This is a genomic window from Desulfatibacillum aliphaticivorans DSM 15576, assembly GCF_000429905.1.
GTDB lineage: Bacteria > Desulfobacterota > Desulfobacteria > Desulfobacterales > Desulfatibacillaceae > Desulfatibacillum > Desulfatibacillum aliphaticivorans.
Genome location: NZ_AUCT01000003.1, coordinates 173,015 through 403,700 on the forward strand (window position 1 = coordinate 173,015; position 230,686 = coordinate 403,700).

Consider the following 230,686-nt stretch of genomic DNA (forward strand, 5'->3'; position numbering starts at 1 on the left):
AGCTCTTCGGTCACTTCGGGAACGCTGGGTTCGCCGTTCAGGGTGACGTATTTCAGGGAGCCGTCTTTTTCGGCGATGGCTTTGAAATAGTAAGCGGAGGCCAGTGTGCCGGTGTCGGTGTCGTAATAGATGTTGTGGCGCTTATCGATGGCGTCTTCATCCTGATCGTCGGAGCGGGCGCTCAGGGCGCCGCCGCACACGCGGCATTTGTCTCCATCGGGCTTGATGGCGTCGATGAAAATATTGTTGGGATGGTTGTTGTCGTTTTCGCAAAGCCTGCGGCCCATGATGCGGTTCTTGGCGATCTGGCGGTCCAGGATCATCTCGATGACAACGTCCAGAGCCATGCCGGCTTCCTTCAGGGCTTCGTCCAGTTTGATGGCCTGTTCCTTGCTGCGGGGGAATCCGTCCAGCAGCCAGCCGTTGCCGCAGTCGTCAGCCTGGAGACGGCCCAGGATCATGGGGATGGTGATTTCGTCAGGAACCAGGTCGCCCCTGTCGATGTATTCCTTGGCTTTCTTGCCGATTTCAGTGCCCTTGGAAATATTTTCGCGGAAGATAGCTCCGGATTCAATGTGCGGAATGTTGTACTTACCCTTTACGATAGAGCCCTGGGTGCCCTTGCCGCTGCCGTTGGGGCCAAAAAACAGTATTCTCATCTTGGTAAAACTCCTTTCATGGGTTTAGGCGGCTGAATTGTCGCCGTGAATAACTTCACAAATTGATCCAGCAAATTTTTCTAATGAAATGGACTTTTATTGTCAAGGCGAGAATGACTTTAGAGGCCCAAGTTTTTTTGTTTTTCGTTAAAAAATCCTCCGGGGCGTTCTTGACAAGCCGGAGCATAGGGGATATAAAGCCTCTTTTGTAAAGATTAACTTCTAGAGGAGGTGATCCATTGGGAAGCGTCATTAAAAAACGTAGAAAGAAAATGCGCAAGCATAAACACCGCAAACTCCTTGCCCGTACCCGGCACCAGAGGAGAAAGGGCAAGTAAATTATATTTGGTGTAAAGGATGGGAAAAGGCGCGCTCGCGTCCCTGGCCCATCCTTTTTCACCCGTTTCCCCAAGAGCACGGCATTAGGGTCCATAGGACGCCTGACCAATCCAGGCGCCGTCACTCCATGGGGGATGCGGGTTTTTTTACCGCCCTATTCGCTAAAAGAATCCACAAAAGGCGCAACCGACCAATTAATACCGGTCTGGTGCGCCTTTTTGCGTTTAAAGGGCCGTGCGCCGAATTCCTATTGGATTCCGGGGATTGGCCTCCTTTGCCAACTTGCGATTAGAGAAGTTAAAAAAGCAGGAAACGTCCAACGGCTAAAATCATGCTGAAGCGGCGGCTCCCCGTTGGGGCCTTGCGACAGGTTGCCCCAATTTTGTGGTGGCCCAGGCACAGCAGTACCATGCCTGGGTTCAAAAGAACAAAAGGCGCGGCCGGGAAAGGTTGTTGAATCGGGCACGGCCGGCGGGCGAAAAGTGCGGGGTGAGGTTGATTTCTTGAGGTTGTAAACTGAGTTCTCAACGCCTTGAAATTGAATTAATTTCTAATACTTATATATGCATTCCCACGCGAAGCATGGGAACAAGGGCCGGGTGTTGGGGAGGCCTTCCTTTTGATAGGAATTCTGTTGACGGTATAGGTTTGAACTGCATGTGCTTCGCACCCGGGCAGGATACTGCTCTGCCCGGGCTACCCACGAATATCCTGTATAATTCAAGATAGTTGGTTTTATGAAACAATATAGGCGCACAGCTTGCTGTGCTTTGGAACGCGCGGAGCGCGTTCCTTGGCAGGCGCCGGGGGCCTGCAACTACACTACGAATGAAGCCGTTACAGCGATGGGCGCCTCTGCAGGTCTTTAATACGCCTATGCGTTGGGGGTAGGGAGTGGGTCTCCCAACCCAAAAAGCGGCTTGCCGCAGCCTCTTTTTTTTCGAATAGGTCTCTCAAATCGCCAATCACACGCAATCCTCGGACAAGCGGACGGTGACGGACTCCCGGCAGTCGGAAAGCTTCCGCCATTTGACGCCCGCCATTTCCAGCATGGTCTTGGAGGCCCTCACGATGTCCGTTTCCGCGTACTTGTCCGAAAGATAGACGATTTCCTTGATTCCGGACTGAATGATGATTTTTGCGCATTCGTTGCAGGGAAACAAGGCCACATACAGGGTGCAGCCCTCCAGGTCCGACACGATGCTGTTCAGGATGGCGTTCAGTTCTGCATGGCAGACATAGGCGTATTTGGTGTCCAGGGCGCCGCCCTCCCGGGCCCAGGGCAGTTCGTCGTCCGAGCAGCCGGTGGGAAAGCCGTTGTATCCGATCCCCACAATCTTCTTCTTGCGATTCACCACGCAGGCGCCCACTTGGGTGTTGGGGTCCTTGCTTCGCTGGGCCGACAGACAGGCCACGCCCATGAAATATTCATCCCAGGTCAGATAGTCTCGTCTTTTTTCGCTCATAACACCCTTGATTTTAATTGAAAAATTAAAAAATCGGCCCAAGGCCCGCACAGGGCGGCCGCCATTAATCCGTGCGCTTTTAAAAGGAACCCATTTGGTTTTCCAAAAGGGAATCTCACTTTAACACACCGTTTTAAGAAACTCAAGCAACGGAGAATATTGCATATACGCCTGCCTGCAAAAAATTTCCGGCCGCCGTTGCCCGGCAACGGTTGACAAGCGGCCGCCCATCCTGCTATTGCACGGCCTTCAGGGACGCCCTTTGTCCCCTAATATTACTCAACCATGGCGCTCCCCGCGCTTATGGAGGTTTTTTGTTCAATAGTATGCAAATGGATCTTGTGACCGCCGCCCTTGCAGGCATGCAGCCTTAGGCGGTTTATTGCACAAGACCGGCCTCGGCCGGAAAAACATCCCGTGCAGGAGTTAAATCCTCCTGCCCTTGTCTTGACAGCGCAATACCGCTCTATAGCTGCATCCTCCGACTTGTTTTATTTATCCTGTTGATATTCAAGTATTTTAAGACGCCATTTTATCTTGGCGCACGATGTATGACATGGAGGATAATGTCATGAGTTTGGAAAATTTGGGCTGGAACGGCTTTTTTGAAAATAACGCATATAGCTTTGACGACCCCAACCTGACCCCGGCCCGGATTATTGGGGTCAGAAAAAACGCCTTTATCGTGCATGACGGCGACCGGGAAATCCTGGCGACCGCCGCGGGCAGGCTGTATCATGACGACAGCCCGGACAGCCTGTTTCCCGCAGCCGGAGACTGGGTTTTAATCCGAGATACGATCATCGCACACGTTTTGCCAAGGAGAAACGCCCTCTCACGAGGCGCCTCGGGCGCGCGACACGGCCGGGCCGAATCAGCGGTTCGGGGGCAGGTGATCGCCGCCAATCTGGATACGGTGTTCATCGTTTGCGGCCTGGATCGGGATTATAACGTCCGGCGCATCGAACGGTATCTTACGCTGATATACAACTGCGGATGCAGCCCGGTGGTGATCCTGAACAAGGCGGATTTGCATCCCGCGCCCCTGGACTGCGCGGCCGAGGTGGAGTCCGTGGCCTTCGGCGTGCCGGTGTTTACGGTTTCCGCCAAGTCCGGCCAAGGCGTGGAAGTCCTCCGGCAATTCCTGCCTCCAGGCCAGACCGCGGCCCTGTTGGGCTCGTCAGGAGCGGGGAAATCCACCCTGGTCAACCAGTTGTCAGGCGCGGAGGTCCGGGCCGCCAAGGAGGTGAGCGAAGCCGTAGGCAAAGGCGTGCACACCACCACGACCCGGGATATCATTCCCATACCCGGCGCCGGCATGATCCTGGACAACCCAGGCATCCGTGAAATCGCCCTGTGGGACAACGCAGGCGGCATCGACGACGCCTTCCCGGACATCCAGGCTTTGGCCAAGGAATGCCATTACACGGACTGCACCCACGAGCACGAACCCGGCTGCCGGGTTCGCGAAGCCGTGGAGATCGGCGTGCTCAAACCGGCCCGCTTGCAGAATTATCTGAAAATGCAGAAGGAGCTGGAATTCTTGAACCAGCGCCAGGAAAAATCCGCCAACCGGGTGGAAAAGGAGCGCTGGAAGGAAATCGCCATCTATCAAAAGCAATTTAAAAACAAAAAAAGGCCGCGCATCAGATAAGGCCTGGCCTGGCTTTTGAGAAAATTGGAGCGTTTTCAAACTGCAAAAAAACTGCCTCCGGCGGCAAACTTTTTAATGGCGCTGCGCGCGTGGAATTGAAAAGGTTTGTCATTCCCGAGCGTAGTTTTCGGGAATCCAGCGTCCTTGATCGTTAAATCAGCGAGGACGCTGGGTCCCCGCGTTCGCGAGGATGACAGGCTTAATCGGCCTGAATACCGACCTCGGTCCGCCCATTTTTCACGCCTGTATGGGGCGATGCCGCTCGCTGCGCCCACATAGGAACTCGGTCGCCCTACCCATGTGCAGGGCGAGCCCGGCCAAAAAGACTGGCGGCTTTGTCCGGGTTTTCAATTTTTGCCATTTTAAGCGGCCGGCATGCAGGGAAGCCGCTCTTCTGGCCCCAGCATACCTCACTTTTTTCAGCATCCTGACAGTTAATCTGAAAGTATTTCCAAATCCTGAACTAAAAACCGGCTTGTACGCCGCCGGGTGTTGATACGCCGCGCTGACCGTGGTAACGAGACTCGGGTTGTATTTGCTAATTTCAGGAGGAGTAATACACAATGAACACCCCAAAAATAGTTATTGTCGGCGGAGTCGCCGGCGGCGCATCCTGCGCTGCGCGCTCCCGCAGGCTTTCAGAAGAAGCGGAAATCATAATGATCGAGCGGGGGCCTTTTGTGTCCTTCGCCAACTGCGGCCTGCCCTATCACGTGGGCGAAGTCATCAAGGAAGAAGAGGATCTGCTGGTGGCCTCCCCGGAAATATTCCGGGACCGCTTTGCCATCGACGTGCGCATTCAGTGCGAAGTCACCAAGATCGACCGGGAAAACAAGACCGTCACCATTCGCAAAATGACCACGGGCGAAACCTACGACGAGACCTACGATTACCTGGTCCTGTCCCCGGGCGCAGCGCCTTTGCGGCCGCCCTTGCCGGGCATCGATCATCCGGCCGTGTTTACGGTGCGGAACATTCCCGACATCCGGGCCATCAAGGAAATGACCGGGAACGGCGAAGCCAAGAGCGCCGTGGTGGTGGGCGGCGGATTCATCGGCCTGGAAATGGCGGAAAACCTGCACCACATCGGCATGCAGGTTTCGGTCATTGAAATGGCCGAGCACGTCATGCCTGTGCTGGACAAGGAAATGGCCACCATGGTCAACGAGCACCTGGATTCCATGCGGGTGGATTTGTACCTGGGTTCGGCGGTCCAGAGCTTTGAAAACGGTCCCGACGGCAAGCCATTGGTGAATCTGGCTTCGGGCGAGCAGATCGCCGCCGACATCGTGATCATGGCTATCGGCGTCAGGCCCGAGACCGGGCTTGCCAAAGCCGCCGGCCTGGATCTGGGCCCTCGCGGCGGCATTGCGGTGGACGGATTCATGCACACCAACGATCCCAACATATTCGCGGTGGGCGACGCCGTGGAAGTGGAAGGCTACGTCATGGGCGGCAAGCGTCTGATTCCCCTGGCCGGCCCGGCCAACAGGCAGGGCAGGCTGGTGGCCGACGTCATTTTGAACCCGGATAGGCCCAAGCCTTTCCGCGGAGTGCAGGGCACGGCGGTCTGCGGCGTATTGGGCATGACCGTTGCGTGCACGGGCGAGACGGAAAAAAGCCTGGGCCTCATGGCCAAGGACGGCAAGGTCATCGAGTATGAAAAGGTGTACAGCCATCCTTTCAGCAACGCCACTTATTATCCCGGCGCTCAGCAAATTTCCTTCAAACTCATTTTCGCCAAAGAGGACGGCAGAGTTTTGGGCGCTCAGGCGGTCGGTCTGGCCGGCGTGGAAAAACGCATCGACGTGGTGGCCATGGCCATCCAGATGGGCGCCACGGTTTACGACCTGGAGGAAGCGGAATTATGCTACGCTCCCCAGTACGGCTCGGCCAAGGACCCGGTGAACATGGCGGGCATGATCGCGGCCAACGTGCTTAAAGGCGTGTCTAAAATCGTCCATTGGCCCGACCTGGAGAATTTCGACGGAATCCTCATAGACGTCCGGGATCCCGAGGAATACGCCACGGGATTCGCCGAAGGCGCCATCAACATGCCTTTGGACTCTTTAAGAAAAAACCTGGATTCCCTTCCCAAGGACAAGGAAATCTGGGCATACTGCTACGTAAGCCAGCGCGCTTATTTTGCGGAGCGCATTTTGACGCAGCACGGCTATAACGCAAAAACCGTTTCCGGCGGCATTTTGTCCTACTGGGCCGCCGACGCAGACGCATAAATTTTTATAATGTGTTATAATGCCTCCGGGCTGACAGGCTTGGCCCGTCAGTCCGGACGCAACAACTTGAGCGGACCATTCCGGCCCGCCTGCATTTCTTGGATCGTAACAATTCGCTTTTTACCATTTTATTGAGGACGCGGGACGGCGGACGCCGACTTATACGCCAACCTGCAAGCATGCCGTTTGATGCATACTCCCGGGGTGAGTTCTTTCCTCTTTGCCGAAAATGGGTGGGACAAAGAAACGGACTCAGGCCTTAGACCCGAACCCTCCATCAAGCCGGACATGAAGCAAAAAGCCATCCTCATATAAAATGGCGGCAAGGGAAACTCCTTGGCTGTTTGTTTAGTCAATCGCCCTGTTTCTAACGACTTGACGGGGGGGCAAGCCAGGAAAAACGCTGAGAACCAAGCTAAACGAGAGGTGATTGTGGTGAAAAAACAAGCATGTTTACTGATTGTATGGGCCGCGCTTTTTTCCGTCCTGTTAGCCATGCCGGCCGGCGCCGAAGAATGGAAGGACCGCTGGAAATTCGGAACCATCGCTCCGGACGGAATCGGCTGGGCCAAGCAAATTAAAAACATCGTCATCCCGGCGGTGGAGGAAGCCACTCAGGGCACGCTGGAAGTCAAGGTCTACTGGGGCGGCGTCATGGGCGATGACGAGGATTTCGTCTCCAAAATGCGCATCGGCCAGCTGCAGGGCGCAGGCTGGTCCGGCCAGGGCGTCCTCATCGCCGTGCCGGAGATGGAAGTGGTCACCCTGCCCTTCTTGTTCAACAATTACGACGAGGTGGATTACATCAAGCAGGAAATGAGCGAGGAGTTTGATGAAATCGCAAAGAAAAACGGGTATATGTGCATCGCCTGGATTGACGAGGACATTTGCTCCATCTATTCCACCAAGTATGACATGAGCAAGCTCCAGGATTACAAGGACGCCAAAATCCTGTCGTGGTTCGGCGATGTGGAGGAAAGGCTGTACAAAAGCCTGGGCGCCAGCCCCATTTCCGTGAACATGCCCGAAGCGCCCCCGGCCCTGCGTCAGGGAGTGGGCGACGCCATCACCGCTTCCGCGGCCTGGATCCTGGGCACCCAGCTTTACTCCTCCATCAAGTACGTGAGTCCTTACAAGTTGCGCTACGCCCCGGCCATGATCGCCGTGGACTGGAAAACATGGTCATCCATGCCCGAGCCCTATAAGGAGCACTATTACAAAATCCGCGCCGACGTGGTTAAGCGCTTTGTCGCCGGGGTGCGTTCGGATAACATAAAGAGCCTGGAAGCCATGAAAGAATACGGCCTTAAGGAGATGCCCGTAAGCCCGGAAGAGATGGAGGCGATCCGGAAGAACGCCGTCACCATTTGGCAGGAAAGCCTGGATTCCCCGGACACCGGAGAACTTCTGGAAGAGTTGCTGGAGCACCTGGAGGATTTTCGCGCCAAGTAGCCTTTCGCGCCATGGCTTCACGCCTTTAATATAATCTTCCGACCATACACCGCCCTGATTCCGCGTTTCCCTTAACAGCGGAATCGGGGCGAAAGCCATTGCAGCCGCAGATTCGCCGTTCCTTTTCAAGCCGCCGTCTTTCCATGGCGTGGCCTGAATTTTGCATATTTTACGCCCTATTAGTGAACGTATTTAGATACATGCAAGGGAAACGCCATGTCGATCATCAGGCAATTGGTATTGGTTTTCGCGGTGTTGGCCATAGGCTTTGGGGCGTATTGGGCGTCTCAAACGAAAGAAAGGGCCGGAGACGCGCCTGAAATCATGGAAAAAGTGCGCCTTGCCGTCCCAAAAGGCATTATCACCGCTCCGGTCCTGTTGGCCCAGAGCAGGGGATTGTTTGCTGAAGCAGGCCTGGACGTGGCTTACGAGGACGCATACTCCAGCGGAAAGACGGCTTTTGAGGCCATGCTGCGAGGCGAGGCGGACGTGAGTATAGTGGCCACCACCCCGGTGGTGGCCAACAGTTTTAGCAGGGACGATTTTTTCATATTTTGCACCTTCACGACCAGCTATGAGGGGGTAAAAGTAATTGCTCGTCAAGATCTTGGCGTAAAGACCGCTTCCGACCTGAAAGGCAAGACTGTCGGTTTCGTTCCCGGCACTATTTCACAACTTTTTTTGGATTCCTTGCTGGCTTACAACCGCATTTTGCCGCAAGAGGTCAACGCTCAGCCCATTAAGCCGCAAAATGCCTCTGCCCTGTTAAATTCAGGAGAAATGCAGGCTGTTTCCATATGGGAGCCCCATGCATACACGGCTTTAAAGGACAATCAGGGCAGCGCTGTGAAAGTCCCCTCATCAAGCGTTTATCGGATTTCCATTTGCACGGCCTCTACAAAGGATTTTGCCGCCAAGAGTCCTAACGTCCTGAAAAAAATAATACTCGCATTAAAAAGAACCACAGCTTTCATGAATGATCAGCCGGCGCAGGCGCAAAAGGAATTAGGCAAACTGATTAACATGGATCAGGAGCCTCTCACCTTGTTTTGGAAAGAAACGAGCTTCAGGCTTTCGCTGGATCAGGTGCTGCTTATGACCATGGAAAACGAGGCGGCCTGGATGATTGCGAATCGCTATAAGGACGACAGGCTTATTCCGGATTTCACCCGATTCGTATATTGCGCCCCCTTAGAAGAAATAGATCCCCAAGCGGTGACCATCGTCAGGCAACAAGGATGACTCCCTCAAAAAAAATGCCAACCATCTCCAGTTTCGGATTTGCTCTAAGGAGCCGGGAATGAAAATATCCACCAGATTGCGATATAATGCAGCGGCTTCCGTTGTCCTTGTATGCCTGTTGTTCGTTCTTCTTTTAAGTTTTTCCCAATCCATGAAAAAGCAAATCGCCACATACAATTACGCCAATGAATTGCTTCATAAAACCAGTACATTAAACGCTCTCACCCACGAGTACCTTATGAAGCATGACCAAAGGTCCGAAAAGCAGTGGCGTTACCAGTTTAACGACATCATGGACTCCCTAAACCGCCATGAAGACTCAGACCCCATGACCCGGGTGCGCAACAACCTGGATATGCTTAAAAACCATTACAACAAGCTAAACATAGAAATTCAGGCCCTCAAAGCCATGGATCCGAAAGCCATTAGCGAGGAGGAAAGCAAACGCTTTAAATTCTCCAAAAGGCTGTTGTCAGATCAGATGCAAATTTGCTCTCAGCGAATTTTGACGCATGTTTTCCGCATAACCACGGAGGCCTCGCAAAAACTCAACGAACTGCGCACCCGCAGCATATACGTCCTGCTGCTTTTCGGCGGATTCATGGTGTTCATCACTGTGTTAAATGCTTTTACAACGCTCAACCGCATCGCCCGCCCCCTTGCGGACCTTGTCAAACAAGTCAATGTCCTGGAAAAAACGGACTTCAGCAAAGGCATCCTCCAGGAAACAATGTGGGATACTCCCAACAAGAACGACGAAGTGGGCAGGTTATGGGCGGCCTTTGGGGATATGAAAATCCGCCTGGCCAAGGCCTTCAGAAAAATCAACCGGGAGTTGAAAGACCGCCAGGCGGCTGAGCAGGAAGTTCGCGAAAGAAACGCACAGCTAAAAGAATTGCAGGACATGCTGGAAAGCATCATCAACTCCATGCCATCCATGCTTGTGGGCATTGACTCGGATGGGAGGATTACCCATTGGAACTCGGAGGCTGAGCGGCAGATTAATCTCAACATGGCCCAGGCCAAAGGCCAATATTTACAGGATCTTCTTCCGGCCCTTCGCCCCTGGTTGAAAAAGGCCAAAGGGACGATCAAGGAGGGCAAGCCCTTTAAGTCGGAAAAACAGCCTCTTGAAATCCACGGCAAGGAGATCCATGCAGACATCACCCTTTTTCCCCTTGTATCCGGGCGGCGGAGCGGCGCCGTCATCCGGGTGGACGACGTGTCGGAACGGGTGGCCATGGACGAAATCATCATCCAGTCGGAAAAAATGCTGTCAGTCGGAGGGCTTGCCGCAGGCGTGGCGCATGAAATCAACAACCCCCTGGCCGGCATTCTCCAAAACATGCAGGTGGTTATAAATCGATTGTCCACGGAGTTGCCCAAAAACAAAGCTGTCGCCGAAAAATGCAACACAAGCATGGAAGCCGTCAACGCCTACCTGGAAGCCAGGGAAATCATGCGTTTGTTATCCTTGATACGAGACTCGGGCGAACGCGCTTCCGCCATTGTGGATAACATGCTTTCGTTCAGCCGCATGAATCGATCCCAGCCTGAGCGGCGAAGCCTCGCAGAACTGACGGATAAAACCCTGGAGCTCGCTGCCAGCGACTATGACCTGAAAAAGAAATACGATTTCCGCAGCATAAAAATCATGCGCGACTATGAGGACTCCCTGCCGGAGGTCATGTGCGAGGCCGGCAAAATTCAGCAAGTCATGCTAAACTTGTTTAAAAACGCGGCCCAGGCCATGATCAACGGAAGCTCGAAGAGCATAAATCCTGAAATTCGCTTGGGATTGCACCGGAACGGCGACATGGTGGATATTGAAGTGGAGGACAACGGCCCGGGAGTGCCGGAGGAAATTCGCTCGAAAATTTTTGAGCCCTTTTTCACCACAAAGGAAGTGGGGGAAGGAACCGGCCTTGGCTTGTTCGTGGCTTATTTTATTGTGGTCAACAACCATCATGGCAGCATGAGGGTGGAGTCCTCGCCGGGAAAAGGCGCCAAATTTATCGTCCAGCTGCCCATTGAACAGTCCGGCAAATAGTCTTTTTCGCCGCTTCGCCAAAGCCCGCCCTGTTTGTTCATGCAGCGGACCCGACTAATTTTCCAACATTTTTAAGGCGTTCAAGGCGCTTCGTTTGATATCCATATTGGAGTCATTCAGTAGTCGGCGGATTTCCTGCTCAAAGGCGCCAAGGGTTTTGAGGTCGCAGTCCATGAGCCGTTCCAAGGCGAGCCTGCGCACCCTGTGGTCCTCGTCCGAAAGGCAGGGTTTTATAAGCAGATGGGACTCTTGATCCCTGTGGGAGAAAGTCAGCAAGGCCAGGGCGGCCAGGCGCAATTCCGGAGCTTGGTCCGCAAGGTATTTTTTGTAAATGTGGGAAAGCTGGAGCTCCGGCCTTTCCAGCCTCCACAAGTTGAACAAAATGGCCCGTTTTTCCTCCAAAGGAGCCTCTTCCAAACGCTCCAGAAGCAAAGGCAAAGCCCTGGCGTCCCCGCAATTGCAGAGTGAGTTGACCGCGGCCAGCCGCACGCCCAGGTCGTCGTCGTACAAGCGCCGGGTCAGCAAAACAAAGGTCGGGGTTTTGCATTGCCAGCCCATGGCGGTTGTGGCGTACCGTCTCAGGTTTGGATCCGGGCAGACAAGATCTTTTTCCAGCAAATCAATAACCGATTGCGCGTCCTTTACAAAAGGCAGGACGGCGCATAATTGAACCGCGGCGTAATGCCTGGTCCTGGGAGGCTGGTCTTCGTCTTTAAGAATATCGTACAAGGGCTCGACCGCCTGGTCTTTGGCGTAACCGGCCAGGAGAATCATGATCTTATGGCGGAGGGGGCCGTCGGCGACGGGCAGGGCTTTGATGAGCTCCCGGACCGCCCGCTGCATATTTTCAGCGAACAGGTCCGGGGAGTCCACATAATTGCGAGCCCTTTCCAGCAGCCTCTGGCGAGGCTGCAACAGGATCACCTTGGCCATTCAGTCGCCTCCTGTTACTCTGGTTTCAACACCCCTTGTCGACTCCCAGCTTGGTCAGGATGTCTTCCATCAGGCACCATTTGGTAAAGGCGCTTTGCAGGAGGTTCGCTCCCACAAAACCGGTCAAAAGCAGCCAATAGGGGCTGTGAATCAAAGTTAAAAATATGGAAAGCAGGATCATTGTTCCCGCAATAAGTCGAATCATGTGTTCCATCGTCATAACGCACCTCCCATCAGACAGGCCCAAAGCCTGACGGCAATGGCAATGGGCCTTCTCTTCAAATAATATTATCGTGTCAGACGTCTCCGCCGGACTATTGTCGCCTTGCCTTTTATAACAATAACGCCTTTCCGGCCGAGATCAAATTTTCCGTTGGCGGCGTTAACGCGTCAGGGCTGCGCCGGGGCTGGTTTGCCCAGCTTGTAGGCGTTCAGCCTGGCGGTGACTCTCTGCATCAAAGCAGAGTCCGCCTTTTTCCGGCCCAGAATCACCAGGACCTTCTCCTGATGCTCCACCGCCTCTTCAAACTCGCCCATGCCCGCCAAAATCCAGGCCAGGGTATCCAAAACAAAAACATTGTCCGGCTGCAAATTGACGGCCTTTCGGGCCAGCGTCATGGCCCGGCTTTTTTGGCCTTGATCCTGGGATAAAAACAAAATGCGCGCCGCATGAGCCATTATATCGCTATTGTTCGGGTCCAGGTCCAGGGCTTTTTGCCAGTCCGCCAGGGCCAGGTCTTCCCTGCCTGTCTCCCCGTAAGTCTTGCCGCGCCAACGAAGGGCCTCAACGTTGGCCGAATTCTTTTCCAGGGCTGCATCAAATGTGGAGATGGCTGCGTGGTACTTTTTCATTTCCAGATATGTGCGCCCTTTTTCCGCAAACCAGGCGTCGTCCATGGAATGAATATTGGTGTACGTCCAATAGCTCGCCAGGCCGGAAAGAATGCAGGCCGTAATGAGAAAGCCGGATACTCCCCTGCTCCCGCCCAGTTGGGAGGCTTGCTTTTTCAGGTCCGACATCAAGCAGCCCAAAAGCCTGTTGTCCGAGGGAACCGCCCCGATCTGAGCCATATCCTGCCCCTCATACACCGACACCCTCAGCCGGGCCGGTACGTCCTCCAGGACGAATTCCGTCAGATGCTCCGAGCCCTCTCCTTCCGGGGCCTTATTTTCTTCAAATTGGATTTCCCAACCAAGCAGGCTTTGCCTTAGAGCGGTGAAAAGCGCCTTTTTATCCGCTGCGAACATGTAGTACCAATCCCCGCGCCTAAAAATCACGCCCGCGCAGACGGCGAAAAACACGGCGGCGATGACAAAATACACGCGCTCCGGAATGTAGCCGGGAATGACCGTAATCTTGTACATGGAGACGCCCACCATAACCATGACCGGAATGGCGATAAAGGAAAAATGCCTGCGGCTGGATAAAACGATGGGCTTGGCTGTGATGGCGATCCTGAAGCATTGAATCAAAAAAAACAGGCAGGAAGCAGCGGGAAACGCTGTCAAAATGATATCCAAAGACAAAAAATTCATTGCCGGGCCTCCAGTACGTTCAAAACCTCCTGGGCATCAGGCGGCCTTTCCTCCCAGGCGTGCATCACATGGCCCTGGAAGACCAACAGAAACCTGGGCGATGACCCGGCGCCCACCAAGCGCCAGAAATGGTCTTCGGGAATTCGAAGGATTGGATACTCGGGAAAATACTTTTCCTGAAATGAGGCGACCGCCTCTTGCGAGTCGTAAGTGAAAGCCAAGATCGGCGGCATTCCTGGGGAATCCCCTAAAATATTCACGTCCATGACGGATTCCTGGCAGTGCAGGCAATCCGTGCTCATCAGTTCAACAAGGTACGGAGAGGCTGACCAATCCACGGTTTCTCCGCTTAGAACAGTCAAGGGTTCGATGGGCGGGCCTTCCCCCCCCGGGAGGATCACCGAGTCAAAGCTAAAACCGAAAGCAAAGGGCAGCCATAGGGATAGCGGCAACGCCGCGATCACTATCGTCAACTTGGCGAGGCTTTTTTTGTAATCTCCATGAAACCAGGCCAAAACAAGCAGCAAAAGCAGCGCCAAATCCTCGATAAACGCCTGCCCCGGGGATCGGGAAGCCCATTGGCCGAAGCATCCGCAATCCTGTGTAACCCCGGTCCCCCAGGCCCAACCGAGAGCAACCAAAAAAACCGCCAGCATGGCCGTTGCGCCAACCAGCGCCAATCGAACCCGGTAACGGATGATTAAGGCTGCGCCCACCGCAAACTCCGCGGCCGTAAGCGCCCATACTAAAAACAAAAGCATGGTCCTGTCGCTGACGATGGCGTAACCGCCCGCCTGGCGGACGGCTTCGTTCATATCCACAACCTTGGCGGCGCCCCCGGCAACAAAAATCAGGCCCAAAACCAACGCCGAGCCTTTTGATATATAGGGTGGAATGCTTGGGAAAGATTTTTTCGGCCTGTGGGTCATACTGGATTTATCCTCCTGTTCCCTGAACCTGCATCGCAGCCACCTTGATACGTGAAATCCCATTGAGGGTCAACGGCCATTTGCCTGGAATGCTCCGGAGAAGGGTGCAAAAACAGTCCGCCTTGCTTAAATATGTGGAAAATCCATCGTTCATACGGCCCTCCGTCCCAAAAACATTGGATCCCGCCATACCAGAACCGTACAAGGATGCCGCACGGGCAATTCAAATCCAATAAATGCCTTTTCCGGCTCTTGCGGCGCCTCCATATCCACACAGTTGCGCCTTCCCTTTCATGACGCATAAGTGGTTCTTTTTTAATTTTGATATGTTCAGAATATAAAATTGAACCCTGGCGCCCATGAACGGGCTTGACCACGGGTGAGGACTTGGTTACAAGAAATGTAGAAACTTTCTGCATACAATTTGAATGAGTAACATCTGCTGTCGCGGCTTTACCCCGGCTTGTCTCAAACGGCTTTTGCAAGGGTTATACCCACATGTGCGCCAAGAGCGTCAAATCCATTTGGGACAAGCCCAGATCAGCCGGGGTTTCGCCGCAACGCGGAAAACGCCTGCTGTTTTGATATGGGAGCGTCTTCTGCTCCCCGCAAACGCTGGCAGGCTGTAGCAGCAGACAGATCAGGGGTATGTGATGGGGGATCACGCAATCCCGGCTTCGACCGGAAAAGGCCATTCTGCAAAACTTGAGGACATCTTCTCCAAAGAAGTCTCCCGGAGGGACCTCCTGAAATGGGGCGCTGTGGCCGCCGCCGGCGCCATCCCCATAGGGGCGGGCTGTGGGAGTTCCGGCGCCGGGCCGCCCGTGCCCAAGCATATCATCCTGATTTCCATGGACACCCTGCGCAGGGATCATTTGCCTGTATACGGGTACAGCCGCAACACCGCGCCCGGCGTTTCCAAGCTGGCGGAATCTTCCGTAATTTTTGACAATGCCTTGGCCGCAGCCTCTAACACGGCGCCCTCCCATGCATCCATGCTTACAGGCGTGCATCCCCTGACTCACGGGGTGAAAAGCAACTGGGCCATGCTTAGCCCGGATGCTGTCACTCTGGCTGAAATACTCCGTGGACAGGGTTTCGCCGCGGGCGCCTTTGTCAGCTGCATCGCCCTCCATTCCAATATCACGGGGCTGGACAGGGGTTTTGACGTTTACCGGCAGGTGGGGCCCGCTCCCGGCCATTGCCGGGCTCGGGAAACCTTTTTGGATGCTTCGGCATGGCTGAACGCCCTGAAAAATGAGCGCCGAGTCTTCCTTTTCTTCCATGTTTTTGACCCGCATTTTCCCTATTCCGCGCCTGGAGGGGAAATCCGGCCGGAGTGGGAGGGATCGAGCCGTAAAAGAGACCTTCCCCTGGACTATCCCGCCATGCGGGCGCGCATGAAGCGCGGTTTTTCTCAGGACGAAATTCAGACCTATACGGATTGGTACGATGAAGAAATTCTATACGCGGACCTTTACATAGAAAGGCTTCTACAAACGCTCCGGGACAAAGGAATGTTCGACGACAGCCTGGTGATCTTTCTTTCGGACCACGGGGAGACCCTGGGGGAGCGCCCCTGGATGTTCGACCATGGCAGCAAGGTGTATGAGGAGCAAATCCGAATTCCCCTGGTCATAAAATTTCCCGGCGCCTGGAAAAAAGGAACCCGCATCGCCGCCCCCGTGCACCACGTGGACGTCACGCCCACAGTCTTGGACGCCCTGGGCCTGCAACCGCCGGAAAGCATGGAAGGCGTCCCTCTGGCCCCTATGGTCCAAAAGCCGGAAGCCGCGGCCGAACGCTTTATGTTCTGCATGGCCCAAAGCGACCCGGAGCGCACTTCCGAGCTAAAGCAGGCCATTGCGCCTGGAGAGCCCGTGTTCTGCATCAGGAGGCCGCCCCACAAACTGGTCATGTATCCGGGTGAAAAGGCCCGGCCCGTGGTCTGTTTGCACGACCTGAGTTCCGACCCTAAAGAAATGAACAATACAGCCCAAGTGCACCCCGTTATAACCGGGGATTTAAAAAGGAGGCTGGATGCCTGGATCAGCGCCTCCCTGTCCAAAGGGCGAAAGTATAAAACCGTCCCATTATCCCCTGAAATGGACAGGGCTTTACGCTCATTGGGCTATATCAGTTAAGGAGAGAATACCTGTTTTGAAGAAGCAAAACCCCTGCATAATTTCCCAAGTCATCCTGTTTGCCGGCCTATGCTGCCTGGCGGCGCCCGGACAGGCCTGGGCCTACATAGGCCCGGGCGCCGGAATCGCCCTGGCCGGATCATACCTGCCTGCGATCATTGGTTTTGGCGCCGCTTTGCTGTTAGCGCTCATCTGGCCGATTCGCATCTTTTTGAAGGACAGGGCCACCCGAAAGGTTTTGAAAAACAGGCCCATCCAAAAATGCGTCATCCTGGGCATTGACGGATTCGACCCCGAGCTGGCCCAGGATTTTATGGACCAAGGACTGCTGCCCAACTTCCAACGCCTTGCCACATCAGGATGCTTCAAAAAGCTCAAAACGACAGCCCCTGCAATCACCCCGGTCGCCTGGTCCACCTTTCAGACCGGGACGAACCCGGGCAAACACGGCATCTTTGATTTTCTGGCCAGGGGCAGGGCTTCTTACGCTCCGGTTTTAAGCTCCGTCAAGGCCGGCGGGGCCGGCGGGGCCGCACCCCATATTCGCATTGGCAAGTTCAAAATTCCCAGGGGCGTGGCGCCCCAGCGTCTGTTGCGGAAAAGCAAGCCATTCTGGGAAATCCTGGGGGACGAGAAAATATACAGCCAGATCCTGCGCGTCCCGGTGAGCTTCCCTGCAGGGGAATTTAACGGGGCCATTCTCGCCGGAGCCTATACCCCGGACATCCGGGGGACGCAAGGCGTCTTTTCCTACTATTACACGGGCGAAAACCGGTTTGAAGACTCAGAGGGAGACCTCCACAAGGTGGAGTTTGTCGACGGGGCGATCCACGGAGTTCTGACAGGACCGGCAGACCCTTTTGAAGATGACGGCGAGGATCTTAAAACTTCATTTTCGGTGGAAGTCCTTTCCGGCGGCCAGGCCATTCTGAAAATCGGCAAGACGCGCCTGTCCTTGGAGCAAGGCCTTTTCTCCCCCTGGACCAGAGTGCGATTCAAAGCGGCTCCGGGGGTGCATATTCACGGGATTTGCCGGTTTTTGCTTGTAAGCGATCAGCCGGAATTCGCCTTGTACGTCTCGCCCGTTCATATTGATCCGGCGAGGCCTGCGGCGCCCATCTCGCAGCCTGCAGCCTACGCTTCCTTTTTAGCTCGCAAAATAGGCCTTTACGCCACCCTGGGCATGCCCGAGGACACGCAAGCGCTGGAATCGGGAATTTTGGATGAAACGGCCTTTTTGGATCAATGCCTGTCCGTGGAGGAAGAGCGGAAAAAAATGTTCCTGCACGCTTTAAAAAGCGCCAAACAGGGCCTGATTGCATGCGTTTTTGACGGTCCGGACCGCATTCAGCATTGTTTCTGGGACCAATTGCAGTCCGCCGGCCAGGATCAGGACAATCCCATCAAGGACGTATACGTACGCATGGACAAACTGGTGGGCGAGGCGCTGGAGGAATGCAGGGATCGGCGGTCGATTTTTATGGTGGTGTCGGACCATGGGTTCGCTCCGTTCAATCACGCCGTGGATTTAAACTGCTGGCTTGAGCAAAAGGGATATCTGAAACGGCTGGAAAACCCCAAATCAAACAAAAACCTTTCAGCCATCGACTGGGGCCAGACCAAGGCCTACGCCTTTGGACTGGCGGGCATTTACCTTAATATCAAAGGCCGGGAGCCTTTAGGTGCGGTCAACCGGGGCTTGGAAGCCCGCAAATTAGCGGAGAAAATTGCAGGGGAGCTGAAAAGCCTCATCCACCCCGAAAAGGAAGCCGCGCCGATTACCAATGTGTATCATGCCAAAGAAATCTTTAAAGGCCCGTACGCCCATGAAAGTCCGGACCTTGTAGTGGGATTCGCCCGGGGCTATCGCGTTTCCTGGGAGACGGCCTCCGGCGCGGTGGGAGACAAGGTTTTTCGGAAGAACAACCGGGCATGGAGCGGCGACCACTGCATGGATCCCTCGCATGTTCCCGGAGTGTTATTCTGCAACAAGCACTTTAGCAAGGAGGATCCGCATATCTCCGACATTGCGCCAACTGTGCTTAAAATGTTTGGCGTGAACGTCCCTGGTTTCATGGACGGAGCAGCCCTGAAAATTGGAAAACCAAGCGAGGATTCGGTTGCATGGCGGATTTCCACACCAGCATAGGGCGAAGAGCCTTTATTAAAGGCGCCGCTTCGACGCTGGCGGGCTTGACGGCCGCAACCCGCGCCGCTCCCGTCCTGGCCCGAAAAACCCGGCAAGAAGCCCCGAAAGTCGTCGTCCTGGGAATCGACGGCATGGACCCGTTTTTCACCCACGAGCTGCTCAGCCGGGGGCTGCTTCCCCATTTCGCCCGGCTTGCCAATCAAGGCGGTTTTTACAAACTGGCCACGGTCAATCCGCCCCAAAGCCCGGTTGTTTGGGCCAGCTTTATCAACGGCGCCGGCCCGGGCGCCCATGGGCTGTTCGATTTTATCCACAGAAATCCGTCCGGCCAATGCCGCCCCTTTTATTCCGCGGCGCAAACAATAGACGGAAAAACCCTTTGCGGCCGCCAGGGGATTCCTTTTTGGGAGGCCCTTGATCAGGCCGGGGTTCCATCAGTCTTTTACGACCTGCCGGCGGACTATCCCCCCTCCCCTTCGAAAAAGGGAAACCGGCGCTGCCTGGCGGGAATGGGAGTCCCCGACCTCATGGGCACGCATGGAACGTACCAGTACTTCTCCCATGACGGTCCCGGCTACATCCTCCGGGAAGGAGGCGGGCTCCGCACCCGGATTGTGTTTCTCGACGGGCAAGCCAAGGCCCGGCTGGAGGGGCCTGCCAATCCTCACGATGAGCAGAAGCCCGTTTATGTGGAGTTTCGGGTCAAAGCCGATCCAAGCAGGAAAAGCGCGGAAATTCGTATCCAGGGGCAAAACATCTCCCTGCGGGAAAAGGAATGGAGCCCCTGGATCAGGGTGGAGTTCATTCTAAAAACGCCTTTTTACATGGCGGATAAAAAGGCGAACGGCATTTGCCGGTTTTATCTGCAGGAGGCGGCGCCGGGATTCAGGCTGTATGTCAGCCCCATCAATGCAGATCCCAGCGATCCCATCCTGCCCCTTTCCGAGCCCAAGGGCTTTGTCCGGGATATCGCCAAGGAGAACGGTCTGTTTTACACCTCCGGCTTTCAGGAGGATCACAAGGCCTTTTCCAACGGAATTTTTTCAGCCCGGGAATACGAAGATCAGGCATGGCTGGTGTTAAAGGAACGGGAGCGCCTATTGGACTACGCCCTGGACCATTACCGGGACGGCCTGTTGTTTTTTTATTTTTCCACCCTGGACCTCATGTCCCACATGTTCTGGACGGACCATGATTTCCGGAAAGGCCGCAAATCCGGTCAAAATCATGAACGGATGATTCGGGCCTACCGGGAAATGGATCGCATGTTGGGCAAGGTTCTGGACCGATTGGGCGCCCGCGCCGCCGTCATGGTCATGAGCGATCACGGATTCGCCGGGTTCCGGCGCCAGTTTCACGTGAATGCGTGGCTGCGGGATAACGGATTTTTAGGTTCGGGAGAGGCGGAGTCCATTATGGAAGGCATGGACTGGAAGGATGTCCGGGCCTACGGCCTTGGCATCAACGGACTTTACGTCAACCTGAAAGGCAGGGAGCGTGAAGGCGTGGTGGAGCCAGGCCGGGCCTACAAACGTCTTGTAGAAGAACTGGCCGCAAAACTGGAGGCAATCAGGGACGCAAACGGCGTGCAGGTCATTAAAAAGGCCCACCGTGCGGACCGGATTTACAAAGGCCCGGCCTCAGCCCTGGCCCCGGATCTCGTCCTAGGCTACAGCCGGGGTTACAGGACGTCCTGGGAATCCTGCCTGGGGGGCTTGGCGCCGCAGGTTCTCTCGGACAACCCGTCCGCCTGGGCGGCCGATCATTGCTGCGACGCTTCCGAAGTTCCGGGCGTTTTGTTCACCAACAGGCCTTTAAGCCGAGTCGAGCCGTCCGTCATGGACATTGCCCCCACCGTTCTTTCCCTTTACGGGCTTGACGCCCTTTCCGGCATGGAAGGGCGAAGCCTGAAATTCACTTAACAGGAGGCGCAAACATGCCTAAAATAACCATTGATCCTTTAGTTTATTCCGAGGCCAAATGGGCGGCGGAAAGCCTTGGATATTCGAGCCTCGAGGAATTCGTGCACCACGTTATTGAAAAAGAGTTGTCCAAGCTGGCCTCGCCGGAGGAAGACGCAGCAATAGACCGGCGTCTAAAGGGGTTGGGATACATCAAGTAAGATTGGCGGGATAGATTGAAGCATCCGGGGTGACATTGTGAAGAACGAACCAATAATCATTGTTTCCGGCCTGCCCAGATCAGGCACCTCCCTTGTCATGCAAATGCTGGAGCAAGGCGGCGTGGAAGCCGTTACGGACAACGTTCGCAAGCCGGACAGGGATAACCCCCGGGGATATTACGAATTGCAGAAAACCCTGAGCCTGGAGGACGACAACTCCTGGCTGCACGAGATGCGCGGCAAGGCGGTCAAAGTGGTTTCGCCCCTGTTGTACGACCTTTTATTCACTGAAAAGTTCAAGGTGCTTTTCATGCAAAGGGATATTCGGGAAATCCTGGCCTCGCAGGCGGCCATGCTTGGCGAAGGGCTGGAGGACGAATCCCCCGATGCTGAAATGGCGGCGGCTTTTCAAAAGCACCTGGCCGTGGTCCTGGATTGGCTGAACAGGCAATCCAATATGGAAGTCCTGACTATCAACTACATGGGGCTCATCGCCGCTCCCGAGGAAGGAGCGAGAATCATCAACGAATTTCTGGGCGGAGGCCTGGACGAGCCGGCCATGGCCCGGGCCGTCGATCCTACCCTGTACCGGCGGCGTTTATCCTGATTTTTTGATTAGATTTCTTCGGCCGGCAGGCAAATGGTGAACTTGGCGCCTTTACCCGGGGCGGATTCCACGTGCATGGTCCCGTTGTGGTTTTCCGTGACAATGAAATAGGAAACGGACAAGCCAAGCCCCGTCCCCACGCCAATTTCCTTGGTGGTGAAAAAGGGCTCGAACACCCTCTTGCGAACGCTTTCATCCATGCCGGGGCCGTTATCCGCAACTTCGATGCACGCCTTATCATCTTTGGAAAAAATCCTGATGGCGATTTCAGGAGGATTGTCATCATCCCACTGTCCGGCCATTGCCTGGGCGGCGTTTTGCAACAGGTTCAGAATCACTTGCTGCACTTTGGTTTTTTCGCACCGGATCTTGGGCATGCAGTCCTGGTAGTCTTTTTTGATTTTTATCTGCCGGAAGTCGTAGCGTTTTTTCAGGTCAAAATCGCTGGACGCCAATTCGATGGTCTGGTCCATCACCTGGCACAAATCCTGGGGCAGAAAGGCCGAATCCCCCTTGCGGCTGAAGTCAAGCATGTTGTTGACGATGGCCGCAGCCCGGCCTCCGGATTCCCTGATGGCCTGCATCACCCGTAAAAGATCCCGTTTTTCCAGATACCTGGCAATGGCGTCCATGGACGTCCCGGCTTCCTCGGCCACATTGTGATTTTTGGACAATCCCGTTCCCAGGCGCTTTTCCAAAACCTGCACATTTTGTATGATGCCGGCCAGGGGGTTGTTGATTTCGTGCGCCATGCCCGCGGCCAGCCCTCCCACGGACAACATTTTTTCCGATTGAATCATCATCTCTTCCAGACGAACGCGCTCGGTCACGTCGTCCACCCGGATGACGGCGCCTTTCATGGCGCTTTCCGAAAGGGGATAGACGGTAACATCCCAGAATCGAAGAATTCCTTGAAATTGAATAGGCGCCTTAAGCCGCTCGGAAACCTTTTCATTTTCAATGGCCTCATCCACCATTCTCAATATATCGGGGTTGTGGGGAAAGACTTCGGAAAGAAGCCTGCCCCGGACCTGAGCCGAGGTCTTGCCAAGCAGCTCCTCGGTTTTGGTGTTCCATCGGGTGATTCTTCCCTGTTCATCCAGCCCGACCAGCACGGAAGGCATGGAGTCGATAACGGCGCTCAGGAAGTCCCTGAGACGCTCCAGTTCCTCCTCTGTTTTCTTGGGGCCGGAGATGTCCCTAATGATGGTGGAGAAATTCTCCACCCGCCCCTCCGCGTCCTTATGGGACATAATGACCTGGGATACGGGAATTTCGGTTCCATCCTCCATTGCCAAAGCTGTTTCGCCGCTCCAGTGGCCGTGTTCAACGGCTGCGGGAGCGCCCTCCCGGGAAATGATATCAAACGCCTCAGGCGTCATGACGTCTTTGACCAAAGGGAGTTCATCCCCCTTGTCCAGACCGAGTATGCGCCTCCCGGCCGGATTTATATAGGTAATCTGCATATCAGGAGTGGAAAAGGAAACCATGTCCGAGGTGGATTCCAGAATTTTGATGAGCATGGACCGCTGAGCCTCGGCCTGCTTTCTTTCCGTAATATCAAACACCGTGGCGATGATAAACCCTGCTCCGCCTATCCTCACCGGCCTCAGGGTGATTTCAGCGTCAAAAACCGATCCGGCCGGCCGTTGATATCGCCATTCAAGAAAAAATTCCTCCCCTTCAAAGGCCCTGGCCAGCAGCTTTTCACCAAGAATAAGCGAGTCCTCTCCTCCCGGCTGCCTGGGGGTTGAATACGCCAGGGGATGCTTATTGATCAGGTATTCCTGCGGAACCCCAAAAACCTCTGCGGCTTTGGCGTTGCAATCCACCACACTGTCTTTGGCAAGTACAAAAATGGCGTTTCCCGAGTTTTCAAACAAAGCCCTATACTTCTGCTCGCTTTCTACAAGAGCCCGGGTTCTTTCCTCGACCATTTCCTCCAAACGGTCCTGATAACGGGCAATCTCCTCCATCCGCCGTTTTCGCTGACTGACGTCCCGAAAACTGCCTTCGACCCCGGCCACGGCGCCTTTGGCGTCCTTGTAATAGGCTGAGTTGGTGCTGACCCAGATGGGCGAGCCGTCTTTATGCTTTAGCTTTACTTCTGCATCCGTAACCTTACCCGTCACGTTGAGCTTTGCCAGGAACTTGTCCCTGTCCGCCGGATTAAAATAGAAAAGATTTTTAATATCCCTGTGGAGCACCTCTTCCATTTCATAGCCCAGCAGTTTAGGCGTCGAGGGACTGACCCAGGTAATGCGGCCTTTCAGGTCTGTTCTGTAAAAGCACTCCTGCATATTTTCAAAAACGTTGCGCAGGCGGGCTTCGCTTTCTTTCAGCGCGCTTTCCGTATAAGCGGCGTTGATGGCGTGGATGGCGGTTACCGCCAGGCTGCGCAAAAGAGTGTACTCCTCCGGGGAGATTACATGCCGGCTGAACACGGCCAGCACCCCGGAAACCCGTCCGTCGTCCGATAGCAGCCGATGGCCGTAAAAGGATTGCAGCCCAAGTTCTTTGGCCCATTCATGATTATGGACCCTGGGATCGGTGGTCACCTCGTTGGTGAGAAAGTCAGGCAGGGCGCCCGACCCGATCAGGCCGATTTTATAGGCGCCAAAGGGAACCCGGGCATGCCGGCCGTTCAGATTAGTATATCGGCCGGAGCTTGAAACAAGATGAAGGCATTGGGATCTGTCAGCGCAATAATGGGGGCCCTTGGGCGCCTGGGCGTGGAAGCACCCCTTTTCACACCTGTCCCCGGGCCCAACCAGCCAGATCCTGGCGAAATCCGCGTCAAAAATATTGACGATCTCCCGGGCGATCAGGCCCACCTTTTCTTCCAGGGAGGAAGGAAAAATCAGCTCTTCTTTAAGATTGGTAAGGCCTTCAAGGCGGGTTAAAAGCCTCTTTTGCCGGAGCGTTTCAATCTCCAATGATTTGACTTTATTGACTATTTGTTCGCTATTTTCCTGCAAAGCCTCTCCTGGCCGTTTTTATGCTCCTGGCCGTTTTTATGGGGGAGCATTCCGTCTAAAACGGGCGGACCAACTTTTTATTAAAACAAATTGAGCTTATGATGGGCAAGGGAAATATTTATTAAAAAAATATTTTTTTGCGCCGTCATGCCGGCGGCGCAAGCTATGATATAAGCCTATCATCCGGATGTCGGAAAATCTCCAGGATCTATCCCAAAATTGACGTCGCCGGACCTTGAAACAGCCCTTTGCCGGGGTTGAGGCGCGGCCTGTTCCACGGGCTCCTCGGTTTCGACTTCAGCGGACTCAACCCGTCCTTCACTATCGGCCGGGGCTGCTTCCGCCGCATTTTCCGTTTCCGTGGATTCTTCGGTTTCGCCCGTTGTTTCGGCTTCCGATTCGGCTTTGGCCTGCTCCGCAACTTCAGCGCGCGCTTCCATCATGATTCTGGCGGCCCTGGCGGCCACGGACCTGTCCTGGCCTGACGGGCTGGCCGGCGCCAGGGCGGCCCTCTTGACCTGCTGCATTTTCTGCAAGGTGGCTTCGGGTTCGGATTCCCGTGACGTGTCCACCTGAACCTCGCCGCCTACGGCGTACCGTTTGCCGTCCGGCCCCTGCTGGTAGGAAAATGTCGCCCCCGACTTGACCACACCGCCGCCGGCGGCCATGTGCGCGGCCTCATGAGCCCGGACTTCTTTGTCCCGCGCCTGCAGCTCACGCACCATTTCCTTCTCCCCTTCGCTCAACTCCGCCTCGTTGGTAACGCTGCTTTCGGCGGATTTGCCCATTTTTTCGGCATCCCGTGCCTCGCCGGACTCGCTTCCCTCCCCGGCTTCACCGGCTTCCTCCGCGAACTCCGACTCTTCCATTTCATTATGGCCGGCAATGTTTTGATACAGGTCTGCGGCTTCCCGGGAGATGGACACCTTATCCTTGACGTCATAAGGATTGGACTCCTCGCTTTCCTTGGAAGGGGCGCCGGAATTTTGAAACGAAGGCATATAGGCCATATAGGCCAAAGCAGCTTGTGATGCAAAAATTTCCATAATTCACTCCATGTTGGGACGGATATGGGCGTCCTTGTTGCCTATCGGCTAAACAATGCCTATTCTTTAACGGCAGTCGCAATCAGGCGTTTTTCGTCCCGTCTGCATAGACACGATTGACGTGAATCAAAGCCTTTGATATCTATTATCAATAGTAATTTTTCCAGCCGGTCTGTTTAAAGGAATTTGTTCATGAAGCAACCCGCGCCTTTGGCCTTTTGGAAGCAATCCAAATTCAACTCCTGCGGCCCCGCCGTGATGATGACCGCCCTGCATGAACTTGGAATGCCCGGCCTTTCCGAAAAACGGGAAATGGAAATCTGGAAGCAGGTAAAGCATCCCTTTGGCTTGGGGAGCCTTCCGGCCAGGATGGCGGTGTACGCCGCCTCCCAGGGGGTGAAGGTTAAATTTCTGCACAAAAACATCTCGCCGGATCATTTCAAAATCTATTGGAAAACTCCCCGCAAAACCCTGCACAAGCAGCTAATCAGAACCTATTACGAGACTGCCAAGGAAGCGGAAAATAATGGCCTGCCCACGGAGCATTATCAGGATGAACAGGAAATCCTGGACCGGCTTATGGAAACTCCCGGCCTCCGGGTCATCTACTTGATTATCGATGACGATGGGGTGCTGCATTTTGTCCTTGCCAGAGAGAAGGACGGCAGGATCGTGGTCATGGATCCCTACTACGGCCGCAATAATGTGTTTGACCTCCCCGACTTTCAGAACCGCCGGTTCCCGGCCATGGTGGGATACGCTATTTTGCTTTCTGCATAAAATCCGGTACTACTGCGTATTGTCTGCTGTGTTATTAAGGCGCGCATAGCGCGTCCTGGACGGGTACAGTGGCCTGCCGCTACACGATAATTTTCGCCGCAGCGGCCCATTTAACCGGGCGGCCCAGACACATTGGACGGGGCGTTCGTCTGCAGAAAATTCCTGGTTTCGATCCGTAAAAGGGTCCTAACTGCAGTGCTAGCGCGCCCAGGCAAGGTGCTGCTTTGCCTGGGCCGTCCGTCATCGGCAGAGGGTTCGAACTACGCCTTTAAACAATAAATGAACAAATGGCTTGAATGACAGCAACTGAGGATGAAACCGCCTCAGCCCTCCACCATCCATGTCCGTTCTTTCACAATTTATGAATCCCCGAAGATTGACAGTTTCGCCAAAAGAGTTTATAAATTCAGGTTCACCATAAGACCGGAAACTCTGGGGAGTTTCCGGAGTCTTTTTGGCTGCTTATTAACCGCCCTGCAATGTTTTACGTCGGGCGCCCGGAGAGACCGCGCCCAAGCGGAAAGTTGAGTATGGATCGTATACGTAATTTTTCCATTATCGCCCATATTGACCACGGCAAGTCCACCCTGGCCGACCGCCTGATCCAGGCGACCGACGTGGTGAACGAACGGGACTTCAAAGACCAGATTCTGGACACCATGGACATCGAGCGGGAACGCGGCATTACCATCAAAAGCCAGACCATCCGCCTGCCCTATAAAGCCAAAGACGGCAAGGAATACGTCCTGAACCTGATCGACACCCCGGGCCATGCGGATTTCACCTACGAAGTCAGCCGGGCCCTGGCCTCCTGCGAAGGCGTGCTGCTGGTCATCGACGCCAGCCAGGGCGTGGAAGCCCAGACCCTGGCCAACCTGTATCTCGCCATGGAGCATGACCTGGAGATCATCCCGGTCATCAACAAGATCGACCTGCCCTCGGCGGACATCGACCGGGTCATGGGCCAGATTGACGAAGACCTGGGCCTGGATCCGGACAAGACGGTTTGCGTTTCCGCCAAGGAAGGCACGGGCGTTCCCGAGTTGCTGGAGGCCATCGTCACCCACCTGCCGCCCCCCAAGGGAGACCCAAACGCGCCCCTGAAGGCCCTGATTTTCGATTCTCACTACGACCCGTTCCGGGGCACCATCGTTCATTTTAGGGTGTTCCATGGAACCTTGAACAAGGGCGATACCATCAAGTTCATGTACAACAGTTCCTCTTACAAGGTGGAGGAGACCGGGTTTTTTCAGATCCAGAGAATTCCGAAAAAATCCCTTTCCGCCGGAGAGGTCGGATACATCATCGCAGGCATCAAGACGGTCAGCGACACCCGGTGCGGCGACACCATCACCTTAAAATCCGCCCCGTGCGACAAGCCCATGCCCGGCTTCAAGGAAGCCAAGCCCGTGGTGTTTTCGTCCATCTATCCCGTGGCTTCGGACGATTACCCGGACCTGACAATAGCCCTGGAAAAGCTCAAGCTGAACGACGCGTCCCTGACCTATGAAAAGGACTCGTCGGCCGCCCTGGGATTCGGGTTCCGGTGCGGATTTTTGGGGCTTTTGCATCTGGAGGTGGTCCAGGAGCGCCTGGAGCGGGAGTTCGACCTGTCCCTGCTTTTGACCGCGCCTTCGGTTCAGTACCGGATCAACATGAGCGACGGCGACACCATGATCGTGGACAACCCGGCCCTGTACCCGGACCCCACCCTCATCGACTCCTCGGAGGAGCCGTACATCAAAGCCGCCATCATCGTGCCGGACAGGTACATGGGCGCGGTCATGAAGCTGTGCCTGGATCGCCGCGGAAACAACCTGGGGTATCAATATTTGACCGCCAACCGCATGGAAATGACCTTTGAACTGCCCCTGGCGGAAGTCATCTACGATTTTTACGACAAGCTGAAAAGCGTCACCCAGGGATACGGGTCCTTTGACTACGAAATCACGGGATACAAGCCCAGCAGCCTGGTCAAGGTGGATATCCTGATTAACGGCGACAGGGTGGACGCCCTGTCCATGCTGGTGCATAAGGACAACGCCGTGTACCGGGCCAGGCACGCCTGCGACAAACTGCAGGATGAAATACCCCGGCAAATGTTCAAAATCGCCATTCAGGGGGCCATCGGCGGGACCATTATCGCCCGCAAGACCATTTCGGCCTACCGGAAGGACGTAACCGCCAAATGCTACGGCGGCGATATTTCGCGTAAACGCAAGTTATTGGAGAAGCAAAAAAAGGGCAAAAAGCGCATGAAGATGATCGGGAATGTGGAAATCCCCCAATCCGCCTTTTTAGCCGTTTTGAAGACTGACGACGAGTAAACGGAGACCAACCATGGGAATGACAATTGCTGAAAAAATTCTGGCCGCTCACGCGGGCCAGGAGGAGGCGTCCCCCGGGGACTTGATCAACGCCAAGGTGGACATCGCCCTGGGCAACGACATCACCGCCCCCATTGCCATCAAGCTGTTTCGGCAAAGCGGCGCCGCCAAGGTGTTTGACAAGGACCGCGTTGTGCTGGTGCCTGACCATTTCACCCCCACCAAGGACATCAACTCCGCCATGCAGGTGAAGATGGTGCGGGATTTCGCCAGGGAGCAGGAGCTTTCCCATTGGTACGAAGGCGGCGACTCCGGCGTGGAACACGCCCTCTTGCCCGAAAAAGGCATTGTGGGCCCCGGAGACCTTGTCATCGGCGCTGACAGCCATACATGCACCTACGGAGGCCTTGGCGCCTTTGCAACAGGCGTGGGCAGCACGGACCTGGCCGCCGCCATGATCACCGGCGAGGTGTGGCTGAAAGTTCCCGAAAGCATCAAATTCGTCTACAAAGGCAAACTCAGGCCCCATGTGGAAGGCAAGGATCTGATCCTGCACACCATCGGCGACATTGGCGTGGACGGCGCCCTGTACATGGCCATGGAATTCACCGGAGAGGTCATCGACGCCCTGCCCATGGCCGAAAGGCTGACCATGGCCAATATGGCCATCGAAGCCGGCGGCAAGGCCGGCATCATAGCCCCGGACGCAACCACCAAGGAATACGCCGACGGACGGGTGATCCGCAAGCCCGTTTTTTACGCCAGCGATCCCGACGCAAAATACGCCAAGGTTATTGAATACGACGTGACGGACCTGGAGCCCCAGGTGGCCTTTCCCCATCTGCCGGAAAACACCAGGCCCATCAGCCAGGTGGGAGACGTCCCCATCCATCAGGTGATCATCGGCTCCTGCACTAACGGCCGCATTGAAGACATGCGCTCCGCCGCCCGCATCCTCACCGGAAACAAAGCGGATAAAAACGTGCGCCTCATCATCATCCCGGCCACGCCCCAGATTTACAGGCAGGCCATGGAGGAAGGCCTGTTCGACACTTTCCTGTCGGCCGGCGCGGTCATCAGTCCCCCGACCTGCGGCCCCTGCCTGGGCGGCCACATGGGCATCCTGGCCGCCGGAGAACGGGCCGTGGCCACCACGAATCGCAACTTTGTGGGGCGCATGGGCCACGTGGAAAGCGAAGTCTACCTGGCCAACCCCGCCGTCGCGGCGGCTTCGGCCATTGCAGGCAAAATCGCCGGACCGGACGATATCTAAAAGGAGACGCATCATGGAAAATATCAAAGGAAAAGTCTGGACCTTCGGCGACGACGTGGATACGGACCTGATTATCGCCGCCCGGTATCTGACCACCAGCGATCCCGACGAACTGGCCAAGCACTGCATGGAAGACGCGGACCCCGCCTTTGCAGGCAAAGTCGGCAAAGGCGACATCATGGTGGCGGGCAAGAATTTCGGCTGCGGCTCCTCCCGCGAGCACGCCCCCATCTCCATCAAGGCCGCCGGCGTGACCTGCGTCATCGCCAAGAGCTTCGCCCGGATCTTCTACCGCAACGCCTTCAACACCGGTCTGCCCATCCTGGAATGCGCGGAAGCCGACGCCATTGAAGACGGCGCGGTCCTGACCGTGGATTTCGACAACGGCGTCATCACCGACGAAAGCACGGGCAAAACCTACCAGACCAAGCCCATCCCGCCCTTCATGCAGGAGCTTTTGGACAGCGGCGGACTCATGGAGCACATCGCCCAGAAAATCAAGGCCAACGGATAGTCCATTGGCTTGATATATTCGGTTCTTAAAACGCCCCGCAGCAACTCATGCTGCAGGGCGTTTTTGGGTTAAGCCAACAAAACCCTTGACAATAGACGACCGGTCCAGGAAACTCTTACACACTTGGAAAAAAAGCCGCATTCCGCGGGTGAATCCCTTTTTCAATCCCGAAAACAATCATGGAGCACATCATGGACATCTTTACAATCGACCCTGACAAATGCAACCGAGACGGCATCTGCGTGACCGAATGCCCGGTGGCCGGAATCCAAATGCTTGACAAGGAAGGCGTTCCCACGCCCGGCCCTGGCCTGGAGCAAACCTGCATGGCCTGCGGCCATTGCGTGGCCGTATGCCCCACCGGCGCCCTTTCCCATCGGGACGTTCCCATTGAGCAATGCCCGGAAATCAAAAAGGATCTGGTCATTAATCAGGATCAGGCGGAGCAATTCCTCAGGTCCCGCCGTTCGGTCAGGGTGTATAAGGATAAATCCGCGCCCCGGGAGGTTTTGAAGCAATTAGTGGATATGGCCCACTACGCGCCCACGGCCCACAATGATCAGGAGGTCTGTTTCACGGTCATCGAAGATAAGGAAGAGGTCAAGATGCTGGCCGGCCTGTCCATAGACTGGATGCGGGGCATTATGGAGGCGGACCCGGGCCTGGGAAAGAAAATGTCGCTCCCTCTTTTTATCGGCGCCTGGGACATGGGATTTGACGTCGTTTGCCGGAGCGCTCCGCATATGATACTGGCCCACGCCGAGCACGGCAAGTCCCCGTTCTCCCGCTACTACCCCACGGATTGCGCCTCGGCCCTGGCCTATGTGGAGCTGGCGGCGCCCACACTGGGGCTTGGAACCTTCTGGGGCGGCATGTTTATGGGCGCGGCCCTGGCCTATCCTCCCCTGCTGGAGGCCATGAACCTGCCCAAGGACCACCGTTTGAACGGAGTCCTGATGTTGGGGTATCCTAAGTTCAAATATCACCGTCTGCCCGAGCGCAAACCGGTTCCCGTTCGTTTTAGCGTGAAGGATTCCATGGCATAAAAAGGGCTTTATTCCGCCATTAACTATTTGGGCCGGCGAGGGTTTAAAAAATCCCTTTTCCGGCCCTTAGTCATTATGCACCTTAAATCGGGTCGGAAAGCGTCATATTTCTTGATCCTGCAATGTTTAAGTGCACGAATATTTACTTCTCTTGTTGCAGATTAATTGACTTCACCAAACGTTATTCAATAAACTTCAACCTGAATTTAAAAGCAGGCCATGGCCCGGGCGATTTTCAAGCAGGATAAAACCTTTTTCAAAAGGCCTGCGGCTTTGGTTTAAAAACGATTCCCGGCTGTTTTTATGGAAGGATATGTTCATGAACGCCTCGGAAGTAGTCCTTGAGTTGGCGGCCTCTCCGGAATTTTTTCCGGTAGCCCGATCAGTAACGGAAAATGCATCCCTGGCCATGGGACTGGAAAAGGCGGAAGCTCGGCGCGTGGCCATGGCCACGGAAGAAATCTTCATGTCCCTGTGCAAATCCGCCCCTGGGCGAAAATTATCCATCCGCTGCACCCCGGGAGGGTATTGCGTCATCACCGAGTTTATCTTCCAGGACCCCGGCTTTCCTCTGGAATATTTCAACATGACTTCCTCCGTATCCACGAGCAACGAACAGGACATGGCGAACCTGGGACTCCTGGTGGCGTCCCGTATCATGGACGGGTTTTCAGTGGAACGGGATGATTCAGGCCGCTTCATGCTCAAGCTGATCAAAGAAAAATGCTACCCGCGCCATACGGGCGAAGGGGCCTCGTATCTGCCCCCCCTGGCGGCCTTTTCCATCCGAAAGGCCAATTCCGAAGAGGCCGCCTATGCAGCCGCCCAGGCAGTGGGATTATATCCCTCCCACGCCCTGCCGCGGCATTTCCTGCATCCCAGGATGCTGGCGGACAGAATCGACTTTGGCGGCGCAACAGCGGCCATCGCTGTAGGACCTGGCGGTGAGATCGCCGGAATCATTGCCTGGGATCTTTCTTCAAGCGGCAACATGGTGGAATGCCACGGCCCGTTCCTTTTTACCAGGGACGGCAATCCGGCCCTGTGCGAGGCTTTACTGGATTTCTGCATCGGGGATATCGCCAAACTGCCCGTCATGGGACTGATTAACCGCCGTCATAACCGGGACATTCCAATCCACTATTTCGAAACAGTGGGAAGCCTGCCTCTGACGGCCGGCAACGGCGAAACCTTTCAGGCGCCAGCCTATTTCAGGCAGATGCAGGAAGACACCGGGTGCAATGCGTGGGCTCATGAAAGCCTGGAGGAATTCCTGGAAAAGCAGTACGCGCGGCTATGCCTGCCCCGGAAAATATTGCGCCCCTCGGGCAGGGCTCTTGATCCCCAGAGCCGTTCGGTCCTGTTTTCCGAATTTGACAGGAACGCAGGCAACGTCACATTCCTCCCTGTCTCTCCGGGCCAGGACATACTTCCCAACGTGGAAGCGCACCTGAAAATGGCGAACAAGGAAAGCATAAAAAACGTGTTTTTCGGCATTGACCTGGGGCGTCCATGGCAGGCCGATTTTGCGCCGGCTATTTTGCAGGCTGGTTTTTCTCCCCGATACATCCTGCCCTACGCAGGATGCGGGGACATGGCTTTTTTCAGCCTGTGAGGACATGCCCATGACCACTTGCGCTCTGCCTGATTTCGACCGTTTAGTCCCTCCACACATAAAGTGCTTTGAGGCTTATGTCCCTTCCAAGCCGGACGATGTTCTGATGCAGTATTACGGATGCTCCTCCCTGCTGCGTTTGAACAACAACGAAAATCCCCTGGGGCCTCCCGGGGAATCCCGGCAAGCCATCCTGGATTTTCCGCCCAACAAAGCCTCCGTGTATCCCAGCGGGGACGCTTACCATCTACGCCGAAAACTGGCGGAACGCTTTGGCATGGGCCCGGACCAGTTTCTGGTGGGAAATGGAGCCAACGAAGTCATAGCCTTTGTAATCAAGGCTTTTTGCCAGGAAGGCGACAACATTGTCACCGCGGACAAAACGTTCGCCGTGTACGAATGGGTGGCCCAGTTCTCCGGGTTCGAGGCCAGGACCGTCCCGTTAAAAGACTATGGGTTTAACGACGAAGCCATGCTGGCCGCGGCGGACGAGCGGACCAAAATCTTTTTTGTGTGCAATCCCAACAATCCCACGGGAACCTACTGGGATCGGAACAAACTCCTGAATTTTCTGAATCGGGTGGGTAACAAAAGCATTGTGGTGGTGGACGAAGCCTATTGCGAATTTGTTGAAAAACCGGACTTTCCCGACGCCATGGAGCTGTTGTCGCAATATCCCAATCTGGTGACCTTCCGCACCTTTTCCAAGATGTTCGGGTTAGCCAGCCTGCGAATCGGGTACCTGGCCGGATCCCCGGAGGTGGTGGACATCATCCGCCGCACCTGCGTGGTATATTCGGTCAATGCCCTGGCGCAGGCGGCCGCCCTGGCCGCCCTGGAGTCCAAACACCATATTGAAAACACAAGGGCGCTTGTCCGGGAAGCCAAGGAATATTTGAACCATGAAATGAACTCTCTGGGCCTGTTCACCGTGGGGGAAGAAGGATGCTACCTGATGGTTCGCCTTCCCATGAGCGACAGCCTGGCTTATCGCAAGCTCATGAGCCAGGGAGTCATGATCCGCACCATGACCGGATTCCGTTTCCCCAATTTCATCCGAGTGTCCGTGGGGGAAATGCCGGCCATGCAAAGGTTCGTGCACTGTCTTAAAAACATCCTGAGGGAGAGCGGACATGATTGATGCCATTCAGGACCGTTTCAGGGCTTTGCCCAAAGCTGAACTGCACGTGCATCTGGAAGGCGCCCTGCCCCTTGAGTTTTTGAATCGCCTGGCTGCGGATAAAGGACGCGACCCCATAAAACCGGACATATTTGCATTCAAAAATTTTGAGGAATTCGCCTTATGCTTCTTCACCACAACCAGCCTTTTGGAGAATGAAGAAGATTTTTATCAGGCGGCCCGCGCCTTTGTGGAAGCCCAAGCCAAAGAAAACATTGTGTATACGGAGTTTTCCTTTATGCCGGGATTTCACGTCAAACGGGGCGTTAAACCGGAAGCCATGTTCCAGGGCCTGTACTCCGGTCTTCAGGATGGAATGAAGCAACATCCCGTTCAGGTGAAGATTCTTTTTTCCATTTCCCGCATGTTCGGCGCTGAGGCCGGAGAGGAAACGCTGGATTACATTCGCCGGTTTCCCGACGATCATATTCTGGGCATAGATCTGGCAGGCATGGAGGTTCCGGACAGCATTACGCCCTTCGCCTCCTGCTTCAAAGAGGCTAGGGCCATGGGCCTGGAGACCGTAGCGCACGCAGGAGAGTTTTCAGGCCCCGACCATGTGGCGCAAACCATTGAGATCCTCCGCCCCAGGCGCATAGGGCACGGTCTGGGAGCTGCTTTGGACAACCGGATATGCCGGATGCTTGCGGAAAGGGACATTGCCCTTGAATTAGCGCCCACCAGCAACGTGCTTCTTGGGGCAGCCGCCTCCTACGAAAAGCATCCCCTTGCCAAACTTATGAAAATGGGAGTTCCCGTGACTCTAAATTCGGATGATCCTATTTTTTTCAGCACCACCCTGAGCAGGGAATACGCCATTGCCCGGACGGTCATGGGTTTGGATGAAGACAGCCTCATGGCCATTTTAGCCAATGGCTTCCAATATGGATTTCTGGACCCAAAAGACAAGGAACGGACCGATGACCAATAGAAAACAGGAACCGCCTCATGACTGACGCATCACGCAGGCAGGAAAATCCCCTTGAGGAGCCCGCTCAGGCGCCATTGCTTACCGCACCGTTTGTGCTGCTAATCCTGGCGTTCTTTCTGGGGCTGTGCAATATGGCGGTTTTTTTCAATTTTTACGCCTGCCTGATTGCCAACGGGGTGGAAGCCGGAACGGCCGGTTTTCTCTTGGGCCTCTTTTCCCTGACGGCGCTGATAGTCCGTCCTTTCATCAGCCCCCTGATCCATCCGGGCAATGCCCTGCCATGGATCGGCTTGGGGGCCGCAGGCATGATTCTGTGCCTGGGCGGCTATACACTCAGCCATGAAACATTAATCATAGGCATCATCAGGGCGGCCCATGGCCTTTCTTTTGTGGTAATGGTCACGGCGGTTATTTCCTCCACCGTAGGGGTCATAAGCCCCCAAAAGAGCGGACTTGCCTTTGGGATCATGTCCATCGTCAATTTACTGCCCTTTGCCATCATTCCTGCACTCGTGGAATTCGGCCTTTCCCATGGCCTCACCCAGGCGAATATTTACATGCTGGCTGCAGCTTCCACTGCGCTGGTCTTCCCTCTGCTCTTGGTGATCAAGCGACTGCACACCAGGACTTCGTCCGCCGAAAATGGGGAGAAGGCCATTCCCACACGCAGGGAGATCATGAACAATTTCAAGCGGGCGGACATAATTCTCGCCCTCTCGCTTGGGGCCGTGGCATATTTATGTTTTGCCATTATATTCATGTTTTTAAAAAGCTACGGCCCAACCATAGGCGTGGAAAAAGTCAGCCCCTTTTTCGCCCTGGCCACAGTGAGCATGATAGGCATCCGCCTGGCTTCGGCCGCCCTGTTCGACCACTGGAACAAGGTCAGATTATGCACGGGCGCCCTGATTTTCGTGGGCCTGATGTTTTTACTGCTGCAGTCAACCAGAAGCCAGTGGTGCTTTTACGCCTCCGGCGCTTTGCTGGGATTGGGATGGGGAATAGCCATGCCAGTTATAATGGCCATCGTATTCAACCTGTCGGAGCCCAGGCTTCGCGCCTTCAACACCAACATGATGATTGAAATGGTGGACCTGGGCTATTTCCTGGGGCCGTTTTTAGGCGGCCTCGTTGTCTCCAGTTATGGATATTCCGTTCTATTTTTCATTATGTCAGCGGTTTCAATCATATTTGGGCTCTTAGCCCTGCGGCTTGCCGGAAAGGTTTAAACCATGGAAAAACAATCCCAGGAAACTTCATTTACCGTCGGCCTGTTCCAGCCCGAAGATGCGCCCGGAGTGGGCGACTTGTTCAGGGCTGTTTATGGAGAAGGCTATCCTGTCAAACTCTATTATAACCCGAACGAACTCAGGGAAGCCTTCAAAAAAAAGGAAGTCCTGCCTTTTGTCGCAAAGGACCAAGACGGCGCATTAATTGGCGTCACCGCCATTTACAGATCCTCCCCTTTTGAACGCCTTTATGAAAGCGGGTCTGGCATTGTCCTGCCCCAATACCGGGGGGCTGGCATCGCATCCCGGTTGCAAGGAATGTTGGCTGATCGCAAACTCCTGAAAGAGCTGCAAATCGAGGGCCTGTGGGGAGAGGCGGTAGCCAACCATGTTTTTATGCAAAAAATCAGTGTACACATGGGATTCTGTGAAGCAGGCCTGGAGGTGGACCTCATGCCTGCCGAGGCCTACGATCGGGAAAAAAGCGCAGCGGGCCGGGTGGGCGCCGTGATTGGTTTTAAAACAGTAAAACCCAGGCCCCATACCGTCTATCTGCCCGGGTGCTATGAGGAGGAACTTCGGTTTCTCTACGAGGATATGGACGACGCCCGCCCCCTGGAAAAAACCCATGCCGGCGTCCCGGCGGACGGGACCACATCAGTTGATCCCACCATTTATGACTTCGCCCAGGTGGCGCGCTTTGCCATCCATTCCGTGGGCCCGGATTTCTCAGAAGAATTTCAAAAAAAAGAAAAGGAAATCCGAGAGGCAAACAAAATCCAAGTGTGCCAGGCATGGGTCAAATTATCCCACCCCTGGTGCGCCGCCGCCGTTGAGGCTCTTAAGGGCCAGGGATATTTCCTGGGCGGCCTGCTGCCCCGGTGGTTTGATGATGACGGCCTGCTCATGCAAAAAATCCTGCATACGCCCAACTGGGAAGGCGTCAAGCTCTATTCCGACCGGGCCAAGCGGATAATGGATATGGCGTACAAGGATTGGGAAAACGTAGGGGGAGTTAAATAAAATATTGGTTTTAAAAGATATTTTACACTAAACAAGCTCAATCCAACCCAACGCGCATACTGCAAAAATGGGTTGGATTGAGCTTTGATTTGCGGCCAAAAGCATCTCCTAAAGAGGAAGGCGGAGCAAACCCGACCGTTGGACTTGCCTTAAAAGGACGTATTCTGGCTGTAGACGCACAGGACGCCGTCCTGCTCGTTGATTTCCGCCTTGGTCCGCCTGCCGTTGACGGCGTCCAGGATGCATTGCACGACGTCCTCGCCCATTTGATCCAGGCTTTTGCCTTCCAGAATGGCGCCCGCGTTCAGGTCCATGTCGTCCTCCATGGATTGGAACATTCTGCTGGTGGAGGCCACCTTGACCACCGGAACGATGGGAAAGCCGATGGGGTTGCCCCTGCCCGTGGTGAACACGATCACCTGGGCGCCCGAGGCGGCCAGGCCGGTGAGGGATTCGGCGTCGTATCCGGGTCCGTGCATGATGGACAGACCCGGCTGCGTCGGAATTTCGGCGTAATCCACCACCTGATTGATGGGCGTGGTCCCGCCTTTGATGATGCAGCCCAGGGCTTTCTCCCGAATGCTGCTCATGCCGCCGTCCATGTTTCCCGGGGATATAATCATCTTGGCTATGGGGCCCAGGACTTCATAGGTCTTGGCCTCCACCGAACTTATCAGGTTTTTGATCTGCTCCGCGATCTCGGGATTTGCAGACCGCCGTTCCAATATGTGGCTGGTTCCGATCATTTCCGTGGTTTCGGTGAGGATCACCTTGCCGCCTTTTGCAACCAGCCAGTCCGAAGCCCTGCCCACGGCCGGGTTGGCGGTGACGCCGGAAAAGGCGTCGGAGCCTCCGCATTCCAGGCCTAAAGTGAGTTTGTCCAGGGGAAAGGGCTTTCTTTCCTGGACCTGTATCTGCGTCATAAAATCCTTGGCGATCTCGATGCCTTTGGCCGTGGTCTTGCGGGAGCCGCCCTCCGCCTGGATCATCAACCGGGCGTGGGGCCGGCCGGCCATGGCCGCGGCCAAAGCCATGCCCTCGGCGTTGACGACCTCGCACCCCAGCCCGACGATGATGACCGCGCCCACGTTGGGATTCTTGCACAAATTCTGAAAGGTCCTGGTGTGCATGTCAGCATCGGAGCCGCCCCTGCCGCACCCCATGCCGTGAAGCAAGGGGACCACTCCCGGCACGGCCCGGGCGATGGCTGCAGCCACCGGGGCGGCGCAGGCCACGGAAGGAATGACCGCCACGTAGTTTCTCACGCCCACGGAACCGTCTTCGCGTCCATATCCCATGAATGAATCCATGATTATTCTCCTTTCAGGGTCAGATTATGGGTATGGACCCACTCGCCTTGCTTGAGGTCCTGGGCGGCCTGCCCGATGATTTCGCCGTATTTGATGACGTCCTCCCCCTCGGAAAGATCTTTGAGCAGCACCTTGTGGCTGTAAGCAATGTCGGCGATCGTGCGGCACAGGACCTTCTCCCCGACGCGCACTTCCTCACCCTGGCCGATGTCTTCCAGGGCGATGGCCACGTTGTCGGCCGGATTGACCATGATGGCGTTAGGTTTCATGACTTCCCCCTGCGAGCTTGAATTGGATGGATGCCCGGACGGCGAAGCGCCGTTCCGGTTACAGGACTGAAACAACTTTATCGCGCCAGGCACAGGAAGTCATTAACATATGTTAATCAACCGGATGAAAATAAGAAGTCATTGCACATTTTTCAAAGAGGAGCGGATGCGGCTGAGAGAAACCGGAGAAATGCCGAGATAAGAGGCAATGTGATATTGGGAAACGCGATCTTCCAGGCCGGGATGGGCTTCCAGGAAATCCAGGTATCGGGTCGCCGCATCGTCCATCAGCAGGGAGCGCTCGCGGCATTCCTTTTCCAAAAACATCCGCTTGGTGTAATCGGACATGATATCAGCCCAGCAGGGATGTCCGGCCGCCAAGTCTTCCAGATCCTGAAAAGAAAAGCAAAGCAGCTCGCTGTCTTCCAAGGCCTGGATGGAATACCAGTTGCTCCGGCCCAGCAGATAAGGGGCGTAGCCTCCCAGCAAATGGCCGATATGGCGGAACGCCAAAATGCGTTCGTCGCCCTTATCCGTAATGCAATAGGTGCGAAAAAGGCCGGAAACCACCGCGCCAACAAGATGCGGCTTTTCCCCGGCCTTGATGAAAAAGCCGTTTTTGGGCACATGAAGCGGGGCGGACAGGGCCAGGAGCTTTTCCCATTCCGAATCCGGCGCCAGAGAGTCAAACCCAAGGGCTTTGCGAACTGCATCCAAATCAGCGGCCATAAATATGCAACCTGTTTGCTCAGTGAGGTTTAGATTGATATTACCGCTTAGTTCCAAACATTCCGGCTTTAGTCAAGGAACTTCTTGGCCCTGGACGGAAGTCCCTTGCCGGGCAAAACCAGCAAGGACGAAGTTCCATGGGCGACCAGATCGCCGGACTCGTCATAGACCTTGGCTTCCGCGTAGCTGACGGTCCTGCCCGGCCGCAGCACCAGACCAAAGGCGCGGAGCTTTTGATCGGTGACGGACTTCAGATAATTCAGCTTAAGGTCCACGTTCACCAGTCCTGCATCTTCGGGAATGCGGAGAAACCCGGCCCAGAATGTGGCCGTGTCGATCAGCGTGGCGAACACCCCGCCATGCACAATGCCGAAAGGCTGCAAATGCTGGCGGCCGGTATCCAGGACCATTTCCGCCTTGTCGTAATCCACGGACTCCAGCCGCATGGACATGTGGGTGGGGTACGGGCTGGTGTTGATGGTTTGTTTTAGCTCTTCGATGTAAGCCGGGTTGATCTTCCGCATAAATCCTCCTGAACGTGTTTTTTACATCTTACACTTTTCCGCGCTCCAACGCCATATTCATGAATGTCTCAACAACGGTTGCGGGCGGAACGTATTGGTCCGGCTGTTTCTTTTGTTGGTAGGCCATGGCGTCCGAGGGGCATTGGGAAACGCATACGCCGCAGCCGATGCAACGATCCGGGTTGACGAAAGCCGCGTCCTCTACGGTAATGGCGTCCATATGGCAGGCTTCCGCGCAGGCCCCGCAGGCAATGCATTTCTCGTCGTCCACCTGGGCGAAATAGCTGGTGTGGACGTATTGCCCGGGCTTGTCCATGGCCTTGATGTTTTTCAGGAAAAGGCAGCAGCAACCGCAGCACATGCACAGGGTGAGCGGATTCTGGGAATTGCTGGGCTGCAGCACCAGCCCGGCTTTCCGGCCTCTCTCCAGGGCGTCCAGGGCTTCTTCCGTTTGGATGTCCCGGCCCAGCCCGTTTTCCTCGCAATAATAAGCGCCGGCGCCGAAAAACAGGCACACGTCCAAGGGGCCGGAGCACCCTTTGCCGATCAACTGCTGCTCCTTGCGGCAGATGCAGGTTCCGAGGACGATCTTTTTCTGGCTTTTGATGAGCGCCTCGGCGTCGTCGTAGGAAAAAATGTTCATCTCCGGCACGATTTCCTTGGAAACAGGAACGATCCTCTTGTGGTTGGTCTTGCTTTTCATCCAGGATTTCATATGGATTTGGGGCAGGTATTCGTTGAAATCCAGGGCAAGCTCCTCGGTCAGGTCGTTGCAATGATACTCCCAAATTCCCATGATGAACATGGCCGCCGAATAGGACCTGTTTTCTCCCCTTCCGGCGCGGAAAATCAGCCCATTGAGGGACATCTCCTCCAGCTTGGGCGCCAAAACCTCCACGTCCAACCCGGCGCGTTCAGCGACAGACTGGGGAGTCTCCGGCATCATGGTCAACAAGGCGGCTATTTCCGCCTCTTCAGGCGAGAAAAAACGCTTTAATAGGCGCAGTTCCACGCCGTTTTCCGTGGGAGGAAATCCGCCGGGCAGTTCATCCAGATGCTTCGCCAAATGTTGATATACGTCAGTCATGAGCGCTCCCTTTATTTTTTTGGGTCAAATGCCGCGTTGATGTCACTCCGGAAAGATCAGCAATTAAACGGGCCTAATATCAGCCCGACCTGCTTGATTATGGGGATAGCACTTGACGGGTTTGAGGGGCAGTGTCATAAATGACAAATAGCGCGCAAAACGCGCCTTTACCTCAAAATTTTCGGAGGCCCCATATGCCGGACGTCGCTTTTTTAGCCTATGAACAATGCATGCTGTCGGGCATATCCAGCCTGATGGACGCATTTGGCATCGCCAATGAGTGGTTGAAGCATTTTGTCCGGAGGGAAGGAACTCCCGCGACGGAGGATGCTTTCTTCCGCACGGAAATTGTCACGCCCGGCGGTAGGCCCATAACGGCGCAGGGGGGAATTCCATTATCGCCTCATCGGGCCATGGAGGAGGTGAAAAGCACGGATCTGGTGCTGATACCGCCCCATATGTTCGGGGTGAGGCATGACCGGGAACAGATAGGCGATATGCTGGATTGGCTGGTCATGCATCATCAGGCCAACGCCCGGATAGGCGCTTTGTGCACCGGGACCTTCATCCTGGCCATGACCGGGCTTTTGGACGGCAGGATCGCCACCACCAACTGGCAGCTTGTCAACCGGTTCCGGCGACAATTCCCCAAGGTGCGGCTCAAGCCCGAGCGGGTCCTGACCGAGGACGGAGGCCTGATTTGCTCCGGCGCGGTGACGGCCGCATACAATCTGGGCCTGTACGTGATGGAGCTTTTCGGCTCCCCGGAATTGATGCGGGCCTGCTCCAAAGCCCTGCTGGTGGATCCCAGCCGCACCACCCAGGCGCCCTACATGACGGCCAGCTTCAAAAAAAACCATGGAGACAAGGCGATTTTAGCCGCCCAGGAGTGGATGGAGGAGCATTTTATGGAGGGCGTTACCATGGAGGATGCGGCCGATCACGTGGGGCTGAGCTCCCGGCATTTCAAGCGGCGCTTTAAACAGGCCGTGGAGGAGACTCCCTTGAATTACCTCCAGCAAGTTCGCCTGGAAGCCGCAAAAAAGGCCCTGGAAACCACCACGGACAACATCGACGAAATCACCCGCCAGGTGGGCTATGAAGACGCCAGCACATTCCGGCGTTTATTCAAAAAACACACAACCCTCTCCCCCCGGGAGTATAGGGACAAATTTGCGATTTAAGGAAACGTTTGAGGCATGTCAATCGGACAATAGTTGAAGGGATTAGGGTTAATTCGGGGACGTCGGCATTTTTATATTGGTTTCGGGTCAAGCGGCGGTTGGAACAACATTTTCGGTTTCAATGCCTTGTGCGGTTATAATACATACGCTGCGCGCCCTGGCAGGATACTGCTCTGCCAGGGTTACCCTGACGCAATCCTCGCGCCTCGCCTCTTTGCATTCTTCCTTGCAAAGTTATTATTCCCCCAGGATATAATCGTCTATCCGATAGACCACTTGGGGGCTTCCACCCTCCGTGGGAATTCCGTCGCACCCCCATGTAACGTACTGGTCGCGAGTGGAGCTGTCGCACGGACGCAGGGCGTAATCCGTGGACATATATTTCTCGGACCATAATGCCCCGTTCAGGTAAAAACGGACGTAATGGGCGCCGGTGGGCTGGCCGCCGTCCAATTCCTGCTCTATTGTAATCTTTAAGGTGTGCCATTCATCCTTGCCGGATATGGGCGCATCCACTTTATGCAATTGAGCGTACGGAAAAGACCTATACACCCCGGCCCGGAGAGTGGCCGTACTATCCATGTTGTCCGTGGTGGAGTTGCTTTCCGTCTGAATTCCCGCTTGTGCGTATATACGTGTGTCGAATGTGGTGATTGTCTCTGTAAAAAAACTTCCGCCCATTTCCAGCCATGAGTTGCCGTTGACCTCGCTGATGGCCATCTTGGCCGACATGCTCAAATAACCCCTTGCATTGGGATTCAAATACATTCCGTCCAGGTCCGTGCAAGCCAGGGTCAGACGCCCATTGGCTTCCGTAAAATAATAGCCCGTTTCCGAACCATCCCCTGATCCCCACTCCCACAAGGTCTCGTCGAGTTCGCCGTCGGAAAAGTCGTCATACACGCCCGCTATGGGATATCCGGGATCCAAGCGGGAAAAAACGGCTTCCTCGCCATAGGGCAGAAGCATTTTCATGGTCTGGTAGTCGATGGCCTCCACGGTTGCGTCCAGAGTCGCCCCGGCGCCGGAGCCGAAACCGTAGTCCCCGTTTGAGTCTTCCGTCACTTCCGCGTGAAAGGCGCCGGTTTGGGGATCGTAAGTGTACACGCCTCTTTCGGAGGCGGGATACAGGCCGCCGCAGAGCCTGCCCATATCATAGGTGTTATCCGGGTTGAAAGTCACCTTGCTGGTGCTTTTAACATACCACTCGCCCCAAATGGCGCCGGGGTTGGACATAGGGTCGACCAGGCCGGCCGAGGCCCTCATGGAGTATATGGATTCCTCCAGGCCTATTTTTCCGTCGTTATTAATATCGCCCACCAAAACGGAATACGAAACAGCCGGCGCCAGGCACAACAAAAAAACAGCGCCTGCAAACAATAATCTCCGGCCCACGATTACCCCCCTAACCAATGTAAAATTTATAAATATAAGGTTTCCTTTGAATGGATAAAAAAATAGACGAATAAAAAATGTTTTGTCAACAAACAGTTCACAACAAACATTTTCTGTAGAAAACTCCTATCGGCGCCAACAACAAATAAATTTGTGATGTTTAAAGATAGATATTTAGTAACAGAACTATTTACCGCCCCATTGTTTTAAAAGAATTATTCATTAAAATAATAATTAATATGCAATATAATATGATAAATTAATATTTTTTTAAGACGAGCGTCATTTCCATGCCGCAGATGCATATTTTATAGAGAGACGATAGTGGCGATAAATTTCATTTTAATTCTTAAAAGCATCTTGATTAATTGATTTTATATGATATACAACTGTATTCAAAATAGAAAAAATACAATTTGCATCCGCGCTCAATCCAACAGCTCAAACGGTTTCAATTAACCTAAATTGACCGCAAGAGAAAACATCGGGGGGGGGGACGGCCATGAAAAGAACTCTCAAGTACTTGCTTACGCTTTCACTCATCGCAATGCTCGGCATTAGCGTGGTTTATGCTCTGGACGAGCCGTCCACGGCCATGCTTGCCGTTGGCAACCAGTTTTACAACGGAACGCTCCAGATGGAGGAATTTGTCTATGATATTGACAACGGCCTGGTTGTCAGCGCCACGGCGCAGGCGCCCGTGCAAAGCGGGTATCTATTCAATCCGTTCGCGGATCTGGCCATGGATGAGGATTCCAACCTCCACCGCGCCGTAATCGGAGCCTATTTCACTAACCTGACCATGCATGCATTGGGTCCCGGAGAGTACGGCGGCGTCAATTGCTACAAAGGGGAGTACTACGAAAACACAAGAATTTTTTGTCCTTACGTCGTCAATACGGATGAGGATGAGACGAACATCGACATCATGAATAAGGGGAACTCCGCCGCGCAGGTTTCCGTCACCTATTACAACGAAGGCGGCGTTGCTGTGGGCGCATGGATCGCTCCGGCGGAGTTGCAGCCGGGAGAGACGATTCGTCCTGACGTGGCGTCCGAACTGCCGCAAACCACGGCCAGTGCGGTCATAAGCGCCACCGAGCCTTTGGTCGCCTCGGTTGAGATTTTCGGAGACAATCAAAGCATGGTTTACGCCGGGGTGAGCGTCATGGATTCCTACCTTTACGTCCCCAAACTCAACGACGGGCAGGATGACGGCTGGGAATCCACCACCTGGGTGCAAAACGCGGAGGAGGAAGCCCAGGACGTCCTGATGGAATTTTATTCCCCAAGCGGCAATTTCGTCCAATCCGAAACCGTTCAAATTGCGCCCGGTGGAGTTTTCGGGTTTGAAACCCCCGTCGGCGCATCCTGCGCTTATATACGAGGCCAAGATGACGTGGCCGCGGTTGTGGTTAGCGCCGGCGATTCCAGTTACTATGCCTACAAGACGCGGGGCGTAAGCTGGCTCCCGCTCATCCCGCTTGTCATGAAAAACGCCGACGGCTGGAACACCAGCATCACCATCCAGAATCCCGACTCTGCGGAATGCGAGGCCTATTGGAGGTATACGGATCAAACCGGCGCCCAGGTGGGGAGCGACTCCGCTTCCGTAATCATCCCCCCCGATGGCGCTTATACCTTTAATCTGGCGGAGGACCAGACGCTCTCCAACACGCAGACTTTCATGGGTGCGGTAAAAATCTTCGCTTACGAATACCAGAACCCCATAAACTATAAAAACGGCGCCTACACCATTTACGCCCCCATTGCCGTTGTTCATGAAAAGGACGGGAAAAAAGCCGCGGTTTCCGTGGGGCCCTATATGGGAGGAGCCAAGGATTTTTCCCAGGAGCAATATTGGGGCAGCTTGTACGGATTTCCCCTGATTTACCAATACGCCTACGACGCGGAAGAAGAGGAGGAAGATCCTCTTCCCGCATATGCCGATCACAATTGGATGTTTGGCCCTTTCTTCTGCTTTGTGGACTCGCTGAAGGATTAAGAATCGATCCGGCGATTCATGGCCGGCCTGATCTTAAAATACGCAATCGCCCTAAAGCTGCAAGGCTTTGGGGCGGTTTTTTTTATGCGTTGAAGAAATCAGCGATGGAAGAACAAGGAATCAGGCGCAGGGCTGATCCAGAAGGTCTTTGACGGCGGACAGGATTTTTTCCCGTTCCAGGGGTTTGGCGAAGGTATGGACGACCCCCATGCGCTGGGGGATGGTCAGGTGGTCTTCGGCGCCCAGAAAGCCGCCGCCGCTCATGGCGATGATCTTCACTCCGGGATATTTCTCGGTAAACTCCTGGATGGTGTCTATCCCCCCTTTCACCGGCATGATGATATCCGTGATGATCATGTCGGCCGGCTCCCGGGCCTGAATATCCAGGGCCTGAGCGCCGTCCCTGGCCTCGGCCACGGCGTAGCCTGCTGTGGCCAGCATTTTCCGCAGCATTTTGCGAATCTGAGAGTCATCGTCAATAACAAGGATGCGAGACATGAGCGGCCTTTCTTTCTGAGTTTTGGGGTGGAGCTTAAAAAATATGCAAATTCCATTCCGAAAGCTGAATTAATTCATCAGCCGGGCAAAGGCCGCTTGATAGCAGCCCGGCGGCGTGCTATCCTATTTTCATAGGATCATCCTATTGTCTTTCCCGGACAATTCACCGCAATCCGGGCCGACCTTCCCGGAAAAAAACTCTTTGTTCTGCGAGAGAATTGTCTGTTTCATGCGTCTTTACGGACTCAAAAGGAGGATGGAATGGCTGGTTCAAACGCCCAAGTCAAGGAACATTCGGTTAAGGAGCCCAAAGGGCTTTCTCCGCGCATAGAATGGCTGAGGGACTACTATTTTCAAGGGGCCGAACGGGCCTGGAACAACGAATACACGGCCTGGACCACGGGCGATCCCTGGGACGAAGTTTATGACGAATTAAGTTTCTACATCGTCCCTGAGACCTACGCTTTTATGCAGACCTTTTGCTCCTCCTACCTCCAGGCTGCCCGGAAAGTACCCCTGAATGGGGAATTTTGGGACTTGAGCCTGCCGGAGAGGCGGGCCTGGTTCGTCAAGAAAGTGATGACCAAACATCTTCCCGTAGAAATTCTGCCGGGAGACCTCATCGCCGGCGGCAGGTTCAACATTCAAACTTCCATGTGCCTGGACGAAAAACAGGCCAAGACCCGCAAGAAACTCGTCCAGGGCAAAAAAGGCAGCCGGGCGGAGATGAAATGGTTCCACGACCATGGATACGGAAACGCCGGCGCCACCTCCGGGCATTTGGTGCCCGGCTACGAAGATGTGCTGAAAAAAGGCTGGAAAGGCGTTCACGACGATCTTGCCTCGCGCCTTGACGCCCTTGGCCCGGAAAACCAGAACTCGCATCAGGCCAACCAGCTAAAGGCCATGATGACCGCCGCGACCATGCCCAGGGATCTGGCGGCGCGGTACGCAAGCCTCATCCGGGATATGGAGCAAAAGGAGTCCGACCCGGACCGCAAAGAGGAATTGGCCCGCATGGCCGCCAACCTGGATCACACGCCCTGGAACCCGCCCCGGGATTTCTGGGAGGCTATCCAGGCCTTGTGGCTCACCCACATGCTGGTTTTGAGCGATGAAAACTATCCCGGGCCGGGCGTTTCGTTCGGCCGGGTGGATCAATATCTCCTGCCCTATTGGGAGGCCTCCATGGCGCGAGGCATGGATCGGGAGTGGGGCAAGGAAATCCTCAAATGCTTCTGGATTCACGCCAACACGGCTTACGACGCCATGATCCGCACGGGCGCCAACGGCGGCATAACCGCCGGCTACGGCCAGTTGATCACCCTCTCGGGCATGGGGCCTGATGGTACCGACCTGACCAACGACCTCACTTACGTGTTTCTGGAGGTCATCGACGAAATGTCGCCCATCCTGGAGCCCAAGCCCAATGTCCGGCTTCACGCCAACACGCCGGAGGAGCTTTACGATCATATTATCGACATGATCGCCGAAAGCCAGGGCGCGCCTTTTCTTTTGAATTTTGACGAACGCTCCATGGCCGGCATGATGCGGGAGGCGGAAAAAGCCGGACGCCAGGATCTGATCAACGAATCCAACGTGTGGCAGTACGCTCCCGTGGGCTGCCTGGAAAACACCATGGTGGGCAACGATCGCTCGGGCACGGTGGACATCAACCTGAACTTGCTGAAGGCCGTGGAGTTCTCCCTGACGGGCGGCGCCGATCTTTCGCCTTATAAAGACACCATCATGGGCAAGGAATACCCCATTGACGCCAGCGGAATTCCCACGGGCGATCCCACGGAGTTCACGGTGTTCGAGGAGTTTTTCGCCGCCTTCGCCAAGCAGACCCGGCATATCATCAAAAAGGCCATGGACCTCTATGAGACCAGCGAAAGCGTGCGGGCGGCCTACCATCCCACGCCTTATTTATCGTGCCTGGTCAAAGGCTGCGCCGAAAAAGGCAAGGACGTCACCCAGGGCGGGGCCGAACTGAGCTTCGTGACCATCGAAGCCGTCACCTTCGCCACCACCGTGGACTCGCTGCTGGCGGTCAAGTATCTTGTCTTTGACGAAAAAATCTGCACCATGGCCGAGTTGATCCAGGCATTGAAGGATAACTGGAAGGGCCACGACATCCTCATGGCCCGGGCCAAGTTCAAAGCGCCCAAATACGGACGGGACGACGACGAAGCCGACGAAATGGCCCGCAAGGTCATGGACCTGTGGACCGAGGAAACCTGGAAATACAAAACAAAATCCACAGGCAGGCAGGCCAGGCCGGGCATGCTTTCGTGGAACTACTGGGTGGGCGACGGCTACATCCTGCATGCCAGCCCGGACGGCAGGCCCCAGGGCCAGTTTTTGTCCAACGCCATCTGCCCTACCAACGGCGCGGACATCAACGGCCCCACGTCCAACGCCAACTCCGTGGGCAAGGTCCTGGGCGGCCGCAAGCCGGGCAAAGGCGATTTCGGCGATTATTTGAACAGCCTGCCCAACGGCGCCAGCCACACCATCACCTTCAACCCCTCCATCCTGGCGGACCCGCTGCACAAAGAGAAGTTCAAGGCCTATCTTAAGGGCTATGTGCAAAACGGAGGCACGGCCCTCCAGATCAACATGCTGGACGCGGACATGCTGCGCGACGCCCAGAAGAACCCGGCCGACTACCGCCATCTTTTGGTGCGCATAACCGGCTACAACGCCTATTTTACAAGCATCGGCAAGGAGTTGCAGGACGAGGTGATTGCCAGATTGTCGCACGAAGGCCTTTAGCCGGATCGGAGGGGGGATGCAGGGCAGGATTTTTTCCATTCAACGGATGTCAACCGAAGACGGTCCGGGAATCCGGACCACGGTGTTTTTAAAAGGATGCAGCTTAAGCTGCACATGGTGCCACAACCCGGAGAGCATTTCCGCCCTGCCCCAGGTGCAGTGGATCGGGTCCCGATGCATCGGGTGCCGGTCCTGCGTGGAGGTTTGCCCTCACAACGCCCTGGAATTGACCAGGGAGGGCATGCAAATCGACCGGGGCTTGTGCGAAGGGTGCGGCAGGTGCGCGGACGAATGCCCCTCCACGGCCATGGAAATGCTGGGGGAGGACAGAACCCTGGAAGACCTGGCCGCGGAACTGGAAAAGGACCGGGCCTATTTTGACAGCTCCGGCGGCGGGGTGACCATCTCGGGCGGAGAGCCCGCGCTCCAGGCGGATTTTGCGGCGTCCCTGCTGCGGATTTGCCAAGAAAAAGGCCTGCACACGGCCCTGGACACCTGCGGCATGGTTAAGTCCGCAGCCCTGGAAAGCATTCTGCCTTTTGCCAATATGGTGCTTTTTGACGTCAAATTTGCAGACACGTCTCTACATAAACGGTTTACCGGCGCCCCCAACGAACAGATTCTGGAAAACCTTGCGCTTGTCGCTGAGTATATGAAACGGCATGAAAATCCACAGGAATTATGGATTCGCACGCCCCTGATACCAGGCGCCACGGCCAATAAAGAGAATATCGTGAATATTGGCAGGTTTCTTGCTAACAATTTAGGACAGGCCTTTTCCCGCTGGGAGTTGTGCGCATTCAACAATCTTTGCAAGGACAAGTACACGCGTCTCGGCAAAGAATGGGACTTTGCGGAAATTCCCCTCATGACGCAGGAAGAAGTGAGCGCCCTGGAGTCGGCGGCCAAGGACTCCGGCGTCAATCCGGAAATCGTGTTCGCCACAGGGGCGACCCGGTCCGGGGAATAATTGACGACCAACGGAAAAAGACCAGTTTTTGGGAGAAGACATGGAATCAAGCGATTTTTTTAATGAAGCGGATATCGCCGCTTTGGAGCCGGAAACCAAAATCGGATTGTTGGCCACCGTCAACCCGGAAGGCCTGCCTCACGTCACGTTAATCACCTCTTTGCAGGCGGGAGGGCCGAAAAAGGTCATGTTCGGCCAGTTCGCCCAGGGGTTGAGTAAAATCCACGTCAAATCCAATCCGCGCACGGCCTTTTTGGTCCTGACCCTGGACCGGAAAATCCGCATGGGCAAGGCGTTGTGGAAGGAATCCAAAACCTCGGGGCCGGAATTCGAGATGTTCAACGAAAAGCCCATGTTCCGTTATAACGCCTATTTCGGCATTCACACGGTGCATTATCTGGATCTGGTGGAAAAGCAGGGCCCCGTGGGTCTGCCTTTATTGCGTCTGGGAGCGGCCATGGCCGCCACGCGCCTGACCGGCAAGTCCGGCGCGGCCTCCAAGGAAAAAGGCGTGCTAAAGCCCTGGGGTAAAAAACTTTTTAACCGCCTGGACGCCATGAAATTCATCTCCTGGGTGGGCGAGGACGGTTTCCCTGTGATCGTACCCGTCCTGCAATGCACGGCGCCTTCGGACAGCCGGCTTGTATTTTCTCCCTTAGCTTATTCCTCTCAATTGAAATCCCTGGAAAAAGGCCAAAACGCCGCCGTGTTCGGTTTGACCATGAAAATGGAGGACATTCTGGTGCGCGGCTTCTTCCGGGGTTATTTTCGCAAAAGGGGGATGACAATCGGCATGATGGATATTAACTGGGTTTACAATTCCATGCCGCCCGTGGCCGGGCAAATATATCCGGAACCGGAATTGAAACCTGTAACGGAGTTCTGATCGACCGATTCGGAGATCATGAATGAATACGGAAAATGACAATCAGCAGCCCATGAACTTCCTCCAAATGCTGCGTAAAGCCGAAGAGGACAAAAAATCCGGGGACATTACTCCGGAATACGCCCACTGGCTCATGGAAACCGAAGGACACCTTCGCGCCTTCATGACCAACGCAAAAAACTTCGCCGTGTACAGGCTGGTTCGGGACGATAACAGCCCCTACGGCGTGGAAGTGGTTTTTGTCAGTCCGTCCATGAAAGACATCCTGGGAGTGGAAGACCCCACCCAGGTGCATTTGTGGTTTGAAAAAGCCCATCCGGACGACTTTGAACGCATCATCCGGGCCAATATGGAGGCTTTTCAGACCCTGAAACTGGATGAAACCATCCGGTACTTTCACGCCCCCACCGAACAATGGCGATGGATCCAGGTTCTGGGGACCGGAAGCCAGGACGCCGAAGGCGAGGCTATGTACGCCAACGGCATTATCATCGACGTCACAGAACAGAAAAAAGCGGAGCAAGCCCATAAGGAAAGCGAAGAAAAATACCGGGATCTGGTGGAGAACATCAATGACGTGCTTTTCGCCCTGGACCGGGAGGGGCTATGCACCTATATGAGCCCTGTCGTGAAAAATGTTTTGGGCGTGGATCCTGACGACCTGGTCGGCAAGTATCTCCATGAGTTCATGCCCGAGCATCAAAAAAAGGCGTATTTAGAAAATATGGCCAAGCTGGACGCCGGCAAGAACCTTAGCTCCGAGTATGAAATTATCGGCCCGGACGGACAATCCCACTGGATACGCACCTCAAGCCGCCCCACCGAAGTGGACGGCAAGGTGACCGGAATACGAGGAACGTTCCGGGACATCACGGATTACGTCAGGGCGCAGCAGGATAAAAGGCGCCTGGAGGAACAGCTGGAGCACTCCCAAAAGCTGGAGGCCATCGGCACCCTGGCCGGCGGAATCGCCCATAATCTCAACAATGTTTTGTATCCCATCGTGGGATATACCGAAATGGCCATAGAAGACATTCCCGAAGACAGCCCAGCCCATGAAAGCCTTCAGGAAGTGCTGTACGCAGCGGACAGAGCCAGGGAGCTGGTGTACCAGATTCTGACCTACTCCCGCCGCTCCGAGGAAAAGCTGGAGGCCCTGGACCTGAACCCCATCATGAAGGAGGTCATCAAGCTCATTTCCGCGGCCGTGCCCTCCACCATCAAGGTGGAGCAAAGCCTGGCCCCGAACATCCCGGCCATCCTGGCGGATGCAGCCCAAATCCACCATGTGGTCATGAACTTGTGCACCAACGCCTACCACTCCATGCGGGACACGGGAGGAATCCTGGACATCACCCTGGGCTTCGTGGAAATAAAGCAAGACCAGGATGCGCCCGTCCCAAACATGCCGCCCGGCGGATATGTCAAAATCAGCGTTTCGGACCAGGGCCAAGGAATAGACGAAGGGATACGGGACAGGATATTCGAGCCTTACTTCACCACCAAGGGAGTGGGGGAGGGCACCGGCATGGGGCTCGCCCTCACCCTAGCCATCGTCACCAAAGTGAACGGGTTTATCAACGTCACCAGCATTCCGGGAAGAGGCTCCACCTTTGACCTGTATTTTCCGTCCACGGACAAAGCCCCGGTCATATCCATCCCGGAATTCCACGGGCCGGCCCCCAGAGGCGGAGAAAGCATCCTCCTGGTGGAGGACGATCAACAGATTCTTCACATGACCCAGCAAATGCTGGAGCGGCAGGGATACCGGGTAGATCCGTACGACAGCGGCATAGACGGTTTGGAAGCCTTTTACAAAAACCCGAAAAAATACGACCTTGTCATTACGGACATGACCATGCCCCTCATGACGGGAGACCAATTGGCCGTGGAAATCATGCAAAAAAGCCCGGACACGCCCGTCATTCTGTGCACGGGGTTCTCCGAGCATATTTCCCAGGAGCAGGCCGAGGCTCTGGGCGTGGCCGCCTTCCTCATGAAGCCCATGGCGCGCAACCGGGTCGCCGGCATCGTCAGACGGGTTCTGGATAAGGCCAAAATGAAAAAGGATTAGGTTTTATAAGGCTTGGTTGCATTTCTCGCACAATGATGGCATGTTTGCCCATATACGACCAAACGCCATCTAAAAAGGGAAAGCAGCATGCAAATAGAACATACGCCCAATGAAAACCAAGCCCCGGACCAGAACGCCCGCCGCTGGGCGGCCCTTTGCCATATAGGAGGCCTGCTCGGTCTGCTGGCTCTTCCATCCATTGCAAACATCCTGGTTCCCTTAGTGCTTTGGCTGATCAAAAAAGAATCCCATCCCTTTATCGACCAGGAAGGCAAAGAGGCCTTGAACTTCCAGATCTGCACCACCATCTACACCTGGGTGACCGGCCTGCTCTGTTTTGTGCTGATAGGCTTTGTCATCGCGCCTGTGCTGGCTATCTTCGTGCTGGTGGTCTGCATCATCGCAACGGTGAAAGCCGCCGACGGCGCGGGCTACACGTATCCTCTGACCATCCGGTTTATCAAGTAACACATTCCGCCGCAAAAGGCGTTTTCCATGGGCTGGGGAGATTCTTCTTGACAGGAGACGACCGGTCTACTAATAATAGCCTCATGAAAAACGAAACCAAAGAAAAAATCCTCCAGCACGGCGCCAGACTGGTCTACCAAAAGGGATTCAACCATACCGGCATCGGCGAAATCCTCAAGGCCGCCAAAGTCCCCAAGGGATCCTTCTACCATTACTTCCCCAGCAAAGAGGATTTCGGCCTGGAACTTCTGGATTATATGGCCGTCTGGGCCGCGTCCGTGGGCATCGCCGCTTTGTACGACAAGTCATACACGCCTCTGGAACGGCTGAAGAACTTCTTCCAGGCTTATGAAGACAACTTTGAGCGCATGAACTACACGGGCGGCTGCCCGGTGGGCAACCTGTGCCTGGAAATGAGCGACCAGAGCGATCCGTTCCGGGAAAAGCTGGAAAAAATTCTGGAGCAGATGCGCCGGGGAATCGCCAAAGTGTTGGAAGAGGCGGTCAAGGCCCGGGAGGTCCCGGAGGATCTGTCCGTGGAGGCCACAGCGCACTTTATCATCAGCGCGTGGCAGGGGACCCTGCTTCAGACCAAGGTCATGAAAAACGGCGAATCCATTCAAGTGTTCAAACGCATTGTATTTGAGCAGCTTCTGCAAAACAGGCAACCGTTGTAAAACCTATAACCTCGCATTTTTAAGGAGGGCGATCATGGGGCAATGGCATAAATCGGGATGCGTGCTTTGCGCGCAAAACTGCGGACTGGAATTGCTGGTGGAAGACGGCAAGATTGTCAAGTCCAGGCCGGACAAGGACAATCCCCGGAGCGAGGGCTACGCCTGCCGCAAGGGGTTGAACGTGCGTTATCATCAATACCCCAAGGATCGCCTGACCGAGCCCTTGAAAAAGGTTAACGGCAAGTTCGAGCCCGTCGCGTGGGACCAGGCCATCAGCGAAATCGCCGAAAAGATGCAGGCCATTCACAAGGAGCACGGTCCCAGGGCTCTGGCCTATATGGGCGGCAGCGCCCAGGGCGGGCACCTGGAAGCCACCTTCGGCCTGACCTGGCTGCGGAATCTTGGGTCCAGGTACTATTACTCCTCGGCCGGGCAGGAGTTTTCCGACTCGTGGTGGCTGTTCGGGCGCATGCTGGGCAAGCAGTACAACGTGGCCGCTCCTGACGAGCACGCCGCCGAGGTTTTGATCGCCTGGGGCTGGAACGGCATGATGAGCCACCAAATGCCCCAGGCCAGGAAGACCCTGCGCGCCATTTCCAAAGCCCTGGATAAAATGCTCATTGCCGTGGACCCGCGCAAGAGCGAAACCGCGGCCATCGCCAACATGCACGTGGCGGTTCGTCCCGGCTCGGACGCCTTGCTGTTAAAGGCCATGATCGCCATTATTGTGGAAAAGGGCTGGGAGAAGGCCGAATACATCCAGGCCAACGTGGAAGGCTGGAACGCGATAAAATCCTGGTTTGAGGGGTTTGACTACAAGTCGGCCATCGCAGCCTGTGAACTGGATTTGGGCCAGATCCTGGAATTCTGCCGCATCCTGGCGACTAAAAAATGGTGCGTGCACCCGGACCTGGGCTTGTACATGGGCCGCAAAGGCGTATACAGCCTGTATCTGCTCAATGTTCTGGCCGCCATTTGCGGACGCTTTTGCGTACGCGGCGGAAACGTCATCCCAGGATTCGTGGTTCCCATGGGATTTCATGCCGATGAACGGGACCCCAAGACGTGGCGCACCATGGCCACGGACATGCCTCCGGTTGCTGCGGGCTCCTTTCCTCCGGCTGTCATGCCTGAGGAGATTCTTTCGGATAATCCCCGGAAACTGCGCGCCGTGTACGTGAGCGCCGTCAATCCGCTACGCTCCTACCCGGACTCCCAGGCTTATGAAGAGGCTTTCAGCAAGGTGGATTTGCTGGTGGTCAACGATATCGCCATGACCGAAACAGCCCGGCTGGCGGACTACGTGCTGCCCTGCCGGACCTTTTACGAGTCCTACGACGGCACATTTTTTCCCAACAATTTTCCGGAGGTGTTTTTTCAGATTCGCAAGCCCATTGTGGAGCCCCCGCCCCTTTGCCGCGAGTCCTCCCAGATCACCACCATGCTGGCCGACAAAATGGGCCTGACTCCTGAAATTCCCCAGGAGTTGAAAGAAGCCGCCAAAGGAGACCGCCTGACCTTCGGCGCCAAACTCATGGAGTTTGCAGGCGCGAATCCCGACGCCATGAAGGTCATGCCCCTGGTGCTGGCCAAGACATTGGGCGAGGAATGGGATTCCGCGGCGCTGGCCGCTATTTGGGGATTGTTCATGACCGCGCCCAAGGCGTTCAGGGAAAACGCCGCCCGGGCCGGATTCGAGCCGGGCCTGGACATGGGAGACCGGATCTTCCAGGCATTGATGGATAATCCTCAGGGCCTTTGGGTGGGAATAGTGGATCCTGACGAGAATTTGAGCCAGATCAAAACCCCTTCGGGCAAGGTGGAGGTTGTCATCCCTGAACTGGAGGAAGGCGTCAAAGCCCTGGATGCAAAGTCCGAATCCGTAGACATGGTCATGCCCAAGAGCTTCCCCTTGATTCTCCATGCGGGAAGGCATATGGACTACAACATCAACACCCTCATGCGCAATCCCGAATGGAACAAAGGCAAACGCGCCTGCACCGTGGCTGTGCATCCCAGCCAGGCGGAGGCGCTGGGCCTGAAGGACGGCCAGCAGGTGGAAGTGTTCACCGAAGCGGGTTCGGCCCAAGGGGAGTTGCAGACAAGCGACCAGATCCGCGAGGGTACGGTGTTGATCCCCCACGGCTTCGGCCTGCAGTATGGGGATGAAGTATACGGCCTGAATGTAAATCATTTGACTAAAAACACCCATCGCAGTACCTTGGGCACCCCCATTCACCGGTTTGTGCCGTGCAGGGTGGAAGCAGTCTAAACAATCGCCGGCTTGAAAAGCGATTTATACGGGAGAAGGGCAAGCACCTCTCCCGTTCGATTCCCGTCGCGCAGGCCGTGGCATCAACACCAAGCAACTGGGACTCCCAAAATTTATTCAGGAAGTTTGATGAAGACAATTTGCGGCAACACGTACGAACATTATTTGGATATGGTGAAAAATTTCCACGGCCACCTGGCGCCGGGAATGCTCATAGGCGGCTTTATGGTGGACGCCGCCGTCAACAACCTCCCTCAAGGGGAATTTTTTGACGCCGTTTGCGAAACCAGGGCGTGCCTGCCGGACGCCATCCAGCTTTTAACTCCATGCACCATCGGCAACGGCTGGCTTAAGATTCTCAACATGGGTCTCTTCGCGTTGACCATGTTCGAGAAATTCGACGGCGAAGGGATTCGGGTTTATGTGGACCCGCCCAAACTGGAGCCCTGGCCGGAAATAAAATCCTGGTTTTTCAAATTAAAACCCAAAAAGGAACAAAATTTCGAGCTTCTCCTGAAACAGATTTCCGATGCGGGAGCGGATTTCTGCTCCCTGGCGAAAGTCCAAATGAAGCCCGAGTATGTGGACCATAAAAGGCGCAAAGGCTTTGACATCTGCAGGCAGTGCGGCGAAGCCTATCCCTGGGAGGACGGCAGCCTGTGCCTTTCGTGCCAGGGGCAAAATCCCTACGTGACAGCAGCCAAGACGCCCGAGCTATCCATATCGCCCGCCCCGGACTTGACGGCCGTCAATGTCGAGGAATCCGAAGGCATGCACGCCCTGCACGATATGACGCGGATCATCCCCGGCGAGGAAAAAGGCCCGCTCTACAAAAAAGGCCAACAGCTTAAAGGCGCGGACGTGTGCCGTTTGCAGAAAATGGGGCGCACCCGGGTGTATACGGCTGAAAAAAATAATCCCGGCGCCGAGTGGGTGCATGAGGACGAAGCCGCCCTGGCTTTCGCCAAGGCCATGGCAGGCGACGGCGCAGCTTTTACGGATAACCCCAGGGAAGGCAAGGCGGAAATCATCGCGGACCGGGACGGCCTGTTGACCGTGGACGTCCTGGCCTTGGAGGCATTCAACTCGGTCCTGGGCGTTGCCTGCGCCGGGCGGCATTCCCACACCGTGGTCAAAAAGGGCGACAAGCTGGCCGGAACCCGCGCCCTGCCCCTGTATCTGCACAGGCAGTATTTCAATCAGGCCATGGACGGTCTGGTGCACAGGCCCGTGTATCAGGTGCATCCCATGCGGCAGGCCAAAGTCGGGGTACTGGTCACAGGCACCGAGGTTTTTCAGGGCCTGGTGCAGGATAAATTCACGCCCATCATTCAAAAAAAGGTGGAGCATTACGGAAGCCAGGTCATTTGCTCGGACATTGTGGCTGACGACAGGGACGCCATCAGCGCTTGCGCCAAAAAATTCGTGGAGGCGGGCGTGGATCTTTTGGTGACCACGGCCGGACTCTCCGTGGATCCCGACGACGTCACCCGCCTGGGCCTGACGGACGCCGGCGCCGAAAACCTGCTGTACGGCGCCCCCATCCTCCCGGGAAACATGACCCTTTTGGCCAACATGGGCGAAACCCAGGTCATCGGCGTGCCGGCCTGCGCCTTGTTCCACGAACGCACCAGCTTCGACCTTTTACTGCCAAGGCTTTTGGCGAACCTGGAAATCACGCGCAAGGACCTCGCCAAAATGGGCCACGGCGCTTTTTGTCTTGACTGCAAAACATGCATCTACCCCAGATGCGGTTTCGGCAAATAACCCCCATAAAAAGAGGAGACAAGACATGCCTTTACTCAAGACCGTCAAACCGGAGGAAGCAACGGGAGTCACCAAGGAAGCCTATTCCATCTTTGAAAACATGGGCGCCCCGGTGGCCCTGCCCATGCAGATGATGAGCATCAGCCCATTTTTCGTGGAAGCCCAGGGAAACGGCCTGAAGTATTACATCTCCCATCCCAACCTGAAATTCCCCCTGCTGGCCCACATCCGCATGCTGGTGGCCTACAACGAGGGATACGAGTACTGCATCGCATTAAATGAAGGCATGCTCAAAATGCTGGGCGGCCTCTCCCAGGAGGACGTCGACGCGGTCAAGGCCGATCCCTCCAAGGCCAAACTGGACGACAAGGACAAGGCCATGCTCCTGTACGTGCTCAAAGTGACCCAGGACCCGGCCATGTCCTCGGCCGAGGACATCGCGGCGCTGAAGGATATGGGCTGGGCCGAACAGGACATCTTCGAAGCGGTCCAGCACGGACTTGGCATGATCACCGCCGGCATGGCCTTTAAAATCTTCAAAATGTCGGAATAGCCCGCCAATTTATTTTTGATAATCCAAAACGCCCTCCCTGGAATCGATTCAGAGAGGGCGTTCCTTTTGAGTCATACTGTTAACCACGGAAAGCACAGACCACACGGAAATCAAAACGCCGGGCGTTGACTCCGCGCTTTAAAAAAATGCCCCAAATCAATAGGCGCCCCCGCCTTAAGGCCTGAATTTTTTGTTTGGGCGGCGCCGGCGGAGCAGTATCCTGCCAGTGTGCGTAAGCATTTTTTTCATGCCTGATCATTTCCCATAACCTGTGAATCGTAATAAACCTGTTTGTCTCCAAACTGTTATGATTCCTTTTTGCAGACTGACCCTTTCCGGGTGTTCGTCAGCCCCTGCCTTTTGAAAAAAGAATCCTTACGGACCCCGGCAGCATAAAACAAAGACGCTGCCGCGGGCGCCCCAACTACTCTTTCGTGATGCCAGGTTAAACCTTGGCCTTTCGAAAGCACTTGCAAAAGGCAATAAATGGGAGTGCACGGTCTTGCCGTAAAGTCGCCGCTACGCCATTCCCTTTTGAACGAGTTCCGCCAAGAATCTGGAAAAGGGCTTTATGTTCAAGTTTACGCTGGCTTCCTCCAGGGCGGCCATGTATTGGCTGCGGGTTTCAACGGGGATGACTGCCCACGGGTAGCCGCCGCTGGCCAGCATGACGTTCATCAAAAACCTGGCCATGCGGCCGTTCCCGTCCATATAGGGATGGATATAAACAAAGAAAAAATGCCCTAAAACCGCCCTCACAGCCGGTTCGTTCTCCCCTTCCAATAGCGAAAAAAATGCAGGCATAAGGTCGCGCACAGCCTCCCATCTGGGCGGGACATGCCTTGATTCCCGGATATAGACAGGCTGGTTACGGTATCCCGCAAGGTCGGACGGGGCCACAAGCCCCGCGTTGACGCCCGGGGCGAATAACTCTCTGTACCATGTGGAATGATCCCTACCCGCCGCCGCCCCCGGGGAGCCGCCGTTCAGAATCGTTGCCAGACTATTTTTTACCGCCTGAAAAGATTGCCAGTATCCGCGAGCAGCCAGAGCATCCGCGTATTCCTGATCCTTCCGGTTTGTTTCCGGGTCCCAATCGCCCGAGCGAACGCGGTCAATCAGCTCCCTGCTGACGCGATATCCTTCGATGGAAAGGGAATGATAGGCGTCGGTAAGATAAATCTCATCCACACGCTCGAGATACTTATCCACCTTCATGGGCGGTGAAGGAGCCTGGGGAAAGTTTTCCAGGACAACGCCGCGCATATCCGCCCAGTGCATCCGAATCCGGTTTACGTAGGGAGAACGCTCCCGGCCGCTGAAATCAATGGAAGGTTTTTGTTCAAAAGGATCGTCTTCGATAATGCTAAATCCGGCGGCCTTCATGGCCTCGACGATATTGTCGGCAATGTCGCCTCTCCCAATATTTCGAAAAGCGCCGGCAAGCCTTCCGGCTACTGTGCTGTGTCCGCCTTCGAGAAGTTTGTGTAAAATCCCGGAAGCGTCCGAGATCATGGAAAGCGCCGCCCGGGCGTCCACGGCATTATTAGGGTAATAGCTGGGAGCGCATGCAATCAAGGCGGCGGGCAGGGTCATAATCCGCAAATTTTCCTTGCTTGTAATATCTTTTTTTTCCGGCAGTTTTAGACGCAGGTCCAGGATGGACGTCCCGTGAAGAAGGGTTACCGGTTTGTTGCCTCCTTTGGGGGTGCGAACAACCAATTGACCGGGAACGCTCCAGTTCCCGCTGTGAATGCGCAATGACTGCTCAGGAGACAAGCACCACTGGCCGCCGAATCTTGCTTCAAGATAATCCGCGCAAAAGCTCCAGTAGGATGCATACCAGGCCGTACTCTCTCCAGCCGGTTCATCCGGGCGGGACGGAACGTACCATCCCTTCATCACTTCCTTAATGAACCCGTTTTTGACCAGACGCTCCCGGTGCGTGCGCGTCATATTTTTTGTATGAATCGCAACAATGCCTTTGTCCTGCAGTTTTTTCAGGACAGCCAGGGATTGCGCGAGTTTTTCTTTCGTCGGCGCCATTTTCCAAACCTTATAAATGTATACCTTGGCGGAATTTCAGGTTATTATGCTTAAGCATTTTTAGGTTATCAAGCCTAAGTGTTTTTAGGTTATCGTGTCAAGTGATTTTTAGGTTATTCGGTTGTGCGATTTTTAGGTTATCGTGTCATGGCGTTTTTAGGTTATTCGGTTGCGGCTATGCAGATGCCCTTAAGGAATTAAAATAGCCCCCCTGAGCCTTGCCGGAAATAATTGCAGCAAAATCCGCCTTGTGGTAGTTTAATCCCAATTTCGCATGACAACAACCTTGGAGCGGGGAGGGATTCTATGAAGCTGCCTGAGAAGGGATTGCCTGAGGACAAAATCTTTGAAGCCTTACAGGACTTTCGGAAAAACGACGTCAAGTGGAAGGACGGCAGGGTTTTTGGATACGTCTTCGATCCGGGCGCGGAAGTGCAGCATACGGCCAAGCAGGCGTACAACGAATTCCTTTCGGAAAACGGGCTGGACTTCACCGTGTTCCAAAGCCTGCAAAGGCTGGAAAAGGAGCTTGCCGCATTCGGCGCCCAACACCTGCGGGGCGGAGATCAGGCGGTGGGCAACTTCACGAGCGGAGGCACGGAAAGCATCATCCTGGCGGTTAAGGCGGCCCGGGATTATTATCGGGAAGAATGGCCTGGAGTTACAGCCCCGGAAATCATCCTGCCCACCACGGCCCATGCCGCCTTTTACAAGGCCGCCCATTACCTGAATCTTAAAGTGCTCCAGGTTCCTGTAGATCCTCAAACATACCAAGTAGACCCCGAAACTGTCTGGCAAACGATTACTGATGACACTATTATGCTGGTGGGGTCCGCGCCCACCTATTCCCAGGGCGTGATCGATCCCATCGAGGATTTGGGGAAAATTGCGCTAAAAACGGATCTGTGGCTTCATGTCGACGCGTGCATGGGCGGATTTTTGCTGCCCTATTTCAAGCGCCTGGGAGAGCCTGTGCCGGATTTCGACTTTTCCGTACCCGGGGTTTCGTCCATGTCCATGGATCTCCACAAATACGCCTATTGCCCCAAAGGCGCTTCCTTGGTCATGTATCGGGACAAATCCTTGCGCAAGCATCAGATCTTCGCCTGCGCGGAATGGATCGGGTACACCATCATCAATAATGCGGTGCAAAGCTCCAAGTCCGGCGGCCCCATGGCTGCGGCCTGGGCCGTGCTGAATCGCATCGGGGATCAGGGGTATTTGGAAATCGCCCGGAAAAAGCTGGAAGCCGTCAAGAAAATCACGGCCGGCATCCCCAGGATCAAGGGCCTGCGGCTGTTGGCCCAACCCCAGATGACGCTCATCGCCTTCACCTCGGACTCCGTCAACGTTTTCCATATTATCGACGAGATGAACTCCCGGGGATGGTACATCCAGCCGGCCCTGTCCTACGACAATTGCCCGGCGCACATCCACCTTTCCGTGTCCGCCTCCAACGTGGGGTGGGAGGACAAGCTCCTGGAAGACCTGGAGGAATGCACGGCCATCGCGGCTGGCATGCCGGAAGGCGAGTTGGTGACCTCCCTGCGGCCCATGCTTCAGGACCTGGATTTGTCCAACGCCACGGACGAGGATATCAACGGGCTGTTGGCCATGGCCGGCCTGGAGGGGCAAGGCCTGCCGGATCGCATGGCGGAAATCAACGGGGTGCTGAACCTGCTGCCAGCCCCGGCTCGGAAAAAAATCCTGGTGAGCTTTGTAAACGACCTGTTTGTGCAGTAACCGGAGCATGAGACGCCTATGAATGCGCCCTTTGAGTTTAACTCCATGCTGGTTTTCGCCTGGTTATCCTTCTTTCTGATCATGGGCCTTTATTTGCGGGCCAGAGTCGCCTTTATCCAAAAATTTCTATTCCCAAGCTGCCTTGTGGGAGGATTCGCCGGGCTCGTCGCCATGCAGACCGGATTGTTGAACATAGAAACCGATGCGCTGGAAAACTTCGGGTATCATTTTTTTAACGTATCGTTCATCTCCGTGGGCCTTACCCGGAACGATGCGGAAGACGAAGCCGGGGCGAAAATCGCCGGCGTGAAAGGCCCAGCCTAGATGGCTTTGATCCAGGGCTTGACCTTTCCCATGCAGGCGGTGATCGGCGGCCTGTTCGTGTTGATTTTCGGCGCATTGGGCTTTGAGCTTTTCAGCACCTTCGGGTTTTTGGTCCCCCTGGGGTTTAACGAAGGCCCGGGCCAGGCTCTGTCCATCGGCAAGGCCTGGGAGGCGGTGGGGTTCGCCGACGGCGCCACTATCGGCCTGACCTTCGCCGCCGTCGGGTATTTTTTCTCCTTTTTCGTCGGCGTGCCTTTGGTGAACTACGGCATGCGCAAGGGGCGGGCTTTTCACGGGGGAGAAAACCTCAGCCCGGACTGCGTGTTGGGCGTTTTCTCCCCGGGCGTGGATTGCGAAAACGCAGGCAAGCTGACCATCCACTCGGGCAACGCCGAAACCATGGCATTTCAGGCGGCCCTGATCGGCGTGGTGTACGGGCTGACCTACGCCTTCATCCGAATGGCGGCTTCTTTCTTACCGCCGGACGTGGGCGCCATTTTATGGGGTTTTTTCTTCTTTTTCGGCCTGGGCGCGGCCCTGGTATTGCAAAAAATTATGTCCCTGGCCGGACTGGGACACATTGCCGACCCGGGGGTGCAGCGCCGGATCACCGGCTGGTCCGTGGATTATCTGATTGTCGCCACGGTCATGGCCATCCAATTAAGAGTGGTCTGGGAGTACATATTGCCCATCGCCGCTATATCCATCGCCGTGGGGCTGAGCACCACTTTGGTCATAATCTGGTTCGGCAGGCGGGTTCCGGGCTACTCCCTGGAGCGCACGGCCGCCATCTTCGGCACGGTAACGGGCACGGTATCCTGCGGCCTGTTGCTGCTGCGCATTGTGGACCCTGAGTTCCGCACTCCCGTGGCTTATGAAATCGCCGTGATGAACGCCTTCGCCCTGCCCATTGTGGGAGGGGGAACGGTTCTGGTCAACGCCCCCTTATGGTGGGGATGGAGCGTGTGGCAAACCATGCTGGTGTTTGTAGGAGTAATGGCGGTTTCATTGATTTTGTTATTGATGTTGGGGCTGGTGGGTAAAAAGGCGGCGGATTGACGTTTGATCAAAATATGATGGACGCCCCCGCGCCCAGCAGCAGGACAAACACCAGGATAGTGAAGGCGTTCTCGTTAATCCAAACGTGCAGTTTTTCCCCGATCACAATTCCCAATAGGATCATGGGAAACAAAAGCAGGTTGTAGGTCAGGGTGACGCCCGTGACCCTTCCGGAAACAAGATAATAGGCGGTGAGGACCAGATTCAGGATGGTCCACAGGGCCGCCAGGGTGCTCCTGAAAGACGCCTTGGGCATGTTCAGGCGGCTGAGGGCGTAAATCAACAGCGGCCCGCCGGAAGCGTAAATCCCGTGCACCACTCCGGCTGCTGCAGTAAATCCTTTGAAGCCCCAGGCCTCCAACGGCCTGATTCGGGTCTTATTCCTGAGCCTGATCCACAACTCCCGGCTTGAAAGCAACACCACGAACACCCCGAATATCCTTTTCAACAAAACCCCTTCCGCCAGGCTGAACAAGGCCATGCCAATCAAAAGGCCCGCGCCCATGGCCGGCAGAATTTGTCTAAACAAAACCGGCTTATCGATAAACCGGCGGTGACGCGTCGTAAGGTAAGCGTTTAAAAACAGATCCAGGGGCACCAGAATGGGCAGCAAAAACGGAATGGGATACAGATGGGAGCCCAGGGTGACGGCGATAATGGTGGAGCCGAACCCGGAAAAAGTCTGCACCGTGTAGGACAGCAGGACGATTCCCGCCAGGATGAATAATGAGGGATCGATGGATTCCAACATGAGGCTCCGTTCCTGAAAACAGACGGGCAAGGAAGATTCTTTTAAAACATGGGAATCAGGCTCTTGGTGATCTTCGCCGTCGCGATGACTTTTTCTCCCAGGGTGACTTTGGTCTGCAAAAAGCAAATGCTCCTGCCCCTTTTAATCACCTCGGATTTGAAACGGATTTCGTCCCCCAGCATGGCGGCGCGCATGACCGAAACCTGGATGTCGTGGGTGACGGCCTCGGTATCGTCATCCAACAGGCTCAGAAGCCCTGCATAAGCGCATACATCCGACAGAGTGTAGATAATTCCCCCGTGCAATGTGCCCTGGGGATTGATGACGTTTTTATTGATCGTCAGGACGATCTCGCCGCATCCGTTTTCGGATTTGATGTCCGTGACGCCCAGAAATACGTGCAATGGATTGGAAATGACTTCCCGCAGTCTTTTGCTCACGTTGATTATTCCTTCTGTAGGGAATGGGGTCAAGTCTACGTTTGACGTTTGAGGCGTTTTTTGGGGTTTCAAGCGTCAAACGTAGACTTGACCCCATAGTACATATGCTGCGCCGTTCTTATAACCCGGAAAGAAAAACAAAGCAAACCAAAGCGGCGCGAACAGTCATGGACGGGAAAATCCAAATTGCCGCCGCTCAGGGTATTTCAGAACAATTTCAAAAGGACGCGATGCTTATCTTTCGTTTTTGCAAGGTATATTGGCCTTCTTCGTCCTCCACCCACCGAAACATCTCCTTGATGTCATCCCCTGCACAGAAGGTGTCGCCCGCTCCCTTGAAAACCACAAACTTGATCTTGGTGGATCGCTTGACCGTCTCCACGGCCTCCACCAGCCGGTAGGAAAGCTCCATGCTCAGGGCGTTGCGCACCTCGGGCCGGTTCAGGGTGATCCGTGCGACGTCTCCGTCCATTTCCAGGATTAAAATGTCTTGGCTCATTCTTTCTTTTTCTCCTTGGTTGGGATTTTTGAGGAATTGCGGCCGCTGATTTTACTTGCAAATAAAAAGTAAATTTATCCTGCCTTATTTTACTTGCTATTTGCAAGCATTTTTTTTATAATTATAAAAATTTTTCGGAAAGGATTGAAAATACTTTGAAAAAAAACAAAGATCACCGTACTTGCTCCGTGGGCAGGGTTTTGGAAATATTGGGAGACCGGTGGACTTTCATGATTTTGCGGGAGGCCTTTTTTGGGGTCCGCTATTACGATCAATTTCAGGCCAATCTTGGGATCGCCTCCAATATTTTGTCAGACCGTTTGAAATCCCTGGTCAGCAACGGAATTTTGAACAAGAAGAAGGACCCGGAGGACGCCAGGCGGGTGGTGTATCGTTTTTCCCAAAAGGGCGTGGAGCTGTATTCGGTCACACTGGCGCTGATGCGTTGGGGGGACAAATGGCTTTCGGGCGAGGAAGGGCCGCCTTTGAGGCTGCACCACAAGACCTGCGGGCACGATTTGGAGCCCATGATGTGCTGCGCCCATTGCCGGGAGGAGATTCGGGCCTTTGACGTGAGTTACGAAAGCGGCCCCGGCCTGGATAAAAGCGAGGAGGAGGCAGATTAGCCGGGGGGAATTTGAGCAAACACGCCAACCAACGCCGGACGGACTTTGAATTTTTGGACCGGGATCCGGGCCTGGATTTTTTACGCGCCCTGTCCGTGGTGTGCATGACGGCCGCCCATTTTTCCTATCATCTGCCCCATCTGACCGCAGCGAGCAGGATCCTGCAATTTTTTTTCGAGTTGGCCCCGCCGTTGTTTTTCTTCAGTTTCGGCATGACATTCGACCGTTTTTTCTCCAAAGGTCCGGCCGAAATGCGGGTGCGCAGCCGCCATTTTTTCTACCTGACCCTGTGCGTAAACCTTTTGTTTCATAGGCGATTGCTGGCTTCGGATTTTTTTTGGTTTTTGTGGTTCTGGCAGGCTGCGGCCGCCCTGGCCGAGAGTTTTTCCGGCTCCCTGACCCGGCTTTGGGGATTGATGACAGTCCTTATCGCCGCCGCCCTGTTTATCTTTCCCTTCACCTCGGTAAGCAACGTGTTCAGCCTGGGCATGCCCGGATCTTTTCCCCTAATCCCCTGGGGCGGGCTTGTTCTGGCGGGAATCGTCTTTTCCCGCTTGGGAGGGAAGCCGGCCAGGGACTTGGCGGCCGGCGCCATTTTATTGTCCGCGGGATTGGGGCTGGGCCTGGCCGGGCGCATGGGCGTATGGAGCAACCTGGTTTTGATTCGCTGGCCCATGTCCGGGCCGTATTTTTTAACCGGCCTGGGCTTTGTCATTTTTGTGACAAGCGCCGTCAGGCTTTGGACTCCCGTCTATTACTCCCTGACGCGGATATCCAAGGCTTGTGAATACATTTCCAAAAACCTGCTGCTGTTCGTAGTGCTTCACTTCGCCGCATATGTACCTGTGGTTCTGTTTATGGGGATTTTCGGCGGCATGGACCTGATCTGCACCCATCCGGGGCTGAACGCCGCATTCCTGCTGACAGGGGGCGCGGCCTCCGCGGCTGTGCTGGTTTTGATGGTTATGGCGGCAAAGGCTTTATGGCCGGCCGTAAAAAACGCCTGGCCTTTTAAAATGGCGAGAAAAAATTTTGACCTGACCGCGATCCTGATGATTGCTGCGGTAACGCTTTTCGGCGGAGATGCAACGCATGTTCCCACAGCCTGGACCTTCACCCTGACCGACGCCGTCATCTGGTTTATGATGTGGTATTTCGCCCTGGAAATGAAGCAATAAGCCGTCGGCGCCGGCGTTTAACGCCCCTAAAAAACATTGGGGCGGCGGGCCTTTTGCGCTTTAAAAGCGAAATTTTTTTTATCCCACGCGTTTATCCAGCCATTCCAAAATGTCGGAAACCGGCTTTTCCCAGTTCAAATCATTATGGGTTTCGTGGAAGTAGCCGTCGTATTCAATGCGCGTTTTATCTTCGATGGTTATTTTTTCAAAAAACTCCCTGCTGCATTTGGGATCCACCAATCGGTCGTCTCCGCCGTGAATGATAAGGATCGGCGTTTTCAAATCCCCAGCGTGTTTGCGCACCCATTTGATGGCGGAGCCCATTTCGGCGCCGAATCGGGCCGAAGCCAGGCTATGGACCATGGGGTCTTTTTTGTAGTCCATGACCACTCTGGGATCCCGGGAGATGTCGTTGGACTCCAGCTTGGAGTCCAGGGTGAAGCTGGGTATGACGTAGGAAATCAGCTTGCCGATCAGAAGCAGCACAGGACTGACGGCGCCCTGGGTGAGTGCAGGGCCTGAGATGACCGCGCCGTCGATGCCGTCGGGCAAACGCAGAAGGAATTCCAGGGCGATAAGGCCGCCCAGGCTGTGTCCCATGAGGAACAGGGGCTTGTCCGGCTCTTTTTCCCGCACCAGTTGGAGAAAGGCGAAGACGTCGGTGCGGAAATCCTCCCAGTTGCTGATGTGGCCCCGTTTTCCAAAGGATTTTCCATGCCCCCGGTTGTCAAAGCTGTACACGGCGTATCCGGCGGGAACCAGAACATTCACCACATTGGCGTATCTGCTGCTATGCTCTCCAAACCCATGGACAATGGCCAAAACCGCTTTGGCGTCCTGATCCGGGCGCCAACGCTGGTAATACAGGTCCTGCCCCGGTCCTCTTTGAATAATTCCTTCCAAGTGTTCCATTATGCACCCCCGGACGAAAGCTGAGCTATTCCGCAAATATCATGGTATGGGCTTTGCATTGCCAATAATCGAGTTTTTGAAACTGACAAGACTTTCATCAAGCATCTATTGCACTTGCTCTTTCACGTCAAGGCGTAAATTTAAAACCAACTCGGGGTAAATCAATATAATAGTCTAAAAATATGGAAAATTCATATCATGAAAAAAACATGCCCGACGGCGCAATCCGAAGCGAGGAAATTCTTATAGCCCAACGGGATTTAAGCATAGCCCTGGCCGGCGCCGTCAATATTGACGAGGCTGCAGTCACCTGTCTGGATGCAGCGCTCAAGATTACGGGGCTGGACGTGGGCAGCGTCCATTTAATCGATCCCATTAAGGGAGCACGGTTAGTTGCAAACAAAGGCCTTTCCCAAACCTTTTTGAATGAATTACTCCGGCTGGCCATGGATTCTTCGCAAATGCGTTTGATCCTGGATGGCCAACCCATATACGCCAATGCAGGCTCCCCTCCCTGGAATCAGATCAAAGGCCTGGATTCGGAGCATCTGTCGGGCATGGGGCTTATTCCCATTATGCATGGCGCCAAGGTGATCGCCTGCTTTGGGCTGGCTTCGCACAAACTCAAGGCTGTGCCCGTCGAAGCCCGCACGGCCATCGAACTTATAGCAACCACGGTGGGCAACGCCATCGCCAGGATTCAGGCGCAGGAAGCCCTGGTCGAGAGCGAGGAGAAATTCCGTTTTTTGGCGGAAAACCAAAAAGACGTGGTGCTGTCCGTTGGTTTGGACCGCACAATTCGCTACTGCAGTCCGGCCATTAAGGAATTCGCCGGATACGGGCGCGACGAGGTTGAAGGGCGGGACTTTTTGGATTTTGTCGTGGAGGATAAGGACAGACGGTTTTTAGGCGACTATACTCCGGAGCAAGCCCAGAAGCGAGACGCCCTGACCGTGGAGTTCTTGTTTCAGCCCAAAAGCAGAGACCCGTTTTTTGTCGAAATTGTGACCACGCGGCAGTTTGAGAACAACCGTGTGATCGCCCTTAACGTCATCATGCGGGATATTTCCAGACGCAAACGGGCCGAACAATCCCTTGAAAACAACGAAAAGCAGCTTCGCTCCCTCATGGAGGCCCCGGCCAATTTCGCCGTGTACCGCCTGCAATACAGTCCGGAGAATCCGTTAAGCGTCTCCGTCGTGTTTGCCAGCCCTTCGTTAAAAACCATCTTCGGCATCGAAAATCCCATGGATTTCGATACATGGTGGGATATCATTCATGAAGACGACAGGACCGCTTTTGCTCAGGGGATGCTTATCTCCATGAATCAAATGAGCTTTCAAAGGAGCGCCCGATATTGTCATCCCGATGGAAGCCGGAGCGGGTGGCTGAAGGTAATCGCCAGCAACACGTTTGACGACATGGGCAGGCCGGAATACACAAACGGCGTGGTGTTGGACATCACGGGCCGCATGGAAGCGGAAAGAAACCTGATCGAGTCCAAAAGGGAACTGGAGCAAAGCGAGGAAAAGTACCGCTTGCTGGTGGAAAACGCCAACGAGGCCATTGGAATCATTCAGCACAACGTCCTGAAATTCCCCAATCAGGCCATGTGCAGCCTTTTGGGATATGACGGAAATGAGACGAATTATATTGACGTTTTTAAACAAATTCATCCCCTGGATAAAGGGCGGGCGCGGGACGCCTTTGAGCACTTGCTTGACTCCGACGAACCCCATAAATCCCTCAGCCTAAGGGTTGTTGCGCGTTCAGGCGCCACCAAATGGGCTACGGCCAACCTGGTCCGGATCAAATGGGAGGATGAACCCGCGGCCATGGCCATTATCCGGGATGTGACCAATGAAAAGCACCTGGAAACCAAATTGCGGCAGGCCCAAAAAATGGAGGCCATCGGCACCCTTGCCGGAGGCATCGCCCATAATTTCAATAACCTTTTGAATATCATCATGGGCTTTACGGAACTGACCATGTCGGACATGAGGCCTAAAACAAGATCCAGGGAAAACCTGCAGCAAGTGCTGAACGCTTCCCACAGGGCCAAAGACCTGGTCAGCCAAATCCTGACATTCTCCCGCCAGGACTCGATGGAAAAGTCGCCTATCAATTTGGGGTCTTTGGCGGCCGACGCCGTTAGATTGCTCCAAGCCACCCTGCCGGCGACAGTTGTGGTGAACTCTAAAATCCCTCCGGAGCCCTGCCCTATCAAAGGCAATGACACCCAGATTAAGCAGCTCATCATGAATCTGGGAACCAACGCCGTCCAGGCTATGAACGGAAAGGGCGGAACCCTGTCCCTTTTATTGGATAATGTGGAAGCGGAAGCCTGGGAATTGGAGATGGAGGCGCCGGGACTGCTGATTCCGGCCATACGATTGATGGTCACGGATACGGGCCGCGGCATGGACGCCAAAACCCTGGCGCAAATTTTCGATCCTTATTTTACAACCCTGGAGCCCGGGCAAGGCACAGGGCTTGGCCTTTCGGTCGTCCACGGGATTGTGAAAGCCCATGGCGGTTCTATTTCCGTGCGAAGCACGCCGGGCAAAGGGACATCCTTTACCGTGCTGTTTCCCAGGCTGGAGGACGCGATTATGGAGGCGCCCAAGAAACCATCCATCGCCCTGGGCGAGGGAGAGCGCGTGGTTTTCGTCGATGATGAACCTTCCATCGCGGAGTTGGGAAAAAACCTGCTGGAAAAGCTGCAATACAAGCCGGTCATATTTACCAGCCCGTTAAAAGCGTTGGAATATCTGCAGGAAGGGGGGGAGCCCGTCGACCTTTTGGTGACGGACCAGACCATGCCCATCATGACCGGCGAAGCGTTGATACACAAGGTGCGGGAGTTTGCTCCGGACCTTCCGGTGATCGCATGCACGGGGCACAGCGATTTTTTCGATCGCGCCAAGGCCGCGAAACTGGGGATCCAGGCCTTTTGCACCAAACCTTTGTCGTTGGTTCAGTTTTCCGGAACCGTGCGAAAAGTGCTGGATGATTTCAAGAAGAGCACAGGCCGCTAAAGCCGGGCCGCCATAATATTCTATCGATGAATTTCACGGGGACGCATTACGCTTTTCCTCGCTCTTGCCTTATGAATTGTCGGACCGCCGGGGAGATAAGTTCATTGCCCCGGAAATCGCGCAGCAAATAAAGCTCCCGCCGTTCAGGTGCGGGGGCTTTTACAATGCTGATTGCTGACCGGCCCCCGTTAAAAGGCTTCCGGTCAATTTTTTCATCAAAAAAGTCAATCCCCCCAGGTAAGGGCCGGCGCCTGACGGGGCTCATCCGGGGCCGGCAAGGCCTCTGCAGGCTGCTCCTCATACACATCGGCGGACTGTCTATTATTGACAAAATTATCAAGAATCTCTCTTAAGGAGCCGGCCTGGGACGAAAGCTCCTGGGCCGCGGCCGCGGTTTCCTCGGCGTTGGCGGTGTTTTGCTGGGTTACGGAGTCAATCTGGGTAAGGCCCTGGTTAATTTGAGATATGCCTTGGGCCTGTTCGTTGGAGGAGGCGGCGATTTCATCCACCAGGTCAGACACTTTGCCAACGTCCTGAATAATCTCCGTGAGAACGCTCACTGTCTGTTGAGCCACGTCGTTTCCATGGGAAATTTTCGCTCCGGACCCTTCAATAAGGACGGAAGTTTCTTCCGCCGCTTTGGCGCTGCGGGCGGCCAAAGCCCGTACTTCCTGAGCAACCACGGCGAATCCTTTTCCGTGGGCGCCGGCCCTGGCGGCTTCAACGGCCGCGTTGAGGGCAAGGAGGTTTGTTTGAAAGGCAATGTCGTCGATGGTCTTGATGATGCGGGAAATGTCCCCGCTGGCTCTTTCAATATCCGCCATGGCGGACTCCAGCGCCTGCACCTGTTCGCTTCCCTGCTGCCCGGAATCCCTGGCGGAGCTTGCAAGCTGGCTGGCCTGTTCCGCGTTTTCGGCGTTCGTCCGGGTCTGGGAATGGATTTCATTCATGGATGCGGAAATCTCCTCAAGGGATGAGGCCTGCTCGGTCGCCCCTTGAGACAAAGACTGGCTGGCGTCGGCGACCTGGTTGGCGCCGCTTGTCACCTGATGCGCAACCTGGGTTACATTTTGCACAACCTCCTGCAACTCGGACAGGTTCTTTTGTATTTCGGCTTGGCTGGCCTCGATACTGTCCGCCATGGCGTCCAAGGCATCGGAAAGCTGCCCCACTTCATTATCCATGTTCAAGCGCATGCGTTTGGACAAATCCCCGTCCCTTATGGCTTGGGCGAACTGAACCGTCCTGGCGATGGGCCGGCGGATGGAAGCCGTAATAAGGAAAGCGGCCAGAATCCCCGCCAATATAGCAAAAATCCCCACGCCAATCCCAATTTTTCCTTGCCGGCCTGCAAATGCCGCAGTGTCATTGGTAACCTTGGCTATGGTTTCATCCACCTGTTTATCCATGGCCCTCAGCAAGGGAGTAATGGCATTAACGCTGTCATTCATGGCCTTGGACAGTGAGGCCACATTTTGATCCTCGGCAGCCAATTCGTCAAAGACCGTAAGGTATTGGTTGATGGCCGCTTTCAGGCGATCCACCTCCTCCTGGGCGACCTGGGAGCTTTCCAGGGCTTGAACCAACGCCTCCATTCCCTGATGCACTTCGTCTACATACCTGTCCTCTCCCCGAAGCAAATAATCCTTTTCAGCCTTTCTCACGGACAGAATCAAGGCTTCCGACCGCGGCACGTATGTCGAAGCTATGGCTTCCTCCATATCGCGGACCGGTCTTCTGTTCAGGGATTCATAAGAGGAGTCAAGCATGAGGCCGGGGCCGTAATCCTCCAGGGTTTTAAAGTATCTGGCCCGGTACTTTTTATACAAATCCAACGCCTCCAATTGGGCCTTGACGGACTCCGCATCGCCCGTGCTTTTCCCCAGGAGGCCTTCATATTCAGCAATGGCTTCATCCCATGTTGTTTTGTCGCGGTCGGCCTGAGTACGATGGTAGTCCTTTTCATGGCGGCGAAGGTTCAGGTAGGATTCCCGAAGGTCGTCTATGGCATGCTTGCCCATGGCGTTCTGGAGAATCTGCGCCTGCTCCCTGAGAGCCCCCTGCAGCCCGGACACAGGATCCAGGCCCTTTCGCTTCTCCGCCTCCACCAGGGTATGAAACGCCGTAACATATTCCTGCTCCTTGATAATGACCTTCCCGGCCGCGCGCGCGATATCCTCGTGGCCCGCCTCCCTGGCCAGGGTTATTGTTTCACCTAGCATCTTTTCAAATGCAGCCGCGCTTTGACTGAATTGCTCCACATACTCAGGATCCTTGTACAACATGAAATCCTTTTCATTACTCAGGCATTCCAGCATGCCTGCGCCGGCCTTTATGGTCGCCACTTTTATACCGCCTTCGTTCGTCAATAAATTAGCAAAGCTGCCGGCGGTTTTTTGAAAGCCGTTGGTTGAAACGACAATCACGGCCACAAGGCAGATTAAAACAAGACCAAAACCATACATTAACTGCGTCCTTACCTTCATTTTTTCGAACATTTCCATTCTCCTTGCTGAGGCATAGCCGAAAAACAAATGTTCAGGTTTGAATGAGCAAAATGCATGCCACAAACGAACCGGCTTTAGCGCTCGTTTGTAAAAAGCCGTCAAAGGAATGGGTTGGAGGCAAAACGGCCTGGAGAGGCGCGGGAGTTGGTGCGGAGAAACCCGGCGCGAGCGTTATAGGGGACATCCTATAAGGTACTAATTATCCATTTGGCGGCTCGGAATCAAGGGGGCAATCATCCAATATATAGCTGTTTTCATAGGCTATTCTCCGGCCGCGATTTACGGCGTGCGTTATCCCTGAACTGGTCATTGACAGTTCCCGGGCCAGATCTGCTTGGGCGGCTCCCCATTTTTTTGCAGCCTAATAACAATAAAGACTTCGGGCGTCGGCCAAAGGCCTCTGCCGCGATTTGGCAAGGACCCACTCAGGCTCCACGCCAAAAAGCGCCGAGGCCTTTTCCAAGGCTGTTTTTTTGTCAATGCCTTTGGCCGCCAGAAGATACCTGGCGGCAAGGTTTTCTTTGGCTTGGTTCAGGATCGACTGCACAAAATCCCCGTCCCCCAAAATTCGTTGGTCGCTTTTCTGGCGGGATTCCTTGGATGGAAACGCCGCCTTGACCGCCTCCCAGCCTCCCAGGCTGCGCACAAGTCCTCCGCCGGTGAGGTCATCCCGCCGGCCCATGCTCTGTCCGGACTTCAAGAAATCGCTGTAACGCTTGCACGAAACGCGTAAAGAGCCCCCAAACGCCGCCAGAACAAAACCCGTTTCCTGCCAGGGGCGTTCCATGTTTCCCAGCAAGGCTCCATGGCCGCAATACCGGTGGGATGCAAGCTCTTTCAAGTCAGAAGCCGCTCCTGCGCGCAGAGGATTCAGATGGATGTATCGAACCAACTCTTTGAAATACGCGTTTTCCTGACAGAGCACGGATTTAAACCGGTTTTGAAACAAAGGGCCATGGCGAAAATACCGGCGGTTGAAATAGCCGGCGTAACCGGTCATGAGGCGGCGCATGACATGGGAGATCCCTCCAGGGGGGCTGCGAAAAAGGAAGTGGGCATGGTTATCCATGAAAACCCACGCGTAACAGACCGTTTGGGTTTCAGGCAGGATCAGGGCAAGGCGATCCACAAGGGCGTCCCGGTCCTGGTCGTCGACGAAAATCGGTTTGCGCTCGATTCCACGGATCATCACATGATGCAATAAACCGGGCGCGTCTAATCGGGATTGGCGAGGCATAATATGTTCCTATTACCTTAAATTATCACCCAGGTCACGTCCCCTAAATCATGAAAGTCAATGATGGAGTTAGTCAAATAATCAAAGACGTCCCCAAAAGTCATTCGTCCCCAAAAGTCATTTTGACTTTTTGACGGACGTCCCCAAGAGTCCAAAGTCATTTTGACTTTTTGACGGACGTCCCCAAGATTCAGATGCGGGCGAAAACCGAAATTTTATGTTTCAGGCCCCACTCTGGGGGCTTGCCAACCAGTCCAACCGCCTCAAACATCGTACAAAATCAATGTGCTACAGAGTTTCTTAATTTCTTAAACACGTCCCCTAAAGTCATTTCTTTCTTTAAAACGTCCCCTGAAGTTCTAAAGTCCAAGAGCCCTGTTCACCACGCCCTATGTGCCCAAAGATCAAGTAGTCCTAAGGCCACAAGAAGGAACCCCCATATAATGTGTCCATTTTGTCTTTTTATAAGTGATAGATTATTACTGGCTCGAAAAAAAATTCTTGGGGACGTCCCTTAATAAGTCACTAACTTTGGATTAATTTTAAAATTAGCTTGTTATACAGATGTAATTTAGAAAAAAAAGGGTTAGTGAGCGTTTATATTAAGGGAAGGAACGGCCCTACCAAGCCAACCCTCCCCCAACTTTGCCGTATTTTTATTCGAATGTCAAAGAAGCTGGCGATAATCCGCCGTTTGCTGCAATACGAGTACGGGAATGGAAAAGGGTTCACGCAGGCGAACCCGCACAAAGATTTTTTTTGATTATAGGAACTGCTGATTCATACTATCACAGGCTCCCTGCATCAAGACTTTAGTTTGGGGGGAAGGCGTGCGCCATACATGATGGAGGGAGAGCGCATGGATTTTGTTTCCTTGGGAACCAGGCGCCTTTTGAACTCAATACCCAAAAAAGAGAAAAGCCCCGTCCCGGCGGCGCCGGAACAGGGCTTGGATGCTTTGTTGCACATTATTCGCGCAGGGGGTCGCCCCCCCGCGCAGTTTCAAAAAAAAATTTCAGCGGCGGCTATTGCAGCTTCACATACCCGGCATTGGACAGGGCGTGCACCACCAGCTTTTGCATGAGTTTTTCCTTAACGCCCTTGGGGGCGTCCAGGTTCATGCGTTTGAGATACGGCGTCGCTTCCGGAGGAACGGGCGCCTTGAAATCCTTGATGAGCGCCTTGGAGGCCTTGAATTTATTGGCCGTCATGCCGCCCTTGAACTTACGCAGGGAGGCGCCCAGGGCCACTTCCTCGTCCGTGAACTCCTTGCCGAAGGGGAAGGGCTTGAAGTAACCCTTGGCCTTGAAGGGCGCCAGCTTCTTTTCCAGTTGATCGGGATAGTTATTGCGGTATTCATAAGGAATTTCATAATCCATGGGCACTTTCCCGGCTTTTTTGGCTTCGTCCAGCAACTCGTCCTGGAAGCGGGAGTCGGCGACTTTGATGAGTTCGGTCATCACCACCCAGTCCTGTTTGCTCCGAAGGTCGGCTATGCCGTATTCGGTGACCACAATGTCCCGTAAGTGGCGCGGTATGGTGGTGTAGCCGTAATTGAACAGAATATTGGACTTGACTTCCTTGGGCGTTTCCTTGGTGCTGCGGAGCATCATGATGAGCCTTGCGTCGGGCAGGGCGTGGGCCATGGATACGAAGTTATACTGCCCGCCCACCCCGCTGATGACCGTGCCGTTTCGCAGGGCGTCGGAAGCCACGTTGCCCATGAGGGAGATTTTCATGCCCGCGTTGACGAACCGGGCGTCCTTGCGTTCCAGGCTGCGAAGCACCTCGTCCCCGTAAAGCTGGTTGACCACCTTGACGCCGGTCATCTCGAATTTTTTCCGTTCTTCGTCGCTCATGTCCCGGAGAAAGTCGTAAAATCCGTTGGGGCCGATAAAAAAGCTGCCGGTGAGCACCACGCCGTTTTTCAGCCTGTCGCCCAGGCAGTTTTCCAGCACGGCGTCCAGGTTGGCGGAATCCCGGAAATCCACCGAGTATTTGCCGGCGCCGTTCACCAGGTGGTAGTCCTCGTACCTAAGATCATCCTTGAAAATGCCGTAGTTCCGGAGGGATATAAAATCCTGTTCCTTGAGGATCGGGAAGTGTTCGTCCTGCAGCAAAAGCTCCTTGACGGATTCGGGGGTGAACTCCTCCTGCAGAGCGCCGTCGTTAATCATTCTCATTAACGGGATGTTGTGGTAGACGTTTCTCTTGATGATGCCGCCGGTGTATAATTCAATAAACACGTCCACCAGCATTTCCGTGGCGCCGTAAAGGCCCTGGGCGAACTCGTCGCGGCCGCCGATTTTATCAATCAGCCGGCTGTAGCGGTTGTTGATTCCCAGGTCATCCAGAAGCTGGTTGTAATCGCCGTTATTGTGATGCCGCATGAGCAGGCCGCTGGCGATGGCGTCGCCCAGGGTTCCGATGCCGATCTGCAGGGTGCCGCCGTCCTTGATCAGGCTGCTCACATGGAGGCCGATCATATAGTCTTTTGTACAGACGGGGGCCTTGGGCGCGGAGAACAAGGGAAAACAATACTTGGGGCTGTCCAGGATCATGTCAAAATGATGTTCGGGCTCCACCGCGTCGCCGTACATAAAAGGGAGCGTGTCGTTGACATGGCCGATATAGATCACTTTTTTGCCCATGCGCTCCGCCTCCAGCTTGGAGGGATATATTTCGTAGGCCAGATCCGAGTTGCAGGAATTGCTGTAAACCGTCTCGCCGTCGATTTCGCCTTTGCAGACGCACTGGCAGGCCACCAGGGTGTCGAAGCAATTGGTGATGTCGCGTATGGCGTGGGTGTAATTGGAGCTGCTATGGTTTTGCTGAGCCATGGGCACATTGTTGTAACTGCCTGCCTTGAAAAAGAATTCCGTGACCACAACGTTTTTGGGCAAGGCGTTCTTTCTCATGTCCAGCACATAATCAAAATCCGGCACCCCTTTCCAGATCCTCTCCCGCATGGGCTTCACCAGGCGTTTTTCCAGGTCGCTGGACCAGGTGGGTTTTTCCAGGGCCAGGGCCGTGACAAAGGTCAGTTGGATTTCCGGATCCTCCTTGGCACGCCGGTAAAGTTCGTTGGTCAGATGATAGGATTTTCCCAATGCCAGGGGCATGGCAAAGTTCACTCTTTTACCCATGATCCGAATAATGTCGTCAGCACACTTCTCCACGTCGTCATAAAAAGTTGGTTGATTGTCCGCCATTTAAAAAGTTCTCCTCCAGGAATTACATTTAAGGCGTCCGCCCTCCCCCCAGGGATATGCATGGACGGGGCGCCTTCCTTGTCCCCCATCGCCTTCTTGGAGACCGCTCTATGTGCAAAAAGCCCGCCGATTTTCGGGCGCAAAAAAAATCCAGGTTCTCCCCCCCAGAAAAATGGAGTTCCTGAATCCAATTATTTAACCTCATACGACACGGTTTCTTCCGAAATGGGCATTAACACATTTCAACATGGTTGCAAACAAAAAATGGATGTGCAACAGTGTTAAACTTTGAATTTTATTGGCCTTAACGACTCTTTGGGTTAGAATGAAAGTATGAAAACGACCTTTGTTTTCCTGTTAATTTTGATCCTGGCTTTTGCAGGATACCGCCGAAGTTTCAAAAGTTTGAAGGCGCCTGTCCTGGCCCAGAATTTCTATTTAACGGGAATAGAATACCTTTTTTTCGGGTTTCTGATCGGGCCTGGCTTTCTCAATATCCTGGATGCGGAGTCGCAAAAAGGACTGGCGCCTCTGTGCGCCCTGGTTCTGGGATGGGTGGGGCTGCTCTCCGGGTTTCAATTTGAAATCCCCAAACTGCGGCGGGCGCCCAACAGCCATCTGGGCGCGGCGGCGGTCGCCTGCGGCCTGACCGCCCTTTTGATGATGCTGGGGGCGTGGTTGGTATTGCCCCGGGTGTTGGACCTGCCCGACGCAGCCTACGTTCTGTCCGGCGTAGCCATTGCCGCGGCGGCCTGCAACACGGCCCAGGTCAGCCTGGCCCTTTCCCCCCTTGCCCGGGCGCCCCGAAACCGGGCCTTGGTCAACCTGATCCAAGTCATGTCCAGTGCGGACGGCGCCCTGGCCCTGGGCGTGTTTTCCGCGGCTTTTCTCCTCAGACCGGATTCCGCGGCCCACATGCATTTTGGCTGGCTGGCGCTGAAGGCCGTTGCATGCATCGCCTGCCAGACCCTGCTGTTTTTGCTATTCCTGAACCGCAGACGCAGCCAGGAGGAGCTGACCGTGGTGCTCATGGGAGGCGTCATCCTGGGCAGCGGCGTGGCTTCCATGCTGGATTTGTCCCCCTTGGTGGTGAACTTCGCCACGGGCCTGCTGCTGGTGAACATCACCCGGGAAAAGGAAAGGCTTTACGGCATGATCGCCGCCGTGGAAAAGCCGGCCTATCTGGTGTTGCTGATCTTCCTGGGATCGGTCTGGCACATGGACTCCTTTTTATACTTCTTCGGCGGACTCATGTACTTTGCATGGCGCATCCTGGCGAAAATCGCGGGCGGAGTCGCCGCAGCCCACGGCATCCCGTCCCTTAGGGGCGCGCCTTCGGACCTGGGCCTGGGGCTTTTGGATCACGGCGGCATGGCCATGGCCATTTTGCTGGATTTCTCCATGAGCTTCCCCCAATCATACGCAATCCCCGTGGTCAGCACGGTTCTTGTGGGGGTTGTGCTGAACGAACTGTTAGGCCCGGCTTTCATCCATTTGATTTTACAAGGGGGAGGCCGTGAATCCTAATCCCCAGCCAAACGCCAAGCCCCGGTGGCTGCCCATATCCCTGGCCATAGGTATCATGGCCATCCTGGGATTATGGTACGTAACATACAATCCGGAGGAAAGCTGGCAGGCGTCGGGCGCCATGAATTTCTCCCTGGGATTCCTCATGCTGGCGGGCTACGTGGGCGCGATCATTTTCCAGGTAATGAAGCTCCCCCGAATCACGGGGTACATCTTCGCCGGCATACTTATCGGCCCTCATGCTTTGGGGATTTTCACCCACGAACGAATAATGGACCTGCGGCTGGTGGACGACCTGGCCCTGAGCTTCATCGCCCTCACCGCCGGGGGCAGCCTGGAGTTGAAGGAGCTGTCCAAGAGGTTCGTGCATATCGGCCTGACCGTGCTTTTCATCGTCCTGATCGTGTTTTGCTCCGTGGCCGCGCTTGTAAGCCTCACCGGCCCCATGTTCTCGTTTACGGCCCAGCTCAGCCCGCGGGAGATCCTCGCCATGGGCCTGCTGTTAGGCGTGCTGGCCGTGGCGATTTCTCCGTCCTCCGTCATCGCCATCATTGCCGAAACCAAGGCAAAAGGGCCTTTTACGGAAACCGCCCTGGGCGTGACCGTAGCCATTGACGTGATTGTAATCGTGCTGTTTACCATCGCCATGGCGGCCGCAAGGGCCCTTTTGATGTCCCAGGGGGCGGACCCCATGGTTTTTGCCGTACTGGGGGGCGAATTGCTGGTTTCCGTGCTGTTGGGCGCTTTATTGGGATGGGGCCTGGCTTATTACATCAAAAAAGTGGGGCACGACCTGCCCCTGGTCCTGCTTCTGGCGGCTTTCGGCGTGGCCAGGGTCTCGGCCTTTTTGAGCTGGTACATCCACGAGCACTACAACGCCTCCGTGCATATGGAGCCTTTGCTTATCTGCATGGCCGCCGGCTTTGTGGTGGCCAATTTTTCCCATTACGGGAATAAATTCGTGGACACCCTGGAGCGATTCTCCCTGCCCGTCTACCTTCTGTTTTTCTGCCTGACAGGAGCCTCCCTGGATCTGAACGCCCTGGCCTCCACCTGGCCTCTGGCTTTAGCCATTGCCTTCATGCGCGCGGGCGGAATCTGGACCGCGACCAATCTCTCCGGCCTCATGACCAAAAGCCCGGCGCCCCATCGCAGACGGGCGTTCATGGCATTCGTCTCCCAGGCGGGCGTGGCCGTGGGCCTTGCAGGGCTCGCCCAGGCCCAGTTTCCGGAAATCGGCTGCTACCTCCTGACCGTGGTCCTGGCGCTCATCGCCGTCAACCAGATCGCCGGACCGGTGCTGCTTAAGTTAGCGCTTAACCAGGTGGGCGAAACACCGGATAAAAAATAAGGCCGCCTTTATGTGAACACAAAATGGTTCGAGGTCTGCCGTGAAAATCAACATCGGATTGATACAGCCGAAGGTCGGGCATTATCAGGTGGACTCCAACCTGGGCATGTACGCCGATCGGCTTATAGAGCTTAAGCAAGCCGGGGTGCGACTGGCCGTGCTGCCGGAGTTTTTCCCCACGGGAAACACCCTGGAGCCCAGGCTGCTGCAAACAGCCGTTCGAACCGGCGTCAAAACCGCCCAATGGATGGAAGATCAGGCCGCCGCATTGGATATGGTCATAGCCGGGTCCTATCTGTGTCCGGAAAACGGCCGTGTTTATAACCGGTTTGCGATTCAGGCGCCGGGCAGGCCCTTAATCCGGCGCAGGAAATCGTTCATCCCCGCCGCGGAAAAGGTGTATTCCCTGGAGGCCGACGATGCGCCCATTGTGGAGACGTCCCTGGGTAAAATCGGTTTGATAATGTGCGCGGAGACTTTCGCCCCTAAAATCGTTTGCGCGGATTACTCCGGGTGCGTCCTTATTCTCATTGCCTTTGCAATCCCCAATTTGTTCGCCCAAACGCCCGGAATTCGGGACAGGCTGACGAACCTGCCCCGCCTGCTGGCGGAAAAATGGGGAGTCCCCGTGATCTTGTGCAGCATGGGCGGCCGATTTAGCACCAAGGGCTCCCTGGCTGCGCCCCTGATTTGGCGGGGAAATTACGCCGGGCGTTCCGGCGTTTACCTGCCGGACGAAAGCAGTATAGGTCCACTCGCCCCCGGCTCTGAGGGAGTGTTGACGGCGGACGTGGATTTATCCCCATCCAAGGGGGCCAATGCCTCCGTGAAAATTCCCTCCAAACTGCCCGTCTTCATGAGCCTCTACGACCGGGTTTTCGAAGCAGGCGCAAAGGCTATTTACATTAAGCAGAAAGACGCTGGATCCCCGCTTGCGGGCCATCCTGAAAAAGCGGGACCGCCCTTGCGGGGATGACGGTCTTCTAAGGTAATTGTTTAAGCAAAGGGCGCTTGCAACCTTGATTATGCACCCTCATCGAAAAAACGGCTGGGCGCACAGGGACACCTCCAATGGGACAGTTGGATACCGGATGCTAACACCCTTTTTTTGTTGGGTTTCGCAAGCTCTACGCCTCGAGCACTGACAACAAGCCCATGCGACCGCCGTCGCAATCCGTCATCCCCGTGCTGGGTTAGAGTTGGGGGAAACGAGTTATCCCCCGCGAATTTTTTATTTGTCCCCGTTTTGGATGGGAATAATCCGACCGATGTCCGGGATGATGAACCGGGACGCGTCGCGGCCTTGTTGGGCGATCTGACGTTTCAGGTCCAGGGCCGGAAAACCCGGGGGCTCGTCGCTCAGGCGAAAGGTTCCCCATTGGGTGGGGATGAAATACCGGGCGTTGAGTTCGTCAAAGGCCTGAAGCGCTTCCGTGACATTCATATGCTGATAATGCATGAACCATCGGGGATGGTAGGCTGTCGTGGGAATCAAGGCGTAATCGATGTCCGGGAAGACCTTGCCGTACTCCTTGTATCCGGGAAAATATCCGCTGTCGCCGCCCAGATAGACGACCGTATCCCCCTTGATCAGCATGAAACTGGCCCACAAGGAGGCGTTGCGGCCCATGCCTGCGCGTATGGACCAGTGCTGGGCCGGCAGGCAGACTAGGCGGAATCCGCCCGGCGCCGCCGTCTCATCCCACCAGTCCATTTCGTGCACATTGGTTTTGTTCATGCCCTCCACGGTTTCTTTGAGGCCCAGGGGGACGTAAACCAAAGCGTCTTCGGGCAAGGCCTTGACGCTGGCGGAATCCAGGTGATCGTAATGATTGTGGGAGATAATCACCCGCACCTTGGGGGCGATGCTTTTCAGCTCGTCCAGGGAGATTCCCGGGGGAGTCTGGCGGGCCGGCAGCAAGGCCCGTTTGCTGAACATGGGGTCGGTGATCCAGTATACGTCGTCTATGCGGATTAAAAAGGTATTGTGGCCGATCCACATAATGAAGTCGCCCTGTTGAGCCTTGATGCGCTCCACGGGATTGGGCAGAACCTGGGGCAGAAAGGATTCCTCTTCCTCCGTGAATTTTTCCTTGGGGGAAAGCCTCCAGCCCATGACGTCCCGGAATCTTTTTTCCTTGTACCGGTTCCAGGGGGCGAAAAATCGGCCGTCTTCAAGGTTCGGAAGGTAGAGGGTTTGGGGATCGATGGACTCGTTCAGTTCGGCCCAGGTTTTTTCGTCAAATTCCGCAGCCTGCTTCATGGCGGATCGCCTCAGAACCAAACCGCAGATCAGCGCCAAAGCCAAAACACACAGGAATACAAAGAGGATTTTCTTTTTCATGCCGTTACAAATAGGGGAAATTGGGAGATTCCACAACTATTTCTTTTTAGCGATCCAGATGAAATGGCGGGAGCCCTTGCCCAGATGAGCCCGAACCTTGTGGACGTCCACCTGAAATCCGGCCGCCTTGAGCCTTTTGGAGAAACTGGAATCCTTGGCTGCGGACCAAACGGCCAGCACGCCTCCGGGGCGGAGGGCTTTGCGGGCGTCCTCCAGGCCTTCGGGCTGATACAGGCGGTCGTTTTCCTTTTGGGTCAGGCCTTCGGGGCCGTTATCCACGTCCAGGAGAATGGCGTCAAAAGCCTGCCGACTTTTTTGGATGGTCTGGGCCACGTCGCCCTGGATGACGGCGGCCCGCTCGTCCTCCAGGGGCTTGTCGGCCAGATGCCCTATGTAATTCTGGTTCCAGCGGACCACGGCCGGGATGAGCTCGACGACCACGGCGGTTCCCGTGGAGTCCAGATGCTTGAGGGCGGCGGCCAAAGTATAGCCCATGCCCAGGCCGCCGATGAGAACGCGGCAGTCGGCCCTGTCGGCCACGGCCTGGCAGGCCAGCCGGGCCAGTTCTTCTTCGGAGCCGTGCCTGCGGCTGTTCATGAGCTCCTGTCCGTCAATGCGGATGGAATATTCCTTTCCCCTGCGGTGCAGACTGACGGCGCCGCCGTCGGCCGGCGTCTGGGAGGTTTCCATCATTGTCCAAGGTTTCACGGAATCATCGTCTCCTGATTCGCTTTGATCCTGGCCGGATTTTTCAAACAATCCCAAAAAATTTTTAAACGGGTTCGCCATAACGCCCTTTCCGGTCCGTCCAAACCAGCGGCCATAAGCCTCATTTTCGCTGATTCGGCTGCGGCCTTATTCGGCGACGCTATACACCTTTTTCACCCGTCCCACCAGCCCGTTTGTCAAACGCACCTTGATTCCATGGGGATGGGAGGGGGATTTGGTCAAGAGATCCTTTACCTCGCCCCGGGTCAGCTTGCCCGACCGCTGGTCCTGCTTCAGCACGATGTCGGCCTCCATGCCGGGCTTGATGTCTTTGCGCAAAGGGACGCTCATGATATTTCTTTCCCGCCCTTGTCGGCGTGCCGTAAATTATAGCAAAAATCGGGCCCAAACATAGAAGCCGTGGTAAAGCATACGTTACTTCTTTGCTTTCTCACTGCTCCGTTCCGTTCAGGCCGCCTTTTTACGGCCTTTTTCGGCCGGCTTTTGCTTGTCCGCCGCCCGCACCTGTAAGGCTTTGCCGTCCAGGGTGGCGTTTTCCAGGCCGCGCAGCACCCTGGGGGCCAGGCTTTTTTCCACTTCAAAAAAGGAGAATTCCCGGTTCAGGTCGATCTGTCCTATGCTGCGGGACTTGATGCCGGAATTCTCGCAGACCAGGCGGACGATGGCGCCTTCGTTGACCTTGTCCAAACGGCCCCGGTTGATGAAAAAGCGCTGGGTCTTCCGGCCCTTGAGCCTGTCTTTTTTCGGGCCCTTGCCGTGACGGCCTTTTCCGACGATTTTTTCCCGGGTAAATTTGGCGCCAGCCTGGCCCTTTACTTTTTCCCTGGGCTTGGCGTTGATGTCGCCTGCGTTCCGGTAATAATCCAGGAGCCTGTTGAATTCCGTGGAAACGGCCTTCTGGATGATTTCCTCCCGGCTCAGGCCTTCAAAGGCGTCAAGGATATCGGGCATGTATTCGGCGATGTCGTTTTCCCGCACCGAAACCGAGGCGAGTTTCTCCGCCAATCCGGCCACCTGCTTTTGGCAGATATCCCGGCCCTGGGGCAGGGAGTCCAGTTGAAAGGAGAACTTGCCGCGGCGCTCCAGATCCTTGAGGCGGTAATTCTCTCTGGGAGTGATGAGGGCGATGGACTTGCCCTGCTTGCCCGCCCTGGCGGTCCTGCCGCTGCGGTGGGTATAGGCCTCGGGATCGTCGGGCAGAACATAGTGAATCACGTGGCTGATGTCGTCCACATCCAGGCCCCGAGCGGCCACGTCCGTGGCGGCCAATACCTGGACCGCCTTGCGGCGGAACCGGCCCATGACCTGATCCCGTTGGGGCTGGGACAAATCTCCGTGCAGGGCGTCGGCGTTGTAACCGTCCGCCATGAGGGCTTCGGCGATCTCCTGGGTGTCCTTGCGGGTGCGGCAGAACACCAGGCCGAACATGTCCGGGCAATAGTCCAGGATGCGCTTGAGGGCCGCGTAGCGGTTCTTGGCGTGAATCATATAGCAGATGTGGGAGATGTCCGGGGACGCCTGATTGCGGCCTCCCATGGTAACCTCCACGGGGTTCGTCTGATATTTGGCGGCAATGGCCGCCACGCCCTTGGGCATGGTGGCGGAAAACAGCCAGGTCCGCCGCTCATCGGGCAAGGACGACAAAATGGCGTTGATGTCTTCCTGAAAGCCCATGTTCAGCATTTCGTCCGCTTCGTCCAGGACAACGCGGGTGACATGGCCCGGCTTGATGGCCTTGCGGTTGATCAGGTCCAGCAGCCGCCCGGGCGTGGCCGCAATAATCTGGGCGCCGCCCTTTACGGTGCGGATCTGCTTGACAATGTCCGCGCCGCCGTATACGGCCGCCACGCGGATGTCTTCCATGTACTTGGCGAAATCCCGCAGGTCTCCGGCGATCTGCAGGCAAAGCTCCCGGGTGGGGCAAATGACAATGGCCTGGGGCCTGGAGATTGACAGGTCGATGCTCTGAATCAAAGGCAGGCCGTAGGCGCCGGTTTTTCCGGTGCCCGTCTGGGCCAGGCCCACAAAATCCCTTTCCCCTTCAATCAGATAAGGAATGGCTTTTTCCTGGATGGGGGTGGGTTTTTCAAAGCCCAGGCTTTCCACGGCTCTGGCCAGTTCGTCCGAGAGCCCTAATATTCTAAAATCCATGTAGATGTTTCTCTTCCGTCGCAAGCGACAAAAAAAACCGCCCGGGGCAATCCGGACGGCGTCGTACTCAAGAATTCCCTGCGGCCGGGGAACATTATCAACCAAAACCAACGCCCGGCCTTGTTAACCGCTATGTATAGCGCACTAATCGGCTTTATGGCAAGGAATATTTAATTGAATGAACCGTCCCGCCCCCGATTTGTTGGGTTTCGCGGCGGCGACGCAGACTGTATGAGGCGTTTGGGCAAGATGCACTTCTTCCCAACCACAATCCGTTTCATCGCTCTACCCAACCTACGTTTTATTTATAAAAATAGTAGGTTAGGTAGAGCATGTAGAACTTTTTCGACACAGACCATTCTTTTCTCGCCGGGACAATGATCGAAGCCAAAAACCTATGTGCGAAACCCAACAAGGGGATTTCCCGCCCCGACTACGTACTCCATCCTTGCAGTCTGGCGTCCCTGTTGAAGCAGAGGAAATAAGGCCTTCGCTGGTGCTCAAAAAATTCGACCGCTAATGGACATCAAAGCGCTTCCAGGCCCAGGGCGCCTTTGTCCACCAGGGGGACGACGAAGTAAAAGCCCTGGGAGGGCTTGCCGGTCTGGCGAAACAGGCTTTGGATGAAGCCCGTGGCTTTCTCCAAAAGCTCCTTGTCCTCCACGGCGGTGAAGATGGTTTTGTTATGGGTGGATCCGCCGGTGGTCATGGTGCGGAATCCGGCGAATATGGGGATGTTGTTGCTGATAAGCTGCAAGAGATCCGTGGTTTCGGCCACCGTGGCCTCCGTGATGCCCATGTCGATCCATCCGGTGACCAGGTCTTCCAAAACCTGTTCGTTATTTATGACGGCGATTAGCAAGTACATAGCGTTCTATATTGCATCCCGAAAAACTCCCGGCTTTAATGAAAAGCCATGGAATTTTCAATTTCTTTAATGAGGAAAAACAGATCCCCTGATGAGGACGCGGACCGCACGTCATCCAGAAAATTCGTTGACTTCACCAGCCTGGAAATGGCGGCCAGCAGGCGAAGGTGGAGGCTGATCTGGGCTTTGGGTACAACCATGGCGATGATCACGTCCACGGGCCGGGCGTCCAGGGCTTGAAAATCCACCGGCTGGGCGGGCCTGGCGATAACCACCGCCGGCCGGGTGACTCCGGCGCACGCGGCGTGGGGGATGCCCACGCCTCCGCCGATGCCGGTGCTCATGACGTCCTCCCTCTCCTTCATGCAATCGTAGACCGTGCCTTTATCCGGCGCGGCCCCGCATTGGGCGAAGGCCTGGGACACAAAGCCAAGGATTTCCTCCTTGTCCCGGATGGGAGCGTCCAAATAAACCTGCTCTGGCGACATATAATCAGTAACTTTCATGACTTGCCAAATCCCGGAAGTGTATTATCGTTAATCATGGACCATACAATAAACTTAAGTGCAGAGAAAAATCAATCATTTATCCTTCTTTATACCAGCCATGAAGCGTCGGCGCCGCCGGGCGCTCCGTCCCAATTGACACCGTAAACAATATGTGGGATACTTTCCTAGTTAAAATCCCGCCATCCCGGAAGCAAGGGGAAAAATCCGGGAGAAGCGGACCGACAGGGAGGCGACTTTTTTTAAGAAAGTGCTGATATGACGGAAAATAAAGGCGATTCATTGGAAGAAAAGCAGAAAAAGGAAAAATCGGCCAAAGCCAAGCCGCCGGCGGTCGTAAGCAAGGCGTCTAAAGAAAGGGCCCTGGTTTCCTACGATCCCCTGCAAAGGTATCTATCTGAAATCAGTAAATATCCCCTTTTAACCCGAGAAGAGGAACGGGAGCTTGCGGTCCGGGTTCAAGAATTTGACGATCCGGACGCAGCTTACAGGCTGGTAACCGCCAACCTGCGTTTGGTTGTGAAAATCGCCCTGGAATTCCAAAGGGTGTGGATGCAAAACCTCCTGGACCTGATCCAGGAAGGCAATATCGGGCTCATGCAGGCCGCCAGAAAATTCGATCCGTACAAAAACGTCAAGTTTTCGTACTACTCGTCCTTCTGGATCAAGGCTTACATCCTCAAGTTCATCATGGACAACTGGCGCCTGGTTAAAATCGGCACCACCCAGGCTCAGCGCAAGCTCTTTTTCAAGCTGAAAAAGGAAAAGCAAAAGCTCCTGGAAGAGGGGTTCGACCCCAAACCCAAGCTGTTGTCCGAAAAGCTGGGCGTTTCGGAGCGGGACATTATCGACATGGACCAGCGTCTCAACAATTGGGACCTGTCCCTGGACGCTCCGGTGAAGGACGACTCCGACTCCGAACGCATCGAGTTTTTGTCCACTCCCAGCGAGTCCGCCGAGGATCAGGTGGCGCGCAAGGAGATGGAGACCATCCTGCGGGAGAAAATTGACATATTCCGCAAAACCCTCAAGGAACGGGAACTGGAAATCTTCGATGAACGGGTGTTTTCCGACTCTCCCGTCACCCTGCAGCAAATTGGAGATCGCCACGGCATTTCCCGGGAGCGCGTACGGCAGGTGGAAAGCGGCGTGGTGAAGAAGCTCAAAGCGTTCCTGGAGAAGGAAATTCCCGACTTTTCCAATTACCAGGGCGGCTTTGAACCCGACACCCAGGGAAATCCCTGAAAAATCCCGGCCGGGCCCTTTGGTCCGGCCTTTTGTCATTTTGCTTTGGAGTCGCGATGTTCAACGTACCCAAAGGCGCCTGTGATTTCAAACCGGCTGAACAACCGCCGAAAAAAACCGCATCCCGCAAGAGCGCCTCAACTTCGGTTCGCGCGGGCGTATGCGCGTTAGTGGGCTTGGCCCTGCTTATAACGCCCGGATGCGTCCGTTCCGGCCTGACCTTCAAGATGCAGCCGCCCGGGCAGTCCGCGCCCGCCAGGTCCGTCATACCGGGGCGGGAACACCAGAAGATCATTATTCCCGAAAGCAGCGGGGCCTATTACAACTACCTGCTGTCCCAAAGAATGCTCTGGAATAGAAACCTGGACGCAGCCTCGTTATACCTGGACAAAGCCATCGCCAAGGATCCCGAGTCCCGGTTTTTAAAACAAGGGCTGTTGGAAATCCTGGTGGAAAAGGGCAATTACCAAGGCGCCCTGGAGGAGTCCGCCCTGCTCTTGAAAGAGGACCCGGACAATGTCCGGGTTTTGCTGACCCGGGCCGCGGTCCTGCTGCAGTTGAAAAAATGGAACGAGGCCTCCGCCGTCTATGAAAAGGTTCTCAAGACAGCCCCGGAGGAATCCCAAACTTATTTTCTGCTGGCGGAGACATATCATAAGGCCAATCAGCCGGAAAAGGCCATTTCCGTCTACCAGCGCTTCATCGAAAACCTGCCCAACTCTCCGGACGTGATCAGCGCATGGTTCTTTATCGGCAGAGTCGCCTATAATATGGGGGACTACCCCCTGGCGGCCCAAGCCTTCGAAGAAACCCTGCGTCTGAAGCCCGACTTTGAACAGGTTCAGCTTAACCTGGCCGAGGTTTATAGGGAACTGGGAAACGACGAGAAGGTCCAGGCCATATACAGCAAGATGATGAGGGACGCCCCCTCGAACACCCTGCCCTACCTGGGCCTTGGTCAATATTATCTTTCCAGGCGGGAGTTGGAAAAGGCCAACGAAGTTTTCGACAAGTTAAGGGAAGAGCATCCCCAGGATCCTCTGGTTGCAAAGGGCATCGCCCACTCCTACATGAACAACGGGTATTTCGCCGAAGCGGCCGAAATATTTTCAGCGCTGCACAAACAAGCGCCTAATGACGGAGAGCTCTCCTATTTCCTGGCCTACGCCCTGGAATCCACGGGTCGCAAGCAGGAAGCCCTGGAGGCCTATAAAAGCATTCCGCCCAAGTCCTCCTACTATTTCCAGGGTCTGATTTACTCGGCGTATCTGACCGGCAAACCCGAAGACGCCATGGCGGCCCTGGAAGCGCTCAAGGCCGTGGAGTCCGCCGACCACCTGGAGACGGAATTCGTCATCCACGCCTCCAATCTGCAGCAACAGGCCGGCAACAAGGAATTGGCGGTGAAAGCGCTTACGGACCGCATCGAAGAGGAGCCGGACAATATCAACCTGCTCTACTCCTTGGGCGTTCTTTACGACAAGCAAGGCGACAAAGAGGCCTGCATCGAAACCATGAAGCAGGTTCTGAAAATCGAGCCTGAAAACGCCGACGCCCTGAATTTTTTAGGCTACACCTACGCGGACCTGGGCCAAAATCTGCAGGAAGCGAAAAAACTGGTGGCGAAAGCGCTGGAAATTTCGCCGGATGATGGTTATATTGTGGACAGTATGGGCTGGGTGTACTTCAAGCTGGGCGAGTTTGAAAAGGCCCTCGGTTATTTAAAAAGGGCTGTGGAGCTCGCCCCCAAAGACCCGGTCATCCGGGAGCATTTGGGCGACGCCTATTTGAAGACGGGCGATCCAGAAAAAGCCCTGGAAACGTACCGAATTTCCTTGCAGGGAAAAATCCTGCGAGGCGACGATCCCACGGAACTGAAAGAAAAAATCAGGGCCTTGGAGCATTGATGCAGGTTATCGGCCATTTTTAAAGAGGGGGCCGATAATCAGACGACATAACATTGGATTATTAAAATTAATGGAGGATACCACCATGGAACCCATCACCTATCAATCCCCGGAACAAGTCCAGGCGCGGGTAAACGCCTTTGTCGCCAGCGTGTACAACTGGATGTTCATCGGCCTGACTTTGACCGGCGTCCTGGCTTACGCCACGTTCCAGGTTCCGGCGCTGACCAAGCTGATATTTAACACTCCGGGCGTCTTTATCGGCTTAATCATTGCCGAATTGGCGCTGGTGTTCATTTTAAGCTCACGAATCACAACCATGAAAGCCGGCACGGCCACGGGCATGTTTGTGGTTTATTCGGCCTTGAACGGCCTGACCATGTCCTTTATTTTTGCGGTCTACGCCAAAACCGCCATATTCGGGGCATTTTTCGCCACGGCCGGCACCTTTGCGGCGTGCAGCGTATACGGCTGGGTCACGAAAAAGGACCTGACCTCCATGGGCGGGTTTATGTTCATGGGGCTGATCGGAGTGATCATCGCCTCGGTGGTCAATATATTCCTGGCAAGCACCGCCTTGTACTGGGCGATCACCTACCTGACCATTGCAATTTTTGTGGGCCTCACCGCCTACGACACCCAGAAGATCAAGGAAATGGCCCTGACCCAGCCTGAAGACATCGGCGCATCCGCCGTGCGCAAAGGCGCTATCATGGGCGCCCTGCACCTGTATCTCGACTTCATCAACTTGTTCCTGATGATGCTGCGCCTGTTCGGCGGAGGCAGGGACTAAGCAAAGCCAATGAAAGCGGCTTTTCATGGCCAACAAACAAATTGACATATTGCTGAATCGCGGGGTTGCCATGCCTCATCCCGAAAGCGTGTTCGTGGGTGAGGAGGTCAACCCCGCACGCATTTCAGGCCGGGGCGTGGTCATCCATCCGGGATGCCGAATCACCGGAGCATCCACCTGCATCCTGGACGGCGCCGTGCTTGGAGAGGAAACGCCGGCCACGGTGCAGGACTGCCAAATCGGCCCCAGGGTCAAATTGAAGGGCGGATTTTTCCAGGGCGCCGTATTTTTGGACGAAGCCTCCATGGGGTCCTGCGCCCACGTACGGCCGGGAACCATCCTGGAAGAGCAGGCCAGCGGCGCCCATAGCGTGGGGCTTAAGCAGACCATCCTGTTTCCTTTCGTCACCCTGGGAAGCCTGATCAATTTTTGCGACTGTCTCATGGCCGGAGGCACGGAGCGGAAGAATCACAGCGAGGTGGGATCTTCATTCATCCACTTCAATTACACCCCCCAGCAGGATAAAGCCACGGCGTCCATGATCGGCGACGTAGCCCGGGGCGTTATGCTGAACCAGCCTCCCATTTTCCTGGGCGGCCAGGGCGGCCTGGTGGGTCCCTGCCGGATTGAATACGGCAACACAACCGCTGCGGGAACGGTCTGGCGCAAAGACGTTTCCAAACCCGGAAACCTGCTTATGGAGCGCGCCGCGCCCAAGGCGAGCATGCCCTTCACGCCCGGAGTGTATCGGGCGGTCAAAAGGATCGCCGCCAATAATCTGGCTTATACCGCCGACCTGTTGGCTTTGCGTTTATGGTACGTGCACATCAGGTCCTGCTTTTACAGGACCGACCTGGAAAAGGCGCTGTTTGAAGGCTTGCTGAAAGCCTGCGACAAGGCCCTGGACGAACGCGTCAAACGATTCAACGCTTTTTGCGGCAAGCTGGAAAAATCCAACGAAATTTTGCGAAAAGCGGGCCAGGGATCAGACGCCCTTTTTGCGCAAAAAACAGAGTTGGCGGAAAAGGCGGACAAAGTATCGGCTTGTCTGGAAAAATGGAAAAGCGCCGCCCAAAATCCCAACGGCGGTGAATCCTTCATTGCCCTGGCTCAGACCGGACAAGGCGCCTACCTGGATTTTATAAAAAGCCTGTCTCCCGAACAAGCCGCCCAGGGAACCGCCTGGCTTAATGGTTTTATTGAAAAGATTTTGGAAGAAAGCCTTGCCATCATCCCCTCCTGCCGATAAAAAGAATCAGTCAAAATTCATTCAGTCCGATAACTTCATTTTATTTGGGGAAGACGTGGATAACAAGGCGGAAAAACTATTCGGAACCGACGGGGTGAGGGGAAGAGCCAATCAACATCCCATCACCCCTGAAATGGCGGTTAAAATCGGCCGGGCCGCAGCCCTCTATTTTCAATCCCGTAAAAACGGCGCCGTGAAAATCGGCATAGGACGAGACACCCGCATATCCGGAAATATGCTGGAGTCCGCGGCCGCGGCGGGCATATGCTCCGCAGGGGCCGACGCCATGTTCGCGGACGTCATTCCCACACCCGGGCTGGCCCATGTGATCCGGAAGTTCGACCTGGACGCCGGCGTCATGATTTCCGCTTCGCACAATCCCTTTGAAGACAACGGCCTGAAGATTTTCGGCGGCAAGGGCTTTAAACTTTCCGACGAAGTGGAAAATGAGATAGAAGCCCTGGCGTTCAAGGATTTCCCAGGAGGACCGGTGGGCGAAACCCATCAGATTCCCGACGCCCAGGATTCCTACGCGGCCTTTTTGCAATCCCTGCTTCCCGGCGAGACGCCTTTAAAGGGCCTGAAAATCGTCCTGGACGCCTCCAACGGCGCCACCTATTCCATCGCACCCCAGGTGTTTTCCCGACTGGGCGCCGAGATCATTCCCTTGTTCACCAGCCCGGACGGAATGAACATCAACGTAGACTGCGGGTCTCAGCATCCCGAAACGCTTCAGAAAGAAGTGATTGCCGGCAATGCCCATCTTGGCCTGGCTTTTGACGGCGACGGAGATCGCCTTATCGCCGTGGACGAGACGGGCGCCCGGATTTCCGGAGACCAGATATTGATCATTTGCGGCGCCTGGCTTAAGGAAACCGGCAGGCTCGCCCAAAACACCGTGGTCAGCACGGTCATGAGCAACCTGGGATTTAAAAAAGCCCTGGATCGCATGGACATCAAGCATATCGCCGCGGACGTGGGAGATCGGTACGTCCTGGAAACCATGCAGGCTTCCGGCGCCGTCATCGGCGGCGAGGACTCCGGGCATATGATCTTTTTGGATTGCCACACCACGGGCGACGGCATTCTTTCGGGCATCCAGTTGATCGGCGCCATGCTGCACTTCCAAAAACCCTTGTCGGAACTAGGGCGCATGATGGACGTCTTTCCCCAGGTTCTGATCAACATCCCCGTAACTTCCAAGCCGGACCTGGCGACTGTAAAACCCGTGGCCGCAGCCATTGAAAAGGCGGAAAACGCACTGGGCGACCAGGGCAGGATTTTGGTGCGCTATTCGGGCACCCGCTCCGTCTGCCGCGTGATGGTGGAAGGCCCCACCCGGGAAGCCACCCAAGGGACCGCCCAGGCCATCGCCGAAGTAGTCAAGCAGGAGTTGGGCGAATAACGCGGCCCTCCCCCATGTTGTGCAATGGCGCCTGCTTTTGAAAAAGGCGTTTTACAGGCCCTGTAAAAAAAGAGGCCAAGGTGTAAGAAATCCGGACGCCAAAGCGCCGCAATAACGGCGCGCTCCCGCTCCGTCAGCCCTTTGTTTCCTGAATGTGCAAGCCCTAATGCGCTTGGTACAAAGGTTGCAAAATCTCTGCTTGGTCGCAGCGTAACTTTAACGGAACGGAGCAATAAGATGACCAAATACGGACCTTATCCAGTAATAACAGCCAAAGAAGCGGCGAGTTTCATAAAAGACGGACAAACAATCGGCTTCTCCGGATTCGGAGCAGCGGGCGGCGCCAAGGCCGTGCCTTACGCCCTGGCGGATAAAGCGGAAAGCGAGCACCGCAAAGGCCGGCCCTTTGCCATGCGCGTGCTGACCGGCGCATCCAGCGGCCTTGCCATTGACGAGGTGCTGGCCCAATCCGGCGCCATTTCCTGGCGCGCCCCTTACCAGACGGGTAGAAGCCTGAGAAAGCAGATCAACAACCAGGACGTGGAATATGTGGACATGCACCTTTCCCACGTCCCCCAGGCCATGCTGTTCGGATTTCTCGGCAAGATGGACGCGGCGGTTGTGGAGGCCTCGGAAGTCACTCCGGACGGCAGGGTGTACCTGACCACCTCCATCGGCATATCCCCCACCATGCTGGCCTTGGCCGACAAGGTGATTATTGAGATCAATACGGTTCAGTCGCCCCGCCTGCGTGAGATGGCCGACATCGTGATATTGCCTCCGCCGCCCCACAGGGATCCCATTCCCATCGCCCATCCCATGAGCCGGATCGGCGTGCCTTACGCCACGGTGGATCCCAAAAAAGTGGCGGGCGTGGTGTTGAACAGCGAACCGGATACGGTTTCGGAATTCTCCCAACCCAATCAAGTGAGCCAGCAAATCGCCGAGCATCTGGTGGAGTTCCTGGTTTCAGAAATGAAAGCCGGACGCATTCCCAAGGAACTTCTGCCGCTCCAGGCGGGGGTCGGCAACGTGGCCAACGGGGTCATGGGCGTTTTGGGAACTCACCCGGATATACCGCCGTTTTCCATGTATACGGAGGTGTTTCAGGACTCCCAGGTGGAGCTCATGCAAAAAGGAAGGCTGCTCGGGGCCAGCGCTACAAGCCTGAACATCACGGAGGACGCTCTTGGCGTGATCGTGGATAACATGGACTTTTTCGCCAAACGCCTGATCTTGAGGCCCCAGGAACTCTCCAACCATCCGGGAATCATCCGCCGTTTGGGCGTGATCGCCATGAACACGGCCCTGGAAATGGATATTTACGGCAACGTGAATTCCTCCCATGTTTACGGTATGGACATCATGAACGGCATCGGCGGCAGTGGGGATTTTTCCAGAAACTCCTACCTGGCGGTGTTCATGTCGCCTTCCATCGCCAAGGACGGAAGAATTTCCTCAGTGGTGCCCATGTGCCCCCATATTGACAACGGCGAGCATTCCGTTCAGGTGGTGGTTACGGAGCAAGGCCTGGCGGATCTTCGCGGCCTGGGCCCCCTGCACAGGGCGAAAAAAATCATCGAAAACTGCGCCCACCCCATGTATCGGGATTATTTGTTCCGGTACATTGAAAACTCCAGGGCCGGCCATATCCCGCATGATTTGAACAAATGCTTTGAGCTGCACCGCAACCTCATGGAGACCGGCTCCATGCTTCCGGGATTGAGTGCATAATTGAAGCGGATAATTTGCTTTGAAAAATCAGGGAACGCGCATGCGTTCCCTGATTACCATTTCCGGCCTTAAGCAGCAGGTTCAAAAGCCAGCTTGGGTGCAGGCGTTTTGAACATCTTCATGAACTTGGCGAAGGCGATGGTTCCGCCTTTTTCATAGTCGAATCCCGCCATGGTCGTCACGGGGTTGCGCAGGCCGCTCAGCATTTCCTTCCAGATTTTGGAGTCCACCTTCACAAGGATGTCCGGGTTATCCAGCAAACGCGGCTGAATTTCGGCCACGCCCCGGCGCACATGAATGGTGAAGTCCTTGCCCACGTCCGTAAACCTGATGGAAACCTTCTGATCCAGGTCCGCACTCTTGACCGGGTCCAGGCCCACAGCCATTAACTCGAAAAATCCCTCAATGGGAAATCGGTGAACCATTTCCGGGCTGGATTTGACGTCTCCGGTGCTGGCCACAAAGCCGTCCCGGATTTCCAGGGCTTCGGTCAGGTAATAATGGCGTGCGTTGGCGTTTTCCTCCCGCTCTCCCATTTTAATAAGCGCCTGGGAGCGCAGGCCCCTGGCGTCCGGATTTTGCGGATCCAGGGCGATGATGTATCCGGTCAACTGCAGGGCCGCCTGATACTGGCCTTGGTCGAACCTTGCCTGGGCTTCTTTTTGGAGCTTGTCCTTTCCGCCCGCCAGGTCTGCCATAAGCTGGGCGTTGTCTTTTTGGGACAACGGCTGAAGCGTGGCCGAATCCCCGTCAAACCAGCCCAGGTTTCCGTCGAACAAAGACCGAAGAGACCAGGACACCTTGCCGTAGTACTCCTGCAAATAGGGAGAGGCCGCCAGATGAGGCGGCAAATGGACCTGCTCCACAATCTGGTCCGGAGTCATGCCCATATTCACGCACCGGATGCCCTGGTCATGAACGTACTGGATGGCGTCCCGGTAATCCGTGGCGATGGCGTAAACTTTTTCAGCGCCGAAAATCGGCTGGCCATGGCTGGGAACCATGATTTCGGGCTTGAGTTCCCGGATGATGTCCACGCTCTGATACCAGCTTTTAACGCTGCGGTAAGGCGTCCCCCGGATCGTATACAAATTGGGAAAGGAGCGGTACAGGTTGTCCCCGGTCATCAAAATCCGAGGTCCTTTCAGCCAGACGTATATGGTGTCGTTGGTTTCCCCGGGCGCATAAATCAACTCCATTTTCACGCCGGCGACTTCCACGTCCATTTTATCGCGAAAGGTTTGCGTGGGCGGGATGTAGCCAAGCTCCCGGTCCGGGCCGATGCCCAGAAACGGACCGATGCCGTCGTTCTCCAAGCCTTCCTGGTCCAAAAAATTGCCGAACATACGCATGCTGCGATTACCGATGATGGGCTTCATCTTGCTGACAAGACGATTCACGTAATAGCCCAGGTTTTCGTGAGCGTAGACCTCCGGCTCGCCGCCCTCCGCAAAGGCCTGGGCGCCGAAAATGTGGTCAGTGTGGTTGTGGGTGTAGATGATGGCCTTGATCGGCTTATCGGAAATCTTCCGGAACTCCGCCAGGACTTCACGGGCCTCCTGGAGGCTTTCCATGGTGTCCACGATGATCAGGCCGTCATCGCCCTCGATCATGATGGAATTGGCCAAACCAAAGCCCACCGCGGAATAGATATTGTCCGCTACTTTATACACCTTGCGTTCAAAGTGCTTGGTGTGCTCCTTCAGGCTGCCTGCAGCCTGCACATTGGCGATTGTCTTCTTCTCCATGGCCGGCTGACTGCGGAGCTTGACGAAAAGCCCCACTCCTCCTGCGCAAACAAGCAACAGGACAACGAATACTAACAATACTTTTTTCATGAGCCAATCCCCCTAACAGCTTGAAACTGTGACGATTATGCCGGGTAGCAGAGCGCTATCCGGCGACGAGTGTACACAATTGACTACATTTTTATTGCGCACTTGTCAAGAAATTTTGAACCAGGCGTTGATTTCCACAAGGGCCATGAACGGCGCCGAAGGCTGTCCGTCTTCGGCGCCTATTGCTATGCAAAGGGTTTTGGCACGCCTGCCCGCCAAAGAGCCGCAAAAAATAAATCCGCTGTTCCTCGCCATGGTGCTGCAATTAGGGCTGTTGGCAATTAGGCAATTAGGGCTTGAAAAAAAGCCATATGTCAGTTACTATTGATTAATTTTGAGGCATTTGCCATACAATGAAATCACTTAATTACGCCTCATTACCGTTACGGAAATGGTTTCTATGACCCCGAAGCCGACATATTCCGAGCTGCTATCCACAATAAAAAATCTTGAGCAAAGCGTGAGAATATATCGCTCGCTGGCCGACAACAGCTCTGATCTTTTATACAGGACAAACCTGCAGGGGGAGATCATTTTCATTTCCCAGTCCGTAACCAAATTGTCCGGTTACACCGTGGAAGAAGCAATCGGCATGAAAATGGCCGAGGAAGTCTATCTGGTTCCCGAGGAAAGAGAAAAATTTACGGCCCTTTTGATGGAAAAGGGGCATGTAAAAAACTTCGAGGCCCGTTTACGGCGCAAGGACGGATCCGTCTGGTGGGCCTCCACCAACGCCCATTTCTTTAAGGATGAGAAGGGGGAAGTCGGCGGCGTGGAAGGCATCACCAGGGACGTCACGGAACTGAAAGACGCACTGGACAGCCAAAAAGACCTTATAAAACAACTGCAGGAAGCCCTTGACAACGTTCAAACCCTCCGGGGCCTGCTGCCCATTTGCTCCCGATGCAAAAAAATCCGGGACGACAAAGGATATTGGGGGCTCCTCGAGTCGTATATTGAAACCCACTCCGAGGCGAAATTCAGCCATGGCTTGTGCCCGGAATGCTCGGAAGAGCTATACGGCGACAAAGAATGGTATAAAAAAATGAAGGGCAAGAAAACAGACGAGTCATCCTGAATATCGTTTCCGTTTATGAAAATGATAACCCCATAGGACTTTTGATTGTGAAAAGCCCGTCATCAAGCTCCAAATAATGATTTTATAGGATTAGGCGGGACAACTCGTGCACCAGGAATTTGAAGACCATGTAAACTTCCTGATAAAATATGCTCCGGTCTTTCTGACTGGGGCGCTATTAGGAATCCTATCCACCAGCCTGATGCTCAATCCCCTTTCCATGGGATTGATTCTTTGTTCCATGATTGCAGGCGCCATTTGGTTCATGGCCAATTTCTATGCGTGGAGAATAGGCTCGAATTTTGTTAGTGTAATCGCTTTTATATTCGCTTTTGCAGCCTTCCAGGCATTGCCCAAAGCATTTTACGGCGACCTAACAGGATGGATTACGACCATACACTTTTTATCAATCATGTTTGCCGTCCACTCCTTGTTGCTCCTGTTGTTCAAAGGGAAAGTGTAACCCCCCGCTTGTTATTCGCAGGATAAGCCCTGGTTCAAAAAAGTAATTATGTTCATAGACAAATCCATAACGCTGGGTCCCGGCTTGAAGCGATCCTGAAAAGCGAATCGCCCTTGCCGGATGACGATCTATGCCCCAACCGACCGTGGGGCGCCCCAGGCAGAACAGTATCCTGCCTGGGCGCGCGAGCGCAGTAGAAGCGGTCTTTGGGGGGATAGAAACCATTGATCCCCAGCGGACGAACGCCCTTTCCAAAACCAAACAAAAGCATGAATTCGAGCAGGTCCGTGCGCCCGCCAATCATACCCAATTTCCGCATTCTTTTGCGGCCGCGCCTTTTGTTCTTCGAACGCAGGCAAAAAAAACCTTGCCTGGGCCATCCTGACGTCGTTGATCTCCACCACTCCCGGAAACGGGGACCCAGTGTCGTTGTGAATTATTGGCGCGGCATGGATTAAAACTCCAAAAGTGAATAAATTGCTATTTTGATAGCAACTTGGCCTTAACCGCCCTCCGGGCATTCATCGGCGCGGGCCGCCGCAAAAAATAAAATGAGCGCTCGTTTTTCCTTTTTTCTTGACGAGTGTGAAAATAATCCATAGTTAATAGTACAGCGTGTTAAATTGGAATGCGGTGGAGCGCCGGCGCTCCAAGTCCTCCCCAACCCTTTAAAATCATAATTTATTCTGCAAGGGAATCATGACGCAAAAAAACGACATCACGGTAAAATCGGATATGGGGGAAATCTCCCTGGATAACTCGGGCGCGGCAATCGGCGCAGCCAGGGTTTCGCCTGAAAAATCTTATATCGGCTCGCCCGCGCTTTTGAAAAAGGTGATCGAAGAGGACGACCAGGAGGCCTGGGCGGAGATCAAGGCCAAGATCGATTACACCTATGAAAATATGGACAAGGCCATGTCCGCCCTGGATCAGGCCGAGGGCTTGTTGCAGAGAGTGCAGGCGAAAATCAAGGCGGGCAAGAAGCTGCTTTTGAAGCCCAACCTGGTGACAGTGGAAAACATCGAGCCTTATTCCCACCTGCTGTTCAACGGGGTGGTGGCCAATACGGACTGGGCCTTTTTGGCCGCGGTTATGCGCTGGTTCCACGATAAAGGCGGCGTCCGGTACAGCCGGATGTGCATGGGCGAGGCGGCCTCCAACAGCACCTATAGGGCCGCCCAATACACCCAGGTCAAAAAGACCGGCCGGGCCGTGACGCCTGAAGCCGCTTACGAAGGCAAGTGCGATGACTTTTACGGAGGCTGGGGTTTTTATTTTGTAAGGCGCTATTTGGCGGAAACCCTTCCTGCCGGCTCGGACGAAAACCCCATGCTGGGCTATGAGGAAAGTTTGAGCGGCGAGTTTGTCGCTCCCGGAGACGTCGGCGACCGCCTGATGATCTACGACCTCAACAGGCTGCACGACGATCCCAACCGGGGGCGGGCCATCGACCTGCCCGACGGCGAGTGCTTCAAGTCCATTGTACTGCACAAGGCTATTGTGGGCGGCGATCCCTCGGATCCCGAGGACTGCCGCAAGTATCCCGGCTGCGTCCTTGTCAACGTTCCCAAGCTCAAGGTGCATTCCCAGGCAATGTTCACCAACGCCATCAAGAACCTGGGCATTGGGCTTTATCCTTTGCAGGCCAATCACGCCGGTTGCAAAAAATGGATGTACGGCACGCCGGACACGGATATTCCGGTCATCAAAAGCCGCATCCCCCATCAGGTTTGGGTGCCGGAACTGGATCCCAAGCAGATGATTCCGGTGAAGGGCGAGGACGGGGTCTACAAGGTGGAAAAGACCGGCGGCCTAACCGGCACCATGCTGGACATCATCCGGGCCGCGGCCGGCCAGGACGTGATGATGCTGCACATTGTGGACGGCATTGAGACCGTCAACCGGGACCACCAGGGCGTGGGTCTGGGCCAGGCTTTGGCCGAAGGCCTTATCATGGCGAGTTCGGATGTTGCGGCCGTGGACCTGATGTGCGCCCGGTACCTGTTCTGCAACATGGGCCTGAAAAAGGCCGTGGAAGCCGGCCTGGACGACGGATTCGGAGGAGCCTTCCCCCAGATTCAGCCCGTCCCCAAGCTGGAGGGCAAGGCCATCACCACCGGGCAGGCTCTGGACAATCCCATCTCCCGGGATTTTTCCATTGCAAAGGCCATAGAATGGGGCATGGGCCAATCGGACTATTTTATAACGGGCTGGGACGACGTTTCCGGCGCCCCGTTGGCGTCTTACGGCGGCAGGCTGGGATATGTGAGCGACGGCGCTTTTACGGACATCCACACCAAGCACATGTACTGGGACATCTACAAAATGCCCTGGGATCTTCAGAAAACCTTTTTCGGCTACCTGGACGCCGTGGACGAGCTGGAAGGCCTGAGCATGAAAAAGGAGTTCCTGGAAGCCTTTGACGAAACCGGCGACGGAGTTGTCAGCTACGAAGAAAACGGCAAAAAGGGCATTTTCGGCCCCAGCCTTTTCCTGGGCGGACAGTTTATCAGCTACCGGGGCGAAAAGGACCAGAAAAACGTCTTCAAGGGATTTTTCGACCTGACGGCCAATCCCCTGCGCGGGACCGATCCCGCCTGGAGCGCCGAAGGCCACTATTTCAACCGGGAATTCTTCTGGGGCGCCCAGGCCGTGGTGGCCATGGCCATGGCGTTCATAAAAAAGGACGTCCCGGACCAGTTTTATCCGGACATGACCTGGGGGAACGGCGCCTGGCCCAGCTTCGCCCAGCTTAAAAACGCCCATATCCATCAGATCACGTACGGCTGGAAGTTTCCCAAACGCATAGGCTTGTTCAGCCTGTGGGGCTGCGCATTCGGGTACGCGGACCGGTACTTGAACAACAGCCGGTTTGTGGGCGAAAAATTCGGCGTTCCTAATCCCAAGGCGCCCCATTTGTATCTGGACGCCCTGAAAAATGGAGAACTCGAGCCTTTGGATTTTGTGCTTTACGTGCCCGAAGGATTTGGCGCCGGCGGCATGGTTCCCCATGTCCAGGAGACTTCCGACCCGGCCAAGGTTTTCACAGCCGAGTTTGACGGCGGAAAAATCCAGTGGCCGGACAGGCCTTTGGAGGAATAGCATGGACTATAAATACTTTGATGTATCCATAGAAAAGAACATCGCCTTTTGCACCTTCAACAATCCTCCGCGGCATACCATAACGGCGGACGGCGTGTTCGAGTTTCAGCGTTTATTGGCGGATCTGGAAGCCATGGACGAACTCATGGTCTTCATGCTCACGGGCGGGAATGAACGGTTTTTCATCGCCCATTATGAAGTGGGCGAGTTGGCGTCCCTGTCCGAAGGCAGGCAGAAGACAAAAGAAGCGACGCAAGACAAGCCCAAAAAACTCTATCCCTTCAACCGCCTGAACCTGGCCCTGGAGCAAAGCCGCCTTATCACCATTGCAGCCATGAACGGACAGGCGCATGGCGGAGGATTGGAAATCGCCCTGTCCTGCGATTTTCGCCTGGCAGGCAAGGGAAAGCACACATACGGCCTGCCGGAAACCAACGTGGGAATCATCCCCGGCGCAGGAGGAACCCAGCGTCTGGCGCGCTTGCTGGGCGTCGCCAAAGCCATGGACCTGATTCTTCACGGCAAGGTGTATTCCGCGGAGGAGGCCTATGATCTGGGCGTGATTCACCGGCTATATGAAAAAGAAACTTTTTTGGAAGAAGCCAAGGCCTTCGCAAGAAAAATAGGGTCCCGTTCTCCCGTAGCCCTATCCCTGGCAAAAAAGGCCATCCGCCAGGGAGTATTGGAACCGGACTTTGAAAAGGCATTGCTTATTGAGCAAAACGGCCTGGACGCGGCCTTGAAGTCCGAAGACGCAGGCGGCGCCATGAGCGCCTGGCTTAAAGGCGAAAAGTACCAATGGAAGGGGCGGTGACGCCCGGTCAAGGCATCCCGCCCTTCGCGGTTTTCATCATATTCAACGCCCTGCCGGCAGGCGCGGCCTATGGCTGCTGCTTGTAGCGGGCTGTCCTCATGCGCCGGTTAATCGGGATTGACGACCAGCACAGGAACCGATGAAGAGCGCACCAATTTTTCCGCCACGCTTCCCATCAAAAGGCGATCCATCCCCTTGCGCGCACGGGAAGGGATGACGATCAGGTCAATGTCATTGTCATTGGCGTAAGCGATGATTTCTTCCACGGGGTTTCCGATTTTCATAGCCTTTATGAAATTCGGGCATTGGTCCATTTGCTCATGGCAGAACCTTTCGAAAGTCTTTTCTGCACTTTCAAAAATCTGATCCTTCCAACTGGACAGGGTGGGCGCAGGGACGTATCCGAATCCGGATTGCCCCAATTTTTCCACCACATGGAAAAAGTGCACCTGCGCCCCGTATTTTTCAGTCAGGGAATACACCCATGGCAAAGCGGAAACCGAGGTGGATGAAAAATCCGTGGGGAACAATATATTCTTGATATTCATAGCGCCTCCTTTCCCGATAATCCTTGTTGATTCATAACGGCCTATTTTTTACTATAAGATCGGGATGCTTGATGTCAAAGAATAACCCGCTCTAATCCCAAGCAAAATCAGCGTCTATCCTTGACAGGAGCCGTGGTGCGGATTGTTTCACCACAAAAATTTTTTCCTTTTTTGACAGGAATCCGCGCCATGCGACATAACTCACACAGCCAAAAGGCGTACTCAAGGGACGCACGGTTCCTCCGCTCAATTCCGAACAGTCGTTAACCGCAAAAACTTGAGCGGTAAATTGCATTTGCGCCGCCGGGTCCGGCCAAATCGTGCGCTTCCAATCATTACTGTGATCAAATGCGCCTTTACAGCCCAGGGGTTCCTGATTACATTTAATTTGACCATTTGGATCAGTTTGAATCATAATCACAGTGCAACGTATTTTTAAAGGACTAACATGCGGAAGTTGAACCAAGCGCAATAGGAGGAGTATTATGGCAAATTCCATTCTGATAGCCCTGGACGACTCGGAAAACGCACAAAAGGCCCTGGAGTATGTGGCCAATAACATGAACCCCTCGGCAACGGTCGTCATTATAACCATCCTGCCCAAGGTTTCGACCGCTTGCGGCATGGACAGCCCGTCCCTCACTCCCTTATTCAATAAAAACAGCCAGGTTTTTTGCACCATGGAAGACGTCAAAAGGGAACGCATGAAGGAGTACGTGGGAGAGGCGGAAAAACGCCTCGTCGCCGCCGGATTTTCGCCGGACAACCTGAAAAGCCGCGTGGAGGAGCAGCGCTCCGGCGTCGCCCGGGACATCCTCCAGGAAATCAAGGAAGGAAAATACGACACCGTGGTGCTTGGCAGGCGGGGCCTGTCCGGGGTGAAGGAGTTTTTTTCCGGCAGCGTAACCACCAAGGTGCTTCAGGGGGCCACAGGGGTAACGGTCATTGTTGTGGACTGATTTGGCCGGCCGTTTTTGGGATGGCGGATTTCCAAAGGCGTGGATTGAAAGGCGTTAAACTCAGACGCTTCTGTAATATTGTTAGAAATATTATAGAATTTAGGCAGATAAGGCCGGACGACATACTGGCCGGGTGTGGAAGTTTATCAAAATAAAGTGGGTGAGGGGGTTTTCCGCCGCATCAGGAGAAAACCCAAAAGGAAAGGCTCGGAGCCGGGCTCTGATCTTGCATCAAGGCATTGGCATCATTCGGGAATCTTTGAAGAGAAAGAAATATACCGAATGGCCGCTCGTTTTTTCGCCAAGGACAAAAAAAACGCGTCCCTTTGAGACAAAGGGACGCGCAGTCTTTATTCCTGGGAATCGTTGATCAGATCGCGCAATTTTCCGGAACACTTGAAGGTGACGACCTTGCGTTCACGCAGCATAAGGTCTTTCCCGGTCGCCGGGTTGCGGCCCCTTCTTTGGTCTTTTTGTTTGATGCAGAATTTGCCAAAGCCGGAGATCAGCACGTCGTCGCCCTCCTGGAGCGAATCCTTGATAATCTCGATCAATTGCTCAACCACATCCACGGATTCCTTTTTGGTGAATCCCATATCATAGATCTTTTCCACGATGTCACATTTGGTCAACGCCATAGATCCTCCAATTACTCTCCAACCGTGCCGGCGCCGGCGCCCGGTATTGAACGTCCCTCAGTTTCTGACGATTTATCTTCTTTTTTATTGAGCAAGCCGTGTTTTTCCAGTCTCTGGACGACTTGATTGACAGACTCCATAATCTCGTCAATTTCGGCCTTTATTTCCAGGTCCTCCAACTCCTTGTCCTGCAACCCTTACCTCCATGGAACGATCCGGCGCTTAGTCCGGATAGACGCCGTGATAAAATATGTGGTCAAAATAATGTTCCAAATATTCCAAGGAGTCTCCGCTGGGAGTATCCTTGTCTTCCGCCGCCGCCGCGTCCTGCTGGTTTTTTACAAATTCCAGCCACCATTCCTTGCATGCCTGATGCATGACCTTTTTTAAAATGGCGGGCGCAATGCCAAGCTCCTCGTTCTGTTCCAGGAATCTGGCCGCACCGTCTATAACAACGCGCAGGTTTGGAATAAAATCCGAGTCATCCAGGGTTCCCGCTACATAGCGTTCCTGGAATTCACTCAGAATGCACCTCAGCACCCCTTCGATTCCATCAATGCAGTTCATCGCTGTATGATTTACATCCAGTTAGTTTCGGGACCCACCCGTTATCAACGGCTGACTCCCAGCAAGTTAAAGGTATTAAAAACAATTGTCAAGACTTAGAGGCCAACTATCGACGCGACCCTTATATTTTGAGTTCCATTTATTGAACGTCCCCACATATTTCCCAAACATCAACCTGTGATTTTACGGTCCGCCCTGGCTGTCTCCTCCACCAAAGTTTTGACCTTGGCCGGATCTTTTTTAAAACGGATGGGCGCGCCGTTTTCATCCACGGCGTTAGTCTGGGTGCAGGAATCCACGCCTGCAGGCCGTACGCGCAAAACGCCCTCGTAGGCGTTTTCCGGGGAAATCCCTCCGGCCAGAATGACCGGAACGCCCGATTGCTTCACGAGATCCGCGGCAATATCCCAATCGCATATCAGGCCGGTGATTCCTATGTAGCCCTGGACCGGGTCCGTTGGGTCGTTATCCTGACCGCCCCCCAGCCAGGTGTCCGTTAAAAAAATATCGCTCATGGGCTCCAACGCCCTGGCCAACTCCAATGTGGGGACCACATGCCCCCTGCCCGGCCGGGCTATGGGGATGGAACGCATGATTTTTATTTTGGGAAAAGCGCTTCGCACTTTTTTTTGCAAGTCAAGCATGGGCGCCAAATCCAAAGGAACGCCTTGGGAGTCCGTCAGCGCGTCGCAAAAATGCGCCAGGTCCGGTTTATAAAAGTCAAGAACCTCCAAAATCAATTCCGGTTCCGTAAACAAAGGAATCAGGCTGCTGACAAGCCCCTCCTCCCGGGCGGCGGCCATGACTTCCGCCAAGGAGTCCTGTTTCCAGCTTTCACGGGAAGTGAGCACCGAGCCGACGGTATTCACGCCCAAACGGGCCATTTCACGGGCTTCCTCGGCTTCTTGTATTTCGTAAATCTGGACGGTCGTCATAGGCGCTTTCTCCTCCGTGTTTCCCATGGGGTCAAATTGCGGTTGACTTTTCGGCGGCTTATACCATAATCACGAGAAAAGAAAAGGCGGCGGCGCCATTTTATTTCTTTTACGGATTGCCGCACCTTGGCTGAAAGCCATGTTCCCAAGCTAGTAAAACGCCTTTGGCGCAAAACCTTAACCCTTCAAACAAACCGGATGCTGGCGGATAAAAGCCGTACAACAAATCAAACCGGGAGAAACTCAATGATCATAATTATAGACTTCGGATCCCAATACAACCAATTAATAGCCCGCCGGGTGAGAGAGCACAAGGTGTACTGCCAAATAGAGCCGCCCACGCTGACTGTGGAAAAGGTCAAGTCCCTGGCGCCGGACGGCATCATCCTGTCCGGCGGGCCGGCCAGCATCTATTCCGAAAACAGCCCCAAAATCGACCCTGAACTGCTGAACCTGGGCATCCCGGTTTTAGGCATCTGCTACGGCCTGCAATTCATGGTGCACAATCAGGGCGGCAAGGTGGAAAGGGCGGACAAACGGGAATACGGCCTGGCCATGTTCCATCCCAAAGAAGCGGCCGGCCTGTTTGAAGGCGTGCCTGAAGCCACCGAATGCTGGATGAGCCACGGAGATTCAATCAAAGAGCTGCCCGAGGGATTTGTCATCACCGGTTCCACGGACAACACCAAAGTGGCGGCTATCGCCCATAAAAAGAAAAAGCTGTTCGGGCTGCAGTTTCACCCGGAAGTCACCCACACGCCCAAGGGCAAACGCATGCTGAAAAATTTTCTTTTCAACGTGTGCGATTGCAAACGCAACTGGACCATGAAATCCTTTGTGAAGGAAGCCGTGGAGGAAATCAAGGAGACCGCCGGCGACGACAAGGTCATCCTGGGCCTGTCCGGCGGCGTGGACTCCTCGGTGGCGGCCGTGCTCATCCACAAGGCCATCGGCAAAAACCTGTATCCCATTTTTGTGGATAACGGCCTTTTGAGAAAAGGCGAAGCCGACCGCCTCAAAGAGGTCTTCACCCAAAACCTGAACATGAAGGTCCGCTACGCCAAGGCCTCGCGCAAATTCCTGTCCGGCCTTAAAGGGGTCACGGACCCGGAAAAGAAACGCAAGATCATCGGCAAGGTCTTTATGGACGTGTTCGAGGAGGAAGCCAAAAAGATCAAGGGCGCGAAATTCCTCGCCCAGGGCACCCTGTACCCGGACATCATAGAGTCCGTGTCCGCTTTCGGCGGTCCTTCCGCGGTGATCAAAAGCCACCACAACGTGGGCGGCCTGCCTAAAAAAATGAAGCTCAAGCTCATTGAGCCCCTAAAGTACCTGTTCAAGGACGAAGTGAGGCTTTTGGGCGAGGAGCTGGGCCTGCCCGGCGACATGGTCTGGAGGCAGCCCTTCCCCGGCCCCGGCCTGGCCATCCGGGTCATCGGCGAGGTCACGGCCAAAAGACTCAGCATCCTGCGTGAGGTGGACGCCCTGATTATAGAAGAAATCAGGAAAAACGATTACTACCGCAAGCTGTGGCAATCCTTCGGCGTGCTGCTGCCCATTAAGAGCGTAGGCGTTATGGGGGATCAACGCACTTACGAGAACATCATCGCCATCCGCGCGGTCACAAGCACGGACGCCATGACCGCCGACTGGGCCAGGCTGCCCCACGACATGCTGGCAGTCATGTCCAATAGAATCATCAACGAAATAAACGGAGTCAACCGGGTGGTCTACGACATCAGCTCCAAACCGCCCAGCACCATCGAATGGGAGTAACGCCAGGAGACGAGCCATGCCATTTGAAACCGGGTTCGGCCAGGACGACGGCCTGGGCAAGGAAGAAAAGGAATTCGAAGACATCTATGGCGAAGAGTTAACCATAGAGCGTTTTCAAAAAATGGAGCGCCGCATCACGGTCCAATGGGTAATCCTACTGGCCTTGGTGGTTGCCTTGGCCTCGTTCATGGCGGTGAACTTCACCCAGCGTTTGACCACGATCGCAGACAAGGGCGACGTCAAGGTGGAAGGTCTGACCAAGGACGTCAACCAAAAGGTGGAAGCCCTCATGAAGGAGTTGGACGGCGCCGAAGACGAATTGCAGGAAAAAATCGCGTCAGTGTCCAAACAGGCGGGCGAGGTGCAAGGCCTCTTGGACCAAGCCACCAAAAGCATTCAGGCCTCCAAGGTGGACCGGAGCGAAGTCCAAAATCTTCTTAAGGAAGAACGGGAGTATACGGATAAAGCCGTTCATGACGCCCGGGTGAAAACCGACAATTTTAAAGCCGCTGTTTTGGCGACCATGGACGAGGAAATTAAAAAGCTGGAAAAGGGCTTGAAGGACGATGACGCCGCTCAGGCCAAAAAAACGGCCGCCCTGGCCAAATCCATTGAAACAACCAAGCGGGAGATGGAGGATCAGGAAGACGCCCTGACGACCTTCAGGACGGACCTTGGCGCCTTTTCCGAGGACGTATTCGCCGTCAAAAAGGATAGCGCCAAAACCGCCGCAGACATCAAGACTCTCAAGGATGACGTGCAGGCCCTGCGCAAAGAGCAGGAAGCCGTCCTGAGTGCGACCAAGTCGGAAATGGAAAAGTCCGTGGAGCGCAAGCTGGAGAGCATGGAAAAGAGGCTCGCCGCTCTGGAGGTGATGCTGAAAGCCTCCTCCGGAGCCGCTCCGGCGGCCAGTGCAGCCAAACCGGCGGCGACGACGCCTCCGGCCGCGCCCGGCGCCGCAAAGTCAACGACGGAGGAAAAACCCGCGACCCCCGCGCCGGCTCGTACGGTCCCCGTGCCCCTGCCCGGAGACGGCGATTTTATGGAGCAGGATTTGGGCAATTAAACGGAAGCATTGAATCGACAAGGCCGGCGGCGGGAGCTTAACCAAGCATCCGCCGCCGGCCTTTTTTTTATTGGTCTTTCAAAAGCGCTTCTATGCGGGCGATGTCTTCGGGCAGGTCAACTTCGGGGGAATCGAAGGCGGTCACGACCGTCTTGATGCCCAGGCCGTATTCCAAAGCCCGAAGCTGCTCCAGCTTTTCGATCTTCTCCAAATGGCCCTCCGGCAGGGAGCAAAACTCCGCCAAAAAATCCATGGTGTAAGCGTACACGCCCAAATGCTTGTATGTGTCGAACTCCATGTTCCCGTCCCGGTCGTGGGGAATGGTAGCCCGGGAAAAATACAAAGCCCAGCCGTCCTGGTCGAAAACCATTTTAACGTCCTTGGGATCGGTCAACTCCCGTTCGTTTACAATGGCGAAAGCCAGGGTGGTCATACCGGTTCCGGGGTCGCCGATCAAAGGGGCCGTCACCTCGTCAATGCATTCGGGATCAAACACGGGCTGATCGCCCTGGACGTTCACCACAATGTCCGAGCCGGTCAGGCCCAAAGTGCGCCCGGCCTCAAAGACCCGGTCCGTACCCGACCGGCAGGCGTCCGAGGTCATGACCGCCTTGCCGCCGAAATTCTCCACGGCGGAGACGATGCGTTCATCGTCCGTAGCCACGGCCACGCCCGTCACGCTGGAGGCCGCGGCCGCCCGTTCGTAGACTCTTTGGATCATGGGTTTGCCGGCAATCAGGGCCAGGGGCTTGGCCTCAAACCGGGTGGACCCGTACCTGGCCGGAATTATAACAACTACTTTCATGTGCGACTCCCTTTATGGAAGAAATCATGCATTTATCTATTTATCCAATCGTTAAACTTCGATTGACTCCCGACGGGATAACTCTATAACATAAACCTGCGTCCAAGGCCAAAGGACGCTTATCAAAAACCGCCTGTTTGTGCTAAGATGAAGCAAGTAAATATTATGCTCTACAAAAAACAATCAGTCATGCAAGGATAAACCTTTCTCAATGAATCCCGACTTTTTAAAAAAAATACTGGATGGGGTCGCCGCCGGAGACACTCCGGTGGAGCAGGCCATGGACAAACTGCGCCACTTTTCCCACGAAGACCTGGGCTTCGCCCACGTGGATCACCATAGGGGCCTGCGCAAAGGCTTTCCCGAGGTGATTTTCGGCCAGGGCAAGACCGCAGAGCAGATTTGCGGGATCATGGAAAAAATGGCGGCCCAGGACGACGTCATTCTGGTCACCAGGGTGGACCGGGAAAAGGCGCATGCGGTTTTAAAGGCCTTTCCCGAGGCCGAATACCACGCCCAGCCCCGGATGATCATGTACGCCCCCAATCCCATCCGGGAAAAAGGCCGGGGAGAGATTGTGGCGCTTTCGGCCGGAACCTCAGACATTCCCGTGGCCATGGAGGCGGTTTTGACGGCCCGGGCCATGGGCAACAGGGTCCGCACCATCTTTGACGTGGGCGTGGCGGGCCTGCACCGGTTGTACGCGCATCGGGAAATCCTGGACCAGGCTTCGGTGCTGGTGGTCGTGGCCGGCATGGAAGGCGCCCTGCCCAGCGTGGTGGCCGGGTTGGTTCCCCGCCCGGTCATCGCCGTGCCCACAAGCGTGGGGTACGGCACCAGTTTCGGCGGTCTGACCGCGCTGTTATCCATGCTGAACAGCTGCGCGTCCAACGTGGCGGTGGTGAATATCGACAATGGCTTTGGCGCCGGATACATGGCTTCCATGATCAATATGGATATGGAAAGAGAGATCGCCAAGTAGGAAATAGAAGCATGTTTTGTCCATTAGCGCCGTTTTCTTAAGCTGACGGCTGCTTTCTGATATATCCACCGGCATACCAATAAGCCTGGGCGCCCTGCGCCCGGGCTTTTTTTTTATGGAATCGCCCCTGTTCCGGCCGTGGTAAACCATGTTATTTTTCCGTAAAAAAAAATGACAAGAAAATATACCGTGTGTTAGAAAATTATGACAGAGGTTCAAACGCACAGTTTTTTTCCGATCCGCCGCGCAGCGGCGCTGCCCCCAGCGCTCTGACAGGCGGCGTTTCTTCAATGTTTGTTCGGCAGCCCGTAGATCGACCGGTAAACGCGCTGATTGTGTTTAACAAGTGCAGGAGGAATTCCCATGGCTGATAAGCCAACTGTTGCATCGCTGGAAAAAAAGATACGAGAATTGGAAATAAGAAACGGGGAGTTGGAAGAGACTAACAAGGCTTTGCGAACGCTTATCGAGCAAACCCGCATGGCTTCCCAGGATTTTCAACAGCGCGTAGTGGCCAACGTAGAAGACCTGGTCATGGTGTACGTGGCCAGGCTGCAGGACACGGACCTGGACGTGGATCAAAGCATCTTTGTTAACGTGATTGAGCAGAATTTATCGGAAATTGTCGCGCCTTTCATGCGGCGCATCGGAAGCCAGCACGCCAATCTTACGCCTCGGGAGATCGAGGTGGCCAACCTGGTCAGGATGGGAGTGAAAAGCAAGGACATCGCCAAGCTGCTGAAGATATCCAAACGGGCGGTGGAGTTTCACAGAGACAGCCTGCGTAAAAAACTGGGGCTTAAGAAAACCAAAAAGAACCTCAGAGCCTATCTGGCTTCCCTGGGATAGAAGGCGCCGGCTTGCTCCGTTAACCTATTTGAATCCGGGGCAGGCCGACAGGTTTTGGATAAAATCTGTCAGTGCGGAAGTAAAGGCGGATTTGACCAAGTCTCCGGTCCCGGTTCTGCCCGCGCCTTCGCAAATGCCTTCCCAGACAACCTTGCCGGAGGAAGGGTCCGTGAACACGGCCTGCGCCTGGATAACGCCCTTAAGCATGCCTTGGGCGAAACCCACCATAACGTTAAAGTCGAGAGACTGAATTTTTAAGGTGAGATTCAGCTCCGCCCGCCCCGGCGATTTTGCATTGCCTGCAATCTCCAAGGCCTGGGAAGCCGCTTGATGCAGAATTTCGGCAACCGGGCGGTCGCTCATATAAGCGCCTATGGAGAGCCCGCCTCCCTGGCGAATTTTTTGCATGACATGGCATGGGTCTTTCTTCCGCAGGTCTTTGGTTTCTGTCAGACTCACGGATTTCGCCGTGGACAGAGCCCCAGGCGCGATAATGTCTGATGGAACCTGATAATCCCTCCAGACAGTGTTCATTGCCATGTCAATTCTCCTGCTCAATTCGGCTGGTGCGGGCGGCGCCATTGAACCAAACGGCGCCCCGCCCGAGCCGCCCAGCAAGGCTGTTTAAAAGCGCGGTCCTGTTAACGGCGCCTTTGGTTAGCCCGAAGTTCAATCCTGCGCCTTCTTTTAGCGGCTTTCGCCCTTTTGCGGCGCTTTTTCACACTGGGTTTTTCGTAAAAGCGTTTTTCTTTGAGCTGGGTGAGGACGCCTTCCTTGCGGAGCATCTTTTTAAGGACCTTAACGGCTCTTTCCAGTTGATTATCTTGAACTGTAACCTGCAAATTGTACCTCCTTATATTTCAGGCTTTCGGGTTTACATTCCCGTCTGCGCTCATAATTGCAAAAAAACTTCATCCCCTGCCGATAATTGCGGCCTTCGTTCCTTGGTTTCAGGGGAGCAAAAAAACCGTAAAGACTCGAAAAAACAGCCTTTACGGTCCGCACCCAATAATTTGCGCGTTGGCCCGCAATAAAACGAACGGCCATGCCCCTAGGTGGAGCATCCGCCTTGGTAGCATAACATCAACCGCTACGCAACCTTTTTTATAATTTAGCCATGCAGCCTAATTTTCTGGCCAACTTGCCCATAGCCACAACCCGCTGCCGCATAGCCGGGACATTTTGCAGTTCCTGTTCCCCTCCCGCCGTTTCCGCCGAAAAAATAGCGGTAAGAAGCTCTTTTTCCATATGAATGGCCTCAAAACCCTCCATGTTCGCCAGGGCTTTAAAGGAGTCCAAAGACGCCCCAAAGGCTTGGGGGTCGCCGTTTTCAATGTCATCCGGGGTGAAGGTCCAGACAACCTGGGAATCCACGGGAATCTCAATCTTGGCGGACACAATTTCTTTAAACCGCTTGCCCGGGACGAACCTGAAACGCATATAATAAGCGCCGCACATCCCCTCAACAAAGGGCGGATACACCCCGCGCACCTTGGCGCCAAAGTCGAAAATCCCCCCCATGGAGCCGAGCCTGGCGCTTAACGGCCTACGCAAACGCAGTATAAACGCACAGGCCGCAATCAGGGCGACCGCCAAAACTATTATAATCAAACTCAATATTTTCAGAGACATATATACCAAGCTCTTTCAAGGCTTCTGATGCTTCACAATGTAGTAGCGTTGTTTACACCATACCAAATCGATTCCAATGACGCCAACAAAAACTTAATACATCATGCCCTGTTCGCAACGCATTCTTGCATGGGGGCGACGAAAGCCTTTATTGGCGGGTTGAAAGGAATGAGGCTTGGGGGATTATTTTTCATTAAGAATTTTTCGGACTTTTTGGGCCAGTCCTTTGCCGGAGAAGGGCTTCTGAATAAACTGCACCCCTTCGTCCAGCACCCCTCTATGGGCGATGACGTTGTCCGTATAGCCGGACATATAAAGAACTTTCAAAGCCGGCAGCATTTCCAGGGCTTTGTTATAAAGCTCCCTTCCGTTCATTTCAGGCATGACCACGTCCGTGAGCAGCAGGTGGATGGGCTCCGTACTGGACTGGATGATCTTTAGGGCCTCTGCGCTGCCCTTAGCTGCAAGAGTTTTGTAGCCTCTTCGTTTCAGGATGGTTCCGGCAAGATGCAGGACGTTCTCATTATCTTCCACCAGCAGAATTGTTTCGTCCCCGTCCAGTGTGATCACAGCCTTTTTTTCAGGCCCGCCCGCCGGAGGGCTTTCTTCCGCAACCGGCAGGTAAATCTTGAACGTGGCGCCCTGCCCTTCCTCGCTGTACAACCAGATGCTTCCGCCGTGCTGTTTGACGATTCCGTAAACCGTCGCAAGCCCCAGGCCGGTGCCGTGCTTTCCTTTGGTGGAGAAAAAGGGTTCAAACGCCCTTTCCCGGGCGGCCTGATCCATGCCCTGACCGGTATCGCTGATGACCAGGGCCGCATACCGTCCCGGCTGAACTTCGGAATGCAGTTTGGCGTAGTCTGCATCCAGATCCGCCATGCCGGTTTCCAGGGTCAGCACCCCGCCGTTGGGCATGGCGTCGGCCGCATTCACCGCCAGGTTCATAATCACTTGTTCTATCTGCCCTGCATCGGCCATGACCGGCAAAACCTTCTGCGACGAAATCACCCTGATTTCAATATCTTCCGGGATAGTGCGGCGTAACAGGTTTTTAAACGCCCCAAGGGTTTTCGATATATCCAAAGGCTTGAACTCAAGAGTCTGCTTCCGGCTGAAAGCCAAAAGCTGACGCACCAGGTTTCTCGCCCTCAAGCCTGCGCCCAGGATTTCTTCCACAGCCTCCCGCTTGGGGTCGTCCGGCCCTATGTCGTCGGACAGGATCTCCCCGAAACCGATTATGGGGGAAAGCAGGTTGTTCAGGTCGTGGGCCACGCCGCCCGCAAGGCGCCCTATGGACTCCAGTTTCTGCGACATGGAAAGCTGCTCCTGCAATTGCTCCTTTTCCTTTTCCATGTTTTTCCGCGCTGAGATATCACGCAAAATCACATGAGTCGCCATGGCGGCTCCCATGGAAAAGGCGGAAGTCAGGACCTCCACGTCCACGGGCTTGCCGTCCATCCGAAGCATCTGCATTTCGACAAGCGGCAGGGGGCGGCCCTCCGCATCCAGGATGTCCCTCCTTTTTGCAGCCAAGGATCGGAATTCAGGAGCGACCAGGTCAAGAATGGGCTTGCCTACAATGTCCTCATCCTTTTTTGCGCCAAAAAGATTCAGGCAGGCTTGATTAACCAGGAAAACCTTGCCGTCCAGAGCGGTGAACACAGCGTCCGGAGAATGCATGAACAGGCTGCGGTACCGGTTCTCACTGTCTTGCAGGACTTGCTCAGCCATCTTGCTTTCCGTAATGTCCTCAACCATGGCGATGAAGTATTCCACCGCCCCGGCGCTGTTTCTCACAGCCGTGACCGCCGTCCGCCCCCAGACCATGTCTCCGTTCTTATGCAGGTAGCGCTTTTCCATGATTTTAAGGGTTTCCTCGCCCGCAGCGATGCTTTTAATAAGCCGCTGGCTTGCCTTCCTTTCATCCGGGTGGGTCCATTCAAGAAAAGAACGCGCGCAAATTTCCTTTTCAGTATAGCCCACCAACTCACGCAGGGCCTTGTTGGAGCGTATTGGAAAACCGTTGGGCGCCACCATAATGATGCCTATGGGCGCCTGCTCAAACAGGGTTCTGAAACGGCTTTCGCTCTCTTTGAACGAATGCTCGGCCCATTTCCTTTCCGTCACGTCGATGGAAAGGACGAAAATCCCCTCCGGGACAGGCTGGATGCTCAATTCAAACCACCGGTTCGACCCGTTTCCATAATAAAATACGTTCTCCACCTGATGGGAGACGCGATTGATCATGCCGTCCTGCATCAAGGCGAAAATTTCGGTCTGTTCTATTCCCGGATACAGATCCAGCATGCTTTTGCCGGTCATATCCTGTTTGTTCATGCGTCCGTGCTTGGCGGCCGCGTCGTTCAGGTATATGTAGGACCAATCAAAACCGATAATCTGGCAGCCTTCCAGCATGTTGTCCAGGGTGGCGCGAAACCGTTTCTCGCGCTCGATTATCTCGTCCTCCGCCTTCTTTCTGTCCGATATGTCCCGCAAAAAATTGAGCGTGGCGGGCTTGCCTTCCCATTCTATGGGGGTGACGCTCAACTCCACCCAACGGACATGGCCGGAATCATGAAGCAGCCGAAAGGAATAGCTGGAAGGAGGGGCCTCGCCCCGCAAGCGTTGTGCATGCCTTTCCGTCACCAAGGCCAGGTCTTCGGGGTGGATAAAATCCGTCATATCCCGCGCCAACATGCCTTGGGGGTCCACGCCGGTGAAATCCCCCGCCTTGGCGTTCACAAACCTGATTACACCGTTCTGCACAATGTAAATGGCCTCGCCGGCGTTCTCCACGAGCGCCCGATATTTGGCCTCGCTTTCCTGCAGGGCGCTCTCCGCCTTCTTTTGTTCCGTTATGTCATTAAAAATCTGTACCCGCGACTTGGATCCGTTCTCCTTTTTTAATGGAATGTCATACACTTCGTAGTGGCGATCTTTTGCCGGGGAGCGCCATTCCATTTTGCAAAACTCTTCTTGAAACGCCGCCCCGGTCCTGCAGGCCGGGCGCAAACCCGGCATGTCTTTAAAATATTGATGGCATAACAAGTCGCCGGGTTCTCCAAATTCCGCCCTGATTTTTTCGTTGACGAATTCTATCCGCCTGTTTTCGTCCACCACGCAAACGCCGTAGGGAAATTTCTCCAAAACATCTTCAAACTTCTTGCGCTCCTTGAGGATGGCCTGGGCAGCCAGTTTCCGCTCGGTAATATCCTCTCCCACAGCCTGATACATCTCCGCCGCGCCGTTGGAATTGAAAAAGGCCCTGTTGGTCCACCTTTGCCAGCGGACGGACCCATCCGCGGCGACCACCTGGCGCTCGTGCGACATGGTGGGGCTCTCTTTCGTGAGAGCATGAATATTTTCCAGAACCGCATCCCGGTCCGGCTCCGGAAGAAGCAAAAGAAAGGAGGAGCCCACAAGCTCGTCATAAGCCTTGTTAAAATAAGCGCAATAGGGCTGGTTGACGTAAACAATTTCGCCGTCAGGCAAAAAAATGCATATCAATCCTGGGGCTTTATCCATTAATGACCGCCAGCGGCTTTCGCTCTCCCGCAATCGGCTATTGTCACGCTGCAGAGAAAGGACCCGCTGTTCCAGCTCTTCATAAGACGGTTTATGAGACATGTTCACCTATTTACTGGGCTGCATGCTGCCGTTTTCCTGATTGTGCTGGTCCGAACAATGAGAAAGCGAAGGATGAGCAAATGCATTCAAATGACAGATCTAACGCCGCTATGTTTGTGATTTTATATAAATAGGGTATCTAATTATCTTTTTGCAGTAAAGAAAAACATGGTTTCCTTTTTACGGCGGATCAATTTCTTGTGCAGGTAAGATGAAATCGGTTGGCTGAGTGAAGATCATGCCCAATCATTGAAAACCATAAAAACGCCGCACCAAGCAGGGGGCAGCCCTGCCTGGGGGCGACGTTTAGACGCGCAAAGCGCGTCGCGGGTAGCCCAGGCAGCGTGGTTTGCTGCCTGGGGCGCCCTACCATTGAAGGCGGATTCGACAATCTGGGGCTCAAACGTCAAACGTAGACCCCATTCAAACTAAAAGGGCGGCCCCTTTTTTAAAAAAGAAGCCGCCCTGTTTTATCGCTGGAGGGATTTGGAAATTAGATTCCGTATCCGTCGTCGGGCATTTCAATGGCAGCCTTGCAGGTGTTGAAGATGGCGTTCATCTTGCCGTGAGTGATGGGGATCAGGCTCTGAATGAAGAATTCAGCGGTCTTGACCTGACCTGTGTAGAAAGATTCATCCTTTTTCTTGACCTTGCCGGCCAGTTTCTCCACGGCCACGCTGGCGCGCCACAGGAGCATCCATGCCATGATCACGTCGCCCATGACATAGAGGAAAGGCAGGGAATGGGCGAAAGCCGCTTTGAAGTCCGGGGACACGGCGGTTTTGCCGAGATGCATGGCCGTTTCGCCCAGGCGGTTAAGAGCGGCTTCCAGGTCTTCGGCCAGGCCCTTGAGTGCTTCCTGTCCCTTGGCCTTGGCGATGGTCTTGCCCACTTCGCCCATGAAAGCCATGAAGACCTTGCCTTTTTCCATGCCCAGCTTGCGGCCCAAAAGGTCCATGGACTGGATGCCGCTGGTGCCTTCGTAGATGGAGGTGATCTTGCAGTCACGGGCGTATTGCTCAGCCAGGAAGTCCTGGCAGAAACCCACGCCGCCGTAAACCTGAATGCCCTGGACGCAAACTTCGTATCCCAAGTCGGAGAGGTAGGCCTTGATAAGAGGCGTCATGAGCTCGTACAGGCCGTTGTTGAGCTTTCTTTCCTCTTCGTCCTCGGCCATGGCCGCCTTGGTGGCCAGCATGGAGGAGTACTGGAAAAAGCTGCGGAAGCCGCATACGTAGGATTTCATCCACAAGAGGTTGCGGCGGACGTCCGGGTGGTTGATGATGGCGACCGGAGGAGCGCCGTGGTTGGCCATGTCGTCGATGCTGCGGCCCTGGATCCTGTCCCTGGCGTAGTTCAAAGCGTCCAGGTAGGAGGCGGAGGCGTAAGCCAAAGCCTGGAGGCCGGTGGCCATGCGGGCGCCGTTCATCATGTTGAACATGACCTTCATGCCTTCGCGTTCCTTGCCCAGCAAAAAGCCGATGCACTTGCCCTTGGAGCCCATGGACATCTGGCAGGTGGCGCTGGCCTTGATGCCGTGCTTGTGCTCTACGCCGGTGCAAAGGATGTCGTTGCGGTCTCCCAGGGAGCCGTCGGGATTCACGAAGTACTTGGGCACGATAAAAATAGAGATGCCCTTGGTTCCCGCGGGGTCGCCTTCAATGCGGGCCAGGACCGGATGGATGATGTTTTCGCACAGGTCGTGTTCGCCGTTGGTGATGAAGATCTTGTTGCCCGTGAGGGAGTAGGTGCCGTCATCGTTCTTCACGGCCGTGGTGGTGAGCGCGCCAACGTCCGTGCCCGCATCGGGCTCGGTCAGCAGCATGGTGCCGCCCCATTCGCCGGTGGTGATTTTGGGAATGTACAGGTCCTTTTGCTCCTGGGTGCCGTACTTCTCGATCATGTCCGAGGTTCCGTTGCCCATGGTGGCGTAGGAATAGCAGGCCCAACTGGCTGCCATGAACATTTCAGCCGTGGCCGAGGAAATAAAGGCGGGAGCGCCCTGGCCGCCCATTTCAGGCTCCACGCCCAGGTTCTGCCATTCGCCTTCCAGCAGCAGTTCGTGGGGGCGATGAAAGCTGTCGGGCACCTTGACTTCATTATTTTCGTACCTGACGCCCTGCCTGTCGCCTTCCTGCATGGTGGGCAGGAGTTCCTTCACCGCCAAGGCCTTGGCTTCGTTCAGGATCATGTCGCAGGTCTTTTTGTTGAATTCCTTGTAAGCGTCGTACTTTTTGAGGATTTCGCCTTCGCAATCCAGTTGCTCCCACAGGACAAAGTCCAGGTCTCTTCTGTCAACCAATTGTTGAGCCATTTTTAGTTACTTCCTTTCATATATGTTGGGGGGTGATCAGCAAACACTGCTCGCGTACATATTATACATATGTGTAAAATGTTTGCCGGCTTTTAACAATAGTTTTCTTAATTTTTTCTCCTATGCGGTTTTGACCGTAGAGGGCAGCTTGCTGGAAAGTATATCCGCCGCCTGCTCCACCATGTCTTCCACAACCTTTGCTGCAGGCTTGATTTCGTGAATCAACCCGGAAACCTGGCCTGCAAAGCCGCCCACGTGATCGTCGTGGCCGGAGCGGATGAGCCCGCCCAAAAGGGCCGAGGCCAGGAGCACCTGGAAGGGAAAGGGAAGCGCTTCCAGGCCGGAGGAGTCCCACAGTTCGTGGAACCGGGTTACATTGGCCCGGGAGGTTTTTCCCGTATACAATTTGCTGACCCGGGTGCCTTCGTCCGTGGATTCCACAATGCGCTGCTTGCACAGGTCCATGGCGCCGCCTTCGTTGGTGGCCAAAAACCGGGTTCCAACCCAGACGCCGATGCATCCCATGGCCAGGGCGGCTGCCAGGCCGCGTCCGTCGCCCACGCCGCCTGCGGCGAGAACCGGAACGGGATAGGCAGCGTCTAAAGCTTGCGGCAGTAAGGCGAATGTGCCCACCCGTCCGGTATGTCCTCCGCCTTCGTGGCCTTGGGCCGCGATTAAATCCACCCCGGACTTGGAAACCCGGCCGGCGTTTTTGGCATTGCCCACCACGCCCAGGACTTTCATGCCCTTGGCGTGAGCTTCGTCGACCATCCACCCGGGATCTCCCAAGCCTGCTGCGAACAGGGGAACCCTTTCCTCGATGCAGATGGCAACCGCCTCTTTGGGATTCATGGTGGTGGTGTCGTTATTCACCATCAAATCCTCCAGGGCGGGAAAGCCCATTTCCTTTTCCACTTTTCGGAACCAGTCCAGATGTTCTTTCGGCAAAAATTCGATCACCTGGGCCAGGGTGAGGTTTTCCTTTCCCCCGGTCATGGTTCCTCCGGGCAAATTTTTAGGCAGCAAAAGGTCAACGCCAAAGGGTTTGCCGGTTTGCGCCTTGATCTCCCGGATAGCTTCCTGCAAGCCGTCCAAAGTGAATCCGGCGCCGCCCAGAACGCCCAGGCCTCCCGCCTCGGAAACCGCCACAACCAGTTCCACGGGCGCTCCGTTGGGTTCGCCGATCAGGGTCGGCCCCATGCCTGCGCTCAAGATGGGATAGTCGATGTTCAGCATGTCGCATAACGGCGTCCGCAGCACTCTTTTTGCCATGATAAAACCTCCTTTGACGTTCACAGTTCAGGAACAAACATATTGCAACCGGAGTTTGAGTCGAATCGGACCGCTCCGGCGCCCCCCACAAGTTCTTTGTTGCAGAATTGTCCAAGTAAGGCAGGCTCGACGTCCAGGACGGCCAGGGTTTTTCTCCCGTCTTCCAGAGTTCCCAACACCAGGCCTTTTTCCGGGACGCCTTCCCGGGTGTTGCGTACAATGCATCCATCCACGACAAGCCTCCCCGCCGCCTCCTTGACAGGCTCGGGCAGGGCTGCGGACAAAATTGATTCCTGAATTGCTGAGTCGTCCCGCGACCATCCTTTGGGGGATGGCTCGCGGCCGTAGACTCCTACGGAGTGCCGCGTGTTAAAGCCGCCGTTTGCAGCGACCATCACGTTGTCCAGCTTTCCCGTCCTGATTTGCGCCGTTGCCTCGGCTATGGCGTGCATGGAGTAGTTTCCCATAGGGCCGCCGAAAAAGGGCAGCCCGCCCGTCACGGTCAGAGGCCTGGGATCTTCCGGATCCAGGCCAAGGGCTTCCATGGCGATTTCCACCATGGAGGGAAAGCAGGAGTATAAATCAAAAGCCCGGATTTGGGAAACACCCAATCCCGCCTGGTCCAGGGCCCTTTTAATGCAATGGTCCAAGGCGGGGGAGTCGTTCAGTTTCGGGCGCTGGGTCACGTACCTGATATTGTTCAAGTCCGCGCCTCCCATAGGGTAGACCAATTGGGAGGAATTCACTCCCATCTTTTTTGCGGTTTCCTCGCTAGTCATGACCACTGCGGCCGCCATATCCACGTTCATGGCCGCGCACATCCGCCGCGTGTACGGTTCACATGCCGCAGGATTGTCCGGTCCGGGGGTTGCTATTTCCTCGGCGGTGTACTTGCGCCTGTTCCATGCCAGGGGATTTTTTGCAGCCGCGGCTGAAAACTTTTCAAACAACCTCCCAAGGAAGGCCTGATGCTCTTTGGGCTCCCGGCCTTTGGCGGCCCTGATTGCAGTTTCGAACAAGGCGTACATGTTGACCGGAATCATGAGTTGATGGCTGTTTTCCAGGCTGTTGGTCCCCAGGTCCGGGCTGGCGCCGTCGCCTATGATCTCCGGGTTCTCCCTGGCCGGCCAATTCAATTTTACGGCGTCCTTGTAGGATTGCCTGACCGAGTGCTGGGCCTCGGCCCCGGCCATGAGCACGGCCCGGCTCTGGCCTGAGGCTATGCGCCGGGCCGCCTGATTGACGAACCATTGGGGGACGTGCCCGCTCATGATTCCATAATGGTTGTGGGAAGGCTTAAGGCCTAAATTGGCGCTCAAAAGACCGGGGGCGTCCTTATACCCCCAACTGAGGATATTGGAAACCCAGATGCAATCCACCAATGAGGCGAGGGCCGGCGGCCCCGCGTCCGCAAGAGCGGCCCGGGCGGCGTCGGCCATCAGCCTCATGGGGTCCAGAGGCTTTTCCAATTCGGGAAATTGCGTGAGTTGAGAGATTCCCACTATCACGGGGACATGGGGCATCCTGACCTCCTGGAGCACGGGTCCCCGTCTTATCCGGCTTTCAAAGCCTTTTCGCCCGGCTCAGTATAGGCCGGCTGCCTGGACCCCGCCATGGCCCGTAATATGCCCACCGTGGCTTTGGTGATCGAGTCCACATAGGCGTCCCGGTCCGGATTCGGATCGTTAAGATACACGGAAAGCATGTGAACGCACATTCCAAAAACCGCCTGAGCGCCCAATTTGGCGTCAAGAGGCTTAAGGCGTCCCAACCTGACCGCCGCCTCCAGATCCTGCGCCTGGTCCCGCAGATACAATTCCTGGTCCTTTTTCACGATTTTTCGGATGGGCTGGGGCAGCTTATCGGTTTCCAAAAGCAGCCATACCCACAGGGAGCGGTGCTCCGTGGCAAAATCCACCAGCGCTGTAATGGCCTGATGAGTCCGCTCTTCCAGGGAAACGTCCGGGGGCAGGTTGCGCACCTTGCGGAAATACCGCCGCAGGGTCATGCTGCCGTTGTCCAGAACCTGGGTGAACAAGTCCGCCTTATCATTGAAGTGATGATAGAACGACCCCACCGAGGCTCCGGCCCGTTCGGTGATTTGCTTTACCGATGCGCCTTCAAAGCCATGGGCGGCGAAAAGCTCGGTGGCCGCCTCCAAAAGACTGATTCTGGTGTATTCGCCTCTGATTTGCTTTTTTCTTGATTTTCCCGCCATATTCCACCTTTTAGAATTAGAATTCTATTTATAGCTTGGGATGCGCCATTTGTCAACACCCTGTTTATAAGCGTTTCTTGGACTTCAGCAACCCCATTGAATCCATGCCGCCCCTGATTCAAGAATCAGGGTTATAGTTAATTTTGTTTTGATTTATACCAATTTGCATTTCAATAATCAGCCGCGCTCCGGACCGCAGGAGCCAAAAAAGTGATGAACGAAATGGCTTCCTGGCATTGTTGGGCGGCGGCCGAAAACTTTAACAATATTCAGGATTGTTGACAAATTTTGACAACTTCACTAAACTGAAATTGCAGTTCAAAAAATTCCAACCTGGCCTTGAAGGATACATTATGCATTTTGTGAAAACCGCCGTGCTCACGGCCCTAGTGGCGGGCCTGTCTTTTCTCACTCCTTTCAATTACGCCTGTGCAGGCGATTCCCCAACGCCCCCAAAGCGCTACAAACTGGCCACCATCGCGCCCAAGGGCGTGGGATGGGCGGTGCATTACGAAAACCTGGTCCTGCCGGCTGTGCGGGAGCTGGCCGGAGACGACTTTGACGTCAAGGTCTTTTGGGGAGGGGCCATGGGAGATGACGAGGAAATCCTCAATAAAATGCGTAAAGGGTTTCTCCAGGGCGCGGGGCTGAGCGGCCAGGGGGCCACCCAGGCCTGCCCGGCCATGAGCGTGGTGGAGCTTCCCTTTTTGTTCGAAAACTATGATGAGGTGGACTACGTTAAAGAAAAAATGACCCCGATGTTTGAAGAATTGTTCCGCCAAAACGGGTTCTATCTTTTTGCCTGGTGCGACCAGGATTTTGATATCATCATCTCCAAAGGCGTTTCGTTCACCCGCCTGGAGGACTTTAAAGACGTCCGTTTTATGACCTGGTACGGCCCCTTGGAAGAAAAACTGCTCACCAATCTGGGAGCGGACCTGGTCCCCCTGGACATCCCGGAGATCGCCCCGGCCGCCCAGGCCGGAAAATACGAAGCCGCCATCGGACCGGCCGCCTTTGTGCTTGGCGCCCAGATGCATAATGTGGTGCGCAATATCAATCCCTGCAAAATCCGCTATTCCCCTTCCGTGGATCTGCTGACCAACGCGGCGTGGGACGCTGTCCCCCAGGCCACCAAGGAAAGCTATTTTAAACAAAGGGAGGCCCTGATGAAAAAATTCAACGCCAAGGTCAGAGAGGACAACGAAAGGTCATTGCAAGCCTTGTACACCTACGGCATGAAAAAGGATGAATTTTCGCCTTCGGAGTTAAGGCGCATCAAGGCCGCAACAAGGCATATCGGGGCTGACCTGGCGGGCAAGCTGTACTCCCAGGCCCTTTTGGACGAGTTGCTGCAGCATCTTGAGGACTACCGGGCGGCGAACGCCGAATAATAACGCCCCGTAAAAAAAACTGAGCGATTGCTCTTTTTTTTCATTCCTGTTATGATCCCCCCCTGACGTGTTGAAGGCCGCGCCTCAACGTTCAAGATCAGGAGACGATCATGACTGCTCATCCCCAAGCCAAAATCCTGTTAGTGGGCGGAAGCCCCCGCCCCAACGGAAACACGGACGCCCTGCTGCAGTCCGCGGCCCAGGGCGCGGAGGCCCGTGGCGTTCCCTGCACAATCGTCCATCTGCGGGATTACCAGTTCTCGCCATGCGTGGGGTGCGAGAAATGCCGCAAGGACAAGGCGTGCACCAAACTCATGGACGGCATGCAGCTTTTGTATCCCCTCATAGAGGAATGCCGGGGGATCATTCTGGCCTCGCCCACCCATCATTACAACATCACCGCCTGGATGAAGGCCTTTATCGATCGTTTATACTGCTATTACGACTTCACCAACGACAGGCCCAGGGGCTGGTCCAGCCGCCTGGCCGGCCAGGGCCGTTGCGCCGCGGTAATGGCCGTGTGCGAGCAGGAAGATATTCGGGATATGGGCTTTACCTTGGAGGCCATGGAAATGCCGTTGCAAGCGCTTCTGGGGTGCGGGATGACGGCCCGGGTGAGCGCCTTGCTGCATTTCAGCAAGGGAGCGGTGAAAAAGGATCAACAAGCCATGGACGCGGCGTTTGAGGCGGGCAAGGCGGTCGCCAGGCAGGCTGCGTCAGGCTGATTTATAGTGGTTTACTCATGACAACTACGAGGCGGTGCGGCGGGAGGGGCCGGCGGCCCCGGATGATCATTCTTTGACTAATCAGGAGCATTCGTTACATGAGCGTTATTTATTTAATCCGGCATGGCCAGGCTTCATTCGGGGAAGACAATTACGACAAACTGTCCGATCTGGGCGTGCGCCAATCCCAAATTGTGGCGCAGCGGCTGGCCGAGCACGGCGTGAAATTCGACTCCGTCATTACCGGGACCCTCCAACGGCAAATCCATACGGCCCAGGCCTTGTACGACGCTTACGAGAAAAAGGGGCTGGAACTGCCTGAACGCAAAACCATGCCCGAGTTCAACGAATACCCTTCGGACGAAGTGCTGATGGGCTATCTGCCCAGGCTGGAAGCCAAGGAGCCCTCCCTGGCCGAGCATTTCGATAAGATATACACGGACCGGCGCTCCTTTCAGTTGGTTTTTGAAAAAGCCATGCAAACCTGGGCTTCGGGCCAGGATGACGTTCCGGGCATCACCCCCTGGCTGGAATTCACAGCCACGGTGAACAAGGGCCTGGACGCCATCATGGCGAGCCACGGCTCCGGAACCAACGTGGCGGTTTTTTCCTCGGGCGGCCCCATATCCGTCGCCTTGCAGCGCACCATGCACCTTTCCCACGAAAGGACCATGGAGGTTTCGTGGCAGGTCATGAACGCGTCCATCACCCGTTTGAAGTTCAGCGGAAACCGGATCAACCTGTACGCCTTCAACCAGTTCGGCCATTTGGAAGCGGTGAAGGATAAAACGGTGCTTACCTACCGGTAATTCCAATATTTCCACCCAAACCTTGCGCCTCAGGGATTTGTGCCACATATTATATGCAAACAAATCAGGAGGCGAATTATGGCTGACGAACATCATTACGTATTTGGAGAAACCGAGGATTTTTTGACCGGCGAGGTGTTGACCGACACCCACGACGAACGCTACCGGCAAAAAATCGCCCGCATCCTGGTGGAGGAAAAAGGTTACGCCAAGGAGGACGTCCGTCCTCGCCTGGACCTCATGGCCCAGGCCGGAGAAAACCGCCGCCAATTGATGGTGGATTTCGCCGTCAGCGTCGATGGCAAGACGGCCATGATCATCCGGTACGCCCCGGGATCCTTGATCACCCGCCACAGGCCCTGCATAGCCGCCGCCCGCCTTTTGGAGCCGTATCAGGTGCCCTTTGTCGTTGTGACAAACGGGGAGGACGCCCAGGTGTTGGATGTGAAGACCGGCAAGGTCATCTCCGAAGGCCTGGACTCCATCCCGGATAAAGCCGCCCTGGAGGAGCTTGCCAGGGACGCCGCCTTCGACCCCATCGACGACAAACGCCGGGAAATGGAATCCCGTATTATTTACACCTACGAAGCGGTGGGTGCATGCAATTGCGACATCTGCTAACCTTTACCCTCTCCCGGAATCAACAATGACTGAAAACTTGTACGTACACGGCTATTCGGAACGCGAAAAGGAGCGCCTGGAAGATCAGGCCAACACCCTGACCGAGCTTTTGCACCACGACACGGTTTATCCGCCGGGAAGCCGGGTTTTGGAAGCGGGCTGCGGCGTGGGCGCCCAGACCGTAACTCTGGCGGCGAAAAGCCCGGATGCCCAAATCACGTCCATAGACATCTCCGCGGAATCCCTGGCGGCGGCCCAGGCGAGAATTATTCAGGCCGGATTCACCAACGTGGCGTTTCAGCAAGCCAATATTTTCGACCTGCCTTTTGAAACGGAATCCTTTGACCACCTTTTTCTCTGCTTTGTGTTGGAGCATTTGCCCAATCCGGACGAAGCCCTGGACGCCCTGCAAAAAATGATCAAGCCCGGCGGAACCATTACGGTGATTGAAGGGGACCACGGCTCCACGTACTTTCATCCCCAGAATTCCTACGCAGCCCAATGCGTCCAATGCCTGGTTTATCTTCAAGCGCAAATGGGAGGAGACTCCCAGATCGGAAGGCGGTTGTTTCCGCTTTTAAAGGAAGCAGGATTCCAGGACGTACAGGTCTCGCCCCGCATGGTTTATGTGGATAGTTCCAAGCCGGACCTGGTGGAAGGATTCACAAAAAACACCTTTACGGCCATGGTGGAAGGCGTCAGGGAAAAGGCTTTGGAGCAAGGCTTGATGGATCCCAGGGCGTGGGAGCAAGGCATCCGGGGCCTGTACCGCGCCGCCGAAGAAGACGGCGTGTTTTGCTACACCTTTTTCAAGGGCATGGGGGTGAAGGAGTAGCTTCTGAAGGATAGTCGGCCTTGCCCTCGCCGCATTTGGCCCAATCAATCTTCCAGCCTCAAAAAAATTGCGCCGCCATCGGTCAGGATGGCGGCGAAGCATTTTTCACGCACTTTATGGGGCCTTCCATCAATTGCCGAAGTAGCCCCAGACTTTTTCCAAAAGCTCGGTGGTTCTGGCCGCCGGATTTTCGCGGATTTTCTTTTCCTCCTGAGCCATGATCACAAACAGGCCGTCCAGGGCCTTTTCTGTCACGTATTGATCCAGGTCCGGGGAGTAGGATTGGAGCAGAGGCATGGACGCCGTAGCCTTATCCATCATGGCCTTATAGTAGCTGGTAACCCTGGCGGAGTCTGTGGCTTCCTGCACTACCGGCTCGATTTCCGCAAAAAGCTGATCCCGGGTTTTGGTTTCAAAGTACTGGGTGGCTGCGTCGTCCTCGCCCTGGAGGATTTCAGCCGCTTCGGTCAGGGTCATGGAGGTCACCGCGCCTCCCAGGATTTCCGTGGTTTTGGGCACGGCCTTTTCGGCGGCCCGGTTCATGCTCTCCACAAAGTTGTCCACCAGTTCGTCCTGCCCCAACTTCCGCAGGATCGATTCGGCCTGCGCCAGTTTGTCCGGCACGGGAATCTTAACCAGGTCATTGCTCAAAAAGCCGTTTTCCTGTCCCAGACTGGCGATGGCCGTGGTGACGGCCTGGTGCAGGGCTTCCTTGATGCCGGAATTCATTTCCGTTTCCGACAAGCCGGAATCGGAGGCTGTGGATGTCTTTTCCGTGCTATCTTCCGAAGAATCCTCGGTCGCGGATTTCACGACGCCTTTTATCGCGTCGGCCCAGCCGGCCATGGCCGGGGACATGACGCCCGCCGCAAAAATGATGCATGCCAGCACTGCCAATACGTATACAATTGATTTCCTCATAATTTCTCCCAAGACCCTCGCGGGCTTTGCAAATTGTTTGTTTAAACGGCGCTACGCCGCGGATAGTAACTTTGTATAGACCATAGTCGTTTTCTTAAGGTCAAGCATGATATGACTCACATGGAAATTTCAGGCCCATGCCACATTAAAATAGGGTTAGCTCCAGGTCCCGGATCTTGACTAATTTAAAAAAATGAGTATTTTATTTTAAATACTTTTCATACTCGTGTTCTTATTGCCCATTCTCCTCGCCGGAATTCGTCTTGCTCAACAGGATTTTTCCTGGAATACGAGAATTTTCTATACACTGACTCTCAGTTCGCCCAACAAACAACTATTTGTTTTTTATTAAAATTTTAACAGAAATTTTTGATAATGCTTCTCGTGTCTGGGTTCTGTGAGGAGGGTGGAGCAAACCCGCTAATACCGGGCGTTATTTGAATGAGGAAAAAATGGCACGCACCTTGCTTAATAGTCAGAGCAGCCCTACTACACCGGATCATTTTTTCCAGCGCCACATAGATGCTTCCGCCCTGATCCAATTTTGTGCAGAGATCTGTCCCTGCACCCCCCTGTAAACAGGAAGGAGGTAGAACGATGCAAAAAATCGTAATCGTAAGCAGTCAGCCGGACAAAGACAATCCATTGCTGGTGGCCATGCTCAATGTGCTGTTTCCTGAGTGTGAAATCCAGGTGACCAATGGAGCCGCCGAATCTGAATTCGACGGCATCGCCAGCGAACCCATTGAATTTGATCTTCGCGCCGGAAGGGACGAGACATCCAACGTCGAATGCTGATTTTCATGCTCTATCGCCGCAGCCAAGACGGCCTGAATCTTTCGGGCCTGTTACGCCCCCTTCGCCAGGACTCTGCAGGGAGAGCGGAATGGTCCGCCTCCTCCCCGAGAGTTCCGGCGCCTGCTATTCGGCTCCGCCCTATAGGATAGCCGCACCTCTTTTTACGCCTTGACCTTTCAAACTCATAACAATCTGTAAAATAAAGATATACTTACAATAACAAAATCACAACTCTCCCGATGGGAGATCCAGGGGTTGCAAGGAGCCGACGCATTGTGATAAGCCCATTCCTACTTGGAGGGGGTTTGTTCCTCGGACCATTTTTCCATTATTCCAAACCATTGGATTGAGGATTGCACCCCGGGAGCCGAAAAGCATTTTGAAAGAGTCATTGACGCATTTCAGTAAGGAACAGATTTTTACGGTGGGAGACGCCGCAGCCATGGCTGAGGAGCTGGTTTCCAACTCTTACAAAATGTCCGCCAGCCAGTGGCTTTGGCACCGATACGACGTCAAGACCCTGGCGGACTTGGCCCCCGGTGAAATCGTGGAGGGCCCCTTCGCCCAGATCGTGCGGTATCGGGGGCAAAAATCCGAAACCTCCCTGGGCTCATCCTCTTACGACTTTTATAAAATCTGCCTCATGGACCACACCATTCTCAGCGCCCTGGAATCGGACAGGGACCTGCGGCTTTTCCCCTTCGCCTTGTACATCCTTTGCCATGAACTCATCCACATTGTGAGATTTGCAAAATTCCTCCAGAGCTTTCACGCCAGCCAGGAAGAGAAAATGGCCGAAGAAAACCGGGTGCATCAGAAAACCCGTGAGGTTCTCAATTCCGTCCGCGTTCCCGGGAAAGAGGCGCTGTTCGCCTTTTACAAAGCCTGGGAAGCCCCCATGGACGCCGCCATCGCCTCTCAATAATATCAAGCGCCCCTTTTTTATGGCCTCGGCTTTTAGCAATTATAGCTCCTTTTTCGTCCTTCAAAATCCTGAAAAGCATCTTCCTCGAAAAGAATGACGCCAAGTCAGATTTTTGACGAATAGCGCCCGCCCCTCCTTGCTTCCGCCATTCTAACGGCAGGCTTCCTTTTAAAGAAAGCCCCTAATGCCCGCATATTATTGCGGTATTTTGAATGAACTTCCAACCGTGAATACTGGCATGCTTGTTGCTCAATAGAAGCGGAAGCCTGATCTTCACCGGGCTTTTCCATTTTTTTCCAACACAACGTGAACTCCGGTATGGAAAGGAGCGCTAAATGTCACGCCGAATGAATTAGGGCGCCAAGGTTATGGGCCTTGCTTCCGCAGCAGTATTAATCACCTGCCTGGTTATGATGGGGCTGCTTGCCTGGCAGGGCAAGCAAATGCAGGCAAAGATGAAAGGCCAGATGGACGGCATGGCCCGGCAGCAAGTGGCGAACATCGTCCAGGGCTTGTACCGCATGGCTATTAATCAGGATGAAGCGATTCGCCGCTCCATGGAGTCCAATCTTCGCATCGCTCAAAAAATGGTGCAGGACATGGGCGGCATCAATATGGGCAGGGCCACGGTGGATTGGGAAATCACAAACCAGTTCACCAAAGAAAAGTCCACGATCACCCTTCCCACCATGCTGGCCGGCGATCTGTGGCTTGGGAAGAACACAAAATTTACGGCGCCCTCACCCTTGGTGGATGATATCACCGATCTGACTCACGTGACCTGCACAATCTTCCAACGCATCCCCGAGACCGGGGATATGCTGCGGGTAAGCACCACCGTAAAAAAGCTGGACGGCCAAAGGGCCATTGGGACCTACATCCCCAATATGCATAACGGCGAACCCAATAAAGTGATTGAAACGGTCATGCAGGGGGAAACGTTTTTCGGCAGGGCCTTTGTCGTCAACGCCTGGTATCTTACCGCCTACCAGCCGATCACTTCGGACGCCGGAGAAATTGTGGGCATATTATATGTCGGCGCGCCCGAGGATGAAATGCTGGAGTCCATCAAGGGCGCCATTGCTTCCACGTCCGTGGGTAAAACCGGCTATTCCTGGGTCCTGGCGGGGACCGGCAAGGAAGCAGGCTTGTACGTGGTGTCCAAGGATAGGAAATCCGACGGAAAGAACATCCTTGGAGTGAAAGATTCCGATGGAAACTATTTCGTCAAAAAAGTCATTGATAAAAGCCTCAAAGCCAACCCCGGAGAAATCAACTTTGAATCCGTTCCCTGGAAAAATCCCGGCGAGGAAAAAACCAGGGTTAAAATCCAGGCATTCACCTACTATCCGCCGTGGGACTGGGTTATTGGAGCGGGCGCCTATGAAGAGGATTTCATGGAAGCCCAGCAGGAAGTGGACAACACCATCAAAAGGCTTTTAACCATCCTGGGAGGGGCCAGCCTGGGAATCATCCTCCTGGCTTTGCTGGCCAGTTTCCTGCTGGCCAAGGGCATCAGCAATCCCGTGCAGGAAATCGTCAAAGGCCTGAACGAAGGCCTGGGCTTTGTGGCCTGCGCCTCCGATCAGGTCGCGTCGTCCAGCCAAAGCCTGGCCAACGGCGCCACCGAGCAGGCGGCCTCCGTGGAGACCACATCCGCCGCCCTGGTTGAAATGTCGTCCATGACCAAGCAAAACGCCCAGAACGCCGGCCAGGCCGACGGACTCATGAAAGAGATGGAAAGCGTGTTCACGGAAGCCAATCAGGCCATGGAGGGGCTCACACGGTCCATGGCGGAAATCACCAGCGCCAGCGACGAGACCTTCAAGATCGTCAAGACAATCGACGAAATTGCATTCCAGACCAACCTGCTGGCCCTTAACGCCGCCGTAGAGGCTGCCAGGGCCGGAGAGGCCGGTGCAGGATTCGCAGTGGTGGCCAACGAAGTGCGCAACCTGGCCTCCCGAGCTGCGGAAGCCGCCAGAAACACCGCTCTGCTTATTGAGGGCACTGTGAGAAAAATCGAACAGGGAAGCGGCCTTGTCACGGAAACCAACGACTCCTTCGGCCTGGTGGCGGGAAGGGCTTCCAAAGTAGCCCAACTGGTGTCTGAAATTGCAGAAGCCTCCCACGAACAGGCCGACGGCATCGAGCAGATCAACCACGCCATCGCGGAAATGGAAAAGGTCACCCAGCAAAACACGGGAAGCGCCGAGGAGTCCGCCTCCGCCTCCGAGGAACTGAAGTCCCAATCCCAGCGCATGCAGCAACTGGTGGCCAAGCTGTTGACCATGATCACTGGAGAAAATTCCGCCCAGGCGGCCGTTGGAAAGCGCGCAGCCAACGCTTCCGGCGGCGGCGGGCGAATAAGGCTGCCCAAAACAGACGGCAAGCAGATCACCTATTCAGGGGATTAGCCGGGCCTTAAGCATTGAGAAAATGAGTCACGGCGGTTTCAGATGATTGCAGCGGCGCCCCTGTGGGCGCCCTGCATAAGGCAGGCACAGGGGCCTGCCCATACAAACCAGCCAAAAGACTCCTGCTTTGCCGGTGCGGCATCCGCGCCCTCGTTCCCATGCTTTGCGTGGGAATGCATATGGAACTATCTGAAATCAAGGCATTTTAAAGACATAGAAAGGAGCACCAAAAACCGAAAAATCAGGAAATCAATACATTCCTTTCGTCCGCCGACCTTTCCGAATTTCAACAATCTTTCCTGGTCGCGCCTTTTGTTCTTGCGAACCCGGGAAGCACGCCGCGATTCCTGGGACGCCCGGCAATTTTCAAGCGATTGCAAAAATGACGCTGGGTTCCCGTTTCCGGAACTATGTCATGATGATTGCGAACTGCAGCAATCATCCCGCCATAATTCCTACACGGGAATGACGAACTGAGGAGGCGAATCGGGCGCATGCGGTCGTGGATGCGCGAAGGGCAACGGCCGCCCAAATGGTCCCGCAGCAAGATGCACTTTGGGGTGGCCCCCCCTACCTGTGGATAGCCCGGGCGGAGCAGTATCCCGCCCGGGTGCGCAAGCACATGGTGTGAAAACCTTATTCGTCAATTGAAGTCTACGACTCCCAAGGAACGAAAGGCCATCCCAACGCCCGGCCTTCGCTCCCATGCCTCGCCTATGCATGCTGATGGAGTTGTATGACTTCCCGTCTGATCAGTTTTTCTGGTTGAACAACGCGAAAATGCCCAAGGAGTTCTTCTTGGGATCGCCCTGGTTTTTGCCTTCCTGAGCCATGCGGATGAGCAGGTCCAGCATTTCCTTGATGGCGTTGAGCTTTTCAGGGAAATGGGGCGGATTTTCGTTGCCGTGCACCAGGATATTGTTGATTTCCAGGAGCATCTTGCGCGTGGATCGGGGGCCGAAGGTGGCCACCACGGTGTTCAACAGGTTGGTGATGAACTGATTGAAACTCTTACGCAGGAACACGCCGCCCTTCTCCCGGTTCTTGATGGGCTTAAGAACCTGATTCAGGGCCTCGGAGTTTTCGGCCAGGGTGTTATGGGGATGATAGCCCGCAAAGATGCTCAGCTTTTGCTTCATCATCTGGGGCTTGCAGTTTTCCACAATATTATAGGTCCAGCGGTTGGGAGCAGTGTCCAGAAGGCGTCCGATGGCTTCCTTTTCCTCCCTGTTCACGCCGGCTTCCCGGAACATGGCGTCCACCCATTCGCTGAGTTCGGAATGGATGTTGTCGTAGATGATCAGGAGCAATTCCGTGTAGAAAATGATCAGGCCGGAGTAATCCCCTTCCTCCTGGGATTCGTACACGGTTTCCTTTCCGGCCTTTTCGATGGCTTCCAGGGTCAGCAGGGTATGGAGAAGATGGTAAGCGCTGAAATCGTCGAAGCCGCTGGTATTGATCAGCTGACGCACGGTTTTCGAGCCGTTGATGAGGGAGATGAACCGCCTTTCGTGAGGCTTGAAGTTTTTCTCCTCGTTTTTCATGATTTCGGGCTTAACCTTAAACACCAGATCTTCCGTGGGGATCTGCTTGACAAAGTAGCACATCTCGTCGATGCGGTACATTGCCTCCATAATGATGTTCATTATGTCGATTTTGGTGTCCAGAGCGCCCTGGGGAACCAGGTTGGAGTCATGATATTCGAAGTAGCCGGTCTTCCAGGAAAAAAGGTCAAAGATAACCTCTTCCGCCTGCTTATGAATGGTCTCCCTTAGCATTTCTTCAGTGATGAAGCCGCGCTGCACCAGCACGCTGCCCAGGGCCTGTTTCTTCTGTTGGGAGGCAGTGAGGCAATAGGTCAGGTCATTGGCGGAGATCATGCCGTTTTTGCGCAGCAGGTCGCCCAAGCGGGTTTGCTTCTGGGACCCGGCCGCCGAGATGACGCCGCCGTTAAGCACAAATATTTTGACCTCGTTCTCACCATTGGTAAGGTGGAGCGTGCCGGTTCGCTCTTCATTGGACAACAATTGGAGGATGCTGGCCAAAGAGGCTGGTTCAAAATTTCCCTTTAAATTCATAAGCTGATCTTCACCCTGATTCGCTCGATCATTTCTCCTGAATATGATTGGGCTTTTTTATTGCATTTGTCAAGAATCTTAAGGCCCGGGTCGGGTCACCCTCGTACCAAAGATATCATGCACGGATTATACCAATAATGTCAATCCTGCGAGACGCCCATTACCTTTTGCGCCGCCTCCCTCACCCTGGGCTCCGGATCGTCCGCATAGGCCGCCAGAGCGCCTTTGGCCAGCTTGTGCGGAATGCCGGCCAGGGCGAAAGCGGCGGCGGCGCGAACGGATGCCGCATACTCCTTTTTGGAGAAAAGGGTTTTTTTGTACGAAAGAATTTTTGACAAAGGCACAATGGCTTCCGGGTCGGCCAACCTGCCTAAAGCCTGGCAGCAGGCTTCCAAAAGTTCGGGCGCCTTGTTCACATCCATTTGCTTGACGATGATGCCAGCGCTTCCCGGAGCGGCGGTTTTGCCCAGGCAGACAACCGCTTCCTTAGCGATCTCCGGCCTTTCGTCGTCCAGGAGGTTGCTTAAAATGTTCACCACATAGGGGGCGTTCAGGCGCTCGGCCAAGGCGAACCCCGCCTTTCTGACCGACGTGTTGGAGTCCGCCAAAAGAAAGGTCAACTCCGTTTTCAGGTCCGTGGTAGCGGTGTCGATAACTTCCACTATGCGGGCTTTTCGTTTGCCGCTGTTTTCGTTGACCAATTCCTGTTTCAGCTTCTCCACCGCCTGATAGCCGATCTTTTCCAACTGGCTGGCCGCTATCTGACGGGTTCTGACGTCGTCATTATCCTTGATGATGTTCAACAACAGCCGGACTCCCGAGTCCCCCATGCCGCCCATCAGGGCGAAGGCCGATTGCTGACGGAACCCCTCTCCCGAGGCCACATCGGCCATGAGGGTCAGGGCCATGTCTCCCTCCGGCTGCCGGGTCAGAGCTTCGGGTATGATGCCTTCGGGGTCTTCCATTTCCATGGCTTCCCTGCGTCTGGCAAAGTGCCCGAAAATCCAGGTGGCCAGGGAGTATTCCCCGATGCGAACAAAGTTGGCGGCGGTATCGTACAGCAGCGAAGCCATGTTTTCCAAGAGCTGCGCGTCGCTCTCCGCCGGCAGGACGGCCAAAAGGGGATCCACAAGCAGGGGCGCGAACCGGGGCTCAGGAGAAAGCTCCGGGGCGTTCAGCAACTCCCGGCAAGTTTCCAGCACCTGCTCCCGGCGCCCTTCCTCGTTTTCGGAATATTTATAGAACAGAACCTCCAGGACTCTTGCCACGCCTTTTTCATTTCCTTTGAGAAAAAGGTCCCGGATGTTCTCCACCGAAGGCTCCAGGGAAATATCCTGTTCCTCCGACTCGGGCGGCATCTCCAGATCCCCTTCGTCGCTTTCCAACTCCAGGGGCTCTTCAACCTCTTCTTCCTCTTCTTGGCCGCCCTGCCCCTCCCCGGCGGCTTGCAGGGCGATTTGATCGGCCAGGACGTCGTAGACGCTGATGTTGAAATAGATGGTGGACAGCTTATTTTCCATGCCCACATTGGCCCAAAACTCGTCGGCGGTTCCGTCCTGGGGCTGCTTGCCCACGTTGGCCAGAAAAACCGTCAGCTCCTGCTTGGAAGCTTTTTGATAAAAAGTCACGCTTTTCAGGCAGGCGGACTCCAAAAACTTAAGCATGAAAGGCGTTAGCTTGTCGAAAACCCGGGCGTCCACCTTGTTGCCGTTCAACAGCAGGGATTGGTCCACCCCGGCCAGGGTCATGACTTCGTGCTTGTCCAAAAAGACCTTGAGGATTTTCATCACTTCCTCAATGGACTCCTGGGCCACCGGGCCTGATGCGGGATAGAGTTTGAGCTTGCTGGCGGAGCTTAGCAGAGTTTTAACCACCTTGGCGGCCAACACCTGCTCTTCGCTGCCCAGTTCCGTTTCCTTGCTTGACGCTCCCGAAGTCTGCTGTTCTTCGCCCGACACCTGGGTGTAGGTGACCTGCTTGACCTGGACCCGTCTGAGCCTGTTTTCCGTGGAAAACTCTTTCCAAAAGCGTTTGTGGATGTTTTTGGGATCCACCTCGCTGATGCCTTCCACCAGCCGGACCAGTTCCGCCAGGGTGGCGCCGTGAGAAAAGGCAATGCTCTTCAGGTCCATGGTCCCCATAAACCCGGAAAAGGCTTCGGAAACGGTTTTGATCTCCGGGATATCCAGGGCGTCCCCGTTGGCGTAAATAACATCCTTTTCCAACACGATGGTCAAACGGGGCGTGTGAACCAGCACGGTTTCCAGGACTTCCTTGAACTTGTTGACCGCATTGGCCGTCAAGTCGCTGCCCGTGGGGTACAACTTGGTGTTGCGAATGGCGATGAGCAGGGCGCGAATGACCTTGGCCGCCAGAGGATAATGCTCGGGAGCCAGGGGCTGGTCCGGGGCCTGGGCGTCGTCGTCCCATTCGGGAGTGCGGCCCGAATAGCTTTCGGCCTCATCCGGGTTGAAGATCATTTCGTTTTGCTGGGCCTGGATTTGCTCGTAGAGCTTGGCTTTTTCCAGGTTGGCGGAACGCTGATAATGATACGCCAGGATGGCGGGGGACGGCATAAGGCGCTTCTTGTAGAGCTCCTCCTGGTAGTCGCCGATGTTCTCGTGCAGCCGCTCCTTTTCCTCCTGGCCGATTTTTCCGTAAATGACCTGCCGGACCTGGTTGCCCAAGAACCGGATGTTCTCGTCGTTCATATGGAAGGTGGCGCTGACCAGCCCCTGGGCCGCCGCATTGTCCAAAAAGTCCAGGACCGCGGCTTCGTCCATTTCCGAGCTGCCGGTCAAAAGGCTTAAGGTCACGGCGTCTCCAAAAGCGGAGGCCCGGTCCAAAAGGGCCTGGCTTTCCTGATCCAGGGAAGCCACCTTTTGGGAGATGATTTCGTCCATGGACCGGGGCAGATAGTCCTCCTCAATGGGGTCCACCACCCAATGGCCGTCCGCGCGCCGGATTTTTTCGTCAAAAACCAGCTTGAACATGATCCCGTTGAAAAACAGGGGATTGCCCTGGCTGACCTGGGCGATGTCTTCGCACAACTGCTCGGGCAGCCTCACACCGGGATAGAGCTTATTGAAATGGGCTTCAATTTCCTGGGGCGAAAGGGGCGTCAGGTGTATGGTTTCCAATGGCGCCATTTCGATCACCGACTGAACGAATCGCCACAGAGGGCCGTGTTCGCCGTCCGCCTGGAGCGCATCCGGACCGCTTCCGCACAGGAACAACGGCAGGGATTTCTGCGCAATCAAATGCTTGAATATCAGCAGAGACGCTTCGTCCACCAGGTGCAGGTCGTCCACCAGGACGATCAAGGGTTTGTTCTCGATCAGCTTGGGAATAATCGAGGCCATGGCGTTGAACACGTGCTCGCGTTTTTGGGTCTCGTCTCCCAGGTCCACATCCGCCGCCTGCCGGGTGTGTATGCGCATGTCGCCCGAAGGCACAAAGGCCGAGGAAAGGGCGCACAATGCCACAGGGTCCAGGTTCGCCAGGATCTCCCCCCCCTTGTCCTTGCGGCGATAAAGCAATTCCTGCACCAGGTTGGAAACCAGGTAATAGGGCCGGAACAATTCCTGCGTCACGCCGGCGAGTCTGATGCGGGCGACCTTGGTCTTGGATAGCTGGGTGTTGATGGTGTCCAGAAAGGAGGTCTTGCCCATGCCGGGCCCGCCTTCCACAAGCACCAACTGGCTTTCGCGCTTTCCAAAGCGTTTAAGCGCCTGGGAAACCTGCGCCAATTGGCTTTTACGGCCGGCGTTTTTCGCTGCATCCTTGTGCAGCATGCTTTCCGCAGCTTCGTTCTCCGGGCTGATTTCCGCGGCGTTAATGGCCCGGTCCCCGCCCAGGTCTTTGGCCATTTTGAGGGCGGTCAGGGCTCTTTCCACAAAGGTCTTGTCAGACTCGGCGTCTTCCGGCGCCGTGGTGATGCTGACGCTGATGGTAAACGGAATTTCCAGGGTGGCGTCCTCGGAAATATAAGGCGCCCCATGGACCGCGCTGATAAGTTTTCTGCCTATGGTGACTGCGGTTTTCTTGGGCTCTTCAGGCAGCAGAATGACAAACTCGTCGGCGCCGTACCGGACGGGAGTGGACCCTTCCGGAGCGGCTTGCTTCACAAGCTCGGCCAAATGCTTAAGGACTGCCGTGCCCAGATCCCGGCCCAGGGCGTCGTTGATCTGGTCAAGGTTGTCGATATCCACAAAGACCATGGAAGTGGGACGCGCTTTCAAGTCCCCCCATTGGACCCTGAACTCCAGATGATTTTTAATAAACCGCCGGTTGCGAAGCCCCGTAAGCTCGTCGTCGAAGATCATGCTCGTGGGATCTTTGCCCGAGTTTTCCAGAAAAAAAACCAGATCCGCAAGTTCTTCCATGTTTTTCAGGCCTATATAATGAAAAGATTTATGGAAGGGCCATAGCCCGGGAAGTCAATGCCAGGATGAATTTCGCTTTGTCCGTTCAGGCTATTTTTCGCCTTTTTTGGAATAACCGCCGGCAGGGACTAGCTTCCTAATTTTCTACAATGCAACTCGTTAGGATATTACAGGATTATCGCAATAGCTTCAAGGATAAAACAGTTTGGGAAGAATTAGGAGCGCCAAGGGGGCGAAACGGAGCCTCCATGCTCCCGCTTTAGGGACGATAAACCAAGGTTAGAGGAGCATACAAAACCGGGCCTCCGATGACCGCTTGAAACAATGCTTACTATCCATTTTCGGCAGGATTGAATCCACGGGGACAGCCCCCGGTTCAGTATTCCTTGGCGGGATCGTAAGTCCGCAAAAACAGGGAGACTGCCGCCCCGCCCGTGAGAATCAGGGCGCTTCCCATGAGAAAAACGTAGGGAAGGCCGTATACGTCCAGAATGATCCCGGACAAAATGGGGGAGACGATCATGCCCAGGCTCCAGGCTGCGTCCGTGATGCTCATGAGAGACGCCATGCCCATGGTGCGTCCTAACTGGGCCGTGATGACCAGACCTCCGGGCAGGGCCAGCCCGTTGGCCGCGCCCATGACAATATTCAGGACCAGAACCAGAAAAAATCCTTTCACCATGGGCATGCCCAACACGGCGAAACCGGCTAAAAAGGTTCCGAAAATAACCAAATATTTAGGATTGACCCGGTCCGCCAGCCTGCCGCTGAACCGCTGCAAAAAGGCGATGAGAAAGATGTTGGCTGAAAGCAGAATGCCGACCTGGGAGCTGGACATGTCCATTTTCAAACCTAGAAGGGGCAGGAATGTGTATACCGCGCCCTGGCCTGAAGCGGCCAGAAAACGCATAAAGATGATGCCCAAAGCAATCCGGTGGCGGACGATCTGGCCCACTGATGACCGGGCTTGATTTTCCTTGAATGATCGGGTTTCCGCGTCCGAAGGAATGACGATGACCACCAGGATGCAGGTGATCAGGGCCAATAGCCCCATGGCAATAAAAGCGGAGTCCATGCCGAAATGATCGCGAAGAGCGCCGCCCAGAACCGGCCCGGCGCCCAATCCCAGCATGACGGCCATGTTCAGGGTGCCCATGTACAGGCCCAGCTCGTGCTTGGGGGCGATGTCCGCAGCCAGGGCCATGGCGATGGGAACCACCATGACCGACGCCATGCCGTGGAAAATCCGTACGGCGATAAGCGTCTCGGCGCTGCCCGCCAATACGTACATGACGGACATGAAGGTATAGGCGATCAGCCCGGCCGTGATGAATTTCTTCCTCCCCAGGCTGTCGGAAAACCTTCCCATAAACGGCCCGAACGCGGCCTTGGAAAGGTTGAAGCTGGCGATGATCAGGCCCACCATGAATCCGCCGGCCCCAAGCTCCACGGCGTAAACCGGGATCAAGGGCCAGATGATGCCCAGCCCGATCATGGAAACGCCCACGGAGACAGACAGCAAAAACAGGATGCCTGAAGAGGATTTGGCCATAGGCTACAAGCCCCGCATCCATTCCGGCTTTAGCTGGACGTTTCCGGCCAGGGCCTGATCCAATGTCGCCAGGACGGCCTCTTTGTCCCGGGGGAACTTGGCGTCAATAGGCAAATAGTTGCTGGCATGGACGGACCGAAACGATCCGCGGCTTAGATTCGTGTGCTCAACCAACTCCCGCAATTCCCTGATGATGCCCAAAGGATCGGGCATGTCAAATTCTCCCCGCTCATAGGCTTCGCCCAAGGGGGTGTTGCGCAAGGGCATGAGGCTCAGGGCGCTGACCGCTTCGGGGTCGATCTCCGAAAGAGCGCGGCCCGTCTCCCGGGCGTGCTCCATGCTCAAATGGGTCTGCCCCAGGCCCAACAGCACGATGGAAACCAGCTTGATGCCGGATTTTCTCAACCTCTTGCAATGGTGAATCAAATCCTCGGGAGTTCCGCCCTTGCGGATGTCCTTCCGCACCTGGGCGTGGCCCGACTCCAAGCCCAGAAACACCGCTTTCAGCCCGTTATCATACAGCCATTTCAGGTCTTCGTCCGACTTCAACATGATGGACTTGAGATTGGCGTAACAGGTGGTGCGCCTGACCCAGGGCAGCTTGTCCCTGATCTCGCCCAAAAGCCATTTCCAATGCTTCATGGGCATGATAAAGGCGTCGCCGTCCATGACGAAAACCCGGTCCTGGCGCTTGCAGTAATGCCGGGCGAACCGGAGGTCGCTTTCCAGATGCTTGCGGTCCTTGATGGCGAATCTCTTATCCTTGTACGCGCCGCAAAAGGTGCATTTGGAATGGGAGCATCCCAAGGTGGCCTGCAGCAGGATGGAATTGGCCTCGCTGGGCGGCCGGATGCAATTGCCTACATAATGAAACCCGTTGGGGATTTCCTTTTCGCTCATACTGATTGTTGCTCCGTGCTGATAAAAATTGCCTCCACCCGTTCCCTTTTAATGGGTTTGGCCGGCTTTGTCACTGTATTTGTGCATTTATCATAGCCTTTCAATCTTCCAGGGATGACTGCAGGGGCCGTGCGATGGGGGAATTCGGGGACATGACCTGATCTCGGGCATGAGTTCCAAACCGGAGCGGCGCCCAATGAGATCAGGATCGTATCCCCCATGAATTCCCGGGTATTGTTGTACAATTGAAAGTGTGCATTATCTTGTGTAAAATATTTTTGTTGTCGGATGAACCTGCGTGCACACGTTTTCGATTCCGGATACGCCGGAGGAAATTGACTCTATGCCTTTTCGTCATAGCCTCAGAATGCAGAACCATCCGACCTACCCGCTCAACCTTCGGGATTGTAAGTAGCGCTTTGAAATTAAGTAGGTATGTAGGCGGCTTAGATCTATCTATATACCAGAGCCCGAGAGTCATGGTTCCTTCCCCCCTGGCGGGGGAAGGACAGGATGGGGGGGACTGTCCGTAATACCGAACAATATCACCCCCACCCCAACCCTCCCCCGTCAAGGGGGAGGGAGTTTTTGGGACGCCGGCTTTGATGTTTAATACCTCATAGCCCACTGCATTTTCTTGAATATGTTGAGAAAACTTGATTCCCGGAAGTAGCGTCAAAAAAACCTCGGCCATTCATGGAGGAAGGCATGGCGATAAATGCAAAGGCGAAGCGTTTGGCCCTGATGTACTGGCCCCTGGCGGTCACGTTGATTTTTCTGGCCCTGGCTGCGGGAGGACCGCTGGAAAAAGCCTATCGCGCCGTCATGCGCCCCATGGCGGAATACAACGACTCCTTTTTGGAAACCTCCGTGCGCGACACGGCGCAATTAATGATTCCCATCGGCCTGGCCAAGGGAGCGGCGGACATCATCGAAGGCACGACCCTCCAGTTTGAGGCCGGCGTGGTCTTCGCCAATGCAGGCACGGAAATGGAGGTGGGCGACGCCCTCCAGCCTGTGCTGGATTATTTGAATCTGGCCTGGCGCATTCTCATCCTGAGCATCATATTTTCCACGGTGACCAAAAGCGTGCTCCAGGGCTGCTATCCCGTGGCCCATATTTTGTTGATCGTATCCCTGTCCGGGTTTAGCCTGTGGTTTCTGATCCGGCCGTGGCTGAAGGAAACCAACGCCTGGGCCGTTTCCGTGGAACGCATATCCAAAATGACCCTTTTGGCGGCCATCGTGTTTTTACTGGTGCTGCCCTTGTCCGTATACTTAGCGGCGAACCTTTCCCAGGCGACCACCGCGCCCTTGGAGGCGTCTTTGTTTTCGTCCTTTGAAGAAGCGGGGCGGCATTTTGACGTGTCCGAATTCCACAGCATCGACAAAATCACCGACAAAGCCAAATTCCTGTACGACAAGTCCCTGGAGTTGATGCAGTACTCCCTGACGGCGACAAAAGACATCGCCATGAGCGTGGCGCGGCTGTTTGTGATCAAGCTTTTGAACGGCGTGGTTTTCCCCTTGGGTGCGCTGGCCTTTTTGCTGTGGCTCCTGCGGGGCGTCTTGTATCCGGCCCTGGGCCTGACCCAGACCGGCCTCGCCCGTGAGGATTTCAGAAACCTGAAGCTGTGGACCCGGTCCGAAAAGGACGAGGAGCGGTCTGCTTCATAAAAAGAGCGCGGATTTTACCCTGTTTCGTCCTTTTTTTTGATTTGGGCTTGCCAGCGTTGATCCTGACACAATTCCTCAAAGCTGTCGCGGCAGACGGTTTATGGGGACATCCCTGATTATTCCACGAGGGGTTTATGTCCCCCAGGTCATATTGACGTCATGATAGGCAAGAATCAGACCCAGGGGGTTATCATGGAAAGGGTTGACAACAAAGGCAAAGGCTGATGCTTATGCCGCTGGACCGCCTGGGGGACTGACTGGGCTGAGCCTGATGGCGACTGGGGGAGGGCTTTACTTTTTTAAAGCGTCCCCTGAAGCCCAAAAATCTTTACCAGTCTGCCTTTCTTTCCAAACATCCAAGGTTGTGATGCTTATATATGATGTCATTATAGTTATTGATTTCACCTCGTATTTCGGATTTGTATTTAACCAAATCTCCATTCTCGATTCTGGCATACACCCGGATATAATCCCAGTTATAAATTGTCGAATCAGGTATAAAGAATTCCATAGTCAAGCATTCATCTTTGATGGCATAAAAGCCCATAGTGGCCCCTGAGAAATCCTCAGCAATTTCGACAGTCGGCATTGTCCCAGAGAACCCTTTTAGCACTCGCCCATTTGGCCAAAAGCGATAATATGTGTATGATTTATGAGTAAAATCCCTATTAGTAATTGCATATGAGTTTACATAAACTGCGTTGCAATCTATGGATGTCTCTCCAAGAACCTCGTAGGGACCAATTTGAAATTGCGGATTTTTTGCCCAATGCCGTCCGTCAGGCCAAACAACATCTGTTCTTTGTGAACATGCAAAAAAAAAACAAACAAGCAAGTGTGGAAATGGCGACCATTCTTTTTAAAATTTTCAATCTTCCTCTCCCTTTGCTTTCACTAACGTCATGAATGAAATGGCGAATTCTCGGAAGTCATCTCTTTCTTGTAAGTACCGAAATCGTGGGATATCTCTTGTGTCATGAACCACATGTTGTCCATTCATAGGTCTTTCAGGGGACGTCTTTGATTAATTCACTAACTTTTAATTATTATTAAAATTAATTGGTTATATTGCCTAAATCCAAAAAATTACCGATTTGGCGGGCGTTTATATCAGGGGAAGGGGCGTCCCTGCCATGGCGGCCTATCCTCAACATTGCCGTATTTTTATTCGAATGTCAAAGACCTCGCCCAAAACTAAGGATGGGAAAAAACCGATTCCCTGCGTGCGGGCGTCAACCGAAATTCCATTTTCCAGGTCCCCTTTAGTATTTTAGGGACGCAGGGTGTTTTTAGCGTTGGGAAAGAGATCAGGTCGCGCCTTTTGCGCCCCGCACCCAGGCAGCAAACTACGCTGCCTGGGGCGCCTAAAGACAAGGACAGGGACTCTGGATTCCCGACAGGGGCGTTCGGGAATGACAAACCTGTCTGCGCCCCTGCGCGAAGCGCCATTTTTAAGTTTTGATCAAACTTTTTTAAAAGTTTGCCGCCGGAGGCAAGTCCTTAAGTCGTTACGCAGTTTGCCGCCGGAGGCGCGCTGTTATGTAGTTATTTCATTACGCAGTTCGCCGCCGGAGACGTGCTGTTAGGTATTTATGCAGTTGTTCATTTGGGCAGTTGGCCGGAAGTTTTTTTAGCCTTTAATTGAAAGGCCAGGAGTGGTATTAGGGATATGAAATCGACTGTGTAAATGATTCCTGAGGGGGGGGATTATGCAAAATAAACAGCATGAAAATTGCGGCCGCATTTTTGTTTGCGCACGCCGGGAGGATTTTTACGCCCCGCAGCCGGCCCTGCATTTTTCCGAGACGCCCGCCCCGCAGCCTGATGAAAAGGGAGGCGCGCCCCGATCTTCGGGCGTGTGAATTGTATGGCGAATGTCCTGCTCATAAAAAATCGAAAACGGGAATATACGGACCATTACCTGGCGACCTCGCCGCCTTTGGGAGTCTTGTACTTGGCGGCTTACGCAAGGGAGCAGCGCCCCGGCAAGGATGTTTTCACCATGGTCGACGAGCGGGTTTACGCCAAAACTTCCAGGGAGTGGGAGGCGTATCTGAAAGACCTGCAACCGGAAGTCATCGGCTTCAGCAGCATGTCCATCGAACAGGATCAGGTGGATTATTTGCTGCCGGTTTTCAAACGCGCCCTGCCTCGGGCGAAAATCGTCATAGGCGGGCCTTTGGCGTCGTCCTCCGGGGCCCGGCTTTTGGATGACGCAAACATTGATTATGTGGTCAAGGGCGAGGGGGAAATCCCTTTTACGCAATTACTGGAAGCCCTGGACGGGAATGAGGATTATCCTTTTGATCAGATTGCCGGGCTGGCTTTTCGGGATGATTCGGGAAAAATCATCGATAATCCGCCTTCCAAAAACCGGGCCGACCTGGACGACCTGCCCTATCCGGCCTACGATCTCATCAACCTGCAGGATTACGTGGGCCGGGACCGCATGACGCCGGTGCGCACGACCCAGTTATACGCGCCGTTGTTTACGTCCCGGGGATGCCCCTATCATTGCATATACTGCCACGACATTTTTTCAGGAAAGTTCCGGGCCATGAGCGCCATGCGGGTGGTGAACGAAATCGAGCACATGATCAACGCCTACGGAGTGCATGAGTTCGAGGTTTTTGACGACATTTTCAACCTGGATAAACAACGGGTCAAAGACATTAGCGCCGAGATTAAAAAACGGGGGCTGGAAACCTATTTCACTTTTCCCAACGGAGTTCGAGGCGATATTCTGGACCGGGAAACACTGGAAGCCTTAAAGGACATGGGAACCGTGCACATGGCCTTCGCCGTCGAGACGGCCTCGCCCCGCATCCAGAAGGTTTTAAGAAAGAACATCAACCTGAAAAAAATCCGCGAGAACATCGCCATCGCCGCGGACCTGAAAATTTTCACCTGGGGCTTTCTCATGATGGGACTGCCCAAGGAAAGCCGCTGGGAGTTGTGGAAAACCATCTGGTTTGCGACCTCGTCCAAGCTGCACGGGGCGTATTTTTTTCCGGTGGTTCCCTTTGAAGGCACGGAACTGGCCCAAAAATACGAGGAGGCCATTGAAAGTCATGGGGAAAAACGCCTGTGGGATTATTTTCTGCCGGAAGGCGCTTTGGGCGCGGTGGGCCCCCGGGAGCTGTCAATCATGCATTCCCTGGCTTATTTCATCTTTTTTTTCAACCCCTGGCGCGTGTATTTGATATACACCAGCGGAGTAGCGCCGTTTAACCATTTGGTTTCCCTGGCTTTCGGCATTGTGCGATACATTGTGGCGGACAAAATCCTTTACACGATAAAGGCCAAGGCGCGAAAAATTTTTAAATTCCGCATCACCCCCAGGACTGCGTAGGGATTATGGGAAAAGCAAAGACTTCATCCGTCCGGTCCGGCATGCGGACAGGCGCTTCCCAAGGCCTAAACAAGGTCCGAAGCAGGCTGTCCGAGCGATTTTCCCGGTTCGACGATCCCCTGTCCCGGCTGATTCTGACGGCCTATAAGGACGCGCTCATGCCCTCCATGAGGATGATGTCCGCGCCTTTGTTCGGGGCCACGGCCATGATTTCCCTGACCTATCAATGCCAGTGCCAATGCCCCCATTGCGGATCCCGAACCAACCAGCAAAAAAACCGGCCAGAGCTTTCCAAGGGCCAGATCATCGACCTCATAAAACAATGCAGCAAGGCCGGGACGGCCAACCTGTATTTGTTCGGTGGGGAGCCCCTGCTGCACCCCAACCTGGACGATTTCGTCAAAACCGCCAAAGGCCTGGGCATGCGGGTGAGCATGGACACCAACGGCTATCTGCTGGATTCGGACAGGGTGAAAAGCCTGGCCGCCCTTGGGACGGATCACGTCAGGGTGAGCATTGATCACGCCCGGCCCAGGCTCCACGACGCCTTTCGCGGGGTGGAGGGGCTACACGCAAAGGCTGTGCAGGGCGTCAGGCTATGCCTGGAAAACGGCGTTCGCTGCGATGTGTCCGCGGTGGCCACCCAAAAAAATCTGGCCGACGGAAGTTTGCAGGCCATCCTGAACCTGGCGGACGGCCTGGGCGCCCGGGTTCGTATGCTCACTTCCATCATGTGCGGCGGCTGGGAGGGGAAAAAGCGCGTGGTGCTTTCCCGGGACGAAATCGCTCAAATGCGCAAGCTGCTTAAGCCCGGCAGGGTTTACTGGGAGTCGGACTGGATTAACCATCCCCAGGCGCCGTTTTCGTGCGCGGCCCTGGACAGGCTCATGTTTCACGTGACGGCCTTCGGCGACGTGCAGCCCTGCTGTTACATGGAAGAACGGTTCGGCGCCGTGACAAACGAGCCGTTGTCGGATATAGTTCTGAGAATGTGGCGGTCCGATCTCACCCGAAGCTATAAGCGATTTCACGACTGCCCGGTTAACCGGCCTTGAGAGTTCCCGTGAAAAAAAGAGGGGTATTGCATGTCCCGCGTTTTATTGATTAAAGCCATGAGAAAGGCGGTTCTGGAAACAGGAGACTCCGTCGCCCCTCCCCTGGGATTGTTGTGCCTGGCCGCCTATGCAAAAAAAGTGCGTCCGGGAAAGGATCAGTTCACTATCCTGGATGAACGGATTCACCCAAGGACCCCAAAGGAATGGATTGCTTATATTAAGGAACTGAGGCCGGATTGCATTGGCCTCAGCGCCATGAGCGCCGACGCCGACCGGGTTGGCGCGCTGATTCCTTTCCTGAAAGACAACTTCCCGAAAATACCCGTCGTCTTGGGCGGCCCCCTTGCATCATCCGTGGGCCCTGACCTGATAAAACACATTCCCGCGGACTATCTGGTTATGGGAGAAGGGGAAAAGGCGTTTGTAAGCCTTTTGGAAATGTTCGAACAGGGGCTCTCTCATCCCGGCAGGGAAATCAGCGGCCTGGCCTTTTCAGACCCGGACGGTAAAACGGTTTGCTGGCCAAAAAACAAAGATCTGATTGACGTCAAAAGCATGCCGTTCCCCGCCTATGACCTGATTGACCTTAAGGAATACCAATATCAGCCCCGAATGACCCCCATGAGCACGAAAGAGCCCTACGCGTACATAATGACGTCTCGGGGATGCCCGTATCACTGCATATACTGCCATGACATTTTTTCAAAAAAATTCCGCCCCATGGACGCCTTACAGGTGGTGGACGAGATTGAGCGGCTGATAACGGATTTTGGAATTCATGAGTTTGAAATTATCGATGATGTATTTAACCTGAACAAAAAGCGCGTTCTGGCTATATGCAGTGAGATCAAAAGGCGGGGGCTGAAAACGGCGTTCACTTTTCCCAACGGGCTCCGGTCGGACATTTTGGACCGGGAAGTTTTGGAGGCCCTGGCTTCGGTGGGAACCTACCACATCGATGTAGCCGTGGAGTCGGCATCCCCGCGCATTCAAAAACTGGCCCAAAAAAATATCAACCTGGAAAAACTGGAGGAAAACGCGGTGATTGCTTCGGAATTGGGAATTTTTTGCTGGGGCTTGTTTATGCTTGGCTTTCCCACGGAGACCCGGCGTGAAATCCTGAAAACCCTGTTTTGGGCGTGGAAAAGCCCGATGCATGGCGCCTTTTTCTTCATCGTGATTCCCCAGGAAGGAACGGAGCTGGCCCGGAAATATTGCAACAAAAAACCCGGCGACTCGAAAGTGGGAAGCCCTTTATATTTTAACGTCAAGGATAGCCTGACCCATGTAAGCGCAACGGAATTACGGATGTATCAATCCCTGGCCTATATTCTGTTTTTATGCAGTCCAAGACGGTTGTGGGCCATATACCGGCATATCTCCAATAACGGGCGCCGAATTTCCGGAACCATTTTCCGCTTTTTGGACTATCTTTTGCTGCAAAAGACGAAAAACCTGGCCAAACAGGTTTGGGGGGCGGCCGCAGGGCGTTTTGGGCAAGGCGCCGGACAAAAAATCTAAAAGGATGATTAGGGTGTAAATGGACAAAGGCGGAGCAATAGCAGCGACCGCACGCGGCGTATTCATGAACCGTTGGGTTTTTCCAATTTGGACGGCCTGGGCGGTTTTTCTGTATATGCACGGCGTCCTGATCCTCTGCTGCACCGAAACCGTAACCAGCCTGTCCGCGGTCGTACTCCTGTTTACTCCCGTAATGCTCTTTGAATGGCGGGCGACCAAAAAATATACAGACCTGCATCCCCGATCCCAAGGCTCGGCCCCTTCCGGCCGAAGGCGTTTTTATTACTTGTTGTGCAACGTGGTCATGTGGGCCATGTTTTACGGTATCTTTGTGGTCTACATTTTAGTCAAGCTCCGGGCGACCCCCGGGTTTAAAGTTTACTGGTCGTTTTTTCTGGTCAACAATTTCTTGATGTGGCGCTCCGTCATGGGCTGGGCCTGGGTTGCGCTGGCTTATTGGATGGTCATGTATTACCTGCTGGCCGTCCGGGCGGGAAGATTCAGGCTGATCTGCGCGGTGTTTCTGCCCTTGGCCATTACGACGACAATTTTTATCGTGCAATGGAAAATCGGGGGCGCAGGAGCAGCCTCGGACGAAACCATCCTATCCCAGGCGGGCGTGGTCAAAATCATGGACGTGGGGGAAGTCGCCCAGGCTTTGCTGCGGGATTACCCGGACAATCTCACCTACCTGACTCCCCTAGGGACGGGGTTTAAAACCCGCGGAGAAATCAAGGCGTCAAACAAGGTGCGGGAGGTGTTTTACGATGAGGAGTTGAACGCCGTGTTCGCCTTTTACGGAGGAACCTATTACGCCTACGGCAGCACCACCATTCCCGCCATCGTAAAAAAGGACCTGGGCACCGGGGAGATCTCTTATTTGCTGACGGAGCACAACGTGCGCCGGGTGGAAATGACCGGGGACAGCATGTTTGTGGCGCCCTGGCACGACAACCATCTATACGAAATCTCCAAAAAAGACCTGTCCATCGTCCGTTCCATCCCGGTGGGAGGCTACGTAACGCCCATGCTGTGGGAGCCCATGGACATGGCTTTGGACGTGAACGGAAAAGCCCTGTACATTGCCACGTCCATGTATCCCAGCATAGCGGTGGTGGACCTGGAGGCCAACCGCCAGGTAAAAGTCATGCCGCTGTACGAGCCCGGAACCCTGAGCGAGGGGGGCTGGGCCTGGTGCATTTCCCAGTCCAGGGAAACCCGGCTCTTATACATGGTGGTCGCCACCTGGCAGGGAAGGGACATTTCGGAAATCGACCCGGACTCTTTGAAAATCCTGCGCACCCAACAGTGGGACTTGTTTTCCCTGACCTCCATGGCCCTCACTCCGGAAGAGGACGTCTTATACTGTCAGTCCAATGTATGGGACGGCCTGACCAAGGTGCGTATGAAGGATTTCGCCATCGAAAGGGTGTATGAAGGCGAACGCCACGCCAGGTATCTTAGCCTGGACCCGAAGCGCAATGTCATCTACGTCCTGGGCTATTGCTCGGGCAAGGTTTTTTCCATTGACTTGGAAAGCGGAAAACGGCTTTGGGAAATCCGGGTGGGAGGCAGGCCCCACGGCATGCATTTGGACTCCCAGGACCGGTTGTGGATTCATTCCATGTCAGGAGTTTTTCGCATAGACCTGCCCTCCGTCTGGAAAGACAAGTAGCATCCAGCAAGCCCCTGCCCGCGCCTCCTGGATTGCGGCCTAATTTTCTTGCCCTAAACGGACTTCGCAGTCTATTATCAATTCATTATTCGCGGCTCAAAAATTTTCCCGTTACCAATACATTTGACCCGCAAAGGTCCATTTGGCCCTTGCTATATTAAGGCGCGGACCTGCTGCATTTGTTCATCAACGAGGTTATGCATGCAAGCCAAACCCAGCTATGAAGATCTTGAAAAAACCGTGCTCAAGCTCCAAAGGCAGTTGTCCAGCAGCGCAGATATTTTGGATGAAACAGGCCGCATGGCGAAAATCGGAGGCTGGGAGTTTGACCTGGAAACGGGAAAAGCGGCGTGGACCCGATCTCTTTACGACATCCTGGAGTTCGACGGGAGTGAGCCCATCTCGCCTCTGGAGCACATGCACTTTTACTCTGAAGATGGCCGCTTGGCTTTGGAATCGGCGATTGCTGAGTGCCTGGAAACAGGGAAGCCCTTTGACCTGGAAGTCAACCGAAAAACGTGGAGAGGCCGTGAAATCTGGTGCCGGTTGACGGGCGAGGCTGTCTTTGAAGAAGGCGCCCCCCGAAAAGTGCGGGGAACCTTTCAGGACATCACCTCCCGCAAACAGGCGGAAATCGACCTGCGCTCCAGCGAGCAGAAGTATCATGATTACATATCCCACGCCCCTTACGGAGTGTTTGTGACCAATGAGCAAGGGGAGTACCTGGAGGTAAACGGCGAGGCCTGCCGTCAAACCGGATACAGCGAGGAGGAGTTGCTTTCCATGAGCATCCTCAGCCTTGTTCCGCCGGAAAGCCACGAGGAGGGCAAGGCTCATTTTCAGAAAATAAACAAGAACGGCAAGGCATATGGGGAGTTTCCCTTAATCCGAAAGGATGGAGAAGTCCGGTGGTGGTCCGTGTTCGCGACCAGGCTGTCCGAGACCCGTTTTTTGGGTTACACCAATGACATTACGGACAGAAGGATCATGGAGCAGGAATTGCGGCGGAGGGAAAACCTCATGAGCCGGGTTTTTGACATTCTCCCCGTGGGCCTCTGGTTTACCGATAAAAAGGGGCAATTGCTCCGGGGCAACCCCATGGGCCAAAAAATCTGGGGAGGAGAGCCTACGGTGGGTCAGGAGGAATACGGCGTGTTTAAAGCCCGGAAGCTGCCTTCCGGAGAAGAAGTCGCCCCCGACGACTGGGCCCTGGCCAAGACGGTGAACCAAGGCGTCACAATATTGGATGAAATGTTGGAGATCGAAGCCTTTGACGGAGAAAAAAGGGTGATCCTCAACTACACCGCTCCGGTCCTGGATCACAAGGGAGAGGTGGAAGCCGCCGTCGTGGTCAACCTGGACATCACGCAGCGTCAGAAAGCGGAAGAAGAAAAGCAGCGGCTCCAAAGGCAGTTGCTCCAGGCTCAAAAAATGGAATCCGTAGGACGTCTGGCGGGCGGGGTGGCCCATGACTTCAATAACATGCTGGGGGTTATCGTAGGGCACGCGGAAATGGCTCTGGATGCCACGGCAATGGATTCGGAAATCCGGGAGGACCTCACCGAAATCCTGGATGCCGCCAAGCGCTCCGCCAACCTGACCCGGCAATTGCTTGGCTTCGCCCGCAAGCAGACCGCCAGGCCCATTGTCATGAATATCAATGAGGCCGTCAACTCCATGCTCAAGATGCTCCGAAGGCTCATCGGAGAAAACATCGAGTTGTATTGGAATCCAAGCCCGGACGTATGGCCCGTTGAAATGGATCCCAGCCAGGTGGATCAAATCCTGGCCAATCTGGCCGTAAATGTCAAAGACGCCATCCAAGGCATAGGGCGCATGACAATCGCCACGTACAAGGTGTGCATAACGAATATGAAAAGCCCGGAGAGCGCGGATTTCACCCCCGGGGATTATGTGGTGCTGGAAGTCGGGGACAACGGAAAAGGCATGGACGAAGAAACCATGCACATGATTTTCGAACCGTTTTTCACCACCAAAGGCGTGGGGGAAGGCACCGGATTGGGCCTGGCCACCGTGTACGGCATTGTGCGGCAAAACAAGGGTTTCATCAAAGTGGAGAGCGAACTGGGCCAGGGGACTGTTTTCCGGATTTATCTTCCCCGGTCCCAAAAAGCCGAAGCCGCCCTCCGTAAAGCCTCGCCCGCCCCTGCTCCGGGAACCGAAACCATTTTGGTGGTTGAGGATGAAAAGGCCATTTTGAACATGTGCGCGGCAATACTGAAACGCAACGGATACCAGGTGCTTGCCTCAAGCTCTCCCCACGAAGCTTTGGAAATAGTCCGCCAATGGGACGGCCCTCTGGATCTGGTGATCACCGACGTGGTCATGCCGGAAATGAACGGCAGCGCAATGAAAAGCAAGCTGGAGGGAATCCGGCCGGGCCTGAAGCACTTGTTTATGTCAGGCTACACCTCCAATGTCATCGCCCATCACGGCGTGCTGGACCGGGGAGTCCTTTATATTCAAAAGCCGTTTTCCGTCAACGATTTCCTAAGTAAGACCCGCAAAGTCCTGGATAGCAAAATTTAGCCGGAGAAAGCCCGCTATGGGCTTCCTCCGGGGTAGAATTGCAGCCGGCATGCTTTTCTGACCGGCCTCCATGCCTTACATCGCCAAAATTTGAGGATGACGCCGGGTTCCGGAAACAGGGACCCAGCGTCCTTTTGGACTTGTTTCAACGCAACTTGGCGTCGCTACCCGTGGACGGCTTTGCGTTTTTGCGCTTCCAATCCCGCGCTCCTCATATTCAGAGGGTGAAAGGCGTTTTTCCGGGCTATCAGGCGGCTGTGCTTGTTGATAATCCCGGCCATTTTGTTTAAAAAGGCGTAATCCAGGCATAAAATGGCCTGATCGCTTTTTTGCTTGAACTCCAGCAAGCCTTCATGCCCCTCGAAGCCGCAGGCCCGGGCGCACAGGCAATGCTCGTCCGTAAGATTCACGGCATAGCCCTTGTCCGCCAGAATCTGGGAAAAGCGTCCGGCCTCCTCCAGCATTTCCTTAAAGGAGCGTCCGTTCAGGTTAATGCCAATGTCCGGCCAGGTTTTGGGATCCTTGCCCAGTTCAAAATTGTACCGCATGTAGGTGGGCAAAAAGTCTTCCGGCAGATCAAAGCCGTAGCGCACCTGCTCCTCAAACCACCGGGCGCCGGGCAAGGGCCCGGCCGGAGTCACCAGCACGGAATCCACGCGGCAGTTGCGTTCTTCCAGTTTTTGCAAAAACTCCAGGTTATCGTGCATGATTTCCTCCGCGCCCAGGCCCTTGGGAAGAGGAACAGGATGGATAAAGCTAAGCCCCACGTCCACGTGAGTCTTTTCCAGCCTGGAAGCCTCTTTGATGGCGGCGACCGTATAAAACAGGTCGTCCACGGTATTGCCTTTTTCCACAATTTCATCCAAAACCCGCTGGTTAGCCGCTTCCACGCCCAGGAACACGGCTCGCAATCCGGCCTTGGCCATAACCTGGTATTTGTGCACAAGCTCCGGGTAACGCTTTATCGCGCTGTGCTCTCCCCGGGTGAACATGGAAAACTCCATGTTGACGCCGCGGGACAGGGCCTTGAGAGCGATTTTGTAGCCTTTGTTGGCAGGGGTGGCGGAGCTGGAAAAGCGAAAAAGGCCGATGTCCTGCGTGATGAGGTGCTCGATTTCAGCCATGGTCCGGATGATCTTGCGGGGACGGTAGCCGCCCAGACTGGTTTTGTGAGCGCAAAAAGCGCAGCCTTTTTTATAATAGCAGCCCAGATCGTCCACGACCACTCCCACGTTCACCTTGCCTTCCCCGCAGGAGTACAAAGGCAGGGGAAGATCGTCCAGGGAGGCGAATTTTGCGCTGGTTTTCAGGATCGCCCCGTCCTTCCGATAGACAAGGTTGGGAATCAGGTCCCGGTCGGCCATGGAGGCGATGAAGGAAAGGATTTGGCCCTTTTTCCAGCCCTGGGCGCGTTTGTCAGCTGCAATCTCCGCAACCCGGACAAGAGCCTTTTCGCCCTCCGAATACACGCCCAGGTCGAACTGATTGTCCGTCAGGCAATCCTCCTGAAACTGGTTCATTTGAGGGCCGCCGGATATGATGATGGTCTCGGGGGCGTGCTCCTGAACCAAAGCCGCCAACCTCTCGGAGTAGATATGGCGTTTGCCCAGCCAGGTTTTAATCCCCAGAATATGATAGCGTCCCTTTTGGATTTTCAAGGCCAGGTCCAAAAGGTACTCCTCCATTTTCCCGGCGATGATTTGGCTCGCCTCCTCCTGCAAGGCGTACCAGGACCGCATATCGCCGGCATCCGGATTAGACCGGAACACCCTGGGCGCCAGCAGGGAGAGCTTGGCGGAAAGGCTTCTGACGCCGGGAATGCTTTGCACGAAACCGGTCATAAAATCCATGTTGGCCGGGTCGTCCAGTTCCACGTCCACGCCCTTGGCTTCGCAGGCGGCCTGCAAATAAGCCAGGCCGTTGTCCAGAAAACTGTCGCTGGCGGAGTACACTTGCCCCATCATGGAGTTCCACAGGTATATTTTTGCTTGTTTCATGGTTAATTCCTCCCTTCGGTTTTGAGTTGTTCATTTTCCATGGGGCATTCATGGGTTTTGTTGGCGATGTAAGGCGCGCCTTTGGCCGTGCACGCCCTGTTGGGGCACAGGCAAAGGAATCCGTCCTTGTCCCATTTGTCGCGGTAGACCTTTTTGATCATGTGCTCCGCCGGCCCGGTCAGGGGCTTCCTGAAGTCGATGATCAGGGCCGCGGTGATGTTGCGCACGGTTTGCTCCATATAAAGGGACATGCCGGGAATGGGGGTGACGCCGTATTTCTGATACATGGGCACGTGGTTCACGTCGCTCTGGCCGATGAGCAAATCCAGGCCGGAGTGGCAGGCGTAAGTCAGGGACGACGCCATGACCAGCCTGCTGACGCCGAAGCCCCGATAATCGGGATGCACCACGTTGCGGCTGCTTTCGGCGTATTGCACGCCGCCGGCGTCCCACTCGGTTAGCAAATGGGAAAGGTCCACGCTTTCGGCCATGGGCGAAAAAGCCCGCAACGGCTGGCGCACGTAGTCAGCCAGGGTAAGGCCGGGATGGTCCTCCAGGGACGGATTGTCGTGCTCCAGAAGGGCGTCGATGTAGGAGGCGAAGGGCTCCTGGCGCTCCCTGAATATGAGGCGGGTGGTTCCCACCAGGACGTCGCCCGCCCCGGTTCTTTCAAACACGCCGAAGGGAATGCTGTAGGGCGAAAACTTGTCCAGATCTATCCGAAGCCTGTTGTGCTGGTTGAGATAATGCAAATGGTCGTACACGCCGTAGCTCAGGCGGCATGAGGCGAGGAAGTCTTGATAATTATCGATGATCCTGGCCGTAAAAACCGATTGAACTTCCTGCTTGGCGTGAACTTGCTTGGAAAAGATGGCTTCCAAAAGCCGGTCAAAGGAACTAAGGACAATGTCCGTGTTCAGGGGTTCCGGGATGGCGTCGTAAGCGCCCTTATTGCGGAAGGATTGAAGGGGCAAACGGGCCTCGTCCTCGCCGAAAACCACAGAGCCCATTTTTTTTTCCCACGAAATTCCATCTCAGGTAATCCGTTAAGTCAAGACCGTTTTGAATGTTCCGGCCGGTTAGGTCTGAGCCGAAATCCCCCTGAGCGGGATTGACCCTGTAGTCTGCGCATACAATTTGCACGGCATCCTCCGTATACTTGTAATTTCTGTCAATGGTTTCCACCGCTTCCTGCGCGGTTCGCGCCAGGGAGAGGTTCCCCTGGATGCTCTTCTGGCCGGTCCTCAGGCGAACGATGTCGTTCAACCTTCCACTCTGGACCATGGCCTGAAAAAACTGATGCCTGCCCACCAGGCTCTCGGCGTCGGGCGCCACGAGCACAATGAAATAGTCTAATTTCATACGCATCTCCTTTCACTAAGGTCTTGAAAAATATTGTAAAACACCTTGCTATTACTACATAAGAAACCGATTTTCTTATGTACCTAAAAGAATATATTGTCTTGTTTATTTCGTCAATTTTTTACAAATATGCTATTTTTATGCATCTGAAACCGGAGGCATATGAATAAAAAATGGCGTTCAATAGGGCTTGACACACTCTTTTGACCAAGAGAAGAATTGTTAACTGAAAAGATGCAGTAATTCTTGCTCTACTTTTCTAAAAAAACTCGCCTTGGCTGGAAAAAAAGGAGCGCTCCGAAGACTCCCCGGATAGGAAAACCCAGGAGTTCTCCTTTTTTAAAGGCCCGATTTTCAAAAGCCCCGGATAAGGCGGTTTGAGGCAGTTTTTCCTCTCTTGCAATTCATGAAATACTAGTGTTTAATGATCGTACACATGGGACATCAATTTTGTTGCTGATAAATCAAGAAGCCAAATCTTTTCACGCTGAAATATGAAGGGAAAAGGCGCTTTTCCGTTATTTCGGCTTTACGGCCCTGGCGGTTATCCGGTTAATGCCTTTTGCGGGAGGAGGATGCCGGGGCGATGGCAAGGCTGTACAGCGTTGCAGCGGTCATTTGGTCGATTCACTATACGTTCCTGCATGGACAATATGTGAGAGGTGCGCGATGTGTGCGAGTTCTTCCCGATTCCCCGGCAAAGGCATGAAGAATTGCGTTAGGCTTTCCTTGCGGCTTTTTTGGGCGGCATTTCTTTTAACGTGCATATTCCCGGTTTTCGCTCCTTTAGCGGCGCAAGTCGCCCCGGATCCGCCGGCGCAGTCAAAATGGGCGAACGCTGCCGTTCGGCGCCTGCCCATGACCTTTGAGCCCAATGCAGGCCAGGCGCAGGGACAGGTGCGTTTTATCGCCCGCTGCCCTGGCGCCGTACTATATTTTTACGATAATGCCGTGGATTTTTGCGTGGAAGGCGGGAATGGGGCCTCCGGGGACCGGGGAGGCAATACGTCCGGGATTCGGCGGACGGATCGAATTCGCATGCGTTTGGACGGCGCCAGGCCGTCTCCGCAAATTGAGGCCGTGGGCAGGCTTCCGGGCAAGGCCAATTACTTTACGGGAAAAAATCCCGCCCAATGGAAAACCGGCATCCCCACCTATCGGAAGGTAAAGTACCATTCCGTGTATCCGGGGATTGACCTGGTTTTTTACGGAAATCCCCGGATGCTGGAGTACGATTTTATCGTCCGCCCCGGAACGGATCCATCCCAAATACGCATCGCCTTTGAAGGCGCAAAAGCAGACAAGGCATCGCCCAATGGCGCCCTGGAATTGTCCGCGCCCGGGGGCCTGCGGGTTTTGCAGCACAAGCCCGTTATTTACCAGGAGGATGGAGGCTTGCGTCAGCCGGTGGAAGGCGGCTACGAAAAACTGGGTCCGGGCCTGTATGGGTTTGAACTGGCCTCTTATGACGCGGCGCGGCCCCTGGTCATAGATCCGGCCCTGCAGTTTTCCTCCTATATCGGGGGTACGGACGAGGACATTATAAATGCGGACAGGGTGGACGGGATCGCCGTGGACGCAGACGGAGGCGTGTATATAGGCGGAATTACCACCGCCTCGGACTTTCCCGTAATCAGCCAGATATCCGGCGCCGTATACTCTTCCCCCGTAACAAAAAAGTACGACGCCTGGGTGGCGAAAGTGCATCGTTCCGGCGCCTTTCTGGAGTGGAGCACCCTCCTGGGCGGCTCGGGTCAGGACAAGGTTAACGACCTGGCCTTGAATTCCAACGGCGATGTGGTGGTTGTAGGAAGAGCTTCCTCCAATTTTCCCGAAATGTCGCCTTTGTTTTCGGAGGGAGAATTTTTTGCCGCTCAAATCAGCGGGGACGGCGCCAGCTTGTTGTTCTCCACCCGATTCGGAGGAAGCGACGGCGGAGAGGCGTCGGCCATAGCCGTGGATTCCAACGACAATATATGCATCACAGGCCATACCACCGCGGAGGACTTCCCCGTAACGGCCGGCGCTTATCAAAGCGCATTGAATGTGGACGAAGCCCAGTTCGCAGACGATGCCTTTGTCCTAAAAATCAATCCCCAGGCCGGCATGCTGCTTTATTCCAGCTATTTGGGGGGAAGCAAGACAGACTGGGGAAGGGGCGTGGCCGTGGACGGAAGCGGATGCATTTATGTGGCCGGCGAAACCATGTCAACGGATTTCCCCACGGCCAGCGCCTATCAAGGAGCCCACGGGGGGGGCTCTTACGACGGATTTGTGGCCAAACTTACGGCCAACGGCTCGGCGCTGGAGTATTCCACCTATTTGGGATCGGATGAAACAGGGTCGGGCTCGGCCTCGGAACGATGCACGGCCATCGCCCTGGATTCCAGCAACAGGGCCTATGTGACCGGCGTGACCACGTCGACCTCCTTTCCCACGTTGAACGCCGTCCAAAGCGCCTGCGGAGGGGGGGCGGACGCATTTGTCGCGGAATTCTCGGCGTCGGGAAACGAACTGGTCTTTTCCACCTATTTGGGAGGGGCGAATACGGATTACGGCTACGCCCTCACCCTGGACGCTTCAGGATACATCTATGTGGCCGGCCAAACCAGCTCCGACGGCGCCGACGGCGACGCCTTTCCTTTGGTTGACGCGATCCAGCCGAGTTACGCCTTGGGCGGCGACCCCAACAACAATTGGTGGGACGGCTTTGTATCAATATACACGCCGGGAGGCGCGGTCCTTGACTTCTCCACTTATCTGGGCGGAAACAATTGGGACTCCTTAGCTGCAATAGCGGTGGACGCCTTGGGCGACGTTTACGTAGGGGGCAACACGACCTCCCAAACCTATCCGGTTCTGGGAGCCATTACGTTTCCGGGAGGGACCTTTCCCACCCAGGACTCCCTGCAGGGAACCTACGACGGAATCGTGGCGAAAATTTCCTTAGGGGCTCCCGTTTTCAGCGATATGGAACTGTCCCTGGAGGAGGAAGCCGATCCGGTTAAAGTGGGGCAAACTCTGACATACACCTTTACGGTGGAAAACAAGGGCCCGGACTTGGCAACGAACGCAACCCTGACGGGCGAGCTTTCCGGGATCTTCGACTCCGTGGTCTTAACCCCGTCATCCGGAACCTGTTCGGGCGGAGAGTCCTTCAACTGCGACCTGGGCGACATTGACCCGGCGTCTACAGCGACCGTGACGCTCACGGCGACTCCGGCCCGCATAGGGACGGGCGGCGTGGAAGCCTTTGCCTTCAGCGACTCGGGGGAATCCAACACGGATAACAATTACGTCAGCGAAGAGACGGATTTCACCCCGGCCTCGGATTTAATCCCGGATCCCACATTCATGGTCTTCCCTGCCACGGAAACAGGCGGGCGCTCCAAACTCCAAACATTCACCATAACCAACAGCGCCTCCGTTAACCGGAGCATTGGGCAGGTCAATTTTTCCGGCGCCAATGCAAGCGAGTTTTTAATAGACAGCAATTCGTGTTCGGGCGAAACCCTGTCCCCCGGCGCCCAGTGCAGCATCGTCGCGGCTATGGCGCCCATTAACTCCGGCGATAAGGAAGCTCTGTTAAACATTCCCTCCGACGATCCCGCCTTCCCGGTGGTGGAAATACCCGTGAACGGACAAGGCTTTGTGCTGGGTCCGCCCACCATCGTGCTGCGCAAAACAGGACAAACCACCAGCTACGCAACGGGCGACGACGGAGATCTTCAAAAAGGCATGGATTGGCCCGATCCGCGCTTTCAGGACAATGGCGACGGCACGATGACGGACCTCCTGACCGGCCTTATGTGGCTCAAACACAGCACCTGTTCGGCGGCCATCGGCATCGGGACCTTTTATTACGGCGAGTTAACATGGCAGCAAGCCCTTGACTTCGTGGCCGGCATCAACGACGGAACTTATGACATCAGCGCCTGCGGCGGATATACAGCCGACTATACGGATTGGCGCCTGCCCAACGCCAACGAAATGAAAACCCTGTTTTGCGGAGAACCCACGGTGAGCGGCTCCGACCTGCTCACGTCCTGGGGGTTCATCCCCTGGTATTCTCCCATAGGAGGCGAGCAGAGATGGTGGACCTCCACCAGCGACGCATCCTATTACTCCACAGCGGCGTTGTACGGCGCCGTGCGGCTTTATCCTATTAAAAACCGCGCTAAAGATCCAGGCCCGTACTCCACAAGCTATACGCAAGCCTGGCCCGCGCGCGACGCCGGCGTCACGCCTGTTTGCGCCGTGGCCCGGACTGGCCAGACCAAATGCTTCGACGCCGCAAATACGGAAATAAGCTGCCTGGGCTCCGGCCAGGATGGAGAGCTGAACAGCGGCGTTGCTCCGCCCTCGCCCCGGTTTATTGATCACAAGGACGGAACGGTGACGGACTTCATGACGCACCTCATGTGGCTGCAAAACGCATCTTCCCAGGGGGAAAGAACGTGGACGAGCGCCCTGGCGCGGCTTCAGGAGCTTAACGCCTCGTCCTACCTGGGCTACACGGATTGGAGGCTCCCGAACTCGGAGGAAATGGCGAGCCTGCTGGACCACAGCAACTCAGACCCAACCCTGCCCTCAGATCATCCGTTTTCCAATGTTCAACGAAAATATTGGACGTCCACGGCATACACCGCTGCCTGGAGGCTTCGCCTGAATATGCGGGAAGGCGACTTTTATGGGGAAGACCCCTCCGAATACAATTATGTATGGCCCGTACGGGGAGGGGCGAAGGATTTCTATTTGGTGGACGCCGTCGCCGTGCTTCAAATCCTGACCCTGCAGGAACCGTCCATGACGTCCAGAATCAAGGATATCAATGACGATGGGGTCCTTGACCTGGCGGAAGCCATTTATATTATGCAGAGTCTCCTTGAGATGCGGTAAAACTTAGGAATGCAGGCGCTGAAACGCCCTCCGGCCGGAAGCCTTTCCGCGTCGGCCGGAGGTATAAGCGATCATGATGGCCCGGATAAACTGATAACCTCAAAAAGCCCCATGCGCCTATGGCTGCACAATGTCGCCGCCCTGCGAGGCGCCGGCCTTGGCCGTTTCGGCCTTTCTCGCTTCTCCGACCGCTTTGGCCTCTTCCGCCTGACGCCGGACGCTTTCGGATTTGTCCTTCCGCTCCTGGGGATTTCTGATGCCCAGTTTGGTAAATATGCGAAAAATGCCGTCGCTGCCGCCTGCGATCAGCATCGCGCTCAAGACCTTGCCTCCCCAGAAAGTCCCCTCATAGGTGGTGAAGGCTTGCACGGAGTTGGCGATGATATCCAGGTTGTATTTGGAAAAAATCGCGTAGGCGAGAATGATTACCAGAGGGGTTTTGACGCCTTTGCCCTCGCAAAACCTGGCGAAATACGTCCAGTTGAATATGGGAGTCATGGCGGTTTCAAATATCAGGGATAAAACCAGAAAAAGAGCGAGCACATTTCCCATCTGCTCCCAGTCCGCTTTTACCTTGACAACCAAGCCTTTTTCAGAGGCATCGGCATTGCCTCCCTGGTCAACGGTTTGAACGGCCAGGTTTTGCTGGGCGTTTTGCTCCGTCTCGCCTGCCGCCATCGCGCCGCAAGCCAGGACCATAGCCAACACAAGCAATATAACTATTCCTATTTTTTTCATGACCGCCTCCTTGATGGACAATCCTGCAAAAATAGCTGGTAAAGGCCCCGATAACGCCGGCGCTTCAAGGTCGTGAAGATGAGAAAAAACAAAGATGAAAATCAGTATGGGACGAGTATAAGATTAGTAGAGGGAAAGTGTCAATATTTAAAGGAATTCAGATGAGAATTATATTTGCCGACGCCGCAATAAAGGGAAAAGGAAGATTTAATCCCCTTCTTCGGCCAGGACCTTTTTGGCCTCGGAAATGGCGTTTTCAATGGCCCGGGCCACGTCCGGCTTGATGTCGAACGAAAAGCCTTTTTCCTTGCACTTTTTCTTGGTCTCCCGGATTTCGTTCAGCAACCGCTTGGGAACGGTCACGCGAAGGATGGCGGTTTTGCTGGCGTCTTTGTCGTCCAATCTTTTTACGGCCATAAATATCTCTCCAATATAATTTACTTGGCGGTTTGACGAGGCCCCAAGGGCGCTTTATGCTGGACTTAAAACCCAATTGCTATTGCGTCTTATAGGACACGCAGTCTTTGGAGTCAAGAAGGAAGCGGTAATTATGACAAAATTTTTTGCTATATTTTTTTGTTAATTGTTTGACAAATGATTTTGCCGGAGTTATCTTCCGATCAAAGTCAAGGGGTCGGAGGACATTGAACGCCTTAAAATGCAACGGCGATCAGCCGGACGCAGCGAAAAAGGGGGATGACCATGAGCAAGCTGATGCAAATCAAGGATCTGGTGCAGAATTTGGTGGACAAGGGAGCGACCACGGTGGAGGAAATCCATAAGGCGGTGGCGGATATGCCCTTTGACGCCTTGAAAAAAATCGACCCGGGAGCGGGAGCGACGGAGTCGGCCCGGGAGTTCCACCATCAAACCGTGGGCGGGGTGTACAACCTGATTCGCAAGATCAACCAGGAAGTGGGAAACTTCGCCGAGGAGATCCTGGAAGGCGTGGATCAGACCCGGGACGATTCGGAGAATTATTAAACGGGGCTCCAAACCGCATCTCCATGTTTTTTCATATTCTTTCAGATACGGCCCGAAGCCTTGACAGGATTTCGGGCCTTTCTTTTTTCTTCACCTACTCTTTAGACGCCGCATCAATAACATGGCAATTTTATTTAGCATGAAATTCTGCTAAGACTAGCCCATCTTCTATTCGGATCTTTTTTTTCATCGCTCATTCTTGTTAAAGGATTATTGCATGAATTCCCACAGCCGCCGGTTCGGATTCCTTCTTATTTTTATTATGTTACCTATGATTCTCCTTATCCAGGGGAAGGCCCTGGCCGTTACGCCCATGGTCGCCGCGGGGGATGGGCACACCCTGGCCTTGAAGGCGGACGGCCGGGTGTGGGCGTGGGGTTCCAATTTGTCGGGACAATTGGGGGACGGCAGCAAGGAAGACCGCACAGCGCCGGTAATGGTCCCCGGGCTGACGGACATCTCGGCTGTTGCAGCCGGCCACGGCCGCTCCGTGGCTTTGGAAAAAAACGGAACAGTCTGGTTTTGGGGATATCTCCCGGACGCCCACATGGAAAAGTCCATTGCAAAGACTTTTGAATCTCCGGTCAGGGTTGAAGGCCTGGATCGTGTAATCGCCATAGCCTCGGGAAGGCTGCATTCCATTGCACTGAAGGATGACGGAACCGTGTGGACCTGGTACGCGGTTCCGCCCTGCCCTTTTGAATGCAAATATCCCATCATTTTGGAGCCGCTGCAAATCCAGGGATTGCAGGGGATCGCTCGGATTTTCTTTTCGGGATGGCGTTTAATAGCCATCGACAAAGACGGCGGCATGTTTGAATGGAGATGTGATGGGGATGGCGAAGGGAAAACGGACTGCCCCGCCAAAGCAGTTCCCGGTCCAGACGGCCAAGGTTCTTTTAATATTATGAAATAATGTCAAAAGCCTAAGACGACGGGTTCCTGGTAAGGGTCGCGCAAAGGTTGGACGCAGGATTTCTTTATAAAGGCAAGAACCGGCTCAGGGCTCTTCCAGGCGTTCTATCCGGGCGGTTTCCTTGAGTTTGGTCCCGTGATCCAGAATCATGGCGGCTTTTCTGTCCTCGGTCATTTTGGCGATTAGCTTGTCCTTAATCTCATCAAAGCCCAATAGGGTCCGGGGCTTTTTGTCCTCCACGTAAAGGATGTGGTAGCCGAACACGCTTTCCACCGGCTCGCTGATTTCTCCCACTTCCATGCCGAACACGACCTCTTCCAGGGGTTTTAGCTGGGCCTTGGGCAAATCGCCTTTCTGGATGTATCCCAGGTCGCCGCCCCGTTTTTTGGATTCGCAGTCGGAATACTCCCGGGCGGCGGCGAAGTTCTCGCCCTTTTTCAGCTTTCGCACAATGCGTTTGGCTGTTATCAGAGCCTTTTCATCCGCCCTGTCCCCGTCCTCCTCCTTGAATTCCACCAGAATATGGCTGGCCCGCACCATTTCCTCCTGGTAAAAATTCTCCCGATGGCCGTCGTAATACTCCCTGGCCTCCGCCTCCGAGACCTTGGAGAGGGGGTCGAATTTCCTGTCCAGATAATCCTGGGTCATGACATAACGTTCCGCGATCCGGCGAAACTGCTCCGAAGTAACGTGCAGGGCTTCCAAGCCCTTTTCATAGGCCGCCAGGCTGGGAAAGCGCTTCTGAAAGCTCCAGATGAACTCATCCACCTTGGCGGGATCAGCTTTCTCGCCGGCGGCCCTGGCTTCCTGATAGATCAGCATGGCCCAGATGGTGCTCTCCATCATGGCCTGGCGGAACGCGGGAATTTCCGAAGGCCTGAAAAAAGCGCCCTCCCGGAACATGTGGTCCTGTGTCAGGATTTCCGCCAGATTCATTTCCCATTTATGAAAATCCATGCCGTTCACGCGCAAGACCACCCGGGAGTAGTCCTCCGTCAGGTCGTCCGCACAGGCTGCAGGCAGAGACGCGCACAAAAAGCAGAGAGATACACATAGAATGGCGGTCCCTTTGAAAAAACCGATCATGCTCAGACTCCAGCGAGTTTTAATTGGATTGTCAAAAAATATTCCCCTCAGACAAGAGATAAAGCAGGACAAGACGTCCTTGTCCACGACAATTTTTTGGCGTTGTCAAATTTTCCAGGAGAAATCCATGCATCAAGGCCTCAACAGTTCTCTCAAACCCCCTGATAATGCAAGCCATATCATGTTTATTAAATAAGTTTAAAGGGTTATGAATAATCACACTATTTTCATGAAGTTTTACTTTTATTAAAATCCTAACACACAAAGGTAGCCGCTTGATATGATTTTAATATCATTCAAGGGCGCCTCCAACCTCTTGCTTTGAAACCCGCCCCGGGCGAAAAATCCGGCTCGTCTGGTACGGGGGTTGCACTATTCAGGGGCAAGTGAGGTGATTATGGAACGATTAAGTTATGGAGAAAGAAAGGCGTTGACCGCCTTGCAAAGTTACGGCCGGATCATTTGGCGCCGCATAGAAGGGGCTGTGCACTCCGAGGAGGGCGCGCCCCGCATGGGAGGCTTTTCCGTGGAAGACATGGAAAGCCTGGTAAATCAAGGATTCGCCAAGCGGACCCAGGTCGCCCCCAACCTGGTCTTCCGCGTCACCGGGCCCGGCATGGGCGCGGAACTTTAAACTTCTAACTCCTCTCTCTCCCCTCTTAGGCCAGTCCCTTTTTTCGGGACTGGCCTGTTTAACAGGAATTTTCCGCATTAACAATATGACTCACAAAAATTTGGACGCTAAGGACGGCTGGGCGGCCGACCCTTCCAGGCCTCCAACAAAACTCCGGCGTCAATGTCACCAAATAGGCACTTAAAAAGACGAATAATGAATATGGATGTTTTTATTATTAATACGCCAGCCGTGTTTTCCTGCCAATGGAACGGTTTTTGCATATTTTTTAATCGATTTAATTTCAAGATAATTTAACCAGTTTCACCACGGCGCAAAAACCCGCGGCGTTTCCGGTCCGCCGCATTCCATACCAATAATGAGAACTAATACTATAATGTCTCACCTTAAACTCCGTCGAAAATATTCCAACAGGAGGAGCACCATGAAAAATTTCAGAATCTTGGCATTTTTATGCCTGATTGCAGCCTGTCTGGTCTGGGCTGGGCCGGGTTACGCCGCCCTGACGCCAGCCGGCACGGTGATTTCCAATCAAGCCCATGCGGATTACAAGGACGCCAACGGCAATTCCCTGCCCAGGGTGTTTGCCACGCCCGTCACCACCTTGGTGGGACAGGTGGCTGCGGTGGATCTCTCCCCGCCAACGTCGACCAAGTCCAAGGCCAAGGGAACCACGGTCAATTTCGGGGCCGAAATCGTCAATACCGGCAACGGCCAGGACGCATATACACTGGCCGTAGCCACATGCCCCGGCTGGACCGCCGTCATCTACCTGGACGACAACGAAAACGGCATCCGGGACGCAGGGGAGGACACAGAGGTGACGGCCACGGCCGCCCTGGATCCGAATGAAAACTACTGGGTGGTGGTCCAGGTCACATCTCCGGCCGGCGCCAGCAACGGAGACGCCTGCGACACGGATTTGACGGCCACCAGTCAATTTGACGGAACCGTGTATGACATGGGGACATTCACTTACGTGGTGCAGGATGCTGAATTGACCGTTAACAAAACAGTCAGTCCTTCCGGAGGCGTGGATCCCGGGACCGTCCTGACCTACGCCATTGAAGGCTCCAACACCGGCACGGCCACGGCGGAAAATGTGATCGTAACGGATCCCATCCCCGCCAACACCACCTATGTGGCCAACAGCATCCGCGTCGGTCCGTCGGGCGGCACGTATGGAACGGCGACCCCGCAGACGGACCTTGCTGACAATGGACAGGTTGGCGGCGACACGGCGGACTATAACATCTCCAATCCCGGGAAGGTCACGGTGTTCTGGGGAGATGCGCCCGCCGGCGACTCGGGAATCATCTATTTCCAGGTTACGGTCAATGCAAACGTCCAGGCGGGTGTACACATAGAAAACACCGCTGACATTGACTACGAAGTTGGAGGAGTCTCCCAGCCCACGGACAACTCCACCAAGGCTCAAAATACGGTGGACAGCCAGCCTGATGTATCCATCACGACGGATCAGTCCCTTTCGGGCGATCCCAGCGACGAAATGGTCTATCCCATAGAGGTATGCAACTACGGCAATTCCGCGGACGTCATAGACCTGACCGTCCAGTCCTCTCAGGGATGGACCTGGACCCTGTGGTTGGACCTGGACCTGGACGGCATGGTGGAGGACGACGGCGATTACATCCTGACGGATACGGACGGAGACGGCAAGGTGGACACGGGCTCATTGGCCGTGGGCGCCTGCAGGACCATACTGGCTCTGGTGACCATTCCGGCGGGCAGCGCGGACCAGTCCCAGGACACGACCTTAATAACCGTGGCGTCCAGCGTCGACCCCACGGTGACCGATTCGGTAACCCTGATCACCACAGTGACCGCTCCGGTGCTCAACATCACAAAAACAGTGAACCCAACAGGAACCCAAAACCCCGGCACGGTGCTGGTCTACACCATCACCGCCACCAATACGGGTACGGGCGCGGCCACGGAAGTGAGCGTAACGGACCAGATTCCCACGTACACAACCTTTGTGGCCGGCTCCATCCACACAGGCTCCACCGTGGCCAGCCTGGCAGCGAGAAGCGACGCCATTGACGGCGACGGCGCCGGATACAGCCAGGGCGTGAATTCCGTGGTTGCTCCGGACGGAGGAACCCTGAGCCTTGGACAGAACGGCCAGTGGATTGTGCGTTTTTCGGTAACCATCGATTAGCCGAAACCTGAGGGACGAGGGCCGCGGTATGCTCCGGACGCCGGAAAAACAACCTGAGCACTATATAAAGCGCATGGCGGTCGCCTGTTTGCTGCTCCTGTGGTGCGTGCTGGCGCAGGCTTACCCGGCCCTGGCCCTTAGTCCTCCTGTTGGAACTCAAATAACCAATACGGCGGAGGCGACGTACGCCGACGCCAATGGCAACGATATGCCGGAGCTCAGCGCTTCGGTCGGCACGGAGGTTGGCGGAGCCCCTGTGCTGAAAATCTCCAAAACGGCAAGCAGCAATCCCATAGCCATGGGCTCGGAAATCGTTTACACCATCCTCTACTCCAACCAGGGCAACGCCCCAGCTACTGGGGTGATTATTACGGATGACTTGTCCGACATCCTCACTTTCCAGGAAGCGTCGGACGGAGGAGCATACGCCCCCGGGCCTCCGGGCGGAGGCCGGGTGACATGGAGCCTGCCCGATCTGGCCGCGGGCTCTTCCGGTTCGATAACAATCAGAGCGCTGGTGAAAACCGCCGGAGACTACGCTCCGGGCGATCCTGACGCCATCGCCCCAGGCAGCCTGATATACAACACGGCCAAAATCGACTCCAACGAAATTGACGAAGAGGAAACCATCATCACCACTGTTGGATCAGGCCCCAACCTTGTGCTGACCAAATCGGTGCAGTCCAATTCGGTTGCGCCCGGCGGCGAGATTCAATACACCCTGAGGTACAAAAATCTGGGTAATGCGGCCGCAACAAACGTGCGGATTCAGGACTACCTGCCGGACCAGACAAGTTACGTGGAAAACTCGGCCTCTGCAGGCGGAGCGTTAAATGCCAGAACCTTGTCCTGGAGCCTGGACAATCTGGCGCCAGGAGCTTCAGGCCAGGTCATTTACAAGGCGCAAGTATCCGTCCTGGCGAAGGAAGGGGCGGTCATAGCCAACACCGGCGTTCTGTTAAGCAACGAAACCGGCGGCGTGCTATCCAACGAGGTTCGGGTAACTGTATCCGGCGCCTTTTCCATGGCTCTGGAAAAAACCGTTTCCCCGGCAAGCGTCAGGGCGGGGGAAAACCTGGTATTTTCAATCCTGGTGGAAAATAACGGGGCTATCGCCCTGAGCGGAATCACGGTTGCCGATCCCCTGCCTCATGGCGCTACTTTTGTAAGCGCGGATAACGGCGGTGTATTGGACGCTCAAACGGTAACCTGGTCCATAGACGCCCTGGCGCCCGGCCAGACGCGGACGTTAACGCTTGAGGTGAAAAGCAACGCCATAGACCAGGGGCAGAATTCAATAGAGAACACAGCCACTGCCCGGGCTCCGGGGCTGAATCCCATTTCCGCGTCGGCCACGGCGGCGCTCACCTGCCGAAGCCAAGGCGTGGTCTCCTTTGTGGGGCCCGGCGGGGAGGCGGTAAGGGATTTTTCCATTGGGGATCAAATTTATGTGACGGTGCAGGACGCGGACCGCAACCTGGACCCCCTGACGGCGGAAACCGTTACGGTGACGCTTTCGGTTCCTGGCACGGGGGACGTGGAAACCATTATTCTAACCGAAAGCATGTTCAATAAAGCGCCCGCCGTGGACTCCGGCCTCTTCTTCGGCGGCCTGCCAAGCAGCGGGGATGCAGCATCGCCTCAGGACGGAACGCTCCAGCTGTCCCAGGACATTGTGATTGACGCGCTGTACGAAGATCCCCTGGACCCCTTGTGCGGGCTGCCCGGACAATCCCAGGCCTCCATTCTGGTGGAGCCGGGCGGCGTGGTTTTCGACGCCTCGACCGGCGCTCCCGTAGCAGGAGTTCAGGTTATCCTTTTTACCAATTCAGGACAAAGGGCTTCCACGCTTCCAGGCTGGCCCGCCGGCATGCCGGACGTCACAACCACCGGCGCAGACGGGGCTTTTTCATTCCGGAACGCGCCCTTTGGAAGCTACTTCTTCAGCGTCGTTCCAGGGCTGGAATTCCAGTTTCCCAGTCGGACGCCGGACGGGGAATTGCCTCCGGGATTCACCGTGGGGATGGGCTCCAGGGGGGAGATCTTCACCCTAAGCGTCCAAAACCCGTCGGTTAACATGGACATTCCCCTGGATCCCTCCCCAGGAGTGTTGTCCGTTTCCAAAACCTGCAGCAAGGAAAGGGCCGAGATAGGCGACATCGTGCTTTATGAGTTGACCCTGAGCAATCAGGGGTACTCGGCCGTTACGGATCTTACAATCCAGGACGTCCTGCCCCACGGATTTTTGTATAAGGACGGATCCACAACCATTGACGGCAAAAAGGCGGACGACCCGGTTGGCAGCTCCGGCCGAACCATGGAATGGACCATCCCCGTGCTTGCCCCCAGCACAATCATGACGCTTTCCTACAGGGTTGTCATCGGGCCGGACAGCCACCTGGGCGACGGACGCAACACCGTGGCCGCCCACGGCGTCACCACAGGCGGCGTGGTGCATTCCAACGCGGCATCGCATCAGTTGAAAATCGTCCAGGGCGTTTTCACTACGGACGGAACTATAATAGGAAAGGTGTTTTTGGACCGGAACGGCAACGGAATACAGGACCCTCCGGGTTCGGACGGGAGCATTCTGGAGCCGGGCGTTCCCGACGCGGTCATCTTTACGGAATACGGGCTGCGCATTCGCACGGACAAGGATGGAAAATACTCCGTCTTCTCCGTCAAGCCGGGAACCCACGTCTTGAGGCTGGATGAGACGTCTTTGCCGCCGTCCCTTGCGCCGGTTTCCCTGCATAATCGATTCATGGGGGACGATCGGTCCCAGTTTGTAGACATGCATCCCCACGGGCTGGTCAAGGCGAATTTCGGAGTCAGGGTCAGGCCCGGGCATGCATGGCCGCCGGAAGCCGAGTTATTAAATGAAGAGGATGTTCAGGCGCCGGACGAATCCCCAAAAATTCCCTTGGAAGAACAAATTCCGGGCATGGATAACGCCCTTGCCTTTATCAGCCCGGCTGACAAGGCCGTCTTGCCCAAAGACAACGTAGACGTCATCCTAAAAGGGCATTCGGCGGGAACCATCAAACTTTTCGTCAACGGCCGAGAGGTGTCCAAGGACCGGCTGGCCACGGTTGTCGCCGACAGCCGCGCCAAGGTCTCTGCCTATGAGTTCCTGGGCGTTTCCCTGCGGGCCGGCGAAAGCAACACCCTGGAAGCCAGGATCCTCGACCCATACGGAAATCAGCGGGGGGCGGTTTCCATTATAGTGGAATGCGTTGGCAAGCCGGTGAAGATCAAGATTGACGCGGACGACAAGGGCTTTCCGGCCAACCCGTCCGCTCCCGTGGAAATCCCGCTGATCCTTGTGGACAACAAGGAAAGAGCCGTGGGCCATAACGGGCTGATGGATGTTGAAGCCTCCATGGGCAAAATCCTGAACCCGGATGCCAATCCCGACGAGGACGGGCTGCAGATAGCCTACGAATCCGGCAGGGCCTTGCTTCAAATCCAGCCTCCGGGAGAAACCGGCCAGGGCGTGATCCGTGTAAGATCCGAAGGTTTGAGCAAGGAGCGGGAAGTCTATTTTACACCCTATCTACGGGACATGATGATCGTGGGCTCGGGCGAAGTGGTTTTGGGCCTGGGGGATTCGGACGGGGATTATACCGCTTTGAAAAAGGAGCGCTCCTTTGACGAAAACGGCTACGCCGACGGCCGCGCCGCCGTCTTCGCCCAGGGCCGGGTCTTTGACAAGAACCTCCTGACCATCGGCGTAGACACGGCCAAGGACAGGGACCGCCGGGACGACAATATTTTCAACGCCCAGGAGCAGACCCTGGATTCGCCGGACAAATACCCCATATACGGAGACGAGTCGGAAAACGAGTACCTGGCCCAGTCCAGGGAAAAAGTCTACGCCAAAATCGAACGGGATAAGTCCTCCCTCATGTACGGGGATTTTGAAACCGCTTTTACAGGCTCACGCCTGGCCGAGTACAACCGCTCTTTTACGGGCGGTTACGGAGACCTGAACCTGAAACGCTTCCGCCTCCAGGGCATGGCGACCAAGTCGGACCAGGCTCTGATTGTGGACGTGCTGCGCGGCAAGGGGAGTTCGGGCTATTATTACTTGTCCGAAATGGATTTGGTGGAAGGCTCGGAGCGGGTGGTGATCGAAGTGCGGGACAGGAACCAGGTGGAGCGGGTTTTATCGCGGGAAACGCTCTCCAGGGGATCGGACTACAACATGGAATACGACCTGGGCGCCGTCCTGTTTATGGAGCCCGTGCCCAGCTACGATATCAACTTCAACCCAATATATATCGTGGTCAATTACGAATCCCGTTCTCCGTATCTGGATTATTACGCCTACGGCGGCCGCAGCCAGGCTGCCGTGTTCTCGTGGCTGGACCTGGGCGCCACGGGCGTGGTGGAGGAAAACGCCCTGGCCAATTATAATCTGACAGGCGGGGACATGGCTTTGCACCTGCCGTGGAAGACGGACCTGAGAGCGGAATACGCACAGACCCGCGCCATCTTTGATGAATTGGGAGTTCTGGGGCCGGAAAACGGAGAAGGCTGGCGTTTTGACCTGGAATCCAGGCCGTTTGATAAACTGAGCCTGTCGGGGTATTATCAGAACCTATCCGAATTCTTTTCCAACCCGTCCGCAATAGGCGCCCAAAGGGGCGTGGAAAGCCTGGGCGGAAAGGCAAAATACACCCTGGACTCAGGCCTGTCCTTTTCGGCGCAATATTATGAGGACGACGACAGGCTGAATAATCGGGTGAGCCAGACCGGAGCGGCGGCGGTCGCCAAGAAGTTTGAAAAAACCCGGGTGGAGGCCGGAGTCGTCTACGAAAACATCACGGAAGGCGCCAATACGTCCAAACGCCCGGACTATCTGCGCACCTTTGAAACGGACCGGCCGGCCCTGGATCACGAAACCTCGGTTATGGCCGGGGCGGGATACGACTACTCGGAAAAACTGTCGTTCCAGGCCAGGCATCATCACAGCGTTACGGGCTCCGGGTATCACTTGACGGACGCAGGCGTTAACGCCGCCCTGACGAACAAGACTACAGGCTACATCCGCCAGGAATATGCGGAGTATTCGGAATACGACGACATGCACACCGTTGCCGGCCTGGAGTCTCAGGTGGGGGAAAACACCACGGCGTACAATGAAATGCGTCTGGAGGGCGGCGCTTCGGGAGAGCGGAACCACCAGATAGTCGGGCTTAAGCACCGGTTACGCTTCACAAACTCCCTGACCGGGGACGCCTCCATGGAATACGCCCAGACCATTGCAGGCAAGGCGGACAGCTCCATACCCGACGGATTCGCATTGGGCGGGGCCTTGCGCTATCTCCCCGACGACCTGCTGAAAGTCACAACCAGGGCGGAGTACACCATGGAGGACTCGACGTGGCAGACCCGCAGGACCTATCTGGGGGAAGCGGGCCTGATTTACAAGCTGCACCCGGATTACTCGCTGCTGGCCCGGGCCCGGGGATTCTGGGACCTCTCCGAACAGGCCGGGGATCAGGTGTACAGCCGGACCATGGCCGGGCTGGCCTTTAGGCCCATTCAATCGGACGCCTTCCACATGCTGGCCAAGACGGAGTACAAATACGAGGACAATCAGAAGTCCACGCCGAAATACGAATCCCATAGCGTAATTCCATCCATTGAGGGAGTGTATCAGGCGTCGCACAAGACCCAGTTCATAGGCAAGTACGCCGCCAAATTCCAAACCGACGGCGATCTTGAGGCCTATACGGACTTATGGTCCGGCAGGATTATCTATGATATCACGGACCGCTTTGACGCCAGCGCAGGCTACAGGGTGTTGACCGCCCACACAGCCAATGGAAGCATGCGCCAGGGTGGATTCGCCGAATTGGGCGTGCGGGCGTTCAAGAATTTATGGATATCGGGCGGATATTGCTTTGACGACTTTGACACGGACCTGACCGGCGACAGTTTCCAAGGCCAGGGGCCGTATATTCGGATACGGTTCAAGTTCGACGAGAACCTGTTTGCGAAAAAATAACGCCAAAGGGCGAACCGTTGAAAAGGAAACAGGCTGCTTCATGAAAAAACCGGCTGCATACATGTTAATCAGGATGATTACGGCGATCCTGCTGACGGCTTTGCTGGCGCCCGCCTCCGCCCTGGCGTGGCCTGCAGCCTCCGAATGGAATCCCTTGCTTCAAAACGGCGCCTTTCTGTTGGATCCCAACGGGGACGCCCAAGGCTCGCGCAACATTGTGTCCGATGCAACCCATGCAGCCGCTTACATCTACAATGACGGAACCTATATTTACTTCCGGATGCGCCTGGACCAGAATCCCCAGGGCACGGGCGGCCAGGGATTGTTGCAGCCTTATGGCTGGGGCTTTGAATTCGATACGGACTCCGACCCCACCTCCTATGAATGGCTGCTGATCCTGGACGGCATATCCAAGACGGAGAATATCATCCTGGAGCAAAACACGGTGCAACAGAGCATCGACGACCCGTCGGACGCCTCGGAAATTGATGCTTTCGCCATTTCCGTTTCCGGCAATTATCTAATAAACCTGGCGGACACTTCGTTCAACGGCGACCAGGACTATTTTCTGGACTTCCGCTTTCCCTACTCCACCTTTCTGCAAATGACCGGGCTGAGCGATTCCTCCCCCATCCGGGTGTTCGGCGGATCGTCCTCCAGCGCCAACGCTTTGACGGAACGCGGGGCCGACCTCTTGGGGTCCTCCACCCTTTCGGGCGGCTTCACGGACATCATCACCCCCACGGGAACCACTCCCACGGACGGGTCCGTAAAGTTTGTGGAGAACCTGGCGGGAACCGGCGACATGACAGCGGCGTGCCCCGGCGACGCATTATTCGTCCGCGTCATAGACGGGGATAAAAACTATGTGGACGCCTCGCCCCAAACCCTGGAAGTTACGCTGACCGTTCCGTCCGGGGATTCGGAAACCATTGTGTTGACGGAAACCGGGGTGAATACAAGCTGGTTTACGGGCTCCATCCCGACGGCGGCGGCGGCCTCCCATCCCGGTGACGGAACCTTGCAGGTCTTTCCGGGGGAAACGGCGACCGTGACTTACGTAGACGAAATAACAGCCGACGGCAGCGTAAACCTTGCCAGGACGGATTCGCTAGTCATGGGATTGCCCGCCATTTCCATCGCCAAGACCACGCCCACGCCTTCGGTGACTTCGGGGGGCTACGCGGAATACACCATCACCGTGACCAACTCCGGCTGCGGAGCAGGAGCAATCACCCAAATACAGGACGTGCTGCCCGGCAATTTCACCTACCAAGCCGGCTCCACCCAGGGGCTCACCGCGACGGACCCGGCCTTATCGGGGCAGGTGCTCACGTGGAGCGGGCCCTGGAGCGTGCCGCCATACTCTCATGTAAACTTGAGCTTCCAGGTTTATGCAGGAACCGCCTCCGGCGTCTTCTATAACAACGCCAGCGTCTCGGGCGCCAACTTCGCCCAGGTTTCCACGGGAGACGCCGCCCCGGTCACGGTAATCGCCCCCTTGCTGGAAATAGAAAAAAACGTGGACAAAACCAACGCCAAGCCCGGGGAGGAGCTGATTTACTCCATCCACTACCATAATATAGGGTCCGACGCCGCCCACGACATTGTGATTACGGACGAAATTCCCGCATTCACCGCTTTTCTCCCCGGCAGCCTGAGAATAGGACCCGCGGACGGCGACTACGCCTCGGCGACCCCGGTTACGGATGCCGGGGATGGGGACGAAGGAGCGGTCATAGCCCCCAATATCGTCTTTGTAATCCCCTTGACGGGAGCGGACGACGGGGTTCCCGGAAGCGGCCCGGATGAAGGAAAAGCGTACTTCAAAGTGCTCATCGACTAAGGTTCAAGCGGGCGCCGCAAGTCGGCTTCCCAATCAGAATATCATTTCCATCAGGTTAAATGTGTGTGTATGTTTGATTTTTTGCCTATGATTAGACATTTTAAAGGCCATGCTGCAGTGGTTTCCCCAATAAAACCAGGAGGAAAAACAAGCAGTAATCTTTTTCAACACCCGGACGAACTTTATTTTTCGATTCCAAATTAATGGGTTAGATCCTATTGATTTTGATCAAAAAGTAAGTTTTACTTGCAATAAATGCAATTTTTACAAAAAAAACGTTATTTCTTTATTGCACTAAGATCATGCCTGATGGTATTATTTATCCGTCCGTGAAACTTGGACTCCAATCGTAAGAATGACTACTCATGTTCATATAGCGGCTAAGCGCCGTACTTTCAAAGCACATAGCGTACTATCGGGGTAAAAGCGACCATTGTCGTCAGCTTCTTGAAAACCCGTATCATTTGTTTTTCCATAATGCAGGTTGCTGTAAAAATTGCAGGTTGAGTCTTTGTAGTTTAACGACAACTGGCCCACCTATAAGCGACAACTCCAGTTTCTGCTGCGGTTGATTCCGGTTGTTACACTTTGATCCACAAGGGGTTTAACAGGAATGGAATTTTTCAACGAGCTCACCCAGACCATCTTAAACGGGGTCGCCATCGGGTGTATTTACGGGATGGTGGCTCTAGGCTTCGTGCTGATTTACAAGAGCACGGAAGTCATCAACTTCGCCCAGGGGGAACTCCTCATGCTGGGCGCTTTCATCAGCTACAGTTTAATCACGCAGCTTCACCTATCCTATTGGACGGCCTTGGTGATCACCATCTTGGCCATGGGAATCGTGGGGGCGATCCTGGAAAGGGTCGTGCTTCGCTCTCTTGTGGGGGAGCCCACCTACGCCATTGTCATTGTAACAATCGGAATTTCTTATTTTATCCGAAGCGTTGTAAGCATGGTACCGGGCTGGGGGACTGACACTTACGGGTTCCGCACTCCGTTCACGGATAAGTTTCTCCGCTGGGGGGACGTGGTCATCTCCTACGAGTATCTTTCCATCGTCGTATTGGCTTTTGTATTGATCGCCGTGGTTTTCGTCTTTTTCGGCTACAGCCGCATGGGTACGGCCATGAGGGCGACCTCCCAGAACCAGCTGGCTGCAGTTTACATGGGCATCAGCGTGACGCGGGTTTTTTCCCTCACCTGGACCATTGCAGCGGCCCTGGGGGGGATCGGCGGCATTTTGCTGGCGCCCATCACCTTTGTTCACATGAACATGGGCTTTATCGGCCTTAAGGCGGTGCCCGCCGCGGTTTTGGGGGGATTCACAAGTCCTCCCGGGGCCATTGTGGGCGGCCTGATCATCGGCATTACGGAAAGCCTGGCCGGCGTGTATTTGGAGGAGGGTTGGAAGGACATTGCGGCTTGGATCATTTTGATTGCTGTACTCATTATTAGGCCCCAGGGCCTGTTCGGCATCCAGGAAAAGAAAAAGGTGTAACGACTATGCGTTTTTTAATGAAGACGGATTATTATCAGGATATCAGGCTGTTCAAGTACAGGAGCACGTTCTTCTGGTATCTGGCATTGGTTGTTGGGTGCTTGTTCCTGCCCAAGATCCTGGACGAATACATGCTCTCCCAGCTGACCTTTATTTGCATCTACGCCGTAGCCGGGGTGGGGCTCATGCTGCTTACCGGCTTCACCGGGCAAATCTCCATGGGGCATGCGGCCTTTCTGGCCATCGGTTCGTACACCTCGGCCGTGTTGACCGCCAAGGGAGTTCCCTTTTTGCTGGCGCTGCCCGCTTCCGGCGTAACGGCGGCCCTGGTTGGAATCGTCATCGGCAGGCCCATCCTCCACTTGACGGGGTTGTATCTGGCCATCGCCACCATGGGCGCGGCCTTCATCATCGAGGAAATCCTGGTGAGATGGGAAAGCATCACCAACGGCAACATGGGCATGATGGTGGATACGCCTGTCATCTTCGGATTCAACTTTGACACCGAGATTCGTTTTTTCTACCTTTCACTAGCAGTTTTAATAATTGTTTTACTGCTAGCAAAAAACATCTTGAGGTCCCCGACGGGACGGGCTTTCATCGCCATCCGGGACAGCGAAATCGCCGCCGAAGCCATGGGCATCAACCTGCCCAGCTTCAAAACCCAGTCTTTCGCCGTCAGCGCGTTCTTTACGGGGATAGCCGGCAGCCTGTACGCCCACAAGATCTTTTTCATCAACCCGGAAAGCTACACCATCATGCAGTCCATCGAGCTTTTAGCCATTGTCATCATCGGCGGACTGGGCAGCCTCCACGGGGCGGTGTACGGCTCCATATTCTTCATATTTCTGCCCCAGTTGATCATCATAAGCAAAGATTATCTGCCGTCCTTTGTTCAGGACCAGACCGGGCTGCAGCCCGCTTTGTTCGGATTGCTGATCATCCTGGTCATGCTTTTCGAGCCCATGGGCATTTACGGCAGGTGGCTTAAAACAAAATTCTACTTTGAATGGTTTCCCCTGTACAAAAAGGACTCCTTCAAACGAGAGAAAAAATACCAGAAAGCGGAGAGGCATTAAATGGCGTTTTTTCAAGCACAGGAAATATCCATCAGCTTCGGCGGCCTAAGGGCCCTGGACCGGGTGAGCTTTACGGTCAACAAAGGGGAGATTTTTTCCATCATAGGCCCCAACGGCGCCGGCAAGACCACCATATTCAATTGCATAAACCGGTTTTACGACCTGGACGAGGGCGTGTTCTTGCTGGACGGGAAAAATCTTAGCTCCGCCAAGACCCACCAGATCGCCGATATGGGAATCGCCCGCACCTTCCAGAATATCGAGTTGTTCAAGAACATGACGGTTCTGGACAACCTGATTTTGGGCAGGCATCGGAAAAGGCGCTCCAACATCCTGACGGAGATGTTCTTTTTCAAGCCCGTGCAAAGGCAGGAGATAAACAGCCGGGAAAAGGCCGAGGAAATCATCGATTTCCTGGACCTGGAAGCCCACCGGGACCAGTTGGTCGTCAATCTTCCCTACGGCGTCCAGAAAACCGTGGAGCTGGGCCGGGCCCTGGCCATGGAGCCCACGCTTTTGCTTCTGGACGAGCCCACCTCGGGCCTGAACATGGAGGAATCCGAGGATCTGGCCTTTTGGCTGGACGACATGAAGGAGGAGTTGGGCATCACGGTCCTGATGGTGGAGCACAACATGCGGTTCGTCAAGCAAACCACGGACCGGGTGCTTGCCATTGATTTCGGGCAGACCATTATCGAGGGAGAAACCAACGAAGTCTTGAACCACCCTGACGTGATGAGAGCCTACCTGGGGGAAGAAAATGTCTGTAATGCTTAAAGTCCGCAACATAGAAACTTATTACGGCCCCATCATGGCTATCAAGGGGGTCTCCTTTGACATACTGGAAGGGGCGGTGGTCACCATTCTGGGCGCCAACGGCGCCGGCAAAACCACCATTTTAAAAACCCTGTCCTCCATCATGGACCCGGAAAAAGGGACCATTGAATTCATGGGGCGGCGCATTGAAGGGCTGCCTCCGGAAAAAATCGTGGCCATGGGCATCTCCCAGGTTCCGGAAGGCCGGGAGGTCTTCCACGACCTGACGGTCAAAGACAACTTGCTCATGGGCGCCTACCTGCGCAACGACCGGGCCGGGATCAAGCGGGACATCGACATGGTGTACGATTATTTTCCCATCCTGAAAGACCGCACGGGCCAGCTTGCCGGAGACATGAGCGGCGGCCAACAGCAGATGGTGGTCATCGGCCGCGCTCTCATGGCGCGCCCCAAGCTGCTCATGCTGGACGAGCCGTCTTTGGGCCTTTCGCCCTTGCTGGTCAAGGAGATTTACCAGATCATCGAGCGCATCAACCAGGAGCATAACACCACCATCCTGCTGGTGGAGCAAAACGCGCCCATGGCCTTGTCCATTGCAAGCCACGGATTCGTTCTTGAACTGGGCAGGATCGTGATGGACGACACCTGCCAGGCGCTCATGGCCAACGAGGACGTGCAGGAGTTTTACCTGGGAATCAAGGAGGACAGCGTCCGTGGCGCCAAACGGTGGAAGCGTAAGAAAAAATGGCGCTAAATCTACCGGCGGCCGGTCAGCCCGGCGGCTATGAGCCGCTTTTCCCGCAATCCTTATCTTTACGGAATATAATAATGACGCCTTCCCAAATCAATATCCAAAACGAGACGGTCCCCACGCTATTCTGGCGCCGCGTACACGACTGGGCGGACAACACCGCCCTGCGCGCCAAGGTTTACGGCATCTGGAGAAAAATCACCTGGAGGGAATACGGGCAAAAAGCCAGGTACGCCGGCCTGGGCCTCATCAGCCTGGGCCTGGAAAAAGATGATCGGGTCACCATCATCAGCGAAAACAACCCGGAATGGCTGTTCAGCGACATGGGCGCCATATGCGCCGGCGGCATCTCCGTGGGGATTTATCCCACGGACTCCCCCCAACAGGTGGAATACGTCCTGAATCATTGCCAGGCGAAATTTTACATCGCCGAAGACGAAGAGCAGTTGGACAAGGTTCTGGAAGTGCGGGAGCGCACCCCCCACCTGAAAAAGATCATCGTTATGGACATGGAAGGCCTGCGCCATTTTGAAGACGACATGTGCATGAGCTTTGACGACCTGCTGGAACTGGGCAAGAAAATGGACGAGGAAAACCCCTTGCTCTTTGAACAGCGCCTGCGCGAGCCCCAGCCGGAAGACACGGCCATTCTCATCTACACCTCGGGCACCACCGGGCCTCCCAAAGGGGCTATGATCAACCCACGCCAATATCCTGAACACCATGGACATGCAAAACGAGGTGAATCCCGGGGATGAAACGGACGAAATCCTGTCCTTCCTGCCCCTGTGTCATATCGCCCAGAGAACGGTGTCGGTATTTGCGCCTTTGCTAACGGGCGGCAGAATCAACTTTGTGGAGGAAATGGACACGATCCCCCAGAACATGCAGGAGGTCTCCCCCACCATCTTCTTCGCCGTGCCCAGAATCTGGGAGAAATTCTATTCCTCCCTGATTCTGACCATGAAGGAATCCACCCGGTTCGAGAAGCTGGCCTTTAAATGGGCCACGGGAATCGGCCAGAAGCTGTCGGATATACGCCTGCACGGCCAGGAGCCGCCCGCCTATCTGAAAGTCCTGTTCAAACTTGCGGACTGGGCGGTTTTGCGCAACCTGAAAAAGGTGATCGGACTGAACCGGGCCAGATACTGCATGTCCGGCGCGGCGCCCATATCCCCCGACCTGTTGAAGTTCTATCACGGCCTGGGCCTGGACATCCGGGAGGTATACGGCCAGACGGAAAACTGCGGCCCCACCACGGTGCACTATTCGGGCCATGTGAAATTCGGCACAGTGGGCCAGCCCCTGCCCCGGGCCCAGGTGAAGATTGCGGAGGACGGCGAAATATTGCTCAACGGCCCCCATGTCTTCAAGGGCTATTTCAACGATCCTGAAAAAACCGCCGAAACGGTCATCGACGGGTGGCTCTACACCGGCGACGTGGGCAGAATCGACGAAGACGGCCATTTGATCATTACGGACCGGAAAAAGGACATCATCATCACGGCCGGAGGCAAGAACATCACGCCGTCCGAAATCGAAAACCAGCTTAAGTTCAGCCCCTACATCACGGACGCCGTGGTGATCGGCGACGGCCGGAAATACCTGACGGCCCTCATTATGGTGGACGACGAAAACGTCATGAAGTTCGCCCAGGAAAACAAAGTGCCTTTTACCACTTACGCAAGCCTTACCAAGGCCCAGGAGGTTGTGGACCTGATTCAAAACGAAGTGGAGGAAGTGAACAAACAATTTGCACGGGTGGAGACGGTCAAGAAGTTCCGTTTGATTGACATTCAGCTGACCACGGACGACGACGAAATCACTCCCACGGGAAAACTGAAGCGCAATTTCGTGAACGAAAAGTTCAAGGATGTCATCGAGTCGATGTATTAGGCTCTATAACTCAAAGCATAGCGGAGGTAGATCATGAAAGCCAAAACGTTTGTACTGTTTTTAGCTCTTATTGCAGCTCTGGGTTTCAGCTTTTCAGCGTCAGCAGAAGTTGGCGTGACGGATACGGAAATTATCATCGGTTCCCACCAAGACCTGAGCGGCCCCATTGCAGGATGGGGAACCCAGGTAAAAATGGGCCTGGAAATGCGAGCCAAGGAGTGCAATGATGCGGGCGGCATCCATGGCAGAAAAATCAAGTTGATCATCGAAGACAACGCCTATGACCCTAAAAAGGCCATTATGGTGACCAACAAGCTGATCTCCCGCGATAAAGTGTTCGCTTTTGTGGGCAACATGGGCTCCCCCACGGCGGGCGCCACCAAGCCCCTTATCTCCAAGAAAAAAATACCGCAAATGTTTCCGCTGACCGCGGCTTCTTTGTTTTTCGACCCCTTCGACAGGTACAGCTTCGGCGGCTGGGTTCCGTACTATGACCAGATGCGCTGCGCCACCAAATGGTTTGCGGAAAACAAAGGCTACACCAAATTCGGAATCATGTACCAGGATGACGAATTCGGCCAAATCGCGAAAAAGGGCCTGGAAGACCAGTTAGCGGCGATGGGTTTGAAAGTTACGGCCGCCGAGTCATACAAGCGCGGCGCTACGGACTTCAGCTCCCAAATCGCCAAGCTGAAAAAAGCCGACGTGGAAGTCGTATGCCTGGGCACGGTCATCCGCGAAACCGTCGGAGCTTTGAAAGAAGCCAAAAAACTCAATTGGGACGTCGACATGGTGGGCATCTCCCCTGCGTACACCACCTATGTGGTGGGACTCTGCCTGAAAGCCGGATTCTCGCCCGATGGTTTTTACGCTACCGGCCAGACCCCGTACATCTATCCTGACAGCCCTTATGACTCCGTGCGCGAATGGTGCGCCAAGCACAAGGAAATGTTTGGGAAAGACCCGGACATCCCCACTTCCGCCGGATGGGCGGCCCTGGATTACTTCATCAAAGTGGCTGAAAAGGCCGGTCCGGACCTGACCAGGGAAAAATGGATCGATACGGCCGAACATTTCGGCGTTTACAAAGATACAATGTTCCACGGCGTGGACATTGAATTCACCCCAAAACAGCATCAGGGCGCTTATGACGCCATATTGAGCCAGGTAGAGAATAACAAGTTTGTGCAGGTTGCCGACGTGTCCTTCAGGGACTAAGCGCCTGCATCTGCGGCGCTGTGTTCAAGCGGCGCGGAAAAGGCCGGGAGGCGTCCCACGATCTTATGCCCAAGGCAACTTTGATGATCATGAGCGCCCATTTGAGAGAGGATAGGGCCGAAGTCAACCTGGCATCGGCGCGGGGGTGCGATTACTTCCCCATCCTCAAGGACCGTAAGGCCAGTTAACAGGAGACAAAAAGCGCCCGGCGGCGATTGGCCGCCGCCGGGCGCGCTCTCATGGTTTGTCCCGGCCGCTCATGCCGGGCGACCCGTCCCCGGGCCTTTTGCTTTTTTGGTCGTTACGGACCTGATTAAGGACGGAGTGGAAGAGACGGAGAATCAACTGAGGGTGGAGGCCATCAACAGATTCCGGTTGATTGACATCCAGTTGACAACAGACGGCGAAATAACTCTTACGAAAAAACTCTAACCCAATTTCGTGAACGAAAAGTTCAAGGATGTCATTGAATCCATGTATTAAGCCCCTTAACTCTAACCATAGTGGAGGTGGAAAATGAAAACCAAATGGGTGGTACTGTTATTAACTCTTTTGATGGCAGCCGGCTTTGCTTTTACGGCGTCGGCCGAAGTAGGCATTACCGACGACGAAATCGTCATCGGCTCCCATCTGGACCTGAGCGGCCCCATCGCGGGCTGGGGAACCCAGGCGAAACTGGGCATGGAAATGCGCGCCAAGGAATGCAACGACGCCGGCGGCATCCATGGCCGGAAAATCAGACTGGTCATTGAAGACAACGCCTACGACCCCAAAAAGGCCATCATGGTGACCAACAAACTCATCGCCCGCGATAAAGTCTTTATGTTCGTGGGCAACATGGGCTCCCCCACGGCGGGCGCCACCAAACCTCTGATTTCCAAGAAAAAAATTCCGCAAATCTTCCCCATTACGGCGGCGTCCCTGTTCTTTGATCCTTACGACAGGTACAGCTTCGGCGGCTGGATTCCCTACTATGACCAAGTCCGCTGCGCCGCCAAATGGTTTGTGGAAAACAAGGGCGCCAAAAAGTTCGGCATGATGTACCAGGACGACGAAATGGGCCACATCATGAAAAAGGGCCTGGAAGACCAACTGGCAGTGCATGGCCTTAAAATCACAGCGGCCGAATCCTATAAACGCGGCGCCACGGATTTCAGCTCCCAGATGGCCAAGCTGAAAAAAGCCGACGTGGACGTGGTGTGTCTGGCCACCGTCATCCGCGAAACCGTGGGCGGCGTCAAAGAAGCCAAGAAGCTCAACTGGGACGTGGACATGGTCTGCTACTCCCCCGGCTACAACAGCTACGTTGTGGGCCTCTGCCTGAAAGCCGGCTTCTCCCCGGACGGCCTCTACGCCACCGGTCAGTCCAACTACGTCTATCCCGACAGCGAGTTGGAATCCATCCGCAATTTCTGCGCCAGGCATAAGGCTCTGTACGGCAAAGATCCCGACCTGCCGACCTCTGCAGGATACAGCGGCTTGGATTACTTCATCAAGGTGGCTGAAAAAGCCGGTCCGGACCTGACCCGGGAAAAATGGATCGATACCGCCGAACATTACGGCGTCTACAAAGACGAAACCTTCGGCGGCGTGGATATTGAATTCACCCCGGAGCAGCATCAGGGCGCTTTTGACGCCATCCTGAACCAGGTGAAGAACAACAAGTTCGTGAAGATCACTGACGTGTCTTTCAGGGAATAAGCTCTTCTAAAACCCTTTACATTCCAAAACGCCCGCCCTCCCTTGCGGAGAGCGGGCGTTTTATTTGGGAAGCAGGCCCTAATTTTCGGCACGCATCTTTTTGATTTGCGCGACGGCGTGTTCGATCCCCAGCTCAATGCCCAAAGCGCGGCTCATGGTCTGATTGGGGGCGAAACGCCGGACAAAGGCGATTTCCTCGTCCGAAGGGCGCTCCGTAACCTTCAAATCCTCGGCGACTTTCATCTCCCATGGAACCTTGGCCTGGATCTCCTCCACCTCAACGCCCGGATGAATCCGGGCCAAAAACATTTCCTTGGTTTCCTCGTCAAAATGAAAAATCCCCTGGGTGGTGATGAGCGCGCAAGGGCCGCTGTCCTTGGGAAAATACCCGCTTTCGTTGCGTGAGTTTCCGCCCCGCAAGTGGCCGGGGGAGGTCAGGTAGTCCAGCTTTTCCTTGAACTCCCCGCTGCGCATGGTCAAAACCGTGCGTTTGGAATAGGATATGAAGTCCGCGGCGCCGCCCGAGCCTGGCAGTCGGAGGTCGGGTTTGTAGTAATCGCCGATGGTGGTTGTGTTCAGGTTCCCGTAGCGGTCCACCTGCCCCACTCCCAAAAAACAGACGTCCACAAAACCCCGATACAGGGCCGTGAATATGGAAAACAAGTCCGTGTTGTAAGAATAGCCGCGCATGGCGTGGGCGTCGGCGATGTGGTTCAGGGGAACCAGGGGCTCAAAATCCACAATGCCGGACTCCAGCATGAGAGTGGCGTTGGGCGCATGGAGGGCCTTAGCCAGGGCGCCGGCGGTCATGGGCAGGCCCACGCCCAGGATGATGTTTTCTCCGTCGTTGATTTCCCGGGCTGCGGCGATGATCAGCATTTCGTTGAGCGTAAAAGGCTTAGCCATAGAGCTTCTCCCTTTGTTCCAGCAAGAGTTCCAGTTCCTCCGGGGTTTTTCCCAGGTACCTGTCGCGGTCGTTTTCGTCCCAGGCCGAGTGGAAGGCCGCGCCGTAGCTTGCGGGCGCGCTGGGCAAAGGTTTGGCTTTCAATGCCTGCAGCCTGCTGATGTGGAAAACCTTGGCGTAATGATCCAAATACGCTTGCCTGGACGGGCAGCCGTAAACCCATTCATCCAGCCATTTTTCCATGTCTTCGCACTTTTTCATGGCCGCCATGATCAGGCCGTAAAAGAGCTTGTCCTGATTGTAATAGCCCAGAACCTCGCAAGGATGGGCGCCCCACGGGCTTTCCACCACGGCGTCCACCCGGTATGCGGGGATGATGGTAAAGTGAGGACTGGCGCGGACAATGCTTTCGTCCACGATTTCCTCGCAGGACACGATGATCTTTTTGCTGGCGAGAGCGGCCGCGGCCACGCTGCCCAAAGCGCCCCAGTACTGGGCGTTGCCGTGTTTGTCGGCCCGCTGCACGTGCACGATGCAGACGTCCGGGTTGGCGGCTGGAACGGTGAGGATTTCCTTGCCGGTGTAGGGGCATGTGATGATCCGGTATTTGTCGTCGCCCATGAAGGTGCGTTTGGTGAACAAATCGGTCTCGCGAACGCCCTCCAGCACCTGCATGAAGGAAAATCCGTGCATCCCGGCGACCATGCGGGCGTTGTAGTTGAAATTGCTATAGTCCTCCAGTTCCAGGCTGCCGTCCTGCAATGCTCTTTCCACGGACGAGCCTCCGGTTTTTCCGCCGGAGCGCATGACATAGGTGCTGACCATACGGGAAAGGCAACCGGCGGCGGTGAGAATTTCCGCGTCGAAAATGCCGGATTGGGAGTACAGGGTAAGGTCGCGGCGTCCCTGCCGGATGACTTCGCACACGAGGTCTGCGCAAGTGCCTACCGTATAATTGCCGATCACCAGTTCATCGCCGTCGTGGATTAACCGTTGCACGGCTTCTTGGGCGGTGGTGACTTTGGATCTTTTTCCCTCCATATATGTCTCCTGTTTGAGTGAAAGGGTAAGGGGTGTGGATTAAAAGAGGGATAGGCGAAAAAATGGTTTTTACGAGTTTATTGGGACGCCAGCAAGGTTCGTCTGATTCTTGCGGTTTTATTATTTCTCCAACTATTTGTTGGGTTTCGCGTCCGGCGCTCCAGGCTTCAGTCTCCCGCATTGGCCCGGCAAGTTCTTCGCGTTCGGGCAGGCCGTGCAAGCTCTACCCAACCTACTAACTTTATTAATAAATAGTAGATTGGGCAGAGCGATGGAAAGGCATATTGAAAGCCCGTAACCTGCGTCTTGCGGGATCGCATCCAACGTTTTTTTCTTCCTGCGAAACCCAATAAAAAGTCGCCGAATCCGCTTTATAACAACCTGGCTTGCCAAGGCTCAAACGTCAAACGTAGACTTGACCCCATTTACTCGCCGATAAAATTAGGCGGGCGCTTTTCCAGAAATGCGGCGAATCCCTCCTGGCTGTCTTTGGTGTTCTTGACGACAGCGCTGCCCTGCCCTTCGACTTCCAGGCCGATTTCAATGCCTTCGTAAGCGCCGGCCGACATGGCTTTCAGCACCATGGCCACAGCCACCGGAGGCCGCTTGGCCAGGGCTTCGGCAAAAGCCATGGCGTCTTCCATGAGCATTTCAGGGGCGCTGACCTGATTGACCAGGCCGATTTCCAGGGCCTGATTAGCGTCCAGGCGTCTGGAGAACAGGATCATGTCCAGGGCCTTGGCTTCGCCGATCACCCGGGAAAGACGCTGGGTGCCGCCCCATCCGGGGATGATGCCCAGATTCAACTCGGTCAGGCCGATTTTGGCCTTGGGATTATCGGCCATAATGCGGAACGTGCAGCAAAGCGCCAGTTCCAGGCCGCCGCCCAACGCGTGTCCGTTGATGGCCGCGATCACGGGCTTCTCAAACCGGTCAATGCGAGTCCACAGGGTCTTGGCCATGGGGCTGGTCTTGGGCAGGTTGGCGGCGTCGGAAACGTCCATGCCGGCGGAAAAGCATTTGTCGCCCGCGCCGGTGAGGATGACTACCCGCACGTCCTTATCCTTTTCAGCTTCATCCACAGCAGCCAGGAAGTCCGTGACGGCCGCCAGGTTCCAGGCGTTGGCCGGGGGATGGTTGAAGGTGATGACGGCGATATGCCCCTTTTTTTCGTAAATCATATTTTCCAGGTTCATGGTTTGCTCCTTTTTACCTGTTGGCCTTACGGTATCCCAACTGGTCCATGGCGATGATCATCTTGCAGATGTTGGCCGAGCCTTCCACCAGTACGTAGGTGGGGATGTCGCGGTAGTAGCGGGCCAGGGGATATTCCGTGGAATATCCGTAGGCGCCCATAAGCCGCATGCCGTAGTTGGCGCACTTCATGGCGGTTTCCCCGGCGAAGTACTTGGCCTGGGCCACGGCCATGCCGTTATTTTCCATGCCCTGGTCTTTCTGCCATGAGGCCTTGTAGACCAGAAGCCGGGCCGCCTCGATTTCCGTGGTCATCTGGGCGATCAGATCCTGGTTCATCTGAAAGGTTCCCACGGACTTGCCGAATTGCTCCCTCTTGGTGATGTATTTTGTGGCGATATCCAGGCAGGCCTGGGCGCATCCCACGGCTCCTGCGGCCGCGGAAAGGCGGGTGTTGGCCAATGACGAAAAGACGATCCTGGCCCCGTCGCCGGGCTTGCCCAAAAGGTTTTCCTTGGGCACGCGGGTGTTGTCGAAAAACAGTTCGCCGGTGGGCGAAGAGTGGGAGCCCATCTTGTTTAGATCCGTGGTCTTGATGCCGTTGAAGTTCCTGGGCTCCACGATGAACGCGGACAAGCCCTTGGTTTTGGCCGATTTGTCCGTATAGGCGTAAATGATGATCACGTCCGCCTGATGGGCGTTGGAAATCCAGGTTTTGGAGCCGTTCAGCACGTAGTGATCGCCCATGTCCGTGGCCTCGGTTTCGATGGCCAGAACGTCGGAGCCTGCGTTGGGCTCGGTAATGCCGAAGCCGCCCAGGTATTCGGCGCGGCAGAGTTTTTCCACGTATTTCTTTTTAGCTTCTTCGGTCCCGTATTTGTAGATGGGATAGGCGCAGCCCAGGCCCAGAAGGTTGATCTGCACCCGCAGGGAGCTGGAAGCCCTTGCGATTTCCTCGGTGATGATGGAAGCCGCCAGCCAGCCCATGCCTTCTCCGCCGTATTCCTCGGGGACGACGGCGCCGAAAAAGCCCAGTTCACCCATGGGCTTCAGGACTTCCTTGATGGGCAGGTAGTGATCGGCGTCCCATTGATCCGCATTGGGGGCGATGTTCTTTGTGGCAAACTCGCGGACGGCCTTTTGAAGCATTTGCAGCTCTTTGGAAAGTTCAAAAATCATGGTTTATCTCCATAATGCCGGGCTATGCCCAGGCGTTGAGTTTGTTATTTCTGCGCAATGTTTTCCCAGATGATGGAATAGCCCTGCCCTCTTCCCACGCACATGGTGCACAGACCGTATCTGGCCTTGGGATTTTCACGGAACTGGGCCGCCATAAAGGCCGCCAGGCGAGGGCCGGAAGCCGCCAGGGGATGGCCGAAGGCCAAAGCCCCGCCCCAGGGATTCACCCGGGGATCGTTCCATTCCACGCCCAGGCGATTCAGGCAATACAAGGCCTGGACGGCGAAGGCTTCGTTGATCTCGATGATGTCGATATCATCCATGGTCAGACCGGCTTTTTGCAAGGCTTTTTGCGTGGCAGGCACGGGCGCAATGCCCATCACCCGGGGATCCACGGCCGCCACGGCGGACGCGACATACCGCATGACCGGCTTCAGGCCCATGTCCCAGGCCTTGTCCGCTTCCATCAAGAGGACAGCGGAAGCGCCGTCGTTCAATCCGGAGGCGTTGCCCGGCGTAACCCGTCCGTTTTCCCGAAACGGAGTTTTGAGGTTGGCCAGGCCTTCCATGGACGTGGAGGGCCGGGGCGCCTGATCCTGATCGATAACGACCTTATTGCCTTCGGCGTCCACGGTTTCCACGGGGATGATCATGCTTTTCATCTTACCCGCTTCAATGGCCTTATGGGCTTTTGCCTGGCATTCCACGGCGTAGGCGTCGGCCATTTCCTTGGTGAACTCGGGCCACCGGTCATGGATGTTTTCGGCGGTCTGGCCCATGTTGAAGGCGCTGGCGTCTCCCATGGCCTCTTCGGCCCTGGGGTGAGGATCCCGCATGAATCCCATGGGCAAATGTCCCATGTGCTCCACGCCGCCGGCAACCAGGCAGTCCAACATGCCGCTGGCGATATTGGAGCATGCAAAGCCTAAAGCTGTAAGCCCGGAGGCGCACATGCGGTCAATGCTGCAGCCGGGGACGTTCCAGCCCCAGCCGGCCAGCATGGAGATCATACGGCCTATGGTGCCGCCCTGCTCTTTCATCTGATTGGTGACGCCCCACAATATGTCTTCCACCATTTCAGGCTTGGCCGGAGGGTTGCGTTCCATAAGCGCATGCAGCAAAGGGATGCACAGGTCCTCCGCCCTTGTGTTCCAGAAAATGCCCTTTTCCCCCGCCCTGCCGAATGCCGTGCGCACGGCGTCCACCGCAACAACTTCTGATAATTTTCCGGCCATGATTATTTCCTTTCGAGAACGGCTGCAATTCCAAGGCCGCCGCCTCCGCAAATGCATTCCAGGGCCATTTTGGCGTCCCTGCGGCGCATTTCATACACCAGGGAAACCAACACGCGCACGCCGGTGGCGGCGATGGGATGGCCCAGTGATATTCCCGATCCGTTGACGTTGATCTTGCCGTAATCTTCCTTGCCAATGCCCATGTCCTTGAGATCAGCCAGAACCTGGGCCGCAAAGGCCTCCTGGATTTCGATCAGCTCCATCTGGTCCATGGATACGTCCGCCTGAGCCAAAGCCTTGCGGGCGGCCGCGCCCACGGTGAGGTAAGTGCGGGTGGGGTCCGCGCCGGCCACGGCCACAGCCTTGACGGAAGCCAGAACTTCCAGGCCCAGTTCCTTGGCTTTTTCAGCGCTCATGACCACCACGGCGGCGGCGCCGTCGTTTTCCGTGGAGGAGTTGCCCGCCGTGCAGACGCCGCCCAAAACCGGCTTGAGCTTGGCCAGCTTTTCAATAGCCGAATCGGGCCTGGGGTTTTCGTCCTTGGCCACGATAATGGGATCGCCCTTGCGCTGGGGAATGGTGATGGGAATCATTTCCTCGTCAAACTTGCCCGCCTCCTGGGCGGCGCAGGCCTTTTGATGGCTGCCCAGGGCCCATTCGTCGCATTCCTCCCGGGTGACGCCTTCCTCCTTGGCGCCGGTTTCGGCCCAGGACATCATGGAAGGGAGTATGCCGTAGCGGCTTTCGGGCTGGCTCATGACCCTGGCCCGCTGAATGCGGTCGTACATGGGCATGCCCCAGATGCCCAAATCGCCGTGGCCCCTGGGCATGCCCTTTTGGCCGCCCACGCCCCACTTGATATTGCCGGGCAGGTAAAATTCAGCGTTGGACATGCTTTCCACGCCGCCGGCCACGATGATCTCGGCCTGTCCGCTTTGAATCAGGGCGGAGGCCAGGCGGATGGTTTCCAGGCCGGTGCAGCACCGGCGGTCAATGGTGAGTCCGGGGATTTCCTCGGGCCAGCCTGCATTCAAAAGCCCCATGCGGGCGATGTTTACGTACTCGCCGTTCTGGTAGGACTGGCCCATAATCACTTCGTCCACCTGATCCGGTTTAATCCCCGCCTTTTTGATGGATTCGTTTAGAACCAGAGCGGCCAGGTCGTAGGCCTCGATGGTCTTGAGCGCGCCCATATAGCGCCCGACGGGAGTGCGGACGCCGCTGACAATAACTATTTCCTTTGTCATTCTTTTCCCTCCGTGGATTTAGAACGCGTTGTCGGCCATTTCCACAACCTCCCGGTCCACGCGGGTGCACGTGCGAGCCCGGGCCTGGGTGTGAGGCAGGGTGATGTCCGTAAAGAAGGTCGCCTGGGCCACCTTGCCGCGGAAAAAGTCGTTTTTCTTGCCGGATTTCTGGGCTCTATCATACGCGATAATGGCCAGATCCACCAAGCGCCAAACCATGATGACTTCGGAAAAGCACATGAGCGCCGGATAGGTGTAGGAAGCCCATTGCAGGGGATCGGCGGAATACCGGGAGCTCATTTCCCTTGCCATTTCCTGGAGGTCGTCCATGACGTCCTTAAGAAAGCGCACCTGGCTGCCCAGGCCGGGGTGGGCGTGGTTCTTCTCGCAGAAATCCGTGATCTCCTTGAGAAAGGCCTTGTAGGGCGCGCCTTCGTTCATGTGCATTTTGCGGCCCATGAGGTCCGTGGACTGAATGCCGTTGGCGCCTTCGTACAGGCTCATGATTTTGGAGTCGCGAAGGTATTGTTCAATGGGGTAGTCCTTGCAGAATCCGTAGCCGCCCAGGCATTGCATGGCCGTCTCGCAAACCTTAAAGCCGATGTCCGAGCAATAGGACTTGACGATGGGAGTCATGAATTCCATGAGCATGGTGCAGCGCTCTTTTTCCTCGGGATCGGTCGTGACCTGGGCCAGGTCGGCCCAGAAGGCGGTGGTATAAATCATGGAGCGCATGCCGTCCACGGCGCCTTTCATCCACAAGAGCATGCGGCGGACGTCGGGATGGTCGATGATGGGCACAGAGCCCTGCTTGCGTTTGGCGATGTCCCGGCCTTGAACCCGGCTTTTGGTGTAATCCAGGGCGTGCTGATACGCGGCGCTGGCCATGGACATGCCGGACACGCCCGTGTTGATGCGGGCTGCGTTCATCATCTGGAACATGTGGGCCAGGCCCATGTTGGCCTTGCCGCACAAGTAGCCGATGCAGCCGTCCTTGCCGCCGAAAGCCAAAGCGGCCGTGGGCGAGGAGTGGAGACCCAGTTTTTTCTCAATGCCCGTACAAACCACGTCGTTAAACTCGCCGGGGTTTCCGTTTTCGTCCACACGGTACTTGGGCACGATAAACAGGGAAATGCCGCGCACGCCCTCGGGCGCGCCCTCTATCCGGGCAAGAGCCAAATGCACGATGTTGTCGGCCAGGTCGTGATCGCCCCAGGAGATGAAAATCTTGTTTCCCTTGATTTTGTAATGATCGCCTTCGGGATAGGCCATGGTTTCCAGGGCCGCCAGATTGGAGCCTGCATTTGGCTCGGTCAGGGCCATGGTGCCCGCCCATTCGCCGCCGTACATCTTGGGGATGTAAGTCTGCTTCTGCTCGTCCGTGCCAAAGGACTCGATCAGGTGCGCCGCGCCGTGGGTGAGGCTGGGCGCCATGTTAAAGGACTGGCACGCGCCGTACATGAGGTCGTTGACCACAATGCGCATCATGGTGGGGAAGCCCTGGCCGCCGAATTCGGGATCGCGCACCGCGGCGGTCCAGCCGTCCTCGCCGTAGGCCTTGAAGGCGGTCTTGAATTCCTTGGGGCAAGTGACCGTGTTGTTCTCCCAATGCACGCCCTGCTCCTCCCCGATTTCGTTCAACGGGGAGACCACGCCCTTGGCGAAGCGGATGGCTTCGTTCACCAGCATGTCCAGCGCGTCCTCGTTCAGGGATTCGTAACGCTCGAATTCACAGAGCTTGCCGTATCCCAATTGCTCTTTAAGGATAAAGAACAAATCCTTTTGATTGATTTTGAAATCGCTCATAGCTTTTCATCCTATCGCCGCTTTTGCAGGCGGTTGATCAAGGTCGGGTATGCGTTGAATCGGCATTGAGAATCGTTTTATGTTGGGTTTCGCAAGCTCAACCCAATCTACGTCGCGATAAGAAAAGGCGTAGGTTGGGTGGTTCTGCTGCGGCTTCATGCGTAGAATCCAGGAGAGTGCGTTCGCCCTCCGAATTTTAAAAATCCAATGAAGCTGTGCAGGTTCACCCAACAAAATGTTCATTCCTCCCGGCCGACTCATAAAAACCCGCCTCGTGTTGGCTCAAACGTCAAACGTAGATTTGACCCCATTCGGGTTTATTTTTTACGGGTTCCGTCTTCGTTGTATTCGTACCATCCCTTGCCGGTCTTGCGGCCCAGGTGGCCGGCCTTGACCTTGCGCCTGAGCAGCAGGGGCGGATAAAAACGGGGGTCGCCGGTTTCCTTGTAGGTGGCCATCATGGCGCCGTAGGACACGTCAAGGCCCACCATGTCGCCGGTCTCGAAAATGCCCATCTTGCGGCCCGAGCCCAGACGCAGGCCCTTGTCAATGTCTTCGCAGGAAGCCACGCCCTGCTCCACCAAACGCATGGCCTCGATGTTGGAAGGGAAATTGATGCGATTGATCACAAACCCGGCGATGTCGCGGTTGACCATGATGGGCTCCTTGCCGATCTGCAGCACATACTCCCGTCCGGCCTGGGCGGTTTCGTCGGTGGTGGCCACCCCCTTGATGACCTCCACGGCCATCATCATGGGAACAGGAGAGAAAAAGTGAATGCCCAAAACCTGCTCCTCCCGTTTGGTTACGGCGGCCAGTTCGGTGATGGGAATGGCCGAGGTGTTGGAGGCAATGAGCGCGTCCGGACCGCAGGCTTCGTCCAAAGCCTTGAAGATTCCCTCCTTGACTTCCAGGTTTTCGAAAACCACTTCAATGGCCAGGTCCACGTCCTTGGCGGCTTCATAGCCGGTGACGGTCGTGATGCGCTTCATGACCGTGTCCACGTCTTCGGAAATCTTGCCTTTTTCCGCAAACTTGCCCACGGACCAGGCGATGTTTTTTTTGGCCTTTTCAAGGGCCGCTTCCGACATGTCCGTCAAAAACACCTCGATGCCGGCCTGGGCGCTCACCTGGGCGATGCCCGCTCCCATGAGTCCCGAACCCACCACAAACATTGATTTAATAGCCATGATTTCCTCCTGAAGGGTGATGATCTGGTTAAATTGGTAAAGGTTAATTCCCTGCTATGGAAAACTTGCTGATTGAAAAAGTCGTAGCTCGTTCCCATGGTTTTCGTGTGAGCGCATACGAATGCATATCACGATGAGTAAACATAAAATCGGAATAACTGCCCAATTGTTGGGTTGCGAAGTCCACAGGTTTTTTTGACGCTTGATGCGTCCGCGCCGGACTTCTTAACCCAACCTACGATCCTGTTCGACGCGACGTAGGTTGGGTAGAGTTTGCACGGCGTTAAAAAGGGCGTTCGAGTGAATACGTTTTAAAAACTGTTTAAAACCTGACAGGATTCCAACGAAACCCAACAATTGGGTAGTTATTCCCACCCGGCGCCCGGCTTGATTAGAGCAAAAGGCTTGCCAAACTTGAACGATTGCATATTCAAACTTATAACATCTTGATTTAAAGCTATATATAATACATAATGCTTACTTGCATTATATATTTTCAGGGCGAAAGCCAGGCCCATTCTGTATAGAATTTTCTACACACTTTCCTGTAAAATTGCTTAGCATTTTGGAATTGCACTAAATAGCGTCCATGTATATAATATTATACATGTAGATATTCTTATACGGAACTCCAAACCAGGAAAAAAACGCCTCATGAGCCAATCCCGCAAAAAATCCGCCGCCCCCAAAAAAATCCCCCAGGATCTGTTGGACGCCCTCTTGAACAACCCGTACGAAGGCCTGATTCTGGTGGACGACCAGGGAATCATCCGCCATATGTCCAGCGCCAACGAGGGGATATACCCTTTCACGCCCCAGGAATCGGTGGGCAGGCATATTCATGACGTCTCGCCCAAGAGCCGGATGGACCGGACCATACGCACCGGCAAGGCGGAGATCGGGCGCAGCATGATTCTGGACGACAAGACCAGGGTAGTGGCCCGTTTTCCCCTGAGTAAGGACGGCAAGGTGATCGGCGCGGCGGGCAAGCTGTTGTTCATGGATCCGGGCAAGATGAAGGAGTTGTACGAGCGCATCACCCATCTGGAGCGGCGCCTGGAAAAATACGAGGATGAACTGGCGCAGATATACCGCACCAATTATTCTCTGGACAGCATTTTGGGAGATTCGCCGGACATTATTCAGGCAAAGAGGCTTGCCGAGCAGGCGGCCGGAGCGGACTCGCCGGTGTTGATCATGGGGGAGTCGGGCACGGGCAAGGAGCTTTTCGCCCATGCCATCCATGGCCTGAGCCAGCGGGACTCGGGAGCCCTGGTGAAAGTGAATTGCGCGGCCATTCCCGGGGAATTGCTGGAAGCGGAATTGTTTGGGTACGAGGAAGGCGCCTTTACCGGCGCCCGGAAAAAGGGCAAGGCCGGCAAGTTTGAACTGGCCCATGGAGGAACCATCTTCCTGGACGAAATTGGGGACATGCCTTTGCCCATGCAGATCAAGATCTTGCGGGTGCTTCAGGAGAGGGAGGTGGAGCGCGTGGGCTCCAACCGGCCTAAAAAAGTCGATTTCAGGCTGATTTGCGCCACCAATCGGGATTTGCCCAAGCTCATGCGGCAGGGTTTGTTTCGCCAGGATTTGTATTACCGCATAAACGTCATGACCCTTAAGCTGCCGCCGCTGCGGGATTGCAGGGACGACATTTTTCCCCTGTTCCAGCATTTTTCCCGGATTTTAGGCAGGGAGAAGACGCCGCCGAAAATTTTGCCCGGGGTCAAGGAAATCCTTGAAAAATATTCCTGGCCGGGCAATGTGCGGGAGTTGAGAAACGTGACCGAGCGCGCTTTGATCGTCTGCCGGGATAACGCGGTTTCTCCGGCCGACCTGCCGGACCTGAGCCAGCAGGAGGTTTTGCCCCAGGTTATCGAGGAAAAGGCCTCGTTAAAAACCCTGATGGATCAGGCGGAGAAAAAAATCATCGAGCAGACATTGATCCAGGCTTCCAGCCGGGCTGAGGCGGCCAGGAATTTGGGCATTCATCGCACGGGCTTGTACCAGAAAATGAAAAAACACGGAATAGAATAAGAAAATATATAATTTCCAAAATGGGAAAAATGAAATGAACAATAAAGCCGCCGAGGCAAACGGAAGCAAGTTGGGAACCTTTGCAGGGGTGTTCACCCCCAGCATCCTGACTATTTTAGGCATCATCTTATTTCTGCGCCTGGGCTACGTCGTTGGCGAGGCCGGGTTGTGGAAGGTGCTCCTCATCATCGGCCTGGCCAACGCCATCTCCGTATTGACCAGCGTCAGCCTGTCGGCCGTCGCCACCAATATGAAGGTGAAAGGCGGCGGGGATTATTATTTGATATCCCGAACTTTGGGCCTGGAGTTCGGCGGCGCCATAGGCCTGGTGCTGTTTTTGGCGCAATCGGTTTCCGTGGCCTTTTATTGCATTGGTTTCGGCGAGGCCTTGGAAAGCATGTTGCCAGGAGGCAGCGCCCTTTCGCCTCGAATGATCGCCTTGATCGCCATGGCCTTGCTGTTTGTGTTCGCCTGGCTGGGCGCAGACGTGGCCACCAAATTCCAGTTTGTGGTCATGGCGCTGCTGGTTCTGGCGCTGGCGTCTTTTTTTATAGGCGGCCTGCCCCATGTGAAAGGTTCCACGCTGGCGCAAAACTGGACCGGGCCTTCAAACGGGCCGGGGTTTTGGATTTTGTTCGCCATATTTTTTCCGGCCGTGACCGGGTTCACCCAGGGGGTGAGCATGTCCGGGGACCTGAAAGACCCGATAAAAAGCCTGCCCCGGGGAACCTTTGCGGCCGTCTTTCTTTCCATCGCCGTATATTTCGGAGCGGCCCTGATCTTTGCTGCAACCAGTTCCCTGGACGTATTGAGCAAGGATTATTCGGCCATGCAAAAAGTCGCCAAGTGGCCGGTTTTGATCGACGCCGGCGTGGTCGCCGCCACCTTGTCTTCAGCCATGGCTTCGTTCTTGGGGGCGCCCCGGATATTGCAATCTCTGGCGCAGGACAAAATCTTCCCTTTTCTGACGCCCTTCGCCAAGGGGGAAGGCGCCAGCGCCAATCCCCGGCGCGGGGTGCTTTTGGCGGCCGGAATCGCCCTGGTAACCATATTGATGGGGAACTTAAACCTGATCGCACCCGTGGTCTCCATGTTTTTCCTCATCTCCTACGGGCTGTTGAATTACGCCACCTATTTCGAGGCCAAGGCGGCCAGCCCGTCCTTTCGGCCCACGTTCAAATATTTCAACAAAAAATACAGCCTGTTGGGCTTTCTGGCCTGCCTGGGGGCCATGCTGGCCATCGACCCCAAGTCCGGAGCCGCCGCCATCGCGGTATTGTTCGCCATCCATCAATACCTGATGCGCACGGCCCACACGGAACGCTGGGCGGACGGCCAGCGCTCCCATCATTTGCAGGAAATGCGCAAGCATCTGCTCGCTACCGTCAATGAGCCCGAGCACTACCGGGACTGGCGGCCTTACATTTTGGTTTTTACGGAAAGGCCGGACCGGCGGGCCAATCTGCTGCGCTTCTCCTCCTGGCTGGAAGGCAAAAGCGGCGCCGTAACCGCCATCCAAGTAATAGAGCAGTCAGGCGCCAAGGGGTACAAAATGAAGCAGGAGGCCGAGGAGGAGCTGCGTCAGGCCATCGCCGAACAAAAGCTGCCCATCTTTCCCCTGGCCATTCGCACTTCGGACGTCCAGACCTCGCTGGAAACCCTGCTTCAATGCTTTGGCATCGGACCGTTCAAGGCGAACACCGCCGTTCTGAACTGGTTTGAGGAAAAGCGATACAGCACCGTGGGCGGCCGGGAAATCCCCTACAGCCGCAACCTGCGGATCGCCTTCCGGGCCGGGGTGAACATCGTGCTATTAGCCGCGGGCGAAGAGGAATGGGCCGCTCTGGACGCCGCCCCCAAAGAGGAGCGGCGCATTGACGTGTGGTGGAAGGACGACGCCACAGGCAGGCTCATGCTGTTATTGGCCTATCTGATAACCCGGAACTCAGGCTGGGAGAACGCCAAAATCCGGGTGCTTGTCCAGGCCAGCGAGGAAGACGAAAAGGAAGCCGTCATGATCATGGCGGACTTTCTCCAGGACGCCCGCATCAAGGCCGAACCCGTGGTTCTTTCCAAGGTGGATCCCCAGGCGGTCCGGGAGGAGTCCGGGGACGCGGCCCTGGTGTTCAGCCCGTTCAGGCTGCATTACAATCAACTGCAAAACCAGTTCGGCGGTAAAATAGAAGATCTTCTCAACAAACTGCCTATTGTGGCTTTGGTCCTGGCCTCCCATGACGTGGACCTGACCGCCCAGCCCGACGAAGGCGAGGCGGGCAAGCTGGCTGCAGCCATGGACGAATATGAAGAATGCCTGAAAAAAGCCCAAGGCTTGGAGCATGAGGCGGAAATGGCCCGGGAGGAAGCCTTGAAAGCGGAAAAGCGCCTGTTGGACGCGCCCACCGGGGATTCGGACCAGGAGGCGGAAAAGCGTGCGGCCATGGTCAAGCAGGCCCAGGAAGCCCGGGACGAAGCCGCCAAAGTATTTAAAAAATCCGCCAAGGCCGAGGCCCGGCTGCAGGAAGCCGCTAAAATCATGGAGTCCTTAGGCTTGACAACCAAAGCGCCCAGGGCGGAAAAGAACCAAAGCGAGGCCCCGGCGGAAGATTCGGAAAGCAACGAAGCATCTGAGAATGAAAACATAGAACCGGAAGAGTGAAGGACGGCTGAGGATAATTCATTCTAAGCGCACAATACTTGGACTTTTCCCATTCCTTTTGATATGCCTTACTCAAACGTGTAAGTCCATGCCGCCGCCGTTCATCCAGGGGGGAGTGTTAGGGGCGGGGCATGTTTTTCATCGTTCGGACGCGTTTTCTAACCATCAATCCCGAACGACCTTGGAACCAAATTCAAGAATCTGAAAGTCAGCGTCTCCGGGGGGGAGAAACCGTTGATTTTAGCTCGGAACGATCTGACCATTTTTTTTGTCATTCGGAGGGGGTGTTATGGCAAGTCCGTATTGGGTTAAGACGCTTCTTAAAAAATCATTTCCCTCGCGCTTTTTTTTGGCGCGATTGACGCATTTTCCCGTGCTCGGCAATCTGATCGAAAAGGCCTTGTTTGAAAATGACGACATCATTTATCTGGCCAAGGATTCGGTGGTTGAGATCAACCACGACCTTGCCGGCCGGGAGGACATGGTCATGCCGTCCCAGGTGTTGGAGCATTTTATTATCCGCTCCAATTACCGGTTTATCATGAACACCTGCATTTGTAGGGAAAGCGAAGGCTGCCGGGACTATCCCATAGACCTGGGCTGTATTTTCTTGGGAGAGGCGGCTTTGGACATCAACCCGAAGTTCGGCCGTCTGGCCTCCGTGGAGGAGACTCTGGAGCACGCCCGCAAATGCCGGGAGGCGGGTCTGGTGCATTTGATAGGCCGCAACAAGCTGGACACCATCTGGCTGAACGTGCGGCCCAAGGAAAAATTGTTGACCGTTTGCCACTGCTGTCCTTGCTGTTGTTTGTGGAAGGTGATCCCGACCATCACGGACAAAATCAGCGACCGCGTGGCGCCCATGCCCGGCCTGACCGTAGCCGTTACGGACAAATGCGTGGGTTGCGGGGCTTGCATAAATGACATATGTTTTGTAAACGCAATCCGGCTGGTCGACGGCAAAGCTGAAATCAGCGGCGATTGCCGGGGCTGCGGCCGATGTGTGGAAATTTGTCCATCCGAGGCGATTCGGGTGAACTTCCATGGGGGGGCGAGCGTGGAAGGCGCCATCAATCGAATCCACGGCTTGGTGGATTTTACCTAATGGAGTAGTTTTGCAGTGAGTTCCCCCAATCCAAATGCGGTCAAGGCGGCCGCGCAATACCTGGCCCTGACCCGGGAAAGCCAGGGGCCGGTGGAATGCCTGGGTTTGGAAAGATCCTCCCAGGCCTATTTTATCGCCCAGCTTTTTCGGGAGAAAAAACGCACCGTCCTGGTATTGGCGCCCACCAAAAAGGAAGCCAAAACCCTGTGCGCGGATTTGGATTTTTTTCTGCAGGACCTGAAACAGCCCGAGTCGGCCCTGCCCGGCCAAGGCTGGATTCTGGAATTCCCGGCCTATCACATCCTGCCCTTTAAGGGGATTTCGTATCATACGGAAACCGCCGCCAACCGCATATCCGCCCTGAGCCGCATGGCCAACTCGCCGGATCCGGCCATTGTGGTGACCACGCCCCAGGCCATGGCGTCCAGGCTGATTCCCAAGAGCGCGCTCAACAGCTTTGGGGAGCTTATCATGGCCGGCGAGGAGCTGGACCGGGACGCCTTTGTGGAAAAACTGGTGAGCGGCGGCTACGTCAAAAATCTGATCGTGGAGGAGCCCGGCGATTTTTGCGTCAGGGGCTCCATTGTGGACGTTTACGGTCCGCCCTATTCTCAGCCGCTTCGCATCGAGTTTTTCGGGGACGAGGTGGACTCCATCCGATTTTTCTCGCCCTCCACCCAACGCACCATCAAAAAAATGGAGGAGGCGGTCATCCTGCCCGCCACGGAAGCGGTGGTCTCGAAAGATCGTCTGCAAAGCGTTATCCATCGCGTGCGGGAAAAGGCGGTTCTGGCGGACATGCCGGTGACCAAAATCCGCGAGGTGGTGGACAGCCTCAAGGCCACACAGCAATTCCCGGGCATCGAGGGATTCGTCCCGTTGCTGTACGAAAACGGCGGAGACTCCCTGTTCGACTACCTCCCGGCCGACACCCTGTGCACGGTCCTGGATCCTGTTGCGGCGTCCCAGGAGTACGAAAAATACCTGGAGGACGTGGAGGAGAATTACGAAACCGCCCAGGCGGAAAACCGCCTTTCCATTCCTCCGGCCATGACCCATCTTCCCGCGGAAGATTTTCGGAAGCGCCTTAACAGGGCCAGGCCCCTGACCTTTCCCACACTGGCCGTCACCGGCCCGCAGGAGGAGGAAGCAGGCAAGGCCCGCATGCAATTGCATGTGGAGACCAATACGGAACTGGTCCAAAATCTTAAGGCGTCCAAGGAACGGGACCAGTTGCTCAAGCCCCTGGCCGACTGGGTGAACGACAAACGCGATCAGGGCTATTCCATTGTCATGGCTTGCGGCTCCAAGATGCAGGCCGAGCGCCTGGAATCCCTGCTTACCCCATATGGCGTGGGCCTCTCCCGCAACCAGAACTGGATGACCAGGCCCAGCGCCCGATGCCAAGTGGTTTTGGGAAGTCTTTCCTCCGGCTTTGTGTGGCCGGCCGAATCCCTGGCCGTGGTTACGGAAACCGAGATCTTCGGCCCCAAGCATCGCCGCCGGAAAATCGAAACCCAACGCCCCCGCACCGAATTGTTGGACCTTGCCCAACTCAGCCAGGGGGATTTTGTGGTGCACGTGGACCACGGCATCGCCCAATACGGCGGACTGGTCAAGATGGATCTTGGCGGCGTGGCCAACGATTTTTTACTGTTGGAATACCGGGACGGAGACAAGCTCTACCTGCCGGTGGACAAGTCCAACCTCATCCAGAAATACCGGACCATGGGCGAAACCGCCCCGGCCCTGGAAAAGCTGGGCGGCAAAGCCTGGGAAAAGGTCAAAAGCCGGGTTAAAAAGTCCGTGGAGAAAATCGCCGGAGAGCTTCTTAAGCTCTACGCCGTGCGCAAGGTCAAACAAGGCTATGCGTTCTCGCCCACGGACAGTTACTTCGCCGAGTTCGAGGCTAATTTTGAATACGAGGAAACTCCGGACCAAGCCAAGGCCATCAACGACGTGCTGGCGGACATGGAAAACCGGCGGCCCATGGACAGGCTGATCTGCGGGGACGTGGGATACGGCAAAACCGAGGTGGCGTTAAGGGCTTCATTCAAGGCGGTGAGCGACTCCAAGCAGACGGCCTTTGTCACGCCCACCACCATTTTGTCCGAGCAGCATTACCGAACCTTTTTAAAGCGCTACGAAGGCTATCCCGTAAAAATCGCCTGTCTGAACCGTTTTAGAAAAGCCGCCGAGAAAAAGGAAATCCTCAAAGGCCTGGAAAACGGGGATATTGATATTGTCATCGGCACCCACAGTGTGCTGCAAAAATCCGTGCAGTTCAAGGACCTGCGCCTGGTGATCATTGACGAGGAGCAGCGCTTCGGGGTCAAGCACAAGGAGACATTGAAAAAAATCCGCGCCACGGTGGACGTTCTGGCGCTGACCGCCACGCCTATCCCCCGGACCTTGCACATGTCCATGGTGGGCATCAGGGACATCACGGTCATCAATACGCCGCCCGAGCAAAGGCGGCCCATCACCACCTACGTCTCCAAATTCGACGAGGTGATTGCAGCGGAGGCCATCCGGGCGGAGCTGGCCCGCAAAGGCCAGGTGTTTTTCGTGCACAACCGGGTCCAGTCCATCGACGCCATGGCGGGCAGGCTGAAAAGGCTTGTGCCCGAAGCCAGGGTGGGAGTGGCCCACGGCCAGATGTCCGAGACCATGCTGGAAAAGGTCATGATAAAATTCGTGAACCACGAGATCGACCTCCTGGTTTGCACGGCCATCATTGAATCCGGGTTGGACATTCCCGCAGCCAACACCATCCTCATCAACAGGGCCGACATGTTCGGCCTGGCCCAGATATACCAATTGCGCGGCCGGGTGGGCCGGGGCGACGACCAGGCTTACGCCTATCTGTTCATCCCGGACGAGTCCGTGCTCACCCGGGACGCCCAGCGAAGGCTCAAGGTGCTCATGGAGCACAGCGACCTGGGCGCGGGCTTCGCCATCGCCATGAGCGACTTGCAAATTCGGGGCGGCGGAACGATTCTGGGTTCGGCCCAAAGCGGCCAGATTGCCGCCGTGGGCTATGAAATGTACCTCCAACTGATGGAGACCGCCATCGGCCAACTAAAGGGGGAAGGCTCGGCCCCGCCCCTGGACCCGGAAATCAACGTGGATTTTTCCGCGTTCATCCCGGAATGGTACATCCCGGACGTGGACCAGAGGTTGTTGGCGTACAGGCGCCTCTCCCGCATGGAAAAGGTCTCGGACGTGGGCGCCTTTTCCAAGGAAATGCAGGACCGGTTCGGCAAGGTTCCCCAGGAAACCAATCAGCTTTTTTTCAAGATTATGTTCAAAATTCTGTGCCGGGATGCGGGGGTGAAAAAGATGGATATGGCCGGTAAAAACCTTCACCTTGTCATCTCCCCGGAGCATCAGCGCAATCGGGACGAACTGCTTTATATGATAAAGGAAAACTTCCCTCGATTCCGTTTGAACACGGAGGGCGTGCTTAAAGTGGCCCTGGATACGGAGGCCGTCAAGGGCCGGGCCGTGGCCGTTAAAAACGTATTGAAAGAAATCGCCGGGCGTGTTAATTAATTCAATTGCCTTGCGCCCGGAAAGGCGCAGGCTCGAACGCCGGCGTTTAAAACGTTACGGAGGGATGCGGTGGCTAAAAACAGAGTTAAAAATTCGCGCGTTGCATCCGTTATTCTTACAGGCGCGCTGGCCGTCCTCCTGGTGGGCGTATTTCTGTTTTCCGGCTGCGGAGAAAGGGAGCAGGTCCGGGACGACGCCCTGGCCCGCGTGGGCGAGACCGTCCTGAAGCTCCCTGAATTCAACGAGTTGTTCGAACTTGCTGAAGCCGGCTTCTCCGGTTACGGGCTGGGCTATACAGCCAACAGAAAAGAAACCAGAAGGCAGTTCCTCAACCAATTGGTGGAGGAAATGTTCGTCCTGGAGTACGCCCGGGTGAATGGTTTGGTCCTGACTCTGGAAGCCTTGCAAAAAGCAGAGCAGGAAATCTGGCGGGATTACACTTTTGTTAACCCCGACGACCCCATATTAGGCAAGATAAAGGCCGGCGAGGAGCAAGAGCAGGCCGAGCCCCAGGAATTGAGCGAACCACCGGAAGCATTTACGTCCGTCTTGCGGGATCAGGCCTTGACTTTCCAACTTTGGGAAAAAGGGCTGGCTCGCAGGCTGTTGCTGGAGCAGGCGATTTCCCGGGAGTTGGATGGCAGGGTGCAGGTCTCGGAGGAAGAGATCGAAGCCTATCTCGCCGAGAATCCCGTCATTCCTCAAATGAGGCCGGAAGAGGATACGGCTTACGAAAAAGGTGAAGCCCCTGAAGGAGAAGACGCCGCTGAGCCCAAAGGCCCTTCCCTTGAGGAGCAAAAGCGCATTGCACGAAAAGTCCTGAAGGCTCAAAAAGCCCAGGATGAATACGCCGAATGGCTGCTGGAACTTAAGGAGCGTTTTCCCGTCTCAGTCAGGCCGGACCTTTTGTAGCAGCATAACGGCATGGAGTGTAACGATACCATGATGAGTTGCATGAAAAAAAATTGTTTGACCGCCCTTTTCTCCACCCTGTTGACGCTGATGACGGTTGTCCCTTCCTTTGCGGAAGGCGAATTGGTGGACCGGATCGTGGCCATTGTCAACACGGATGTGATCATGCTTTCCGAGCTGAACGAAAAAATGGCCCCGATCCTGGCCAAAATTGACGCGGCAGGTTTGCCTGACGAGCAAAGGGAAAAGACGATATACCAATACCGGGAGGATATTCTGAACTCCATGGTCAGTTCCCTGCTGGTTGAACAGGAAAGCGAAAAACTCGGCGTCAAGGTCATGGAAGGCGAGGTGGACTCCTATCTGGAGCGCTTCAAGCAAAGCAGCCACCTAACCGACGAAGCCCTGAGAGCCCAGTTGGAAGCGGACGGCATCAGCATGGATCTTTTCCGCAACCAGATTCACGATACCATCCTGTTTCAAAAGCTGAAAACCACGGAAGTGGATTCCAAAATCGTAATCACGGATAAGGAAGTCCAGGATTATTACAATGAGCACATTGACCAGTATGAGGGGAAAAAATCCTATCATCTGCGTTATATCCTCTTGCCTTATCCCGAAAACGCCACGGAAGAGCAAAAAGCGGCCGTGGAAAAAACCATGGGCGAAATCATCGCCATGTTCAAGGCGGGAGAGAGCTTTCCCGCTTTGATCGAGAACGCCTCCAATGAAAAAATCGGAGGCTCGGGCGGAGATCTGGGCTTTTTCAAGGCCGGCGACCTTACCAAGGATCTTTCGGAAAAAGTGAAAACCATGAAGCCCGGCGATATTACGGAGCCCATGACCGTGGATCTGGGGCTGCAAATCTTCTGGCTGGAAGAAACCGAGATGGGTGAAGGAACCAGCCTGGAAGACGTCCACCAAGAAATCCAGGACCTCCTGTATAATGAAGAGGTTAAGCATAAGTACGAAAAGTGGGTTTCTGAATTGGAAGACAACTCTTACGTAAAAATAATTAGGTAAACAGGTTCCATCGAAGTTATAGTCGAAAAACCTGTATATACTCTGGAAAGGTGTTTGCTGACATGTTAGGCGATCGTACCAAAACGACCATAGAACCCATCCGCCGGCTTTTAAGGAGAGGGGCTTTCGCACAGGTCCGCAAGATCGTCAACAAGACCCACGCCGCCGACCTTTCCGTCGCCTTTCGCACCATCTCCCCCTACGACCAGAAAAAGCTCTTCTCCATGATTCAGGATCTGGAGCAAAAGGGCCTGGTCTTTTCCGAACTGGATGAAGACATCTTCCTGCGCATTGTGGAAGATCTTCGCGTTGATGAGATCGTGGACATTCTGGACACCATGGCCTCGGACGACGTGGCGGACCTTATGGAGCGGTTTCCCGCCGATCTGGCCAAGGAAATCCTCCGAAAAATGGAAAAAGAGGGGTCCGAGGAAGTCGAAGGCCTGCTCCGGTACGATACCGACACCGCCGGCGGCATCATGGTGCCCGACTTTGTCACGGTGCGCGAAGAAACCACGGCCGAAAAGGCCATCGCCTCCCTGCAAAAAGAATACATAGACGTTGAAATGCCCTTCTACCTCTACGTGACCGACGACTACGACAGGCTGGTGGGCGTCAGCAGTCTGCGCCAGTTGGTGGTGGTTCCGCCGGAAACGCCGGTCAGGGATTTCATGACCAGGGACGTTTACCGGGTCAGCACGGACATGGACCAGGAGGAAGTGGCCAAAATCGTCGCCCGATACGATATCCTGGCCGTCCCGGTTGTGGACGAGGAAAACAAGCTGGTGGGCATCATCACCGTGGACGACGTCATTGACATCATCCGCCGGGAAGCCACCGAGGATATGTTCAAGATGGCCGGCGTGGGCGAAGAGTTTGTGGAAACCCAGTCCATCGTCAAGAGTACACGCATCCGGCTACCCTGGTTGTTTGCAAGCTGCTTGGGCGGCGTGCTGGCCTATTTCATCATAGGCCGGTTTGAGGCCAGCCTGAAGCAAATGGCTTATTTGGCGGCGTTCATCCCCGTCATCATGGGTATGGGCGGCAACATCGGCACCCAGTCCTCCACCATTGTGGTGCGCGGCATTGCCACGGGCAGGATCAATATTCGCGATTTATGGCGCGTGGTGGGCAAAGAGTTGTCCGTAGGGCTGATTCTGGGCGTTTTTTACGGCTTGGTTGTGGGCGCGGTCGCCAGGATTACGCACGATCAATGGAGCCTGTCTTTTGCGGTCACCCTGGCAGTGATGTCCTCCATGAGCATTGCCGCCCTGGTGGGCTCCATGTTTCCCCTTATCTTCGCCCGGCTGCATATAGATCCGGCCGTGGCCACGGGGCCTTTTGTCACCACATCCATCGATATTTTGAGCGTTTTTTTCTATTTTCAAATCGCCACCGTGCTGCTTAACCTATAAAGACCAATGCCTCCTGTAACCACATCAGCCGTAATCTTGCGCAGCATTGAATACGGGGACTTCGATCTCATAGTCACCTTCTTCACCCAGGCTCAAGGCAAAAGGGCCGCCCTGGCGAAAAACGCGCGCAAGAGCTTCAAACGGTTCGGAGGCGCTTTGGAGTTGTTTTCCAAAGTCAGCATCGTGTATGCGCACGGCAAAAAAAAGGGCGGGCTGCCTCTGCTATCGGAATCCAACCTGGAGCAGCATTTCAGCAATATTCGGATGGATATCCATAAAACAGCCCTTGCCAGCTTGTGGGCCGAAACCATATACTCGTGGGCTGAGGAAGAACACGCTCAGGAAGAGATTTTTCAGCTGCTGATCCGTTCTCTGGAAAACCTGGACAATGAAAAGGTAGACAGGGACAAGGTCAATATATTATTTTTATTGCGCTTTTTAGCGCTTGCAGGCCTTTCCCCCAGCCTGGATCAATGCGTATTGTGCTGCAGGTCCCTGGAAGATTGGGGCCAGGGCGGAATTTGCTTTGACCATGCACGGGGGGGCATAGTATGCCCCAAGTGCGGAGTCTGCCTGGCGCCCGGCCCGGTGTTGTCGGTTGGGGCGGTCAAGCAATTGCTGTGGCTTAACAAGGGAGACCTGGCCGCGGCCGGCCGCATGAAGCTGAGCCGGGAGGCCATGGACCGCGGGAGAGACTTGCTGGAGTCTTTCCTGGCGTACCATTTGGGCAAGGAGCCCAAGAGTTTGCGTTTTTTGAAGGATTTACGGAGACGGCATTTTTAAATGGGAGGCTTTTTGCATGTCTAACCGCTTAAAAGAATTGCTGCAAGACTGTTCGGTGGAGGCTTCGGCCCCCTGCAGGATCGACATGGGAGGCACCCTGGACATCCCGGTGTTTTACTATGCGCTCCACCATCTTTCGCCGTGCACCTTCAATGCGGCCCTGGCTCTCAGGACCAAGGTCACGCTGTGCGCCAACGACTCGGACGCCGTCAAGGTTTCGTCCCGGGGTTTTGAAAGCGCCGAGTTCGAGCTGGACTCCGCGCCCTTTGACCATCCCCTGGGCATTATTTTCGCCATTGCCGTGTATTATCGGGCCCATGGCATTCATATCACCGTGGAATCCGACTCGCCCCCCAAAAGCGCTTTGGGCGGATCTTCGGCGGCCGCTCTGGCGGTTATCGCGGCCTTTGACAGAGCCTATCAGGAGTTGGGAGAACGCGCTTTGCCGGTCCGGCGCTCCGTCGCCCTGGCCCACGACATTGAAAGCGCGGTTCTGGGCATCCCCTGCGGCTTGCAGGACCAGCTCGCCGCCGCTTACGGGGGCGTAAACGCTTGGTACTGGACGGTCAGCCCGGACGGCCCAAGGTTTGAAAAGCAATCCCTCATGGGTAAAAAAGAGGCCCGGGAGTTTGAAAAACGCATCCTGGTAGCCTATTGCGGCATCCCGCACGTGTCCGCCGACGTAAACACCACCTGGATGAAGCAGTTCGTGTCCGGATCCACCCGGGATAAATGGGTGCAAATAGCAGGCTTGACCGCGGATTTTGTGGACGCCGTCGATAAAAAGGATTTCCCCAGAGCTATCGAGGCCATGAACAAAGAAGTGGACCTGCGTCTGGAAATGACTCCCGACGTCCTTAATCCAATCATGCACCGCCTGGTTCAGGCGGCCAAGGAGAATGCAGCTGGCGCCCGGTTTACCGGGGCCGGCGCTGGCGGCTGCGTATGGGCGTTGGGCGAAGAAGATAAAATGGAAGCAATTAAAGATTTATGGTCAAAGATCCTGGCCGACGAGGAAGGCGCCCATCTTTTGGATGCAGGCGTCGACCCGGACGGGGTCCTGGTAAGCCAAAGGTAAGAAAAGGAAAACAATCCATGACGTTCCAAGATATTATTCTCACACTTCAAAAATACTGGGCTGAAAAAGGCTGCGTCCTGGTGCAGCCCTATGACATGGAAGTGGGAGCAGGGACTTTTCATCCCGAAACCCTTCTGAGGTCTTTAGGGCCCGAGCCCTGGAAAACCGCTTATGTGCAGCCTTCCCGCAGGCCCACGGACGGAAGGTACGGAGAAAACCCCAACCGCCTCCAGCATTATTACCAGTTTCAGGTCATCATCAAGCCGTCGCCCGACGACGTCCAGGGCCTTTACCTGGACAGCCTCAAGGCCATCGGCATCGATCCCCTGGCCCACGACATCCGCTTTGTGGAAGACGACTGGGAATCCCCCACCCTGGGCGCCGCCGGCCTGGGCTGGGAAGTCTGGCTAGACGGCATGGAAATCACCCAGTTCACCTATTTCCAGCTTGCAGGCAGCATCGAGCTTTCCCCCGTGACCGTGGAACTGACCTACGGCCTGGAGCGCATCGCCATGTACCTGCAGGAAATCGACAATGTGTACGAACTGGACTGGAACGGCGTTGTCAAATACGGCGACCTGCACCACATGAACGAAGTGGAGCAAAGCACCTATAACTTTGAAGTGGCCAACGTGGACATGCTTCTGGGCTTTTTCGACTCCTACGAAGCCGAAGCCAAGGCCTGCCTGGAAAAAGAGCTGGTCCTGCCCGCTTACGAGTATTGCCTCAAGTGCTCGCACACCTTCAACCTGCTGGACGCCCGAGGCGCCATCAGCGTTACGGAGCGCACGGGCTATATCGCCCGCATCCGCAACATGGCACGGGGCTGCGCCGAAAAATATCTTGAACAAAGAGAGTCCATGGGATTTCCCCTGGCCAAATAAGCCGGGGTTTTCCGGGAAACACATAGAGGTATGAAATGCAACCATTGTTATTGGAAATAGGAAGCGAAGAAATTCCCGCCGGGTATATTGTCCCGGCTTTGGAGGCCCTGGCGCAGGCCCTGGACGCCAAGCTGGAAAACGCACGGATCGCCCATTCAAAACCCAAGGTTTACGGCACGCCCCGGCGTTTGGCCGTGATCCTGGACGAAGTGGCTGAAAAGCAGGAATCCGTGACCACCGAAATGGTCGGTCCTCCCAAGAGCGTGGCCTTTGACGACGAAGGCAAGCCCAAGGTTCCGGCCGTCAAGTTCGCCGAAAAAGCCGGCGTGGCCGTGGAAGAGCTTACGTTTCAGGAAACGGAGAAAGGCGTGTATTTGTGCGCCAAAATCCAGGACGAGGGCAAGGAAACCCTGGGCATTCTCCAGGAAATGCTGCCTGAGATCATCAGCCACATTCCGTTCCCCAAGTCCATGCGCTGGGCCGCCCTGCCCGGAACCTTCGCCAGGCCGGTTTTCTCCATCCTGGCCCTGCTGGGCGATCAAGTCATTCCTTTTGAATGGAACGGCGTGACCACCGGCCGCCAGACCCGCGGGCATTATTTCATGGCGCCCGAAGCCATTGACATCCAAACTCCGTCCGAATACGTGGACGCCCTGGAAAAAGCCAAGGTCATCGCCGACATTCCCACGCGCCGCAAGATGGTCAAGGAAGGCGTGGACGCCGTCGCCAAGGAGTTGGGCGGCGACGCCATCGAAGACGAGGAACTGGTGGACATCGTGGCCAATCTGGTGGAATTCCCCGCGCCCGTGGGCGGCAAGTTCGAAACCGGATTTTTGGAAGTGCCGGACAAAGTCCTTATCACCGCCATGCGCGAGCACCAGAAATATTTCGCCATCCAGGACAAAGACGGCAAGCTCATGCCCTGCTTTGTGGCTGTGAACAACACCCAATGCAAGGATCCCCAGCTTGTGGCCACCGGGCACGAACGCGTGCTCCGCGCCAGGCTCTCCGACGCCAAGTTCTTCTGGGACGTGGATAAAAAACAGTCCATGGAAGACTGGGTCAAGCGCCTGGATCGGGTTCTGTTTCAGAAGAAGCTGGGCTCCGTGGGCGAAAAGGTCGCCCGGGTGGAGGAAATGGCCAAGTTCCTGGCCGCCGCCCCCGAAATCAACGGCGATCCCGACAAAGCCCAAAAGGCGGCGCACTTCTGCAAAGCCGACCTGGTTTCCGGCTTGGTCATCGAGTTCACCAAGCTCCAGGGCGTCATGGGCAAGGCTTACGCCTCCCTGGCGGGCATGGACGCGGAAACGGCAAGCGCTCTGGAAGAGCATTATCTGCCGGCCTATTCCGGCGGCCCCCTGCCCCGGACCAAAACGGGCGACGCAGTAGCCATGGCCGATAAAATGGACTCCTTGTGCGGCTGCTTCGCCGTGGGGCTCATCCCCTCGGGCAACCGCGATCCTTACGCCCTGCGCCGTCAGGGCATCGGCGTCATTCGCATCCTGCAGGAAAAGGGGTATTCGCTCAGCCTTAGCGCCATCGTGGACAAAGGCCTGGAACTGGTCAAGGACAAGGCGGACCAGGACCTTGCGGAAACTCGCGACAAGATCATCTCCTTTCTGGCTGACCGCATGGCCCACATGCTGGCCGAGCAGGGATTTTCCAAGGACGTCATCCAGGCGGCCGTCGCCATCTCCTGCGACGACATCCCGTACCTGTGGAAGCGCGTGGCGGCCGTGGAAAAACTCAAGACCTTGCCCGATTACGAAGCCCTGGCCCAGACCTTCAAACGGGTGGCCAACATCATCAAGCAGGCTGCTGAAAAGGGAACGCTGTCCGATCAGGAAGTGAACCCGGCCCTGTTTGAAAAGGATTGCGAAAAGGATCTGCTGGAAGCCTTCACCGCCATGGAAGCCAAGGTCAGCGGCCTGGGCGTGGATGAGGCGCTGCTGGAAGTCGCCAAGCTCCGCCCTGCGGTGGACGCTTTCTTCGACGACGTCATGGTCATGGCTGAGGACATGAAGGTCCGGGAAAACCGCTTGGCCCTGCTGGCCGGCATCGCAGGCCTGTTCGGCCGCTTTGCGGATTTCTCGCGCATTTCCGCGTAAATGGGGTCAAATCTACGTTTGACGTTTGAGCCCTTGCAACGCCGGATTTAGTGAGTCGTTAGGGAACAAGTCACCCTTTGTCGGGTTTGAAGTCCCCCCGCGTTCTCGACCATTTGAAGCGCAAAGCCGGACTTCGTAACCCGACCTACGTCTCATTCGCCACGCTGTCGGGTCACGCGAAGCGCGGGTGACTTAAAAATTGGCTGGAAAGGCCACTCGGCAAGGCGCTTTTAATAGCCTGATGCGTCTCAGCGAAGCGATCCGACATAATATGATTTTTACAAACAACGAACCAGCCCCGGCGGCCTTTATTCGGGCCGGCCGGGGTTCATGGTTATATAATACATTCAAGGAGAATGAATATGCCTTACGATGCGGAATTGGATAAAGTGCTCAAGTCATGGGAGTCCGAAGAAACCGGGCTGGTTATTTCCATCAATCAGTATGCGGAATCCGAGCCCAAACTCCAGATCGGCCCCAGGATGTTCACCCGCAAGGACGGCACCAAAAGGCAGGGAAAAGCCGGCCGTCTGACCATAGAAGACGTTTTGTGGCTGTACGATATGATTGACGAGATCAAGGATGAAATGGTGGAGCTTGCGCCGCCCGAATAATGACAATTATGGACGAAAAAACATCCCGGGACGCCCTCATCAATCCCAGGGCGATTAAGGGCGTCCCCAATCTGGATTCCATCGCCCTCATGTGTGCGGTGCGGCCTGACGTGGACGATCTGGTCAAATGCCTTGGCCTTAAGCGGTCGCACCAGCTGCCCATGAACAAGATCTATTTTAACAAGGACGGCAAGGGCGGGAGCGTGGCCGGCCCTATGATGGGCGCGCCTTACGCCGCTTACGTCCTGGAGCAGCTTATTGCCAGCGGCGCCAAAAAAATCCTGTTTGTGGGATGGTGCGGGGCCGTGAGCCCGGACCTGGAAATCGGCGACGTGATCGTGCCAAGCTCCGCCTTTGTGGACGAAGGCACATCGGTCCATTATTCGCACCGGGAGATCGGAACCATCGTCCGTTCCTTCCCCAATGAGGATCTCGCTGACTGGCTTTCCGACGCCCTGGAGCGGGAGGAAATCGAACACGCCCGAAAAGCCGTCTGGACCACGGACGGCATTTACCGGGAGACGCCCGAGCAGATTGAATATTTTTCCTGGCAGGGCGCGGCGGCTGTGGAAATGGAGCTTTCCGCGCTTCAGTCCGTGGCCAATTTTCGGGAGGTCGCCTTGTGCGGAGTGTTAATTGTTTCCGACGAACTCCATTCCGGCAAGTGGAAGCCGGGCTTCAGCGACCCCAAATTTCAGGAAACCCGTAAGAAAGTTATCGAGGCCTTATGCAGGATTTGCCGAGCAGCATAGCAGACATTTCCGATCCCGAACTCCTGGGCCAATGGCTTGAAAAATACAATGAGGCTTACCGGGCCGGCAAGCCCATGATCTCTGACGCCCATTACGACCTGTTGGTGGAGCGCCTGCGGGAGATCGCCCCGGACCACGGGTTTTTGTCCGCCGTGGAGGCGGAGACCTTTGCGGACAAACGCGAAGTGCGCCACCCCGCCCCCATGCTGTCCACGGAAAAGGCTTACGACAAACAGTCCTTGGAACGCTTTGTTGATAGGGTTTACAAAGAGGCCGCCCAGATCGGCGTGACGGACGTGCTTTTTCAGGTTACGCCCAAGCTGGACGGCCTGGCCGCCCGGGACGATGGACAAATCCTGGCCACTCGCGGCAACGGTTATGCAGGCTACGACATTACAAACGCCTTGGAAAAAGGCGTGATCCCCCAGGGCGGGCGCGGCCTGGGCCTGGGCGAAATCGTGGCGGTTCAATCCTATTTTCAGGAAAACCTGGCCGACCGGTTTGAGCATCCCCGGAACATGGTTGTCGGGATTATTTCCTCGGACGTTTTGAACATTTCGGCCAAGCAGGCTTTGGAAGATAAGCAGGTGCATTTCGTCCCTTACGCCACGCTGAACAAATGGGAAGGCTCGGGCAAGGAACTGCTCGAGAACAGCGAAAAAATCACCCAGGACCTCATCCAGGCCACGGACTACCCCATGGACGGCATGGTCGCTTCGGTCATGAACCAGGACGTGCGCGACCATATGGGCGCCACCTCCCATCACTACCGGTGGCAGATCGCCATCAAGGCCAAAGGCGAGACCGGCGTCACCACGGTCAACGCCATCACCTGGCAGGTGGGGCGCACCGGCAACGTCACCCCCGTGCTGGAAGTGGAGCCCCTGAAGCTCTCCGGCGCCACCATCCGCAGGGTGACGGCCCATAACGCCGGACGCATTCGCGAAAAAGGCGCGGGCGTCGGCGCAAGCATCGAGGTCATCCGCTCCGGCGAGGTCATTCCCAAGCTGGAAAACGTCTTGACTCCCTCGGATGATACGCTAATCCCGGAAAACTGCCCGGTCTGCGAAACGCCCCTGGAATGGAACAACGATTTTTTGAAATGCCCCAACCTCAACTGCAAGGCCCGGGTGGAGCAGCGCATCCGCCATTGGTTTCGGATTCTGGGCAACGCGGACTGGTTCGGCATAAAAACCGTGGAACGGCTTGTGGCCGGAGGATTTGACAGCCTGGAGAAAATCTACGCCATGACCGAGGAGGACTTTTTATCGCTCGAGTTCGGGCCGGTGCAGTCAAAGAATCTGGTGGAGGCAATCGGTCTGAGCAAGTCCCGGCCCGTGGAGGACTGGCGATTTTTGGCGGCATTCGGCATTAGCGACCTGGGCGAAGGCGACAGCCGCAAGATTCTCTCCTTTTTCCCCCTGGAGGAATTGCTGGACAAAACCCGGGACGACATCGTCGCCCTGCACGGCTTCGGGGATGTCACCAGCATATCCATAGAAAAAGGCCTGAAGGCTTTAGGCCCCACCATCCGCCACATGCTGGACTTGGGATTCAACCTCCAGCCTACGCCCCTGAAATCCGAGATGGACGTCTCCAGCCCTATTTCCGGAAAAGGCGTGGTGTTTACCGGAAGCATGGAAACGGGCTCCCGCAAGGACATGGAGGAAAAGGCCCGGTCTTTGGGCGCCAACGTGCAAAAAGCAGTGACGGGCAAGACCGATTACCTGATTTGCGGCGCCAAAGTGGGCGCTAAAAAGACCCAAAAAGCTCAGGATTTAGGCGTAACCGTGCTGACGGAACAGGAATACCTCCAATTGCTGGAGGGCGGGGAATCCCAATCCTCTCCCGAGCAAATGAGCCTGTTTTGATGCCAAGGCGGCGCACAAAATGAGGGCCATTTTTTTGACGCCCCGGCCCCTCGCAGCGCCGGCTTCCCTGTTTGATCAACTCAGATATTTCTGATAGGTCTTGTCAATTCCCATGATGTGGTTCACAAGCCAGTTTTTGAGAAAATTTCCAAGGGTAGAGGCCATCACAGGCTCCCCGGCGTCTAGCTTGGCTTTCAACTCCACAACCTGTTTGGTAAAAAGCCTATGCTCCTCCTGGTGGCTCGCCAAATTCGGATAAGTGCTTTGCTTCAGAGCCATTTCTTCGTTATTGAAATGGGTTTTCGTGTAGGCGACCAGTTCGTTGCAGGTGGCCTGCATGGCATCCCTGGCCTTGCCGACCTTCATGGCTTCATAAAATCTGTTGGTAAGGTCAATGAGTTTTTTATGTTCATTGTCAAAACGGGGCACTCCCACGCTGTACTTTTCATCCCAGTTAAAAAATGCCATTTTGCTCTCCTTTGCTTTCCGTTCTCTGTAACGGCTTGCAAATTGTTGTTATTTCAGGCGCCCCCTATGAGCGCGGCGGCGACTGGCACACTGCATTTTCAATCTTAAACGGAATTTAAGCAAAAAACATACCATGGCCCCTGTCTAATAAAGACAGTTTGCTTCCCGGATTTTCGCCCTCCGGGCGCGAGGCATAGGACTTTGAAGCATGGAACTTGACATAAAATCCTCGGGCATATACCTTAAAACAATAATGAATTTAGGAAGTTATCTCTATTTGAAATACACTTCAAAGACCAGAATGCATTGTTTCTTAAATGAAAAAACACTCACATCCTTACGGAAGCAAAACCATTATCCCCGGAGGAATAGTGAAGTATGTTGAAGTCTAACTGCTTTGTGATTGTCGCTGTATTGATTTATACATTTTTATCTGCTGGTTTCTCCCACAGTTCGTCGGCGCAGGCCTTCCAACCATCCCAACCGCTAACTGTTAAGGCCGCTGTTTTAAAAAATTTTCCGCCGCATTATACAACGGATGCAAACGGCAAGCCGTCCGGGTTTGCGGTGGATGTTCTGGAAAGAGTAGCTCAAATCGCCAATATCCAGGTGGAATACATCGTTAAGGAGGACTGGCAGGAGGTTTTCGAAGCTCTCAAATCGGGCGAGGCGGACCTCATCCCGGACCAAGGAATAACCGACCGGCGAGAGCAATGGTTTGACTACTCAATTCCCACGGAAACCTCTCCGATTCGCATTTTTGTTCTTGCAGAGACGGCGGGCGTTGAATCTCTGGACGACCTTATTGGAAAAAAGACGGCTGTCGTGGCGTTGAATGTCGGAGAGGCCATTGTTGCAAGGAAACCTGCCATTAAACCGATTGTATTTGACAATGTGGAGGCCGCGCTACTCAGTCTGCTGTCCGGCAATGTGGACGCCCTGATTTTTCCGGAGCCGGTGTTAATGACGTTCGCCCGGGAGGCCAGGGTGGACCGGAGGATAAAAAGAGCGGGAAGCCCTTTGAGAACGGTAAAAAGAGGGATAGCGGTCCGAAAAGGGAATATAACTCTTTTAAACAGGCTGAATCCGGCGATTGAACAATTTCTTCAATCCAAGGAATACTCCCGGATCTATACCAAATGGCACGGAGAGCCCACCCCCTTCTGGAACACATTCCGTGTGACATTGGCCATGCTTGGCTTTTTGTCCCTGACGGCCGTAATCATGGGGTACTGGCGATACCGGTCCATGGCGGTTTTGAATATCGAGTTGAAAAAACAGATCCGATTGCGGGAGGCCGCCGAACAGGATCTGAAGGCCTCCTATGATACTTTAGAGCAAAAGGTGGAGGAACGCACCCGAAAGCTGAAAGCAGCCCTTTCCGAAGTTAAAACGTTATCAGGTTTGCTTCCCATCTGTTCCCATTGCAAGAAAATCCGTGACGACCAGGGCTATTGGAAGCAGATCGAATCTTATATACAGGAGCACTCCGAAGCCGAGTTCAGCCATAGCATATGCCGGGATTGCGCGGCAAAACATTACCCCGAGTTGAAAATATACGAAATCATGGATGCAGAAGACAACGAATCTTCCGACTAAATCCTTAACCGGTCCATCATTAGCCCTTCCATGAGGCGATTCTTTCGCAAGCCTCTTCCAGCACGGGAAATTCCTTGGCAAAGCAAAAGCGCACCAGAGAGTCCCCTGAGTCGTCATGGAAGAACGCCCGGCCCGGTACGCTGGACACGCCGGTTTTTTCCAAAATATGCATGGCCCGGGTGAACGAATCGTGTCCCGGCACGCCGGAAACGTCGGCCAGCACGTAATAGGCGCCTTCCGGGCGATAAGGCTTCATGCCGGCCTTTTCAATCGTATCGCAGAAAAGATCCCGCTTTTTCTGATGATCCCGGGCCAGGCCCTCGTAATAATCCCTGCCAAGCATGTTCATGCCCGCGGCCACGCCCATTTGCAAAGGCGCGGGAGCGCACACGTAAACCAGATCGTTCAGATGGGTGATTGCCTCGGTCACGTCCGCAGGGCAGATGCAGTAGCCCAAACGCCAGCCTGTGATGGCGTAGGTCTTGGAAGCGCCGGACATGGTCACGGTCCGCCCTTCCAGGCCTGGATGAAGACCGGGGCATAGATGGGTGCGTCCGTCGTACAGAAAGTGCTCGTAGATTTCGTCGGAAAAAATCACCAGGTCATGCTTTTGCGCGGCTTCCGCAATCAGGTCGATTTCCCCGGCGGTCATGACATGCCCGGAGGGATTGCCGGGCGTGCACAACACGATGCCTTTTGTTCGGGGAGTGACGGCCTTGGCCAAGGCGTCCGGCTCGATCTCCCAGGTTCCCGGCTTTGTGGGGACGAAAACCGGAACCGCGCCCACAGCCTCCAGAGTGCTGGCGTGATATCCGTAATAGGGCTCGAACAAAATCACCTCGTCCCCGGGATTCAACAGCGCCATGGCCGCGCAATAGAACACGCCGGTGGCGCCCAGGCTGGCCACGATCTCGGTTTCCGGGTCGGGGCGGCGTCCGTAAAAGGCCGCGGTTTTGCCGGCAATGGCCTGACGCAGCTCGGGCAGTCCGTGATTGGGAGTGTACACGTTATAGCCCTCGTCCATGGCCTTTTTCGCGCCGGCGATGACCTCATCCGGGACCTTGATGTCGCAAACTCCCTGAGCCAGATTGATGCCGCCCGCCTCGCGGCAGGCCGTGGTCATGGTTCTGATATCGCTTTGCCGAATGTTCTGCCCTCTTGCGGAAATCCGCATAAAACGCCTCTCTTCTATTGTTTGATTATTAATTTGGATGCTATTGGATCTCAAAGGCCGCTAAATGCCATCTCATGGATCAACAGGCCATCAATACCTTTCCATTCGGCGCATTTCAACATGCTTTTGAATATGCTGCGAAATATTTGTTGTCTGGAGCTTTAAAACTTGGGCTGAATTTTGGCCTGCTTGCAGATTTCGTTGGCCGTGATGCGATCAAGAAATTGATTTTTTTTTACCGGCGCGGCCTGATTGCCGTTCGTGTAAATGGAGCGGCGCCTTCCCTTAATAGATAAAAGCCATTTGCCTCAAGATGCTTGACGAGGTCCCGCCGTTTCACAGACATTGTCAACCTCAATAGCAAGCTGCTCAAACAACGCGTTTCCTTTGGGCATTTCCTTATTCAGCTCTTTGCACGCCAATATCATTCGAAATGCTGCAGCGGAGTCTCTCCCCAAAAAATCACTCCCACAACGCCTCCACAATGGATTCGGGCTGCAGGCCGTATATGGGAACGCGGCGGGCGTTCATATGCCGGGCGATTTCCCGGGCCATGCCCAAAGCGGCCGGATGCTTTTCCTCCGCGTCCAGCACCAGGCTTCGGATATGGTTTTCCCTGCCGATGCTTCCGGCCATGGCTAAAACTTCTTCATGCAAGGGCAAGAGCGCCCCGTCCCTTGTTTTATCCAAGCAGATGTTGGCCCGGCCGTCCGTGACCAGCACTATGCGCGGCCAGGGGGCCCGCTTTCTTTGGAGGGCCTTTTTCGCTATTTTCAATCCCAGGGCCATACCCGCGCAAAGAGGCGTGGTTCCGCCGGTTGGCAAGGTTCTGAGCTTTCGCTCCGCCAGGTTGATGCTTTTTGTGGGCGGCAGAAGCACCTCGGCCTTGCGTCCTTTAAAGGCGATCATGGCGGCTTCGCTCCGGTCCTTATAGGCCTGGGCCAGAAGATGCATGATCGCCGCCTTGGTTTGGGTCATGAGCGTACTGCCCATGGAGCCGGAAGCGTCCACCACAAAGACGAACAAAGCTCCGGTTTTGTGGGTGCGTGATTTCCGCCTCCAGTCGTCAGGCTGGATGGGTATGGCGAGTCCTCCGGCAGGGCGGGACAGGGCGTACGGAGCGGCGGCGCGCAGGGTGGCGTCCAGGGCAAGGTCGCCGCCCTCCTGATTGCGGGATATCCGCGTGTAGCGGCCTCGCTTTTCCAGGGCGGGAGCTTTTTGAAAGCGGCCTTTCTCCGGCTCTTTCCCCCGGGGAAACGGCATCCTGAAAGTCCTGGCTGAAAGATCGTCCGCCTTTCCCGGCTTGAAAACCTCCCCGGCCGCCTCAGATCCCGAGGGGCTGGGCCGCAGGCCCCTTTCCCTGGGACAGCCGTTTTCCAAAGGCGCGTCCTGCTCGCTCTCAGTCGGACTCTCTTTTTTCAGGAGTTTTTTTTTACGTTGCTCCCGCGTCCGAAGGCCATCCATGACTTTTTCCACGGCCCGGGAGTGGTCGGGAACGTCGTCAAAGGGCTGTCTGCGCATGCGATGGCTCACGGCCAGTTTGGCGGCCGCCTCCACGTCGTCCAGGGTCGCGTCCCGGCGTCCTTCAAAGGCGGCGTGGGTTTTGGCGGTTTTCAGGATGACCAAGTCCGCCCGATGCCCGTCCACGCCCAATTGCACGGCCATTTCCGTGATGGCGCGGATGACCGAGTCGTCCGCCTTGACCTTGGGAAAAATCCTCCGTGCCTTGGCGATGCGGGTTTTCAGGGCGTTTTCCCGCTTGCGCCATTTGTTTAGAAAGGCCTTGGGATTGGATTCGTATTCCTCCCAGCGCCGCAGCAAGGCGTCCCGCTGATCCAGGTCGTGAATGCCCTCCACATACACGGAAAGGCCGAAGCGATCCAGCAACTGGGGCCGTAAATCCCCTTCCTCAGGATTCATGGTGCCCACCAGGATGAACCGGGCCGGATGGGTGAAGCTCACGCCTTCGCGCTCCACGGTGTTTACGCCCATGGCTGCGCTGTCCAGGAGGATGTCCACAATATGGTCGTCCAGGAGGTTGACCTCATCCACGTACAAGACGCCGCGATTGGCGCTGGCCAGGATTCCCGGCTCGAACCGTTTTTCACCCGTGGACAGGGCGTGCTCCAGGTCCATGGCGCCCGCCACCCGGTCTTCCGTGGCGTTGATGGGCAGTTCCAAAACCTTTCGCTGCCTTTTTTGGACCGGCAAGGGGCCGTTTTCGGCGGCCTTGCGGCAATGGGGGCACATCAGGTCCGTCGAGTGGGGATTGCATTGAAAGGGGCAGGCCTCCACCACGTCGATTTCAGGCAGGATGGCCGCCAAAGCCCGCACCACCGTGCTTTTGCCCGTGCCTTTTTCGCCACGGATGAGCATGCCGCCGATCTTGGGATTGACGGCGTTCAAAAGCAGGCCCAGGCGCATGAGATCCTGGCCGATAAACGCCGTGAAGGGATAGGTATAGGTCATCAATAATCCGTTTCTTTTTTAGGCTGCCCGTTTTTTTCCGCCGCCTTTTTTCCGCTTGAGCTGCTTTTCCTTTAAAAAACGCCGAATTTCCTGGAGGATGATTTCCGGCTCGTCATCCTGGAGAAAATGGCCGGCCGTGGCAATCTTCACCGAAGGCGCGTGATTAGGCAGCATCTCCTCGAACTTCTCCATAAACCAGGGAACGAACACAGGATCTTTCATGCCCCAGATCACCTGAGTGCGCACGTCCCAGCCCTCCAGGCGCCTGCCGGTATCCCGCAAAAGCCGCCAGGTCTTGTCCAGGGGCCCCATGGGAACCTGCCGCACGGATTTCATGATGGCGGTGCGGTCCCGCACCATCTGGAAGGGGTAAAGGTATCCGTCCATGGCCTTTTTGTGCAACTGCCGCCTGGAGTTGACAATGCCCAGATGCATGCCCGCCTTCAGGAAGACATTCCAGTCCATGGCCATTTTCTTGCCCGCAATGGGGACCTTATAGGACCATAAATAGGGAAAGGCCCAGGCCCCCAGGCATTGGATAAACTCCTTGGGCGATCCGGGCAGAAAGCCCGTGGTGTTCATGGGGATCAGCCGCGAGAACAGGTCCTTGTTCCGGGCTGCATAGGAAAGCCCGATGATCCCGCCCCAGTCCTGGCAGATGAGGGTGATGTCCTTCAGCCCCAGACTTTCTATGAATTTTCCCAGGCGGCGGATGTGGGCCTCCATGGAATAATCTTCGTAATGGGGCTTGTCCGACAGGCCGTACCCCAGATGATCCAGTGCAACGCATCGGTAGTCCTTTTTCAGGTCCTTGATAAAATGGCGGTACAAATAGGACCAGGTCGGGTTGCCGTGAAGCATGAGCAGGGTTTCGCCCTGGCCTTCGTCCACGTAATTCATGCGATTGCCTTCGATTTCCATGGTCTTGAACTCCACGGAAAAATCGTCAATGTCCTCCAACTTGATGGGAAAAGCGTTGTGCTCCCGCAGGCCGAGGACCTTGCGCAGCCCTTTGATGGAAGCCTGGCTCAGGACATGCCGCACAGGCCTTTGGCGTTTGACCACCCTGGGTTCCGCGCCAGGGCCTTTGACCCGGGTGACCAGGTAGTCCGGAGTGTAGGATTCAGGCGGCGTGGTGGCCGCGCGTTTTCGCATCAACCGGCCTATAACCCGTTGCGCGACTTTTTCCTTTACGCCGAAATCGCCCACATAGCGCCTGTATTGCTCGTGGATTCGGCTTGCGCGCTCCCGCACGGCCGGTGTGGGAATCATCTCGGGGATGACCGGCAAAAATCCCGCGGCCAGCTTTTTGCCGAAAAAGTAGCACCGCTCCGCCCTGGCCTGCAGGAACGGGTCCGGGGAGTGCATCATGGTCTTGTAGCCTTTGAACATGACGTCCATGACGCTCAGGATGGTGGGGCCGTTGGTTTCCAAAAGCCGTTTATGCTCCAGGTGAAAATATTTCCGGATTTCGCCCCGCTTGAAATTGGGATGCTTCAACCCGACGTCGCTCCACAGCATGGTGTCCTGGTGGCGGAATTCCTCTTCGATCCGGCCGTCCTCCATGAGCCGGTCGTACAAGGTGGTGCCGGGACACGGCCTCAAGGGGGAGACCTGGTACAAATCCGGCTTAAGGGATACGAAATAGTCAATGTCCTCCAGAATGTTTCGGTGGTTATGAAAATCCAGGCCCAAAATGTTGGAGCCGATAATCAGAATTCCGTGGTTGTGCAGTTCTTCGAACACCTCCCGTACGTCCCTGCCCACCCGCTTTTGAAAATTGTGGTTCGCCAGGATGTCGGCCTCGAACTTGGATTCCACGCCGATCCACAACACGCCCACGCCGCAACGGACCAGTTCCTCCACCGTGTACTGGGAAATGGACTTGATGCTGGCGAAGCAAAACAGATTGACCTTGCCGATCAACCCGTCCTTTTGCAAAAGCTCGCCCAGACGCAATACGTAATTTCGGTCCAGGAGAAAATCCTCGTCCCAGATCATGTTGAACAAGGAAGGTTGGACGGCCATGCGCTGGCTGGCGGCTTTCAGCGACGCAAAGGCCTCCTCGGGCGAGCAAACGTTAATCTTCTTGAACTTGAAAAAATGGGAGGTGTTGCAAAATTCGCAGGCATTGGGGCATCCCAACGAAACCAGGGTGGAGCTTAACGGAAAGCGGGCCAGATGGTCCCCCCCCTGCACCGTCACCTCGAACATGGGTTGCCGCACCTGGGATATGGGGTCATCGGGGTTTTGGCCGATGATCTTCCGGAAAAAAGTCACGCCCTCCTCAAAGCAGAAATGGTCGGCGTTCTCCTTCAGGTATTGGGCGTCGTTCAAAGGATCGTTGGGGTATGGATGAAAAATGTGCATCACCCCGTACCCGCCCAGGATGATCTTAGTGTCAGGGGCGACCGCCCGGGCGATTTTCACCATTCCGGCGATCTGGCTCAGGTGCACGGATTTCACCTGAATGCCCAGATAGTCATAATCCTTTTTAAGCTCCTTATGGAACAACTCTTCGGTGGGCCATTCCATGATCGTCACGTCGGCGTTCAGGTTTTCCGCCAGCAAATGGAGGGCGAAGGCGGGAAAAATGCTTTTGGCCGTAAAAGGGCCTTGAGCCCGGGTCAGGCGGGCGGAAAACAGGTCATTCACATCCTCACCCCAACCGGTTTCGTAAGGGCCGATGGAATTGGCTAACAGGATTCTTTTCATGAAAAACCTCCTGTGGCGGCATGAACGCCGAATGCTTGCGGAGAGACTAACGTGGAAATTACGGGCGCATCGTCCGTTGCAAAAAGCCCGGCCGGTTTTTTCAGCCGGGTTGGGATGATTGGCGCTAACAACATATGGCGCCGCCCCTTAAAAAGACGGGCGGGTGTAGCTTGAGAAAGGCGCCCTTCAAGGAGAAGAAAAAGAGCGGTCCGGGGAGTGAATTTTTTCCTCACAAGGCTGGCCTGCATTTTTTTGGTCAGAGGGGTCTAGGCTCTTGTTTTTTTGGTGCAGGCCGCCTTGTGATACTCCATTAGGCCGGAAAATAACGCATTGCGTCGCCCCAACTTATAAATCCGGCCCCAAAAATGGTGCGAAAATATAGGATCGGACCCTTTTTTTTAAAAAATACGCCCAAAACAGGAATTTTTTTGTCCGAACGATTAAAAATAGGGGTTAAGATTTTTATTTCAGGCAGCCGAGCCGTCATTCCAAGACGACTCAGGGTCCCTGTTTTGGTCATTGCATCATGTTGATTGCAACACAGCCTTGCCTGGGCCACCCGAGACCTTTTAGGCGGCAACCATCTTTTTTGGCCCCCAATAATCTTCCTTGAAAAAAAATCAAACACGACTTCACCACCATCATCACTCCATCACAACCTGGCCACTCCCAAACAGGGTGGCCCAGGAAACTCGTTTTCCTGGGCGTGTCAGCGCAAAAGGCCCGGCCCGTGAGGATAATCGGAATCTGGTATGGTCGGCGGGCGAATGGAGGAAAATTGAGCCATGTTTTTATAAACAGACTATGTGTTGGGTGAACCTGCACTGCTTTATGGGATTCGATTAGCTTGACGCCATCCCATATCAATCTGAATTCTTTAAATATTATTAGAGCAGAACCACCCAACCTACGGCTCGATGAATGACATTTCAGGCTAAAACGCACCTCGCGCGAAGCGCCATTTAAAGTTTTTTGCGGAGCTTTTTTTCAAAAAAGCGACCCGCCGGAGGCGCTTTTCGCTTTTCGCTTTTCGCTTTTCGCTTTTTGTCCTTTGCCTTTTGTTTATTTTGCTTTTGCAGTTTGTCAGTTTTGCGGTTTCAAGCAGTTTGCGGCGACAAGGCGCTTTCGCGGTATTGGGTGGGGGTTTGGCCGGTTTCCTTTTTAAAGACGTTGTTGAAGGTGGATTTGGATCCGAATCCCACGTCATAGCAGATGGTTAAAACGTTTTTATCCGGCTCCTGAACCAGGAGCTTCTTGGCTTCTTCTACGCGAAAGGAATTGATGAAGGAGCGAAAGTCGGTTTGAACCCGTTCGTTCAGGAACTCGGACAATTGATGAGGCGAGAGGGAGAGCATGTCCGCCAGCCCGGCCAGATTCAGCTCGCAGTCCGTATAGATCTTTTCCTCTGCAATGAGCTTATGCAGGCTTTCGTTGATGGCCGAGACGTCCACGTGGGTCAGGGAGGATTTTTCGTAGCGCTTTTTTTCAAATTCCTCTTGCAGCAACTGCAAAAAGCCCGGATAGCGATTATACCCTAAAAATACGCTGACGGTGAGCACGGTCAGCAAAAGGCCGCCGTAATGGAACAACCAGAGAATTTTAAAGGTAAAGCCGATATACAGGGCCACCACGCATAAGATGGCCAAAACGTCTATTACCAGCATGCCCCGGAGCTCATTCTTGACTTCCTTGACGTTCCAAACCAGCCCCAGATCCATTTTCAACAAATAGCTGATGTAGGCAGCGGCATGCACGGCGCCGATCACCACTAAAACCATCAAGGCGTTCCTGGGCGGCTGCACAAACATTTCGTTCAGCCAGGCGGTTTTAAACTCCAGGGGCAGCATCTGAAATCCGGTTTCCGCGCAAAAAGCGCCGAAGGCCGGGATAAAATGGATCAGGGATCTTGGAGAAAAACGCTTTTCCGGGTGCAGCAGCAGGGTGAAATAAAAATAGTACAAAGGCCCCACGCAGCATATGGCCGTAAAAAAAAGATAAATCGTCAGCGGCATTTTCGGCGGCAGGCTGTTGGCTACGGCGCCCGCCCCCCACAGGATGATGGCGCAGCACACGAAAATGCTGGAAAACAAGAGATTTGCGGTATTGGGCTTTTTGCGGAGCACCTGCTCCAGGGCAAGCAGCAAAGCCAGTCCGCTGGCGAAAAATATGGGTAAAGTAATTGCCTGGATGGACCAGACCATGCGTCACCTCATGGATGAAAAAATCAGGCTTTTCCGCGTTTTCAGCAATTTGGGCCGGTTTTTCCGGTTGGGCGGCCGCCGCCCTGGCGGGCTCGCAACCTGTAGGAAAATTGGATAGTTAGATAAAAAAAGCCCCCCCTCAAACAGGCATCCGCGATGCAAACATTATACATGCGTACAAAACTAATGCAAATGACGCACCATGTCAATTTATTTCCCGCCTGTCGGCCGAACTGCCAAAAACAAATGCAAGCCTCCGGCGGAGTTAATAAAAGCCTCCGGCAGGTGAGCGCCAACAGGCAGGTCAGGAGATGGCAGCGAATCTTGCTGTCCGTCCAGTGAAAGATGGGGTTCACCCGCACGTGACTGGAAGACTTGCTGGCCCGAAACTGGTTCTCCACCTTGTACCGGTCCACAAGCTCGATGGCTTCCAGTTCCTTTTCCAGGATATGAGGGGTGGACAAGGCTTCAAAGGAGCGGGTTTGCATCTTGATCGGCTGCCCTGATTGCTCCGCCTTCTCCAGTTTCGCCAGGAGGGCGTCCCGCCGCGCCCAGGTATTTTTGCCGCTTGAGCTTGCCCTTGCCTCCCACCCGCTGGGTTTCCCTGGCGCACCAAAAGGCCCCACATATCAAGGTGAAAAATGCGTATTTAATGAAAAATTAATAGGTTGAACCGGTTAAGCCGAAGAGCAAGGATAGGCGCTACATGACGAGGATAGGCAAGGCATTGATTTCATCAACAAATACCAAATTCAATTTGCGTAAACTCTGAAAGTCCTGTTGGATTTTTGAGACAATGAAACTGGATTAATCAAAATAATATTCGATGGCGTCCTTGCAGTAATCCCCGGCTTTTTTGCCGATATAATCTTCGTGGGCGACGATGGCCGCAAAGGCGAGCTGCTTTTGATTTTCCTTGTCATGGGCGAAGCCTACAAACCAATCGTAGCGAATGTCGTAATCCGTATCGTTATTGATGGAGCCGGTTTTTCCGCCCACCACGATTTCTCGAAGAGCCTTGCCGCGCTGTCGTCTGCTGAAGCAGCCGCGTCCGGTTCCATGGCAGGCGGCGTCCACCATCATTTTTTGCAGGCCCAGGCTGGAGGTTTCGCTCATGGCCTGGCCCATCGGAGTCAGGCCGCCTTCATAGACGACTTGATTTTCCTGGTTTTCCGCCGAGGCGATGATGTACGGCTGGGGCATGACGCCGTTATTGAGCACGGCCGAGGCCATGGCGGCGCCGTGCATGGCGGAAATGAGGGTTTCGCGGTTGAAGCCGGAGGCGATTTCCGCAGTCCGGTATTTGTCTTCGGGCTTGCCCAACTGGCTTGGATTGAAGTCGCATTCCACGCCCAAATCCTGTTCAAAGCCCATGGCTTTGGACTTGGCTGTCAGGGCTTCCGGCCCCAAAAGAACGCCGATCTTTCCGAAAACCGGGTTGATGGAGTCGGAAAAGGCCTCTTCCAGGTCGATGTGCCGGGTGTACTTGTTATCGACATCCTTGAGTTGGGATTTGTATAAGGTGTGTTTTTTTCCGTTGTAACGGACCGGGGTCTGGGGGGTGAAATTCTTGTCATCCATGGCGGCCGCGGCAGTCACCATTTTGTAAACGCTGGCCGCGGGAAAGAGAACCTGGGTGCAGGGGTTTCCCGCCTTTGGGTCCTTGTGGTATCCGACCATGGTGAGAACCTTGCCGGTTTGGGGCTCCATGGCCACAAAAGCGATGGCCCTGGCGTATTCCGGCTTCAGTTCCGCCAGCATATGGCGTTGGAACTCCAGGTCCAGGGTGGAAGTAAGCTCGTAGGTTTTTCCCTCCAAAGCGACCTGTGGGGGCTCTTCGGCGACGTCCCAAAGCCTTTGCCCATGCATGAGATTCCTGATTTGGGCCTTGGAGAGCATTTCAATGGCGGGAGCTTGTTCCTTTTTTTCCGTGACAAAACGGGGATAAAACTCCGTCACGCCGAATGCAATGCCTATGGCGAGCACCAGGGCCAGAACGAACATGGACGCCCACTTGAAGACGAACCAACTCCTTTTTCTGGCTTCCCGCTTGCGCTTGAGGGCTTCCTGGTATTCCCTCCAGGACATCCCTTTGGCTTCTATTTCAGGCTTTTCTACGGCCATGTCTAACGCAGGGTGGTTCCGGGAGGAACAGGCGTGTTAACTGTCGAAAGGCCGATGACTCCTTTCTTATTGACCGCCGCCACCACCATGCCCTGGGAAGTGATTCCCATGAGCTTTGCGGGTTTGAGGTTGGCGACCACTATCACCTGCTGGCCCACCAGGTCTCCGGGCTCAAAGGCCTTTGCAATGCCGGCGACCACGGTGCGGGGTTCGGGTTCGCCCAAATCCACGGTGAGTTGCAGGAGCTTATTGGCCTTGGGCACGGCTTGCGCTTCGATGACGGTTCCCACGCGCAGGTCCACCTTGCCGAAGTCCTCGATATCAATCTCCGGTTTTAGCTCAGGAGTTTTGGGAGCTTTTTGTTTTTTCTCGGGCGCCTTTTCTTCCATTTTTTTCACGTCAATCCTGGGGAAGAGGGTCACGGCCTTTTGCAATTGAGTTCCCGGCTTCAGCACGCCCCATTCCCCCAGGGCTGCGGAGTCCTTGAGGAACGCGTCCTTGTCCAATCCCAAATGCCCCACCATTTTTTCCGCGGCGTTGGGCAGCACCGGCCAGACCATACCGGCAACCAGGCGAAGTCCTTCCAGCAGGTTGTACATCACCGCTTCCAATTGGGCGGCGGCGGCTTTATCCTTGGCAAGGACCCACGGAGAAGTAAAGTCCACATACTTGTTCATCCGGCTGATGAATTCCCACACGGCGGCCAAGCCTTTATGGAACTGGAACTCATCCATGGCGAGGTCGTAGGCTTCCACCGCCTCCATGGCGGCGTCCGACAGCTTCCAGTCGGAGTCGAAAGCCAGGTCCGGATGATTTTCCGGGACTGTTCCTTTGCAGAACTTGTGGGCCATGGAAATCACCCGGGAGAACAGGTTGCCCAGGTCATTGGCCAGGTCCGAGTTAATGCGTCCTATCAAAGCCTCTTCCGAAAAGCTGGAATCCAGGCCAAAGGTCATTTCCCGCATGAGGAAATACCGAAACTGCTCGATGCCGTATTTCTTGGACAGTTCCAGGGGCTCCACCACGTTGCCCAGGCTTTTGGACATTTTGCTGTCCGCCACGTTCCAGTAGCCGTGGACGTTCAGGTGATTATACACGGGAATGCCGGCCGCCTTCATCATGGTGGGCCAATATATGCCGTGTGGCTTCAGGATGTCCTTGGCCACCACGTGCTGCACGCCGGGCCAGTATTTTTGGAACTTCTCCCCCTCGGGATATCCCAAGGCCGAAGCGTAGTTCAGCAAGGCGTCGAACCAGACGTAGGTGACGTAGTTTTCGTCGAACGGCAGGTCGATGCCCCAGGTCAGGCGCGTCTTGGGCCGGGAGATGCACAGGTCTTCCAGGGGCTCTTTAAGAAAGGAAAGCACCTCGTTGGCGTAGCGCTGGGGCCTGATGAATCCGGGATTCTTCTTGATATGGTCTATGAGCCAGTCCTGATACTTGCTCATCCTGAAGAAATAGTTGGATTCCTTGATTTTCTTGGGCTCAACTTCGTGGTCCGGGCATTTTCCGTCCACCAACTCCCGTTCCAGGTAGAAGCGTTCGCAACCAAAGCAGTACAGGCCTTCGTACTCGGAAAAATAAATGTCTCCGTTGTCGTATATTTTCTGGAGCACTTCCTGGACGACCTTGATGTGGTCCGCGTCCGTTGTACGGATGAACTGGTCGTTGCTGATCAAGAGTTCAGGCCACAGATTGCGGAACAGGCCGGAAATCATGTCCACGTAATCCCGGACTTCCTTATTTTCCTTTTCCGCCGCTTCCACCACCTTGTCGCCGTGCTCGTCGGTGCCCGTGAGAAAG

Annotated in this window: 176 protein-coding genes (2 of these 176 cut by a window edge); 104 read left to right on the plus strand and 72 right to left on the minus strand. The window is 55.1% G+C overall.

Going from position 1 to position 230,686, the window contains the following annotated elements; genetic code table 11:
* On the minus strand, positions 1 to 659 hold the 5' portion of the coding sequence (locus tag G491_RS0105045; protein WP_028313807.1) for an adenylate kinase. Its footprint begins 19 nt before the window's first position; the window shows 659 of its 678 coding nt (coding positions 1–659); its start codon is at positions 657 to 659; the stop codon falls past the left edge of the window.
* A 239-nt stretch (positions 660 to 898) separates the two neighbouring features.
* On the opposite strand from G491_RS0105045, the gene G491_RS34855 reads away from it, so the two are divergent.
* Entirely contained in the window at positions 899 to 997 is a 99-nt protein-coding gene (locus tag G491_RS34855) for a 30S ribosomal protein bS22 (RefSeq protein WP_073474648.1), read from the plus strand.
* A gap of 966 nt (positions 998 to 1,963) precedes the next feature.
* Here the strand turns inward: G491_RS34855 and G491_RS0105055 are convergent.
* On the minus strand, positions 1,964 to 2,464 hold the full coding sequence (locus G491_RS0105055) for a deoxycytidylate deaminase (RefSeq protein ID WP_028313808.1): 501 nt from the start codon (positions 2,462 to 2,464) through the stop codon (positions 1,964 to 1,966).
* A gap of 571 nt (positions 2,465 to 3,035) precedes the next feature.
* Between G491_RS0105055 and rsgA the strand changes: the two genes are divergently transcribed.
* The 5 genes from rsgA to G491_RS33380 all read left to right on the plus strand — a co-directional run bounded on the left by rsgA (position 3,036) and on the right by G491_RS33380 (position 11,099).
* A complete protein-coding gene (gene rsgA / locus G491_RS0105060) occupies positions 3,036 to 4,118 on the plus strand; it encodes a ribosome small subunit-dependent GTPase A (RefSeq protein ID WP_051327043.1) in 1,083 nt (360 codons plus the stop codon).
* 563 nt (positions 4,119 to 4,681) lie between these two features.
* Positions 4,682 to 6,355 (plus strand): FAD-dependent oxidoreductase, encoded by a 1,674-nt coding sequence (locus G491_RS0105070; protein ID WP_028313811.1) that lies wholly within the window; start codon positions 4,682 to 4,684, stop codon positions 6,353 to 6,355.
* Positions 6,356 to 6,790: 435 nt separating this feature from the next.
* On the plus strand, positions 6,791 to 7,807 hold the full coding sequence (locus tag G491_RS0105075) for a TRAP transporter substrate-binding protein (protein ID WP_136360542.1): 1,017 nt from the start codon (positions 6,791 to 6,793) through the stop codon (positions 7,805 to 7,807).
* 216 nt (positions 7,808 to 8,023) lie between these two features.
* Positions 8,024 to 9,049, plus strand: a complete 1,026-nt coding sequence (locus G491_RS0105080) for an ABC transporter substrate-binding protein (RefSeq protein WP_028313813.1) — start codon at positions 8,024 to 8,026, stop codon at positions 9,047 to 9,049.
* A 58-nt stretch (positions 9,050 to 9,107) separates the two neighbouring features.
* Positions 9,108 to 11,099: an ATP-binding protein gene (locus tag G491_RS33380; protein WP_051327044.1), complete on the plus strand. Its 1,992-nt coding sequence runs from the start codon at positions 9,108 to 9,110 to the stop codon at positions 11,097 to 11,099.
* Positions 11,100 to 11,153: 54 nt separating this feature from the next.
* Here G491_RS33380 and G491_RS0105090 read toward each other — a convergent pair whose 3' ends face one another.
* The 4 genes from G491_RS0105090 to G491_RS0105105 all read right to left on the minus strand — a co-directional run bounded on the left by G491_RS0105090 (position 11,154) and on the right by G491_RS0105105 (position 14,497).
* Positions 11,154 to 12,032 (minus strand): HEAT repeat domain-containing protein, encoded by an 879-nt coding sequence (locus tag G491_RS0105090; RefSeq protein ID WP_028313814.1) that lies wholly within the window; start codon positions 12,030 to 12,032, stop codon positions 11,154 to 11,156.
* Between the two features lie 25 nt (positions 12,033 to 12,057).
* Positions 12,058 to 12,252 carry a YgaP family membrane protein gene (locus G491_RS0105095; protein WP_012609342.1) on the minus strand — a complete coding sequence of 65 codons (195 nt, stop codon included), beginning with the start codon at positions 12,250 to 12,252 and terminating at the stop codon, positions 12,058 to 12,060.
* Positions 12,253 to 12,422: 170 nt separating this feature from the next.
* The gene (locus G491_RS0105100) at positions 12,423 to 13,568 is read right to left on the minus strand and encodes a tetratricopeptide repeat protein (protein WP_028313815.1); all 1,146 of its coding nucleotides are present in this window, start codon (positions 13,566 to 13,568) and stop codon (positions 12,423 to 12,425) included.
* Positions 13,565 to 14,497: a MauE/DoxX family redox-associated membrane protein gene (locus G491_RS0105105; RefSeq protein ID WP_028313816.1), complete on the minus strand. Its 933-nt coding sequence runs from the start codon at positions 14,495 to 14,497 to the stop codon at positions 13,565 to 13,567. Before G491_RS0105105 ends, G491_RS0105100 begins: the two co-directional genes overlap by 4 nt.
* A 653-nt stretch (positions 14,498 to 15,150) precedes the next feature.
* Between G491_RS0105105 and G491_RS0105110 the strand changes: the two genes are divergently transcribed.
* Genes G491_RS0105110 through G491_RS0105130 form a run of 5 tightly spaced genes read left to right on the plus strand, consistent with a single transcriptional unit; the run spans position 15,151 to position 21,519 of the window.
* Positions 15,151 to 16,641 (plus strand): sulfatase, encoded by a 1,491-nt coding sequence (locus tag G491_RS0105110; protein ID WP_028313817.1) that lies wholly within the window; start codon positions 15,151 to 15,153, stop codon positions 16,639 to 16,641.
* A gap of 16 nt (positions 16,642 to 16,657) precedes the next feature.
* The gene (locus tag G491_RS29490; protein WP_051327045.1) at positions 16,658 to 18,790 is read left to right on the plus strand and encodes an alkaline phosphatase family protein; all 2,133 of its coding nucleotides are present in this window, start codon (positions 16,658 to 16,660) and stop codon (positions 18,788 to 18,790) included.
* On the plus strand, positions 18,766 to 20,712 hold the full coding sequence (locus tag G491_RS0105120; RefSeq protein WP_028313818.1) for an alkaline phosphatase family protein: 1,947 nt from the start codon (positions 18,766 to 18,768) through the stop codon (positions 20,710 to 20,712). The genes G491_RS29490 and G491_RS0105120 overlap by 25 nt, the downstream gene beginning before the upstream one ends.
* A 14-nt stretch (positions 20,713 to 20,726) precedes the next feature.
* Positions 20,727 to 20,912 (plus strand): hypothetical protein, encoded by a 186-nt coding sequence (locus G491_RS0105125; protein ID WP_012609336.1) that lies wholly within the window; start codon positions 20,727 to 20,729, stop codon positions 20,910 to 20,912.
* 37 nt (positions 20,913 to 20,949) lie between these two features.
* Complete coding sequence (locus G491_RS0105130; RefSeq protein WP_211239134.1) at positions 20,950 to 21,519, plus strand: sulfotransferase domain-containing protein; 570 nt, start codon at positions 20,950 to 20,952, stop codon at positions 21,517 to 21,519.
* A gap of 8 nt (positions 21,520 to 21,527) precedes the next feature.
* Here the strand turns inward: G491_RS0105130 and G491_RS33385 are convergent, their stop codons facing one another.
* Entirely contained in the window at positions 21,528 to 24,497 is a 2,970-nt protein-coding gene (locus G491_RS33385) for a PAS domain S-box protein (RefSeq protein WP_051327046.1), read from the minus strand.
* Positions 24,498 to 24,676: 179 nt separating this feature from the next.
* Entirely contained in the window at positions 24,677 to 25,543 is an 867-nt protein-coding gene (locus G491_RS33390) for a putative metalloprotease CJM1_0395 family protein (protein ID WP_051327047.1), read from the minus strand.
* A 192-nt stretch (positions 25,544 to 25,735) separates the two neighbouring features.
* On the opposite strand from G491_RS33390, the gene G491_RS0105145 reads away from it, so the two are divergent.
* The 10 genes from G491_RS0105145 (at position 25,736) to G491_RS0105195 (ending at position 37,461) form a co-directional block, all read left to right on the plus strand.
* On the plus strand, positions 25,736 to 26,323 hold the full coding sequence (locus tag G491_RS0105145; protein WP_028313820.1) for a peptidase C39 family protein: 588 nt from the start codon (positions 25,736 to 25,738) through the stop codon (positions 26,321 to 26,323).
* A gap of 530 nt (positions 26,324 to 26,853) precedes the next feature.
* Positions 26,854 to 28,650, plus strand: coding sequence for a translation elongation factor 4 (lepA, locus tag G491_RS0105150; RefSeq protein WP_028313821.1), 1,797 nt, complete (start codon positions 26,854 to 26,856; stop codon positions 28,648 to 28,650).
* A 13-nt stretch (positions 28,651 to 28,663) separates the two neighbouring features.
* On the plus strand, positions 28,664 to 29,923 hold the full coding sequence (gene leuC, locus G491_RS0105155; protein ID WP_028313822.1) for a 3-isopropylmalate dehydratase large subunit: 1,260 nt from the start codon (positions 28,664 to 28,666) through the stop codon (positions 29,921 to 29,923).
* A 13-nt stretch (positions 29,924 to 29,936) separates the two neighbouring features.
* Positions 29,937 to 30,437: a 3-isopropylmalate dehydratase small subunit gene (locus tag G491_RS0105160; RefSeq protein ID WP_012609330.1), complete on the plus strand. Its 501-nt coding sequence runs from the start codon at positions 29,937 to 29,939 to the stop codon at positions 30,435 to 30,437.
* 191 nt (positions 30,438 to 30,628) lie between these two features.
* Positions 30,629 to 31,483 (plus strand): nitroreductase family protein, encoded by an 855-nt coding sequence (locus G491_RS0105165; RefSeq protein ID WP_012609329.1) that lies wholly within the window; start codon positions 30,629 to 30,631, stop codon positions 31,481 to 31,483.
* 319 nt (positions 31,484 to 31,802) lie between these two features.
* The gene (locus G491_RS0105175; RefSeq protein WP_028313823.1) at positions 31,803 to 33,098 is read left to right on the plus strand and encodes an ATP-binding protein; all 1,296 of its coding nucleotides are present in this window, start codon (positions 31,803 to 31,805) and stop codon (positions 33,096 to 33,098) included.
* 10 nt (positions 33,099 to 33,108) lie between these two features.
* Positions 33,109 to 34,239 carry a histidinol-phosphate transaminase gene (gene hisC / locus G491_RS0105180; RefSeq protein ID WP_012609327.1) on the plus strand — a complete coding sequence of 377 codons (1,131 nt, stop codon included), beginning with the start codon at positions 33,109 to 33,111 and terminating at the stop codon, positions 34,237 to 34,239.
* A complete protein-coding gene (gene add / locus G491_RS0105185; protein ID WP_028313824.1) occupies positions 34,232 to 35,209 on the plus strand; it encodes an adenosine deaminase in 978 nt (325 codons plus the stop codon). Before hisC ends, add begins: the two co-directional genes overlap by 8 nt.
* Positions 35,210 to 35,226: 17 nt before the next feature.
* Positions 35,227 to 36,438 carry an MFS transporter gene (locus G491_RS0105190; protein WP_028313825.1) on the plus strand — a complete coding sequence of 404 codons (1,212 nt, stop codon included), beginning with the start codon at positions 35,227 to 35,229 and terminating at the stop codon, positions 36,436 to 36,438.
* A 3-nt stretch (positions 36,439 to 36,441) separates the two neighbouring features.
* Positions 36,442 to 37,461 carry a hypothetical protein gene (locus tag G491_RS0105195; protein ID WP_028313826.1) on the plus strand — a complete coding sequence of 340 codons (1,020 nt, stop codon included), beginning with the start codon at positions 36,442 to 36,444 and terminating at the stop codon, positions 37,459 to 37,461.
* Positions 37,462 to 37,610: 149 nt separating this feature from the next.
* Here G491_RS0105195 and G491_RS0105200 read toward each other — a convergent pair whose 3' ends face one another.
* The 5 genes from G491_RS0105200 to G491_RS0105220 all read right to left on the minus strand — a co-directional run bounded on the left by G491_RS0105200 (position 37,611) and on the right by G491_RS0105220 (position 41,380).
* Complete coding sequence (locus G491_RS0105200; protein ID WP_035217787.1) at positions 37,611 to 38,771, minus strand: UxaA family hydrolase; 1,161 nt, start codon at positions 38,769 to 38,771, stop codon at positions 37,611 to 37,613.
* Between the two features lie 2 nt (positions 38,772 to 38,773).
* Positions 38,774 to 39,040, minus strand: coding sequence for a UxaA family hydrolase (locus tag G491_RS0105205; RefSeq protein WP_028313828.1), 267 nt, complete (start codon positions 39,038 to 39,040; stop codon positions 38,774 to 38,776).
* Between the two features lie 138 nt (positions 39,041 to 39,178).
* Positions 39,179 to 39,769 (minus strand): Crp/Fnr family transcriptional regulator, encoded by a 591-nt coding sequence (locus tag G491_RS0105210; protein WP_012609321.1) that lies wholly within the window; start codon positions 39,767 to 39,769, stop codon positions 39,179 to 39,181.
* A gap of 68 nt (positions 39,770 to 39,837) precedes the next feature.
* Entirely contained in the window at positions 39,838 to 40,293 is a 456-nt protein-coding gene (locus G491_RS0105215) for a PaaI family thioesterase (RefSeq protein WP_028313829.1), read from the minus strand.
* A gap of 28 nt (positions 40,294 to 40,321) precedes the next feature.
* Positions 40,322 to 41,380 carry an ATP-binding protein gene (locus G491_RS0105220; RefSeq protein ID WP_028313830.1) on the minus strand — a complete coding sequence of 353 codons (1,059 nt, stop codon included), beginning with the start codon at positions 41,378 to 41,380 and terminating at the stop codon, positions 40,322 to 40,324.
* 194 nt (positions 41,381 to 41,574) lie between these two features.
* Here G491_RS0105220 and G491_RS0105225 point away from each other — a divergent pair, with 194 nt between their 5' ends.
* Positions 41,575 to 42,564 (plus strand): GlxA family transcriptional regulator, encoded by a 990-nt coding sequence (locus G491_RS0105225; protein ID WP_028313831.1) that lies wholly within the window; start codon positions 41,575 to 41,577, stop codon positions 42,562 to 42,564.
* Between the two features lie 237 nt (positions 42,565 to 42,801).
* On the opposite strand, the gene G491_RS0105230 is transcribed toward G491_RS0105225, so the two are convergent.
* Complete coding sequence (locus G491_RS0105230; RefSeq protein WP_028313832.1) at positions 42,802 to 43,959, minus strand: hypothetical protein; 1,158 nt, start codon at positions 43,957 to 43,959, stop codon at positions 42,802 to 42,804.
* A 502-nt stretch (positions 43,960 to 44,461) separates the two neighbouring features.
* Between G491_RS0105230 and G491_RS0105240 the strand changes: the two genes are divergently transcribed.
* The gene (locus G491_RS0105240) at positions 44,462 to 45,964 is read left to right on the plus strand and encodes a hypothetical protein (protein WP_028313833.1); all 1,503 of its coding nucleotides are present in this window, start codon (positions 44,462 to 44,464) and stop codon (positions 45,962 to 45,964) included.
* 120 nt (positions 45,965 to 46,084) lie between these two features.
* Here G491_RS0105240 and G491_RS0105245 read toward each other — a convergent pair whose 3' ends face one another.
* Positions 46,085 to 46,462, minus strand: a complete 378-nt coding sequence (locus G491_RS0105245) for a response regulator (protein ID WP_028313834.1) — start codon at positions 46,460 to 46,462, stop codon at positions 46,085 to 46,087.
* A gap of 261 nt (positions 46,463 to 46,723) precedes the next feature.
* On the opposite strand from G491_RS0105245, the gene G491_RS0105250 reads away from it, so the two are divergent.
* The 9 genes from G491_RS0105250 to G491_RS0105290 all read left to right on the plus strand — a co-directional run bounded on the left by G491_RS0105250 (position 46,724) and on the right by G491_RS0105290 (position 58,907).
* A complete protein-coding gene (locus tag G491_RS0105250) occupies positions 46,724 to 49,240 on the plus strand; it encodes a pyruvate formate lyase family protein (RefSeq protein WP_028313835.1) in 2,517 nt (838 codons plus the stop codon).
* 16 nt (positions 49,241 to 49,256) lie between these two features.
* Positions 49,257 to 50,210, plus strand: coding sequence for a glycyl-radical enzyme activating protein (locus tag G491_RS29505; RefSeq protein ID WP_051327048.1), 954 nt, complete (start codon positions 49,257 to 49,259; stop codon positions 50,208 to 50,210).
* Between the two features lie 40 nt (positions 50,211 to 50,250).
* On the plus strand, positions 50,251 to 51,096 hold the full coding sequence (locus G491_RS0105260) for a pyridoxamine 5'-phosphate oxidase family protein (RefSeq protein ID WP_028313836.1): 846 nt from the start codon (positions 50,251 to 50,253) through the stop codon (positions 51,094 to 51,096).
* Between the two features lie 22 nt (positions 51,097 to 51,118).
* On the plus strand, positions 51,119 to 53,170 hold the full coding sequence (locus tag G491_RS33395) for a hybrid sensor histidine kinase/response regulator (RefSeq protein ID WP_051327049.1): 2,052 nt from the start codon (positions 51,119 to 51,121) through the stop codon (positions 53,168 to 53,170).
* Positions 53,171 to 53,257: 87 nt separating this feature from the next.
* A complete protein-coding gene (locus G491_RS0105270; RefSeq protein ID WP_051327050.1) occupies positions 53,258 to 53,638 on the plus strand; it encodes a DUF4870 domain-containing protein in 381 nt (126 codons plus the stop codon).
* A 47-nt stretch (positions 53,639 to 53,685) separates the two neighbouring features.
* A complete protein-coding gene (locus G491_RS0105275; RefSeq protein ID WP_169829389.1) occupies positions 53,686 to 54,315 on the plus strand; it encodes a TetR/AcrR family transcriptional regulator in 630 nt (209 codons plus the stop codon).
* A gap of 34 nt (positions 54,316 to 54,349) precedes the next feature.
* Positions 54,350 to 56,587, plus strand: coding sequence for a molybdopterin-containing oxidoreductase family protein (locus tag G491_RS0105280; protein WP_028313839.1), 2,238 nt, complete (start codon positions 54,350 to 54,352; stop codon positions 56,585 to 56,587).
* A gap of 129 nt (positions 56,588 to 56,716) precedes the next feature.
* On the plus strand, positions 56,717 to 58,354 hold the full coding sequence (locus tag G491_RS0105285; protein WP_028313840.1) for an FmdE family protein: 1,638 nt from the start codon (positions 56,717 to 56,719) through the stop codon (positions 58,352 to 58,354).
* 25 nt (positions 58,355 to 58,379) lie between these two features.
* Positions 58,380 to 58,907: a carboxymuconolactone decarboxylase family protein gene (locus tag G491_RS0105290; protein WP_012609306.1), complete on the plus strand. Its 528-nt coding sequence runs from the start codon at positions 58,380 to 58,382 to the stop codon at positions 58,905 to 58,907.
* A gap of 519 nt (positions 58,908 to 59,426) precedes the next feature.
* Here the strand turns inward: G491_RS0105290 and G491_RS0105295 are convergent.
* A complete protein-coding gene (locus G491_RS0105295; protein WP_028313841.1) occupies positions 59,427 to 60,953 on the minus strand; it encodes a Fic family protein in 1,527 nt (508 codons plus the stop codon).
* 306 nt (positions 60,954 to 61,259) lie between these two features.
* Here G491_RS0105295 and G491_RS0105300 point away from each other — a divergent pair, with 306 nt between their 5' ends.
* From G491_RS0105300 to G491_RS0105310, 3 genes are read left to right on the plus strand one after another with little or no spacing between them, the layout of a single operon-like run.
* On the plus strand, positions 61,260 to 62,696 hold the full coding sequence (locus tag G491_RS0105300; RefSeq protein WP_028313842.1) for a pyridoxal phosphate-dependent decarboxylase family protein: 1,437 nt from the start codon (positions 61,260 to 61,262) through the stop codon (positions 62,694 to 62,696).
* 18 nt (positions 62,697 to 62,714) lie between these two features.
* Complete coding sequence (locus G491_RS0105305) at positions 62,715 to 63,020, plus strand: hypothetical protein (protein WP_028313843.1); 306 nt, start codon at positions 62,715 to 62,717, stop codon at positions 63,018 to 63,020.
* Entirely contained in the window at positions 63,021 to 64,079 is a 1,059-nt protein-coding gene (locus tag G491_RS0105310; RefSeq protein ID WP_028313844.1) for a hypothetical protein, read from the plus strand. It abuts the gene before it with no gap.
* A gap of 7 nt (positions 64,080 to 64,086) precedes the next feature.
* Here G491_RS0105310 and G491_RS0105315 read toward each other — a convergent pair whose 3' ends face one another.
* The 3 genes from G491_RS0105315 to G491_RS0105325 form a co-directional block, all read right to left on the minus strand.
* Complete coding sequence (locus tag G491_RS0105315) at positions 64,087 to 64,830, minus strand: sulfite exporter TauE/SafE family protein (RefSeq protein WP_035217792.1); 744 nt, start codon at positions 64,828 to 64,830, stop codon at positions 64,087 to 64,089.
* A 41-nt stretch (positions 64,831 to 64,871) separates the two neighbouring features.
* Positions 64,872 to 65,270 (minus strand): PaaI family thioesterase, encoded by a 399-nt coding sequence (locus G491_RS0105320; protein ID WP_012609301.1) that lies wholly within the window; start codon positions 65,268 to 65,270, stop codon positions 64,872 to 64,874.
* 217 nt (positions 65,271 to 65,487) lie between these two features.
* A complete protein-coding gene (locus G491_RS0105325; protein ID WP_028313846.1) occupies positions 65,488 to 65,769 on the minus strand; it encodes an enoyl-CoA hydratase/isomerase family protein in 282 nt (93 codons plus the stop codon).
* A 155-nt stretch (positions 65,770 to 65,924) separates the two neighbouring features.
* On the opposite strand from G491_RS0105325, the gene G491_RS0105330 reads away from it, so the two are divergent.
* Positions 65,925 to 66,395: a winged helix-turn-helix transcriptional regulator gene (locus G491_RS0105330; RefSeq protein WP_028313847.1), complete on the plus strand. Its 471-nt coding sequence runs from the start codon at positions 65,925 to 65,927 to the stop codon at positions 66,393 to 66,395.
* Between the two features lie 11 nt (positions 66,396 to 66,406).
* On the plus strand, positions 66,407 to 67,573 hold the full coding sequence (locus G491_RS0105335) for a heparan-alpha-glucosaminide N-acetyltransferase domain-containing protein (protein WP_028313848.1): 1,167 nt from the start codon (positions 66,407 to 66,409) through the stop codon (positions 67,571 to 67,573).
* A gap of 78 nt (positions 67,574 to 67,651) precedes the next feature.
* Here G491_RS0105335 and G491_RS0105340 read toward each other — a convergent pair whose 3' ends face one another.
* Positions 67,652 to 68,485: an alpha/beta hydrolase gene (locus tag G491_RS0105340; RefSeq protein ID WP_012609297.1), complete on the minus strand. Its 834-nt coding sequence runs from the start codon at positions 68,483 to 68,485 to the stop codon at positions 67,652 to 67,654.
* 209 nt (positions 68,486 to 68,694) lie between these two features.
* Here G491_RS0105340 and G491_RS33400 point away from each other — a divergent pair, with 209 nt between their 5' ends.
* The gene (locus tag G491_RS33400; protein WP_169829390.1) at positions 68,695 to 71,523 is read left to right on the plus strand and encodes a hybrid sensor histidine kinase/response regulator; all 2,829 of its coding nucleotides are present in this window, start codon (positions 68,695 to 68,697) and stop codon (positions 71,521 to 71,523) included.
* A gap of 224 nt (positions 71,524 to 71,747) precedes the next feature.
* Here the strand turns inward: G491_RS33400 and G491_RS36245 are convergent, their stop codons facing one another.
* The 3 genes from G491_RS36245 to G491_RS0105365 all read right to left on the minus strand — a co-directional run bounded on the left by G491_RS36245 (position 71,748) and on the right by G491_RS0105365 (position 78,479).
* Positions 71,748 to 73,988 carry a methyl-accepting chemotaxis protein gene (locus tag G491_RS36245; RefSeq protein WP_248635319.1) on the minus strand — a complete coding sequence of 747 codons (2,241 nt, stop codon included), beginning with the start codon at positions 73,986 to 73,988 and terminating at the stop codon, positions 71,748 to 71,750.
* A 403-nt stretch (positions 73,989 to 74,391) separates the two neighbouring features.
* Positions 74,392 to 75,267 (minus strand): transposase, encoded by an 876-nt coding sequence (locus G491_RS29525; protein WP_248635322.1) that lies wholly within the window; start codon positions 75,265 to 75,267, stop codon positions 74,392 to 74,394.
* 1,025 nt (positions 75,268 to 76,292) lie between these two features.
* Positions 76,293 to 78,479: an acetyl-CoA hydrolase/transferase C-terminal domain-containing protein gene (locus G491_RS0105365; protein ID WP_012609294.1), complete on the minus strand. Its 2,187-nt coding sequence runs from the start codon at positions 78,477 to 78,479 to the stop codon at positions 76,293 to 76,295.
* Positions 78,480 to 78,812: 333 nt separating this feature from the next.
* Here G491_RS0105365 and G491_RS0105375 point away from each other — a divergent pair, with 333 nt between their 5' ends.
* The 3 genes from G491_RS0105375 to G491_RS0105385 are packed head-to-tail and all read left to right on the plus strand — an operon-like array spanning position 78,813 to position 82,333.
* Complete coding sequence (locus tag G491_RS0105375; RefSeq protein ID WP_028313850.1) at positions 78,813 to 80,006, plus strand: cation:proton antiporter; 1,194 nt, start codon at positions 78,813 to 78,815, stop codon at positions 80,004 to 80,006.
* On the plus strand, positions 79,996 to 81,357 hold the full coding sequence (locus tag G491_RS0105380) for a cation:proton antiporter (protein ID WP_028313851.1): 1,362 nt from the start codon (positions 79,996 to 79,998) through the stop codon (positions 81,355 to 81,357). The genes G491_RS0105375 and G491_RS0105380 overlap by 11 nt, the downstream gene beginning before the upstream one ends.
* Before the next feature lie 40 nt (positions 81,358 to 81,397).
* On the plus strand, positions 81,398 to 82,333 hold the full coding sequence (locus tag G491_RS0105385) for a carbon-nitrogen hydrolase family protein (protein ID WP_028313852.1): 936 nt from the start codon (positions 81,398 to 81,400) through the stop codon (positions 82,331 to 82,333).
* A gap of 255 nt (positions 82,334 to 82,588) precedes the next feature.
* Here the strand turns inward: G491_RS0105385 and G491_RS0105390 are convergent, their stop codons facing one another.
* The 6 genes from G491_RS0105390 to G491_RS0105415 form a co-directional block, all read right to left on the minus strand.
* A complete protein-coding gene (locus G491_RS0105390; protein WP_028313853.1) occupies positions 82,589 to 83,620 on the minus strand; it encodes an MBL fold metallo-hydrolase in 1,032 nt (343 codons plus the stop codon).
* Between the two features lie 117 nt (positions 83,621 to 83,737).
* A complete protein-coding gene (locus G491_RS0105395; protein WP_028313854.1) occupies positions 83,738 to 84,409 on the minus strand; it encodes a spermine/spermidine synthase domain-containing protein in 672 nt (223 codons plus the stop codon).
* Between the two features lie 147 nt (positions 84,410 to 84,556).
* The gene (locus G491_RS0105400) at positions 84,557 to 84,760 is read right to left on the minus strand and encodes a YwbE family protein (protein ID WP_012609288.1); all 204 of its coding nucleotides are present in this window, start codon (positions 84,758 to 84,760) and stop codon (positions 84,557 to 84,559) included.
* Between the two features lie 117 nt (positions 84,761 to 84,877).
* Complete coding sequence (locus tag G491_RS0105405) at positions 84,878 to 86,581, minus strand: DEAD/DEAH box helicase (protein WP_028313855.1); 1,704 nt, start codon at positions 86,579 to 86,581, stop codon at positions 84,878 to 84,880.
* A gap of 526 nt (positions 86,582 to 87,107) precedes the next feature.
* Positions 87,108 to 87,449, minus strand: a complete 342-nt coding sequence (locus tag G491_RS0105410) for a hypothetical protein (protein WP_012609286.1) — start codon at positions 87,447 to 87,449, stop codon at positions 87,108 to 87,110.
* Positions 87,450 to 87,484: 35 nt separating this feature from the next.
* Positions 87,485 to 87,955, minus strand: a complete 471-nt coding sequence (locus G491_RS0105415; RefSeq protein WP_028313856.1) for a PTS sugar transporter subunit IIA — start codon at positions 87,953 to 87,955, stop codon at positions 87,485 to 87,487.
* 258 nt (positions 87,956 to 88,213) lie between these two features.
* Here G491_RS0105415 and G491_RS29530 point away from each other — a divergent pair, with 258 nt between their 5' ends.
* The 6 genes from G491_RS29530 to scpC all read left to right on the plus strand — a co-directional run bounded on the left by G491_RS29530 (position 88,214) and on the right by scpC (position 96,288).
* Entirely contained in the window at positions 88,214 to 89,200 is a 987-nt protein-coding gene (locus G491_RS29530; RefSeq protein WP_012609284.1) for a sigma-70 family RNA polymerase sigma factor, read from the plus strand.
* Between the two features lie 56 nt (positions 89,201 to 89,256).
* A complete protein-coding gene (locus G491_RS0105425; protein WP_028313857.1) occupies positions 89,257 to 91,107 on the plus strand; it encodes a tetratricopeptide repeat protein in 1,851 nt (616 codons plus the stop codon).
* Between the two features lie 85 nt (positions 91,108 to 91,192).
* Positions 91,193 to 91,900: a Bax inhibitor-1/YccA family protein gene (locus G491_RS0105430; RefSeq protein WP_012609282.1), complete on the plus strand. Its 708-nt coding sequence runs from the start codon at positions 91,193 to 91,195 to the stop codon at positions 91,898 to 91,900.
* Positions 91,901 to 91,925: 25 nt separating this feature from the next.
* A complete protein-coding gene (locus G491_RS29535) occupies positions 91,926 to 93,149 on the plus strand; it encodes a hypothetical protein (protein WP_035217798.1) in 1,224 nt (407 codons plus the stop codon).
* A 55-nt stretch (positions 93,150 to 93,204) separates the two neighbouring features.
* Positions 93,205 to 94,554 carry a phosphoglucosamine mutase gene (gene glmM, locus G491_RS0105440; RefSeq protein WP_028313858.1) on the plus strand — a complete coding sequence of 450 codons (1,350 nt, stop codon included), beginning with the start codon at positions 93,205 to 93,207 and terminating at the stop codon, positions 94,552 to 94,554.
* A gap of 237 nt (positions 94,555 to 94,791) precedes the next feature.
* Complete coding sequence (gene scpC / locus G491_RS0105445; protein WP_035217800.1) at positions 94,792 to 96,288, plus strand: succinyl-CoA:acetate CoA-transferase ScpC; 1,497 nt, start codon at positions 94,792 to 94,794, stop codon at positions 96,286 to 96,288.
* A gap of 68 nt (positions 96,289 to 96,356) precedes the next feature.
* On the opposite strand, the gene G491_RS0105450 is transcribed toward scpC, so the two are convergent.
* Positions 96,357 to 98,126, minus strand: coding sequence for an alkyl/aryl-sulfatase (locus G491_RS0105450; protein WP_028313860.1), 1,770 nt, complete (start codon positions 98,124 to 98,126; stop codon positions 96,357 to 96,359).
* Between the two features lie 79 nt (positions 98,127 to 98,205).
* Between G491_RS0105450 and G491_RS35320 the strand changes: the two genes are divergently transcribed.
* The 5 genes from G491_RS35320 to G491_RS0105480 all read left to right on the plus strand — a co-directional run bounded on the left by G491_RS35320 (position 98,206) and on the right by G491_RS0105480 (position 103,583).
* Complete coding sequence (locus G491_RS35320; protein WP_169829391.1) at positions 98,206 to 98,454, plus strand: hypothetical protein; 249 nt, start codon at positions 98,206 to 98,208, stop codon at positions 98,452 to 98,454.
* A gap of 132 nt (positions 98,455 to 98,586) precedes the next feature.
* On the plus strand, positions 98,587 to 99,204 hold the full coding sequence (locus G491_RS33410; RefSeq protein WP_169829392.1) for a PAS domain-containing protein: 618 nt from the start codon (positions 98,587 to 98,589) through the stop codon (positions 99,202 to 99,204).
* Positions 99,205 to 99,310: 106 nt separating this feature from the next.
* Positions 99,311 to 99,667 (plus strand): hypothetical protein, encoded by a 357-nt coding sequence (locus G491_RS0105465; RefSeq protein WP_028313861.1) that lies wholly within the window; start codon positions 99,311 to 99,313, stop codon positions 99,665 to 99,667.
* A gap of 699 nt (positions 99,668 to 100,366) precedes the next feature.
* Positions 100,367 to 102,769: a DUF362 domain-containing protein gene (locus tag G491_RS0105475; protein ID WP_028313863.1), complete on the plus strand. Its 2,403-nt coding sequence runs from the start codon at positions 100,367 to 100,369 to the stop codon at positions 102,767 to 102,769.
* 1 nt (position 102,770) lies between these two features.
* A complete protein-coding gene (locus G491_RS0105480; protein WP_028313864.1) occupies positions 102,771 to 103,583 on the plus strand; it encodes an enoyl-CoA hydratase/isomerase family protein in 813 nt (270 codons plus the stop codon).
* A gap of 107 nt (positions 103,584 to 103,690) precedes the next feature.
* Here the strand turns inward: G491_RS0105480 and G491_RS0105490 are convergent, their stop codons facing one another.
* Together G491_RS0105490 and G491_RS0105495 are read right to left on the minus strand one after the other, a co-directional pair.
* The gene (locus G491_RS0105490) at positions 103,691 to 104,131 is read right to left on the minus strand and encodes a universal stress protein (RefSeq protein ID WP_028313865.1); all 441 of its coding nucleotides are present in this window, start codon (positions 104,129 to 104,131) and stop codon (positions 103,691 to 103,693) included.
* A 91-nt stretch (positions 104,132 to 104,222) separates the two neighbouring features.
* A complete protein-coding gene (locus G491_RS0105495) occupies positions 104,223 to 104,630 on the minus strand; it encodes a hypothetical protein (protein ID WP_028313866.1) in 408 nt (135 codons plus the stop codon).
* Between G491_RS0105495 and G491_RS33415 the strand changes: the two genes are divergently transcribed.
* Positions 104,617 to 105,090, plus strand: coding sequence for a universal stress protein (locus tag G491_RS33415; RefSeq protein ID WP_012609272.1), 474 nt, complete (start codon positions 104,617 to 104,619; stop codon positions 105,088 to 105,090). The genes G491_RS0105495 and G491_RS33415 overlap by 14 nt on opposite strands.
* 350 nt (positions 105,091 to 105,440) lie before the next feature.
* Here the strand turns inward: G491_RS33415 and G491_RS0105510 are convergent, their stop codons facing one another.
* The 4 genes from G491_RS0105510 to G491_RS33420 all read right to left on the minus strand — a co-directional run bounded on the left by G491_RS0105510 (position 105,441) and on the right by G491_RS33420 (position 107,230).
* Entirely contained in the window at positions 105,441 to 105,728 is a 288-nt protein-coding gene (locus G491_RS0105510) for an integration host factor subunit alpha (protein ID WP_012609271.1), read from the minus strand.
* A gap of 11 nt (positions 105,729 to 105,739) precedes the next feature.
* Complete coding sequence (locus tag G491_RS0105515) at positions 105,740 to 105,922, minus strand: hypothetical protein (protein WP_012609270.1); 183 nt, start codon at positions 105,920 to 105,922, stop codon at positions 105,740 to 105,742.
* Between the two features lie 28 nt (positions 105,923 to 105,950).
* Positions 105,951 to 106,295, minus strand: a complete 345-nt coding sequence (locus G491_RS0105520; RefSeq protein ID WP_012609269.1) for a hypothetical protein — start codon at positions 106,293 to 106,295, stop codon at positions 105,951 to 105,953.
* Positions 106,296 to 106,465: 170 nt separating this feature from the next.
* Positions 106,466 to 107,230, minus strand: a complete 765-nt coding sequence (locus tag G491_RS33420; protein ID WP_028313868.1) for a phosphoribosylanthranilate isomerase — start codon at positions 107,228 to 107,230, stop codon at positions 106,466 to 106,468.
* Between the two features lie 246 nt (positions 107,231 to 107,476).
* On the opposite strand from G491_RS33420, the gene guaA reads away from it, so the two are divergent.
* Together guaA and G491_RS0105535 are read left to right on the plus strand one after the other, a co-directional pair.
* Complete coding sequence (guaA, locus tag G491_RS0105530) at positions 107,477 to 109,006, plus strand: glutamine-hydrolyzing GMP synthase (RefSeq protein WP_028313869.1); 1,530 nt, start codon at positions 107,477 to 107,479, stop codon at positions 109,004 to 109,006.
* Between the two features lie 16 nt (positions 109,007 to 109,022).
* Positions 109,023 to 110,072, plus strand: coding sequence for a hypothetical protein (locus tag G491_RS0105535; protein ID WP_028313870.1), 1,050 nt, complete (start codon positions 109,023 to 109,025; stop codon positions 110,070 to 110,072).
* 67 nt (positions 110,073 to 110,139) lie between these two features.
* Here the strand turns inward: G491_RS0105535 and kdsB are convergent, their stop codons facing one another.
* Positions 110,140 to 110,877 (minus strand): 3-deoxy-manno-octulosonate cytidylyltransferase, encoded by a 738-nt coding sequence (gene kdsB, locus G491_RS0105540; protein WP_028313871.1) that lies wholly within the window; start codon positions 110,875 to 110,877, stop codon positions 110,140 to 110,142.
* 211 nt (positions 110,878 to 111,088) lie between these two features.
* Here kdsB and larB point away from each other — a divergent pair, with 211 nt between their 5' ends.
* Together larB and G491_RS29555 are read left to right on the plus strand one after the other, a co-directional pair.
* Positions 111,089 to 111,859, plus strand: coding sequence for a nickel pincer cofactor biosynthesis protein LarB (gene larB / locus G491_RS0105545; protein ID WP_028313872.1), 771 nt, complete (start codon positions 111,089 to 111,091; stop codon positions 111,857 to 111,859).
* Positions 111,860 to 112,222: 363 nt separating this feature from the next.
* Complete coding sequence (locus tag G491_RS29555) at positions 112,223 to 112,708, plus strand: helix-turn-helix transcriptional regulator (RefSeq protein WP_012609261.1); 486 nt, start codon at positions 112,223 to 112,225, stop codon at positions 112,706 to 112,708.
* Between the two features lie 24 nt (positions 112,709 to 112,732).
* Here the strand turns inward: G491_RS29555 and G491_RS0105555 are convergent, their stop codons facing one another.
* From G491_RS0105555 to G491_RS0105595, 8 genes are all read right to left on the minus strand, one after another.
* Complete coding sequence (locus tag G491_RS0105555) at positions 112,733 to 113,248, minus strand: hypothetical protein (RefSeq protein WP_028313873.1); 516 nt, start codon at positions 113,246 to 113,248, stop codon at positions 112,733 to 112,735.
* Between the two features lie 101 nt (positions 113,249 to 113,349).
* Entirely contained in the window at positions 113,350 to 113,550 is a 201-nt protein-coding gene (gene rpsU, locus G491_RS0105560; protein WP_012609259.1) for a 30S ribosomal protein S21, read from the minus strand.
* 262 nt (positions 113,551 to 113,812) lie between these two features.
* A complete protein-coding gene (locus tag G491_RS0105565) occupies positions 113,813 to 114,340 on the minus strand; it encodes a hypothetical protein (protein WP_169829393.1) in 528 nt (175 codons plus the stop codon).
* Positions 114,341 to 114,523: 183 nt separating this feature from the next.
* Entirely contained in the window at positions 114,524 to 117,967 is a 3,444-nt protein-coding gene (locus tag G491_RS33425) for a PAS domain S-box protein (RefSeq protein ID WP_084511335.1), read from the minus strand.
* A gap of 493 nt (positions 117,968 to 118,460) precedes the next feature.
* On the minus strand, positions 118,461 to 120,281 hold the full coding sequence (locus G491_RS0105580) for an acyl-CoA dehydrogenase (RefSeq protein WP_028313875.1): 1,821 nt from the start codon (positions 120,279 to 120,281) through the stop codon (positions 118,461 to 118,463).
* 120 nt (positions 120,282 to 120,401) lie between these two features.
* A complete protein-coding gene (locus G491_RS0105585) occupies positions 120,402 to 121,553 on the minus strand; it encodes an NAD(P)H-dependent flavin oxidoreductase (RefSeq protein ID WP_012609255.1) in 1,152 nt (383 codons plus the stop codon).
* A 20-nt stretch (positions 121,554 to 121,573) separates the two neighbouring features.
* On the minus strand, positions 121,574 to 123,076 hold the full coding sequence (locus tag G491_RS0105590; protein ID WP_028313876.1) for an acetyl-CoA acetyltransferase: 1,503 nt from the start codon (positions 123,074 to 123,076) through the stop codon (positions 121,574 to 121,576).
* Positions 123,077 to 123,105: 29 nt separating this feature from the next.
* Complete coding sequence (locus tag G491_RS0105595; protein ID WP_012609253.1) at positions 123,106 to 123,771, minus strand: TetR/AcrR family transcriptional regulator; 666 nt, start codon at positions 123,769 to 123,771, stop codon at positions 123,106 to 123,108.
* Positions 123,772 to 124,124: 353 nt separating this feature from the next.
* On the opposite strand from G491_RS0105595, the gene G491_RS0105600 reads away from it, so the two are divergent.
* The 5 genes from G491_RS0105600 (at position 124,125) to G491_RS0105620 (ending at position 128,155) form a co-directional block, all read left to right on the plus strand.
* A complete protein-coding gene (locus tag G491_RS0105600) occupies positions 124,125 to 125,165 on the plus strand; it encodes a TRAP transporter substrate-binding protein (RefSeq protein WP_157467997.1) in 1,041 nt (346 codons plus the stop codon).
* A 110-nt stretch (positions 125,166 to 125,275) separates the two neighbouring features.
* Complete coding sequence (locus G491_RS0105605; RefSeq protein WP_012609251.1) at positions 125,276 to 125,890, plus strand: flavodoxin family protein; 615 nt, start codon at positions 125,276 to 125,278, stop codon at positions 125,888 to 125,890.
* A 98-nt stretch (positions 125,891 to 125,988) separates the two neighbouring features.
* A complete protein-coding gene (locus G491_RS0105610; RefSeq protein WP_012609250.1) occupies positions 125,989 to 126,699 on the plus strand; it encodes a histidine phosphatase family protein in 711 nt (236 codons plus the stop codon).
* Positions 126,700 to 126,777: 78 nt separating this feature from the next.
* A complete protein-coding gene (locus G491_RS0105615) occupies positions 126,778 to 127,320 on the plus strand; it encodes a type I restriction enzyme HsdR N-terminal domain-containing protein (protein WP_028313878.1) in 543 nt (180 codons plus the stop codon).
* A 25-nt stretch (positions 127,321 to 127,345) separates the two neighbouring features.
* Positions 127,346 to 128,155: a methyltransferase domain-containing protein gene (locus G491_RS0105620; RefSeq protein WP_012609248.1), complete on the plus strand. Its 810-nt coding sequence runs from the start codon at positions 127,346 to 127,348 to the stop codon at positions 128,153 to 128,155.
* Between the two features lie 129 nt (positions 128,156 to 128,284).
* Here the strand turns inward: G491_RS0105620 and G491_RS0105625 are convergent, their stop codons facing one another.
* Positions 128,285 to 129,076 carry a DUF4197 domain-containing protein gene (locus G491_RS0105625; RefSeq protein WP_035217804.1) on the minus strand — a complete coding sequence of 264 codons (792 nt, stop codon included), beginning with the start codon at positions 129,074 to 129,076 and terminating at the stop codon, positions 128,285 to 128,287.
* A gap of 597 nt (positions 129,077 to 129,673) precedes the next feature.
* On the opposite strand from G491_RS0105625, the gene G491_RS0105630 reads away from it, so the two are divergent.
* From G491_RS0105630 to G491_RS33430, 3 genes are all read left to right on the plus strand, one after another.
* Entirely contained in the window at positions 129,674 to 129,874 is a 201-nt protein-coding gene (locus G491_RS0105630) for a hypothetical protein (RefSeq protein ID WP_012609246.1), read from the plus strand.
* 379 nt (positions 129,875 to 130,253) lie between these two features.
* Positions 130,254 to 130,799: a hypothetical protein gene (locus tag G491_RS0105635; RefSeq protein WP_012609245.1), complete on the plus strand. Its 546-nt coding sequence runs from the start codon at positions 130,254 to 130,256 to the stop codon at positions 130,797 to 130,799.
* Positions 130,800 to 131,167: 368 nt separating this feature from the next.
* Positions 131,168 to 133,216: a methyl-accepting chemotaxis protein gene (locus tag G491_RS33430; protein ID WP_051327055.1), complete on the plus strand. Its 2,049-nt coding sequence runs from the start codon at positions 131,168 to 131,170 to the stop codon at positions 133,214 to 133,216.
* Positions 133,217 to 133,968: 752 nt separating this feature from the next.
* On the opposite strand, the gene G491_RS0105650 is transcribed toward G491_RS33430, so the two are convergent.
* The 4 genes from G491_RS0105650 to G491_RS0105665 all read right to left on the minus strand — a co-directional run bounded on the left by G491_RS0105650 (position 133,969) and on the right by G491_RS0105665 (position 142,131).
* Positions 133,969 to 135,294: a DUF4388 domain-containing protein gene (locus G491_RS0105650; protein ID WP_012609243.1), complete on the minus strand. Its 1,326-nt coding sequence runs from the start codon at positions 135,292 to 135,294 to the stop codon at positions 133,969 to 133,971.
* Between the two features lie 140 nt (positions 135,295 to 135,434).
* The gene (locus tag G491_RS0105655; RefSeq protein WP_028313880.1) at positions 135,435 to 139,679 is read right to left on the minus strand and encodes a diguanylate cyclase; all 4,245 of its coding nucleotides are present in this window, start codon (positions 139,677 to 139,679) and stop codon (positions 135,435 to 135,437) included.
* 376 nt (positions 139,680 to 140,055) lie between these two features.
* Positions 140,056 to 141,231, minus strand: a complete 1,176-nt coding sequence (locus G491_RS0105660) for an MFS transporter (RefSeq protein WP_028313881.1) — start codon at positions 141,229 to 141,231, stop codon at positions 140,056 to 140,058.
* 3 nt (positions 141,232 to 141,234) lie between these two features.
* A complete protein-coding gene (locus tag G491_RS0105665; protein ID WP_028313882.1) occupies positions 141,235 to 142,131 on the minus strand; it encodes a radical SAM protein in 897 nt (298 codons plus the stop codon).
* A gap of 708 nt (positions 142,132 to 142,839) precedes the next feature.
* On the opposite strand from G491_RS0105665, the gene G491_RS0105670 reads away from it, so the two are divergent.
* The 7 genes from G491_RS0105670 (at position 142,840) to G491_RS29570 (ending at position 153,961) form a co-directional block, all read left to right on the plus strand.
* On the plus strand, positions 142,840 to 143,808 hold the full coding sequence (locus G491_RS0105670) for a hypothetical protein (protein ID WP_157468000.1): 969 nt from the start codon (positions 142,840 to 142,842) through the stop codon (positions 143,806 to 143,808).
* 1,709 nt (positions 143,809 to 145,517) lie between these two features.
* Positions 145,518 to 145,670, plus strand: a complete 153-nt coding sequence (locus G491_RS35325) for a hypothetical protein (RefSeq protein ID WP_157468003.1) — start codon at positions 145,518 to 145,520, stop codon at positions 145,668 to 145,670.
* A gap of 5 nt (positions 145,671 to 145,675) precedes the next feature.
* Entirely contained in the window at positions 145,676 to 147,160 is a 1,485-nt protein-coding gene (locus tag G491_RS0105690) for a B12-binding domain-containing radical SAM protein (protein WP_028313886.1), read from the plus strand.
* Between the two features lie 5 nt (positions 147,161 to 147,165).
* On the plus strand, positions 147,166 to 148,215 hold the full coding sequence (locus G491_RS0105695; RefSeq protein WP_028313887.1) for a radical SAM/SPASM domain-containing protein: 1,050 nt from the start codon (positions 147,166 to 147,168) through the stop codon (positions 148,213 to 148,215).
* Between the two features lie 30 nt (positions 148,216 to 148,245).
* On the plus strand, positions 148,246 to 149,736 hold the full coding sequence (locus G491_RS0105700) for a B12-binding domain-containing radical SAM protein (protein WP_028313888.1): 1,491 nt from the start codon (positions 148,246 to 148,248) through the stop codon (positions 149,734 to 149,736).
* A gap of 64 nt (positions 149,737 to 149,800) precedes the next feature.
* Positions 149,801 to 151,411 carry a YncE family protein gene (locus G491_RS0105705; RefSeq protein ID WP_157468005.1) on the plus strand — a complete coding sequence of 537 codons (1,611 nt, stop codon included), beginning with the start codon at positions 149,801 to 149,803 and terminating at the stop codon, positions 151,409 to 151,411.
* 201 nt (positions 151,412 to 151,612) lie between these two features.
* Positions 151,613 to 153,961, plus strand: a complete 2,349-nt coding sequence (locus G491_RS29570) for a hybrid sensor histidine kinase/response regulator (RefSeq protein ID WP_051327056.1) — start codon at positions 151,613 to 151,615, stop codon at positions 153,959 to 153,961.
* Between the two features lie 164 nt (positions 153,962 to 154,125).
* Here the strand turns inward: G491_RS29570 and G491_RS0105715 are convergent, their stop codons facing one another.
* From G491_RS0105715 to G491_RS0105725, 3 genes are read right to left on the minus strand one after another with little or no spacing between them, the layout of a single operon-like run.
* Entirely contained in the window at positions 154,126 to 155,958 is a 1,833-nt protein-coding gene (locus G491_RS0105715) for a B12-binding domain-containing radical SAM protein (protein WP_028313890.1), read from the minus strand.
* A gap of 2 nt (positions 155,959 to 155,960) precedes the next feature.
* Positions 155,961 to 156,968 (minus strand): GNAT family N-acetyltransferase, encoded by a 1,008-nt coding sequence (locus G491_RS0105720; protein ID WP_028313891.1) that lies wholly within the window; start codon positions 156,966 to 156,968, stop codon positions 155,961 to 155,963.
* Positions 156,907 to 157,320 (minus strand): hypothetical protein, encoded by a 414-nt coding sequence (locus tag G491_RS0105725; protein ID WP_012609231.1) that lies wholly within the window; start codon positions 157,318 to 157,320, stop codon positions 156,907 to 156,909. The genes G491_RS0105720 and G491_RS0105725 overlap by 62 nt, the downstream gene beginning before the upstream one ends.
* A gap of 858 nt (positions 157,321 to 158,178) precedes the next feature.
* On the opposite strand from G491_RS0105725, the gene G491_RS0105735 reads away from it, so the two are divergent.
* Positions 158,179 to 162,219 (plus strand): DUF7948 domain-containing protein, encoded by a 4,041-nt coding sequence (locus G491_RS0105735; protein ID WP_169829394.1) that lies wholly within the window; start codon positions 158,179 to 158,181, stop codon positions 162,217 to 162,219.
* A 117-nt stretch (positions 162,220 to 162,336) separates the two neighbouring features.
* On the opposite strand, the gene G491_RS33435 is transcribed toward G491_RS0105735, so the two are convergent.
* Both G491_RS33435 and G491_RS0105745 read right to left on the minus strand, forming a co-directional pair.
* Positions 162,337 to 162,957: a hypothetical protein gene (locus G491_RS33435; protein WP_051327057.1), complete on the minus strand. Its 621-nt coding sequence runs from the start codon at positions 162,955 to 162,957 to the stop codon at positions 162,337 to 162,339.
* Between the two features lie 207 nt (positions 162,958 to 163,164).
* Complete coding sequence (locus G491_RS0105745; RefSeq protein ID WP_012609228.1) at positions 163,165 to 163,374, minus strand: hypothetical protein; 210 nt, start codon at positions 163,372 to 163,374, stop codon at positions 163,165 to 163,167.
* A 285-nt stretch (positions 163,375 to 163,659) separates the two neighbouring features.
* Between G491_RS0105745 and G491_RS29580 the strand changes: the two genes are divergently transcribed.
* A complete protein-coding gene (locus G491_RS29580) occupies positions 163,660 to 163,941 on the plus strand; it encodes a hypothetical protein (protein WP_012609227.1) in 282 nt (93 codons plus the stop codon).
* 217 nt (positions 163,942 to 164,158) lie between these two features.
* Positions 164,159 to 164,857, plus strand: a complete 699-nt coding sequence (locus G491_RS29585) for an RCC1 domain-containing protein (protein ID WP_051327058.1) — start codon at positions 164,159 to 164,161, stop codon at positions 164,855 to 164,857.
* A gap of 84 nt (positions 164,858 to 164,941) precedes the next feature.
* On the opposite strand, the gene G491_RS0105760 is transcribed toward G491_RS29585, so the two are convergent.
* Positions 164,942 to 165,943 carry a peptidylprolyl isomerase gene (locus G491_RS0105760; RefSeq protein ID WP_028313893.1) on the minus strand — a complete coding sequence of 334 codons (1,002 nt, stop codon included), beginning with the start codon at positions 165,941 to 165,943 and terminating at the stop codon, positions 164,942 to 164,944.
* A gap of 397 nt (positions 165,944 to 166,340) precedes the next feature.
* On the opposite strand from G491_RS0105760, the gene G491_RS0105770 reads away from it, so the two are divergent.
* The 13 genes from G491_RS0105770 to G491_RS0105830 all read left to right on the plus strand — a co-directional run bounded on the left by G491_RS0105770 (position 166,341) and on the right by G491_RS0105830 (position 185,544).
* Complete coding sequence (locus G491_RS0105770; RefSeq protein ID WP_012609224.1) at positions 166,341 to 166,577, plus strand: hypothetical protein; 237 nt, start codon at positions 166,341 to 166,343, stop codon at positions 166,575 to 166,577.
* A gap of 424 nt (positions 166,578 to 167,001) precedes the next feature.
* Entirely contained in the window at positions 167,002 to 168,759 is a 1,758-nt protein-coding gene (locus G491_RS0105775) for an isopeptide-forming domain-containing fimbrial protein (RefSeq protein ID WP_028313896.1), read from the plus strand.
* Between the two features lie 28 nt (positions 168,760 to 168,787).
* The gene (locus tag G491_RS0105780) at positions 168,788 to 174,775 is read left to right on the plus strand and encodes a DUF7507 domain-containing protein (RefSeq protein ID WP_028313897.1); all 5,988 of its coding nucleotides are present in this window, start codon (positions 168,788 to 168,790) and stop codon (positions 174,773 to 174,775) included.
* Between the two features lie 40 nt (positions 174,776 to 174,815).
* Positions 174,816 to 176,621, plus strand: coding sequence for a DUF11 domain-containing protein (locus tag G491_RS0105785; protein ID WP_157468008.1), 1,806 nt, complete (start codon positions 174,816 to 174,818; stop codon positions 176,619 to 176,621).
* 613 nt (positions 176,622 to 177,234) lie between these two features.
* Positions 177,235 to 178,122 (plus strand): branched-chain amino acid ABC transporter permease, encoded by an 888-nt coding sequence (locus G491_RS0105790; RefSeq protein WP_012609220.1) that lies wholly within the window; start codon positions 177,235 to 177,237, stop codon positions 178,120 to 178,122.
* A 5-nt stretch (positions 178,123 to 178,127) separates the two neighbouring features.
* Positions 178,128 to 179,201 carry a branched-chain amino acid ABC transporter permease gene (locus G491_RS0105795; RefSeq protein WP_028313899.1) on the plus strand — a complete coding sequence of 358 codons (1,074 nt, stop codon included), beginning with the start codon at positions 178,128 to 178,130 and terminating at the stop codon, positions 179,199 to 179,201.
* Positions 179,202 to 179,978 carry an ABC transporter ATP-binding protein gene (locus G491_RS0105800; RefSeq protein WP_028313900.1) on the plus strand — a complete coding sequence of 259 codons (777 nt, stop codon included), beginning with the start codon at positions 179,202 to 179,204 and terminating at the stop codon, positions 179,976 to 179,978.
* Positions 179,962 to 180,732 carry an ABC transporter ATP-binding protein gene (locus tag G491_RS0105805; protein WP_028313901.1) on the plus strand — a complete coding sequence of 257 codons (771 nt, stop codon included), beginning with the start codon at positions 179,962 to 179,964 and terminating at the stop codon, positions 180,730 to 180,732. The genes G491_RS0105800 and G491_RS0105805 overlap by 17 nt, the downstream gene beginning before the upstream one ends.
* A gap of 74 nt (positions 180,733 to 180,806) precedes the next feature.
* A complete protein-coding gene (locus G491_RS36495) occupies positions 180,807 to 181,487 on the plus strand; it encodes an AMP-binding protein (RefSeq protein WP_282705975.1) in 681 nt (226 codons plus the stop codon).
* Entirely contained in the window at positions 181,453 to 182,625 is a 1,173-nt protein-coding gene (locus G491_RS36500) for an AMP-dependent synthetase/ligase (RefSeq protein WP_282705976.1), read from the plus strand. Before G491_RS36495 ends, G491_RS36500 begins: the two co-directional genes overlap by 35 nt.
* Before the next feature lie 33 nt (positions 182,626 to 182,658).
* Positions 182,659 to 183,843, plus strand: a complete 1,185-nt coding sequence (locus tag G491_RS0105815) for an ABC transporter substrate-binding protein (protein WP_028313902.1) — start codon at positions 182,659 to 182,661, stop codon at positions 183,841 to 183,843.
* Positions 183,844 to 183,908: 65 nt separating this feature from the next.
* Positions 183,909 to 184,031 (plus strand): hypothetical protein, encoded by a 123-nt coding sequence (locus tag G491_RS36505; RefSeq protein WP_282705977.1) that lies wholly within the window; start codon positions 183,909 to 183,911, stop codon positions 184,029 to 184,031.
* 328 nt (positions 184,032 to 184,359) lie between these two features.
* Positions 184,360 to 185,544 carry an ABC transporter substrate-binding protein gene (locus tag G491_RS0105830; RefSeq protein WP_028313903.1) on the plus strand — a complete coding sequence of 395 codons (1,185 nt, stop codon included), beginning with the start codon at positions 184,360 to 184,362 and terminating at the stop codon, positions 185,542 to 185,544.
* 78 nt (positions 185,545 to 185,622) lie between these two features.
* Here G491_RS0105830 and G491_RS29595 read toward each other — a convergent pair whose 3' ends face one another.
* The 8 genes from G491_RS29595 to G491_RS0105875 all read right to left on the minus strand — a co-directional run bounded on the left by G491_RS29595 (position 185,623) and on the right by G491_RS0105875 (position 195,340).
* A complete protein-coding gene (locus G491_RS29595; protein ID WP_051327059.1) occupies positions 185,623 to 186,450 on the minus strand; it encodes a CoA-transferase subunit beta in 828 nt (275 codons plus the stop codon).
* On the minus strand, positions 186,443 to 187,489 hold the full coding sequence (locus tag G491_RS29600; RefSeq protein WP_051327060.1) for a CoA transferase subunit A: 1,047 nt from the start codon (positions 187,487 to 187,489) through the stop codon (positions 186,443 to 186,445). The genes G491_RS29595 and G491_RS29600 overlap by 8 nt, the downstream gene beginning before the upstream one ends.
* A 425-nt stretch (positions 187,490 to 187,914) precedes the next feature.
* Positions 187,915 to 188,685, minus strand: coding sequence for an enoyl-CoA hydratase/isomerase family protein (locus tag G491_RS0105845; RefSeq protein ID WP_012609209.1), 771 nt, complete (start codon positions 188,683 to 188,685; stop codon positions 187,915 to 187,917).
* Between the two features lie 13 nt (positions 188,686 to 188,698).
* Positions 188,699 to 189,862 carry a glutaryl-CoA dehydrogenase Acd gene (acd, locus tag G491_RS0105850; protein WP_028313904.1) on the minus strand — a complete coding sequence of 388 codons (1,164 nt, stop codon included), beginning with the start codon at positions 189,860 to 189,862 and terminating at the stop codon, positions 188,699 to 188,701.
* A 44-nt stretch (positions 189,863 to 189,906) separates the two neighbouring features.
* Positions 189,907 to 191,097: a thiolase family protein gene (locus tag G491_RS0105855; RefSeq protein WP_028313905.1), complete on the minus strand. Its 1,191-nt coding sequence runs from the start codon at positions 191,095 to 191,097 to the stop codon at positions 189,907 to 189,909.
* 2 nt (positions 191,098 to 191,099) lie between these two features.
* On the minus strand, positions 191,100 to 192,344 hold the full coding sequence (locus G491_RS0105860; RefSeq protein ID WP_028313906.1) for an acetyl-CoA C-acyltransferase: 1,245 nt from the start codon (positions 192,342 to 192,344) through the stop codon (positions 191,100 to 191,102).
* Positions 192,345 to 192,362: 18 nt separating this feature from the next.
* Entirely contained in the window at positions 192,363 to 194,150 is a 1,788-nt protein-coding gene (locus G491_RS0105865; protein WP_028313907.1) for an acyl-CoA dehydrogenase family protein, read from the minus strand.
* Between the two features lie 317 nt (positions 194,151 to 194,467).
* Positions 194,468 to 195,340: a 3-hydroxyacyl-CoA dehydrogenase family protein gene (locus tag G491_RS0105875; protein WP_012609204.1), complete on the minus strand. Its 873-nt coding sequence runs from the start codon at positions 195,338 to 195,340 to the stop codon at positions 194,468 to 194,470.
* 654 nt (positions 195,341 to 195,994) lie between these two features.
* Between G491_RS0105875 and G491_RS0105885 the strand changes: the two genes are divergently transcribed.
* The 14 genes from G491_RS0105885 (at position 195,995) to G491_RS0105950 (ending at position 216,133) form a co-directional block, all read left to right on the plus strand.
* Positions 195,995 to 197,377 carry a sigma-54 interaction domain-containing protein gene (locus G491_RS0105885; protein ID WP_028313909.1) on the plus strand — a complete coding sequence of 461 codons (1,383 nt, stop codon included), beginning with the start codon at positions 195,995 to 195,997 and terminating at the stop codon, positions 197,375 to 197,377.
* A 34-nt stretch (positions 197,378 to 197,411) separates the two neighbouring features.
* Positions 197,412 to 200,033, plus strand: a complete 2,622-nt coding sequence (locus G491_RS0105890) for an amino acid permease (protein ID WP_028313910.1) — start codon at positions 197,412 to 197,414, stop codon at positions 200,031 to 200,033.
* Between the two features lie 289 nt (positions 200,034 to 200,322).
* Entirely contained in the window at positions 200,323 to 201,138 is an 816-nt protein-coding gene (locus tag G491_RS0105895; RefSeq protein WP_028313911.1) for a ferredoxin family protein, read from the plus strand.
* 15 nt (positions 201,139 to 201,153) lie between these two features.
* On the plus strand, positions 201,154 to 204,693 hold the full coding sequence (gene mfd, locus G491_RS29605; protein ID WP_035217811.1) for a transcription-repair coupling factor: 3,540 nt from the start codon (positions 201,154 to 201,156) through the stop codon (positions 204,691 to 204,693).
* Between the two features lie 69 nt (positions 204,694 to 204,762).
* Entirely contained in the window at positions 204,763 to 205,605 is an 843-nt protein-coding gene (locus G491_RS0105905) for a SurA N-terminal domain-containing protein (RefSeq protein WP_028313912.1), read from the plus strand.
* Positions 205,606 to 205,647: 42 nt separating this feature from the next.
* Positions 205,648 to 206,628, plus strand: coding sequence for a SurA N-terminal domain-containing protein (locus G491_RS0105910; protein WP_028313913.1), 981 nt, complete (start codon positions 205,648 to 205,650; stop codon positions 206,626 to 206,628).
* 62 nt (positions 206,629 to 206,690) lie between these two features.
* A complete protein-coding gene (mgtE, locus tag G491_RS0105915; protein ID WP_012609197.1) occupies positions 206,691 to 208,043 on the plus strand; it encodes a magnesium transporter in 1,353 nt (450 codons plus the stop codon).
* Between the two features lie 6 nt (positions 208,044 to 208,049).
* Positions 208,050 to 208,826: a DNA repair protein RecO gene (gene recO, locus G491_RS0105920; protein ID WP_012609196.1), complete on the plus strand. Its 777-nt coding sequence runs from the start codon at positions 208,050 to 208,052 to the stop codon at positions 208,824 to 208,826.
* A gap of 16 nt (positions 208,827 to 208,842) precedes the next feature.
* Positions 208,843 to 209,904 (plus strand): GHMP family kinase ATP-binding protein, encoded by a 1,062-nt coding sequence (locus tag G491_RS0105925; RefSeq protein ID WP_028313914.1) that lies wholly within the window; start codon positions 208,843 to 208,845, stop codon positions 209,902 to 209,904.
* 17 nt (positions 209,905 to 209,921) lie between these two features.
* A complete protein-coding gene (gene glyQ, locus G491_RS0105930) occupies positions 209,922 to 210,788 on the plus strand; it encodes a glycine--tRNA ligase subunit alpha (protein ID WP_012609194.1) in 867 nt (288 codons plus the stop codon).
* 35 nt (positions 210,789 to 210,823) lie between these two features.
* Positions 210,824 to 212,896, plus strand: coding sequence for a glycine--tRNA ligase subunit beta (glyS, locus tag G491_RS0105935; RefSeq protein WP_028313915.1), 2,073 nt, complete (start codon positions 210,824 to 210,826; stop codon positions 212,894 to 212,896).
* A 362-nt stretch (positions 212,897 to 213,258) separates the two neighbouring features.
* Positions 213,259 to 213,510 (plus strand): hypothetical protein, encoded by a 252-nt coding sequence (locus G491_RS0105940; protein WP_012609192.1) that lies wholly within the window; start codon positions 213,259 to 213,261, stop codon positions 213,508 to 213,510.
* Positions 213,511 to 213,518: 8 nt separating this feature from the next.
* Complete coding sequence (locus G491_RS29610) at positions 213,519 to 214,262, plus strand: nucleoside phosphorylase (protein WP_169829395.1); 744 nt, start codon at positions 213,519 to 213,521, stop codon at positions 214,260 to 214,262.
* Positions 214,238 to 216,133, plus strand: coding sequence for a BRCT domain-containing protein (locus G491_RS0105950; RefSeq protein ID WP_028313916.1), 1,896 nt, complete (start codon positions 214,238 to 214,240; stop codon positions 216,131 to 216,133). The genes G491_RS29610 and G491_RS0105950 overlap by 25 nt, the downstream gene beginning before the upstream one ends.
* A gap of 75 nt (positions 216,134 to 216,208) precedes the next feature.
* Here the strand turns inward: G491_RS0105950 and G491_RS0105955 are convergent, their stop codons facing one another.
* Positions 216,209 to 216,601 (minus strand): bacteriohemerythrin, encoded by a 393-nt coding sequence (locus G491_RS0105955; protein WP_028313917.1) that lies wholly within the window; start codon positions 216,599 to 216,601, stop codon positions 216,209 to 216,211.
* Positions 216,602 to 216,979: 378 nt separating this feature from the next.
* Between G491_RS0105955 and G491_RS33440 the strand changes: the two genes are divergently transcribed.
* On the plus strand, positions 216,980 to 218,200 hold the full coding sequence (locus tag G491_RS33440; RefSeq protein ID WP_028313918.1) for a transporter substrate-binding domain-containing protein: 1,221 nt from the start codon (positions 216,980 to 216,982) through the stop codon (positions 218,198 to 218,200).
* Between the two features lie 19 nt (positions 218,201 to 218,219).
* Here the strand turns inward: G491_RS33440 and G491_RS0105965 are convergent, their stop codons facing one another.
* Positions 218,220 to 219,374: a pyridoxal phosphate-dependent aminotransferase gene (locus G491_RS0105965; protein WP_028313919.1), complete on the minus strand. Its 1,155-nt coding sequence runs from the start codon at positions 219,372 to 219,374 to the stop codon at positions 218,220 to 218,222.
* 74 nt (positions 219,375 to 219,448) lie between these two features.
* Here G491_RS0105965 and G491_RS35330 point away from each other — a divergent pair, with 74 nt between their 5' ends.
* On the plus strand, positions 219,449 to 219,670 hold the full coding sequence (locus tag G491_RS35330; RefSeq protein ID WP_028313920.1) for a hypothetical protein: 222 nt from the start codon (positions 219,449 to 219,451) through the stop codon (positions 219,668 to 219,670).
* 166 nt (positions 219,671 to 219,836) lie between these two features.
* Here the strand turns inward: G491_RS35330 and G491_RS0105975 are convergent, their stop codons facing one another.
* The 6 genes from G491_RS0105975 to metG form a co-directional block, all read right to left on the minus strand.
* A complete protein-coding gene (locus G491_RS0105975) occupies positions 219,837 to 221,843 on the minus strand; it encodes a magnesium chelatase subunit D family protein (protein ID WP_028313921.1) in 2,007 nt (668 codons plus the stop codon).
* Between the two features lie 18 nt (positions 221,844 to 221,861).
* A complete protein-coding gene (locus G491_RS0105980) occupies positions 221,862 to 224,558 on the minus strand; it encodes an alpha/beta fold hydrolase (RefSeq protein WP_028313922.1) in 2,697 nt (898 codons plus the stop codon).
* 1,097 nt (positions 224,559 to 225,655) lie between these two features.
* Positions 225,656 to 226,759 carry an AraC family transcriptional regulator gene (locus G491_RS33445; RefSeq protein WP_051327062.1) on the minus strand — a complete coding sequence of 368 codons (1,104 nt, stop codon included), beginning with the start codon at positions 226,757 to 226,759 and terminating at the stop codon, positions 225,656 to 225,658.
* A gap of 41 nt (positions 226,760 to 226,800) precedes the next feature.
* A complete protein-coding gene (locus G491_RS0106000) occupies positions 226,801 to 227,247 on the minus strand; it encodes a hypothetical protein (RefSeq protein WP_028313925.1) in 447 nt (148 codons plus the stop codon).
* Positions 227,248 to 227,566: 319 nt separating this feature from the next.
* Entirely contained in the window at positions 227,567 to 228,883 is a 1,317-nt protein-coding gene (locus G491_RS0106005) for a penicillin-binding transpeptidase domain-containing protein (RefSeq protein ID WP_028313926.1), read from the minus strand.
* Between the two features lie 2 nt (positions 228,884 to 228,885).
* A protein-coding gene (gene metG, locus G491_RS0106010) for a methionine--tRNA ligase (protein ID WP_028313927.1) crosses the window boundary here: on the minus strand, positions 228,886 to 230,686 show its 3' portion. The gene runs 131 nt beyond the window's last position; 1,801 of the gene's 1,932 nt are visible here — the last part of the coding sequence; the start codon falls outside the window, past its right edge — the gene reads right to left on this strand; it ends in the stop codon at positions 228,886 to 228,888.

Bases quoted from the DNA above. Each gene is read 5' to 3' on its own strand.
- G491_RS0105535 (WP_028313870.1), top strand. From the start codon at position 109,023: ATGCCATTTGAAACCGGGTTCGGCCAGGACGACGGCCTGGGCAAGGAA.
- G491_RS0105295 (WP_028313841.1), bottom strand. From the start codon at position 60,953: ATGGCGCCGACGAAAGAAAAACTCGCGCAATCCCTGGCTGTCCTGAAA.
- G491_RS29570 (WP_051327056.1), top strand. From the start codon at position 151,613: ATGCAAGCCAAACCCAGCTATGAAGATCTTGAAAAAACCGTGCTCAAG.
- G491_RS0105655 (WP_028313880.1), bottom strand. From the start codon at position 139,679: ATGGAAGAACTTGCGGATCTGGTTTTTTTTCTGGAAAACTCGGGCAAA.
- G491_RS0105585 (WP_012609255.1), bottom strand. From the start codon at position 121,553: ATGGCAAAAAGAGTGCTGCGGACGCCGTTATGCGACATGCTGAACATC.
- G491_RS0105780 (WP_028313897.1), top strand. From the start codon at position 168,788: ATGCTCCGGACGCCGGAAAAACAACCTGAGCACTATATAAAGCGCATG.
- G491_RS0105190 (WP_028313825.1), top strand. From the start codon at position 35,227: ATGACTGACGCATCACGCAGGCAGGAAAATCCCCTTGAGGAGCCCGCT.
- G491_RS29600 (WP_051327060.1), bottom strand. From the start codon at position 187,489: ATGGAGGGAAAAAGATCCAAAGTCACCACCGCCCAAGAAGCCGTGCAA.
- G491_RS0105450 (WP_028313860.1), bottom strand. From the start codon at position 98,126: ATGAAAAAAGTATTGTTAGTATTCGTTGTCCTGTTGCTTGTTTGCGCA.
- G491_RS0105100 (WP_028313815.1), bottom strand. From the start codon at position 13,568: ATGAATTTTTTGTCTTTGGATATCATTTTGACAGCGTTTCCCGCTGCT.
- recO (WP_012609196.1), top strand. From the start codon at position 208,050: ATGCCTCCTGTAACCACATCAGCCGTAATCTTGCGCAGCATTGAATAC.
- G491_RS0105245 (WP_028313834.1), bottom strand. From the start codon at position 46,462: ATGTCTCGCATCCTTGTTATTGACGATGACTCTCAGATTCGCAAAATG.
- G491_RS33420 (WP_028313868.1), bottom strand. From the start codon at position 107,230: ATGACGACCGTCCAGATTTACGAAATACAAGAAGCCGAGGAAGCCCGT.
- G491_RS0105415 (WP_028313856.1), bottom strand. From the start codon at position 87,955: ATGAAAGTTACTGATTATATGTCGCCAGAGCAGGTTTATTTGGACGCT.
- G491_RS0105425 (WP_028313857.1), top strand. From the start codon at position 89,257: ATGTTCAACGTACCCAAAGGCGCCTGTGATTTCAAACCGGCTGAACAA.
- G491_RS0105090 (WP_028313814.1), bottom strand. From the start codon at position 12,032: ATGGCCAAGGTGATCCTGTTGCAGCCTCGCCAGAGGCTGCTGGAAAGG.
- G491_RS0105910 (WP_028313913.1), top strand. From the start codon at position 205,648: ATGAAAAAAAATTGTTTGACCGCCCTTTTCTCCACCCTGTTGACGCTG.
- G491_RS0105660 (WP_028313881.1), bottom strand. From the start codon at position 141,231: ATGGCCAAATCCTCTTCAGGCATCCTGTTTTTGCTGTCTGTCTCCGTG.
- G491_RS33445 (WP_051327062.1), bottom strand. From the start codon at position 226,759: ATGGTCTGGTCCATCCAGGCAATTACTTTACCCATATTTTTCGCCAGC.
- G491_RS0105165 (WP_012609329.1), top strand. From the start codon at position 30,629: ATGGACATCTTTACAATCGACCCTGACAAATGCAACCGAGACGGCATC.
- G491_RS33415 (WP_012609272.1), top strand. From the start codon at position 104,617: ATGGCAAATTCCATTCTGATAGCCCTGGACGACTCGGAAAACGCACAA.
- G491_RS0105580 (WP_028313875.1), bottom strand. From the start codon at position 120,281: ATGGCTCAACAATTGGTTGACAGAAGAGACCTGGACTTTGTCCTGTGG.
- G491_RS36500 (WP_282705976.1), top strand. From the start codon at position 181,453: ATGGACATGCAAAACGAGGTGAATCCCGGGGATGAAACGGACGAAATC.
- G491_RS0105095 (WP_012609342.1), bottom strand. From the start codon at position 12,252: ATGACGATGGAACACATGATTCGACTTATTGCGGGAACAATGATCCTG.
- G491_RS0105800 (WP_028313900.1), top strand. From the start codon at position 179,202: ATGGCGTTTTTTCAAGCACAGGAAATATCCATCAGCTTCGGCGGCCTA.
- G491_RS35330 (WP_028313920.1), top strand. From the start codon at position 219,449: ATGGATCAACAGGCCATCAATACCTTTCCATTCGGCGCATTTCAACAT.
- G491_RS0105070 (WP_028313811.1), top strand. From the start codon at position 4,682: ATGAACACCCCAAAAATAGTTATTGTCGGCGGAGTCGCCGGCGGCGCA.
- G491_RS0105300 (WP_028313842.1), top strand. From the start codon at position 61,260: ATGAAGCTGCCTGAGAAGGGATTGCCTGAGGACAAAATCTTTGAAGCC.
- G491_RS0105510 (WP_012609271.1), bottom strand. From the start codon at position 105,728: ATGGCGTTGACCAAATGTGACATCGTGGAAAAGATCTATGATATGGGA.
- G491_RS0105785 (WP_157468008.1), top strand. From the start codon at position 174,816: ATGAAAAAACCGGCTGCATACATGTTAATCAGGATGATTACGGCGATC.
- G491_RS0105250 (WP_028313835.1), top strand. From the start codon at position 46,724: ATGGCTGGTTCAAACGCCCAAGTCAAGGAACATTCGGTTAAGGAGCCC.
- G491_RS0105595 (WP_012609253.1), bottom strand. From the start codon at position 123,771: ATGGCGGGAAAATCAAGAAAAAAGCAAATCAGAGGCGAATACACCAGA.
- G491_RS0105390 (WP_028313853.1), bottom strand. From the start codon at position 83,620: ATGAAGCAGGCTGCGGAATTTGACGAAAAAACCTGGGCCGAACTGAAC.
- G491_RS0105565 (WP_169829393.1), bottom strand. From the start codon at position 114,340: ATGTCTCTGAAAATATTGAGTTTGATTATAATAGTTTTGGCGGTCGCC.
- G491_RS0105160 (WP_012609330.1), top strand. From the start codon at position 29,937: ATGGAAAATATCAAAGGAAAAGTCTGGACCTTCGGCGACGACGTGGAT.
- G491_RS0105815 (WP_028313902.1), top strand. From the start codon at position 182,659: ATGAAAGCCAAAACGTTTGTACTGTTTTTAGCTCTTATTGCAGCTCTG.
- G491_RS0105775 (WP_028313896.1), top strand. From the start codon at position 167,002: ATGAAAAATTTCAGAATCTTGGCATTTTTATGCCTGATTGCAGCCTGT.
- G491_RS36495 (WP_282705975.1), top strand. From the start codon at position 180,807: ATGACGCCTTCCCAAATCAATATCCAAAACGAGACGGTCCCCACGCTA.
- acd (WP_028313904.1), bottom strand. From the start codon at position 189,862: ATGATTTTTGAACTTTCCAAAGAGCTGCAAATGCTTCAAAAGGCCGTC.
- G491_RS0105590 (WP_028313876.1), bottom strand. From the start codon at position 123,076: ATGCCCCATGTCCCCGTGATAGTGGGAATCTCTCAACTCACGCAATTT.
- G491_RS0105365 (WP_012609294.1), bottom strand. From the start codon at position 78,479: ATGGCGGACAATCAACCAACTTTTTATGACGACGTGGAGAAGTGTGCT.
- G491_RS0105490 (WP_028313865.1), bottom strand. From the start codon at position 104,131: ATGAATATCAAGAATATATTGTTCCCCACGGATTTTTCATCCACCTCG.
- G491_RS0105480 (WP_028313864.1), top strand. From the start codon at position 102,771: ATGGACTATAAATACTTTGATGTATCCATAGAAAAGAACATCGCCTTT.
- G491_RS0105805 (WP_028313901.1), top strand. From the start codon at position 179,962: ATGTCTGTAATGCTTAAAGTCCGCAACATAGAAACTTATTACGGCCCC.
- G491_RS0105735 (WP_169829394.1), top strand. From the start codon at position 158,179: ATGACCTTTGAGCCCAATGCAGGCCAGGCGCAGGGACAGGTGCGTTTT.
- G491_RS0105770 (WP_012609224.1), top strand. From the start codon at position 166,341: ATGGAACGATTAAGTTATGGAGAAAGAAAGGCGTTGACCGCCTTGCAA.
- G491_RS0105955 (WP_028313917.1), bottom strand. From the start codon at position 216,601: ATGGCATTTTTTAACTGGGATGAAAAGTACAGCGTGGGAGTGCCCCGT.
- G491_RS33395 (WP_051327049.1), top strand. From the start codon at position 51,119: ATGAATACGGAAAATGACAATCAGCAGCCCATGAACTTCCTCCAAATG.
- G491_RS29505 (WP_051327048.1), top strand. From the start codon at position 49,257: ATGCAGGGCAGGATTTTTTCCATTCAACGGATGTCAACCGAAGACGGT.
- G491_RS0105690 (WP_028313886.1), top strand. From the start codon at position 145,676: ATGGCGAATGTCCTGCTCATAAAAAATCGAAAACGGGAATATACGGAC.
- hisC (WP_012609327.1), top strand. From the start codon at position 33,109: ATGACCACTTGCGCTCTGCCTGATTTCGACCGTTTAGTCCCTCCACAC.
- G491_RS29555 (WP_012609261.1), top strand. From the start codon at position 112,223: ATGGCTGATAAGCCAACTGTTGCATCGCTGGAAAAAAAGATACGAGAA.
- G491_RS36245 (WP_248635319.1), bottom strand. From the start codon at position 73,988: ATGTATGGTTTTGGTCTTGTTTTAATCTGCCTTGTGGCCGTGATTGTC.
- G491_RS0105125 (WP_012609336.1), top strand. From the start codon at position 20,727: ATGCCTAAAATAACCATTGATCCTTTAGTTTATTCCGAGGCCAAATGG.
- G491_RS0105280 (WP_028313839.1), top strand. From the start codon at position 54,350: ATGGGGCAATGGCATAAATCGGGATGCGTGCTTTGCGCGCAAAACTGC.
- G491_RS0105200 (WP_035217787.1), bottom strand. From the start codon at position 38,771: ATGGATTCATTCATGGGATATGGACGCGAAGACGGTTCCGTGGGCGTG.
- G491_RS0105325 (WP_028313846.1), bottom strand. From the start codon at position 65,769: ATGAGCCAAGACATTTTAATCCTGGAAATGGACGGAGACGTCGCACGG.
- G491_RS0105720 (WP_028313891.1), bottom strand. From the start codon at position 156,968: ATGGGCTCTGTGGTTTTCGGCGAGGACGAGGCCCGTTTGCCCCTTCAA.
- G491_RS33390 (WP_051327047.1), bottom strand. From the start codon at position 25,543: ATGGAAATTTTTGCATCACAAGCTGCTTTGGCCTATATGGCCTATATG.
- G491_RS0105790 (WP_012609220.1), top strand. From the start codon at position 177,235: ATGGAATTTTTCAACGAGCTCACCCAGACCATCTTAAACGGGGTCGCC.
- G491_RS0105865 (WP_028313907.1), bottom strand. From the start codon at position 194,150: ATGAGCGATTTCAAAATCAATCAAAAGGATTTGTTCTTTATCCTTAAA.
- G491_RS0105890 (WP_028313910.1), top strand. From the start codon at position 197,412: ATGAACAATAAAGCCGCCGAGGCAAACGGAAGCAAGTTGGGAACCTTT.
- G491_RS0105495 (WP_028313866.1), bottom strand. From the start codon at position 104,630: ATGGAATTTGCCATAATACTCCTCCTATTGCGCTTGGTTCAACTTCCG.
- G491_RS0105875 (WP_012609204.1), bottom strand. From the start codon at position 195,340: ATGGCTATTAAATCAATGTTTGTGGTGGGTTCGGGACTCATGGGAGCG.
- G491_RS0105860 (WP_028313906.1), bottom strand. From the start codon at position 192,344: ATGACAAAGGAAATAGTTATTGTCAGCGGCGTCCGCACTCCCGTCGGG.
- G491_RS0105520 (WP_012609269.1), bottom strand. From the start codon at position 106,295: ATGAACTGCATTGATGGAATCGAAGGGGTGCTGAGGTGCATTCTGAGT.
- kdsB (WP_028313871.1), bottom strand. From the start codon at position 110,877: ATGAAAGTAGTTGTTATAATTCCGGCCAGGTACGGGTCCACCCGGTTT.
- G491_RS0105760 (WP_028313893.1), bottom strand. From the start codon at position 165,943: ATGATCGGTTTTTTCAAAGGGACCGCCATTCTATGTGTATCTCTCTGC.
- add (WP_028313824.1), top strand. From the start codon at position 34,232: ATGATTGATGCCATTCAGGACCGTTTCAGGGCTTTGCCCAAAGCTGAA.
- G491_RS0105745 (WP_012609228.1), bottom strand. From the start codon at position 163,374: ATGGCCGTAAAAAGATTGGACGACAAAGACGCCAGCAAAACCGCCATC.
- G491_RS0105795 (WP_028313899.1), top strand. From the start codon at position 178,128: ATGCGTTTTTTAATGAAGACGGATTATTATCAGGATATCAGGCTGTTC.
- rsgA (WP_051327043.1), top strand. From the start codon at position 3,036: ATGAGTTTGGAAAATTTGGGCTGGAACGGCTTTTTTGAAAATAACGCA.
- G491_RS33425 (WP_084511335.1), bottom strand. From the start codon at position 117,967: ATGTCTCATAAACCGTCTTATGAAGAGCTGGAACAGCGGGTCCTTTCT.
- G491_RS0105980 (WP_028313922.1), bottom strand. From the start codon at position 224,558: ATGAAAAGAATCCTGTTAGCCAATTCCATCGGCCCTTACGAAACCGGT.
- G491_RS29595 (WP_051327059.1), bottom strand. From the start codon at position 186,450: ATGGCTAAGCCTTTTACGCTCAACGAAATGCTGATCATCGCCGCAGCC.
- G491_RS0105055 (WP_028313808.1), bottom strand. From the start codon at position 2,464: ATGAGCGAAAAAAGACGAGACTATCTGACCTGGGATGAATATTTCATG.
- mgtE (WP_012609197.1), top strand. From the start codon at position 206,691: ATGTTAGGCGATCGTACCAAAACGACCATAGAACCCATCCGCCGGCTT.
- glyQ (WP_012609194.1), top strand. From the start codon at position 209,922: ATGACGTTCCAAGATATTATTCTCACACTTCAAAAATACTGGGCTGAA.
- G491_RS0105620 (WP_012609248.1), top strand. From the start codon at position 127,346: ATGACTGAAAACTTGTACGTACACGGCTATTCGGAACGCGAAAAGGAG.
- G491_RS33380 (WP_051327044.1), top strand. From the start codon at position 9,108: ATGAAAATATCCACCAGATTGCGATATAATGCAGCGGCTTCCGTTGTC.
- G491_RS0105700 (WP_028313888.1), top strand. From the start codon at position 148,246: ATGTCCCGCGTTTTATTGATTAAAGCCATGAGAAAGGCGGTTCTGGAA.
- G491_RS0105600 (WP_157467997.1), top strand. From the start codon at position 124,125: ATGCATTTTGTGAAAACCGCCGTGCTCACGGCCCTAGTGGCGGGCCTG.
- G491_RS0105670 (WP_157468000.1), top strand. From the start codon at position 142,840: ATGGCGATAAATGCAAAGGCGAAGCGTTTGGCCCTGATGTACTGGCCC.
- G491_RS33400 (WP_169829390.1), top strand. From the start codon at position 68,695: ATGCCCGACGGCGCAATCCGAAGCGAGGAAATTCTTATAGCCCAACGG.
- G491_RS0105220 (WP_028313830.1), bottom strand. From the start codon at position 41,380: ATGACTGACGTATATCAACATTTGGCGAAGCATCTGGATGAACTGCCC.
- G491_RS29525 (WP_248635322.1), bottom strand. From the start codon at position 75,267: ATGCCTCGCCAATCCCGATTAGACGCGCCCGGTTTATTGCATCATGTG.
- G491_RS0105630 (WP_012609246.1), top strand. From the start codon at position 129,674: ATGCAAAAAATCGTAATCGTAAGCAGTCAGCCGGACAAAGACAATCCA.
- G491_RS0105615 (WP_028313878.1), top strand. From the start codon at position 126,778: ATGGCTGACGAACATCATTACGTATTTGGAGAAACCGAGGATTTTTTG.
- G491_RS0105555 (WP_028313873.1), bottom strand. From the start codon at position 113,248: ATGGCAATGAACACTGTCTGGAGGGATTATCAGGTTCCATCAGACATT.
- G491_RS0105110 (WP_028313817.1), top strand. From the start codon at position 15,151: ATGGGGGATCACGCAATCCCGGCTTCGACCGGAAAAGGCCATTCTGCA.
- G491_RS0105215 (WP_028313829.1), bottom strand. From the start codon at position 40,293: ATGCGGAAGATCAACCCGGCTTACATCGAAGAGCTAAAACAAACCATC.
- G491_RS0105650 (WP_012609243.1), bottom strand. From the start codon at position 135,294: ATGAATTTAAAGGGAAATTTTGAACCAGCCTCTTTGGCCAGCATCCTC.
- G491_RS0105705 (WP_157468005.1), top strand. From the start codon at position 149,801: ATGAACCGTTGGGTTTTTCCAATTTGGACGGCCTGGGCGGTTTTTCTG.
- G491_RS0105940 (WP_012609192.1), top strand. From the start codon at position 213,259: ATGCCTTACGATGCGGAATTGGATAAAGTGCTCAAGTCATGGGAGTCC.
- G491_RS0105105 (WP_028313816.1), bottom strand. From the start codon at position 14,497: ATGACCCACAGGCCGAAAAAATCTTTCCCAAGCATTCCACCCTATATA.
- G491_RS0105315 (WP_035217792.1), bottom strand. From the start codon at position 64,830: ATGTTGGAATCCATCGATCCCTCATTATTCATCCTGGCGGGAATCGTC.
- G491_RS0105475 (WP_028313863.1), top strand. From the start codon at position 100,367: ATGACGCAAAAAAACGACATCACGGTAAAATCGGATATGGGGGAAATC.
- G491_RS0105410 (WP_012609286.1), bottom strand. From the start codon at position 87,449: ATGTACTTGCTAATCGCCGTCATAAATAACGAACAGGTTTTGGAAGAC.
- scpC (WP_035217800.1), top strand. From the start codon at position 94,792: ATGACCAAATACGGACCTTATCCAGTAATAACAGCCAAAGAAGCGGCG.
- G491_RS29530 (WP_012609284.1), top strand. From the start codon at position 88,214: ATGACGGAAAATAAAGGCGATTCATTGGAAGAAAAGCAGAAAAAGGAA.
- G491_RS0105855 (WP_028313905.1), bottom strand. From the start codon at position 191,097: ATGGCCGGAAAATTATCAGAAGTTGTTGCGGTGGACGCCGTGCGCACG.
- G491_RS0105405 (WP_028313855.1), bottom strand. From the start codon at position 86,581: ATGGATTTTAGAATATTAGGGCTCTCGGACGAACTGGCCAGAGCCGTG.
- G491_RS33435 (WP_051327057.1), bottom strand. From the start codon at position 162,957: ATGAAAAAAATAGGAATAGTTATATTGCTTGTGTTGGCTATGGTCCTG.
- G491_RS0106000 (WP_028313925.1), bottom strand. From the start codon at position 227,247: ATGCAAACCCGCTCCTTTGAAGCCTTGTCCACCCCTCATATCCTGGAA.
- G491_RS0105400 (WP_012609288.1), bottom strand. From the start codon at position 84,760: ATGAGCGTCCCTTTGCGCAAAGACATCAAGCCCGGCATGGAGGCCGAC.
- G491_RS0105950 (WP_028313916.1), top strand. From the start codon at position 214,238: ATGCAGGATTTGCCGAGCAGCATAGCAGACATTTCCGATCCCGAACTC.
- G491_RS0105885 (WP_028313909.1), top strand. From the start codon at position 195,995: ATGAGCCAATCCCGCAAAAAATCCGCCGCCCCCAAAAAAATCCCCCAG.
- G491_RS33430 (WP_051327055.1), top strand. From the start codon at position 131,168: ATGGGCCTTGCTTCCGCAGCAGTATTAATCACCTGCCTGGTTATGATG.
- G491_RS0105305 (WP_028313843.1), top strand. From the start codon at position 62,715: ATGAATGCGCCCTTTGAGTTTAACTCCATGCTGGTTTTCGCCTGGTTA.
- lepA (WP_028313821.1), top strand. From the start codon at position 26,854: ATGGATCGTATACGTAATTTTTCCATTATCGCCCATATTGACCACGGC.
- G491_RS29610 (WP_169829395.1), top strand. From the start codon at position 213,519: ATGGACGAAAAAACATCCCGGGACGCCCTCATCAATCCCAGGGCGATT.
- G491_RS0105725 (WP_012609231.1), bottom strand. From the start codon at position 157,320: ATGAAATTAGACTATTTCATTGTGCTCGTGGCGCCCGACGCCGAGAGC.
- G491_RS0105975 (WP_028313921.1), bottom strand. From the start codon at position 221,843: ATGACCTATACCTATCCCTTCACGGCGTTTATCGGCCAGGATCTCATG.
- G491_RS29535 (WP_035217798.1), top strand. From the start codon at position 91,926: ATGGCCAACAAACAAATTGACATATTGCTGAATCGCGGGGTTGCCATG.
- G491_RS0105610 (WP_012609250.1), top strand. From the start codon at position 125,989: ATGAGCGTTATTTATTTAATCCGGCATGGCCAGGCTTCATTCGGGGAA.
- G491_RS0105665 (WP_028313882.1), bottom strand. From the start codon at position 142,131: ATGAGCGAAAAGGAAATCCCCAACGGGTTTCATTATGTAGGCAATTGC.
- G491_RS0105715 (WP_028313890.1), bottom strand. From the start codon at position 155,958: ATGAAACAAGCAAAAATATACCTGTGGAACTCCATGATGGGGCAAGTG.
- G491_RS0105270 (WP_051327050.1), top strand. From the start codon at position 53,258: ATGCAAATAGAACATACGCCCAATGAAAACCAAGCCCCGGACCAGAAC.
- G491_RS0105340 (WP_012609297.1), bottom strand. From the start codon at position 68,485: ATGGAACACTTGGAAGGAATTATTCAAAGAGGACCGGGGCAGGACCTG.
- G491_RS0105310 (WP_028313844.1), top strand. From the start codon at position 63,021: ATGGCTTTGATCCAGGGCTTGACCTTTCCCATGCAGGCGGTGATCGGC.
- G491_RS0105895 (WP_028313911.1), top strand. From the start codon at position 200,323: ATGGCAAGTCCGTATTGGGTTAAGACGCTTCTTAAAAAATCATTTCCC.
- G491_RS0105605 (WP_012609251.1), top strand. From the start codon at position 125,276: ATGACTGCTCATCCCCAAGCCAAAATCCTGTTAGTGGGCGGAAGCCCC.
- guaA (WP_028313869.1), top strand. From the start codon at position 107,477: ATGATCATAATTATAGACTTCGGATCCCAATACAACCAATTAATAGCC.
- glyS (WP_028313915.1), top strand. From the start codon at position 210,824: ATGCAACCATTGTTATTGGAAATAGGAAGCGAAGAAATTCCCGCCGGG.
- G491_RS0106005 (WP_028313926.1), bottom strand. From the start codon at position 228,883: ATGGCCGTAGAAAAGCCTGAAATAGAAGCCAAAGGGATGTCCTGGAGG.
- G491_RS36505 (WP_282705977.1), top strand. From the start codon at position 183,909: ATGCCCAAGGCAACTTTGATGATCATGAGCGCCCATTTGAGAGAGGAT.
- G491_RS0105430 (WP_012609282.1), top strand. From the start codon at position 91,193: ATGGAACCCATCACCTATCAATCCCCGGAACAAGTCCAGGCGCGGGTA.
- leuC (WP_028313822.1), top strand. From the start codon at position 28,664: ATGGGAATGACAATTGCTGAAAAAATTCTGGCCGCTCACGCGGGCCAG.
- G491_RS0105285 (WP_028313840.1), top strand. From the start codon at position 56,717: ATGAAGACAATTTGCGGCAACACGTACGAACATTATTTGGATATGGTG.
- G491_RS0105225 (WP_028313831.1), top strand. From the start codon at position 41,575: ATGCCGGACGTCGCTTTTTTAGCCTATGAACAATGCATGCTGTCGGGC.
- G491_RS0105625 (WP_035217804.1), bottom strand. From the start codon at position 129,076: ATGAGGAAATCAATTGTATACGTATTGGCAGTGCTGGCATGCATCATT.
- G491_RS33440 (WP_028313918.1), top strand. From the start codon at position 216,980: ATGTTGAAGTCTAACTGCTTTGTGATTGTCGCTGTATTGATTTATACA.
- G491_RS0105925 (WP_028313914.1), top strand. From the start codon at position 208,843: ATGTCTAACCGCTTAAAAGAATTGCTGCAAGACTGTTCGGTGGAGGCT.
- G491_RS29585 (WP_051327058.1), top strand. From the start codon at position 164,159: ATGAATTCCCACAGCCGCCGGTTCGGATTCCTTCTTATTTTTATTATG.
- G491_RS0105375 (WP_028313850.1), top strand. From the start codon at position 78,813: ATGAAAACGACCTTTGTTTTCCTGTTAATTTTGATCCTGGCTTTTGCA.
- G491_RS0105965 (WP_028313919.1), bottom strand. From the start codon at position 219,374: ATGCGGATTTCCGCAAGAGGGCAGAACATTCGGCAAAGCGATATCAGA.
- G491_RS0105695 (WP_028313887.1), top strand. From the start codon at position 147,166: ATGGGAAAAGCAAAGACTTCATCCGTCCGGTCCGGCATGCGGACAGGC.
- G491_RS0105210 (WP_012609321.1), bottom strand. From the start codon at position 39,769: ATGGCCGCTGATTTGGATGCAGTTCGCAAAGCCCTTGGGTTTGACTCT.
- G491_RS0105080 (WP_028313813.1), top strand. From the start codon at position 8,024: ATGTCGATCATCAGGCAATTGGTATTGGTTTTCGCGGTGTTGGCCATA.
- larB (WP_028313872.1), top strand. From the start codon at position 111,089: ATGAATCCCGACTTTTTAAAAAAAATACTGGATGGGGTCGCCGCCGGA.
- G491_RS0105240 (WP_028313833.1), top strand. From the start codon at position 44,462: ATGAAAAGAACTCTCAAGTACTTGCTTACGCTTTCACTCATCGCAATG.
- G491_RS0105290 (WP_012609306.1), top strand. From the start codon at position 58,380: ATGCCTTTACTCAAGACCGTCAAACCGGAGGAAGCAACGGGAGTCACC.
- G491_RS0105145 (WP_028313820.1), top strand. From the start codon at position 25,736: ATGAAGCAACCCGCGCCTTTGGCCTTTTGGAAGCAATCCAAATTCAAC.
- G491_RS29580 (WP_012609227.1), top strand. From the start codon at position 163,660: ATGAGCAAGCTGATGCAAATCAAGGATCTGGTGCAGAATTTGGTGGAC.
- G491_RS0105120 (WP_028313818.1), top strand. From the start codon at position 18,766: ATGGCGGATTTCCACACCAGCATAGGGCGAAGAGCCTTTATTAAAGGC.
- G491_RS0105205 (WP_028313828.1), bottom strand. From the start codon at position 39,040: ATGAAACCTAACGCCATCATGGTCAATCCGGCCGACAACGTGGCCATC.
- G491_RS35325 (WP_157468003.1), top strand. From the start codon at position 145,518: ATGCAAAATAAACAGCATGAAAATTGCGGCCGCATTTTTGTTTGCGCA.
- G491_RS0105260 (WP_028313836.1), top strand. From the start codon at position 50,251: ATGGAATCAAGCGATTTTTTTAATGAAGCGGATATCGCCGCTTTGGAG.
- G491_RS0105845 (WP_012609209.1), bottom strand. From the start codon at position 188,685: ATGAACCTGGAAAATATGATTTACGAAAAAAAGGGGCATATCGCCGTC.
- G491_RS0105175 (WP_028313823.1), top strand. From the start codon at position 31,803: ATGAACGCCTCGGAAGTAGTCCTTGAGTTGGCGGCCTCTCCGGAATTT.
- G491_RS0105195 (WP_028313826.1), top strand. From the start codon at position 36,442: ATGGAAAAACAATCCCAGGAAACTTCATTTACCGTCGGCCTGTTCCAG.
- G491_RS0105830 (WP_028313903.1), top strand. From the start codon at position 184,360: ATGAAAACCAAATGGGTGGTACTGTTATTAACTCTTTTGATGGCAGCC.